Annotated in this window: 213 protein-coding genes, 6 tRNA genes, 1 other RNA gene, 2 pseudogenes and 1 other annotated feature (1 of these 223 cut by a window edge); of the genes and pseudogenes, 101 read left to right on the forward strand and 121 right to left on the reverse strand. The window is 61.1% G+C overall.

Going from position 1 to position 230,686, the window contains the following annotated elements:
• Positions 1–445: pseudogene (locus tag BM267_RS16605) on the reverse strand (IS3 family transposase); the annotation flags it as partial.
• Positions 252–383: a sequence feature (AL1L pseudoknot), on the reverse strand. It overlaps the preceding pseudogene by 132 nt.
• A gap of 38 nt (positions 446–483) precedes the next feature.
• Entirely contained in the window at positions 484–1,305 is an 822-nt protein-coding gene (locus BM267_RS11325; RefSeq protein WP_074780648.1) for an alpha/beta fold hydrolase, read from the reverse strand.
• A 229-nt stretch (positions 1,306–1,534) separates the two neighbouring features.
• Here BM267_RS11325 and BM267_RS11330 point away from each other — a divergent pair, with 229 nt between their 5' ends.
• Positions 1,535–3,514, forward strand: coding sequence for an alkaline phosphatase D family protein (locus BM267_RS11330; RefSeq protein WP_074780645.1), 1,980 nt, complete (start codon positions 1,535–1,537; stop codon positions 3,512–3,514).
• Between the two features lie 15 nt (positions 3,515–3,529).
• On the opposite strand, the gene BM267_RS11335 is transcribed toward BM267_RS11330, so the two are convergent.
• The 6 genes from BM267_RS11335 to BM267_RS11360 all read right to left on the reverse strand — a co-directional run bounded on the left by BM267_RS11335 (position 3,530) and on the right by BM267_RS11360 (position 7,067).
• Entirely contained in the window at positions 3,530–3,898 is a 369-nt protein-coding gene (locus BM267_RS11335) for a GFA family protein (protein ID WP_074780642.1), read from the reverse strand.
• A gap of 235 nt (positions 3,899–4,133) precedes the next feature.
• Positions 4,134–4,209, reverse strand: a tRNA-Ala gene (locus BM267_RS11340).
• A 39-nt stretch (positions 4,210–4,248) separates the two neighbouring features.
• Positions 4,249–4,324: transfer RNA gene (locus tag BM267_RS11345), tRNA-Glu, on the reverse strand.
• A 103-nt stretch (positions 4,325–4,427) separates the two neighbouring features.
• A tRNA-Ala gene (locus BM267_RS11350) sits at positions 4,428–4,503 on the reverse strand.
• Positions 4,504–4,596: 93 nt separating this feature from the next.
• Positions 4,597–6,084, reverse strand: a complete 1,488-nt coding sequence (gltX, locus tag BM267_RS11355; protein WP_074780639.1) for a glutamate--tRNA ligase — start codon at positions 6,082–6,084, stop codon at positions 4,597–4,599.
• A 53-nt stretch (positions 6,085–6,137) separates the two neighbouring features.
• Positions 6,138–7,067: a LysR family transcriptional regulator gene (locus tag BM267_RS11360; protein WP_074780636.1), complete on the reverse strand. Its 930-nt coding sequence runs from the start codon at positions 7,065–7,067 to the stop codon at positions 6,138–6,140.
• 102 nt (positions 7,068–7,169) lie between these two features.
• Here BM267_RS11360 and BM267_RS11365 point away from each other — a divergent pair, with 102 nt between their 5' ends.
• The 21 genes from BM267_RS11365 (at position 7,170) to BM267_RS11460 (ending at position 33,333) form a co-directional block, all read left to right on the forward strand.
• On the forward strand, positions 7,170–8,201 hold the full coding sequence (locus BM267_RS11365; protein WP_074780633.1) for an HlyD family secretion protein: 1,032 nt from the start codon (positions 7,170–7,172) through the stop codon (positions 8,199–8,201).
• The gene (locus tag BM267_RS11370) at positions 8,194–9,735 is read left to right on the forward strand and encodes a DHA2 family efflux MFS transporter permease subunit (RefSeq protein ID WP_074780630.1); all 1,542 of its coding nucleotides are present in this window, start codon (positions 8,194–8,196) and stop codon (positions 9,733–9,735) included. Before BM267_RS11365 ends, BM267_RS11370 begins: the two co-directional genes overlap by 8 nt.
• Before the next feature lie 162 nt (positions 9,736–9,897).
• Positions 9,898–11,181, forward strand: a complete 1,284-nt coding sequence (locus tag BM267_RS11375) for an NAD(P)/FAD-dependent oxidoreductase (RefSeq protein ID WP_074780627.1) — start codon at positions 9,898–9,900, stop codon at positions 11,179–11,181.
• Positions 11,182–11,311: 130 nt separating this feature from the next.
• On the forward strand, positions 11,312–11,677 hold the full coding sequence (locus BM267_RS11380) for a PA2779 family protein (RefSeq protein WP_235818282.1): 366 nt from the start codon (positions 11,312–11,314) through the stop codon (positions 11,675–11,677).
• A 78-nt stretch (positions 11,678–11,755) separates the two neighbouring features.
• Positions 11,756–12,604, forward strand: a complete 849-nt coding sequence (locus BM267_RS11385) for a PA2778 family cysteine peptidase (protein WP_074780624.1) — start codon at positions 11,756–11,758, stop codon at positions 12,602–12,604.
• A 407-nt stretch (positions 12,605–13,011) separates the two neighbouring features.
• Positions 13,012–14,583 (forward strand): type VI secretion system protein TssA, encoded by a 1,572-nt coding sequence (gene tssA / locus BM267_RS11390; protein ID WP_074780621.1) that lies wholly within the window; start codon positions 13,012–13,014, stop codon positions 14,581–14,583.
• 12 nt (positions 14,584–14,595) lie between these two features.
• A complete protein-coding gene (gene tssB / locus BM267_RS11395; RefSeq protein ID WP_036990434.1) occupies positions 14,596–15,099 on the forward strand; it encodes a type VI secretion system contractile sheath small subunit in 504 nt (167 codons plus the stop codon).
• Positions 15,100–15,117: 18 nt separating this feature from the next.
• Positions 15,118–16,596, forward strand: a complete 1,479-nt coding sequence (gene tssC / locus BM267_RS11400) for a type VI secretion system contractile sheath large subunit (RefSeq protein WP_074780618.1) — start codon at positions 15,118–15,120, stop codon at positions 16,594–16,596.
• Positions 16,597–16,602: 6 nt separating this feature from the next.
• On the forward strand, positions 16,603–17,007 hold the full coding sequence (gene tssE, locus BM267_RS11405) for a type VI secretion system baseplate subunit TssE (protein ID WP_036990437.1): 405 nt from the start codon (positions 16,603–16,605) through the stop codon (positions 17,005–17,007).
• A gap of 44 nt (positions 17,008–17,051) precedes the next feature.
• Positions 17,052–18,842 carry a type VI secretion system baseplate subunit TssF gene (gene tssF, locus BM267_RS11410; protein WP_074780614.1) on the forward strand — a complete coding sequence of 597 codons (1,791 nt, stop codon included), beginning with the start codon at positions 17,052–17,054 and terminating at the stop codon, positions 18,840–18,842.
• Positions 18,806–19,822 (forward strand): type VI secretion system baseplate subunit TssG, encoded by a 1,017-nt coding sequence (gene tssG, locus BM267_RS11415; protein WP_036990440.1) that lies wholly within the window; start codon positions 18,806–18,808, stop codon positions 19,820–19,822. Before tssF ends, tssG begins: the two co-directional genes overlap by 37 nt.
• A 22-nt stretch (positions 19,823–19,844) precedes the next feature.
• Positions 19,845–22,451 carry a type VI secretion system ATPase TssH gene (tssH, locus tag BM267_RS11420; protein WP_074780611.1) on the forward strand — a complete coding sequence of 869 codons (2,607 nt, stop codon included), beginning with the start codon at positions 19,845–19,847 and terminating at the stop codon, positions 22,449–22,451.
• 10 nt (positions 22,452–22,461) lie between these two features.
• Positions 22,462–23,997 (forward strand): sigma-54 interaction domain-containing protein, encoded by a 1,536-nt coding sequence (locus BM267_RS11425; protein ID WP_074780608.1) that lies wholly within the window; start codon positions 22,462–22,464, stop codon positions 23,995–23,997.
• Between the two features lie 42 nt (positions 23,998–24,039).
• The gene (locus BM267_RS17010; protein WP_407920280.1) at positions 24,040–24,213 is read left to right on the forward strand and encodes a type VI secretion protein; all 174 of its coding nucleotides are present in this window, start codon (positions 24,040–24,042) and stop codon (positions 24,211–24,213) included.
• A gap of 18 nt (positions 24,214–24,231) precedes the next feature.
• A complete protein-coding gene (gene tagH, locus BM267_RS11430) occupies positions 24,232–25,422 on the forward strand; it encodes a type VI secretion system-associated FHA domain protein TagH (RefSeq protein WP_074780603.1) in 1,191 nt (396 codons plus the stop codon).
• 5 nt (positions 25,423–25,427) lie between these two features.
• A complete protein-coding gene (gene tssJ / locus BM267_RS11435) occupies positions 25,428–25,895 on the forward strand; it encodes a type VI secretion system lipoprotein TssJ (protein ID WP_036991085.1) in 468 nt (155 codons plus the stop codon).
• A gap of 2 nt (positions 25,896–25,897) precedes the next feature.
• Entirely contained in the window at positions 25,898–27,229 is a 1,332-nt protein-coding gene (tssK, locus tag BM267_RS11440; protein WP_036990446.1) for a type VI secretion system baseplate subunit TssK, read from the forward strand.
• A gap of 1 nt (position 27,230) precedes the next feature.
• The gene (gene icmH / locus BM267_RS11445) at positions 27,231–28,118 is read left to right on the forward strand and encodes a type IVB secretion system protein IcmH/DotU (RefSeq protein WP_074780601.1); all 888 of its coding nucleotides are present in this window, start codon (positions 27,231–27,233) and stop codon (positions 28,116–28,118) included.
• Between the two features lie 2 nt (positions 28,119–28,120).
• Positions 28,121–31,588 carry a type VI secretion system membrane subunit TssM gene (gene tssM, locus BM267_RS11450; RefSeq protein ID WP_074780697.1) on the forward strand — a complete coding sequence of 1,156 codons (3,468 nt, stop codon included), beginning with the start codon at positions 28,121–28,123 and terminating at the stop codon, positions 31,586–31,588.
• Entirely contained in the window at positions 31,588–32,319 is a 732-nt protein-coding gene (locus tag BM267_RS11455; RefSeq protein ID WP_074780599.1) for a PP2C family protein-serine/threonine phosphatase, read from the forward strand. Before tssM ends, BM267_RS11455 begins: the two co-directional genes overlap by 1 nt.
• 15 nt (positions 32,320–32,334) lie before the next feature.
• Positions 32,335–33,333, forward strand: coding sequence for a serine/threonine-protein kinase (locus BM267_RS11460; protein WP_074780596.1), 999 nt, complete (start codon positions 32,335–32,337; stop codon positions 33,331–33,333).
• Between the two features lie 309 nt (positions 33,334–33,642).
• Here BM267_RS11460 and BM267_RS11465 read toward each other — a convergent pair whose 3' ends face one another.
• Complete coding sequence (locus BM267_RS11465) at positions 33,643–35,007, reverse strand: DUF1329 domain-containing protein (RefSeq protein WP_074780694.1); 1,365 nt, start codon at positions 35,005–35,007, stop codon at positions 33,643–33,645.
• A gap of 24 nt (positions 35,008–35,031) precedes the next feature.
• Positions 35,032–36,816, reverse strand: coding sequence for a DUF1302 domain-containing protein (locus tag BM267_RS11470; protein WP_074780592.1), 1,785 nt, complete (start codon positions 36,814–36,816; stop codon positions 35,032–35,034).
• A gap of 494 nt (positions 36,817–37,310) precedes the next feature.
• On the opposite strand from BM267_RS11470, the gene BM267_RS11475 reads away from it, so the two are divergent.
• Entirely contained in the window at positions 37,311–38,348 is a 1,038-nt protein-coding gene (locus BM267_RS11475) for a helix-turn-helix domain-containing protein (RefSeq protein ID WP_051610970.1), read from the forward strand.
• A 119-nt stretch (positions 38,349–38,467) separates the two neighbouring features.
• On the opposite strand, the gene BM267_RS11480 is transcribed toward BM267_RS11475, so the two are convergent.
• The 3 genes from BM267_RS11480 to dctP all read right to left on the reverse strand — a co-directional run bounded on the left by BM267_RS11480 (position 38,468) and on the right by dctP (position 41,441).
• Positions 38,468–39,781: a TRAP transporter large permease gene (locus BM267_RS11480; RefSeq protein WP_074780589.1), complete on the reverse strand. Its 1,314-nt coding sequence runs from the start codon at positions 39,779–39,781 to the stop codon at positions 38,468–38,470.
• On the reverse strand, positions 39,778–40,323 hold the full coding sequence (locus BM267_RS11485; protein ID WP_036990455.1) for a TRAP transporter small permease subunit: 546 nt from the start codon (positions 40,321–40,323) through the stop codon (positions 39,778–39,780). The genes BM267_RS11480 and BM267_RS11485 overlap by 4 nt, the downstream gene beginning before the upstream one ends.
• Before the next feature lie 74 nt (positions 40,324–40,397).
• Entirely contained in the window at positions 40,398–41,441 is a 1,044-nt protein-coding gene (gene dctP, locus BM267_RS11490) for a TRAP transporter substrate-binding protein DctP (protein ID WP_074780586.1), read from the reverse strand.
• 441 nt (positions 41,442–41,882) lie between these two features.
• Between dctP and BM267_RS11495 the strand changes: the two genes are divergently transcribed.
• Both BM267_RS11495 and BM267_RS11500 read left to right on the forward strand, forming a co-directional pair.
• Positions 41,883–43,547 carry a long-chain fatty acid--CoA ligase gene (locus BM267_RS11495; protein ID WP_074780583.1) on the forward strand — a complete coding sequence of 555 codons (1,665 nt, stop codon included), beginning with the start codon at positions 41,883–41,885 and terminating at the stop codon, positions 43,545–43,547.
• A gap of 74 nt (positions 43,548–43,621) precedes the next feature.
• The gene (locus BM267_RS11500; protein ID WP_218144722.1) at positions 43,622–45,019 is read left to right on the forward strand and encodes a DcaP family trimeric outer membrane transporter; all 1,398 of its coding nucleotides are present in this window, start codon (positions 43,622–43,624) and stop codon (positions 45,017–45,019) included.
• 56 nt (positions 45,020–45,075) lie between these two features.
• On the opposite strand, the gene BM267_RS11505 is transcribed toward BM267_RS11500, so the two are convergent.
• Positions 45,076–45,918 (reverse strand): class I SAM-dependent methyltransferase, encoded by an 843-nt coding sequence (locus tag BM267_RS11505; RefSeq protein ID WP_074780579.1) that lies wholly within the window; start codon positions 45,916–45,918, stop codon positions 45,076–45,078.
• A gap of 179 nt (positions 45,919–46,097) precedes the next feature.
• On the opposite strand from BM267_RS11505, the gene BM267_RS11510 reads away from it, so the two are divergent.
• From BM267_RS11510 to BM267_RS11530, 5 genes are all read left to right on the forward strand, one after another.
• Complete coding sequence (locus tag BM267_RS11510) at positions 46,098–47,294, forward strand: acyl-CoA dehydrogenase family protein (protein WP_074780577.1); 1,197 nt, start codon at positions 46,098–46,100, stop codon at positions 47,292–47,294.
• A gap of 214 nt (positions 47,295–47,508) precedes the next feature.
• Positions 47,509–48,273 (forward strand): SDR family NAD(P)-dependent oxidoreductase, encoded by a 765-nt coding sequence (locus BM267_RS11515; RefSeq protein WP_036990461.1) that lies wholly within the window; start codon positions 47,509–47,511, stop codon positions 48,271–48,273.
• A 95-nt stretch (positions 48,274–48,368) separates the two neighbouring features.
• Positions 48,369–49,418 carry a phosphotransferase gene (locus BM267_RS11520; RefSeq protein ID WP_036990463.1) on the forward strand — a complete coding sequence of 350 codons (1,050 nt, stop codon included), beginning with the start codon at positions 48,369–48,371 and terminating at the stop codon, positions 49,416–49,418.
• Positions 49,419–49,551: 133 nt separating this feature from the next.
• Positions 49,552–50,343 (forward strand): 5'/3'-nucleotidase SurE, encoded by a 792-nt coding sequence (gene surE / locus BM267_RS11525; RefSeq protein ID WP_036990465.1) that lies wholly within the window; start codon positions 49,552–49,554, stop codon positions 50,341–50,343.
• Between the two features lie 138 nt (positions 50,344–50,481).
• Positions 50,482–51,006 (forward strand): methylated-DNA--[protein]-cysteine S-methyltransferase, encoded by a 525-nt coding sequence (locus BM267_RS11530; protein ID WP_074780574.1) that lies wholly within the window; start codon positions 50,482–50,484, stop codon positions 51,004–51,006.
• A gap of 195 nt (positions 51,007–51,201) precedes the next feature.
• Here the strand turns inward: BM267_RS11530 and BM267_RS11535 are convergent, their stop codons facing one another.
• From BM267_RS11535 to smc, 7 genes are all read right to left on the reverse strand, one after another.
• Positions 51,202–53,001, reverse strand: a complete 1,800-nt coding sequence (locus tag BM267_RS11535) for an acyl-CoA dehydrogenase (protein WP_036990469.1) — start codon at positions 52,999–53,001, stop codon at positions 51,202–51,204.
• Between the two features lie 126 nt (positions 53,002–53,127).
• Positions 53,128–54,312 (reverse strand): acetyl-CoA C-acyltransferase, encoded by a 1,185-nt coding sequence (locus tag BM267_RS11540; protein ID WP_036990471.1) that lies wholly within the window; start codon positions 54,310–54,312, stop codon positions 53,128–53,130.
• 59 nt (positions 54,313–54,371) lie between these two features.
• Positions 54,372–55,712: a spinster family MFS transporter gene (locus BM267_RS11545; protein ID WP_074780572.1), complete on the reverse strand. Its 1,341-nt coding sequence runs from the start codon at positions 55,710–55,712 to the stop codon at positions 54,372–54,374.
• 139 nt (positions 55,713–55,851) lie between these two features.
• Positions 55,852–56,817 (reverse strand): tRNA dihydrouridine synthase, encoded by a 966-nt coding sequence (locus tag BM267_RS11550; RefSeq protein ID WP_074780568.1) that lies wholly within the window; start codon positions 56,815–56,817, stop codon positions 55,852–55,854.
• On the reverse strand, positions 56,814–59,186 hold the full coding sequence (gene ligA, locus BM267_RS11555) for an NAD-dependent DNA ligase LigA (protein ID WP_074780565.1): 2,373 nt from the start codon (positions 59,184–59,186) through the stop codon (positions 56,814–56,816). The genes BM267_RS11550 and ligA overlap by 4 nt, the downstream gene beginning before the upstream one ends.
• A 288-nt stretch (positions 59,187–59,474) precedes the next feature.
• A complete protein-coding gene (zipA, locus tag BM267_RS11560) occupies positions 59,475–60,350 on the reverse strand; it encodes a cell division protein ZipA (RefSeq protein WP_074780561.1) in 876 nt (291 codons plus the stop codon).
• Positions 60,351–60,562: 212 nt separating this feature from the next.
• A complete protein-coding gene (gene smc, locus BM267_RS11565) occupies positions 60,563–64,066 on the reverse strand; it encodes a chromosome segregation protein SMC (protein WP_074780556.1) in 3,504 nt (1,167 codons plus the stop codon).
• A 264-nt stretch (positions 64,067–64,330) separates the two neighbouring features.
• On the opposite strand from smc, the gene BM267_RS11570 reads away from it, so the two are divergent.
• The gene (locus BM267_RS11570) at positions 64,331–65,791 is read left to right on the forward strand and encodes an SLC13 family permease (protein ID WP_074780554.1); all 1,461 of its coding nucleotides are present in this window, start codon (positions 64,331–64,333) and stop codon (positions 65,789–65,791) included.
• Between the two features lie 303 nt (positions 65,792–66,094).
• On the opposite strand, the gene ccmI is transcribed toward BM267_RS11570, so the two are convergent.
• The 9 genes from ccmI to ccmA are packed head-to-tail and all read right to left on the reverse strand — an operon-like array spanning position 66,095 to position 73,008.
• Complete coding sequence (ccmI, locus tag BM267_RS11575; RefSeq protein WP_074780551.1) at positions 66,095–67,312, reverse strand: c-type cytochrome biogenesis protein CcmI; 1,218 nt, start codon at positions 67,310–67,312, stop codon at positions 66,095–66,097.
• Positions 67,312–67,785: a cytochrome c-type biogenesis protein gene (locus tag BM267_RS11580; RefSeq protein WP_036990484.1), complete on the reverse strand. Its 474-nt coding sequence runs from the start codon at positions 67,783–67,785 to the stop codon at positions 67,312–67,314. The genes ccmI and BM267_RS11580 overlap by 1 nt, the downstream gene beginning before the upstream one ends.
• The gene (locus BM267_RS11585; protein ID WP_036990485.1) at positions 67,782–68,351 is read right to left on the reverse strand and encodes a DsbE family thiol:disulfide interchange protein; all 570 of its coding nucleotides are present in this window, start codon (positions 68,349–68,351) and stop codon (positions 67,782–67,784) included. Before BM267_RS11585 ends, BM267_RS11580 begins: the two co-directional genes overlap by 4 nt.
• The gene (locus tag BM267_RS11590) at positions 68,351–70,324 is read right to left on the reverse strand and encodes a heme lyase CcmF/NrfE family subunit (RefSeq protein ID WP_074780548.1); all 1,974 of its coding nucleotides are present in this window, start codon (positions 70,322–70,324) and stop codon (positions 68,351–68,353) included. The genes BM267_RS11585 and BM267_RS11590 overlap by 1 nt, the downstream gene beginning before the upstream one ends.
• Before the next feature lie 12 nt (positions 70,325–70,336).
• Entirely contained in the window at positions 70,337–70,798 is a 462-nt protein-coding gene (gene ccmE / locus BM267_RS11595; RefSeq protein ID WP_036990486.1) for a cytochrome c maturation protein CcmE, read from the reverse strand.
• Positions 70,798–70,965 (reverse strand): heme exporter protein CcmD, encoded by a 168-nt coding sequence (gene ccmD, locus BM267_RS11600; RefSeq protein ID WP_074780545.1) that lies wholly within the window; start codon positions 70,963–70,965, stop codon positions 70,798–70,800. Before ccmD ends, ccmE begins: the two co-directional genes overlap by 1 nt.
• Positions 70,962–71,705 (reverse strand): heme ABC transporter permease, encoded by a 744-nt coding sequence (locus tag BM267_RS11605; RefSeq protein ID WP_036990488.1) that lies wholly within the window; start codon positions 71,703–71,705, stop codon positions 70,962–70,964. Before BM267_RS11605 ends, ccmD begins: the two co-directional genes overlap by 4 nt.
• Positions 71,702–72,373, reverse strand: coding sequence for a heme exporter protein CcmB (gene ccmB, locus BM267_RS11610; protein WP_074780542.1), 672 nt, complete (start codon positions 72,371–72,373; stop codon positions 71,702–71,704). The genes BM267_RS11605 and ccmB overlap by 4 nt, the downstream gene beginning before the upstream one ends.
• On the reverse strand, positions 72,373–73,008 hold the full coding sequence (gene ccmA, locus BM267_RS11615) for a cytochrome c biogenesis heme-transporting ATPase CcmA (RefSeq protein WP_036990490.1): 636 nt from the start codon (positions 73,006–73,008) through the stop codon (positions 72,373–72,375). Before ccmA ends, ccmB begins: the two co-directional genes overlap by 1 nt.
• Positions 73,009–73,164: 156 nt before the next feature.
• Here ccmA and fliK point away from each other — a divergent pair, with 156 nt between their 5' ends.
• Both fliK and BM267_RS11625 read left to right on the forward strand, forming a co-directional pair.
• On the forward strand, positions 73,165–74,814 hold the full coding sequence (gene fliK / locus BM267_RS11620) for a flagellar hook-length control protein FliK (protein ID WP_036990491.1): 1,650 nt from the start codon (positions 73,165–73,167) through the stop codon (positions 74,812–74,814).
• Positions 74,814–75,104, forward strand: coding sequence for an EscU/YscU/HrcU family type III secretion system export apparatus switch protein (locus tag BM267_RS11625; RefSeq protein WP_074780539.1), 291 nt, complete (start codon positions 74,814–74,816; stop codon positions 75,102–75,104). The genes fliK and BM267_RS11625 overlap by 1 nt, the downstream gene beginning before the upstream one ends.
• Before the next feature lie 74 nt (positions 75,105–75,178).
• On the opposite strand, the pseudogene rluB reads toward BM267_RS11625, so the two are convergent.
• From rluB to BM267_RS11655, 6 genes and pseudogenes are all read right to left on the reverse strand, one after another.
• Positions 75,179–76,021 (reverse strand): annotated as a pseudogene (gene rluB, locus BM267_RS11630) (23S rRNA pseudouridine(2605) synthase RluB); the annotation flags it as partial.
• 74 nt (positions 76,022–76,095) lie between these two features.
• Positions 76,096–76,842: an SMC-Scp complex subunit ScpB gene (scpB, locus tag BM267_RS11635; protein ID WP_074780536.1), complete on the reverse strand. Its 747-nt coding sequence runs from the start codon at positions 76,840–76,842 to the stop codon at positions 76,096–76,098.
• Positions 76,823–77,707, reverse strand: coding sequence for a segregation and condensation protein A (locus BM267_RS11640; RefSeq protein ID WP_083392507.1), 885 nt, complete (start codon positions 77,705–77,707; stop codon positions 76,823–76,825). The genes scpB and BM267_RS11640 overlap by 20 nt, the downstream gene beginning before the upstream one ends.
• Positions 77,707–78,927, reverse strand: coding sequence for a tryptophan--tRNA ligase (locus BM267_RS11645; protein WP_074780533.1), 1,221 nt, complete (start codon positions 78,925–78,927; stop codon positions 77,707–77,709). Before BM267_RS11645 ends, BM267_RS11640 begins: the two co-directional genes overlap by 1 nt.
• A 97-nt stretch (positions 78,928–79,024) precedes the next feature.
• Complete coding sequence (locus tag BM267_RS11650) at positions 79,025–79,657, reverse strand: L-threonylcarbamoyladenylate synthase (RefSeq protein WP_036990495.1); 633 nt, start codon at positions 79,655–79,657, stop codon at positions 79,025–79,027.
• A 64-nt stretch (positions 79,658–79,721) separates the two neighbouring features.
• Positions 79,722–80,588 (reverse strand): PHP domain-containing protein, encoded by an 867-nt coding sequence (locus BM267_RS11655; RefSeq protein WP_143063072.1) that lies wholly within the window; start codon positions 80,586–80,588, stop codon positions 79,722–79,724.
• A 134-nt stretch (positions 80,589–80,722) separates the two neighbouring features.
• On the opposite strand from BM267_RS11655, the gene BM267_RS11660 reads away from it, so the two are divergent.
• From BM267_RS11660 to BM267_RS11680, 5 genes are all read left to right on the forward strand, one after another.
• Positions 80,723–81,025, forward strand: a complete 303-nt coding sequence (locus tag BM267_RS11660; protein ID WP_036990497.1) for a YciI family protein — start codon at positions 80,723–80,725, stop codon at positions 81,023–81,025.
• Between the two features lie 14 nt (positions 81,026–81,039).
• Positions 81,040–81,444, forward strand: coding sequence for an SH3 domain-containing protein (locus tag BM267_RS11665; RefSeq protein ID WP_074780527.1), 405 nt, complete (start codon positions 81,040–81,042; stop codon positions 81,442–81,444).
• A 14-nt stretch (positions 81,445–81,458) separates the two neighbouring features.
• Complete coding sequence (locus BM267_RS11670) at positions 81,459–82,115, forward strand: response regulator transcription factor (RefSeq protein WP_074780684.1); 657 nt, start codon at positions 81,459–81,461, stop codon at positions 82,113–82,115.
• Positions 82,116–82,236: 121 nt separating this feature from the next.
• A complete protein-coding gene (locus BM267_RS11675; protein ID WP_074780525.1) occupies positions 82,237–82,608 on the forward strand; it encodes a hypothetical protein in 372 nt (123 codons plus the stop codon).
• Between the two features lie 5 nt (positions 82,609–82,613).
• Positions 82,614–83,996 carry a HAMP domain-containing sensor histidine kinase gene (locus BM267_RS11680; RefSeq protein WP_074780521.1) on the forward strand — a complete coding sequence of 461 codons (1,383 nt, stop codon included), beginning with the start codon at positions 82,614–82,616 and terminating at the stop codon, positions 83,994–83,996.
• On the opposite strand, the gene BM267_RS11685 is transcribed toward BM267_RS11680, so the two are convergent.
• Positions 83,921–84,484, reverse strand: a complete 564-nt coding sequence (locus BM267_RS11685; protein WP_074780680.1) for a nitroreductase family protein — start codon at positions 84,482–84,484, stop codon at positions 83,921–83,923. The two genes, BM267_RS11680 and BM267_RS11685, sit on opposite strands and share 76 nt — an antisense overlap.
• A gap of 56 nt (positions 84,485–84,540) precedes the next feature.
• Between BM267_RS11685 and BM267_RS11690 the strand changes: the two genes are divergently transcribed.
• From BM267_RS11690 to BM267_RS11700, 3 genes are all read left to right on the forward strand, one after another.
• Entirely contained in the window at positions 84,541–84,870 is a 330-nt protein-coding gene (locus BM267_RS11690) for an Mpo1-like protein (RefSeq protein WP_074780519.1), read from the forward strand.
• A gap of 89 nt (positions 84,871–84,959) precedes the next feature.
• The gene (locus BM267_RS11695) at positions 84,960–85,526 is read left to right on the forward strand and encodes an HD domain-containing protein (protein WP_036990500.1); all 567 of its coding nucleotides are present in this window, start codon (positions 84,960–84,962) and stop codon (positions 85,524–85,526) included.
• Between the two features lie 68 nt (positions 85,527–85,594).
• The gene (locus BM267_RS11700) at positions 85,595–86,974 is read left to right on the forward strand and encodes an adenylate/guanylate cyclase domain-containing protein (RefSeq protein ID WP_036991114.1); all 1,380 of its coding nucleotides are present in this window, start codon (positions 85,595–85,597) and stop codon (positions 86,972–86,974) included.
• Here the strand turns inward: BM267_RS11700 and BM267_RS11705 are convergent.
• The gene (locus BM267_RS11705; RefSeq protein WP_074780516.1) at positions 86,967–87,803 is read right to left on the reverse strand and encodes a UDP-2,3-diacylglucosamine diphosphatase; all 837 of its coding nucleotides are present in this window, start codon (positions 87,801–87,803) and stop codon (positions 86,967–86,969) included. The genes BM267_RS11700 and BM267_RS11705 overlap by 8 nt on opposite strands.
• Positions 87,804–87,960: 157 nt before the next feature.
• Between BM267_RS11705 and BM267_RS11710 the strand changes: the two genes are divergently transcribed.
• The gene (locus BM267_RS11710) at positions 87,961–90,156 is read left to right on the forward strand and encodes a patatin-like phospholipase family protein (protein ID WP_074780513.1); all 2,196 of its coding nucleotides are present in this window, start codon (positions 87,961–87,963) and stop codon (positions 90,154–90,156) included.
• A 77-nt stretch (positions 90,157–90,233) separates the two neighbouring features.
• On the opposite strand, the gene recQ is transcribed toward BM267_RS11710, so the two are convergent.
• On the reverse strand, positions 90,234–92,363 hold the full coding sequence (gene recQ / locus BM267_RS11715; protein WP_074780510.1) for a DNA helicase RecQ: 2,130 nt from the start codon (positions 92,361–92,363) through the stop codon (positions 90,234–90,236).
• Positions 92,364–92,533: 170 nt separating this feature from the next.
• Here recQ and BM267_RS11720 point away from each other — a divergent pair, with 170 nt between their 5' ends.
• The gene (locus BM267_RS11720) at positions 92,534–93,124 is read left to right on the forward strand and encodes a UPF0149 family protein (protein WP_036990504.1); all 591 of its coding nucleotides are present in this window, start codon (positions 92,534–92,536) and stop codon (positions 93,122–93,124) included.
• Between the two features lie 55 nt (positions 93,125–93,179).
• Here BM267_RS11720 and BM267_RS11725 read toward each other — a convergent pair whose 3' ends face one another.
• The 5 genes from BM267_RS11725 to BM267_RS11745 form a co-directional block, all read right to left on the reverse strand.
• Positions 93,180–94,124: a DMT family transporter gene (locus tag BM267_RS11725; RefSeq protein WP_074780507.1), complete on the reverse strand. Its 945-nt coding sequence runs from the start codon at positions 94,122–94,124 to the stop codon at positions 93,180–93,182.
• Between the two features lie 131 nt (positions 94,125–94,255).
• The gene (locus tag BM267_RS11730) at positions 94,256–94,891 is read right to left on the reverse strand and encodes a DsbA family protein (RefSeq protein WP_074780504.1); all 636 of its coding nucleotides are present in this window, start codon (positions 94,889–94,891) and stop codon (positions 94,256–94,258) included.
• A 12-nt stretch (positions 94,892–94,903) separates the two neighbouring features.
• Positions 94,904–95,845: an oxygen-dependent tRNA uridine(34) hydroxylase TrhO gene (gene trhO, locus BM267_RS11735; RefSeq protein WP_074780501.1), complete on the reverse strand. Its 942-nt coding sequence runs from the start codon at positions 95,843–95,845 to the stop codon at positions 94,904–94,906.
• 112 nt (positions 95,846–95,957) lie between these two features.
• Positions 95,958–96,272, reverse strand: a complete 315-nt coding sequence (locus BM267_RS11740; protein WP_036990507.1) for a BolA family protein — start codon at positions 96,270–96,272, stop codon at positions 95,958–95,960.
• Positions 96,273–96,384: 112 nt separating this feature from the next.
• Complete coding sequence (locus BM267_RS11745; protein WP_063608004.1) at positions 96,385–96,891, reverse strand: DUF2059 domain-containing protein; 507 nt, start codon at positions 96,889–96,891, stop codon at positions 96,385–96,387.
• Between the two features lie 75 nt (positions 96,892–96,966).
• Here BM267_RS11745 and BM267_RS11750 point away from each other — a divergent pair, with 75 nt between their 5' ends.
• On the forward strand, positions 96,967–98,367 hold the full coding sequence (locus tag BM267_RS11750) for a class II fumarate hydratase (protein ID WP_074780498.1): 1,401 nt from the start codon (positions 96,967–96,969) through the stop codon (positions 98,365–98,367).
• Positions 98,368–98,502: 135 nt separating this feature from the next.
• Here BM267_RS11750 and BM267_RS11755 read toward each other — a convergent pair whose 3' ends face one another.
• The gene (locus BM267_RS11755) at positions 98,503–99,477 is read right to left on the reverse strand and encodes a DMT family transporter (RefSeq protein WP_143063071.1); all 975 of its coding nucleotides are present in this window, start codon (positions 99,475–99,477) and stop codon (positions 98,503–98,505) included.
• A 433-nt stretch (positions 99,478–99,910) separates the two neighbouring features.
• Here BM267_RS11755 and mnmC point away from each other — a divergent pair, with 433 nt between their 5' ends.
• Positions 99,911–101,893, forward strand: coding sequence for a bifunctional tRNA (5-methylaminomethyl-2-thiouridine)(34)-methyltransferase MnmC2/FAD-dependent 5-carboxymethylaminomethyl-2-thiouridine(34) oxidoreductase MnmC1 (mnmC, locus tag BM267_RS11760; protein WP_074780495.1), 1,983 nt, complete (start codon positions 99,911–99,913; stop codon positions 101,891–101,893).
• Positions 101,894–101,896: 3 nt separating this feature from the next.
• Here the strand turns inward: mnmC and BM267_RS11765 are convergent, their stop codons facing one another.
• On the reverse strand, positions 101,897–102,652 hold the full coding sequence (locus BM267_RS11765) for a sulfite exporter TauE/SafE family protein (RefSeq protein ID WP_036990510.1): 756 nt from the start codon (positions 102,650–102,652) through the stop codon (positions 101,897–101,899).
• A gap of 77 nt (positions 102,653–102,729) precedes the next feature.
• Between BM267_RS11765 and BM267_RS11770 the strand changes: the two genes are divergently transcribed.
• Positions 102,730–102,972, forward strand: a complete 243-nt coding sequence (locus tag BM267_RS11770; protein WP_074780492.1) for a YheU family protein — start codon at positions 102,730–102,732, stop codon at positions 102,970–102,972.
• A gap of 111 nt (positions 102,973–103,083) precedes the next feature.
• Positions 103,084–103,368 carry a hypothetical protein gene (locus tag BM267_RS11775; protein ID WP_074780488.1) on the forward strand — a complete coding sequence of 95 codons (285 nt, stop codon included), beginning with the start codon at positions 103,084–103,086 and terminating at the stop codon, positions 103,366–103,368.
• Between the two features lie 148 nt (positions 103,369–103,516).
• Here the strand turns inward: BM267_RS11775 and recR are convergent, their stop codons facing one another.
• The 5 genes from recR to ffs all read right to left on the reverse strand — a co-directional run bounded on the left by recR (position 103,517) and on the right by ffs (position 108,454).
• The gene (gene recR, locus BM267_RS11780) at positions 103,517–104,116 is read right to left on the reverse strand and encodes a recombination mediator RecR (RefSeq protein WP_074780486.1); all 600 of its coding nucleotides are present in this window, start codon (positions 104,114–104,116) and stop codon (positions 103,517–103,519) included.
• 19 nt (positions 104,117–104,135) lie between these two features.
• Positions 104,136–104,462 (reverse strand): YbaB/EbfC family nucleoid-associated protein, encoded by a 327-nt coding sequence (locus tag BM267_RS11785; RefSeq protein ID WP_036990514.1) that lies wholly within the window; start codon positions 104,460–104,462, stop codon positions 104,136–104,138.
• 21 nt (positions 104,463–104,483) lie between these two features.
• Complete coding sequence (gene dnaX, locus BM267_RS11790; protein ID WP_074780482.1) at positions 104,484–106,490, reverse strand: DNA polymerase III subunit gamma/tau; 2,007 nt, start codon at positions 106,488–106,490, stop codon at positions 104,484–104,486.
• Between the two features lie 266 nt (positions 106,491–106,756).
• Positions 106,757–108,160, reverse strand: coding sequence for an alpha/beta fold hydrolase (locus BM267_RS11795; protein WP_074780479.1), 1,404 nt, complete (start codon positions 108,158–108,160; stop codon positions 106,757–106,759).
• 197 nt (positions 108,161–108,357) lie between these two features.
• Positions 108,358–108,454: signal recognition particle sRNA small type (ffs, locus tag BM267_RS11800), an RNA gene on the reverse strand.
• Between the two features lie 173 nt (positions 108,455–108,627).
• Here ffs and BM267_RS11805 point away from each other — a divergent pair.
• Positions 108,628–108,858 carry a DUF3820 family protein gene (locus BM267_RS11805; RefSeq protein ID WP_036990516.1) on the forward strand — a complete coding sequence of 77 codons (231 nt, stop codon included), beginning with the start codon at positions 108,628–108,630 and terminating at the stop codon, positions 108,856–108,858.
• Here the strand turns inward: BM267_RS11805 and BM267_RS11810 are convergent.
• The gene (locus BM267_RS11810) at positions 108,845–109,768 is read right to left on the reverse strand and encodes an AEC family transporter (protein WP_074780475.1); all 924 of its coding nucleotides are present in this window, start codon (positions 109,766–109,768) and stop codon (positions 108,845–108,847) included. The genes BM267_RS11805 and BM267_RS11810 overlap by 14 nt on opposite strands.
• Positions 109,769–109,931: 163 nt before the next feature.
• Between BM267_RS11810 and BM267_RS11815 the strand changes: the two genes are divergently transcribed.
• Genes BM267_RS11815 through cueR form a run of 3 tightly spaced genes read left to right on the forward strand, consistent with a single transcriptional unit; the run spans position 109,932 to position 114,560 of the window.
• A complete protein-coding gene (locus BM267_RS11815) occupies positions 109,932–111,683 on the forward strand; it encodes a potassium/proton antiporter (protein ID WP_074780472.1) in 1,752 nt (583 codons plus the stop codon).
• Between the two features lie 52 nt (positions 111,684–111,735).
• On the forward strand, positions 111,736–114,126 hold the full coding sequence (locus BM267_RS11820) for a heavy metal translocating P-type ATPase (RefSeq protein ID WP_083392505.1): 2,391 nt from the start codon (positions 111,736–111,738) through the stop codon (positions 114,124–114,126).
• 2 nt (positions 114,127–114,128) lie between these two features.
• On the forward strand, positions 114,129–114,560 hold the full coding sequence (cueR, locus tag BM267_RS11825; protein ID WP_083392513.1) for a Cu(I)-responsive transcriptional regulator: 432 nt from the start codon (positions 114,129–114,131) through the stop codon (positions 114,558–114,560).
• A 122-nt stretch (positions 114,561–114,682) separates the two neighbouring features.
• Here the strand turns inward: cueR and flgL are convergent, their stop codons facing one another.
• From flgL to BM267_RS11890, 13 genes are all read right to left on the reverse strand, one after another.
• A complete protein-coding gene (flgL, locus tag BM267_RS11830; protein WP_036990519.1) occupies positions 114,683–115,933 on the reverse strand; it encodes a flagellar hook-associated protein FlgL in 1,251 nt (416 codons plus the stop codon).
• Between the two features lie 15 nt (positions 115,934–115,948).
• Positions 115,949–117,919, reverse strand: coding sequence for a flagellar hook-associated protein FlgK (gene flgK, locus BM267_RS11835; protein WP_074780465.1), 1,971 nt, complete (start codon positions 117,917–117,919; stop codon positions 115,949–115,951).
• Between the two features lie 3 nt (positions 117,920–117,922).
• Complete coding sequence (gene flgJ / locus BM267_RS11840) at positions 117,923–118,993, reverse strand: flagellar assembly peptidoglycan hydrolase FlgJ (protein WP_036990521.1); 1,071 nt, start codon at positions 118,991–118,993, stop codon at positions 117,923–117,925.
• Positions 118,994–119,003: 10 nt separating this feature from the next.
• Positions 119,004–120,101, reverse strand: a complete 1,098-nt coding sequence (locus BM267_RS11845) for a flagellar basal body P-ring protein FlgI (RefSeq protein WP_036990522.1) — start codon at positions 120,099–120,101, stop codon at positions 119,004–119,006.
• Positions 120,102–120,118: 17 nt separating this feature from the next.
• Positions 120,119–120,793 carry a flagellar basal body L-ring protein FlgH gene (flgH, locus tag BM267_RS11850; RefSeq protein ID WP_036991125.1) on the reverse strand — a complete coding sequence of 225 codons (675 nt, stop codon included), beginning with the start codon at positions 120,791–120,793 and terminating at the stop codon, positions 120,119–120,121.
• A 22-nt stretch (positions 120,794–120,815) separates the two neighbouring features.
• The gene (gene flgG, locus BM267_RS11855) at positions 120,816–121,601 is read right to left on the reverse strand and encodes a flagellar basal-body rod protein FlgG (RefSeq protein WP_036990523.1); all 786 of its coding nucleotides are present in this window, start codon (positions 121,599–121,601) and stop codon (positions 120,816–120,818) included.
• A gap of 28 nt (positions 121,602–121,629) precedes the next feature.
• Entirely contained in the window at positions 121,630–122,370 is a 741-nt protein-coding gene (gene flgF / locus BM267_RS11860; RefSeq protein WP_074780462.1) for a flagellar basal-body rod protein FlgF, read from the reverse strand.
• A 198-nt stretch (positions 122,371–122,568) separates the two neighbouring features.
• Entirely contained in the window at positions 122,569–123,996 is a 1,428-nt protein-coding gene (locus tag BM267_RS11865) for a flagellar hook protein FlgE (RefSeq protein WP_074992207.1), read from the reverse strand.
• A gap of 34 nt (positions 123,997–124,030) precedes the next feature.
• Positions 124,031–124,708, reverse strand: a complete 678-nt coding sequence (gene flgD / locus BM267_RS11870; protein WP_074780454.1) for a flagellar hook assembly protein FlgD — start codon at positions 124,706–124,708, stop codon at positions 124,031–124,033.
• A 12-nt stretch (positions 124,709–124,720) separates the two neighbouring features.
• Positions 124,721–125,173: a flagellar basal body rod protein FlgC gene (gene flgC, locus BM267_RS11875; protein ID WP_074780451.1), complete on the reverse strand. Its 453-nt coding sequence runs from the start codon at positions 125,171–125,173 to the stop codon at positions 124,721–124,723.
• 2 nt (positions 125,174–125,175) lie between these two features.
• A complete protein-coding gene (gene flgB, locus BM267_RS11880; protein ID WP_074780448.1) occupies positions 125,176–125,580 on the reverse strand; it encodes a flagellar basal body rod protein FlgB in 405 nt (134 codons plus the stop codon).
• Positions 125,581–125,763: 183 nt separating this feature from the next.
• Entirely contained in the window at positions 125,764–126,591 is an 828-nt protein-coding gene (locus tag BM267_RS11885) for a CheR family methyltransferase (protein ID WP_074780445.1), read from the reverse strand.
• 43 nt (positions 126,592–126,634) lie between these two features.
• On the reverse strand, positions 126,635–127,570 hold the full coding sequence (locus BM267_RS11890) for a chemotaxis protein CheV (protein WP_074780441.1): 936 nt from the start codon (positions 127,568–127,570) through the stop codon (positions 126,635–126,637).
• A 112-nt stretch (positions 127,571–127,682) separates the two neighbouring features.
• On the opposite strand from BM267_RS11890, the gene flgA reads away from it, so the two are divergent.
• The 4 genes from flgA to BM267_RS11910 all read left to right on the forward strand — a co-directional run bounded on the left by flgA (position 127,683) and on the right by BM267_RS11910 (position 130,180).
• Positions 127,683–128,405 carry a flagellar basal body P-ring formation chaperone FlgA gene (gene flgA / locus BM267_RS11895; protein WP_074780438.1) on the forward strand — a complete coding sequence of 241 codons (723 nt, stop codon included), beginning with the start codon at positions 127,683–127,685 and terminating at the stop codon, positions 128,403–128,405.
• Positions 128,406–128,552: 147 nt separating this feature from the next.
• The gene (gene flgM / locus BM267_RS11900; protein ID WP_036990532.1) at positions 128,553–128,870 is read left to right on the forward strand and encodes a flagellar biosynthesis anti-sigma factor FlgM; all 318 of its coding nucleotides are present in this window, start codon (positions 128,553–128,555) and stop codon (positions 128,868–128,870) included.
• 37 nt (positions 128,871–128,907) lie between these two features.
• Positions 128,908–129,369, forward strand: coding sequence for a flagella synthesis protein FlgN (locus tag BM267_RS11905; protein ID WP_074780435.1), 462 nt, complete (start codon positions 128,908–128,910; stop codon positions 129,367–129,369).
• A gap of 67 nt (positions 129,370–129,436) precedes the next feature.
• Entirely contained in the window at positions 129,437–130,180 is a 744-nt protein-coding gene (locus tag BM267_RS11910; protein WP_083392504.1) for a flagellar brake protein, read from the forward strand.
• Positions 130,181–130,199: 19 nt separating this feature from the next.
• On the opposite strand, the gene BM267_RS11915 is transcribed toward BM267_RS11910, so the two are convergent.
• Positions 130,200–131,513, reverse strand: coding sequence for an MFS transporter (locus tag BM267_RS11915; protein WP_036991129.1), 1,314 nt, complete (start codon positions 131,511–131,513; stop codon positions 130,200–130,202).
• Between the two features lie 194 nt (positions 131,514–131,707).
• Positions 131,708–131,784: transfer RNA gene (locus tag BM267_RS11920), tRNA-Arg, on the reverse strand.
• 318 nt (positions 131,785–132,102) lie between these two features.
• Here BM267_RS11920 and BM267_RS11925 point away from each other — a divergent pair.
• A complete protein-coding gene (locus BM267_RS11925) occupies positions 132,103–132,420 on the forward strand; it encodes an Arc family DNA-binding protein (protein ID WP_036990534.1) in 318 nt (105 codons plus the stop codon).
• 105 nt (positions 132,421–132,525) lie between these two features.
• On the opposite strand, the gene BM267_RS11930 is transcribed toward BM267_RS11925, so the two are convergent.
• From BM267_RS11930 to BM267_RS12010, 18 genes are all read right to left on the reverse strand, one after another.
• On the reverse strand, positions 132,526–133,662 hold the full coding sequence (locus tag BM267_RS11930) for a sodium ion-translocating decarboxylase subunit beta (protein ID WP_036990535.1): 1,137 nt from the start codon (positions 133,660–133,662) through the stop codon (positions 132,526–132,528).
• Positions 133,663–133,672: 10 nt separating this feature from the next.
• On the reverse strand, positions 133,673–135,457 hold the full coding sequence (gene oadA, locus BM267_RS11935; RefSeq protein WP_074780429.1) for a sodium-extruding oxaloacetate decarboxylase subunit alpha: 1,785 nt from the start codon (positions 135,455–135,457) through the stop codon (positions 133,673–133,675).
• 43 nt (positions 135,458–135,500) lie between these two features.
• A complete protein-coding gene (locus tag BM267_RS11940; RefSeq protein WP_036990537.1) occupies positions 135,501–135,758 on the reverse strand; it encodes an OadG family protein in 258 nt (85 codons plus the stop codon).
• Between the two features lie 157 nt (positions 135,759–135,915).
• Entirely contained in the window at positions 135,916–137,346 is a 1,431-nt protein-coding gene (gene mgtE, locus BM267_RS11945) for a magnesium transporter (protein WP_036990538.1), read from the reverse strand.
• 144 nt (positions 137,347–137,490) lie between these two features.
• Positions 137,491–137,567: transfer RNA gene (locus BM267_RS11950), tRNA-Arg, on the reverse strand.
• Between the two features lie 98 nt (positions 137,568–137,665).
• Positions 137,666–137,756: transfer RNA gene (locus BM267_RS11955), tRNA-Ser, on the reverse strand.
• Between the two features lie 60 nt (positions 137,757–137,816).
• A complete protein-coding gene (gene csrA, locus BM267_RS11960) occupies positions 137,817–138,002 on the reverse strand; it encodes a carbon storage regulator CsrA (protein ID WP_036990539.1) in 186 nt (61 codons plus the stop codon).
• 212 nt (positions 138,003–138,214) lie between these two features.
• Complete coding sequence (locus tag BM267_RS11965) at positions 138,215–139,456, reverse strand: aspartate kinase (RefSeq protein ID WP_074780426.1); 1,242 nt, start codon at positions 139,454–139,456, stop codon at positions 138,215–138,217.
• A gap of 81 nt (positions 139,457–139,537) precedes the next feature.
• A complete protein-coding gene (gene alaS, locus BM267_RS11970; RefSeq protein ID WP_074780423.1) occupies positions 139,538–142,159 on the reverse strand; it encodes an alanine--tRNA ligase in 2,622 nt (873 codons plus the stop codon).
• Positions 142,160–142,295: 136 nt separating this feature from the next.
• Complete coding sequence (gene astA, locus BM267_RS11975) at positions 142,296–143,345, reverse strand: arginine N-succinyltransferase (RefSeq protein WP_074780420.1); 1,050 nt, start codon at positions 143,343–143,345, stop codon at positions 142,296–142,298.
• Between the two features lies 1 nt (position 143,346).
• Positions 143,347–144,369: an arginine N-succinyltransferase gene (locus BM267_RS11980; RefSeq protein ID WP_036990543.1), complete on the reverse strand. Its 1,023-nt coding sequence runs from the start codon at positions 144,367–144,369 to the stop codon at positions 143,347–143,349.
• A 14-nt stretch (positions 144,370–144,383) separates the two neighbouring features.
• Entirely contained in the window at positions 144,384–145,598 is a 1,215-nt protein-coding gene (locus tag BM267_RS11985) for an aspartate aminotransferase family protein (RefSeq protein WP_074780417.1), read from the reverse strand.
• A gap of 51 nt (positions 145,599–145,649) precedes the next feature.
• Positions 145,650–146,636 carry a GlxA family transcriptional regulator gene (locus tag BM267_RS11990; protein WP_036990545.1) on the reverse strand — a complete coding sequence of 329 codons (987 nt, stop codon included), beginning with the start codon at positions 146,634–146,636 and terminating at the stop codon, positions 145,650–145,652.
• 171 nt (positions 146,637–146,807) lie between these two features.
• Positions 146,808–147,626, reverse strand: coding sequence for an SDR family oxidoreductase (locus BM267_RS11995; RefSeq protein ID WP_235818276.1), 819 nt, complete (start codon positions 147,624–147,626; stop codon positions 146,808–146,810).
• A 134-nt stretch (positions 147,627–147,760) separates the two neighbouring features.
• A complete protein-coding gene (locus BM267_RS12000; RefSeq protein WP_074780412.1) occupies positions 147,761–148,399 on the reverse strand; it encodes a tRNA-uridine aminocarboxypropyltransferase in 639 nt (212 codons plus the stop codon).
• Positions 148,400–148,594: 195 nt separating this feature from the next.
• A complete protein-coding gene (ccoM, locus tag BM267_RS16925; RefSeq protein WP_036991130.1) occupies positions 148,595–148,717 on the reverse strand; it encodes a cytochrome c oxidase subunit CcoM in 123 nt (40 codons plus the stop codon).
• A 96-nt stretch (positions 148,718–148,813) separates the two neighbouring features.
• The gene (locus BM267_RS12005; RefSeq protein WP_036990548.1) at positions 148,814–148,996 is read right to left on the reverse strand and encodes a hypothetical protein; all 183 of its coding nucleotides are present in this window, start codon (positions 148,994–148,996) and stop codon (positions 148,814–148,816) included.
• Positions 148,997–149,033: 37 nt separating this feature from the next.
• Complete coding sequence (locus BM267_RS12010; protein WP_036990549.1) at positions 149,034–149,312, reverse strand: hypothetical protein; 279 nt, start codon at positions 149,310–149,312, stop codon at positions 149,034–149,036.
• A 42-nt stretch (positions 149,313–149,354) separates the two neighbouring features.
• Here BM267_RS12010 and BM267_RS16930 point away from each other — a divergent pair, with 42 nt between their 5' ends.
• Both BM267_RS16930 and rapA read left to right on the forward strand, forming a co-directional pair.
• The gene (locus tag BM267_RS16930) at positions 149,355–149,480 is read left to right on the forward strand and encodes a hypothetical protein (protein WP_268873971.1); all 126 of its coding nucleotides are present in this window, start codon (positions 149,355–149,357) and stop codon (positions 149,478–149,480) included.
• A gap of 54 nt (positions 149,481–149,534) precedes the next feature.
• Positions 149,535–152,378, forward strand: coding sequence for an RNA polymerase-associated protein RapA (gene rapA, locus BM267_RS12015; protein WP_074780410.1), 2,844 nt, complete (start codon positions 149,535–149,537; stop codon positions 152,376–152,378).
• Between the two features lie 102 nt (positions 152,379–152,480).
• On the opposite strand, the gene BM267_RS12020 is transcribed toward rapA, so the two are convergent.
• Both BM267_RS12020 and BM267_RS12025 read right to left on the reverse strand, forming a co-directional pair.
• Positions 152,481–153,683 carry a patatin-like phospholipase family protein gene (locus BM267_RS12020; protein ID WP_074780406.1) on the reverse strand — a complete coding sequence of 401 codons (1,203 nt, stop codon included), beginning with the start codon at positions 153,681–153,683 and terminating at the stop codon, positions 152,481–152,483.
• A complete protein-coding gene (locus tag BM267_RS12025) occupies positions 153,683–154,645 on the reverse strand; it encodes a lipid A biosynthesis lauroyl acyltransferase (RefSeq protein WP_074780403.1) in 963 nt (320 codons plus the stop codon). The genes BM267_RS12020 and BM267_RS12025 overlap by 1 nt, the downstream gene beginning before the upstream one ends.
• A gap of 160 nt (positions 154,646–154,805) precedes the next feature.
• On the opposite strand from BM267_RS12025, the gene minC reads away from it, so the two are divergent.
• The 5 genes from minC (at position 154,806) to BM267_RS12050 (ending at position 158,767) form a co-directional block, all read left to right on the forward strand.
• A complete protein-coding gene (minC, locus tag BM267_RS12030; RefSeq protein ID WP_074780400.1) occupies positions 154,806–155,570 on the forward strand; it encodes a septum site-determining protein MinC in 765 nt (254 codons plus the stop codon).
• A 148-nt stretch (positions 155,571–155,718) separates the two neighbouring features.
• A complete protein-coding gene (gene minD / locus BM267_RS12035) occupies positions 155,719–156,525 on the forward strand; it encodes a septum site-determining protein MinD (protein ID WP_036990553.1) in 807 nt (268 codons plus the stop codon).
• A 1-nt stretch (position 156,526) separates the two neighbouring features.
• Entirely contained in the window at positions 156,527–156,784 is a 258-nt protein-coding gene (gene minE, locus BM267_RS12040; RefSeq protein ID WP_036990554.1) for a cell division topological specificity factor MinE, read from the forward strand.
• 39 nt (positions 156,785–156,823) lie between these two features.
• On the forward strand, positions 156,824–157,459 hold the full coding sequence (locus BM267_RS12045; RefSeq protein ID WP_074780398.1) for an RluA family pseudouridine synthase: 636 nt from the start codon (positions 156,824–156,826) through the stop codon (positions 157,457–157,459).
• Between the two features lie 15 nt (positions 157,460–157,474).
• The gene (locus BM267_RS12050) at positions 157,475–158,767 is read left to right on the forward strand and encodes a M18 family aminopeptidase (protein WP_074780395.1); all 1,293 of its coding nucleotides are present in this window, start codon (positions 157,475–157,477) and stop codon (positions 158,765–158,767) included.
• A gap of 94 nt (positions 158,768–158,861) precedes the next feature.
• Here the strand turns inward: BM267_RS12050 and BM267_RS12055 are convergent, their stop codons facing one another.
• Entirely contained in the window at positions 158,862–159,818 is a 957-nt protein-coding gene (locus BM267_RS12055; RefSeq protein ID WP_074780392.1) for an NAD(P)H-quinone oxidoreductase, read from the reverse strand.
• Positions 159,819–159,920: 102 nt separating this feature from the next.
• Here BM267_RS12055 and BM267_RS12060 point away from each other — a divergent pair, with 102 nt between their 5' ends.
• A complete protein-coding gene (locus BM267_RS12060; RefSeq protein ID WP_074780389.1) occupies positions 159,921–162,041 on the forward strand; it encodes a carboxy terminal-processing peptidase in 2,121 nt (706 codons plus the stop codon).
• Between the two features lie 495 nt (positions 162,042–162,536).
• Here BM267_RS12060 and BM267_RS12065 read toward each other — a convergent pair whose 3' ends face one another.
• On the reverse strand, positions 162,537–163,238 hold the full coding sequence (locus tag BM267_RS12065) for an FKBP-type peptidyl-prolyl cis-trans isomerase (protein ID WP_074780385.1): 702 nt from the start codon (positions 163,236–163,238) through the stop codon (positions 162,537–162,539).
• 150 nt (positions 163,239–163,388) lie between these two features.
• Positions 163,389–163,553 carry a con-10 family general stress protein gene (locus BM267_RS12070; RefSeq protein ID WP_036990560.1) on the reverse strand — a complete coding sequence of 55 codons (165 nt, stop codon included), beginning with the start codon at positions 163,551–163,553 and terminating at the stop codon, positions 163,389–163,391.
• 234 nt (positions 163,554–163,787) lie between these two features.
• Between BM267_RS12070 and BM267_RS12075 the strand changes: the two genes are divergently transcribed.
• Complete coding sequence (locus BM267_RS12075; RefSeq protein WP_074780382.1) at positions 163,788–164,195, forward strand: hypothetical protein; 408 nt, start codon at positions 163,788–163,790, stop codon at positions 164,193–164,195.
• 5 nt (positions 164,196–164,200) lie between these two features.
• Here the strand turns inward: BM267_RS12075 and BM267_RS12080 are convergent, their stop codons facing one another.
• The gene (locus tag BM267_RS12080; RefSeq protein ID WP_036990562.1) at positions 164,201–164,698 is read right to left on the reverse strand and encodes a CinA family protein; all 498 of its coding nucleotides are present in this window, start codon (positions 164,696–164,698) and stop codon (positions 164,201–164,203) included.
• A 410-nt stretch (positions 164,699–165,108) separates the two neighbouring features.
• Between BM267_RS12080 and glgA the strand changes: the two genes are divergently transcribed.
• The 11 genes from glgA (at position 165,109) to BM267_RS12135 (ending at position 181,050) form a co-directional block, all read left to right on the forward strand.
• Positions 165,109–166,656, forward strand: a complete 1,548-nt coding sequence (glgA, locus tag BM267_RS12085) for a glycogen synthase GlgA (protein ID WP_407920282.1) — start codon at positions 165,109–165,111, stop codon at positions 166,654–166,656.
• Complete coding sequence (gene treZ, locus BM267_RS12090) at positions 166,644–168,407, forward strand: malto-oligosyltrehalose trehalohydrolase (protein WP_074780377.1); 1,764 nt, start codon at positions 166,644–166,646, stop codon at positions 168,405–168,407. Before glgA ends, treZ begins: the two co-directional genes overlap by 13 nt.
• Positions 168,404–170,476, forward strand: coding sequence for a 4-alpha-glucanotransferase (malQ, locus tag BM267_RS12095; protein ID WP_074780375.1), 2,073 nt, complete (start codon positions 168,404–168,406; stop codon positions 170,474–170,476). Before treZ ends, malQ begins: the two co-directional genes overlap by 4 nt.
• Positions 170,469–173,240 (forward strand): malto-oligosyltrehalose synthase, encoded by a 2,772-nt coding sequence (treY, locus tag BM267_RS12100; RefSeq protein ID WP_074780373.1) that lies wholly within the window; start codon positions 170,469–170,471, stop codon positions 173,238–173,240. The genes malQ and treY overlap by 8 nt, the downstream gene beginning before the upstream one ends.
• A complete protein-coding gene (locus BM267_RS12105) occupies positions 173,237–173,578 on the forward strand; it encodes a DUF2934 domain-containing protein (protein ID WP_074780370.1) in 342 nt (113 codons plus the stop codon). The genes treY and BM267_RS12105 overlap by 4 nt, the downstream gene beginning before the upstream one ends.
• A gap of 6 nt (positions 173,579–173,584) precedes the next feature.
• On the forward strand, positions 173,585–175,750 hold the full coding sequence (glgX, locus tag BM267_RS12110) for a glycogen debranching protein GlgX (protein WP_074780367.1): 2,166 nt from the start codon (positions 173,585–173,587) through the stop codon (positions 175,748–175,750).
• Positions 175,751–175,847: 97 nt separating this feature from the next.
• Complete coding sequence (locus BM267_RS12115; protein ID WP_036990568.1) at positions 175,848–177,134, forward strand: zinc-dependent alcohol dehydrogenase; 1,287 nt, start codon at positions 175,848–175,850, stop codon at positions 177,132–177,134.
• Between the two features lie 13 nt (positions 177,135–177,147).
• Complete coding sequence (locus BM267_RS12120; protein WP_074780362.1) at positions 177,148–178,065, forward strand: DUF72 domain-containing protein; 918 nt, start codon at positions 177,148–177,150, stop codon at positions 178,063–178,065.
• On the forward strand, positions 178,062–178,850 hold the full coding sequence (locus tag BM267_RS12125; RefSeq protein WP_136869302.1) for an endonuclease/exonuclease/phosphatase family protein: 789 nt from the start codon (positions 178,062–178,064) through the stop codon (positions 178,848–178,850). The genes BM267_RS12120 and BM267_RS12125 overlap by 4 nt, the downstream gene beginning before the upstream one ends.
• Complete coding sequence (clsB, locus tag BM267_RS12130; protein WP_036990570.1) at positions 178,850–180,082, forward strand: cardiolipin synthase ClsB; 1,233 nt, start codon at positions 178,850–178,852, stop codon at positions 180,080–180,082. The genes BM267_RS12125 and clsB overlap by 1 nt, the downstream gene beginning before the upstream one ends.
• Positions 180,079–181,050, forward strand: coding sequence for a lysylphosphatidylglycerol synthase domain-containing protein (locus BM267_RS12135; RefSeq protein WP_074780358.1), 972 nt, complete (start codon positions 180,079–180,081; stop codon positions 181,048–181,050). The genes clsB and BM267_RS12135 overlap by 4 nt, the downstream gene beginning before the upstream one ends.
• Positions 181,051–181,065: 15 nt before the next feature.
• Here BM267_RS12135 and BM267_RS12140 read toward each other — a convergent pair whose 3' ends face one another.
• Together BM267_RS12140 and BM267_RS12145 are read right to left on the reverse strand one after the other, a co-directional pair.
• Positions 181,066–181,695, reverse strand: coding sequence for a hypothetical protein (locus BM267_RS12140; protein WP_036990572.1), 630 nt, complete (start codon positions 181,693–181,695; stop codon positions 181,066–181,068).
• Positions 181,692–182,990: a sialidase family protein gene (locus BM267_RS12145; protein ID WP_235818275.1), complete on the reverse strand. Its 1,299-nt coding sequence runs from the start codon at positions 182,988–182,990 to the stop codon at positions 181,692–181,694. Before BM267_RS12145 ends, BM267_RS12140 begins: the two co-directional genes overlap by 4 nt.
• A gap of 258 nt (positions 182,991–183,248) precedes the next feature.
• Between BM267_RS12145 and BM267_RS12150 the strand changes: the two genes are divergently transcribed.
• From BM267_RS12150 to lipA, 3 genes are all read left to right on the forward strand, one after another.
• Positions 183,249–184,529 (forward strand): lytic murein transglycosylase, encoded by a 1,281-nt coding sequence (locus BM267_RS12150; RefSeq protein WP_074780355.1) that lies wholly within the window; start codon positions 183,249–183,251, stop codon positions 184,527–184,529.
• A gap of 189 nt (positions 184,530–184,718) precedes the next feature.
• The gene (locus BM267_RS12155; protein ID WP_074780352.1) at positions 184,719–186,296 is read left to right on the forward strand and encodes a TerC family protein; all 1,578 of its coding nucleotides are present in this window, start codon (positions 184,719–184,721) and stop codon (positions 186,294–186,296) included.
• Between the two features lie 190 nt (positions 186,297–186,486).
• Positions 186,487–187,536 (forward strand): lipoyl synthase, encoded by a 1,050-nt coding sequence (gene lipA / locus BM267_RS12160; protein WP_036990576.1) that lies wholly within the window; start codon positions 186,487–186,489, stop codon positions 187,534–187,536.
• 150 nt (positions 187,537–187,686) lie between these two features.
• Here lipA and lipB read toward each other — a convergent pair whose 3' ends face one another.
• Genes lipB through BM267_RS12215 form a run of 11 tightly spaced genes read right to left on the reverse strand, consistent with a single transcriptional unit; the run spans position 187,687 to position 197,583 of the window.
• Complete coding sequence (gene lipB, locus BM267_RS12165; protein ID WP_036990577.1) at positions 187,687–188,310, reverse strand: lipoyl(octanoyl) transferase LipB; 624 nt, start codon at positions 188,308–188,310, stop codon at positions 187,687–187,689.
• On the reverse strand, positions 188,310–188,585 hold the full coding sequence (locus BM267_RS12170) for an HP0495 family protein (RefSeq protein WP_036990578.1): 276 nt from the start codon (positions 188,583–188,585) through the stop codon (positions 188,310–188,312). Before BM267_RS12170 ends, lipB begins: the two co-directional genes overlap by 1 nt.
• Before the next feature lie 10 nt (positions 188,586–188,595).
• On the reverse strand, positions 188,596–189,786 hold the full coding sequence (locus BM267_RS12175) for a D-alanyl-D-alanine carboxypeptidase family protein (protein ID WP_074780348.1): 1,191 nt from the start codon (positions 189,784–189,786) through the stop codon (positions 188,596–188,598).
• Positions 189,787–189,845: 59 nt separating this feature from the next.
• On the reverse strand, positions 189,846–190,754 hold the full coding sequence (locus BM267_RS12180; RefSeq protein ID WP_074780345.1) for a septal ring lytic transglycosylase RlpA family protein: 909 nt from the start codon (positions 190,752–190,754) through the stop codon (positions 189,846–189,848).
• Positions 190,751–191,767, reverse strand: a complete 1,017-nt coding sequence (gene mltB, locus BM267_RS12185) for a lytic murein transglycosylase B (RefSeq protein WP_036990580.1) — start codon at positions 191,765–191,767, stop codon at positions 190,751–190,753. The genes BM267_RS12180 and mltB overlap by 4 nt, the downstream gene beginning before the upstream one ends.
• Positions 191,768–191,796: 29 nt before the next feature.
• Complete coding sequence (rodA, locus tag BM267_RS12190) at positions 191,797–192,939, reverse strand: rod shape-determining protein RodA (RefSeq protein ID WP_036990581.1); 1,143 nt, start codon at positions 192,937–192,939, stop codon at positions 191,797–191,799.
• Positions 192,936–194,825 (reverse strand): penicillin-binding protein 2, encoded by a 1,890-nt coding sequence (gene mrdA / locus BM267_RS12195; protein WP_074780341.1) that lies wholly within the window; start codon positions 194,823–194,825, stop codon positions 192,936–192,938. The genes rodA and mrdA overlap by 4 nt, the downstream gene beginning before the upstream one ends.
• 3 nt (positions 194,826–194,828) lie before the next feature.
• Entirely contained in the window at positions 194,829–195,296 is a 468-nt protein-coding gene (rlmH, locus tag BM267_RS12200; RefSeq protein ID WP_074780338.1) for a 23S rRNA (pseudouridine(1915)-N(3))-methyltransferase RlmH, read from the reverse strand.
• Positions 195,297–195,302: 6 nt separating this feature from the next.
• Positions 195,303–195,662 (reverse strand): ribosome silencing factor, encoded by a 360-nt coding sequence (gene rsfS / locus BM267_RS12205; RefSeq protein WP_036990584.1) that lies wholly within the window; start codon positions 195,660–195,662, stop codon positions 195,303–195,305.
• 20 nt (positions 195,663–195,682) lie between these two features.
• Positions 195,683–196,321: a nicotinate-nucleotide adenylyltransferase gene (gene nadD / locus BM267_RS12210; RefSeq protein WP_036990585.1), complete on the reverse strand. Its 639-nt coding sequence runs from the start codon at positions 196,319–196,321 to the stop codon at positions 195,683–195,685.
• On the reverse strand, positions 196,318–197,583 hold the full coding sequence (locus tag BM267_RS12215) for a glutamate-5-semialdehyde dehydrogenase (protein WP_074780335.1): 1,266 nt from the start codon (positions 197,581–197,583) through the stop codon (positions 196,318–196,320). The genes nadD and BM267_RS12215 overlap by 4 nt, the downstream gene beginning before the upstream one ends.
• 81 nt (positions 197,584–197,664) lie before the next feature.
• On the opposite strand from BM267_RS12215, the gene BM267_RS12220 reads away from it, so the two are divergent.
• The 3 genes from BM267_RS12220 (at position 197,665) to BM267_RS12230 (ending at position 200,207) form a co-directional block, all read left to right on the forward strand.
• Positions 197,665–198,387, forward strand: coding sequence for a DNA-3-methyladenine glycosylase (locus BM267_RS12220; protein ID WP_407920281.1), 723 nt, complete (start codon positions 197,665–197,667; stop codon positions 198,385–198,387).
• Positions 198,372–199,601 carry a DedA family protein gene (locus tag BM267_RS12225; RefSeq protein ID WP_074780332.1) on the forward strand — a complete coding sequence of 410 codons (1,230 nt, stop codon included), beginning with the start codon at positions 198,372–198,374 and terminating at the stop codon, positions 199,599–199,601. Before BM267_RS12220 ends, BM267_RS12225 begins: the two co-directional genes overlap by 16 nt.
• Before the next feature lie 150 nt (positions 199,602–199,751).
• On the forward strand, positions 199,752–200,207 hold the full coding sequence (locus BM267_RS12230; RefSeq protein WP_036990588.1) for a MaoC family dehydratase: 456 nt from the start codon (positions 199,752–199,754) through the stop codon (positions 200,205–200,207).
• A 117-nt stretch (positions 200,208–200,324) separates the two neighbouring features.
• Here BM267_RS12230 and BM267_RS12235 read toward each other — a convergent pair whose 3' ends face one another.
• Positions 200,325–200,813, reverse strand: coding sequence for a sn-glycerol-3-phosphate transporter (locus BM267_RS12235; protein WP_328586281.1), 489 nt, complete (start codon positions 200,811–200,813; stop codon positions 200,325–200,327).
• A gap of 302 nt (positions 200,814–201,115) precedes the next feature.
• On the opposite strand from BM267_RS12235, the gene BM267_RS16810 reads away from it, so the two are divergent.
• Together BM267_RS16810 and BM267_RS12245 are read left to right on the forward strand one after the other, a co-directional pair.
• Positions 201,116–201,277 carry a hypothetical protein gene (locus BM267_RS16810; RefSeq protein WP_177173403.1) on the forward strand — a complete coding sequence of 54 codons (162 nt, stop codon included), beginning with the start codon at positions 201,116–201,118 and terminating at the stop codon, positions 201,275–201,277.
• A 188-nt stretch (positions 201,278–201,465) separates the two neighbouring features.
• Complete coding sequence (locus BM267_RS12245; RefSeq protein ID WP_036990590.1) at positions 201,466–202,329, forward strand: alpha/beta fold hydrolase; 864 nt, start codon at positions 201,466–201,468, stop codon at positions 202,327–202,329.
• Positions 202,330–202,543: 214 nt separating this feature from the next.
• Here the strand turns inward: BM267_RS12245 and BM267_RS12250 are convergent, their stop codons facing one another.
• From BM267_RS12250 to BM267_RS12260, 3 genes are all read right to left on the reverse strand, one after another.
• Positions 202,544–202,900 (reverse strand): hypothetical protein, encoded by a 357-nt coding sequence (locus BM267_RS12250; RefSeq protein WP_036990591.1) that lies wholly within the window; start codon positions 202,898–202,900, stop codon positions 202,544–202,546.
• Positions 202,901–202,997: 97 nt separating this feature from the next.
• Positions 202,998–203,261: a hypothetical protein gene (locus BM267_RS12255; RefSeq protein WP_074780329.1), complete on the reverse strand. Its 264-nt coding sequence runs from the start codon at positions 203,259–203,261 to the stop codon at positions 202,998–203,000.
• A 134-nt stretch (positions 203,262–203,395) separates the two neighbouring features.
• Complete coding sequence (locus BM267_RS12260) at positions 203,396–204,244, reverse strand: SDR family NAD(P)-dependent oxidoreductase (RefSeq protein ID WP_074780326.1); 849 nt, start codon at positions 204,242–204,244, stop codon at positions 203,396–203,398.
• A 158-nt stretch (positions 204,245–204,402) separates the two neighbouring features.
• On the opposite strand from BM267_RS12260, the gene BM267_RS12265 reads away from it, so the two are divergent.
• Complete coding sequence (locus BM267_RS12265) at positions 204,403–204,825, forward strand: PA0061/PA0062 family lipoprotein (protein WP_083392503.1); 423 nt, start codon at positions 204,403–204,405, stop codon at positions 204,823–204,825.
• On the opposite strand, the gene BM267_RS12270 is transcribed toward BM267_RS12265, so the two are convergent.
• On the reverse strand, positions 204,800–205,615 hold the full coding sequence (locus BM267_RS12270; RefSeq protein ID WP_074780322.1) for a hydroxypyruvate isomerase family protein: 816 nt from the start codon (positions 205,613–205,615) through the stop codon (positions 204,800–204,802). The genes BM267_RS12265 and BM267_RS12270 overlap by 26 nt on opposite strands.
• A gap of 132 nt (positions 205,616–205,747) precedes the next feature.
• Between BM267_RS12270 and BM267_RS12275 the strand changes: the two genes are divergently transcribed.
• From BM267_RS12275 to phnE, 4 genes are read left to right on the forward strand one after another with little or no spacing between them, the layout of a single operon-like run.
• Positions 205,748–206,614 carry a putative selenate ABC transporter substrate-binding protein gene (locus BM267_RS12275; RefSeq protein ID WP_074780319.1) on the forward strand — a complete coding sequence of 289 codons (867 nt, stop codon included), beginning with the start codon at positions 205,748–205,750 and terminating at the stop codon, positions 206,612–206,614.
• Positions 206,611–207,429, forward strand: a complete 819-nt coding sequence (locus BM267_RS12280) for a phosphonate ABC transporter ATP-binding protein (protein ID WP_074780316.1) — start codon at positions 206,611–206,613, stop codon at positions 207,427–207,429. The genes BM267_RS12275 and BM267_RS12280 overlap by 4 nt, the downstream gene beginning before the upstream one ends.
• Positions 207,420–208,268, forward strand: a complete 849-nt coding sequence (locus tag BM267_RS12285; protein ID WP_074780314.1) for a PhnE/PtxC family ABC transporter permease — start codon at positions 207,420–207,422, stop codon at positions 208,266–208,268. The genes BM267_RS12280 and BM267_RS12285 overlap by 10 nt, the downstream gene beginning before the upstream one ends.
• Positions 208,265–209,029: a phosphonate ABC transporter, permease protein PhnE gene (gene phnE / locus BM267_RS12290; RefSeq protein ID WP_074780310.1), complete on the forward strand. Its 765-nt coding sequence runs from the start codon at positions 208,265–208,267 to the stop codon at positions 209,027–209,029. Before BM267_RS12285 ends, phnE begins: the two co-directional genes overlap by 4 nt.
• A 27-nt stretch (positions 209,030–209,056) precedes the next feature.
• Here the strand turns inward: phnE and BM267_RS12295 are convergent, their stop codons facing one another.
• Entirely contained in the window at positions 209,057–209,356 is a 300-nt protein-coding gene (locus tag BM267_RS12295; protein ID WP_036991145.1) for a DUF2288 domain-containing protein, read from the reverse strand.
• A gap of 229 nt (positions 209,357–209,585) precedes the next feature.
• Here BM267_RS12295 and BM267_RS12300 point away from each other — a divergent pair, with 229 nt between their 5' ends.
• From BM267_RS12300 to BM267_RS12320, 5 genes are read left to right on the forward strand one after another with little or no spacing between them, the layout of a single operon-like run.
• Positions 209,586–210,713: a branched-chain amino acid ABC transporter substrate-binding protein gene (locus tag BM267_RS12300; protein ID WP_036990598.1), complete on the forward strand. Its 1,128-nt coding sequence runs from the start codon at positions 209,586–209,588 to the stop codon at positions 210,711–210,713.
• Positions 210,714–210,768: 55 nt separating this feature from the next.
• A complete protein-coding gene (gene livH / locus BM267_RS12305) occupies positions 210,769–211,695 on the forward strand; it encodes a high-affinity branched-chain amino acid ABC transporter permease LivH (protein ID WP_036990599.1) in 927 nt (308 codons plus the stop codon).
• Positions 211,692–212,948 (forward strand): high-affinity branched-chain amino acid ABC transporter permease LivM, encoded by a 1,257-nt coding sequence (locus BM267_RS12310; RefSeq protein ID WP_074780306.1) that lies wholly within the window; start codon positions 211,692–211,694, stop codon positions 212,946–212,948. Before livH ends, BM267_RS12310 begins: the two co-directional genes overlap by 4 nt.
• Positions 212,945–213,718 carry a high-affinity branched-chain amino acid ABC transporter ATP-binding protein LivG gene (livG, locus tag BM267_RS12315; RefSeq protein ID WP_074780302.1) on the forward strand — a complete coding sequence of 258 codons (774 nt, stop codon included), beginning with the start codon at positions 212,945–212,947 and terminating at the stop codon, positions 213,716–213,718. Before BM267_RS12310 ends, livG begins: the two co-directional genes overlap by 4 nt.
• Before the next feature lie 3 nt (positions 213,719–213,721).
• Positions 213,722–214,423: an ABC transporter ATP-binding protein gene (locus BM267_RS12320; protein ID WP_036990602.1), complete on the forward strand. Its 702-nt coding sequence runs from the start codon at positions 213,722–213,724 to the stop codon at positions 214,421–214,423.
• Positions 214,424–214,575: 152 nt separating this feature from the next.
• Here the strand turns inward: BM267_RS12320 and BM267_RS12325 are convergent, their stop codons facing one another.
• Positions 214,576–215,232 carry a hypothetical protein gene (locus tag BM267_RS12325; protein WP_074780299.1) on the reverse strand — a complete coding sequence of 219 codons (657 nt, stop codon included), beginning with the start codon at positions 215,230–215,232 and terminating at the stop codon, positions 214,576–214,578.
• A gap of 129 nt (positions 215,233–215,361) precedes the next feature.
• Between BM267_RS12325 and BM267_RS12330 the strand changes: the two genes are divergently transcribed.
• Positions 215,362–215,904, forward strand: a complete 543-nt coding sequence (locus tag BM267_RS12330; protein WP_051611012.1) for an OmpA family protein — start codon at positions 215,362–215,364, stop codon at positions 215,902–215,904.
• A 6-nt stretch (positions 215,905–215,910) separates the two neighbouring features.
• Here BM267_RS12330 and BM267_RS12335 read toward each other — a convergent pair whose 3' ends face one another.
• The 7 genes from BM267_RS12335 to BM267_RS12365 all read right to left on the reverse strand — a co-directional run bounded on the left by BM267_RS12335 (position 215,911) and on the right by BM267_RS12365 (position 222,265).
• A complete protein-coding gene (locus BM267_RS12335; protein ID WP_036990603.1) occupies positions 215,911–216,240 on the reverse strand; it encodes a Na+/H+ antiporter subunit G in 330 nt (109 codons plus the stop codon).
• A 9-nt stretch (positions 216,241–216,249) separates the two neighbouring features.
• A complete protein-coding gene (locus BM267_RS12340) occupies positions 216,250–216,519 on the reverse strand; it encodes a K+/H+ antiporter subunit F (protein ID WP_036990604.1) in 270 nt (89 codons plus the stop codon).
• Positions 216,504–217,010 carry a Na+/H+ antiporter subunit E gene (locus BM267_RS12345; protein ID WP_036990605.1) on the reverse strand — a complete coding sequence of 169 codons (507 nt, stop codon included), beginning with the start codon at positions 217,008–217,010 and terminating at the stop codon, positions 216,504–216,506. The genes BM267_RS12340 and BM267_RS12345 overlap by 16 nt, the downstream gene beginning before the upstream one ends.
• Positions 217,007–218,530: a monovalent cation/H+ antiporter subunit D gene (locus BM267_RS12350; RefSeq protein ID WP_074780297.1), complete on the reverse strand. Its 1,524-nt coding sequence runs from the start codon at positions 218,528–218,530 to the stop codon at positions 217,007–217,009. Before BM267_RS12350 ends, BM267_RS12345 begins: the two co-directional genes overlap by 4 nt.
• Entirely contained in the window at positions 218,530–218,856 is a 327-nt protein-coding gene (locus tag BM267_RS12355; protein WP_074780294.1) for a Na+/H+ antiporter subunit C, read from the reverse strand. The genes BM267_RS12350 and BM267_RS12355 overlap by 1 nt, the downstream gene beginning before the upstream one ends.
• Entirely contained in the window at positions 218,856–221,645 is a 2,790-nt protein-coding gene (locus BM267_RS12360) for a monovalent cation/H+ antiporter subunit A (RefSeq protein WP_074780289.1), read from the reverse strand. Before BM267_RS12360 ends, BM267_RS12355 begins: the two co-directional genes overlap by 1 nt.
• 158 nt (positions 221,646–221,803) lie before the next feature.
• Entirely contained in the window at positions 221,804–222,265 is a 462-nt protein-coding gene (locus BM267_RS12365; protein WP_036990609.1) for an outer membrane lipoprotein, read from the reverse strand.
• 250 nt (positions 222,266–222,515) lie between these two features.
• On the opposite strand from BM267_RS12365, the gene BM267_RS12370 reads away from it, so the two are divergent.
• Entirely contained in the window at positions 222,516–222,791 is a 276-nt protein-coding gene (locus tag BM267_RS12370; RefSeq protein ID WP_036990610.1) for a hypothetical protein, read from the forward strand.
• On the opposite strand, the gene BM267_RS12375 is transcribed toward BM267_RS12370, so the two are convergent.
• The gene (locus BM267_RS12375) at positions 222,759–223,931 is read right to left on the reverse strand and encodes a 1-acyl-sn-glycerol-3-phosphate acyltransferase (protein ID WP_074780286.1); all 1,173 of its coding nucleotides are present in this window, start codon (positions 223,929–223,931) and stop codon (positions 222,759–222,761) included. The two genes, BM267_RS12370 and BM267_RS12375, sit on opposite strands and share 33 nt — an antisense overlap.
• Positions 223,932–224,077: 146 nt before the next feature.
• Between BM267_RS12375 and BM267_RS12380 the strand changes: the two genes are divergently transcribed.
• Complete coding sequence (locus BM267_RS12380) at positions 224,078–224,278, forward strand: CPXCG motif-containing cysteine-rich protein (RefSeq protein WP_036990612.1); 201 nt, start codon at positions 224,078–224,080, stop codon at positions 224,276–224,278.
• On the forward strand, positions 224,275–224,937 hold the full coding sequence (locus BM267_RS12385) for an SOS response-associated peptidase (RefSeq protein WP_074780282.1): 663 nt from the start codon (positions 224,275–224,277) through the stop codon (positions 224,935–224,937). Before BM267_RS12380 ends, BM267_RS12385 begins: the two co-directional genes overlap by 4 nt.
• Here BM267_RS12385 and BM267_RS12390 read toward each other — a convergent pair.
• On the reverse strand, positions 224,927–227,062 hold the full coding sequence (locus BM267_RS12390; protein ID WP_074780668.1) for a methyl-accepting chemotaxis protein: 2,136 nt from the start codon (positions 227,060–227,062) through the stop codon (positions 224,927–224,929). The genes BM267_RS12385 and BM267_RS12390 overlap by 11 nt on opposite strands.
• Before the next feature lie 122 nt (positions 227,063–227,184).
• On the opposite strand from BM267_RS12390, the gene BM267_RS12395 reads away from it, so the two are divergent.
• From BM267_RS12395 to BM267_RS12405, 3 genes are all read left to right on the forward strand, one after another.
• The gene (locus BM267_RS12395; RefSeq protein WP_074780279.1) at positions 227,185–227,991 is read left to right on the forward strand and encodes a M48 family metallopeptidase; all 807 of its coding nucleotides are present in this window, start codon (positions 227,185–227,187) and stop codon (positions 227,989–227,991) included.
• Between the two features lie 151 nt (positions 227,992–228,142).
• Positions 228,143–229,456: an OprD family porin gene (locus BM267_RS12400; protein ID WP_074780277.1), complete on the forward strand. Its 1,314-nt coding sequence runs from the start codon at positions 228,143–228,145 to the stop codon at positions 229,454–229,456.
• A gap of 151 nt (positions 229,457–229,607) precedes the next feature.
• Positions 229,608–230,000, forward strand: a complete 393-nt coding sequence (locus BM267_RS12405; RefSeq protein ID WP_051611016.1) for a YkvA family protein — start codon at positions 229,608–229,610, stop codon at positions 229,998–230,000.
• A 59-nt stretch (positions 230,001–230,059) separates the two neighbouring features.
• On the opposite strand, the gene BM267_RS12410 is transcribed toward BM267_RS12405, so the two are convergent.
• Positions 230,060–230,686: the 3' portion of a baeRF3 domain-containing protein gene (locus tag BM267_RS12410; RefSeq protein ID WP_074780274.1), read on the reverse strand. The gene runs 546 nt beyond the window's last position; only the last 627 of its 1,173 coding nucleotides appear in the window; its start codon lies off the right edge, out of view; its stop codon occupies positions 230,060–230,062.

A 230,686-nucleotide genomic window follows, 5' to 3' on the forward strand; every position in this document is an offset into this window, starting at 1 on the left:
ATGGTGGTGCGGATCACATGACCGCGACGAACGCCCTGCAGGCCCAGTTGACGCATCAGCCGCTGTACCGTGCAGCGAGCAATATCAATGCCCTCACGCTTGAGTTGCTTCCAGACTTTCACGACGCCATAGCACTGCATGTTGTCATCCCAGACTCGCTGGATTTTATCGCTCAACAGCTCGTCCTGTTTGGCACGAGCGCTTCGCAGTTCGGGTTGACGGGCTTTGGCTGCATGCACGTAATAACCGGACGGAGCGATCTGGATTACCCGACAGATCGACTCGACTCCGTAGCGGTCACGGTACTCGTCAACGAAGGCGTTCAGGGTTTGTTGCGGCGCCGGGGTGCCGGCCAGTCGGGCTCCGCCTGGGCAAAATACGCACTGGCCAGGCGCAGAATCTCGTTCGCTTTGCGCAGTTCCCGGTTCTCGCGTTCCAGAGCCTGACGGGTGTCTAGAATACTCGGGGCGATTCAGTGTGTGATCAGCGGCGAATGAACGCCAGCACGTCCGTGTTGAACTCATCGGCGTTCACTTGCGCCAGCCCATGGGAGTCGCCCGGATAGATTTTCAGGATAGCGTCTTTAACGATCCTTACAGCCAGCTCAGCAGAAGCAGCCAGCGGGACGATCTGATCATCGTCGCCATGAATGAACAATACAGGCTTGTCGATGGCTTGCAGGTCAGCGGTGTAATCGACTGCGGAGAACTCATGGATACAGTCAAAGTGCGCCTTGATGCCGCCCTGCATACCCTGCAGCCAGAACGCCTCCTTTAGACCTTCATTGACTGCAGCTCCTTCCCGATTGAATCCATAGAACGGCACGGTCAGATCCCGGAAGAACTGCGAGCGGTCCGACGTAACGCCCGCACGAATGCCGTCGAACGCTTCCATTGGGGTGCCATCAGGATTGCTCTCGGTTTTCAGCATCAAGGGCGGCACCGCGCCGACCATTACCACTTTAGCCACCCGCGCAGAACCATGGCGGCCGATATAGTGCGCCACCTCCCCGCCCCCGGTTGAATGACCAACCATGATGACGTTGCGAAGATCCAGATGCTTAAACAGCTCCGCAAGATCGTCAGCATAACGATCCATATTGTTACCATCCCAGGTCTGCTCCGACCGGCCATGGCCCCGGCGATCATGGGCAATGACCCGATAGCCCTGCTGACCGAAGAACAACATCTGGTTATCCCAGGCATCAGATGACAGCGGCCAGCCGTGGGAGAAAAAGATCGGCTGGCCTGAGCCCCAATCTTTGTAGAAAAGAGTGACGTTATCGCTAGTGGTGAAGGTAGTCATGGTATGGCTCCTGCAGGTGGATGCCTCAAGGACGGTATAGCGAGTAACCAGAGTGATGATAGAACAAGGATGTCGCGTTGGGATGAATGTGAGGTTGGTTGGTGGAATTGGTAAGGCAACTCATCGATGCGAGTCACCGTCGGCTCTGAACTAAATATGGCGGCTAAAGTCTTTGATAAGGCTCTGCTACGCTGTTCCGGCCTCTTCACATTCGACTACCCTATTCCCAATGACCCAAGTCCCAATACCCGATGCCCTTCCTCCCGTGCTTGCCGGCCCTATCCTGCGCCGCCTTGAACCGGGCCGCCTGGTGTTATGGCTGGTCGGCAGTACGCCGCTGCACTTGATGCTGGAACTTGAGCCCGAGGCTGGGACGGTCAGGCGGGTGAATCTTGACTCTAGCTGCTGCCGCGTTCTTCCCATCGGCCGTCATGCGTACTTGCATTTGGTCGATGTGAGCCTGCCGGAGCCGCTGCCGCAGGACACGCTGATTCATTACGACTTGATCGTCGCACTGGAGAACGGTGTTGAAGCCAACATCGCGCAATGGGCGCCGCACCTGTTGCATGAGGGCGCGACGCGGCCGAGTCTGGTGCTGCGCAGCCGCGCGGATGACATTCTCTATGGTTCCTGTCGCAAACCGCATCATCCCGCGCGAGACGGGCTTGCGCGGGCCGACAGCCTGTTAGCCGAGCACATCGGGCAGGCGGACGCGCGCCCTGCCATGCTCATGCTGTGCGGCGACCAGGTGTATGCCGATGATGTGGCGGGCCCCATGCTCGCGGCGGTCCATGCGTTGATCCGGCGCCTTGGTCTCTATGGCGAAAGTCTGGAAGGTGCAGTTGTCACCGACAGTGAGGAGCTGTATGCCCACCCCGCCGGTTATTACCGCCGCGAGGAGTTGCTGCCCGCCTTCAAGTCCAACGAGGCGCTGCGTGAGCGGTTCTTTGGCGGTGTGGAAAAGCCGATCTTCACCACCGCCAATGCGCACAACCACCTGGTGACGCTGGCCGAGGTGATGGCCATGTATCTGTTGGTGTGGTCGCCGGTGCCCTGGCAGCTCGTATCAGAGCCACAAATGCCCGCGCTGGATGCAGAGCATATGGTCCGCTGGCAAGACGAGGCCGATGCTATACGAGGCTTCTGCCGCGATCTGCCACAGGCCGCCCGCCTGTTCGCCCACATCCAGACGCTGATGATCTTTGATGACCATGACATCACCGACGACTGGAACCTCTCGGCGAAGTGGGAAAGCACCGCCTATGGTCATCCTTTCTCGCGGCGCATCATGGGCAATGCCCTGCTGGCCTATATGCTGTGCCAGGGCTGGGGTAACCGTCCCGATGTGTTTGCCGGGCTGCTCGACGAGACGGAGGCGCTGACCGCGGCGCTCGATAGTCAGGCCCGGCTTGATGCTGCCGCCCAGGACGCGCTCATCGGTCAGTTGCTGGCGTTTAATCAATGGGATTATGTGCTACGCACGCACCCTACTGTCATCGTGCTCGATACTCGTACGCGGCGCTGGCGTAGCCGGCGCTTACCCAGCCGCCCCTCGGGCTTGATGAACTGGGAGTCGCTGGTCGAGCTGCAGCATGAATTGCTGGATGAAACCGCGGCGGTGATCGTGTCACCAACGCCGATGTTCGGGGTCAAGCTGATCGAGGTCATCCAACGAATCTGTGCCTTCGCCGGCCATGCCCTGACTGTCGATGCCGAGAACTGGATGGCTCATCGTGGCGCGGCCAATGTCATGCTCAATATATTTCGGCATTCCCGCACGCCGGGCAATTACGTGGTCCTGTCGGGCGATGTGCATTACTCCTTCGCCTACGATGTGCAGGTGCGTGATCGAGAGCGCGCACCACACATCTGGCAGATCACCAGCAGTGGCATCAAGAATGAGTTTCCGCGGCGTCTGCTCGATTGGCTGGACCGGCTCAACCGCTGGCTCTACTCGCCGCGCTCGCCACTGAACTGGTTCACCCAGCGCCGCGACCTGAAGATACGCCCTCGCCTGCCTGATCAGCGCCACCGTGGCGAACGCGTCTGGAACGGTGCCGGGATCGGACAGGTACTCCTTGATGCACAGGGCCGGCCTACCCGCATCCTCCAGCACAACGCCGATGGTCGGCCTTCCACTCAGTTTCTGACACCGGGCGCTTCCACCGCCGCTGACGTGACTGTTGAACAGCGAGGCTCCAGTGCGTAGCTGCTCTGGCAGCGACTATCGGTCACGCTCATAGCGGTCGGTCAGCGGAAACGCCGGCAACCAGGCCTCGCGCCGGATGGTCCACAGCTCGTAGGTTGGCTTGAGCTGATCAATGGCGTCCAGCGAGCCCAGGTTCACTTCTATTTCATCTGCGGTGTGCCCAAAGACTGACGATCCGCAGCGGGGGCAAAAATGGCGCCCCTGATACTCGTGCGTCTCGCCGGTCACGGTGACGGCGTCCTGGGAAAAGATGGCTGAGCTATGGAAGAGCGCGCCGTGATGCTTGCGGCAGTCCAGGCAGTGACAGATGCCGACGCGGTCTGGCTGCCCGGTTGCGGTGAGACGAACGTTGCCACAGAGGCAACTGCCGGTGAAGTGGGTCATGTTGCGTTCTCTAAGACAGGAAGCGTTATCAACCTACTAATCAAACGCCTTTTCGAACGGCAGCGGCAATAGTCTTTCTGGCCTCACCGACCGACGGCCCGTCGTCGGGTACGATCGCGGCTGAGGCGCTCGACAACCGAAAAAAAACGGCAGCCGTTTCTGCGGCTCGGAGCAAAGCAAAGGAAAAAAGGGCAAAAAAAAAGGACCGACAACAAGTGTCGGCCCTTTAAAAAAATGGTGGAGCTATGCGGGATCGAACCGCAGACCTCCTGCATGCCATGCAGGCGCTCTCCCAGCTGAGCTATAGCCCCGTGGTCTTTCGACCCCGACACCGAAGTGTCGGTAAAAAATGGCGTCCCCTAGGGGACTCGAACCCCTGTTACCGCCGTGAAAGGGCGGTGTCCTAGGCCACTAGACGAAGGGGACGCAAACCCTTCTCGAAACGATGTTTGTCGTTTCATCACCAGATATGCAGTAAAGCATATCGGCTAGTGTAAAACAGGTCATCACAAAGCAATGACCCAAAAATTGGTGGAGCTATGCGGGATCGAACCGCAGACCTCCTGCATGCCATGCAGGCGCTCTCCCAGCTGAGCTATAGCCCCGTCGTTCTGGACGGGGCGCATATTAGGTCTCTCACCAAAAACTGTCAACAGAAAATTACGCAAAACAGCAACTTATAGCCAATTAGCCCGAAATCACTGGGCGCTGGCAAAGTCCGCCAACAGCTTTTCCCAGGCCTTCACTTCCTTCTTCGACGCACCGCCGAGCAGCTCCAGCGCCTGACGCAGGCGGAAGCGGGTCAGATCCGGCCCCAGGTGGGCCATGGCATCGAGTACCGAGACCGAGCTGGCCTGGCCGGTGATGGCCACGAACAGCAGCGGCATCAGGTCCCGCAGCTTGAGCTGCAGCCCCTCGGCGACCTGCTGGATGCTGGCGGTAATGCCGTCCTTGTCCCACTGACGCAGCGCTTCGAGCTTCCACAGCAGCAGCTGCAGGGTCTGGCGCACTTCATCCTGGGAGAGCTTCTTGTGGGCGAACTGGGCCGGGTCCAGTTCCAGCTTGCCGGTCATGAAGAAACCAGCCAGCGGTATCAGGTCGCTGAAGGTTTCCACGCGGCTCTGCACCAGCGGCACGATGGGGCGCAGATAATCGCTGTTGAGCGCCCACTTCTGTACGGCGTCCACGAAATCCTGCTCGGACAGATCGCGAATCCACTGCCCGTTCAGCCAGGCGAGCTTCTCGACATCGAAGATCGGCCCGCCGAGGGAGACCCGCTGGATATCGAAATGCTCGACCATCTCTTCCAGGGAGAATTTCTCGCGTTCATCCGGCATGGACCAGCCCATGCGGCCCAGATAGTTGAGCAGCGCCTGGGGCAGATAGCCCATGCGCTGATAGAAGATGATGCTGGTCGGGTTCTTGCGCTTGGACAGCTTGCTCTTGTCCGGGTTGCGCAGCAACGGCATGTGGCACAGCTGCGGCATGTCCCAGCCGAAATACTGATACAGCAGGATGTGCTTGGGCGCCGAGTTGATCCACTCCTCGCCCCGCAGCACATGAGTGATCTGCATCAGGTGATCGTCGACCACGTTGGCCAGGTGGTAGGTAGGCAGGCCATCGGCTTTCATCAGCACCTGCATGTCGACCTGTTCCCAGGGGATCTCGATTTCGCCGCGCAGCATGTCCTGCACCTTGCAGATGCCGCTCGCGGGTACCTTCATGCGCACCACGTGGGGCTCGCCGGCGGCGACCCGCTGGGTCACTTCCTGCTCGGACAGATGCAGGCAGTGGCCGTCATAGCCGGGAGTCTGCTTGTTGGCCATCTGTTCGGCGCGCAGCGTATCGAGGCGCTCGGAGGTACAGAAGCAGCGGAACGCGTGCCCTTTGGCAATCAGCTGTTCGCTGTGCTCATGGTAGATGGCGCTGCGCTCGCTCTGGCGGTACGGACCATGGGCGCCGCCGATATCCGGACCTTCGTCCCACTCCAGCCCCAGCCAGCGCAGGGAGTCGAGAATCTGCTGCTCCGACTCGGCACTGGAGCGCACCTGATCGGTATCCTCGATGCGCAGGATGAACTGACCACCATGCTGGCGGGCGAAGCACTGATTGAACAGCGCGATATAGGCGGTGCCTACATGGGGATCTCCAGTGGGCGACGGAGCAATACGGGTACGGACGGTCATGGAATATCTCGATTACAGCGGCCGCAGCGGGCCAGATAGTGTGAAGCAACGCCTCAGGTTGGGGGCAATGTTACCAGCGGTCCCTCGTCCTGCTCTACCCCGACATTCAGCCGCTCCCGCAACTGCTCAATCACATAATCGATGAAGGCTTTCACCTTCATCGCCTGGAAACGGCGGGAGGGATACAGGGCATACAGCTCGGTCGAAGGTAACACGCAATGCTCCAGCACCCGGCACAGGGTACCCTCCGCGACCTGGGCCTCGGCGATGAAGGCCGGCACATTGATCACCCCAGCGCCAGCCAGCGCTGCCTCGCGGGCGAAGGTAATATTGTTGATGGTCAGCACCGGACTGATAGCCACGCTCACCGCCGGCTCCAGAAAGTGCCATTTCCGCCCGTCATCCATCAGCGTATGGATACAGCGATGATCGACTAGGTCCTCCGGCTTCTGCGGGGTACCGTGCTCGGCCAGATAGGCCGGGCTGGCGAACAGCTGGCGCGGGCTGTGCATCATCGACCGCGCCACCAGGCTCGAGTCCTGCGGCCGGCCTCGGTGGATGACGATGTCCACGCCCTCCTCCACCGGATCGACCACCCGCGTGGTCAGCTCGACCTCGACCTGGATCGCCGGATAGCGGCGCATGAAATCCCCCACCACACCGCCGAGAAACAGCTGGCCGAACTCGATCGGCGAGCTGATGCGCAGCAAGCCGGTGGGCTCGCGCTGCAACTGCATGATGGCCTGCTCGGCCTCGGCGAATTCCTGCATGATCTGCCGGCAACGCTCGTAATAGGCCTGCCCCACCTCGGTCAGGCGCAGCTTGCGTGTGGTGCGGTTGAGCAACCGCACGCTCAGGCGCTCTTCCAATTGTGCGATACGGCGGCTGACAGTGGACTTCTGCATGCCCAAGGTCATCGCCGCGCTGGTAAAACTGTGACACTCCACCACTCGAGTGAAGATCAGGGCGTCATCCAATCCCATCCACTGTTCCCGTCATGCAACAAAGTTTCCGGATTCTAGCGCCATTAGGCCGGTGCGCAACAGTGGTAGAGTGGCTCACACAATAAACAAGGAAAATAAAACATGCCGTCCCGGGTTCGCACTCGTCTGTTCATCTTCCTGTTGCTGATCGCCCTTGCCGCAGCTGCCTTCTTCGCCAACTGGTGGTTCATCAGTCGGCATTACGAAACGACCGACAACGCTTATGTGCATGGCGACATCACCCGCGTCAGCAGCCAGCTTGCCGCCCAGGTCACCGAAGTGCTGGTCGCCGATAACCAGACCGTCGATACCGGCGACCTGCTGGTACGCCTCGATGCCCGGGACTTCACCAACGCGCTGGCCCAGGCCCAAGCCAATCTCGCCACCCGTGAAGCCGAGCGCCTGCAGGCCCGCGCCCAACTGCTGCGCCAGGACAGCCTGATCGAAGCCGCCCGCGCCGCTGTCGAAGCGCGCAAGGCGGAACAGCGCCGCATCGAACTGGACATCAAGCGCATCCTGCCCCTGCGCCAGTCCGGCTATGCCTCCGAGGAGCAAGTGAGTAATTTCCGCGCGGAGCTGGATGTCGCCCGGGCGCAGGTGCGGGGCGCCGAAGCCGAACTGCAGACCCAGATTCTCAGCAAGGACACCCTCGGCGCCGATATCGATCGTCTGGCGGCGCTGATCCAGGCCGCGCAGAGCGAGGTGGACCGGGCCGAGCTGGACCTGTCACGCAGCGAGATTCATGCACCGGTGCCCGGGCGGGTCGGCCAACGCACCGTGCGCATTGGCCAGAACGTGCAGCCCGGTGATCATCTGCTGGCCCTGGTACCGAGCCAGGATCTGTGGGTGCAGGCCAACTTCAAGGAAACCCAGATCAAGCGCATGCGCAAGGATCAGCGCGTCACCCTGACCTTCGATGCGTTCGATGACCAACCGATGCAGGGCACCATCGACAGCCTGTTCCCCGCCTCCGGCGCACAGTTCAGCCTGCTGCCGCCGGACAACGCCACCGGCAATTTCACCAAGGTGGTGCAGCGCATTCCGGTAAAAGTCCGCCTCGACCAGGACCATGCACTGAGCCAGGTGATACGTCCGGGTATGTCGGTCAGCGTCAAGGTCGATCTGCGTGACTGAAACGGCCCAGACGCAGCAGATTCCACCACCGACGCGACGCGACTGGATCGCCATTCTCAGCGCCATCCTTGGCGCCTTCATGGCTATTCTGGATATCCAGATCATCAACTCGTCGCTCAAGGACATCCAGGGCGCGCTATCGGCCACCATTGAAGAAGGCTCGTGGATCTCGACCTCCTATCTGGTTGCCGAGATCATCATCATTCCGCTGGCGGCCTGGCTGGCCATGGTCATGTCACCGCGGCGCTTTGCCGTGGCCATTTCCATTACCTTCGTGATCGCTTCGCTGCTGTGTTCGATGGCCTGGAACCTGGAAAGCATGATCGTGTTTCGGGTGTTGCAGGGATTGGCAGGCGGCGCGCTGATTCCCTTCGCATTCTCCCTGGTACTCACCAAGCTGCCGCTGGATGTGCGCCCCAAGGGCATGGCACTGTTCGCCATCACCGCCACCTTCGCCCCTTCCATCGGCCCGACCATCGGCGGCTGGCTGACAGAAAATTACGGTTGGGAATTCATCTTCTACATCAACATCGTCCCCGGCGTGTTGATGACCCTCGGCCTGCTGTACGGGCTGGACAAGAGCGAGCCGCGCTGGGAGTTGCTGAAAAAAGGCGACTATGCCGGCATCCTGAGCATGGCCATCGGCCTGGGCTGCCTGCAGGTCTTTCTGGAAGAGGGCCAGCGTGAGGACTGGTTCGAGTCGGCCGAGATCACCTGGCTGGCCAGCATCGCTTTCGTCAGCCTGGTGATTTTCATCATTCTGCAGCTGTCGCGCGACAATCATCTGGTCAACCTGCGGCTGTTCAAGGAGCGCAACTTCCTACTTGGCAGCCTGGCCAACATCGGCCTCGGGGTGGGGTTGTACGGCACCGTGTTCATTCTGCCGCTGTACCTGGCGCAGATTCAGGATTACAACGCCTTGCAAATCGGCCAGGTGATCATGTGGATGGGGTTGCCGCAACTGCTGCTGATTCCGCTGGTGCCGGTCATGATGCGCTATATCGATCCGCGGTTGATCTGTGCGCTCGGCCTGGCACTGTTCGGCCTCGGCAGCTTTCTCAGCGGCTCGCTCAACCTGGACTTTGCCGGGGATCAGTTCATTGCCATCCAGATCATCCGCGCCTGCGGGCAGCCCATGGTGCTGGTGCCGCTGTCGATCATTGCCACGGCGATGTTGCCGCCGTCCCAGGCCGGCTCGGCTTCCAGCCTGTACAATATTCTGCGCAATCTCGGCGGCGCCATCGGTATTGCGGCGCTGGCTACCATTCTCGATAGCCGGGCTGCACATTATTTCGAGATTCTGCGCAGTCACGTCAGCCTCGGCAATCCGGCAGCAGCCGAGCGCCTGGCGCTGCTCGGTGAGCAACTGGGCAGCTCCGAGGCGGCGCTGCGCATGCTAGATGCGCAGGTGCGCGAACAGGCGCAGATCATGGCCTATAACGACGCCTTCCATCTGATCGGCATCATGCTGGCCTGCTCGGTGCTGTGCATCATGTTGACCAAGGCATTGCCGAAGGCGCTGGGCAAACCCTGAAAGCCTCAGGCGCCCTTGCGAGATTCCTGTGTGGGAGCGGCCTTGGCCGCTCCCACAATAAAAACCTTGTTCGCTGCAGACGCTCACCCTCCTCTCTGGCATTCGCTCAACCGGATCGGTAGCATGCAAGGCATGTAAAAAATATCACACAAGGTGCGCAGCATGAGCCATACGCCTTATCCGGATTCCTATTACGCCGCTTCCGCCAATCCCGCGCCCGACCGGCCTGCCCTGCAGGGCGACCATGAGACCGATGTATGCGTGATCGGCGCGGGCTATACCGGCATTTCCACGGCGCTGTTCCTGCTGGAACAGGGTTTTCGGGTCACGGTATTGGAAGCTGCGCGAGTCGGATTCGGTGCTTCGGGGCGCAATGGCGGTCAGATCGTCAATAGTTATAGTCGCGATCTGGATGTGATCGAAAAGCAGGTTGGCCCGCAGCAGGCCAGACTGTTGGGCGAAATGGCCTTCGAGGGTGGACGTATCATCCGCGAGCGGGTCCAGCGTTACGCCATCGATTGCGATCTCAAAGACGGTGGTGTATTTGCCGCCATCAACGCCAAACAGCTGCGCCACCTGGAGCAGCAGAAAGCGCTGTGGGAGCGCTATGGTCACACCCAGCTGGAGTTGCTCGATGACCGGGGGATCCGCAGCGTGGTCGGCACCGAGCGTTACGTGGGCGGTATGCTGGACCGCAGCGGTGGACACATCCACCCACTGAATCTGGTGCTCGGCGAAGCCGCGGCGGTGGAATCGCTGGGCGGCATCATCCATGAACAATCGCCGGTAGTGAAGGTACAGCAAGGGGCGATGCCTGTGGTTTTTACGGCACAGGGCCAGGTCCGCGCCCGCTTCGTCGTGGTCGCCGGCAATGCCTACCTCGGCGACCTGCTGGCGCCGCTGGCGGCCAAATCCATGCCCTGCGGCAGCCAGGTGATCGCCACCGAACCCCTGGGCGAGGAGATGGCACGTCGGCTATTGCCCCAGGACTACTGTGTGGAGGACTGCAATTACCTGCTGGACTACTATCGCCTGTCCGCTGACCGGCGTCTGATCTTTGGCGGCGGCGTGGTCTACGGTGCGCGCGATCCGGCCAATATCGAGGCGCTGATCCGGCCCAACCTGCTGCGTACCTTCCCCGCCTTGCGCGATGTGAAGATCGATTATGCCTGGACCGGCAATTTCCTGCTGACCCTGTCGCGGCTACCGCAAGTGGGTCGGTTGGGAGATAACATCTACTATTCCCAGGGCTGCAGCGGCCACGGTGTGACCTACACCCATGTTGCCGGCAAGGTACTGGCCGAGGCGATTCGCGGCCAGGCCGAACGCTTCGATGCCTTCGCCGCATTGCCCCATTACCCCTTCCCTGGCGGCCGTCTGTTCCGGGTGCCGTTCACCGCACTGGGCGCCTGGTATTACCAATTGCGGGATCGCTTCGGTGGTTGAGGTCGGAACCCGCAGGGTATTATGGCGGTCATAGAGGTGTTGCAAGGGTTTACCAAGAAAAACCAAGAGCCAATCCAAGGAGTAGTCCCCCATGAAGCATACTTCCGCCACCCGACGCTATCTGTCCATCATGATGGCCGCCCTGTTCATGTTCACCAGCATGGCCAGCATCCACGCCCAGGCCTCCATGGTCGGTACCCATGAGGTGATTGCCTCCGAACAGCTCAGTGTCGATCGCGACCAGCTCAAGTCCATGCTCGATGATGAAGCCGTGCAAGACAAGCTTGCCAGCATGGGGGTTTCTCCCGATCAGGTCGAACAGCGCATCAACAGCCTGACCGCCGAGGAGCTGGCCTATTTCAATACCCAGCTGGATGAAGCACCCGCCGGTGCCGGTGTGCTGGGAGTGATCGTTCTGTTCCTGGTCATCTTCATCATCACCGACATGCTCTGCGCCACCAACGTCTTCCGCTTCGTCAACTGCATCAACCGTTAACCGGTGCGTTTCCTACGCATTGCCGCTCTGCTCGGGCTGACAGCACTGCTGTCAGCCTGCGCCGGGCGCGCTCCCGTCATGCCTGACCCCGCCGACCTGGCTGAATTCCCCAACCGAGTGGTATTGGACAACGTGCCTTTCCACGCCCAAGACGCCTACCAATGCGGACCAGCCTCCCTGGCGATGGTATTGAACTACCGTGATATCGCTGCCACCCCGGACGAGTTGAAAGACCGCGTTTACCTGCCCGAGCGCAATGGGACATTGCAAGTGGAAATGGTCTCCGCCGCCCGTGACCGGGACCTGCTGGTCTACCCGCTGGAAAAGCAGCTCGAGGCTATTCTCAGCGAATTGAATGCGGGCAACCCCGTATTGGTCATGCAGAATCTGGCCTTCAACTGGTATCCGCAGTGGCATTACGCTGTTGTCATCGGCTACGACCTTGCTGCCGAAGAGATGATCGTGCACAGCGGCCTGAACGCTGCCCAGAGGGAACCCTTCCAGGTGTTCATGCGCACCTGGGATCGGGCCGACCGCTGGGCCAGGGTAATGCTCCCGCCCGGTGAATTACCCGCCACGGCCAAACCGCTCACTTACCTGAAGGCCGCCAGTGACCTGGAACAGACCGGTCGCCTACAGAGCGCGCTGCGTTCCTATCAGCGAGCCGTGGCTGAGTGGCCAGAGCAACCGGCTGCGCGCCTGGGTCTGGGTAATACCCATTGGGCTCTCAACGACAGGCAGGTTGCCTTGGAGCAGTTCCAGCGCCTGGTGAATGACTTCCCCGACTTTCAACCCGGCTGGAATAATCTGGCCACGGGCCTCGAAACCCTGGGCTGTACGAGCCAAGCCAAACAAGCCCGCCAGTGCAGCGAGCAACTTGACAAGCCCGCGTCATGCACCAACTTGAAGTGCGCAGCAAGCAATTAATCCGAAACTTGTGAGCCATTTCAAAACAACACACCCACAACTAACTAAAAACCTGAAAACACTCTCGCAAATTGAATAGCCGCCACTTAAACGGCGGCTAATTCAATAACCCATTCGTAGTAAATCCTGACTGACTCTTGCGCAGCAATGCCTGCATACACCCGTCTACGACGCGGTTCACACTGTGATGCATGAGGCGACTTAATTGCCTATAAAGTAGATCAGGTCACATTATCCGCCTTGAACCACAGCCTGCCGATCAATAGGATACGAGCCGTATTTCGAGGGGGTGCGCAACTTACTGCACAACTCACCTGCGCAACTTCTTGCGCACTTTGTATATCTGCCTGAACACTCTTTCTGGCTGGCGACGGAACTCATCTATTTATCAGGGATTGATGTGAAACATGCTGGATGAAAATTACATCAATTTAATGGAGACGCCGATCGCCGCGGACAATTTCGCCGGTGAGGACGCTCGCTATACGTCCGAATTCGACAGTCTGGAAGAGGAGCTGGCCAAGGACACGTCCGTCCATCGCACCACGGGTACCGACTGGGCAATCGTCCGGGAACGCGCCGAGCAGTTGCTGCAGACCCAGTCCAAGGATCTGCGCGTCGCCTGCTGGCTGATCTGGAGCCTGTATCACACCGAAAGCATCGCCGGCCTGGCAGCCGGCCTGGGCATGCTGCGCCATGCCTGCATCGAGCATTGGCAAACGTTGCACCCGCAGCGCACCCGCACCCGAACCGCAGCCATAAGCTGGCTGTGCACGCGCCTGGAGCAGGTGCTCGGCGAGCAGACACCCGACGCCGCGCAGATGGCATTGTTCAGCAGCATCGCGGGTGATCTGCGCGAACTCGATACCTTGTTTGCTGCGCATCTTCAGGATGCCCCCCCACTCGCGCCGCTTTATCGTCGGGTCGAAGAATTGCTGAAACGCGTCGAAGCGAACCCACAGCCCGCCGCGGCGACGCCAGCGTCGGTACCGCCAGCTAGCCAGCCACTGCCTCCGGCCACACACGCTTTCGCAACCACTGACGCGCCCATTGTCGATAGCCGCGATGCCCACCGCAGCCTGCGCGTTCTGCAGGACCAGGCTCGTTCTCTGACCAGCTGGTGGCAGCACCAGAACCCCGGCGACGTCCGCGCGGTACGACTTGCCCGCACACTGTTGTGGCTGCCCATCGACGGCCTGCCGGAGCATGATGCCGACCATGTCACCAGCCTGCGCAACCTGCCAGCCGATCGTCTCAAGGCCTTTCAGGAGCGCTTCAACCAGGGGCAGTATCAAAGCCTGTTCAGCGAAGTCGAAGCCAGCCTCAATCGTGCCCCCTTCTGGTTGAGCGGCCAGTATCTTGCCTGGCGCTGTCTGGAAGCGTTGGGTGCCCAGCCGGCCATGCAGGAAGTCGAAAACCAGCTTCGTCACTTGCTGAGCCGTCTGCCGGGGCTGGAGGAACTGCGCTTTCATGATGGCGAGCCCTTCGCCGACATCGATACCCGGCAATGGATTGGCAGTCGAATCATCGCGGTCAGCACCACCCCGCAGATCACTGGCTGCCAGACCACCAGCGAGGCTGGCGCGCCCTGGGATATAGCCCTGCAGGAAGCCCTGGACCTGTTAAGAAAGGACGGCCTGCGTCCGGCCATGCAATTGCTGCTGCAAGGTAGCCGGCAGAGCCATGGCGAACGAGCCCGTTTTCACTGGCAGTTGGCCGAGGCGCGCCTGTGTTACCACGCGCGCCAGCACGACATCGCCTACGCCCGTCTCGATGCGCTGCAGCAAAGGCTCCAGTGCGCCGAGCTGGACCGCTGGGAACCCAACCTGAACCTGGAGGTACTGCGTCTGTTGCATGCCTGCTGTGAATTGCTGCCGCAGAGTCAGCTTGTGCGTGATCGCAGGGAAGAGATCTTCCACCGGCTGTGCCACTTCGATCTCGAAGTGGTACTGAACAAGGCCCTCGGGCCATCAAAGTAGCGGAGAAACAGAATGGCCAAAGAAGGCACAGTAGCACCCAAAGAACGGATCAACGTCACCTTCACCCCCGATACCAACGGCGCGGCGGAGGAGATCGAGCTGCCGCTGAAGCTCATGGTGCTGGGCGATTTCACCCAGCGCGAGGACGAGCGCAAGATCGAGGATCGCAAGCCAATCGCCATCGACAAGGCCACCTTCGACGAGGTGCTGGCCAAGCAGGAGCTGAACCTGAGCTTCAACGTGCCCAACCGGCTGCAGGATGACGCGGCCCGGGAAGACCTCGCTGTCAACCTGCAGATCAATTCCATGAAGGACTTCAATCCCGCCAGCCTGGTCGATCAGGTACCGGAGCTGCGCAAGCTCATGGAGCTGCGCGATGCCCTGGTCGCCCTGAAGGGTCCGCTGGGCAACGCACCGGCTTTCCGCAAGGCGATCGAAAGCGTGCTCAGCGACGACGACTCCCGGGAGCGTGTACTCGCCGAACTGGGCCTGGCCCAACAACAACCGGACGCCTGACCACACAAGGACGCAAGCATGAGCACCCAGACAACCGCCATCAGCGCACCCAGCGCCAGCGAAGACGCCAGCATTCTCGATCGCATCATCGCCGAGACCCGCCTGACCCCGGACGATGAAGCCTACGGTATCGCCCGCCGCGGCGTGTCCGCTTTCATCGAGGAGCTGCTGAAGCCCCATAACGACAAGGAGCCGGTCAAGAAGGCCATGGTCGACCGGATGATCGCCGAGATCGATGCCAAGCTCAGCCAGCAGATGGACGAGATCCTGCACCATGAGCGCTTCCAGGCGCTGGAATCCTCCTGGCGCGGCCTGAAGCTGCTGGTCGACCGCACCGATTTCCGCGAGAACATCAAGTTCGAGATGATCAATGCCTCCAAGCAGGATCTGCTCGAGGACTTCGAGGATAGCCCGGAGATTGTCCAGTCCGGCCTGTACAAACATGTCTATACCGCTGAATACGGCCAGTTCGGCGGCCAGCCGGTCGGCGCCCTGATCGCCAACTATTATTTCGATCCCAGCTCCCAGGACATCAAGACCCTGCAGCACGTCGCCAGCGTCGCCAGTATGTCCCACGCGCCATTCATCGCTTCCGCGGGTCCGCGTTTCTTCGGTCTGGAAAGCTTCACCGGCCTGCCGGACATCAAGGATCTCAAGGATCATTTCGAAGGCCCGCAGTTTGCCAAGTGGCAGGGCTTTCGCGAGCGCGAGGATGCACGCTACGTCGGCCTGACACTGCCACGCTTTCTGCTGCGCAATCCCTACGACCCGGAAGACAATCCGGTGAAGAGCTTCGTCTACAAGGAGAACGTCGCCAACAGCCACGAGCATTACCTGTGGGGCAACACCGCGTTCACCTTCGCTACCCGCCTGACCGAGAGCTTCGCCAAGTTCCGCTGGTGCCCGAACATCATCGGCCCGCAGAGCGGCGGGGCGGTCGATGACCTGCCGCTGCATCATTTCGAGAGCATGGGCGAAATCGAAACCAAGATCCCCACCGAGGTGTTGGTGTCCGATCGCCGCGAGTACGAACTGGCCGATGAAGGTTTCATTGCCCTGACCATGCGCAAGGGCAGCGACAACGCCGCCTTCTTCTCCGCCAACTCGACGCAGAAAGCCAAGTTCTTCGGCAACTCCGAAGAAGGCAAGGCGGCGGAGCTCAACTACCGGCTCGGTACCCAGTTGCCCTACCTGTTCGTCGTCAACCGCCTGGCCCATTACCTCAAGGTGCTGCAGCGCGAGCAGATCGGCTCCTGGAAGGAACGCACCGACCTGGAGCTGGAGCTGAACCGTTGGATTCGCCAGTACGTGGCTGATCAGGACAATCCCAACCCGGAAGTCCGTGGCCGACGCCCGTTGCGCGCGGCGCAGATCAGCGTGGCCGATGTGGAAGGCGAGCCGGGTTGGTACCGGGTCACCCTCAGCGTGCGTCCGCACTTCAAGTACATGGGGGCGGATTTCACCCTGTCGCTGGTGGGCAAGCTGGACAAGGAGTAACGGCACATGGGCTACGGCAGTCTGTTCGAGCGTCTGGGCGGCGAAACCGCCAGCCGCGCCGGTTGGGAACTGCAGCGGGCGGCAATGGACTCGGTGGCCAGCCACCTGTCCAAGATGCTCAGCACCCGCGCCGGCAGTGTGCTGACCCTGCCGGATTACGGACTGCCGGATCTCAATGACATGCGCCTGTCGCTGCACGATTCGCTGCAGCAGGCGCGGCTCGCTATCGAACGATTCATCGAGGCCCATGAGCCGCGACTGTCCCAGGTACGGGTAATTGCCCTGCCCCGGGACCACGATCCCTTGAGTCTGGCTTTCGCCATCGAAGGCCGACTGGAAGTTCAGGATCTCAAGTGCAACGTCAACTTTTCCGCCCGCCTGGATGGCAGCGGCAAGGTCCAGGTCGCCTAAAAGCTGTTCTACGGAACGGCTGCAACACTACACAGGGATGCATAGTGTCGTTCAATCATTACTATCAGAGTGAGCTCACCGCCTTGCGGCAACTCGGCAAGCGTTTTGCCGAACGCAGCCCGGCGCTGGCACCCTTCCTCAGCCAGAGCGGCAAGGACCCGGACGTCGAGCGACTGCTCGAAGGCTTCGCGTTTCTTACCGGCCGGCTGCGGCAGAAGCTGGATGACGAGCTGCCGGAACTCACCCATTCCCTGATGCATCTGCTGTGGCCGAACTACATGCGCCCGCTACCGGCCATGAGCATTCTGCAGTTCGAACCTCTGCGCCACGCCGGCGAGGCGCTGACCGTACCGCGCAATACACCGGTGGAGTCGCGACCGGTGGATGGCGTCAGCTGCCGCTTTCGCACCAACTACGATACCGAAGTGCTGCCGCTGGCGATGCATGCTCTGGATTATTCGGTCAAGGGCAACGGTGCGCTGCTCAATCTGCAGTTGATGATGAGCGCACCCGGCAGTCTGGCAGATATCAATCTGCGGCAGTTACGCCTGCATTTCGCCGGCGAGCGCTATATCAGCCAGATGCTGTTGCTCGGCCTGGTGCGCAATCTGCAGAGCCTCGAGCTGGTCTTGCTAGACCGTCACGGCGCTCCGCTGGAGCTGCCCGCCGAGGTGTCGGCGCAGATGCTGCAGCTGGGCCAGGAGCAGATACAGCAAGTGGGCTTCGCCGATGAAGAGGCGATGATCCCCTACCCGCTCAATACCTTTCGCGGCTACCGCTACATACAGGAATATTTCGCCTTTCAGGACAAGTTCCTGTTCGTCGATATCCTTGGCCTGAATGTCCTGCAGCGGCTGCCGGCGGCACTGCTGAAGCAGGCACGGGGGCTGGAGTTGCGCTGCCATATCGCCAAGACCGGGGAGCAGCGCATCAGACCCTCGGTGGACAACGTGCGGCTGTACTGCACGCCCATCGTCAATCTGTTCACCCACGACGCCACACCCATTCGGCTCGATGGTCGTCAGGATCAGTATCTGCTGCGCCCAGCTACCTACGGCAACCGCCACTGCGGCGTGTTCTCCATCGACCGGGTCACCGGCTGGAAGCCCGGTGGCCAGGGCTATGAGGAATATGTGCCCTTCGAGTCCTTCGAGCACGACACCAGCTTCGGCGCCGATACATCCCGGCCGTACTACAGCATGCGCCAGCATGCCTCGCCGGTCGGCGATGGGCTGGAGACCTTTCTCAGTTTCGGTCTGTATACGCTGGAGCATCACGAGACGCTGTCAGTGGAGCTGACCTGTACCAATCAGAACCTGCCGCAGAAACTGGCGCTGGGCGATATCTGCCAGCCCTGCGAAGGCACCCCGGAATTTCTCGGGTTTCGCAATATCAGCGCCGTCACGCCCTGTCACGCGCCGCCGCTGCATCGCGACTTCCTGTGGAAGCTGATCAGCAACATGTCGCTGAATTATCTGTCGCTGTCGAATGTCGAGGCGCTCAAGGTGATCCTCGAGACCTACGACCTGCCCCGGCATACCGACCAGCATGCTGCCAAGGTCAGCAAGCGTCTGCTCGGCGGCCTCAAGCACATCAACCACACCCATGTTGACCGTCTGCACCGCGGCCTGCCCGTACGCGGCATCCGCACCGAGTTGAGCATGGATGCCGATGGCTATCTGGGCGAAGGCGATCTGTTCCTGTTCGCCTCTGTACTCAATGAGTTTTTCGCGCTCTACGCCAGCCTCAACTCCTACCACGAGTTGCGGGTCAAGAGTTCCAAGGGAGAGATATATCAATGGCCGCCACGCATGGGGCAACAGCCCCTGCTTTGAGTCCGATCGTGCGCAGCATCCGCGAGTACAGCCTGTTTCAGGGTGTGCAACTGGTGCAGGAGCGCCTGCGTCAGGCCCATCCCGAGCTGGATGATGAGGCGCTGTACGAGCGACTGGAATTGCAGGCAAACCCGAGCATGGGGTTTCCCGGCAGCGAGATCGAATCGGTGGAGTATTTCGAGGAACGCGGCGAGCTGCGGGCCCGCCTGCGGGTGAACCTGGTCAGCCTGTTCGGCGCCGGCTCACCCCTGCCGGCCTTCTATGGCGAACAGGCGTTGGGCGACGGGGTCGATGGCAATCCCACCCGCATGTTCATGGATCTGTTCAATAACAGACTCCAGCGGCTGCTGTTGCCGGTGTGGCAGAAGTACCGCTATCACGCCCGCTTCAAGCCCGGCGGGCGCGACCCGGTGTCCGCCCTGCTGTTTTCGCTGATCGGCCTGAGTGGCAACACCATTCGCCACTCCACGGAGCTGAACTGGAAACGCCTGCTGCCCTACCTGGGCCTGCTCAGTCTGCGGGCGCAATCGGCGGCAATGGTCGAATCGGTACTGCGCTACTACTTCAAGCATGAGCAGTTGCATATCGAACAGTGCCTGGAGCGCGAGGTGGATATTCCCGGCGATCAGCGCTGCCAGCTGGGCCTGGGCAACAGCACCCTTGGCGATAGCCTGGTGCTCGGCGAGCGGGTGCGTGATCGCAGCGGCAAGTTCCGCATCCACATCCTCAATCTGGATTGGGCGCGCTTTCATGACTTTCTGCCACCCGGCTGCGACAACCAGCCGTTGCGCGTGCTGATCCGGTTCGTGCTGCGCACCCCGCTGGACTATGACGTGCGCCTGCACCTGCGACCGGATGAAATTCGTGAGCTGCGCCTGGGCGCCGGCAACACCTGTCGCCTGGGCTGGACCAGCTGGCTGGGCTGCGAGCACGCCGATGCCATGGTCACCCTCGGCAGCCAGCCGCATCAGGCGCTCTGAGATTCAAAACTAAGGACGGATAATGATCAATCTGGATTTGCAACAACTGGTACAGGCACTCGACGCCGACAGCCGCCGCGACCTGGAAGCCGCCGCCGAACGCTGCGTCAGCCGGGGTGGCTCCAAGGTACTGATCGAAGACCTGCTCGATGGCCTGCTGAACCGTTCCGACAGCCTGCTGGTACGCGCATTGCCGGATGCCGGCAGCAGCGCCGATGAACTCGCGGCAGTACTGCAGCCCCGTCCGGAATCGGGCGCAACCAACAATCCGGTGTTCTCCACCGAGTTGGTGCAGTGGCTGCAGGATGCACTGCTGACGGCCTCGCTGGAACTCAAGCAAAGCCAGATCGACCAGGCGGCGCTGATTCTCGCTCTGCTGCGCAACCCGCTGCGTTATGCCGGAACCGCTTACATGGCGATCCTCGGCACCCTGAACGCCGAGCGCCTGGGTGAGTTCGCTCGCTCACAACAACCCGCTACCCCAGCGCCAGGTGGCACCGGGAACGGCGAATCAGCTCTGCAACGCTTCACCCATAACTTCACCCGCCAGGCCCGCGAGGGTCGGCTCGATCCGGTCCTCTGCCGCGATGCAGCCATCCGCCAGATGATCGATATCCTGGCTCGCCGCCGCAAGAACAACCCCATCGTGGTCGGCGAGGCCGGCGTCGGCAAGACTGCCATTGTCGAAGGGTTGGCGTTGCGCATCGCCCAGGGCGAAGTGCCGCCGGTACTGCAGAATACCGAACTGCTGTGTCTGGATCTGGGTCTGCTGCAGGCCGGCGCCAGCATCAAGGGCGAGTTCGAGCGGCGGCTGCAGGCGGTGATCGATGAGGTCAAGGCATCACAGCAGCCGATCATTCTGTTCATCGACGAAGCCCACACCCTGATCGGCGCCGGCGGTCAGGCCGGCGGCTCCGATGCGGCCAACCTGCTCAAACCCGCCCTCGCCCGCGGCGAGTTGCGCACCATCGCCGCCACCACCTGGAGCGAATACAAGAAGTACTTCGAGAAGGATCCGGCGCTGGCCAGGCGATTCCAGCCGGTGCAGTTGCACGAGCCGACGGTCAGCGAGGCGATCACCATCCTGCGCGGACTGGCACCAGTCTACGAGCAGAGTCATGGGGTCTACCTACGCGACGATGCGGTGGTCGCGGCAGCAGAACTGTCGGCCCGCTATCTGGCCGGCCGTCAATTGCCCGACAAGGCGGTGGATGTGCTGGACACTGCCTGCGCGCGGGTGCGTATCAATCTGGCGGCGGCACCTGAAGCCATCGAAAGCCTGCGTCAGGAGCTGGCCGAGGGCGACCGCCAATGCGACGCCATGCGCCGCGATCAACAGGCCGGTCTGGCAATCGATACCGAGGCCCTGGATCATCTGGAGAACCGGCTGCTCAGCGCCCGCAGCGAACTGATCGATATGCAGCAACACTGGGAAGCGCAACGGGATCTGGCGCTGCGCCTGCTCGAACTGCGCAAGCAATGCGCCGCCGCGCGCCAGGCCAACGAGGCAACAAGCGCAGATTTGCCGGAAGCGGAGACAGAAAGCGCCGACCTCGAATCTCGGCTGCGCGCGACCCAGGCTGAACTTCATGCTGCACAGGCTGATGGCGTGCTGGTCAGCCATGAAGTCTGCCCGCGCCTGGTCGCCGAGGTCATCAGCCACTGGACTGGCATTCCGCTGGCCCAACTGGCGCGCCAGCATAACGCCAAGGTGGCGACTTTCAGCGACGATCTGCGTCAACGACTGCGCGGTCAAGAGCAGGCCGTCCAGGCGGTGAACCGCGCCATCCGCGCCGCCGCCGCCGGCATGACACCAGTGGATGCGCCCACCGGTGTCTTCCTGCTCGCCGGCCCCAGTGGCGTCGGCAAGACCGAGACGGCGCTGGCACTGGCCGACCTGCTGTACGGCGGCGAGCGTTTTCTCACCACTATCAACATGTCCGAATTCCAGGAAAAGCACAGTGTGTCCCGGCTGATCGGCGCTCCGCCCGGCTACGTTGGCTACGGCGAAGGGGGCATGCTGACCGAGGCGGTTCGGCAGAAGCCCTATTCGGTGATTCTGCTCGACGAGGTGGAGAAGGCCGACCCGGATGTGCTCAACATCTTCTACCAGATTTTCGATAAGGGCGTAGCCAATGACGGCGAAGGCCGGGAGATCAACTTCCGCAATACCCTGATTCTGCTCACCTCCAATCTGGCGTCGGAGGTTATCGTCGAGCTGTGCCGCAGCGGCGAACGTCCCACCGCCGAACAGCTGGAACAGGCCATCCGGCCGACGCTGAGCCGCCATTTCAAGCCGGCGCTGCTAGCCCGCATGAAGGTGGTGCCTTATTACCCCGTCGCTGGCGAAGTCCTGCAGGAACTGGTTGCGCTGAAGCTGGAGCGCTTCGCCGAGCGGCTGCAGCGTCGCCGCTTGAGCTTCAGCCATACACCGGAGCTGGCCGCCCATTTCGCCGACCTCTGCGGCGACAGTGAGATGGGCGCCCGCCTGATCGATCAACTGATCGACCGGCATCTGCAAGCCATGACCGTCGATCGTCTGCTGGATGCGATGGCCACTGGCGAGACCCTGCGGCAGGTGCAGGCCACAGTCACTGACGAAGGGCGGGTTATCTGTGAATTCGCCTGAAGCACCGCTGATGTTCAGCCAGTTGCCGCAGCCATTGCGCTATGCCCAGGCACTGCTCGAACACTTCTCCCGGCTGGCAGGGCTGACCGACAGCCGCCGCCTGTGCCAGGGCCTGGTTGAGTCGGCCAGTCAGTTGACCGGCTGCGAACTGAGTCAGCTGTACCTGTTGGATGACACCCATACCCAACTGACCCTGGCGGCCGAATGGCATGAGAACAACTGGCAGATCCGGGAACAGGCCGGCTTGCCCAGCGACTATCACCGCGAACAGTTGCTGCAGTACTGCTTGTGCCAGAACCAGATATTGGCCATCGATACGCTCGACAGCAGCCTGCATGACACCGCTTTCCTGCCGGATAGTGCCACGCCGTGGCGCACCCTGCTGTGCCTGCCGCTGCTCTCCGAAGCCCGGCATGTACTCGGTGTATTGCTCACCGCCAGCACCCAGTCACTGCGCCTGGGCAACTTTGCCGACTCCCTGGGGTTGCTAGGCAACTTCACGGTGAGCCAGCTCGGTCTGCTGCAGCGGGTCGATACCGTGCCCGCCCCGGCCACGGCAGAGCCGGCACCGGATCGCCCCTGCCCCAGCGGCTACGGACTGATCGGTAACAGCCCGGCCATGCGCACGCTCTATCAGTTGCTCGGCAAGGTACTGCACAACCCCGTGAATGTGCTGCTGACCGGCGAAACCGGCACCGGCAAGGAGTTGGTGGCCCGCGCGATCCATGATTACGGTTTCCGGCGTACCCGCCCCTTCGTGGTGCAGAACTGCGCTTCGCTGCCGGAGAATCTGCTGGAAAGCGAGATGTTCGGCTACCGCAAGGGCGCCTTCAGCGGCGCCGACCGGGATCATACCGGACTGCTCGACGCTGCCGACACCGGCACCCTGTTCCTCGATGAAATTGGCGACATGCCGTTGAGCCTGCAGGCCAAGTTGCTGCGGGTGCTGCAGGAAGGCGAAGTGCGGCCACTGGGCAGCACCGACACACACAAGGTTGATGTCCGCATCATTGCTGCGACCCACCGTGACCTGAAGCTGCTGGTGGAAGCCGGCACCTTCCGTGAAGACCTCTATTACCGGCTGGCGCACTTCCCCATCGAGCTGCCACCACTGCAGGAACGTGGCCAGGACATCCTGCAGTTGGCCCGGCACTTTGCCGAACAGGCCTGCGTCTTTCTCCAGCGTCCGCTCTGTCGCTGGTCGCAGGCCGCCGAGTCGCAGCTGCTTGGCTACCCCTTTCCCGGCAATGTGCGGGAACTCAAGGGGGTAGTCGAGCGAGCCATTCTGCTGTGCGACGGCAATGAGCTGCTGCCCGAGCACTTCTCGCTGGAAGACGCCGCGGATACCAGTCGCAACCTGCGCGAGCGCCTGGAACAGGTTGAACGCAACCTGCTGATCGAATCACTGCGCCGCAACCAGGGCAACCAGACCAGTGCCGCCACCGAACTGGGATTGCCCCGCCGCACGCTGCTTTACCGCATGCAGCGCCTGAATATCTGTGCGGCGGACATCAGATCGCGGGAGAAAGCCGATGCCCGTCAATGACCGCCGCTTGAATTGCCCGGATAACCCAAGGAGTAGCAATAGATGATGTTCGGATCTTCCATTTCGACATGCGTGCAACAGTCCCGACGCCGCCGGCGTAGCCTGCTGCTACTGGCCATGACTCTGTGTCTGGCCGGCTGTGGTGCCAATTACAAGCTCAGCGACGGCGACTACCGTCCGCTGGGAGACCCCACCGCGGCCGAGCGCCGCCCGTAGCGCCAGGAGTACCTCACCATGGAATTGGTATTCGATGTGGTCAGCGCCCCGCAGCAGATGCCCGGTCTGGCCATCAGCAAGAGCTTCAAGCAGGCCGGCGGCATCATCGGCCGCGCCGACAGCTGTGACTGGGTGATCCCCGACACGCGGCGGGTCATCTCCGGCCAGCACGCACGTATCAGTCATCATGACGGTCATTTTTATCTGACCGACACCAGCAGCAACGGCATCGAGCTGACGGGCAGCGGCGAGCGACTGAACAAGGGCGAGCCCCAGCGCATCGAACATGGCAATGTGTACCGCCTTGGCGAGGTGGAGATCCGGGCACGGCTGATTCAGGACCCGTCGGTGTTCCTCGACCACGCCAGCGGCTCCCCCGGCGCGGACAATATCATCCCCGACGATGCCTTTCTCGACCTGGACCCGCTGAATGCGCTGGATCAGCAGGAGCGACTGTACAACGAGACCGATGAGCTGGCGATGCCCGGCCTGGCCCCTCAACGGCAGGCCCAGCAGGACTATGCACGTGTCGATATGGAAAGCCTGGCGGTGCCCGAGCTGGTCGCCCCACCGGCGCCCTCCGCCCCGGCGCCGGCCCCCGAGCAGGAACGCCAGCCGCCGCGTTTCTGGGAGCGTTTCGGCAGCGAACTGGGGATGGATCTGGAACAGCTGGATGATACGCAGCGCGAAGCGCTGGCGCTGCGTGTCGCCCGGCTGCTGAAGATCAGTGTGGGCAATCTGCAGCAGAGCCTGCGTACCCGCAGCGACCTGAAAAGCGAGATGCGCCTGGCCCAGACCACTGTGCAGACCGCTGGCAATAATCCACTCAAGCACAGCAGCGATGCCACCGCCGCGCTGACCATCCTGCTGCGCGACAGCGAGCCCGGCCAGTTGCCCGCGGAACAGGCGGTAAGCCGTGCGTTCCGGGATCTACAGGCTCATCAGGTGGCGCTGATCGCGGCCAGCCGTGCCGCCGTCAAGGGCATGCTGGAGCACCTGTCCCCCGAGCAGCTGACGCTGCGTTTCGAGCGGGAGAACAAGTCGCTGATCAGCACTGCAGGCGGTCGCTGGCGCGCTTATATGCGGCTGTACAACGCGCTGGAAGAAAACAATGAATGGAGCGAACGCCTGTTCGCCCGGGACTTTGCCACCGCCTACGAAGAACAGATTCGCCTTATCGCCACCCTCAACAATGACTTTCAAGGATGACTGCCATGCCGCGTCCCATGCTTTTGCTTGCTCTGTGCACCCTGCTCGCCCTGAGCGGCTGCTCGCCCTTTTCCAGCACCACCAAGCTGGACTTGACCCTCGAAGGCAGTCCCCGGTTGAACCCGGACATCAATGACCGCCCTTCACCGATCGTGGTCCGACTGATCGAGCTGCGCAATCCAGTGGCCTTCGAGAACACCGAATTCTTCTCGCTGTATCAACGCCCCCGGGAAGTGCTCACGCCCGACCTGGTAAGCCAGGAAGAGCTCGAACTGCGCCCTGGTGATAAGCGCAGCTACAAACTGTCGACGCAACCCGAGAGCCGCTATATCGGTGTGCTCGCTGCCTATCGCAACCTGCCCGAGGCCAATTGGCGCTACGTGATCCCGCTCAAGCAGAAGAGCCACAACCAGGCCGAGCTGTATCTCGACGCGCGGGGCATCAGCACGCCTGCATCCGCCAGGGAAGACTGATCATGGCCACACGTAAAGTCATATGGCAGGAAGGCATGCTGCTGCGTCCGCAGCACTTCCAGCAGAACGACCGCTACTACGATTACCAGTTGAAAGCCCGGACCCAGCGGCAAACCAGTTGCAGCTGGGGATTCTTCCAGCTGGAGATCGATCACCAGTTTCTCACCACCGGCAAGCTGGTGATCAACCAGGCCAGCGGGATCCTGCCCGACGGTACCCTGTTCGAACTGGGTACCGAGCAGGAGCCCCTGGCGCTGGATATTCCACCCAATACCAGCAACACGCCGGTCTATCTCACCCTGCCCCTGGTCAGTGGCAATCACATCGAGGCCCGGCGACCGGAGCAGAAAGACGTGCTCGCCCGTTACGTTGCGCGCCAGGCCGAGGTAGCCGACTCCAACGCGGGTGACAGCAGCTCGGCTCAGGTCAGCTGCGGCCAGCCGGATTTCCGGCTGCAGCTGGCAGATGGTGAAGAGAGTCAGGCCTGTGTGCAACTCAAACTGTGCCAGGTATTGGATACCACCCCCGACGGTGTGGTGAGCCTGGATCAGGATTACATCGCCACCCACCTGCACTTTCAGACCAGCCCCTTCCTCCAGTCCTGCGTCAAGGAAGTTGTCGGCATGCTCGCCCACCGCGGTGACATCCTGGCCGAGCGTGTGCGGGCAACCGGCAAGACCGGTGCCGCGGAAGTGGGCGACTTTCTGATGCTGCAATTGATCAACCGTGTGGAGCCGGTGCTGCGTCACTATCTGACCCAGGAGCAAATCCATCCCGAGCAGATCTATCGCGATCTGCTGGCAATGCTCGGCGAGCTCTCAAGCTACTCCGGTGAGGCCCGCCGACCGCGGCTGGAAGGCCGCTATCAGCACAGCGATCAGGGCACCAGCTTCCGCAAGTTGATGACCGCCATCCGCCAGGTGCTGTCCATGGTGCTGGAGCAGCACGCCATCGAGATGGCCCTGCAGCAGCGCCAGTACGGTATCCAGGTGTCGCCGCTGAACGATCACAAGCTGCTCGGCAATGCCTCCTTCGTACTCGCAGCCAGTGCCCATTGCGACTCAGAGGAGCTGCGCCAACGCCTGCCCGCCCACCTCAAGGTCGGTCCGGTGGAACGCATCCGTCAATTGGTCAACCTGCATCTGCCCGGCATCCGCATTCGGCCCATGCCAGTGGCGCCACGGCAGATCCCCTTCCATTCGGGCAAAACCTATTTCGCGCTGGAACTCAGCTCCGAAGACCTGGCACAGCTGGAACGTTCAGGCGGTTTCGCCTTCCACGTTTCCGGCGAATTCCCCGGGTTGGAAATGATGTTCTGGGCCATCAGGAGCTGACATGACAATCAGGGAACCACATCACGGCCAGGATGACCAGACCGTCATTCTCCACCGCGGCAACGAAGCGCCGGCACAGACTGCGCTGACCGACTTCACCCCACCGGCGAAGTTCGAGCAACTGGATGAGCGCATGATCTATGCGGCGCGGGTACGCCCCGCCGAAAGCTTCAATCTCAGTCTGAACCCGCTCACAGGTGCCGCGGCGACGCTGCTGTCCGAAGTGGTGCGGCTCAAGCACAGCCATACCACCGAGGACCTGCCGCACCTGCGCGAGCGGCTGATTACCGAGATCAAGCTGTTCGAGCACCGCACCCTGCAGGAAGGCATGGAAAGCAGCCAGGTAATGGCTGCTCGCTACGTTATCTGCACCACCCTTGACGAGGCGGTGGTCACCACCCCCTGGGGCAATGAAAGCGAATGGTCACAGATGAGCCTGCTCAGCAGTTTCCATAACGAGACCTTCGGTGGCGAGAAGTTCTTCCTGCTGCTCGAGCGTCTGTCACGCAATCCGGTGAAGCACCTGGCCATGCTGGAGTTGATGTACCTGTGCCTGTCCCTGGGCTTCGAAGGCAAGTACCGCGTGCTGCCGCGCGGCATGCAGGAACTGGAATTGATCCGCGACAGCCTGTTCCGCCAGATCCGCCAGCTGCGGGGCGACATCCCGCGGGACATTTCTCCCCACTGGGAAGGTTTGCAGCACAAGGGTGGCCAGTTGATCCGGATCATCCCCGGCTGGTTGGTGGCGTTGTCCACGGCAATCTGCCTGGCAGTGATGTACGGCGGATTCAGTTGGGTCCTCAGCGAACAGCGCGCCAGCGTACTGCAGCCCTGGATCAGCCAGGCTCCGGTTGAAAGCTCATTGTCATCCAGGGAAGACGGCCAATGAATATCAGATCTGTTTTGTATCGCGCTCTCGCATTGTTTCGCCAGGGCTGGGCCTTGAGCCTGTGCGTCGTACTGGCATTGGCTGTGCTGGTCTGGTTCAGCGGCCCGTTGCTGGCCATCAATGACCGCAAGATCCTCGCCCCGGTCGCCAACCGCCTGCTGCTTATCAGCCTGATCGTCCTCGTCTGGGGCTTGTGCATGGCTTTCGTCCATTGGCGCAACGGCAAGCAGAAGAAGGCCGAGGAGGACGACGAACAGGCGCAGGAACGCCTGCGCCGCGAAGGCATCATCGTCGAAGAGCAGTACGAGCTGCACAACCGCTATCGCAACGCCGTCCGCACCCTGCGCCGCTCCAGTTTCTACCGCGGGCGCAGCGAACGCTGGCGCAGTGAGCTGCCCTGGTACCTGTTGATCGGCCCCCAGGGCAGCGGCAAGACCAGCCTGCTGGATTTTTCCGGCATCGAGTTCCCGCTGAACAAGAGCGAAAAGGGACGCATGACCCGGGATATTTCCCCGACTCGCCATGCCGACTGGTATTTCGCCGAGCATGCGGTGCTGATCGATACCGCCGGCCGTTATCTCACCCAGCCGGACAACCAGATCGACGGCCTGGCCTGGCAGACCCTGTTGACCCTGCTGCGTCGCCGCCGGCCGCGCCCGCTCAATGGCGTGCTGGTGAACGTGCCCATGGATCAGCTACTTGGCCAGAACGAGCTGGGTCTGGAAACCCTGGCCCGGCAGACCCGCCAACGGCTGCTGGAGATCAACCAGAAGCTGGGCATGGACGTGCCTGTTTATCTGGTGCTGAGCAAGGCCGATGAACTGCTCGGCTTCGATGAGTACTTCGATCAGTTGGCGCGCGATGAAGCCGATCAGGTACTGGGCGCGACCTTCGGGGAGGGCCAGGACAGCACCAGTATTCAGGTTGTTCGCGAGGAGTTCGAGGAACTGTTGCGCCGACTCAACAGCCAGGTCATCTCCCGCCTGCATCAAGAGCGCGACACCCAGCGCCGCGGCCGCATCCTGGACTTTCCCCATCAGTTGGGCCAGATCGGCGAGCGTCTCGGTCTGTTCATCGAACTGGCCTTCTCCGGCAATCGCTACCAGCAGGCAACGCAGCTGCGCGGGTTCTATCTGACCAGCGCACCGCACCTGCAGAGCCAGGTCGACCCGCTGACTGCCAGCATCGGTCAGAACCTGTCGCCATTGGCCAGCGAGTTGCCGTCGTTGCGCAGCGGCCAGGCGCGCTTCATCCAGCATCTGCTCAGTCGGGTGGTGTTTCCTGAATCCGAGCTGGCCGGGCTGGATCAGCGCGAGGTGAAACGCATCAACTGGCGTCAGCGCAGCATGTATGCCTGCGCCGTCGTCTGTCTGATGGCGCTGGGCATTACCTGGACCAGCGGCTTCTCCAACAACCATGACCGCCTCGAACGGCTGCGGGAAATGGGCCGCGAACTCGGCCAGGAACGCCACGGTATCGAGTCACGGGATGACGCTCGGGATATTCTCGGCGTGCTCGATGCCAGCTATGCGGCCAGTCAGTTGTTCCCACCGGCGGACCAGGTTGCCTGGCGCCATCGCGGCGGGCTGTATCAGGGTGAGAAGGTAGAATCGACGCTGTACCAGGCCTACCGCCGGGATCTGGAAACCTTACTGCTGCCGCGGGTCGGCCAGCAGCTGGAACGGCAGATTCGCTACAGCATGAACAACCGCGAACGCCTGCTGGATAACCTGCGTGCCTATCTGATGCTCAACCTGGAAAGGCGCCGGGATGCCACTTGGTTGCAGAACTGGATGGCCGCCGACTGGTCACGTTTGTACCCCGGCAACAATCGCGTCCAGGAAGGGCTGAATAACCACTTCCGCCGCCTGCTGGACGAGTCGTTCTCGCCCTACCGGCTCAATGGCCGCCTGGTTGCCGAAGCGCGACTGCAGCTGCGTAGCGAATCCCTGGCCAGCATTCTGTACCGCAGCCTGGGCGAACAGGCCGAGAGTCTGCCGGAGTACCGTCTGGCCCACCATCTGGGTCCCAACGCCACACTGGTCACCGGCAGCAACTACGGCATTCCCGGTTTCTACACCCGCAAGGGCTACCAGAAGATGTTCGCCGACCGTGGCGCAGGATTGGTGGGCAATATTCTCAAGGACAACTGGGTACTCGGCGAGAATGACAAACTCAGCAGCAAGGACATGGAGCGGCTGCAGGCGGAAATGGAACAGCTGTATTTTCAGGATTATGCCAACTACTGGTCCGAGGCGTTGTCACTGCTGAAATCCGAACCGCTGATCAATGCCAATCAAGCAGCGCAGCAACTGGCCGGCCTTACCACCTCCAGCTCTCCGTTGCTGCGCTTGCTTACCGAGGTGCGTGATAACACCCGGTTCACAATGGTCGAGCCACCCGTCGATGGCCTGCCGGATACGGATAGTCTGTCGGTAGTCGGCCCCGCGACCAACAATGCTCGGCAACTATTGGAGCGCCGCTTTGAGCCGCTGCATCGCCTGCTCGACGAGCAGGGTGCCGCCAGCCCCGAACTGGCCACCGCCATGCAGGCCCTCAACGGTCTGCAGCAGCAATTGTCCGGATTGGCCCATGCCAGCTCACCGCAGCAGGCCGCCTTCGAGATGGCCAAGGTACGCATGACCGGTCGCCAGGATGCAATCAACCAGGTACGCGCCAATGCCGATCTGTTGCCCCAGCCGATCGGCAACTGGTTCAGCAGCATGGCGGCAGAAAGCTGGATGCTGGTGCTGGATGATGCTTACCGGTACATCGCCGAGCGCTATCGCAGCGAGTTCTATGCGCCCTACCGGGCCTCCCTGCACCAGCGCTACCCCTTCCTCGCCAACACTGAAAGCGAAGTGGCTCTGACCGATTTCCGTGAATTTTTCAAGGTCCATGGCGTGGCGGACAACTTCTTCGATAACTACTTGCGTCCCTTCGTCAGTGGCAGCGCCAACCGCTACCACCTGCGCCGGGTCGATGGGCGCGGCCTGCCGTTGTCCAGTCAGTTCCTGGCGCAGATGAGCCGTATTCAAACCATTCGCAAAAGCTTCTTCAGTGAAAGCCCCGACGAGCCGCAGATCCTGTTCAAACTGGAACCTTACTCGCTGGATTCCAGCCTCGGTCGCGCGAGTTTCCGCTTCGGCGACCAGAATATGGAGTATCGCCATGGCCCCATCGTGCAGACCCCGTTCCGTTGGCCGGCAACGGCGGAAGATGGTCGCATCACGCTGACCGTGGAGGATCTGGGTGGCAAGCGCACCAGTATCGAACAGAACTCCGGCGCCTGGTCGCTGTTCCGCCTGCTGGATCAGATGGAAGTCGCCCATCACAATGACCGCGATGTATTGCTGGTCAAGGCCAGTCTGGGCGGCATGCGAGCGAACTACCTGCTGCACAGCCAGCGCTCACCCAACCCATTCGATATCAGTCTGATGCGCGGCTTCAGTCTGCCGGCGAAACTGTAATGGCAGCGACGTCAGGCAGCTGGCGCTGCGCCGCCCGCACCGATACCGGCAAGGTGCGGGCGCGCAACGAGGATGCCTTTCTCGCCCTCCCCGAGCTGGGTCTGTGGATTGTCGCTGATGGCATGGGTGGCCACCAGAACGGCGACCTGGCCAGCCGCCTGATCGTCGAGCGACTGGCCGAGCTGCCGGATTTCCTCGACCTGGATCAGCAGGTCGACTGGCTACGCTCGACGCTGCATAGTTTGAACCGGCATCTGGCCCTGGACCTGACAGTACATGCTGATCAACCCGAGACCATCGTCGGCAGCACCGTGGTTGCGCTGCTAGCCCGTGGCGATCAGGCCTGCTGTCTCTGGGCGGGCGACAGCCGTTGCTATATGTGGCGTGGTGGGCGGCTGTTTCAGCTTTCCCACGATCACTCGTTCATGGAGGAGCTCATCCGCGATCAGCGGATGAGCCCAGCCGAGGCGGCGCGACACCCGTCAGCGCGTGCGCTGACCCGAGCTATTGGCGCCCATGAAAAACTCGATCTGGACATGATCCGCTTCACCGTCTATCCGGGCGACACCCTGCTGCTGTGCAGCGATGGGCTCTACCAGAGCCTGCTGCCCGACACCATCGGCGCAGCGATGAACCTACCCTCGCCCTCCCTGGCACTCCAGCGACTGTTCAATCAATGTCTGGCCGGCCCGGCGCGGGACAATATCAGTGCCGTGGTAATCCGCCGCTGAAACATGGATACCGAGATGACGACCACAGAGAAAAAGCCACAGTCTTCCAAACTCACCCGCCTCGCCCGCGCGGACGACGGAGCGCCTGCACCGGACAAACCAGCAGCCGGCAGCGCCGAGGTACTGCCGCAGGTACTGTGCAAACGTTATCGTATCGAACGGCTGCTGGGCGTGGGCGGCATGGGCGCCGTGTATCGAGCGAAGGACCTGCTGCGCGCCCATTTCGGCGACCCCGAACCCTGGGTGGCGTTGAAAGCACTGAATGAAAGCTTTCTGGAATATCCCGATGCCAACGCCCTGCTCTACAGCGAGTACGCCCTGACCAACCGCCTGCACCACGCCAATATCGTACGGCTGCATGACTTCGCCATCGACCGTCCGAGCCAGCGCGCCTTCATCACCATGGAACTGCTCAAGGGCCCGACGCTGGATCAATTGATCGAAGCGCACCCCGCCGGCCTGCCCTGGAAAGAATTGCAGAACGTCGCCATACCTCTGTTACAGGCGCTGGTCTGTTCCCATAGCCATGGCGTGCTGCATGGCGATCTCAAACCGAGCAACGTCATTCTCACGGAAGATGGAGTGCGGCTGTTCGATTTCGGCCTGGGACAGGCCATGGATGGGTTGCTGCCGGGGTTACCACGGCTCAGCCGCAAACGCATCGCCGCCTGGACCCCGCGTTATGCGGCACTGGAACTGATCAATGGCGAACCACTGACCGCCTCGGCGGACGTCTACGCCATGGCATGCATACTCTATGAATTGAGTGGCGGGCTGCACCCGTTCAGCCGGCTGACCGCGCAGCAGGCCAAAGACATGCAGCAGGACCAGTCATTGCAACGCCCCACCAATCTGCCCGCCCACTGCTGGCCCGCCCTGCGCAACGCCCTGTCCTTCGACCGGCAGCTGCGCACCATGGATGCTGCAGGTTTGCTTGAGGTGTTCAGCGCCGCGAACCCGAACCGGTTCTTAACCATGCTGCGGACCTGTCTGCCTGTCCGCAGCCGTGGATAGATCCGACGCGCACCGGCGCTTCGAGAGTTAGCGGAACCCGAGGAACGACAGGATAGCCAGGACAATTACCACAGCGCCGACGATGTAAACGATATTATTCATGGGATTACCTCTTGCTGGTGAAAAGCTGAACCACAATGTTCCGCGGTCCCAACGTAACGAAGAGGCTTCTGCTTGCCAAAAACCCCTCCCGCTGTGGTTTTGGACAGCACCGTTTCCGGAAAAGTTTGGTGCAAATTCCCGTTGGGACTTGCATGAAAAAAGGGAGCCCGAGAGCTCCCTTTTTCAATCACCGAAAGTGATCAGCTATTAACGAACACCCGAGGAGCGCAGGGCTGCCGGGGTGAATTCGTTGTACGAAGGCGTCATACCGAACGTGGGTGCGGAAGACTCTTCGTTGTACATGCCCAGAGCGATGTAACGGCCTGCCAGCAGGTCGTACAGGGTCTCGGTGCTGTAGCCCGGCAGTTGCTCGTTGTAGGCGTGGGCCAGGTGACCTTCGGCTACGCGCCACAGGGTGCCGCGACCATCGTAATGGTCAGCCAGGTTCAGCATCCAGGAATCTTCGTCGAAGAAGAAGTTACGCTGGGCGTAGATATGACGCTGGCCGTCCTTCACGTTGCCCTGCACTTCCCACACACGGTGCAACTCGAAGCGAGTGTGTTCCGGGTTGATGTGACCGGCCTGCAGAATGTCGCTGTACTTCAGGTCCGGATCAGACAGCTTGTAGCTGTTGTACGGAACGTAGATTTCCTTCTTGCCGACCAGCTCCCAGTTGTAGCGATCCGGCGCGCCACTGAACATGGAGAAGTTGTCGGTGGTACGCATACCGTCGGAAGCGGTACCCGGGCCGTCATAGGCTACCTGCGGTGCACGGCGTACACGACGCTGACCAGCGTTGTAGACCCACGCCATGCGCGGCTCCTTCAACTGGTCCAGGGTGTCGTGAACCAGCAGCACGTTACCGGCCAGACGTGCCGGCGCGTTCACCCGCTGCTTGAAGTACACCAGGATGTTGGCGGCCTTCTCCAGATCCACGTCAGGCATGAACTGCGGATAGGCAACGTCTTCCTCGAACTTGATCAGGGTGTAGGAGCCGTTGGTCTGCGGCATGGCCTGCACGTAGGAACGATGAATGTTCTTGCGATACCGAGTCAGGTGGTTCCATACCACTTCACCACCGGCCTTGGGAATCGGGAAGGCAAAGCTGCCGTGGGTGAAGTTGTCGATACCGTCGCCGCCATTGACCAGCTTGGCCTTACCGGCGGTCTGCTTGATCTGGTCGTAGACCGATTGCGGCAGAGCGACGCTGCGATGGCTCTGGTACACCGGCATGCGGAAGGTTTCCGGGTAGCGCTCGAACATGGCGATCTGGCCGGGAGTCAGATTGTCCTTGTGCTCCTGGTAGTTCTGGGCGGTGATGACAAACTCGGGCTGCTCGTTTTCATAGGGGTTTTCCCAGAAGCCGCGCTCGATCTGCTTGCCAGCATCCCTGGCCAGACCACCGGTCCACTCGGGGATGGTGCCGGCAGCGTTGCCGGCCTTTTCCGCACCGACCGGCGTCAGGCTGTTACCCAACTGGTCGATTTCCGCCTGGGTCAGGCTCTGCGCCATAACGCCAGTGGCAATCATGCTCAGGGCCAGACCACATGCACCCAATACTGTTTTTTGCATACGCATATTATTTTCTCCTAAACCTTAGAAGCTTACGCCGAAGCTGACAGCGGCGAAGTCGCGGTCGACCAGAGTGTTGTACTTGCCATCAAAGAAGTTGGTGTAGCTGAGGCTGGCGTTGTACTTGTTGGCATAGTCGGCATTCACCCCGACGCTGATCGACTTGGCATTTTCCACGAAGTTCGGGCTGTAGCCTTCAACGTCGTGCGACCAGGCGATGTTCGGGCTCAGGTTGATACCGGCAATCACGTTGCTGTAGTCCAGGGAGGCACGCAGACGGTAGCCCCAGGAGAAGTCGGTATAGAAACCATCGTTCTCGCACCAGCTCGCACCGTGCGGGTTATCTGCAACATTGGAATCGCAGCTACCATCGGCGTAGGGGCTTTGACCAAACAGCGAGTCGCGACCGAACTTGGTTTCCCCGTTGCCGCTACCGATGCCACTGATATAGTTCGCACCGACCTCACCGATCAATGCCAGGCGGCTCGCACCCATAACGCGATCAATAAAATGGACCGCGCTCATGGACGCCTGCCAGAACTCCTTGCGCTCATAGCCTTGGAGATAATCGCCGACCTGAACCTCGCCGGGCTGGTAGCGGTGCGTATTATCAGCAGCGCCAGCCCCTAAATACAATGCAGCGCGACTCATGTCTCCAGTATTGATCTGCAGCGGCATATTCGGACGATAGCTGATCTCACCAGCTACAGACATACCGCCAATGTCGGTACCAAAGCTGATGCCATACAGACGAATGTCTTCCGGATATTCAAAGAAATAGCCAGCACCGCCGGCGCCGCCATCATAACCTGGTGTTGGGGCTTGGCCAGCCAACAGACCACCTACCTCGTTTGAGTATACGGGGCCTCGGCTATGGTAATTCATTGCGTAGAAGCCGAACTCAGTGTTGTTCAACTCTGGCACAAACCAGCGGAACGCCACCCCGAACTGGCCGCTATCACTGGCGTCTTTATCTTTCTGGGTACGGGCGATATAGAAAGGAGCTTGAGCCTCCCCCTGTGGGAAATCTACACCATTAAAGATCAACCGGTCGGTGCAACCACGCGCCGCCACGTCAGTAGTGGAGAAGAACGTACCGCAGTTATCCGCAACAGTGCCATGCCACTTGAGCTGGTAGAAGGCTTCCATGCTCAGGTTTTCAGTCAGGCCCTGGGAAATGTACAGCATCTCGACCGGCAGCAGACCTTCCTTCAGCTCGGCGCCGGGACGGCGGAAAGCGGAGGCATCGATGGGGTTGATTGCGTTGATACCGTTCTGGATGAAGACACCTTCACCCCAGCTGACCACCTGACGGCCCAGACGGACGTTGCCAGGGTTATTGCCAATGGCGTAGTTGTGATAAACGAACGCGTCCAGCAGTTGGATACCCGCGCCTTTCTGCAGCGGATGACGACCGGAATCATCGATATCGTAGAAATCCTGGCTGCCGTCTTTGGTTTCAAAGTCGTACCAGTAATTGCCACGAATGAAGGCACCCGAGTCCCCGTAGCGCAGCTCGAGATCATGGGAGCCCTTGAAAATTTTGGAGAAAACATCGCCTTTGTCGTAGTTCAGGCGACCATCATCGGAGGTACGTGCTGCAGCTTCACCACCTTCACTGCGCAGATAATACAGGCGCTTGTCCCGGCCAGCGGTAGACATGCTCGCCCCGATCGACAGCTGCGAATCCAGCTGAGCCTCGACTTCCCCGATGTTGAAACTGACTGCGTTTGCAGAACCTGAAAAACTGGCCAATCCGATAGCCAGGGGCAAGGCCGCGAGCGACCAAGCATGCATTTTTTTTGTCATTGTGCTGCTCCGTTTGGGTGACATGAACCTGTGTATCAAAGAGACACGTTCAGGACATTTCCGAGTCTGTCACGAGCACCACAGAAAGAACCTGTCTTGGATGGCCAAATCATTTGTCCTAAGCGGCCATTCATCAAACAAATCTGACCAATCAGCCATTTCAAACCAGCTTGACTCCAATGGAGCATCCCCACGCAACAAAATTGCAAGTCAAACGAATGTTTGATAGAAAGAGAGCTCTGGACAAGGAGTTCAGCAGCCATACCGGCATCGCGGCAGGAAATGAATACAAGGCGGGTTTTCGCAAAGGAGCCAAAAAGCGCTCTTCACCCTAACAGGTGATCGCTCATAGCCCTTTGCCATGCTATTCATTTTCAAGTTTCGCCACGCGAAATACGATTTCAGTCGAAAACGGGTTGTCAGCAGCGTTGCAGTTTAACATCAATGAGACAGAGTATTGATGTGTTCACATCCCAAGCATTAGAGGGAGTAGTATGCCGGGAAGCCTGAATGAGCAGTCGAAACCACGTGTCCGGGAGCATGGTTTCTGGGTCTCCGTGATCGAACGCGCGCTGGGGCATTATGGCGTGGGGTTGGCACAATCGAGTCTTGCGTACAACCTGACCAATGGCAGTCGGCCCGATACCCCCTTCATTGAGCAGGCCAGCTGCAACCTGGTGTGGGCAGAAGCCAGCCGTCTAGCTGATGATGACCTGTTCGGCCTGCGGCTCCAGCGATTGTTCACTCCCACCGTATTCAACTTGCTCAACCTGTCAGCCAGCGCGTGCGGCAGTGTCGCTGCGGCCCTGGGGCATCTGATTCGATTCTTTCCAATCATCAGTAGCCAGGTGCGCCTGGAGCTGCAACGCGACGCCGACGAATCCTGGCTGCTGATCCTTCCGGTTGGTAAACCCCATACCCAACAACTCGAAGCCATGCTCGGTTATCTCGGCCATCTGTTGCAGCAGCTCGATCCCGGCAGCGACGGTCTGCTCAAAGGCGCCAGCTTATACCGGCCGAACCTGGATCTCGACCATTGTCGGCGTCTGCTGGGTTGCGAAGAGATTCATAACAGTGAGGTATACGGCCTGGCCATGCCCCAGGCGCTGCTGGAAAAACCTCTGCCCAGTGCCGATCCTTTTATCGCCACCCGTTTGACCGAAACCCTGCAAGATATGCTTGCCAATCTGCCCTCCCCTGATCTGGCCGAACAGGTCAAACGCAGGGTTCAGCTGCTGCTGGGTTCCGGTGATATCTCGGTAGAGCGCATCGCCGGCCCGATGAATATCAGCCCACGCCATCTGCGGCGCAAATTGAGCCAGGAAGGAACGTCTTACGAGCAGCTGGTAGATGAAGTACGCCGAGAAACCGCCATGCGCATGATTGGTGAGGGTCAGCTTTCACTGACCAGTATTGCCTACGAGCTGGGTTTTCTCGATCCAAGCAGCTTCACTCGAGCCTTTCGCCGCTGGACAGACATGAGTCCCACCAACTTTCGGCAACGGGTTACCGAGTCGTCGACTGGACGCTGAGTGGGGCCACCGAGCGGCAATAGCGCTTTGTCTCCCATATTCCTCCCCCCTGATGTACTCGCTTGCTCTTGAAACAACAAATCCCGGAAATCCGGGATTTGTTGTTTCGTCCGATCCTATTATTGAAATAGTAGATTCGGCAGGTAGGTCACAATCTGGGGAAAGATCATCATGATAATGATGGCGAGGACTTCCAGAAGAACAAATGGAATGACAGACGCATAAATGTCTTTCATCGTTATGCCAGGCGGCACTATCGCTTTCAAATAAAACAGGTTGAAGCCCAGCGGGGGCGTCATGTAACCGATTTCCATGTTGATCACGAACAGGATACCGAACCAGATCGGGTCAAAACCCAACGCATCCACAATCGGCAGAAATACCGGCAGGGTGATCAGCATGATACCCAGTGGATCGAGGACCATTCCCAGCAGGAAGACGATGATCATCATCGCGATGATGATACCCCAGGGGCCACCGGGGATCAGTTGCATCAGGCCTTCAATCAGCTGTTGCGCGCCCATGCTTTGATAGGCTGCACTGAAGGCATGCGCAGCAAACAGGATCCAGGCAATCATCCCTGTCAGCTTGAGCGTCCGGATGCTTGCTTCATGCACCATGGAAAAGCTCAACTGGCGGTAAACGGCGGCAGATATCAGCGCCCCCAGCACCCCCATTGCAGCTGCCTCAGTAGGCGTAGTCAGACCGCCGATAATGGAACCCATGACCATTACCACGACCAGGACAGGCAGAACGACCGACCTCACAGCACGGAACTTTTCCGGCCAGCTTGCCCTCTCGCTTGCTGGCAACGCAGGTGCCAGCTCAGGCTGGAGAAAGCTTCGGATAATGACATACAGCACGGTAATTACGATCAGCAGCAGGCCCGGCAGGATACCTGCGGCAAACATCTTGCCAACAGAGACACCGGAAATGAGGGCATAGAGGATCATCATGATACTCGGTGGTATCAGAATCCCCCAACCACCGCCCGTATTGATCACGCCCAACGCCATACGCTTGTCGTATCCGCGCTGGAGCATCGCCGGCAGAGCGATCGTACCCATTGCCACGACGGCAGCGCCGCTGACCCCGACCATTGCGGCAAATATTGCACAAATGCCGAGCGTACCCACGGCCAGCCCGCCACGCATACCACCAAACCATAGATGCATCATATGGTATAGATCGCGTGCCACGCCGGTACGTTCGAGGATCATCGCCATGAAAACATATAGCGGGATCGCAACCAATGTAAAACTGCCCATGCTGCCGTAGATCTGCGACGACACCATGTAAAAAGACTCGATCCCCCAGGTAAAGTAAAGAAATACGACGGAGACACCGCCAAGTACGAAGACCAGGGGGAGCCCTAAGAGAATAAATAATACCAAGGCACCGAAAAAAAGTAGGGTAAGAACTTCAACGCTCACAGTGTATCCCCTGCTTCACCTGTTTCATCTGCATTGGGACACTTAACACCCAAGGCAATGGCAATATCCTGAATAAGTTTAACAATACCCTGCAGCAGCAAAAGGCCTGCGCCGATAGGGATTGCCAGTTTGATCGGCCAGATAGGAGGGTTCCATGCGGAATAGGACGTTTCCCATGTAGCGATTGATTCTTTGGCCATCTCGTACCCAAACCAACCGAATGCCATAACAAATATAAAGAAGAGAACGGAAGTGAAGATGTCGACTGTCGCCTGGACTCGCCGGGGCAATGTGGCATGGAAAATATCGACATTTACATGTCCGCGGTGCGCCAGAATGTAACCGCCGGACAACACTGCATAAAGACCAAAGAGCATCTGGGTAAGCTCATTCGTCCAGACAGTCGGCGCATTAAACAGATAGCGGAGAAAAACTTCTATTAAAATAAAAACAAAGATAGGAATAACGAGGTAGGCAAGAATACGACCGACCCACTCATTGACTTTCGTCACGCCATTCATGAATGCAGAAATTGCACGCATTATACCCTCCCCGGATATATGTATGGCCTATTAAGACTCCCCGGACGCTATGCACCCCCGGGGATATGGATCGATTAAAGGTAACCCAGTTCGCCCAGGAATTCTTTAAGCATGCTTAATGCCTTTTTGGTATTGTCGCTGCGCTGACCTTCCTTCTCCCACTGCCCTTCTGCCACACTCATCAAATGTTCCATTACCGGCTCGGGCAGAGTGTTGACTTGCACGCCCTGCTCGGCAATCGCGTTGGCCAAAGCAACACGTTCCTGGTAGAGGTACTCATTAGTGCGGAACCAGAACTGCTCTTCCAGCGCCTGCTTGACGATCTCTTGCAGGTCCTCTGGCAGCTTGTCGAGAGAACGCTGGCTCACGATATTCACGTCTGTACCGGCAATGTTCAGGGCAGGCTGTACGTGATACTTCGCAATCTCGTACAACGCCATGCTATCAGCACCTTGCGAACCGCCCCAGTGCGCACCGTCCACGATTCCCCCATCCAGCGCAGAATAGAGTTCACCGCCCGGGATATAGGATGCTGCTGCGCCACCCGCTGTCAGAAAGCTCTGCAGTGCGCCGGAGGAGCGGATCTTGAGCCCCTGAAAGTCTGCAAGATTATTGACCGGGCGCTTCAGGACCATCTCGGTGGGATAGATTTTGTCTGTAGACCAATACACGTTATGAGCAGCGGCCTCTTCCTTCAACATATCCTCAAAGCCCATGACCTTATGAAAATAGGTCGCTTCCCAGACATTACGAAACGCAAAAGGCAAGCCAGAAGCAATACCAGCGAGACTGATACGATTCTGGGCATATGAGGGCGAGATTGTTCCCATATCGATAATGCCGCGACTGACAGCATTGAATGTTTCTTGCGCACTGAATAGCGACCCTGCTTCAAACAACTGAAGTTTCAGGCGCCCATCAGAACGCTCTTCGATAATGTTCTTTATTCTGACAAGGCTATCTTCATAGGATGAACTTGATCCAGGCCAGTGCGACTGCACACGCCACGTTATGGAATCGTCAGAAAGTGCTGCAGTGGAAGTGATGGTTGTAGCCGTAGCCAGAGCCAAGGACGCGGCGACAACACCTAACTTGTGACGAAGAGTTCTAAACAACATGGCGGCCTCATTTCATTATTTATTATTAGTTTCGCTGTGCGAAATACTGCTCCACATGGCGACACAGAGAATCAAACCATAGCACACAAAAAGGTGATCGCAACATCCCTTTTTCCACCCTCCTAAAGTAGGGTTGGCATCCCGTTCGGGCCCGTTACGCTGTGACGCACCCTCTCTATATCAGTCTTTTCCAAACGGCAGAGCTTAACAAGATAGTAAGACAGATCTCAAAAGACCAGTCGTCGGATAAAAATGCATATTCAATTTGATGATAAGACCTATTTCGCCTGGTGATATCAGGTTTCATTGCCATTGACTTGCTATCCCAACAACTGTCCAATTCATTGCCCATGAATAAGCCACAGTAACAACAGAACAAAACAAGTAAAAACACCGATTAGAGACATAACAGAAAAAAGACTCAAGGCGGAATATAACTCAATGTTCACTCATCACTACGCTGTCTGGCCGAAACATCTTCCTAAAAGCCTGCCGTTACCCGAAACCAGCCTTGTAACCAACTTGGAGATATCTGCCCGGCGTTATCCGGCCAGGCCAGCCATCATTTTCTACGATACTACGATCAGCTATGCGGAACTCCTGAGCGAAGTGGAATCCCTGGCAGGCTGGCTGCAGAAAAAAGGTCTGAAAAAGGGTGATCGAGCACTGCTTTACATGCAGAACTCCCCCCAATACGTCATAGGTTATTACGCCATTCTGCGTTGCGATGGCATTGTGGTACCGGTAAACCCGATGAACCGCACAACTGAGTTGGAGCATTACGCTTCCGATACTGATGCAGAGTTCTGTCTCGCCGGTTATGAGCTGATGAGTCATGTTTCGCCGCTACTCGGCAAGACCAGCCTCAAGCATATCGTTGTGTCCGCCTACGGCACTCGCTTGCGCGCCCCCACTGACCTTGAGCTGCCAGAAGAGGTAGCGACCTCCCCAGGCCGCTTCGATGAAGGCTGTACCAATTGGGATGAAGCGCTGCAGTCCGGGCACAAGCCCACCCCCTACACTGCGGGCCCTGACGACCTGGCACTTATTCCCTACAGCTCGGGCACTACCGGTGCTCCCAAGGGTTGCATGCACACCCACCGCTCGGTCATGACAACAACGGTACAACGTGTGGTCTGGAACAGCGCAACGGTCAACTCCGTGCAACTGGCAACTCTCCCCTTTTTCCATGTGACCGGCATGCAAGCGTCCATGAACGGCCCGATTTATATCGGCGGGACCAGTGTGATCATGACGCGCTGGAATCGCACCGTAGCCGCACAGCTGATTGAGCGTTACCACGTTACCGGCTGGGCCAACATTGTCACCATGGCGGTGGATTTCTTGCTCAATCCGGAGCTCGACAGGTACGACGTCTCCTCTCTGACTCATATAGGCGGCGGCGGGGCATCCATGCCGGAAGCGGTGGCTGCCAAACTCTACCGCCTCACAGGGCTCCATTACATAGAAGGTTATGGCCTCTCGGAAACAATCGCCGCAACGCATACCAACCCGCCGGACGCGCCCAAGCCCCAATGCCTGGGTATCCCTATGTTTGATGTTGACTCACGGATCATCAACCCCGACACCCTGGAGCTGCTGGGGCCGGGGGAAGTAGGTGAGATCATCAGCCATGGACCGCAAGTTGCCCAAGGTTACTGGAACCGTCCGGATGAAACCGCGGCGGCATTCATTGAGCTGGAAGGCAAGCGATTCTTCCGCACCGGCGACCTGGCCCGCTATGACGACAATGGTTACTTCTACATGGTCGATCGCATCAAGCGAATGATCAATGCCTCGGGATTCAAGGTCTGGCCATCTGAGGTGGAAAGCATGATGTATCAAAACCCCCTCGTTCAGGAGGTATGCATCATTTCATCACCGGATACCAAACGCGGCGAAACAGTAAAAGCCTGCGTTGTGCTATCGGCTGATGCAGACCCGCAAACGGCCGAGCAGGAAATCAGCTCCTGGTGCAAAAGCAACATGGCTGCCTACAAGACTCCCCAGGTCTTCGAATTCGTATCCGCGCTGCCCAAATCCTCATCCGGAAAAATCATGTGGCGCGAACTCCAAGAGCAGGAACACCACAAGATCGGGCACTAAGTGCCCCCACAAGGAGGTAGGAAATCCATCCGTTTGGCCTAGAGCCTGACTCATTTAATAAAAAAGAGATTTCAATGATCAGACCAACCGTTTTTTTTAGAAAGCGCCCACTTGCAACTACCATCGCCTGTCTGGGGTTGCCCATCATGTTGATGGGCGCCGGGTCCGCAGCTGCTCAGAATGGAGAGATAGAAGCGTTGCGGCAACAGCTTAGAGCTCTTGAACAGAAGCTTGACGAAGCTACCGCTCGCATTGAAGCCGAAGCGGCAGCCGCTCGCAACGATGCACAAGAAGTACGCAGCGAGTTGGCCTCGCAACAAAAAAACAACATAGAGACCCGGGAAGCAATCGCCAAGTCCGATCTGATCGTGCGAGAAGGCAAAGGCATCAAGATCGGCGACACCACTGTCACCGTGAGCGGTTTCATCAAAGCGGACGCGGTCTACGCTTCCGGGGGTGACGGCAGCAAGAATAACCGTACCCTGGGCCAAGCAGCCAATTTTGCCGAATTCGCCCGTTCGGATAATGCTGATCGGTGGCGCCTGGGCTCCAGCATTCGGGAAAGCCGCTTCGGCCTGCGCACAGCCACCCCGGATGTGAATGGTCGCGATCTCACCACTTATCTCGAGTTCGATCTTCATGGTTCCGAGGATGGTGCCAATGAGTTTGTTTCCAACAGCTACAACCCTCGAATACGCCTAGCTTATGCTTCCTGGGGCGATTGGACTGTGGGGCAGGATGTCACGACCTTCTCCGAACTCGCAGCGATCCCGGAAATTCTCAATCAAGGCAAGATGGCAGCTTTCATTTATGCTCGCCAACCGCTGCTGCGATACAGCATGAATGCACCGGGCGGCCGTCTCTTTGCCGCCCTGGAAAACCCGGAAGACGGCGATCACGATCAGGCCTTCCCTGATGCGGTCCTGCGCTATCAGGTGCGCAACGATTACGGCACCTACGCCCTTGCGGTCATGGCACGCACCCTCGAAAAAGGAAGCACCGGCGATCGCTCGTTGCAAGGCGCAACATCCCTGTCGGCACGCATCCCCACTATTGGCAAGGATAACCTGCGGCTACAGTACAGTTACGGTGCCTTGGGCCGCTATGCGGGGCTGAGAACGTTCCAGGATATTCTGAATACCGACGGTACGGATGTTAATGGGGATACTGTTTACGGCGACCTCAAGCCTGCTGTCTCCTACGGCGCAACCGCCGCCTATCAGAGACACTGGTCACCGAAATGGCGTTCCAACCTGAGCCTGTCGCAAGTGGAAATGGTGACCGATACCGACCCGCAGGAACTGGGCCGCTATTTTGATCGCTTCTCTTCCGCCCATCTGAACCTGCTGTATGCCGCCACAGACCGCATCACGCTGGGATTGGAATACGCATATTGGGACTTCGCTGCCATTGAGCAGTCCACGTCATATCAATATGAGCAGGTGATGGCGTCAGCCAAGGTTGATTTCTGAATCGGCACCAATAACGCAGCCCCATTGCCGGGGCTGCTTCTTACCAACCATCGATCTTATTCATTCTTGATAAACAGTAGCGTCATTCTGTCACTCTCGCCGATCGACAAATATTGCGCCCGATCTTTATCACCAAGACGCAATGTCGGTGGCAGAGTCCATACCCCTTCCGGGTGTGTGGTGGTATCCCGTGTATTCTGGTTGACGGGGCTGCGGGACAACAGCTCAAAGCCTGCCTCCTCTGCCAACTCCACAATCAGCTCTTCAGTCACATAGCCAGTCCGGATCATCGTTTCCAGGTCGGTACCAATACGCGCACGGTGCTCCACCAGCCCCAGCATGCCGCCCGGTTTCAGCGCCGCATGCATTTTCCTGAATACCAACAAGGCCTCATCTCTTCCCTGCGCCAACCAATTATGGACATTGCGGAAGGTCAGGACACGATCCACCGAAGCTGGCGGCGCGATAGGTGTTTGTGGATCGTAATTCAGCACGGTCAGCTCAACATCACCGTATACCTCAGGCGATTTGTCCAGCTTTGCCTGGAATTCCGCCCGGGACTTGCGGAAAAACTCCAGTTCGCTGTCAGGGTCGAAATGCGCGGCAATATATAACCCCTCATCGCGCAGGAGGGGAGCAAGAATCTCGGTATACCAGCCATCGCCCGGCCAGATCTCGACAACGCTGTGCTGGGGTTCGATTGCGAAGAAGGTCAGAGTCTGCTCAGGATTTCTGGCTGCATCGCGCATCACATTACTGATTGACCTCACGCTACTCCCAACCGCTTGCTTTATCACCCCCTGTTGCTCTGCATCCAGTCTCGGCGCGGTAGTGTTTTCCTGCGCACTGACGAGGCTGGCCAAAAGCACCAGGATGCCGCCAATTACTATCTTCAACATCATCAACTCCATGGGAGAAAAAATTAGCTCGTGCGCATGACGACAGGCCTATCAGACTTGCTTATGCACCTCCATTCCAACCAAGGGACATGCTTCTCCCAATGCTTGTCCCTGTATAAGGTCGGCATCAACCTACACACGTTATGGTTCAAATTACTCCGACTGCTCAAGGACCCATTATGTTCGATCTCAGCCCGCGAATTCAGGAACTGAAACAACAGCTCGAAGCCTTCATGGACGAGCACATTTATCCCAACGAAGCGCTGTTCTACGAGCAGGTCAAGCAGAGCAAGTGGTCCCACCCGGCCATTCTGGAGGAATTGAAGCAGAAGGCGAAAGCCCAGGGCCTATGGAATTTGTTTCTGCCTGAGTCCGAGCGCGGCGCCGGCCTGACCAACGAAGAATACGCCCACCTGTGCGAAATCATGGGCCGTGTGTCCTTTGCCGGTGAGGTATTCAACTGCAACGCGCCGGATACCGGCAACATGGAAACCATTGAGCGTTACGGTAACGACGCGCAGAAAGAACAGTGGCTGAAGCCGCTGCTGGCCGGCGAAATCCGGTCCTGCTTCTCCATGACCGAACCGGACGTCGCTTCTTCCGATGCCACCAACATCGAATGCGAAATCCGCCGTGAGGGCGACGAGTATGTGATCAATGGCACCAAGTGGTGGTCCTCTGGAGCCATGAACGAGCATTGCAAGATTGCCATCGTGATGGGCAAAACCGACCCGAATGCACCCAAGCACCTGCAGCAGAGCATGATTCTGGTACCGCTGGATGCCCCGGGCGTGACCATCGTCCGCGACCTGCATGTGTTCGGCTACGACCATGCGCCCCACGGCCACGCCGAAATTCGCTACGAGGATGTCCGCGTACCGGTATCCAACATCCTGCTGGGTGAAGGTCGCGGCTTCGAGATTGCCCAGGGTCGCCTCGGGCCAGGCCGGATTCACCACTGCATGCGTGCCATCGGCCAGGCCGAGCGCGCGCTGGAAGCCATGTGCCGCCGCGCCGCTGAGCGTGTTGCCTTCGGCAAGCCGATGTACAAGCTGGGCAGCGTGCCGGAAATGATTGCCCGCTCGCGCTGCGAGATCGACCAGGCCCGCCTGCTGACCCTGCATGCCGCGCGCAGCATGGACAAGCACGGCAACAAGGTCGCTCGCCAGCAGATCGCCATGATCAAGGCAGTAGCACCGACCATGTTGTGCAACGTCATCGATCGTGCCATCCAGGTCCATGGCGCCAAGGGTGTCTGCCAGGACTCCTTCCTCGCTTCGGCCTACGCCAAGGCCCGCACCCTGCGCCTGGCCGATGGCCCGGATGAAGTGCACCTGAATAGCATCGCCAAGCTGGAGATGGGGCAGTACCTGTAACCAGCACGGCGAGCCCCGTGGGAGCGGTCTTGATTGCGAATGGACTGGCAGTAAATCTGCAGTCAAGACCGCCCCACCCGTAAGACTGCTCCCACGGCAAGTGCAAGCAAGCGAGTGAGAGTAGCTGAGAGGGGCGCCCTCGCCGCGACGCTGGCCGCCAGGCCAGCCAATGCGGCCAGCACCGAATCCATTTATTTCCGAACAGGAGCTGCCCATGAGCACTCTTTTTGACCTGACCGGCAAAGTCGCCGTCATCACCGGTTCCACCAAGGGTATCGGCCGTTCGATCGCCGAAGAATTTGCCAGGGCTGGTGCCCGTGTGGTCATTTCCAGCCGCAAGGCCGATGCCTGCGAAAAAGTCGCCGGTGAACTGCAGGCCCAGGGTCTGGAAGCCATGCCAATCCCCTGCCATGTGGGTGACAAGGCTCAGCTGCAGAATCTGGTCGACACCACCATCAATACCTGGGGCAAGATTGATATTCTGGTCTGCAACGCTGCCACCAACCCGGTCTACGGACCGACTGCCAACGTCAGCGATGAAGCCTTCGACAAGATCATGGCGACTAACGTCAAGGGCACTTTCTGGCTGTGCAACATGGTCATCCCGCAGATGACTCGATTGGGTGGCGGTTCCATCGTGCTGTTGTCGAGCATCGCTGGTATCCGTGCCAGCGCCAATATCGGTGTATATGGCATGTCCAAAGCCGCCGAAGCCGGACTGGCACGCAACCTGGCGCTGGAGTATGGCCCGCAGAACATCCGCGTCAACTCCATCGCTCCCGGCTTGATCCGTACCGATTTTGCCCAGGCTCTGCTGGACGATCCGGATCGCCTGACCCGCGTCGAGCAATCCCTGCCGCTGCGCCGGGTCGGCGAGCCCGTTGATATCGCTGGCGTGGCGCTGTTCCTGGCCTCCTCGGCCGGCGCCTATGTCACCGGCCAGACCATCGTCGCTGATGGCGGCGATACCATTACCTGAGCTGCCTACGGTAACCAGTCTGCCCCCTGGCATATTTGCCGCCGGGGTGGCAGGCTTTACATCCAATCAAAAAACAGATACCACGGATCTTCTACATGAGCGAAGCCACCCTGATCGATGTACTGTCGGCCCACCGTTTCGATGAAGCGAAACTGGCCGCCTACCTGCAAGGACGCATACCGGGCGCCGAGCACGGCATGACCATTCAACAGTTTCAGGGTGGACAGTCCAACCCGACCTTCCTGCTGAGCATCGGCGAGAACCGCTACGTGCTGCGCAAGAAGCCGCCGGGCAAGTTGCTGCCATCCGCACACATGGTTGAGCGTGAGTACCAGGTCATCAGCGCACTGGGCAGCACCGATGTACCCGTGCCCACCGCCCGCCTGCTGTGTGAAGATCCCGACGTGATCGGCACACCCTTCTACATCATGGATCACGTTGAAGGCCGGGTGCATTCCCATCCACTGCTGGAAAAGGTATCCGCTGAACAGCGCATGCCGATTCATCGCTCGATGATCGAGACCATGGCCAAGCTGCACAATGTTGACTGGAAAGCGGTCGGCCTGGAAAGCTACGGCAGGCATGAAGGCTACGTTGCGCGCCAGATCAAACGCTGGAGCGGCCAGTTCGAGGCCAGCCGCACGGGTGACATGCCCTCCATGGATGCACTGATGGCCTGGCTGCCGGAAAACGCGCCGCAGGATGATGTAACGACTATCGCCCACGGCGACTTCCGGATCGGCAACCTGATCCTGCATCCCGAGCGCCCAGAGGTCGTCGCCATTCTTGACTGGGAGCTCGCCACCCTGGGCCATCCGCTGTCCGATCTGGCTTACTGCTGCCTGCCCTATCACCAGAATACCGGCTTTGAAGGGATGCGTGGCCTGAAGGGGTTGAATCTGAAGGATTACAACGTGCCGGAGGAACAGCAGGTGCTGGATTGGTACTGCGAGTTCACCGGGCGCACGGAAATCCCCAACTGGAATTTCTTCCTTGCCTTCTCGCTGTTCCGCCTGGCCGCGATTGTCCAGGGCGTGTACCACCGGGCATTGCAGGGCAACGCCAGCAACGCTGACGCTCTTGAGGTCGGTAAGCGTGCCAGCCTGCTGGCCGATACCGGCTGGGAAATCGCCCAGCGGAAGTAGATGTCCATGTGACAGCTGCTTTGCTTTGTGGGAGCGGCCAAGGCCGCTCCCACAAAAGCTTTCACACATTAACAGCTGCTACCTGCAGGTATAACCCTCCATACGCCACAACAAAATTCCAAAAGGTACTTTCATGTCCAAACCCGTAAAGCGCGTTCTGCTCACCAATGATGATGGCTGGCGCGGGCCCGGTCTCAAGGTCATGGAGGAAATTGCCGCGCAAATTGCCGAGGAAGTCTGGATCGTCTCACCCGACCTGGATCAGAGCGGCGTTTCCATGTCCGTCACCCTGCATCATCCGCTGCGCCTGCATACCTTTGGCGAACGCCGATTCAGCGTCAGCGGCACACCCAGTGATTGTGTGCTGCTAGGCGTGTCCGAACTGATGCCCGAGCCGCCGGACCTGGTGTTGTCAGGTGTTAACCACGGCGCCAATTTCAGCGACTCGGTGGCGTTCTCGGGCACCATTGGTGGTGCGCTTACTGCCACTTTGCTGAACATACCGGCCATTGCCCTGAGTCAGGCGTATCATCGCGGCGTCCCGGCGCACTGGGATACCGCTCGCCAGTTTGGGCCCGTGGTGGTGCGCCAACTGCTGCAACGTGGCTGGCCGGAAGATTGCGCGATGAACGTCAACTTTCCAGCAATGACGCCCCAACAGGTGAAAGGTGTTGCCATTTGCCGACCGCGCCGCGGCAGCATCGGCGGTGTCAATATCGAAGCGCGACGTGATACCCGTGACATCCCGTACTACTGGATGGGCTTCCGTCGCCAGACCGAACGGGTCGAAGCGCCGGAAAGCGATGTTTGCGCCCTGCGGGAAGGCCTGATCGGCATGTCGCCCTTGCGGCTGGAGCGGGATATTGCCGCCGACTGGCAAATCGATACCAACGACATGGCACGCGAGATGGGTATCGATACCTGAGCCAACGCCCTGGGTCGCACCTGCAGCAATTGCTACCTGCAGGGCGAGCGACCGCTGATCCACCTCCGCGCCTGCGGAGGTTCCTTAACCTTCCAGCCGGTAATAAGATGGTCTTGTCATCCAACCCAGGAGCAAGCCATGCACAGCCTTCCCGATCATATTCGTTACAGCCTCGGCCAATGCAAGCTCGGCAGCCTGTTGCTGGCGGGCTGCGAAACCGGTATCTGCGCGATTCTGCTGGGTGATGATGAGCAGACCATGATGGCTGACCTGCAGCGCCGCTTTCCTCGCGCGACATTGACCCAGGATGATGCAGCGCTCGGCGCTGACCTGCAGGCGTTACTGCGCTATGTGGATCAACCCCTGGGGCGGTTGCAGATGCAGCAGCCGCTCAACGCCTTCGGCAGCGACTTTCAGCAGCAGGTCTGGGGCGAACTGGCCAAGGTCCCGGCCGGGCAGACCATCAGCTATACCGAGCTGGCCCGACGGCTTGGCAAACCAGCTGCAGTGCGCGCCGTAGCCGGCGCCTGTGCAGCCAACCCGCTGGCGATTGTCGTGCCCTGCCATCGTGTGCTGCGTAGCGACGGCGGCATCTCCGGCTACCGCTGGGGTGTAGAGCGCAAACAGCAACTCATCGAGCTGGAGCGCCAGCTGGCAGGCTGATATCCAATATACGGCTGCGGTGTCGCACCGGCTCTCTCACACTGCCGTTTTGCCCCGCCACCCTTTGCGAACGACATGGATGCAGGAGTTAGGGCGAGGCAGGCCGCCAACGCCGAGGCGAAAGATCCACCGACGACTCCGCACCCCGGCACCAGACTGAATTCTCGGCCTTCGCCGAGAATTCAAGTGGCACTCTCAGAAACAGCCTTCGGGCATATCCAGCGTGGTGCGGTCCGCCTCGCCCAGCACCTTGGCCAGCGCCAGCGGCTTGGGAAGTTCGTAGCGCAGGAAGTATTCGCAGGCTCTGAGCTTACCCTCGTAGAACGCCGCTGTACGCGGCCCGCCCTGTTCCAGCCCGCGTAGTGCGGTCTGGGCCTGGCGCAGCCATATCCAGCCCACCACCACATGGCCAAAGCACTCCATGTACAGATAGGCATTGGCCAGGGCGCGCTCCGGATCTTCGCGGCGCAAGGCCTGCAGCGACTCGGTCACCGCCTGCAGCGTATCCAACGCCTCGGCCAGCAGCGCCCGCGAGCTTTCCAGTTGCGCATGGCCGGCGCATTCACTCAGGGTATTGCTGATGTTCTGGACCAGCGCCCGATAGAAACGCCCATCCTGCATCGCCACCTTGCGCCCCAACAGATCCTGGCCCTGGATACCGTGGGTGCCTTCGTGGATCGGGTTCAGGCGATTGTCGCGGTAGAACTGCTCAACCGGATACTCCCGGGTGTAGCCATAACCGCCATGCACCTGAATCGCCAGGCTGTTGGCCTCGACACAGAACTGCGATGGCCAGGACTTGACGATGGGAATCAGCAGATCCAGCAGGCCGGCGGACTCCTCACGCACTTGCTGATCTTCCGCATATTTCTTCTGATCGGATAGCGTTGCTGCATACAGACAGAGCGCCAGACCGCCTTCGACGAAGGATTTCTGCGCCAGCAACATGCGACGAATATCGGCATGCTGGATCAGCGGGATCATCGGGCTCTGCGGGTCGCGCTCCTTGAGCGGTCGACCCTGGCGCCGTTCACGGGCATATTCCAGGGCGTGCAGATAACCGGTATAGCCCAGCATTGCCGATCCCAGCCCGACCCCGATGCGCGCCTCGTTCATCATGTGGAACATCTGCGCCAGCCCTTGGTGCGGCTCGCCAACCAGATACCCCACCGCCCCGCCCTGCTCGCCAAAGTTGAGCATGGTCGAGGTGGTACCGCGATAGCCCATCTTGTGGATCAGGCCAGCGAGGGTTACATCATTGCGCTCGCCCAGACTGCCGTCCTCGTTGACCATGAACTTGGGCACGATGAACAGCGAAATACCCTTCACCCCAGGCGGAGCGTCTGGCAGCTTGGCCAGTACCAGATGCACGATATTCTCGCTCAGTTCATGATCACCGGCGGAAATGAAGATCTTGTTGCCAGTGATACGATAACTGCCGTCACCCGCCGGTACCGCCCGGGTCTTGATGTCCGCCAGCGAGGAACCGGCCTGAGGCTCGGTCAGGCACATGGTGCCGAAGAAGCGTCCGGCCATCATCGGCTCGGCGAAGCGCTGTTTATATTCCTCGCTGCCGTGGGCCATGATCAGGTTGCAGGCAGCGATAGTCAGCCCGGCATAGGCCTGGGTGCTGACGTTGGCGCCCTTGATCAGACCAATACAGGTCTGGGCAATCACCGACGGCAACTGCATGCCACCACGCTCATAATCCTGCGAAGCTGCCATCAGCCCGGTATCACGCAGTACCGCCAATGCTTCGGAGACCTCCGGGCGAATCACCACCTTGCCGTTCTCGAAACGCGGCTCATCGCCATCGCACAGGTGGTTATGCGGGGCAAAGGTCTCAGCACCGACTTTCAGCGCCAGTTCGATCGCCGCGTCGAAGGTATCGCGGCTATGATCAGCATAACGGGGGAATTCGGTAAAACGCTCGACGTCCAGCAGCTCGTACAACAGAAAGGCGAGATCGTCGGTATTGATGATCTTCTGTGACATGGCAAATCCTCCGGCATTGAGCCTCAAGCGGCAAGATGCAGAAAAAGCTCAAAAGCAAATCCAAAAGCAAAACCCGAGCATAGGCCCGGGTTTGCTTGCAGCGACAACTTAACGCTTACAGCTGCCTTATACGATCTCGAACAGACCGGCAGCGCCCTGGCCGCCGCCGATGCACATGGTCACGACCACGTACTTGACGCCACGGCGCTTGCCTTCGATCAATGCGTGGCCGGTCAGACGCGAGCCGGTGACGCCATAGGGGTGACCAATGGCAATGGAACCACCGTTGACGTTCAGGTTTTCCATCGGGATGCCCAGACGATCGCGGCAGTACACTACCTGGGAAGCGAAGGCTTCGTTCAGCTCCCACAGACCGATATCGTCCATCTTCAGACCGTTACGCTCGAGCAGACGCGGAATCGCGAAGACCGGACCGATACCCATTTCGTCCGGCTCGCAACCGGCAACCGCGAAGCCGCGGAAGATACCCATGGGTTCGATGTTCAGTTGCTCGGCAACCTTGCCGTTCATCACGGTGCAGACCGAGGCACCGTCGGACAGCTGACTGGCGTTACCGGCAGTCACGAAATGCTCGGGGCCACGCACCGGGTTCAAGCCGGCCAGACCTTCCAGCGTGGTCTGCGGACGGTTGCACTCATCACGGGTCAGGGTAACCTGCTGGTCGGTGACTTCGCCGGTTTCCTTGTTCTGCACTTTCATGCTGGTGGTGAACGGTACGATTTCGTCATCGAACTTGCCCGACTCCTGACCGGCAGCCACACGCTGCTGGCTGATCAGCGAGTACTCGTCCTGAGACTCACGGCTGACATTGTAGCGGGCAGCCACGATATCGGCGGTTTCGATCATGGACAGGTACAGCTCAGGCTTATTGCGCTTGATCCACTCGTTGGTGCCGCGGAACATATTGAGCTTGTCGTTCTGGCACAGGCTGATCGATTCAACACCACCGGCAACGATGGCGGGAACCTTCTCGCTGATCACACGCTGGGCGGCAATCGCGATGGACTGCAGGCCCGAGCTGCAGAAACGGTTGATCGACATACCGGCGGTGGTTACCGGCAGGCCGCCACGGATGGCCGCCAGGCGGGCCATGTTCTTGCCCTGGGCACCTTCATGGAAGGTGGCACCGAGGATCACGTCCTCAACCAGCGCAGGATCGATGCCGGCACGCTTTACCGCTTCCTCGATAACGAAGCCGGCCAGGTCGACACTGTGAGTGTCATTCAGCGCACCGCGGTAGGATTTGCCCAGGCCGGTACGGGCCGTGGATACGATTACTGCATCAGTCATGGTTCAGCTCCTATTTTCAAACACTGCGCCCGCAGGCGCGCAAGTCGAATGATGGCGGCTCAGACCGCCTGTTCCTGTTCCTGCCGGGCGCCCCAGGCGGCGAGCGTCTCGCGCGCCTCTCGGTAGGGCTTGATCCCCATCCATAGCAGCACCACGGATCCGAGGGTAATGATGCTGGCTACCCAGAAAATCGAATAACGGATGGCGTAATCATCCTGGAATACATAGTCGGTCACCAGTGCCACGGCAGTCGGGCCAATACCCAGGCCGATCAGGGTGATGATGAACAGATAGATGGCCGATGCCTGCCCACGCATGGCGTTGGGCATCACTTCCTGGATCGCTGCCGGCGCGACACCGAACGGCATCGCCACGGTGAAGACATTGAAGAACATGATGATCCACAGCAGGGTCATGTTATCGACCAGATAGACCACATTGCAGAGCAGTGTCAGCGAGGCAGCAAGCACCCCTACCCGCATGTTCGAATCCTTGTAGCCACGGCGTGACAGGTAATCGGACAGACGCCCACCAAAGACGATCCCCAGTGAACCAGCCACCATCACCAGCGAGCCATAATAGATACCTACCTCACCCGGAGTCAGCCCATGGTTGCGGATGAAGAAGGTGGGAATCCATGCCGAGGCGCCGTAGGAAGCGAACGAAAGACAGGCGAAGCCGAAGTTGTGGCAGATCACGGCCTTGCGGATGCTCAGCAGATACGCGCCCACTTCTTTCAGTGGCACTGCCACACCAGCGCCCACACCCTTGCGGGTCGGCTCCCGAATGGCCAGCAACACCAGGCAGAAGAGTGCGCCCACAGCGCCCAGCACCAGGAAGATTATCTGCCAGGGTCGCACCGTGCCCAATAGCGGCAGCACCATGTCACCGCGCGCATTGGCCCAGGTAATGACGATCCCGCCCAGCAGAAACGCCAGACCGGCACCAAGATAGATACCCATGGAGTAGACGCTGATAGCGGTGGCGCGCTTTTCCGGTGGGAAGCTGTCAGCCATGAGGGAATAGGCCGCCGGCGACAACGCCGCCTCGCCGGCACCCACGCCGATACGGAACACCACGAAGTGCCAGTACTGCTTGGCCAGGCCGCAAGCAGCGGTCATCAAACTCCAGAACAGGATGCCCCAGGCGATCAGCCCGCGACGACTGCGGCTGTCAGCCACCCGCCCCAGGGGGATACCGGCAATAGTATAGAAGATAGCGAAGGACAAGCCCATCAACAGGCTCATCTGCGTATCGGAAATACCCAGGTCCGCCCGGATAGGCCCGACCAGCAGATTCAGTATCTGGCGGTCGATAAACGACAACACATAAGCCATCAACAGAATGGCCACAGTGATCCAGGCACGAGCTGTAGTTGGGTAGCTATTCTTATCTATCACTAGCGCACTCCGTGGCGTCGACAAAAACCTTATCGAAGACTACCAAGTTCGCAGTGCGAAAGTCGATTTCGAAAATACTACATCAGCAAATACGATGCGGAACTATCATCTGGAGCTATAACCGCCTCAAAAAATAACATCACGCCGCCTCTCTTGCGCCTGTTTCCAGCAATGTCTGCAGAGTATCGGCGCAGGTCTGGCGACGAACCTGGTCGAACAGCAGCTGTGCCTCCGGATAGTTACGCGCCAGAAACCCCAGCCATTGCTTGAGCCGCCCCGGAGCATGACGATCGGCCGTGCGCAGGCGTACCTGGCGGTAGAAGTCGATCAACCACGGCCGCAGATCGCTCCAGCTCATCAACACAGGCGGTGCGCTCCGGTGCATCGCGCGGATGCCTTGGCCCAGATCCGGACAGGCAACCAGACCACGGCCTATCATCACCTGCTCGCAGCCACTGATTTCCCGGATGCGCTGGTAGTCGGCCACATCGTTCACGTCGCCATTGGCGATCACCGACACGCTCACTGATTCACGCACCCGCGCCAGCCATTCCCAATGCGCCGGAGGTTTATACCCTTCCACTTTGGTGCGCGCATGCACGGCGATTTCCGCCGCACCGGCGGTAGCCAGAGCGCTGGCGCATTCGAGGGTCAGACTGGTATCGCTGTAACCCAGGCGCATCTTGGCGGTGACCGGTATGTCTGCCGGCACTGCCGCCCGCACGGCAGCAACGATCCGGTGCAGCGTGTCCGGCTCGCGCAGCAAGGTGGCGCCACCCCGATGGCGATTGACGGTCTTGGCCGGACAGCCGAAATTCAGGTCCACCGCCGGCGCACCCAACTCAGCCAGCAGCGCAGCATTGTGCCCCAGCCAGTCGGGGTCGGAGCCAAGCAGTTGTGGATGCACCGGCACTCCCGCTGCGGTCTTCCAGCCATGCAGGCTTTCCGGCACGATGCGGCGGATGCTGCCGACATTCAGCGGCCCCTCGGTCACCCGGATAAATTCGCTGACACAGCGGTCGATACCGCCGATACGGGTCAGGATATCGCGCAGCGGCGCATCCACCAGCCCCTCCATTGGCGCAAGAATGATGCCGTGCTTCATGGCTTGAGGCCGTGACCGGCGAGCAGCTCTAGCAGTCCGGCCTCGTCCATCACCGCCACGCCCAGTTGCTCAGCCTTGGCCAGTTTGCTACCGGCGCCGGGGCCAGCCACCACACAGTGGGTCTTGGCCGATACGCTGCCGGCAACCTTGGCACCGAGGCTTTCCAGATGATCCTTGGCGATATCCCGGGAGAAAGCTTCCAGGGTTCCGGTCAGCACCCAGGTCTGACCGCTCAGGGGCAGTTCCGCCCCCCGGGCCTTCGGGCTGTCCCAGTGCATGCCGAAGTCCCGCAATTGCTGCTCGATAGCCAGTACCTGCTGGCGTTGCTCGGGTTGCTGGAAGTATTCGCGCAGGCTCTTGATGGCTTTTTCATTGAGCCGTTCCACCTGCTTGAGGTCCAACCAGTCTGCCTCGATGATGGCGGTCAGACTGCCAAACCGCTCCGCCAGTCGCTGGGCACTGGTGCGCGCGACCGAGGGAATTTCCAGCCGGGCGAGGAACTCATCAAGGCCGACGCTGGCAGCGAACTCCGCAGCCAGTTGCCCCTCATCCTGCAATTGCACTCCCCGCTCGAGCAACTTGCTGATCACCGTTCGGTTGTGCTCATCCTCGAAGAACGCTGTGATTTCATGGGCAACCTCGGCACCGATTTCCGGCAGGAACTGCAACACCTCCTCCCGCGCCTGGCTAATCCGCTCCAGCGTGCCCAGAGCCCGGGCCAACAACTTGGCGGTTTCTTCGCCCACATCGGGGATACCCAGCGCATAGATAAAGCGCGCCAGACTGACCTGCTTGCTCTGCTGGATGGCCAACAGCAGATTGTTGGTCGATACTTCAGCGAAGCCTTCCAGCGTAATCACCTGGTCGTAGGTCAGCGCATAGAGGTCGGCGGGTGAGGCAATCATCTCCCGCTCGATCAATTGCTCAACGATCTTGTCACCGAGGCCATCAATATCCAACGCCCGCCGGGAGACGAAGTGGATGATCGCCTGCTTCAACTGCGCCTTGCAGGCCAGCCGGCCGACACAGCGATAAGCCGCGCCCTCGGTCACCGTCTGCTTGCCCCGTCCGCGCTTGATCAACTGAGTGCGCTCGACCGCCGAGCCGCATACCGGACAGTGCTCGGGTACCAGCACCGGCCGTGCATCGGCCGGTCGTAGATCGGTCACCACCTGCATGACCTGGGGAATGACATCACCGGCCCGGCGAATGATCACCGTGTCGCCGATCATCACGCCCAGCCGCTGCACCTCGTCCATATTGTGCAAGGTGGCATTCGAAACGGTGACACCAGCGACCTGCACCGGCTTCAGTCGTGCCACCGGGGTAACCGCACCGGTGCGTCCAACCTGGAATTCCACATCCAACAACTCGGTCATTTCCTCGCTGGCGGGGAATTTGTGGGCAATCGCCCAGCGCGGCTCCCGAGCGCGAAAGCCCAGCTCCCGCTGCCAACTCAGGTCATTGACCTTGAACACCACGCCGTCGATCTCGTAGGGCAGACTGTTGCGACGCTCACCAATATCACGGTAATAATCCAGACACCCATCGATGCCTTCAACCAGCTTCAGTTCACGGCTGATCCGCAACCCCCAGTCACGCAGCCGATGCAGAATGCCAACCTGGGTATTCGGCAACTCGCCTTCAAAGCGGCCGACGCCATAACAACAGAATTCCAGCGGCCGCTGGGCGGTGATGCCGGAGTCCAGTTGCCGTAGCGAACCGGCAGCAGCGTTGCGCGGGTTGGCAAAGGTCTTGCCGCCGGTTTCGCGGGCGCTCTCGTTCAGACGCTCGAAACCGGCCTTGGTCATGTAGACCTCACCGCGCACTTCAAGCACCGCCGGCCAGCCTTCACCGCGCAGCTTCAAGGGGATGTTACGCACGGTACGCACGTTGGCAGTGATGTCTTCGCCGGTAGTGCCATCGCCCCGCGTGGCACCGCGGGTCAGCACGCCATTTTCGTACAGCAGGCTGAGCGCCAAGCCATCGAGTTTGGGCTCGCAGCAATAGGCGACAGCGGTGCCCTGGTCCAACAGATCACCTTCCGGCAGATCCAGCGAGCGTCGTACGCGGCGGTCGAAATCGCGCATATCGGCTTCTTGAAACGCATTGCCGAGGCTGAGCATGGGGACGTCATGGCGCACCTGGCCGAAGGCCGATGAAGCCATGCCGCCGACCCGCTGGGTGGGCGAGTCGGGCGTAATGATGTCCGGATTGGCCTCTTCCAGCGCCCGCAGCTCGGTGAACAGGCGATCGTATTCCGCATCGGGCACCGTGGGTTCGTCGAGTACGTAGTAGCTGTAATTATGCTGGTCGATCGTTTCGCGCAGCTCTTTCGCACGCAGGGCCGGGTCGGGGATTACGGTCATGGTCGGTCAAATCATCGGAGGTGGAACGAGGGTGTGATTGTAGCAGGATAAGGGGGCGGGAGGCTGAGCTGACGGGGCTTGAGGTTGTCGCCGGATCAATACTGGCCGGCGAGGTTTCGCTGGCCTTTCGAGCTCATAGCCCAATGGAGAGTGGGTGCTCCGGGACTCCGATGGTCGAGGTGGCGCTCACCCAAGAATCCGAATATGGGGGCGGGCTTGCCCGCGAACAGACTTGCGAGAAAGCCTTCGCGGCCAGCCCGCCCCCACAGAAAGGCGAACGCAGATAGATCAGCGACGCAACCCGAAGCGCTTGCGTTCGAATTCGGCGATGCGTTGGCGATAATGCTCGATGGTCTGAGCGGTCAGCACGCTGCGATTCTCGTCTTTCAGATCGCCACCCAGTTCCTGTGACAGCTTACGTGCCGAGGCAATCATCAGATCCAGGGCCTGCTTCGGGTGCCGCGGGCCGGGCAGTCCCATGAAGAAGGTCACCGCACGCACATGATTGTGCTCCAGCTCGTCGAGATCGAAAGTACCGGGTTTCAATGCATTGGCCATGGAGAACAGCACATCGCCGTTGCCGGTCATGCTTTCGTGACGGTGGAAGATGTTCATGTCGCCGTAGCGCAGTCCGCTTTCCATGATGCTCTGCATCATGGCGGCCCCAGGGAAACCTTCCTCGCTGCGAGCCACCACCAGAATGACCAGCACTTCTTCCGGCGCCACGGGCTCACTGGCCGGCGATGCGGGTGCCTGGGTAGCCTGGGCAGTAACCGGCTCTGATTCAGCAATCGGCTCACGCCGAGGCCGCGGCGTACGGCTCGACTGCGCGCGCGGCGCAGGCTCCGGAGCACGCTCGGGCTCATCCAGATCCAGTCCGGCCTGCTCCGGCTGACGCATCTCGTCAACCTCCAGACTATCGATGGTGTCAGCAGTCACCTGGTCATCGCCGAAGGTAGGTTCTTCCCGTTCGCCGCGCGCGATAACACGCGCCGGGCCGAGCAGCTCGTCGCCGGCCGCGCCCTCAGGCAAGTCCTTGAAATCGCGTTCCAGTTTGAAGCGGATGCGTGAACGGCCGCCCATGCGTCGCCACCCATCGAAAAGAATCCCCGCAATGACCAGAAGGCCGATAATGATTAGCCACTCTCGCAAACCAAAATCCATGAATATGCAGTTCCCGTTATGCCATACCGTTGAAGAGTTCCCGAGCGGGACTCCCGGCGTATGGCATTTTCACGCCACACCCCAATACATGCGAGACAGTAACACGCCCGAGCAATGTTGTGCAGGTGCTAGGGTCTGTTGACGTTTCATCGCGAACCGCAGGGCCGGGCCTATTTTTGGGCGGCGCGGTCGCGATGAAACGTCAACAGACCCTAAACCTCTGCCAATGCCACCGCCTCTTCGACATTGACTGTGACAAGTCGAGAGCAGCCAGGTTCATGCATGGTCACCCCCATCAGTTGATCGGCCATCTCCATGGCGATCTTGTTGTGGGTGATGTAGATGAACTGCACCCTGCTCGACATCTCCTTGACCATCCGAGCGTAGCGGCCGACGTTGGCGTCGTCCAGCGGTGCATCCACCTCGTCAAGCATGCAGAACGGTGCGGGATTGAGCTGGAAAATGGAGAACACCAGGGCAATGGCGGTCAATGCTTTCTCGCCGCCGGACAGCAGATGGATGGTGCTGTTCTTCTTGCCGGGCGGCCGCGCCATGATGGTCACGCCGGTATCCAGCAGATCATCACCGGTCAGCTCCAGCCAGGCATTGCCGCCGCCGAACACTTTTGGAAACAGATTCTGCAGGCCAGCATTGACCTTATCGAAGGTTTCCTTGAAACGGCTGCGGGTTTCCCGGTCGATCTTGCGGATGACCTGTTCCAGGGTATCGAGTGCCTCCTCCAGATCCGCATTCTGGGCGTCCAGATACTGCTTGCGCTGGGACTGCAGCTCATATTCCTCGATTGCCGCCAGGTTGATCGCACCCAGCCGCTGGACCTGCCCGTCCAGTCGCATCAACTGCTGCTCCCACTCGGCCTCAGTGGCACCAGCAGGCAGCGTGGCAATGACGCTCTGCAAGTCGTAGCCGGCCTCCAGCAATTGCTCCTGCAAGCCTTGCCGGCGGGTCTGCATGTCGCGCGCGAGCAGCCTTTGTTCATCCAACTGGTTGCGCAACAACTGGGCCTGTTGTTCGGCCTGCTGCCGACGGCGCTCCTGCTCACGCATCTGCTGGTCGACCAACTCCAGTGCCTGCCGGGCGGTACCCAACTCCTGTTCGGCCTGCAGCCGACGCTCCAGCAGGGATTCCAGCTCGATACGCTGGTCCTCCTCCGGCCCCTGCGTCTCCTCCAACGACATCTGCAATTGCTCGCGGCGCTCGGCCAGCCGTTCGACCTGGGTCTGCAATCGCTCGAGACCTTGACGAGTGGACTCCAGCTGCGCGCGCAATGACTGGGTGCGCAGGGCCAATTTATGCGAGCGGTCGCGCTGGGTTCGTGATTGCTGCCGGACCTGCTCCAGGTGCTCTCGATGTTGTTCGCGCTGCTGCTGCAGAGCTTCACGCCGACCGGTGTCGTCAGCCATACGATCCAGTGCTTCCTGCAGCACCATCCGCGCCTCACCCAGCTCCTCCAGTTCCTCGGCGCGCTGGGCCTGAATATCCTGCAGATCAGCCCGGATGCGTTCGCGCCGGGCGGTCACCTGCTCCAACCTGACCTGGCGAGCGGAACGCTGGGCCTTCAGCTCGCCCTGCTCGCGCCCCAGTTGTGCCAAGCCCTGCTGCAGACCGTCACGACGCAACTCCAGCTGCCGAACCTGCTCACGCAGCTCCGCCATGCGTTCCTCGTTCGCATCCAGCTGCGCCTGCTGCTGTTCGAGAGTGGCGTGCAGCGCCTCCATTTCCTGTTGCCGGGCAAGCACGCCGGCTTCCTGATCGTCGCCCCGCTGAAAGCGCAGCCAGTTTGGCCCCAGCCAGTGCCCTGCCGGGGTCACCACGGACTCATGGCTGGCGAGCGAGGCGCGCAATGCCAGCGCCTGTTGCAAGTCAGCGGCAGTATGAATGCCGCCCAGCCAGGGCGACAGATCCACGGCCGAGTCGACCTTATCCAGCAACGATGCCGCCCTGACGGGTCCGGCGCCCCCCGATGTCGACCGCTCCACCAGCCGCAGATCGCCCTGTTCGAAACTATCGAGCTGGGCCTGCAGGGCATCCAGCGAAGGCAGGCTGATCGCGTGCAGATCCGCCCCCAGCACCGTTTCCACCGCTTGCTCCCAACCGGGCTCGACACGCAGCTGGCCGGCCAGTACCGCAGCGTTACCCAGCCCCTGCGCCTGCAACCATTGCTGCACTCCGATGCCCTGATCCAACGCGGCCTGCTGCAATGCCTCCAGGGATGCCAGCCGGCCCCCCTGACGCTGGTATTCGCCACGGCGACCGTCCTGTTCCTGAACCAGGGCCGCAAGCACCTCACGTTGCTGCTGCAGGGTGTCGGTCAAATCATCCAGGGTCAGTTGGTCGCTCTCACTGCGCATGTCCAGTTCGGCCAGCTGTTCATTCAGCGTATCGAGCTCGCCATCCAGTGAATCGGCAGACAGACCGGCGCGCTCTTCCTCTAACCGCTGGATGCGTTCACCGAAACGCTCCACGCTCTGCTCCAGATGTCGGATCCGCGATTGCTCGACCTCGGCCTGCTGCCGCGGCGCCGAAGCTTGCTGGTTGAACTCATCCCAGGCGGTCTGCCAACCCTGCATCGCCGCTTCGGCTTCGGCCATCCGCGCGGCATCATCCTCATCCGCCGCCGCGGCCAGCTCCAGTTCAGGCTCGGTGCGCTCAAGTTCGCTGCGCAGATCGCCCAGCAAGGCCTGATCCTGCGTCAGATGGCTCTGCGCCTCCTGCCAGGCCTGCTCGGTCTGCTCCAGGTCATCGCGCACCTGGCGCTGGCGGTCGCGGTTGAACTGCAACACCTGTTCGATGCGACTGATATCCGCGCCAATACTGTAGTAGCGCGCCTGCGCCTGGTTGAAGCTGTCGTTCAGCTCGCTATGCTGATCGCGCTGCTTCTCGATTTCGCTATCGGCATTGCGCTGCTCGGCAATTACCCCTTCCAGCGCTACTTCGAGGCCACGCACCTGCTGTTCACGCTCCAGCGTCTGACCATCCAGCGTCTGCCAACGCAACGCTTGCAGCTGCGCCTTGAGCTGACGCTCATCAGCCTTGAGCGTCTTGTACTTCTCCGCCGCCTGGGCCTGGCTATGCAGGCGGGATAACTGCCGCTCCAGCTCCTCGCGCAGGTCGGTCAGGCGTGCCAGATTCTCATGGGTACGACGGATACGATTTTCAGTCTCCCGACGGCGCTCCTTGTATTTGGAGATACCGGCCGCCTCTTCTATGAACAAACGCAGCTCATCGGGCTTGGCCTCGATGAGCTTGGAAATCATGCCCTGTTCAATAATGGAATAACTGCGCGGCCCTAACCCTGTGCCGAGGAATATATCGGTAATATCCCGGCGTCGGCATTTGGTCCCATTGAGAAAATACTGATTTTGTGCTTCACGGGTAACTTTGCGACGAATCGATATCTCATTGTAGCCGGCGTACTCACCCTGCAGAGTGCCATCACTGTTATCGAAGACCAGCTCGATAGACGCCTGTCCTACGGGCTTGCGGCTGTTCGAGCCGTTGAAAATGACATCCGTCATCGACTCGCCCCGCAGGTTCTTGGCCGAGCTTTCGCCCATCACCCAGCGCACTGCATCGATTATGTTCGACTTGCCACAGCCGTTCGGCCCAACAACCGCGCCCATATTGGTGGGAAAGAAAACTGTGGTAGGATCCACGAAGGACTTGAAACCCGCCAGCTTGATGCACTTGAGTCGCATTGAAAAATGTCTGTCCCTTGCCGTTCGGTGAGTGTCTGGCAGCCATCCGGCGGATATTTGCAGAAGTGGAAAACGTCCCCTTTTTACCTGTATTACTCCCCGAATAGAAGCCCCATCACCAAGCAGTGGCATCCACTGCATGGGAAAAGCTATTCGGTTGGGCAGGTAGATAAGCAATAGGCTTTACTGATGGTTGGCAGCGCCCTGGCAAGTGCGCTGCTGCAAAGGTGAAGCAAAGACAAAAATTCGATCTGGAAAAAGAGAATGTCTGCCACGACAACAAACCAATCACTACCCGATGGCTGGACCACTAGCCGACTCGTGGGCCTGCTCGCCGGCGTTGCGCTGCTGGTCATGACCCTGTTGTTGCCCGCACCCGAGGGCATGAGCGACGCCGCCTGGAAAGCCGCGGGCCTGATGATGCTGCTGGCCGCCTGGTGGGCCACCGAGGCGATCCCGATCCCGGCCACCTCGCTGGCGCCCATCGTGTTGATTCCCGCATTGGGCATCGGCACCGTAAGTCAGGCCACTGCTCCCTATGCCAACCCGACCATCTTCCTGTTCATGGGTGGCTTTGTGCTGGGGCTGGCGATGCAACGCTGGAATCTGCACAAGCGTATCGCCCTGATGACGCTGCTGGCCGTAGGCACCAAGCCCAGCCATCAGATCGGTGGCTTCATGATTGCCACAGGCTTCCTCAGCATGTGGGTGAGCAACACCGCCACCGCTATCATGATGCTGCCGATCGGCCTGTCCGTGGTCAGCATGTTCGAAAATGATGATCCGGCAGCGGTGCGCAAGTATGCGACCGCTCTGCTCCTGGCCATCGCCTATGCGGCCAGCATCGGCGGCATAGGTACCATCATCGGCACGCCGCCAAATGCGCTGTTGGTAGCCTATCTGGCTGACAACCACGACATTCATATCGGCTTCGGCCAGTGGATGTTGATCGGGGTGCCAATCTCGGTAATGATGCTGGCCACCGTGTGGTTCATGCTGACGCGCAAGAATTTTGGCCTCAACGCCGAGAACAACAGCCGAGAATTGCTGCAGAAGCAGCTTACCGACCTGGGGCCGATGAGCCGTGGCGAGAAACTGGTAGGTGTCGTATTCCTGCTGACAGCTGCCGCGTGGATCTTCCAGCCCCTGTTATCCAGTTCGCTCATCCCCTGGCTGAACGACACTATCATCGCCATTGCCTCGGCCATCATCATGTTCCTGATTCCGGTCAACCGTGAAAAAGGCAATCTGATGGACTGGGAAACCGCTTCGAAGATGCCCTGGGGCGTACTGCTGCTGTTCGGCGGTGGCCTGTCGCTGGCGGCGGTGATTACCTCCTCCGGCCTGGCAGTCTGGATTGCCGAATCCCTGTCCGTAATCGGTACGCTGCCGACACTGGCCATTGTGCTGGTCATTGCGGCGGTGATTATCTTCCTGACCGAGATCACCAGCAATACCGCCACGGCCGCCGCCTTCCTGCCGCTGATGGGCGCCCTGGCCATGGCCCAGGATGTATCGCCGATCCTGTACGCAGTACCGGCCGCCGTTGCCGCCAGCTGTGCCTTCATGATGCCGGTGGCCACGCCACCAAACGCCATTGTGTTCGGTACCGGCCACATGAAGATCACCGATATGATCTCCGCTGGCTTCAAGCTGAATATCGCCGGCGTCATCATTGTCGGTCTGCTGGCCTACTACCTCATGTTTTGGGTATTCGGCATCTGATCCGATACATCCCTGCATGACCAACCGCCGTCCTCGTGACGGCGGTTTTTTTATGCCCCGGCATCGGGCGCAAAGCTCACTCCGTCATACCCCATCCGATCACGGCCCGACCGCTCAGCACGCCCGCACTCCATAGAACGCAGCGGTTCAAGGGCCACCCGGTACGCGGGCAAGCCTTCTTCTACACATCCGCCATAGGCTATGGGAGCGCGGTCTCGCGGTACTTATCGTTTGTGCGGGAGCGGCCTTGACCGCGAAGAGGCTGCGGGCTGGCCGTCAGGCCAACCCGCGAGGAGGGATAGATCAGAGGGCGCGGTCGATTCGCAGTACGGTGGGCTGTTCCTGCTCTTCGCTGACGGTGATGTCGATAGCTTCGGCTGCATGGCTGGCCTGCATGACATCACTGGAAGTCGAGATGCGTGCACTCAACTGCAAGGCTTGCCCCTGCTGCAGCTGCACACCGGGCATCAGCGCATCGCTGGCATCCAGTACCACCTCGGTAGGCAGCTCGCCCTTGCCCAGACGCTGGGCGAGCAACGGCATGGGCGGACCCTGTGGGTCGCGGGCGGAGACGAAGACCACCGCGTCATCGCCGAACTCGGCGGCCAGCTCATCAGCCAATTCCACCCGCACGTTGATCTGCAGTTGCTGCGCCGCTGGCGCCTCCACTCCATTTGCTGTTGCGCCAGCTTCCTGAACGCGTTGGCGCGCCCGCTCGATGCCGCCCTGGATTGCCCGAGCACCCTCGCTGCCCGGCGGCATACCGGCGAGCAAGCGCTCCCAGTAGTTGATTGCACCGGCATATTCGCCGGACTCGAAAGCCGCGATCCCCAGCAGCCCCAATGCCGTCGGCTCATGGGGATTCAGCTCCAGGGCCCGATCCAGTGCAGCCACGGAGTCGGTGTCGAGCTTGTTGCCATTGGCGAAGAAGCGCGCCTGGGCCAGTTGAGCCAGCACTTCCGGCCGCTCGCCAAGGCGCTGCAGGCTGGCGGAAAAGGCATCTGCCGACTCCTGCGGTCGCTGATCAGACAGATAGGCGCGGCCGAGCATGTACCAGGCCTCTCCATTCTCCGGCTGGATCTCGGTGATACGCTCCATGCGGTCGATATAGCCATCAAGGTCTTCGGGGACCGGGTTATTCGCCATTTCCCGCGCCAGCTGCACACCCGCCGGGTTGCCCCAGCTCAGGTACAGGGCAATCACTACCAGCGGCAGGGCGCCAGCGGACAACAGCAGCGGCCAGGCGCGGCCACGGTGTAATGGCTGCCGCTGGTCCTCCGCCCGAGCGGTATCTTCCAGCAGCAACTTACCCGCTTCCTCCAGCGCCGAGTCATGCTGCTCAGCACTCACCTCGCCGGCCGCCAGCTGGTTAGCCAGTTCGGCCACGCGTTCTTCATACAGCGCCACGTTGAGGGCGGTGCGGTCGGCCTTGCTGCGGCTACGCAGTTTCCACATCGGCCAGACTATTACGAGCATGCCTGCCAGGATCAGCAGCGCACTATACAACCAGAAATCAGTCATCAGCTGTCTTCTTCTCTTTCCAGCAGGGATTGCAGGCGTCGTTGTTCATCCTGATTCAAATGTTGCGTTTCGCTATCACGCAGCGCGCGCTGACGACGACGCAACAGGACCACCAGGAACAGGAAGCCACCCAGCAGCAACACGGCCGGCGCGAACCAGAGCACCAGAGTGGCCGGCGTCAATGCGGGCTTGTAACGCACGAAGTCGCCGTAGCGGCTGACCATGAAATCGACGATCTGCTCATCGCCCTTGCCCTCGGTGACCATGCGGTACACCTCGCGGCGCAGGTCCATCGCGATCGGCGCATCGGAGTCGGCGATATTCTGGTTCTGACATTTGGGGCAGCGCAGTTCTGAACTCACCTTGTAGAACTGCTCACGCTGCGCTTCGGTCTCGAACTCGTAGGTATCGATGGCCGCCAATGTCAGCGGTGCCAGACTCAAAGCCAGCAGGAAACCCAACCAGCGGATCATGGCGCACCTCCTTCATCGACCAGGGCCTGGTAACGCGGGCCCAGCTGCGTTTCCCATACACGCTCGTCGACCACGCCGACAAACTTGTAGCGAATGACACCTTCGGCATCGATCAGGAAGGTTTCCGGCGCACCGTAAACACCCAGGTCCAGGCCCAGTCGCCCGTCAGCATCGCTGATGTTCAACTGGTAGGGGTCATGAAATTCCTTTAACCATTGCCGGGCGTCCTCGGTGTTGTCCTTGTAGTTCACCCCATGGATGATCACGCCCTGGTCCGCCAGCCTGTTCAGCACCGGGTGCTCGACCCGGCAGGCGACACACCAGGTGCCCCAGACGTTGACCAGCGCCGGCTGACCCAGCAGGTCCGCCTGAGTGAGCAACGGCCCGCCCTCTTCCACCGATGGCAGGGAAAAGTCAGGGAACGGCTTGTCGATCAGCGCTGACGGCAAGGTGCTGGGATCGATAGCCAAATCCTGCTGGGTCTTCTTGTCGTTCAGTGCCTTGAGAAACAGCACCAACAGCAGGATGAACAATACCAACGGAATCAGCATCCAGGGTCTGCGCATCAGACAGCCTCCCGTGTTGCCGTCTGGGGCACGGTGCGACGCTGGCGCACCTTCAGGCGATAGCGTTTGTCACTGGCCGCCAGCAGGCCACCGATGGTCATCAACAGACCGCCGCCCCAGATCCAGCGCACGAACGGTTTGATGTGCACGCGAATCGCCCAGGCACCATTCTCCAGCGGCTCACCCATGGCAACGAACAGGTCGCGGGTGAAGCCCGGATGAATACCGGCCTCGGTCATCGGCATGTTCTGCACGGTGTAGAGGCGTTTCTCCGGCGTCAGCGTAGTGATACGGCGCTCGTTGCGGTATACCTCGATAATGCCCTCATCAGAGATCCAGTTCGGTCCTTCGCGGTGGTCCGCGCCCTGGAACACGAAGCGGTAACCGCCCAGTTCCAGCGCGTCACCCGGCGCCATGCGCAGGTCGCGCTGACTGTCGAACAGACTGGCCCCTACCACGCCCACGGCGCAGATGGCGATGCCCAGGTGGGCCAGGGTCATGCCCCAGTAACTGCGGGTCAAGGCGCGTACGCCGCAGACCAGCCCTTTGTTTCGCGACTTGTCGAGAATGTCACGCAGGCTGGCACCCGCCACCCAAAGCACCAGGAACAGCATGCTGGCCACCGCTACGTGATGATCGCCAATCCACACCGCCAAGCCGACCGCGGCGATAGCCGACAGCACCAGCACCCACTTCAGTTGACCAACCAGCCATTTCACCGGCGTGTCTTTCCAGCGGCTCAGCACACCGACGCCCATTGCCAACATGAGCGCGGCCATCAGCGGTACGAACAGCGCATTGAAGTACGGCGGCCCCACCGACACCATGGTGCCGGTCAGCGCATCCAGGGCCATGGGGTACAACGTACCCAACAGCACCATCAGGGTCGCCACCACCAGGATGACGTTATTGACCAGCAAGAGGGTTTCCCGGGACCACAGGGCGAAGCCAATCTGGCTCTTGACCACCGGGGCACGCAGGGCGTAAAGCGCCAGCGAACCGCCGACCACGATCAACAGGAAGCCGAGAATGAAGACGCCCCGCTCCGGGTCAGTGGCGAAGGCATGAACCGAGGTCAGCACGCCCGAGCGTACCAGGAAGGTGCCCAGCAGACTGAGGGAGAAGGCGGCGATGGCCAGCAACACGGTCCAACTCTTGAACACACCGCGCTTTTCGGTCACCGCCAGCGAGTGAATCAGCGCGGTACCGACCAGCCAGGGCATGAAGGAAGCATTTTCCACCGGGTCCCAGAACCACCAGCCGCCCCAGCCCAGCTCGTAATAGGCCCACCAGGAGCCCAGCACGATACCCAGTCCGAGGAAGGCCCAGGCGACGATGGTCCAGGGCCGCGACCAGCGCGCCCAGGCCGCATCCAGGCGTCCACCCAACAGCGCAGCAATGGCGAAGGCAAAAGCCACCGAGAAACCGACATAACCCATGTATAGCATCGGCGGGTGCACAATCAGGCCAAAGTCCTGCAACAGCGGGTTCAGGTCGTTGCCATCGGCGGGAAAGAACGGCAACTGGCGATCGAAGGGGTTGGATGTCATCAACATGAACAGCAGGAAGCCGATACTGATCATGCCCATGACCGCGAGCACCCGGGCGAGCATTTCTTCCGGCAGGTCGCGGGAAAAGACCGCCACGGCAAAGGTCCAGGCCGCTAGAATCAGGGCCCACAGCAACAGCGAGCCTTCGTGACCGCCCCACACGGCACTGACCCGGTAATACCAGGGCAGCGCGGAGTTGGAGTTGAGTGCCACGTAGGTCACGCTGAAGTCATTGCTGACAAATGCGTATACCAGACAAACGAAGGCGAACAGTACAAACAGGCACTGGGCCAGGGCCGCCGGCTGGGCAAAGCCCATCGCCAGGGTATCGCCGCGCCAGGCGCCATACAGAGGAATGGTGGCCTGCAACACCGCCAGTACCAGGGCGATAATCAGGGCAATCTGGCCAAGTTCGGGAATCATGCAGCCTCCGAATCAGTTGACGGACGGCGTATAGCCGTCCACTTTCATGTGTTCGACCCTTTTCAGGGCCTCGGCCACTTCCGGCGGCATGTATTCTTCATCGTGCTTGGCCAACACTTCATCGGCCATCAGCACGCGGTCCTCATTCAGACGCCCCATGGCGACAATGCCTTGCCCCTCGCGGAACAGGTCAGGCAGGATGCCGCTGTAGGCGATGGTCACCTGCTCGGCACCGTCACTCACGTCGAATGTTACTTGCAGGCTGTCGGGCGCGCGTTTCACGCTGCCGTTCACCACCATGCCGCCGGCACGGATGCGGGCATCCAGTGGCGCCGTCCCGGTGGCAATCTCCGTGGGGGTATAGAACAGGTTGATGTTCTGCTTCAACGCGCCCAGCGCCAGGGCCACCGCGACACAGACTCCAACCACGACCAACAGGATCAGCAACAGGCGTTTCTTGCGCTGCGGATGCATTATTTAACCTCCCGACGGCGGCGACGCGCCTCTTCATTGACCAGACGACGACGGGCCAGCCAGGGCTGCACCACGTTCAACGCCAATACGACCAGAGTTATGGCATAGGACGACCAGACATAAACACCGTGCCCGTCCATCGCCAGCATGTCTGCCAGATTGTTCATGATGATTTCTCCAGCACCTCGCGCACCCAGCGCGTCTTGTGCTCACGACGCAACACCTCGAGCCGCATCCGCATCAACAGGCTGACGGTGAACAAGGCATAGAAGCCCAGCACCATCAGCAGCAGCGGCAACCACATCTCCACCGGCATGGCCGGCTTCTCGGTGATCTTGAAAGTGGCCGGCTGGTGCAAGGTATTCCACCAATCCACCGAGTATTTGATGATGGGAATATTCACGACGCCGACGATCGCCAGCACAGCGGTAGCCTTGGCCGAGGTTTCACGATTGCTGATCGCCTGCCCCAGCGCAATGATGCCGAAATAAAGGAACAGCAGGATGAGCATGGACGTCAGTCGCGCGTCCCAGACCCAGTAGGTGCCCCAGGTCGGCTTGCCCCAGATGGCGCCGGTCAGCAGCGCGACGAAGGTCATCCAGGCGCCGATGGGCGCAGCGCACTTGAGCGCCACGTCCGCCAGCTTCATACGCCAAACCAGACTGACTATCCCCGCCACCGCCAGCATCATGTAGCAGGACTGGGCGACGAAAGCCGCCGGCACATGAATGTAGATGATCCGGAAGCTGTTGCCCTGCTGGTAGTCCTCCGGGGCAAAGAACAGCCCCCAGACGCTGCCGACCGACAGCAACAGCACACCGGCCACGGCAAACCAGGGCAGCCAGCGGCCACTGATGTCATGAAACCATTTGGGCGAACCCAGTTTGTGGAAGAAACTCCAGTTCATTCACTCACTCCAATACGCAATCCGGCGGCAATGGCGATGGGGGCCAGACTCAGCGCCAGCATCGCCAGACAGCCGAGCCACAATGCATAACCGGTCACCGGCATGCCCTGCAATGCCGCATCCATCGCCCCGGTTCCGAGAATCAATACCGGGATATAGAGCGGCAGGATCAGCAATGCCAGCAGCACGCCACCGCTCTTGAGGCCCACCGTCAACGCCGCACCAACCGCGCCCAACAGGCTCAGTACCGGCGTGCCCAACAACAGCGTCAGCACCAGCACTGGCAGGGATGATAGCGGCAGGGCCAGCATCAACCCGAACAGCGGCGCCAACAGCACCATCGCCAGGCCGGAAAGCAACCAGTGGTGCAGCACCTTGACCAGCACCATGAGGGCCAGCGGGTGCGGTGACAATACCCATTGTTCCAGCGAGCCGTCGTCGTAATCGCTGCGAAACAGGCCATCGAGCGACAGCAGCGTGGCCAGCAACGCCGCGACCCAGATAACCCCCGGTGCCATGCTGCGCAGCATGGTGGGCTCCGGCCCGACGGCCAGCGGAAACAGACTCACGACCAGGGCGAAGAACACCAGCGGATTGAGCAGATCGCCCGGACGCCGCCAGGCCAACCGCCACTCGCGGCAGAACAACAACCACACGACCCTGCGCATCAGTTGAGCTGCCCCATATCCAGTTGACGCACACCTGGCAGGTGCTCCAGACCGTGGTGAGTGGTCATGATCACCATTCCACCCAAGGCCGCGTGCTTCACAATATGCTTTTCCAACGCAGCTACGCCGGCCTTGTCGATGGCCGTGAAAGGCTCATCCAGAATCCACACGGGATGCCGCTCAAGATACAGCCGCGCCAGCGCCACACGGCGATGCTGTCCGGCGGACAGGTTATGGCAGGGAATATCCTCGAAGCCCCGCAGGCCAACCTGCTCCAGCGCCTGCCAGATAGCCTCGACCGCTACCGGCTCGCTCAGAGCACAGAGCCAGCTCAGATTTTCCTCGGCAGTCAGCGCGCCCTTGACCGCCGGAGCGTGCCCGATGAACAGCCGATGGCGACGCCAGTCTTCCTGACCGGCACCATGAAAGACCGACCGACCGCCATAATGGATCTCGCCCGCCGACGCCGGCAGCAGCCCGGCCATAATGCGCAGTAGACTGGTCTTGCCGGACCCGTTGGGGCCGGCCACCTGTAGTATCTCCCCGGGTTCGAGTCGCAGCGACAGCGAAGCAAACAGCTCACGCTGATCCCGCTCACAGGCCAGACTGTCCAACTCAACAGGCAGTGGCTTCACTTTTACTCCAAACCATCGGGAAGCGAATATCGTTCACTCATGTTTACCTGTGCGCTGCCGCTATACTGCATAGGCGACAGGCACCTTGGTGACTGGCGCCATTATACATAGCGCCCCTACCCTGAGGTGCCTGATTTACATCAATATGTGACACACATGACGCCGGATCTGAACCTGCCGCCCATCACCGCCAACCGCCCTGGAACCGGGGCTCCAGCCCCCACCACGACGGCCTCGGCGGTGGCTTTGGAGCTGCTGCGTCCGATTGCCGCAGCGACCTTGGCACCAGGCGAAAGTGCCCAAGCCGAGGTGGTCGCCAGCCAGCCCCGATCCGGCCAGTTCGAAGTGCTGCTGCGCCTGGCCAAGGCGGGCCTGCCGCCGACCGATGTAAGCGTGCTCAGCCGCCAACCACTGGAAGCGGGCACCGGCCTGACGGTGCAGGCGGTCAGCCCCACCCGCCTGCTGGCAGTGCTCGACAGCCTGGCCACACAGGGCGCTGGCCAGGCACCACTGACCAAACTGGACCCGCAGCTGTTTCCCCAGGGCAGCCTGGTGCAGGCGCGCATCATCAACAGCCAGGCATTACCCGCGGCCAGCGAGCAGGCCCGCTTCGCCATCCTGGCGAAGATTCTGCAGGGGCCGGCAGCCGGCGCGGTCCTGAGCCTGGACAGCAGCCGCGCCGCTACACCCGGCAGTCTGCTGACAGCCCAGGTGGGCAGCCAGGGCGAGCTGCGCGTCACCTCCGTCACCGAGCAGGTCCGCCAGCTCGACCTGCTGCAAGGCATGCGTACCACCTTGCAAACCCAGGCGTCCGCCGAACCCCTGTTGCGTATGCTGGATAAACTGGCGGCGCTACCGGACCTGCCACCGCTGTTACAGGCCGGCATACGCCAGGTGCTGACCCATGTCACCACCCCTGAATATTTGAGCACCCCCGCCGGGGTCGCCCAGGCGGTGCGTCAGAGCGGTATATTCCTGGAAGCCGGGCTCGCCCAGTTGAGTCAGGCACTGCAGACCGGCAGCGCATCGACCGCCAACCAAGCACCCACCGAGTCGATGCAGCAAAACCTGTTGCCACCCCTGGCACGGCTGCTGCCCCTGCTCTCCAGCCTGGCCACACCGCCCGGCGCCGAACCTTTACCCGGCGCGGATTTCAAGGCCAGCCTGCTCAACCTGCTGGTCACTCTGCAACATCAATTACCGCCGGATACCAGCAAATTCACTGCCCTGCCCCCCGGTCCGTGGCAGGCCGCCGCGTTAACAGCCAGACCGGGCCTGTTTCCACTGCCCTCGCGAGCGCTGCAGACCCTCAGCGATGCGCCCGATCTCGGCAGCCTGCTGCGCTTGACCGCCGCCCTGCTGGCACGCATTCAGCACCATCAGTTCCAGGGCCTCGGTCAGACCCAGACCTTCACCGACGGCAGTACCCAGACTGTCTGGCAGCTGGAGATTCCGTTGCGTGAAGGTCAGCAGTTCACCCAGGTGCAGATGCGCATTCAGCGCGATCAATCGGCGCCGGACAGTCGCCAGACCGAGCAAACGCCCCAATGGGAAATACGCCTGGCCTTCAATCTGGAAAGCCTCGGTCCCATGCAGAGCATCGCCCGACTGTACAAGGGCCGTGTCAGCAGCGAATTCTGGGCCGAACAGAGCGATACCCTGCAGCGTATCAACGCCGAAATGGGCCGACTGCGCGACCGTCTGCTGACCCGCGGATTGGAAGTCGGTGAACTCAGCGCCCACCGGGGCAGCCCACCAGCACCACAGCAAGCGGTACAACAACGCTGGATCGACGAGGTAACCTGATGAGCGAACATCGCGAAGCCATTGCGCTGCTCTACGAGGGCGGCGAACAGGCTCCCACCGTCACCGCCAAGGGTGAGGGCGAACTGGCCGAACGGATCATTGAATTGGCCATGGACCATGAAGTGCCGATCTATGAAAACGCCGACCTGGCAAGCATGCTGACGCGCATGGAACTGGGTGATCAGATCCCTGAAGCGCTGTACCGCACTATCGCCGAGATCATCGCTTTCGCCTGGCATCTACAGGGCAAGATGCCGGCGGGGTTTGTACCGCCGGACGAGGAGAGTTAGTCGCGTTACTTGCGCGTACGATCGCTGCCTTTGAACTTGTTCTGACGCACGACACGCGCCTGATGCATGGAGGGCTTGCGGGCCTGGCGCTTCTGCTTCTCCTTCTCGGCGACAGTGGACTCCGGCAGGCGCACGGGCTTCAGGCCAACCTCTTCACTGAGCACGTCGAGCTCGTTCTGCTTCATTTCACGCCAGCGACCGACCGGCAGTTCCGGGCCGAGGAAGACCGGCCCGAAGCGGACCCGCTTGAGGCGATTGACCCGAACGCCCTGGGATTCCCACAGCCGTCTGACTTCCCGGTTGCGGCCTTCCATCAGGCAGACGTGGAACCAGCGGTTGATACCTTCGCCGCCGGAGCTGACCACATCAGTGAACTTGGCGGGACCGTCATCCAGCATGACGCCGGTCAACAGCCGCTCGACCATGGCTTCATCGACTTCGCCCATCACCCGCACCGCATATTCACGGTCCATCTGCGAGGATGGATGCATCAGCCGGTTGGCCAGCTCGCCGTCAGTGGTGAACAGCAGCAGGCCGGAGGTATTGATGTCCAGTCGCCCGATATTGATCCAGCGCCCCTGCTTCAAGCGTGGCAGCTGTTCAAATACCGTCGGCCGCCCTTCCGGATCATCACGGGTGCAGACTTCGCCTTCGGGCTTGTTGTAGATCAGTACGCGGCGCACCACCTCGGTGTTGAGGTCACGCTTGAGGGGACGGCCATCGACCATGATCTGGTCCAGGCTGTCGACCCGGCAACCAAGTTGCGCAGGCTCGCCGTTGACGGTGACGCGGCCGGCGCCGATCCAGCCTTCGATCTCGCGACGCGAGCCAAGGCCCATACGGGCCAGTACTTTCTGGAGTTTTTCTCCGGAAACCGGTGTTTCTTCGGTTTCTGGATTGATAGGTTGGTCAGTCATGCGTGGCACCTCCCGGTGTGATGGGGACAATTTCCGGGGAATCCGGTCGCGCAGAATAGCATCGACCTGCCGGCTCAGCCAGCGGGGTCGGGCTCGTTGTCGTTCTCGACTGACGGCAGCAGGTCATCGAAGTCCGTTTTCAGATCGGTTTCCATTGCCTCCAGCTCCGCCAGCAACGCACCGAAATCACCCGTACCGACGCTGCCGTCCGCCATCAATGGAGCAACAGGGTCCCAGCCCGGCGTGCTGTCACCGGTATCCGGCATCCCGACCAATGGCGATACCGACTCTTCCGTGCTTTCCCGCAGGTCGGCCAGCGGCGGTAGCTCCGCCAGGCTGCGCAGATTGAAATAATCCAGGAATTGCCGCGTGGTGGCGTACATCGCCGGGCGCCCCGGCACCTCGCGATGCCCCACCACCCGCACCCATTCACGCTCGAGCAGTGTACGGATGATCTGACTGCTGACGGCCACCCCACGCACATCCTCGATCTCGCCGCGGGTGATGGGTTGCCTGTAGGCGATCAGCGACAGGGTTTCCAGCAGCGCCCGGGAGTAGCGCTGGGGCCGCTCTTCCCACAAGCGCGAGACCCAGGGTGCGTATCCATCGCGCACCTGCAGGCGCCAGCCGCTGGCCACCTCGCGCAACTCCACCGAGCGCTCCGCCAGATCCTTGGCCAATTGGGCCAGTGCCTGGCGCAGCTCTTCCAGCGAAGGTGCTGTGTGCTCGTCGAAAAGCTCGCGCATTCGCTCCAGCGACAGCGGCTTGCCGGCGGCCTGCAGCGCCGCCTCCAGAATCCGTTCAAGCGGTGGTTGAGTCATCGTTCCTTGCCTTGACGTGAATGGGCGAAAAGGGCTCGCTCTGCACCAGGTCGACCAATTGCTCCTTGACCAGTTCCAACACCGCCATGAAGGTCACCACCACGCCCAGCTTGCCCTCGCTCGGCTGGTAGAGACTGATGAAAGGTACGAACTGGCCGCCCCGCAGGCGATCCAGCACATCAGCCATGCGCTCGCGGGTCGACAGCGTCTCGCGACTGATCTGATGACTTTCGAACATGTCGGCGCGGCGCAGGACCTCGCTGAGCGACAGCAACAGCTCTTCCATGCTGATATCCGGATGGGCCTTGCGCGTTTCCAGTGGCGGCGGTGCGGCAGCCGCCAGAGCGATATCCCGCCCGACCCGCGGCAGCGCGTCGAGATCCTCCGCCGCCTGGCGGAACCGCTCATATTCCTGTAACCGACGAATCAGCTCAGCGCGAGGATCGTCGTCAAAATCAACATCGTGATCCTCTTCCTGACGCGGCAGCAGCATGCGCGACTTGATCTCGGCCAGCATCGCGGCCATCACCAGATATTCGGCCGCCAGCTCCAGCCGCACCGTCTTCATCAGCTCGACATAGCCCATGTACTGGCGGGTAATTTCGGCAACGGGAATATCGAGGATGTCGAGGTTCTGGCGGCGGATCAGGTACAGCAGCAGATCCAGCGGCCCTTCGAACGCATCAAGAAAAACTTCGAGCGCCTCGGGGGGAATGTACAGATCCTGGGGCAGCTCGGTGAGTGGCTGGCCGTTGATGACGGCCAGCGGCAGCTCATGCTGAATCGGGCCCGGTAGCTCTGCAATCGGCTCGCTGCTCACCGCAATGGGTGCAGCGGCCAGTTGTGCAGGTTCCCGGGCGCTCATCAGCCGCGACGGTAGTTCAGGCCAATGGCCTGGCGCACTTCAACCAGAGTGTCGCGAGCCGCGTCGCGGGCACGCTCGGCTCCTTCGCTGAGGATCAGGCGTACTGCGTCCGGATTCTCTTCATACTCCACGGCCCGCTGCTGCATGGGCGCCAGCTCGGTGCAGATCGCATCGATCACCGGCTTCTTGCAGTCCAGGCAGCCAATACCAGCGCTGCGGCAACCCTGGTTGACCCAGTCATGAGTCGCCTGGTCGGTGTATACCAGGTGCAGCTGATAGACCGGGCACTTGTCTGGATCGCCCGGATCGGTACGCCGTACCCGCGCCGGATCGGTAGGCATGCGGCGGATCTTCTCGCTGACCTCGTCGGTGGTATCGCGCAGGGTAATGGTGTTGCCATAGGACTTGGACATCTTCTGCCCGTCGAGACCAGGCATCTTCGAGGCCGGCGTCAGCAGCGCCTGGGGTTCGGGCAGAATCACCTTGCCGCCACCTTCGAGGTAGCCGAACAGGCGCTCCTTGTCACCGAGGGTGATGTTCTGCTGTTCCTGCAACAGCGCCCGTGCGGTATCCAGCGCCTCGCTGTCACCCTGCTCCTGATAAGCGGTGCGCAGGTTGTTGTACAGCTTGGCCGCTTTCTTGCCCATCTTCGACACGGCAGCCCGCGCCTTGTCCTCGAAGCCAGCCTCCTTGCCGTACAGATGATTGAAGCGCCGCGCCAGTTCCCGGGTGATTTCCACATGGGACAGTTGGTCAGCACCAACCGGCACCAGGCCGGCACGATAGACGAGGATGTCCGCACTCATCAGCAACGGATAGCCCAGAAAACCGTAGGTAGCCAGGTCCAGATCACGCAGCCTTTCCTGCTGATCCTTGTAGGTCGGCACCCGCTCCAGCCAGCTCAGCGGCGTGGACATGGACAGCAGCAGGTTCAGCTCGGCATGTTCCGGTACCTGAGACTGGATGAACATGGTCGCGGACGTACCACTGACGCCCGCCGCCAGCCAGTCGATCATCATGTCCCAGACGTTCTGTTCGATATCCTGCGGGGTTTCGTACAGCGTGGTCAGCGCGTGCCAGTCGGCAGCGAAGAAGAAGCACTCGTACTCATGCTGCAGCTTTACCCAGTTCTTGAGCACGCCATGATAATGACCTAGATGCAGGCGCCCGGTGGGGCGCATGCCGGACACGACCCGGCGCTGGGATTCAACGGAACTCAAGGGAAACTCCTGATTGTCTGGTGATACATGGTGTTGGCATTGTGCTGCTTATCATACTCTTCGGCCCCGGCGCCTGCATGGGGCGCCGGTTGACCAATCATTCACGGCTGACGCCGAAGGGTTCGGGGTCGCCTCGGCCAATGCGGCGCACTTCGGTTTCCCCGTTGAGCAAGGCCACCACGGTGGTGGGCTCGATAGTACAGGCACCGCCGTCGATAATCAGATCGACCTGCTTGTCCAGACGCTCGCGGATATCCTCGGCATCAGTCAGCGGCAGACTCTCGCCCGGCAGTTGCAGAGTCACGCTCATCAAGGGCTCGCCCAGGGCTTCGAGCAGCGCCAGGGTCAACTGATGGTCAGGAATGCGCAGACCGATGGTGCGCCGCTTGGGATGCAGCAGGCGCCGCGGTACTTCGGTAGTAGCGTGCAGGATGAAGGTGTAGGGGCCAGGGGTGTTGTTCTTCAACAACCGGAAGGTGGCGTTATCCACCTTGGCATAGGTGCCCAGCTCCGACAGGTCGCGGCAGACCAGGGTGAAATTGTGTTTGTCATCCAGCTGGCGCAGACGGCGGATACGTTCCAGCGCGTTCTTGTCGCCCAGGTGGCAGCCCAGGGCATAGGCAGAATCAGTCGGATAGGCAATAACCCCACCGTCACGCACGATTTCCACGGCCTGGCGAATCAGACGCGCCTGCGGATTGTCGGGGTGGATCTGGAAATATTGGCTCACGGCTGCATTCTCGCTGTGTTTTCCCGCAGTTTAGGGAACTGCGCCTTTTCCGTCGAGCGGCCGCTCATGGCATGACGGCATCGGGGAACCGCGCATCCTGCCATACCGGCGCGCAATCGGCCGGCAAGGGCGTCATCTGGCCCAGCGCCATCCACGGCGAATCCGGATGATGAAAATCACTGCCGCAACTGGCGAGAAAACCGAATTCGATGCTCATGCGCGCCAGCACCGCCACCTGTTCCGGTGCCTGCTTGCCGTTGGACACTTCGACGCCACGCCCGCCGGCCTGGGCGAAATCGCGCAACAGACGGCGGATACGCGCCCGGGTGAAGCCGTAATGCCAGGGGTGCGCCACGACGGCCAGCCCGCCCGCCTCGCGCAACTGTGCCACCGCCGTTTCCAGCGCCGGCCAGTGCTGTTTGATATCACCCAGCTTGCCCGCCCCCAGCCACTTGCGGAAGGCTTCACCGCGATCACGCACGTATCCGGCCTGCACCATCCAGTCAGCGAAGTGCGGTCGCGCCGGTGGGCTGTCCGGGTCGCTGCCGGTTGCCTGCTGTACCGCCAGCGCCCCTTCCAGCGCGCCGGGCATACGCTTGGCAGCCAGCCGATCGGCGATCTGCTCGGCCCGCTGCCAGCGGCCATCGCGCACGCCAGCCAGCGCCTCCCGCAGGGCCGGAGACTGCATGTCGAAGCCGTAACCCAGAATGTGCACGGTATGGCCCTGCCACTGCGCCGACAGTTCGACGCCGCTCACCCAGTCCATGCCATGCGCTGCGGCGGCCGCCTGGGCCTCCGGCAGACCGTCGAGCGTGTCATGGTCGGTCAACGCCACCAGGTCGATACCGGCCGCGGCCGCACGCGCCATCAGCTCGGCGGGCGCCAGGGCGCCATCCGAAGCCGTGCTGTGCATATGCAGGTCCGCTAACAAATTTGCTCCAGGGCCATCATCAAACCAGGCCATTCAGGGAAAGAATTTGGCTATTATGCCGTCTGGGCGCTGACAATGCCCAACTGAATGGCATAAGTTACTGCACTATCACCTACCCACCCCAAGGATCCGACATGTTATACGCCATCATGGCCAGCGATGCCCCCGGCACCCTCGATGCACGAATGGCTGCCCGCCCCGATCATCTTGCCCGTCTGCATCAACTGCAGGACGCCGGCCGCCTGGTGCTCGCTGGTCCGCATCCAGCCATCGATTCGAATGATCCCGGCAGCGCCGGCTTTACCGGCAGCCTGGTGGTGGCCGAGTTCGACTCCCTGGAGCAGGCCCGGGAATGGGCCGATCAGGATCCCTACATTGCCGCCGGCGTCTATGACCAGGTACTGGTCAAACCCTTCAAGCGTGTTCTGCCGGCCTGATGAGGAGCGCCCGAATGTCCCTTCGCCCATCCCTGCTGCCGCTGCTGGCCGCCTTGCTGCTGCCACTGCCCCTGCAGGCACAGCAGGCCGACGCCCCGGTCGATCCGCAGATGCCCACCGCCGAGCAGGATGTCGGCACGCTGCAGGCCGAATTGGCCAAGGTCGAGGCCGAGCGCCAGCGCCTGGCTGACGAACTGGCCAACGCCGCCGACCATACCGAGGTGGAGCGGTTGGGCAGGCAGAACCTTGCCCTGCGCGACCGGCTGGTCGCCATGGAAGAAGTCGCCGCGCGCAATCAGCAAGAGCAGCAGCGCAAGTGGTTCATCGTCGGCGGTACCACCGTCGCCGGCAGCCTGCTGCTGGGCTGGATACTGGCGCAGCTCGGCGGTCGCCGCAAACGCAGCGAGTGGCTGAATTGAACCAGTCGGTATTGATGATCGACGACGATCAGGAACTCTGCGAGCTGCTGGGTTCCTGGTTGGCCGCCGAAGGCTTCACCCTCACCAGCGTACACGACGGTCCTGCCGGCCTCGAAGCTGCCCGCAGCGGCAGTTATGGCGCCATCGTGCTGGACATGATGCTGCCAGGCATGAACGGCCTGGAAGTGCTGCGCGCCCTGCGCCCGCACTGCAATACCCCGCTGTTGATGCTCAGCGCCCGGGGCGAGCCGGTGGACCGTATTCTCGGTCTGGAACTGGGTGCCGATGATTACCTGGCCAAGCCCTGCGATCCGCGGGAGCTGGTGGCCCGCCTGCGCGCCCTGCTGCGCCGCGCCATGCCGATAGCCGATGAACAGCTGCTGCAGGTCGGTGACCTGCGGCTCGACAGTGCCAGCCTGATGGTCTGGCAGAACGACGAACTGCTGCCGCTGACCCAGACCGAAGTATTGATCCTGCGCGAACTGCTGGAGCGGCCGGGCCAGCTGATCGACCGTCAGAGTCTGTCCCGCCAGGCCCTGGGCAAGCCGCTCGGCCCCCATGACCGCAGTCTGGACATGCACATGAGTAATCTCAGGCGCAAACTCGGCCCCCACGAGGACGGCCGCCCGCGCATCCAGTCCATCCGCGGCCGGGGCTATCTGTACAGTTGAAACGGGAACTGACGGATCTTTACACAGCCTTTACCGCCCACCAGCCCTGCTTGACATCCCCATGACTAGACTGGATACCAATGGCCGGACACGCCGGTCATCTGCAAACCAGGAGATACCCATGAAAAAGACACTGATGGCAGGTCTGTTCGCTCTCACTACCGCCGCATCCTGTGTAGCTCTGGCCATGCCCGGCATGGATGGGGACAAGGGTCGATACCATGAGCGGCACATGGAACGGATTGCGACCGAACTGGAGCTGACGACCGAGCAGCAGGAACAACTGCGCGCCGTGCACGAAGAGCAGTTCGAAAAAATGAAAGCGCTGCACGATGAGAGAAAGGAAAAAGTGGATGCCATTCTCACCGACGAACAGCGCCAGAAAATGCAACAGATGCGCGAAGAAAAGCGCGAAAAGATGAAGAAGCACATGGAAGAGCGCAAGGAGCGTAAAAGCGACAAGCGCGACGACACGCGCTCTGACGCGAGCTGATCCGCATGCGGCTGTTCTGGAAGGTCTTCGCCGTTCTCTGGCTCGCCACGCTGCTGGTGGGCGGTTCGGGCTTTCTGATCAGCCGCGCCTTGCAACAGGACTGGCTCCTGCTGCAATTTCACCCCAAATTGCGGGACTTCAGCGAACAGCTGGTCACCCTGTATGAACAGGACCCTGCGTCTGCCCAATCCTGGCTCGAAGCTCAACGCCGGCAACATCGGCTGCGGGCGCAGCTGTTCGATGCCCAGGGGCAGCGCCTGATTGAAGGCACCCTGCCCACGCTACCCCGTTTCGATCTGCCAGTGCCCAGCGGCCCGGAACGTACCCGCCATGGCCGGCTGTTCCAGCTCGGCTGGGATTCCCCACAGGCGCACTATCAATTGCTGTTGCACGTGCCGGCACCAGAGCTGTTCCGCTGGCAACATACCCCGTTCGCCATGTTCACCAATATCAGCATGGCACTGCTGCTGCTGGCGCTCCTCAGCCTGTTGCTCAGCCGCTATCTGACCGGACCGCTGCGCAAGCTCGGCGTCGCCGCCCAGGACCTGGCCCACGGGCGGTTCGATGATCAGACCCTGGGTAACATCGGTCGGCGTCGGGACGAGATCGGCGAGTTGTCCCGGCGCTTCCAGAGCATGGGCAACCGTGTGCAGAGCCTGCTCGACAGTCAGAATCAACTGATGCGGGATATCTCCCATGAGCTGCGCTCGCCGCTGGCTCGCCTGCGCATCGGTCTGGCTCTTGGTAGCAAACAGGGCCTGGTAGCGGGCGATCCGTTATGGACGCGCCTGGACCGCGAGTGCAGCCGGCTGGACAGCCTGATCGGCGACATTCTCACCCTGAGCCGGCTGGATGCGCAGAACGTACCGCTGGAGCGGGTCGATGTGGATGCGTTGGTGGCCAATGCCGTAGAGGATGCGCGCTTCGCCGCCGCCCATCAGCGCCTGGAAATCCAGGGTAGCACCGGCCGTGCGATCCAGGGCTGGCCCGAGCAACTGGCCAGCGCGCTGGATAACTTGCTGCGCAATGCCCTGCGCTTCTCGCCCAACGATGGGTTGATCAGCGTAGTGCTGTCAGCCAGCCCCGAGGGTTGCGACATCCGCGTGATTGACCAAGGGCCGGGCGTGCCGCAGGAATGGCTCGAGCGCCTCGGCGAACCCTTCGCCCGGGTCCCGGGCCAGCCGGCAGATAGTGGTCACGGGTTGGGCCTGGCCATTGCCCGCCGCGCAATCATCCGCCATGGCGGCGCCCTGAGTTTCAGTCAGGCTGCATCGGGCGGGCTATGCGCACGCATTCACCTGCCCACCCGTCCTCAACTGTCCGGCCAGCGGCGAAAAAAGTCCCGTGAGTCCAACACCGGAACCGACCTCGGGGCTCCCGTCGACTGACCCAGATACAGGTAGGCAACAATTTTCTCGTGGGCCTGCAGCCCCAGACCTTCATGAATCAGCGGATCATAGGCGGGTTCACCGGTACGCCATACTGCCCCCAGACCCAGTGCGTGGGCCGCCAACAGCATATTGCCGACGGCGACGGCGCAGGACATCTCCTGCTCTATTTCCGGCACCTTGGGATGGGCTCTCGGACTGCTGATGGCAATCACCACCATCGGTGCGCGCTGCGGCAATGAAGGCGCCCGCAGCACCTCCGGCGCCTGCGGGTCGCCAACTCGGGCCAACGCAGCCTCGGCAAACAACTCACCCAGGCGCTCCAGCCCCTGCCCTTCCAGCACCAAAAACCGCCAAGGCCGCAGCCGGGCATGATCCGGCGCCCGCAACGCCGCCTGAAACAGCGCCTCCTGTTGCTCGGCGCTGGGCGCCGGGCCAGTCAGGCGCGGTTCGGAAACCCGGTTGTGCAATGCGGTCAGTGCGTCCATTATCATCAGCTCCAGATACATGATTGCCGGATCATAACAAAACCAGGGAGAACATCATGTCTGATAGCGACACCACCAACCGGACCAGGGAGTTCCACTCCTTCGCCGAATTTTATCCGTTCTATCTCAGTGAACACAGCAACGACACCAGTCGGCGCCTGCATTATGTGGGCAGCACGCTGGTGCTGTTGATCCTGCTGTGGGCTATTGTCAGTGGCAATTACTGGTGGTTGCTGGCCTTGCCGGTGGCCGGCTACGGCTTCGCCTGGGTGGGACACTTCTTCTTCGAAAAGAACCGCCCCGCCACGTTCAAATACCCGCTCTACAGTTTCATGGGTGACTGGGTGATGCTCAAGGACATGCTTACCGGACGTATCCGCTTCTGACCCCAGCGACAAATTGTCGAACGGCCGACAGTTGTCACGTCGGCCACCCTGTAGCATCGGCATACAACGACAAGAACCGGAGATATGCCATGAGCGAGCAACGCGCCACCTTCCGCGCCATGCAGGAAGGCACCGCCGAAGACTGGAGCCTTATCGCCAGTCACTTCCGTCCCTTTGCCCAACAGCTGCCTGATCGCATCCTCACTCACCTGAAGCTACTTGATGGCGACTTCGGCGGCTTCCCCATCGATCGACTGCAACATTCCTTGCAGACCGCCACGCGCGCCCACCGCGACGGGCGGGATGAAGAATATGTCATCTGCGCTCTGTTGCATGACATTGGCGACACCCTCGGCAGTTACAACCACCCTGACATCGCTGCCGCCATGCTCAAGCCTTTCGTTTCGGCGGAAAATCTATGGATGGTGGAAAAGCACGGTGTCTTCCAGGGCTACTACTTCTTCCATCATCTGGGCATGGATCGCCATCTGCGCGAACAGTTCAAGGATCACCCGCTATACCAGCGCACCGCCGAGTTCTGCGCACTATATGACGCACCGGCCTTCGACCCGGATTATCCGACAGAGCCACTGAGCTTTTTCGAGCCCATGTTGCGCCGCGTATTTGCCCGCCCGCGCCAGTCCATGTACGCCTGAGCTTTCCACCGCCTGCCTTGCATACTATGATCGGTCTGGCACACCATCAGGCCAGGGAAAGACTGATCATGACATTGCAAACCCGCATACAACCGGTACGCCCTCCACTCGAGGGCTACTACTCCCGGGTCATGGCCTATTTCTGCGTCGCTATCATCTTCACCGCCATAGCCTACGAGCAGGGGCTGACCACCCTGACCGGCGGGGTCATCATCTACTCGCTGCTGTATCCCCATGCCATCCGCCTGTTGACCGAGTTTCGCCGCCAGTCCGGCGCGCGCAACCTGCGCCTGGCCTTGCTGGCTCTGGATGCGCTGCACACCGGCGTGTTCATCACCCTATGCCAGTTCAGCCTGATTCCGAGCCTGGTTTTTCTACTGCTGATCAGCTTCGCCAGCATCATTATCGGCGGGCCGCTGTATTTGTTCGCCGCCAGCCTGCTGACCCTGGCGGGTTGCATGCTGTCGGCCGCCATTCTCACCCCCGAGCCACAACTGGTGAGCAGCCAGTTGCTGGCCTTCTGCAGTCTGGCCAGCGGTGGCACCTTCACGGTAACCATCGCCGCCTTCGTCTACCGCCAGGGGCGGCGTCTGGAGCAGGCACAGCAACTCATTAGCGCCGAGCAGGCAAAAACCGCTGAGCTGGCCAGCAACCTGGCCAAGTACCTCTCGCCTCAGGTCTGGGAATCGATCTTTTCCGGCAATCAGCGGGTCACTCTGGAAACCCATCGCAAGAAGCTGACCGTATTCTTCTCCGATATTCGCGGCTTCACCGAGCTGGCCGAAGAAATGGAAGCCGAGGCGCTGACCGATCTGCTCAATAACTATCTCAACGAAATGGCCCGCATCGCCCTGCAATATGGCGGCACCATCGACAAGTTCATCGGCGACAGCGTCATGGTGTTCTTTGGCGACCCGGTCAGCCGCGGCGCCAAGCAGGACGCCGAGGCTGCCGTGTCCATGGCCATCGCCATGCGCAAGCATATGAAAGTACTGCGTCAGCAATGGCGCAGCCAGGGCATCACCCGGCCACTGGAAATCCGCATGGGGTTGAGTACGGGCTATTGTACGGTGGGCAATTTCGGTGCAGATATGCGCATGGACTACACCATCATTGGCCGTGAAGTGAATCTCGCCAGCCGCCTGGAAAATGCCGCCGAGGCCGGCGAGATCCTCATTCCCCATGAGACCTGGTCGCTGATCAAGGATCTGATCATGTGCCGCGACAAGGGCCGGATCGAGGTCAAGGGTTTCAGCCGGCCGGTGCAGATCTATCAGGTGGTGGGGCTGCGCCGGGATCTGGGCGCTGCGCCCACTTTCGTCGAGCACGAGTTGCCTGGCTTTTCCATGTATCTGGATACCAATGGCATTCGCAACTATGACAAGGACGACATCGTCAAGGCGCTGGAACTGGCAGCGCGTAAACTGCGGGACAAGGTAATCATTTGATCAGCGTAACGGGCAGTGGCAATACCTCTTCTGTCGCCTCGACCTCGACTTCGCCCGAAGCTTCGCTCTCGGCCCAGTTATACTGCGCTATGCTGCCATCCCACAGCTCGATCAACGCGGTGCAGGATTCTACCCAGTCACCGCAATTGTGGTAGCTGATACCATTGACCTCGCGGATCTCCGCATGGTGGATATGCCCGCACACCACACCCTGCAGATCGCGCTTGCGACATTCATGGGCCAATGCTTCTTCGAATTCGCTGATGAAATTCACCGCCTTCTTCACGCGGTGCTTGAGGTAGCCGGACAATGACCAGTAACCATAGCCGTAGCGGCTGCGCCAGTAGTTGAGCCAGCGATTCAGGCGCAGACTGAATTCGTAGGCGTAGTCTCCGAGGAAGGCCAGCCAACGGTGACAGCGGGTAATGACATCGAACTGGTCACCATGAATGACCAGCAGTTTTCGGCCATCAGCGGTAACGTGCTCAGCCTCGTCCACCAACCGGATGTTGCCGATATTGAGGGTCGCATAACGGCGCAGGAATTCATCATGATTGCCAGTGACATAGGTCACCCGGGTGCCGCGCTTGCTCATGGTCAGGATGCGGCGAATGACATTAGTGTGTGATTGCGGCCAATACATGCTCTTGCGCAGCCGCCAGCCATCAATGATATCGCCGACCAGATATAGCTGATCGCATTCGTACTCCTTGAGAAACCCTGCCAGCTTCTCGGCCTGACAGTCGCGTGTGCCCAGATGCACATCGGAAATCCAGATGGTGCGCACCCGCTGTTTGCCAACCGCCGAGAAATCTTCCACATGAGTCATCTGTCATCCCTCTTCCATCTCTGCGGTCAAACTAGTGTCACTGGGTGACCGGATGATGACGCTCACATGACCAAAAGATGACAGCCACGCAAAACAGCCACAGTGTCGTATACAATGTGCGTCGATTCGGTCACCTCGCTCAAAATCAGGCTTCGCCATGTTCAGACCCGTTATCCTGCTACTGTTGGTGCTGCTCCCCGCCCTGGCCGTGGCCCAGAACAACCCGCCCTCCACCGAAATACGCACCGGCCTGGTGCTATCCGGCGGCGGCGCCCGTGGTCTGGCGCATATCGGCGTGCTCAAGCAGATCGAGGAACAGAACATTCCAATCCACGCCATTGCCGGCACCAGCATGGGCGCGGTGATCGGTGGTCTGTATGCGGCGGGCTACAGCGCCGATGAACTGGAGCAGATTGCACTGGAGATGGATTGGCCGGCGGCGCTCAGCGATTCGCCGTTGCGTGAGGATATTCCCTACCGCCGCAAGCAGGATGATCGTGATTTTCTAGTCAAGCAGCGCCTGACCTTCAAAGGTGGCAAGCTCAGCTTCCCGCTCGGCCTCCTGCAGGGCCAGAACCTGGGCCTGGTCCTGGAAAGCCTGCTGGTGCATACCAACGATATCGATGATTTCGACCGCCTGCCGATCCCTTTCCGCGCCGTGGCCACCGATATCGCCACCGGCGATGCCGTGGTGTTCAAGAGTGGTCATTTGCCCCAGGCCATCCGCGCCAGTATCGGCCTGCCCGGATTCTTCGCGCCGGTAATGGTCGATGGCCGCATGCTGGTAGACGGCGTGTTGTCGAAGAACCTGCCGGTGGATGTTGCCCGGGAAATGGGTGTGGATCGGGTCATCGTGGTGGATATCGCCACCCCGCTGAAACCGGCCGAGGACATGCACACCATCCTCGACATCATGGACCAGACCACCACCCTGCTGACCCGCAACAACACCCAGGAGCAACTAGCCACGCTGACCGAACAGGACCTGCTGCTGCAACCTGAACTGGGCAGCATCGCCTTCAGCAGTTTCGCCGAAGCCGATGAAGCCATCGACGCCGGCGCCCAGAGCCTGCTGCAATCACCGCACCTGCAGGCGTTCGCTCATCCGGCCAACGTGCAACAGCCTGGCGGCAACCTTGCCAGCAACCGCCCCCATCGCCAGCCGATCATCCATGAAATCCGGGTGGTCAACAGCGGCAAGGTCGCCGATGAAGTAGTGCGCAGCATGGTCCGTCAGCAGCTCGGCGAACCGCTGAATACCGATCACCTGGCCAAGGACATGGGCACCATTTACGGCACCGACTACTTCAGCCAGGTCAACTACGAGATTCTCCACGAGGGCGACCGCAACACCCTGTTGATCCGCACCAGCGGCCGGGAGACCGGTACGGATTATCTGCGCCTGGGGTTGAACCTGGTGGATGATTTCGAGGGCGGCAGCCAGTTCACCATGGGAGCCAGCTTCCGTGTCAATGGCGTCAACCCGCTGGGTGCTGAATGGTTGACGCGCCTGCAACTGGGCGAGCATCAGCAGTTGTACAGCGAGTTCTACCAGCCACTGGACTACGGTTCACGCTATTTCATCGCGCCCTTCATCGATGCCGAAGCACGCAATGTCGAAGTGATTCTGGACAACGACCCCGTCGCCGACTATCGCCAGCAGCGCTACGGCGCCGGCATCAACTTCGGCCGCCAGATCGCCAACAATGGTGAAGTCCGCTTCGGACTGTCGCGCTATTGGGGCGAATCCGAAATCCGCGTGGGTGACCCCGAGCAACCCACCCTTGAGTTCGATGAAGCCTTCTACTCACTGCAGGTCGATCGCGACACCTTGGATAACGTCAACTTCCCCCGCTCCGGAGACGCCGCACGCATACTCTGGCGCCAATCGGAACCCGATCTGGGGGCGGACGAGCGTTACCAGCAATTGGAAGTGCGGGCCAACAAGGCCTTCGCCTCGGGGCCCCACAGCCTTCAACTCGGCGCATCCCTTGGCCGCACCGACAGCGATGTCGATGTGGCCCAGAGCAGCTTCCTGCTAGGCGGCATCGGCAAGTTCTCGGGCTTTCGTCAGAACGGCCTGGCCGGACAGAACTACAACCTGGCGCGGGTGGTCTACTATCGCCAGCTGAACCCCGGCAGCACACCGTTGACCATGCCCTTCTACCTGGGCGGCAGCCTGGAGTACGGCCGGGTCTACAACAAGGGCGAAGAGGCCCTGGATACCGGCTACATGGGCGCCGGCAGCCTGCTACTGGGCATGGACACCTTCCTCGGTCCGCTGTTCTTCGGCATCGGTGCCAACCAGGAGGGCGAGCGGGCGTTATATATGAACCTGGGGCAGACATTCTAGGACGCCCCGACATTCAGTACAGCTTGCTGCGCCCAGGCCGGGATGGACCCCGGCCGATTGTCATCTCGACAATGGGCTCAGCCGCTGATTTCCAGTACCAGCGCGGCGCGGATACAGTGCAGCACGCCCTCCTCCACCGGCTCGTCCAGTTCCTGCGCAACGGCGCGCACGCCGGGCAGGTCTTCTTCCGCTTCATTGAGAAACAGATCCTGGATTCGCTCCAGCTGGCCCGGTGGCAGGTCGATGACCTGGTGCAGGTCCAGCTGACCGATGCTGATGGCCTGGGCCAGCTTTTGGTAGACCTGCCGGATCGGCAACCCGGTCTGCCGGGCAATCTGCTGCGCTTCCATGCCGGCCTGGGCCAGTGCCTGCACCTCATGGGCCTGATGTGCGGGCGCAGCGGTCTCCGCGCCACCCTCTTCCAGCAGCACCTGCAGGAAGTCCGCACCGTAACGCTCCAGCTTGTGCGCGCCAATACCACTGACCAGCGCCATGTCCTGCAATGTGGTCGGTCGCTGACGCAGCATATCGACCAGGGTCGAGTCGGCGAATACTACATAGGGCGGCACGCCATGGGCCTCGGCCAGGCGTTTGCGTAGCGCCCGCAGGTTTTCCCACAACGCCTTGTCGGCCTCGGCGATCACTGGCTTGTCGCTGGAGCGGCTGGGCACGCTGGCCGTACGGGATACATCCTTGCGCAGGGCCAGAGACTCCTCGCCACGCAGCAGCGGGCGACAAGTGTCGGACAGCCGCAGACTACCGAACCCATCCAGATCAATTTCCGCCAGCCCGCGGGCGATCAGTTGGCGAAACACCGAGCGCCAGTCCTGCTCGCTCCACTGCTTGCCGATACCGTAAGTCGACAGGTGTTGATGCCCGGCGGTACGAATCTTCTCGTTGTCCCGGCCCAGCAGGATATCCACCAGATGGCCGACGCCGTAACGCTGGCCGCTGCGATAAACGGTGGACAGCGCCATCCGCGCCGCCTCGCTGCCATCCCAGGTGGCAGCCGGCTCCCGGCAATTATCACAGTTGCCGCAGGGCTCATCGAGGATATCGCCAAAATAGCCGAGCAGGGACTGACGGCGGCAGGTGGTGATTTCGCACAGCGCCAACATGGCGTCGAGCTTGTGCCGCTCGATGCGCTTGTGCCGCTCATCACCGTCGGAGTTGGCCATGAACTGGTTGAGCATCAGCACATCCTGCAGGCCGTAGGCCATCCAGGCATCGGCGGGCAATCCATCACGACCGGCGCGACCGGTTTCCTGATAATAGGCTTCGATGCTCTTGGGCAGGTCCAGGTGGGCGACGAAGCGCACGTTGGACTTGTCGATGCCCATGCCGAAGGCAATGGTCGCCACCATGATCAAGCCTTCCTCGTTGAGGAAGCGCTTCTGGTGATAGGCGCGCAACTCCGGTGGCAGCCCCGCGTGATAGGGCAGCGCCGGCCAACCCTGGTCGCTGAGCCACTGCGCCGTGTCCTCGACCTTCTTGCGCGACAGGCAATAGACGATACCGGCATTGCCGCGCTGGTCCTTGAGAAAGCCCAGCAACTGCTGACGGGGCCGATCCTTGGGCACGATGCGGTAGAAGATGTTCGGCCGGTCGAAGCCGGACACGAAGCGCTTGGCATCCTCCAGCCGCAGGCGCTGGGCGATCTCCTCGCGGGTGCGTTCATCGGCGGTGGCGGTCAATGCCATGCGCGGCACGCCCGGGAACAGCTCGGCCAACTGCCCCATCTGCAGGTATTCGGGGCGGAAATCGTGACCCCATTGCGATACGCAGTGGGCTTCGTCGATGGCGAACAGGGCAATATCCAGGCTTTGCAGAAATTGCAGGGTGCGCGGCTTGAGCAGGCGCTCGGGCGCCAGATAGAGAAAATCCATCTCACCCCGGCGCAGCCGCTCGGCGATATCCCGGCGCTCAATCTCGTCCAGCGTGGAGTTCAGTGCCGCCGCACGCAGCCCCAGCTCATTGAGGGTGGCGACCTGGTCATCCATCAGCGCGATCAACGGCGACACCACCACGGTGAGGCCCTCACGCAGCAGACCGGGAATCTGATAGCAGAGCGATTTGCCGCCACCGGTCGGCATCAGGACCAGGGCGTCGCCGCCGGTGGCGACCTGGTCGATGATGTCCGCCTGATGCCCGCGAAACTCTCCGTAGCCGAAAATATCCCGCAGCCGCTGTAAGGCTTGCTCGCGCATGATTCTCCTTGCATGATTGCAGTCGGGCGGCCGATGTCGGCCGGCAGAAAGGGCCGATTATATCAGCCCGGTTGAGATTCGCTGTGATGAGGTGCTGGTATTGCCAATGCTTTGGCAATAATCCGGCCACGTGCGTACAATGCTGACCATTATCCATGATGAGGTGTGCCATGTCCTTCGCCGACCAACTCGAGCGCCTGCAGCAGTTTCTGGATGCTGACGATCTGCACGATGAAGCTCTCGATTATCTTGCCGGGCATGGTTACCTGACCGCCCTGTCCATCAGCCCTGTGGACGTTCCTGAACAGGAATGGATGTTCGAACTGTTCGCCGAAGAGCCGCAGTACACCGATGAAGCCCAGAAGGCCGACATCGAGAACACCCTGCGCGAACTCAAGTCCCTGATCGAACGCATTCTGGCCAGCGACGAAGAGCTGGAACCGCCGTGCGAATTGACTCTCGGTGACGAGCCGGACCTGTCCGATCTGCGCAGCTGGTGTGTGGGCTTCCTGGAAGGCGTGTTCATCCGTGAGGAAGACTGGTTCGCCCAGGACGAGGAAACCGTCAGCGAGCTGCTGCTGCCGATCATGGTCGGTTCCGGCCTGTTCGAAGACCAGCCCGAGTTCGCCGAGATAGCCCGGGACGAAGAGATGGTCCAGGACATGCTCGACCATATCCCCGACGTGCTGACCCAGCTCTACCTGCTGTTCCAGGCACCGGAAGAGAAAGCCCGCCCGGCACTGCTCGATCCCCGTCACTGAGCGTCCTGCTCGGTAACGTCTGAATCCCCCGCCCTGGCGGGGGACTCAAACCACCTCACTGCTTGTATCCAGCGTCCTGTGTGATGCCCTCGTCATCTGTAGCGGGCGCGGTGTGATAGCGCGTGTCGGCCAGCTCATGATGGCTGGGGCGTGGACGGATACGCCGCTGCTGCAAGCCAATCAGCAACAATGGCACCACTATCATCGCGCTGCCGACCACGAACCACAGGTCCGGTACTTCGGCAAAAAACACCCAGCCAATGATCACCGCCCAGACCAGCGCAGTGTATTCCGCACTGGTGATCTGGTTGGCATCCACGTGTTTGTAGGCCAGCAATACACATACGTTGTAGCCAAGGATGAACAGTGCCGAGCCGAACGCGCTGATCAGCACCTCGCGGCTCCAGGCTGCGCCTTCCCACCACGCCAAAGCCAGACACAGCGGCGTGATCATCAGGTAGTTGAGAAACAGCTTCTGTACCGTGGACTGATCGCGCGGCAGCCGGCGCACCAACACCGCGTTGATGGCCAGCGCAGCTGCGGTACCCAGGGCAGCCAGGGCCGCCCAACCGATCTCGACGGGCCGCAATATCACCAGGATGCCAGCGAACCCGCTGATAACGGAAACCAGGCTGAGCGTCGATAACCTTTCGCCAAAGAACATGACTGAAAGGATCATCACCATGATCGGCGCCACCATGAATACCGCATTGGCGGTAGCCAGTGGCAGGGCAATCAAGGCGTAGACCATGCAGATCATCCCGACCAGATGAACATGCCCGCGGATAAAATGCAGGACCCCACCTTCAAAGAAATGGCCGGTATCCAGCTGTTTCCAGAATGGCGCCAGCAACAGCAAGGTGATCACGCAGCGCAGGAAGGCGTACTGGAACACCGGGACGCCTTCCTCGAGAAACTTGACGAACACATCCGAGATCACAGCAATGGCGTTGCCGACAACCAGCAATAGAATGGCGCTGCTGACTGTTTTTCCTGACATGACCGCCTCTGGCTAGCATTCAAAAGAAAGGATGTTCACCGCATCAGCGCAGCGCCGGCTCGATGCCCGCAAGCGGGCGTGCAGCTCACACGGCCAGTTGGACGCCCAGCGCGCTTCGCCCGTCCGCAAGCTCAGTCCGGGAGCCTGTCGCCCGCCTCGACCCAACGCCGCAACAAGGGCAGCAACGAGGCTGCCGGCTGATAACCATTACCCAACAACGCCAACTGCCCGTTGCGCTCGGCCAACAGGGTCGGAAAGCCGCTGATACCCAGATCGCCCACCCAGGCAAAATCCGCAGCCAGCATCACCCGTGTCTCCGGGGCATCAAAGGCCTCAATGAAGTCGTTGCGGCTGTATCCGGCCCCTTCGGCCAGATCGGTCAGCACGCCAGCCTGAGTGACATCAATAGCCTGGGTATAGAAGGCACTCTGGATGGCTTTGACCAGCGCCCACAGTTTTCCGGCATCGAGTTCCCGCCCCACCACCAGCGCCCGGCAGGCGGGCTCGGTGTTATAGACAAAGGCCGCGGGCAAGTCATCAGGCGTCAGCACCGGCTGGCCGGTCGCCGCGTGCACGGCCTGCCAGTGTTCCGCCAGCGCCAGGCGCGTCGAGTCCTGCATGGGATCGGTCACGCCAGGGCGCAGGCCGCCGGGTACCAGATGCAGATCCAGCTGGGGAAAAGCTGCCTGGATAGCATCGATCACCGGAGCGAAGCCCCAGCACCAGGAACACATGGGGTCCATCACATAGATCAGGCGCTGGGACATGCAGTACTCCGATTACTTTGCGTTGGGGCTGGCCAGTTCCGGCTGCAGGCCGATGGGATGCGGCTGCTGGCGCAGCTTGGCCAACTTGACCTGGCGCTGTCGTTCCTCGGCACGCCGCCGGGTCTTCTCCGGCAGACTGTCATAACAATGCGGACAGCTGATACCTTCCTCGTACTGCACCGAGGCCATGTCTTCAGCCGATACCGGATGGCGGCAGGCGTGGCATTGGTCGAACGAACCCGGCGCCAGATCGTGGCGTACCGTGACGCGGTTATCGAACACGAAACACTCGCCGTCCCACTTGCTCTGCTCCGCCGGCACCTCTTCGAAATACTTCAGAATGCCACCCTTGAGATGATAGACCTCATCGAAGCCTTCCTTGAGCATAAAGCTCGAGGCCTTCTCGCAGCGAATGCCGCCGGTGCAGAACATGGCGACTTTCTTGTGTTTCTGCGGATCGAACTGCTGACGAACGTAATCAGGAAACTCGCGGAAGGATTTGGTCTGCGGATCGATGGCACCTTCGAAGGTACCGATCGACACTTCGTAATCGTTGCGGGTGTCGATCAACAGCACTTCCGGATCGCTGATCAGATCATTCCAGTCCTTCGGCTCGACATAGGTCCCCACTTTTTCATTGGGACTGATGCCGGGAATGCCGATGGTGACGATTTCCTTCTTCAGCTTGACCTTGGTGCGGTAGAAAGGCATTTCCTCGCAGAGGGATTCCTTCCAGTCCAGATCACTCAGGCGCGGGTCCCGGCGCAGCCATTCAAGCAGCGCTGCGGTGCCTGCGCGGCTCCCGGCCACGGTACCGTTGATGCCTTCCAGCGCCAGCAACAGGGTGCCCTTGACGCCGTTGGCGATCATGGTATCCAGCAGCGGCTGGCGCAGGTCTTCGAAGTCTTCCAGGGTGACGAACTTGTACAGCGCCACCACGACGATATTGGACATGCCATTCCTCTTTTCGGTAGTCGCCCGCGTAAAGGGCGTACTTTGGGGGCGGCAAGTTTAACAAAGTTGAGAGCCAGCCGGCATGCGGATTATCGGCCGGGGCGCATCCGCTTCAGTGGTCCGCCTTGCTGCCGCCCATGCAGTTGGGCGAATCCGGTGCCAGGCCACTGGCCTGCCACTCGGCGGGCGAATAGGTATGCAAAGCCAGCGCGTGGATCTGCTGCATCAGGTCGCCCAGTGTGCGGTAGACCGCCTGATGCCGCTTCACGGCATTCAGACCTTCGAACTCGTCGCTGACGATCACCAGCTTGAAATGCGACTCCGAGCCCGGCGGTACGGCGTGCATGTGGCTCTCATTGAGCAGTTCGAGATGGCTGGGCGCCAGGCTTTGCAGAGCCTGTTCCAGTGCTGCCTGGGTGGTACTCATGGGCTTGTCTCCTTGATTGATCAATGCATTGTATCCGGCTCACCTGCCCCGGTCAGCCGCACCGGCTTTGGTTAACGGCAGACCAATAGCGCATTCACACCGCGCAGCAGCGCTACCGCAGCCCCGCCTGCCGCCCCTCGACCTCGGCTTCCATCGCCTGCACCAACTGCTCCAGTTGTGGCGAAATATGTTGCTCGAGGCGTTCGCGGGTGATGGCCATGGAATCACGGGTCAATTCCGGCAGATGTTCCATCAGCTTGCTGCCCGCCGGAGAGCGGTAGAACGCAGCCAGTTGCTCGAACTCCTCTTCGCTGAAGACCGGCAGATACAGATCGATCAGGTCATCGCGGATGGCATCCCAGCTCAACTGGGCGTTCAGAATGTCCCGGGCCTGCCGCTGGTAATCACGCAGCACCGATTCATACTGCATCGAGCCACCCATCTGGGTAAAACGGGCCGTCAGCAACTGTTCGACCTGGGTATAGACCGGCGCAGTCATATCCTCGGCATTGGCCAGCTTGAGAAAGCGCTCGGCACTGCTCCGGTGTGACGCCTCGTCAGCCTGGGCCAACTGCCCCAGGAAAAGACAACAGACCATCAGGCTCGGTAGTAAACGCATGGATGGCAGCTCCGGTGGGTTGAACAGGCACCTATACTGGCAGGTCACATATCCATCAGCAACGAGGGGGCGCATATGAACACACGTACCGAGACCGACAGCATGGGCGGCATCGAGGTGCCGGCAGACCGCTACTGGGGTGCGCAGACCCAACGCTCACTGCACAACTTCGCCATCGGCGAGGAGCGCATCCCCCTGGCGGTGGTGCATGCCCTGGCGCTGATCAAAAAGGCCGCCGCGCGCACCAATCTGCAGTTGGGCAATCTGGATGCGCCACTGGCGGAGTTGATCAGCCAGGCTGCGGATGAGGTCATGACCGGCCAACTGGATGAGCATTTCCCCCTCTCCGTCTGGCAGACCGGCAGCGGCACCCAGAGCAACATGAATATCAACGAGGTCCTCGCCAACCGCGCCAACGAGCTGGCTGGCCAGCCCCGTGGCGGCAAAACACCGGTACACCCGAACGATCACGTCAACCGCTCGCAAAGCTCCAATGATACCTTCCCCAGCGCCATGCACGTAGCGGCCGCCACCCAGGTCCGCCAGCAACTGCTGCCCGCGGTACAGGCTCTGCGCGACAGCCTGGATGAACAGGCCCGCCGCCACGCAGACCTGATCAAGATCGGCCGCACCCACCTGATGGACGCCACCCCGGTGACCTTCGGTCAGGAGCTCTCCGCCTTCGTTGTGCAGCTGGATATGGGGATCAGGGCTGTGGAGCAAGCGCTGCCGGAGGTCTACGCCCTGGCCCAGGGCGGCACGGCGGTGGGCACCGGCCTGAATGCACCATCAGGCTTTGCCGGAATGCTCGCCGCCGAGGTGGCAAGCCTCAGCGGCCTGCCCTTCACCAGCGCCGCCAACAAATTCGCCGCCCTGAGTGGGCATGAACCGCTGGTGCAGCTGCACGGCGCCTGCAAACAACTGGCGGTAACCCTGATGAAATTGGCCAATGACCTGCGCCTGCTGGGCAGCGGGCCGCGGGCCGGGCTGGCCGAGGTCAGGTTGCCGGCCAACGAGCCGGGCAGCTCGATCATGCCCGGCAAGGTCAACCCGACCCAGTGCGAGGCGCTGTCGATGATTGCCTGCCAGGTCATGGGCAATGACGTGACCCTGGGCATGGCGGCGAGCTACGGCCAGTTGCAGCTGAACGTGTTCAAACCGGTGATCATCCATGCCCTGTTGCAGTCAGTGCGTCTGCTGACCGACGGCTGCGACAGTTTCCGCGAGCACTGTGTGGAAGGCATGCAACCTGACGCCGAGCGCATGCGCGAGCATCTGGACAATAGCTTGATGCTGGTCACCGCATTGAACCCGGTCATCGGCTATGACAAGGCCGCCGAAATCGCCAAGAAGGCCTATGCCGAGGGCACCTCGCTACGCCAAGCGGCGCTGGCGCTGGGTTATCTGGATGAGCAGGCCTTCGACCAGGCAGTGCAGCCGCAGGCAATGCTGGGGGACTGGGCGCCCAAGGCCTGAAGTCCCCCGCTATGGCAGTGAACCTCTTGGGCGCGGACTTGCCCGCGAATGGATCTGGCAGAAAACCTTCGCGGCCAAGGCCGCTCCCACATAGAAGCCATCGGGGGCCCTATCAGAAACCTGGCCCCGCAATCGCTACTCCAGCGGCGGCGTGACTGTCAGACGCCGCAGCCGACGGTTCTCCAGTTTCTGCAGCAGGCTGGGCGCGAGGGCGATCAGCGCCGAGCCGGAAACCACCAGCAGCGCCCCCAGATAGGCGAGGCTGTTCAAGAGTTCGGGCTTGATCACCGCCGGCCACAGCATCGAGCCCAGCGCGACCAGGGCAAAGGTGAACAACGGTGTGGTGGCCACGGTGGCGCTGACCCGGGATGCCTCCCAGTGCACCAGCGCCTCAGCGAAGGCGCCATAGGCCACCAGGGTGTTCAGGCAGCAGCCGAGCAGCAACCACAGTTGCAGTTGGTTCAATTGCATGATCTGGCTCGGCGTGGCGAGGGGTGCCAATAGCACCGCGCAGGCCAGGTAGATCACCATCATGATGGTGACCGACGACCAGATGGTCAGCAACTGCTTCTGGGCCAACCCGTACAAGGCCCAGGCGAGAGCCGCGGCCAGGGTGATCAGGATGCCCAGCGTGTAGTCGCTCAGCTGAGTAAACAGTTCCACCAGGCGTTGATTGAAGAACAGCCCGAAGCCAAGCAACAGTACCGCCAGCCCCAACAACTGACCGATGCCGAAACGCTCCTTGAACACCAGCATGCTGCCCAGCATCAGCATGATCGGCGCGATCTGGATCATCAACTGCATGGTGCCGGGCGTCAGCCGATCCAGTGCCAACACGTACAACACATAATTGCAGGCCAGGCCGAGCACCGCGACCAGGAGCAGCCAGCGGTTGCGCGCGGACAGCGCGCGGATCGAGGGCAACCGCCGGCGGGCTGCCAGCCATAGCAACAGCACCAGGCCGGATGACAGCATGCGGTACCAGGAAACGGTAAAGGCATCCATGCCATTGAGCACCTCCTTGAGCATGATCGGCAGCACACCCCAGAGGGTGGTGGTGGTCAATGCCAATAGAAATCCGTACAGCCAGCGACCGGAGGCGACGTGCATGATGTTTCTCGGAGAAAAAAGGAAGAGACGACTATTGTAGAGCCCGGCGCGACCGAATGGATAGCCACGCATCGTCAAAACAGAGACTCAGCGCAATTGGTAGCAATTTGCATGTAGCCAATTCGTCTAACGGCGCGTCTCAGCTGTTCTACCATGAAATACAGATCCGCTATTTCTGGTCAGATCATTGCGGCAGACCGGCCGCATCCATACACTGGTGCTGTCGCCTTATCCGGCGCAGACAGCAGGGCAACCTACGAGGACGCCCGGCACACAAAAATAAAAGGTGTCACTTATGAAACTTGATATTCAGGGTAAATTGCCCAGCGTCGCTCTGGTTTTTCTCGCCACCTGGCTGTTGTTGATCCTACCCAATATGGGGTGATGGCTTTTCACGATACAATCAGCGGCTTCAGTTTGTGCCGGAGCCCTCGTGAAATCACCATCCTTTGCAGATCTGAGCTGGTCCGCTGACGGACAGCCGTTTTCCACCCAGTTCGGCGATGTGTACTTCTCCCGCGACTCGGGATTGGAGGAAACGCGCCATGTGTTCCTGCAACACAACGATCTGCCGCAGCGCTGGGCCGCGCTCCAACCTGGCTCCCGCTTCTGCATCGGCGAAACCGGTTTCGGCACCGGCCTGAATTTTCTCTGCGCCTGGCAGCTATGGGACCGGGTCGCTCCCGCCGACGCCCGCCTGCATTTCGTCAGCACCGAAAAGTTTCCGCTGAGCACCGACGACCTCCATCGCGCCCTGGCGTTATGGCCGGAGTTGCAGCCCTGGGCCGAGCAGTTACTCGCCCATTACAGCGACCTCGCACCCGGCTGGCAGCAGTTTTCCCTGGCCGATGGCCGCGTCACCCTGACCCTGTTGGTGGGTGATCTGCTGGACAGCCTGCCGCAGTTGGACGCCTCGGTGGATGCCTGGTTTCTCGATGGCTTCGCCCCGGCGAAGAACCCGGACATGTGGCAGCCGGCTCTCTATGAGCAGATGGCGCGCTTGTCGCATCAGCACACCACGGTGGCGACCTTTACCAGTGTCGGCGATGTGCGCCGCGGATTGCAGGCGGTCGGCTTTGCCATGCACAAGGTCAAAGGTTATGGCCGCAAGCGCGAGATGCTGGCCGGGGTGCTGCAACAGCCGTCAGGGCAGCAATGGAGCGCGCCCTGGTATCAACGCCCGGCGCCACCAGCCGACCGGGCACGCACGGCGCTGGTGATCGGTGCCGGACTGGCCGGTTGCAGTACCGCCTTCGCCCTCGCCCGCCGCGGCTGGCAGGTCACCGTGATCGAGCGCCACGCCACTCCCGCAGCGGAAGCCTCCGGCAACCCGCAGGGCATCCTCTACACCAAGCTGTCACCGCACCAGACCCCGCTGTCGCGCTTCGTGCAGGCCAGCTATGCCTACAGTCTGCGCCTGCTGAATGAGGTGCTGGAACCGGGGGAAGACAGCTGGTCGGCCTGCGGTGTGCTGCAGCTCAGTACCGATGACAAGGAGGCTGCGCGCCATCGCCAGCTGGGTGAACAGGGCTACCCGCCGAGTTTTCTGCACAGCGTTGATGCGGAACAGGCCAGCGCCCTCGCCGGCTTCGGCGTTCAGCGCGCCGGGCTGTTCTTTCCGGGCGCCGGCTGGGCCAGCCCGCCGATTTTCTGCCAAGCGCTGTTGCGGCACGCCAATATCCGCTTGCTGACCGGCAGCGCAGTGGCACAGTTGGAACAAGGTGATGGGCAATGGCAGGCATTGGGCGCCAACGGCCAGTGTATTGCCAGCGGCAGCATCGCGGTCATCTGCAGCGCCGCCGACAGTCGCCGTTTCCAGCAGAGCAGCCATCTGCCGCTCAAGTCCATTCGCGGGCAGATCACCCATTTACCGGCTACCGACGCGAGTCTCGGATTGAAAACGGTGCTGTGCGCCGAGGGCTATATTTCCCCCGCGCGCCAGGGCGAGCATCACCTGGGCGCCAGCTTCCGCTTCGATCGGCTGGATACCGAGCCCAGCCCCGAGGAGAACCTGTCGAACCTGGAGATCCTGACCAGCCTGTCGCCAGCCCTCAGCACCGCCCTGCGGCCGGAACAGTACGATCCGGCGCAGCTGACCGCTCGCGCTGCGCTGCGCTGCACCTCACCGGATTACCTGCCGCTGATCGGCCCGCTGACCGATGCCGATGCCTTTCGTGCGGATTACGCCGCGCTGGCCAAGGATGCATCGCGCCAGCCAAAGACGCCGGCCAGTTGGTACCCCGGCCTGTATCTGAATACCGCCCATGGCTCCCGCGGTCTGGTTACCTGCCCGTTGAGTGGCGAGCTGATCGCCGCCTGGGTCGAGGGGGAGCCGCTGCCTTTGCCCCGCGACCTGGCCGAGGCCGTGCATCCAAGCCGCTTTCTGTTGCGTCAATTGATCCGCGGCCAGGCCTGAGGCTCAGAACAGCAGCATGCGGATGCCGTCCCAGAGCAACTTGCAACCGGTAAAGAACAGGAAGAGGTAGCACAATCGGTAGATCAGCTCCTGATTGCTGCGCTGCAGCAGCCAGAAGCCCATGCGGATGCCGATCGGCGCCAGCGGCAGCAGCACCAGAGCAGTCAGCAACTTGCTGGTGTCGAATTGTCCGAGCTGGATATAGGCCGGTACCTTGGCCAGATTCACCACGGCAAAGAATACCGCGATGGTGCCCATCAGTACGGTCTTGTCGAGTTTCTGCGGCAACAGGTAGATATTGATCGGCGGCCCGCCGGCGTGGATGCCGAAACTGGTGAAGCCAGCGACCGCGCCCCAGAACCCGCCCCGCCAGTTGCTTACCCCACGTACCGGCGGCTCGCCCTTGCGCAACCAGATGTTCAGGGTAAACACCACGGCGATGATACCGACCATCAATCGAATATGGGCGTCACTCATCCAGCGAAAACTCAGCCAGGCCAACAGCGTACCGACCAGCGCCGCCGGAATGATGATCTTCAGATTGGGGATACTCCAGCGACCGCGGAAGGTGCGTAGTGCCACCAGATCCATGGTACAGAGGATCGGCAGCAGGATGGCGGCGGCCTCCTGCGGCGGCATGACCAGGGACATCAGCGGGACGGAAAGAATAGCGATGTTGCCGCCAAAGCCACCCTTGGCGATGCCGTACAACAACACGGCGGGGATGGCGGCCAGATAGAACAGCGGGTCGGTGATCATTGGAACCAGTCATATCAACAAAGGCGCTCAGTGTATCATTGACGCAACACGGCACAGTCATCCAGGAAGTAGACCTTATGCTGATACCCCATACCCTGCTCGACCCCGACGTATTCCAGCGCATGCTGGAGGACTTCGTCACCCGCGATGGCACCGATAACGGCTATGACGACACCCTGAGCCAGCGCGTGGAGCGTTTGCGCCGGCTGATCGAACGTGGCGAAGTGCTGATCGTATTCCATCCCGACACCGGCGATACCAGCCTGAGCCACCGCCGGGATGTTCCCGCCGAATTGCTGTGGGATGCCGCCGAGGATTGAGAGCCGCCCTGCTTCAGGGTGACGCAGGGCCACCATGGCGCTTGGAGGATGCCAAGCGAAGGACTAAGATAGAGGTCTTTACACCCCCATGCGGGTTTGACGAGGTAAACGATGAAATTGCGCTCCCCCCTGATTATTGCTGCCCTGCTGGGTTTTGCTGCCACCGCATCGGCCCAGACCGTTGTGTGCACCCCGGAAGCAGCCCTGAAGAAAGCTGAAGAAACCGCGGTCACCATCAACCGCATCGCTGCCGGCAACCCGGACAAGGCGGAGCGCATGCATGAACAGCTCAAGGCCCTCCAGGAGCGCGACCCCACCCAGAGCCACCATGGCGCCTGTGAAGCCTATGACCGCATCATCAAGGAACTGAAGCAGCAAGACGCCAGCGGCAACTGAATAGTCATAAGGGCTGACTGTGTTGCAGACACCTCAGCCCGCTGCACGCCCTGTTCGGAGTTAGGTCTGTCTTGTGGGAGCGGGCTTGCCCGCGAACAGGCCTGACAGAACTCCTCGCGGCCAAGGCCGCTCCCACAAGAAATCGGAATCAGCCAATCGCCGTTCGCCCAGCCAACGCATGGGCCAGCGTCCCGCCATCGATGAATTCCAGCTCGCCTCCCAGTGGCACCCCGTGGGCAATGCGCGATACCTTGATCCCCAGCGGTTTGAGCAGCCCGGCGATATAATGCGCCGTCGCCTCCCCTTCCACCGTCGGATTGGTTGCCAGAATCACCTCGGCCACCGCGCTGCCTTCGACGCGCTCCAGCAACGCCGGAATACCAATCTCTTCCGGCCCCAGGCCATCAATAGGTGACAGGTGGCCCTTGAGCACGAAATAGCGCCCTCGAAAGCTGCCCGCCATTTCCACTGCCCACACATCCGCCGGGCTCTGCAACACACACAGCAACCCATCATCCCGGCGCGGGTCATCACACATATCACATATTTCGGTCTCGCTCAGCGTCCGGCAACGGCGGCAGTAACCCACGCCTTCCATCGCCGACTCCAGCGCATGGGCCAGGTGCCGCCCCGCTTCACGATCGCGCTCCAGCAGGTTCAGCGCCATGCGCTGCGCGGTTTTCGGCCCAACGCCGGGCAGCCCGCGCAATGCATCGATCAATTGGCGAATCAGGGGACTGAAACTCATACCGATATGGCTCTCTCGTTCAGAAGGGCATCTTGAAGCCGTCAGGCAGATTCATGCCCGCGGTCAGGCCGGCCATTTTCTCCTGGTTCTGCTGTTCCAGCTTGCGCACCGCATCATTGAATGCCGCGGCAATCAGATCTTCGAGCACTTCCTTGTCTTCGGTCATCAGGCTGTCATCAATATTGACGCGGCGCACGTCGTGCCGCCCGGTCATGACGACGGAAACCAGCCCGGCACCGGATTGCCCGGTCACCTCGGCGTTGGCCAGCTCTTCCTGCATCTTCTGCATTTTTTCCTGCATCTGCTGGGCCTGCTTCATCAGGCCTGACATGCCACCTTTCATCATGGTCGTTTCCTCATAAGGGGTTCAAGCATCGAGCGGGCGGATACTGTCATCACAGATCTGCGCCGCAAAATCGTTGATCAGCGCCTGCACCAGCGGGTCGCTCTGTATGTTCGCCTCGGCTTCCTTCTGCCGGGCCACCCGCCGCCGGGCTGCCGCTACCGCAGGGGTTTCCTGCGTGGGCGCCTGGACCGTAACGGTCAAAGTTACTGGTTGGCCTTGCTGCTCGGTAATGGCCTTTTCCAGACGCTGGCGATGATTTTCGTTGTACAGCGCGCTGTGACCTGGGTCCAGATGCAACTGCCAGGCGGCGCCCTCGACAGCGACCAGTTGGCAATGGGCGGCAATGCTCTGGGTCAGGCCAGCCACACCCAGGCGCGGATACAGCTCCAGCCATTGGGCGGCAAGGCCGATGGCCGGAGGCAGATCGCTGACATCCTCTTCGGCGGCCTCGACCGGAGCGCTGTCCGCCGCCGGCTCCCAGTCGCTCAGATAATCGCTGACATCCAGTTCATCATCACTGTCGGGGCTGAAACTGTCATCGGGCGGTGCATCCTGCAACCACTCGGGGGGAGCGTCCGCTGCTGGCGGGTTCGGCTCGCTTGGCGTTGTCGGCTCCTCGACCACCGGTGCAGGTGCCGCCACGGGGCTGGCAGCGGACTGCGGCGCGGGAGTGGCCGGAGCTGACGGCTCGACAGTCGGTTCGACCGTTGGCTCCACAACCGGCGTGATCGGTGAAGCGGGTTTCGGCGGTGCCTGCACGGCAGCCGGCGTCGTAACCGGCGCGGCCTGCGTGGTCGGCCTGGCGGTTACGGAATCAGCTGCGGCCTGGCTGATCCCCGGGGACTTTCCCGGGTCGCCAGCCGCAGCCGGTACGGGGCTCGGCTGTATTGTTGGCGGCGTTTGCACGAGCCCGGCCGGTGCCGCGTTGCCGGTGTGTTGTAGCGTGCCGGGGCGAAACGCCAACATACGCAGCAGCGCCATCTCGAAACCGCCACGCGGGTCCGGTGCCAGTGGCAGGTCACGACGACCGTGCAGGGCCAGTTGATAGAACAGCTGCACATCCTCGGCGCTGACCTGCCCGGCCAGCTCCAGGACCCGCGCCTGGTCACCCAGGCTGTTATCCGCCGCCTCCGGCAATACCTGGGCGATGGCCACTCGCTGCAGGGTGGATATCAGCTCGGCCAGCACGCCCGCAAAATCAGCGCCCTGCTCAGCCAGCTCGGCAACAGCGGCGAGAAGCGCGCGCGCATCCCCGGTGGCCAGTGCCTGCAGCAGCCCGAATACCTGACCGTGATCGATGGTGCCGAGCATGCTGCGCACCTCGGCGGCCTGCAGCTGGCCATTCCCGAAGGCGATGGCCTGATCGGTGAGGCTCAGGCCGTCGCGCATGGAGCCATCGGCGGCGCGGCCGAGCAGCCACAGCGACTCGTCATCGAAGGGTACCTGCTCTTCGGCCAGCACATGGCGCAGGTGCTCGACCACCTTTTCCGGCAACATGTTCTTCAACGAGAACTGCAGGCAGCGGGACAGGATGGTGACCGGCAGTTTCTGCGGATCGGTGGTCGCCAACAGGAATTTGACGTGAGCCGGCGGCTCTTCCAGAGTCTTCAACAAGGCGTTGAAGCTGTGGCTGGAGAGCATGTGCACTTCGTCGATGAGATAGACCTTGAAGCGCCCGCGCGTGGGTGCGTACTGCACATTGTCCAGCAGCTCGCGGGTGTCCTCGACCTTGGTTCGGCTGGCCGCGTCGACTTCGATCAGATCGACGAAACGCCCCTCGTCGATTTCCCGACAGGCCGAACAGACGCCGCAGGGCTCCGAACTGACACCCGCCTCGCAGTTCAGGCACTTGGCCAGAATGCGCGCGATGGTGGTCTTGCCGACCCCGCGGGTGCCGGTGAACAGATAGGCGTGGTGCAGGCGATTGTGATCCAGCGCATTGATCAGCGCCTGCAGCACGTGGGTCTGGCCGACCATCTCACGGAACAGGCGCGGACGCCATTTGCGGGCTAATACCTGGTAACTCATCGAGGGGCTGCTATCCGGTGTCATTGGCAAGCAGCTACTGTACCTTAAAGCGCCTAATCAATGCGAGATTCGCGCCTGTCGGCTCGCCCTGTGGGAGAGGCTGATCGGGAACCGATACTGGTGATGGGAAAGCGGGCTTGCCCGCGAAGCTGATCTGCCAGTTGCTTCGCGGCCAAGCCCGCTCCCACAAAGAGGGGGCGTCCGTGACCGGGTCAGCGTGACCCGGTCAACGTGACCCGGACGAGTTCCTTTCGACCTCGGGCGCTTCAGTCTTGAACGTAGTCGTTGAAAGTCAACGAGATACGATGCTGCGACGAAGGCAGATTCGGTACGTTCAGCGTTTGCTTGTTGTCGGTATCACCGCGCGGGGTGCTGACCACGGAGATAACCCCATCCGCCGGTGTGCTGGCAGGCATGTACACATCCACGCCCCACTGGAACGGCTGCTCCGGGAAATACGGTAGCGGATCGCCAGTCGTCACCGCTGGAGTGGCTTCATCGTCATGTACGTGAATGCCGATATTCCTGCTACCGATGGCCGGGTCAATGATATTCACTGCCGGCTGATCGCCCCACAGCAGGCTGGTGGTGGAAATCTCCAGCAGATCGTTATCGGTGCCGCGGTCGCCCCACCATTCCATGTCCCGGGAGATCACCAGGGAGGCGTGATCATCACTGGCGTTGGTATTTTCCTCGATCACGGAGCCGGCCTGCGAGGTGTTCAAGCGCACCAGCGCGCTGTTGCGGATCAGCGGCTGACGATAGAAGTGATGCTCGGAACGACCCGGTCGCAACAGCTGGAATTCGTAGTAGGCGGTCGGATCGAGCGTCACCGGACCCCAGTTGCCGTTGGCCGTGATGCTGAAGGTATCCAATGGCGCCGCTTCGAGACGCTCACCGGTATCGGGGTCTATTTCCCAAACCTGCAGCGTGGTCCCGGCAGCACCGGTATTGGCTGGGAAATAAACCGCCCGACCGGCAATTTCCACCTCATCCCGCTGTGGCAGAATCTCGGTGCGCACCGGCTCGACACCTGTGAAGAATTCAAACTGGGCGGCGAAAGAGGCTTCCGAGGTGGCCGCCTGGACATGAGTCTCATCAGGCACGTAGGCGTTCACTTCACCGAGCCGCCGGGTTTCATCGACAAACAGCCCCATGCAGTTGGAGTCGCCCGGGCAACTCTCGCCTGTCGCGCCGTCGATGGCAACATAGCCAGCCACCTTGGCTTCCCGGTCCGGATTGGCCACGTAGTAGCCGCAAACCGCCGTACCCAGGGAGTGGCAAGCCAGATAGACCTGATCCGCCCCGAACTCCGCCAGCACGTTATCGACGAACCCATCCAGGTCACCACTCAGGCCGCCGGTAAGGGCCCTGTTGATCTCTACCGCCCCTGCCGTGCTGTATTCGTAGGCCACCACATGGTCTTCGGGGTAGCCGTTGCTGGCAAAGCGCATCGCCTGGGTCTGGTACTGGGAGGCCGAGCCAGCGGTGCCGTGTACGAAGATGACCGGCAGGATCCGATCCTCATCGATATCCGGCATATCCGGAGAGCCAGGCCAGGAAACCCGATCCGAGCCGGAGCCGCCGAGACAACCGGTCAACACACCACAGAGAAGCAGAAAAAACACGCCGAGCGCGGGCACGCGGGCCCTGGGAAATGCCATATCCATGTTCGATTACCCTTATTGTTGTTATCAGTCAGACACGATGAGACATTAGTAGATATAAGCTCGCTTCGCCACTGAAAGAGCTAACGTATCAGCAAAGGACAGGCAGACGAATAGACCGGAAGTCGGCAAGACAAGGGCGTATGAGACGCGGAATAAGAATGGGGGGATAACGGAAACGAGAAGGCTATGGGTGGCAACCCTGCCAGCCGCACCCCGGCACACGATATAACCGCTGCGGCTGCTCCCTTCCGGGCCTGACCGGGTTCACGGCGAATCATTGCGAGGGGACCGACAGGGTCACCATAGCGTGCCCTGCAGATGAGGGCCGCGCTATTGTAACGACTTGCGCGCAAGTTACAACCCACAATCGTGTCTGGGATGCGCAGCCGAGACGCAAATACGCCATGCCTGACGGCTTGCCCTCCTCGCGTATAATGAGGGCCGATTCGACTGCCGGAGACCCGACCATGCAACCTGAAGACCTGCAACTGCTGGTCACCCGTGAAATGCCCTTCGGCAAGTATCAGGGCCGGCTGATCGCCGACCTGCCCGGCCATTACCTCAACTGGTTCGCCCGTGAAGGCTTCCCCAAGGGGGAAATCGGCCGCCTGCTGGAACTGATGCAGGAAATCGATCACAACGGTCTGTCCGCCCTGCTCGACCCGCTGCGCCATCGGCCGCCGGTCAGGCGCCCATGAACAGGGCGATCATCAACGGGATGGAGAACAATGCCACCACGGTACTCAACAGTGCGGTACCGGCTACCTGGCTGGGCGCCAGATCCAGCAGCGTGGCGATGACCACGGTATTGGCGGCAATCGGTGTGATGGACACCAGAAACAGCGCCTGATACACCGCAGTGCTGTAGATCTGCGGCCCATGGCTGTCCAGCCACCAGAACAGCAGCGCCACCGCCGGCCAGACCACGAATTTGCCGAAGAACGCCAGCGCAGTAAAACGCAGGTTGCCCGCCAGCCCGCGAAAGCTGAGGATGCTCATGCCGATAATCATCATCCCGAACACGCTGTAAGCGCCGCGCAAATTATCGAACAGCGGCTCGGCGATCATCGGAATACCAATGCCAGCGAGATTGAGCGCGACCGCAAGAAAGAAGGCGTACAGCGATGGCAGGCGCGCAACCTTGATCAGGCAGTCGCGCACCTGGTAACGGCCCCGCGCTGCGAGATAGAAACCGACCGAGTTCTCATACAGGGTGGTACCGAGCATGCAGAGAATATAGATGCTCAGGCCTTGCTCGCCGAACAGCAGCAAAGCCACTGGCACCCCAAGATAGCCGGTATTGCCGGTGCCCACGGCCAGCGGAATGACACTGGCGCTGGCGTCTCCCACCCAGCGTCGGGCTATCAGCAGATGTCCGTAACCGATCAGCGTACACAGCCCCAGGGTAAGAAAGGGCAGCAGAATCACCTCCGGCGACAGCGGCGCGTTCATTACGCCGGAGAAAACCACTGAGGGTGTGATGATATACATCATGATGCCGGCAATATGACTACCGCTGGCCTGCAGGAAACGCCCGGCAACCCACCCCAGCGCAACCGTCACGTAGAGTGGCAACAGTTTGTACAGCAAGGCCAGTGCCGCCGTCATGGTATTCCCCACCGAACTGAATCCGGTCAGTCTAACGATCCGCTCCGGTCATCACCACCGATGCAATGATTCTTTCTGAAAAATCAGCTACATCCGTCTGCCTGGCGTTGGGGATGGTAAGATCCGGGTTCCATTTCTTTCGCGTTCGCAGGATTGTCCCCGAATGGAAGTCATGAATACCCTGTTTGTAATCTGTGCCGGCCTGCTATGCGTCAGCATTCTGGCAAGTTCAATGTCCTCCCGATTGGGCATTCCCCTGTTGCTGGTATTTCTGATCGTCGGCATGCTCGCCGGCGAAGATGGTCCGGGCGGCATTGTGTTCGACAGTATAGATACGGTGTATGTCATCGGCAGCCTGGCCCTGGCGATCATCCTGCTGGATGGCGGCATGCGCACACGGGCGGAGAACTTCAAGGTCGCCCTTTGGCCATCCCTGTCACTGGCCAGCTTCGGCGTACTGATCAGCGCTCTGGTCACCGGTCTGGCCACCGCCTGGTTGCTGGACCTGCACTGGCTGCAGGGCTTGCTGCTGGGCTCGATCGTCGGCTCGACCGATGCGGCCGCGGTATTCTCGTTGCTGCAGGGCAAAGGGCTGAACCTCAAGCGCCGGGTCAGCGCCACCCTGGAAATCGAGTCTGCATCGAACGACCCCATGGCGATCTTCCTGACCATCACCATCGTGGAGATGCTGGCCAACGGGCAGACGTCCTTCAGTTGGTCGTTTCTGGCCATGTTGTTGCAGCAATTCGGCATCGGCGGGGTCTGCGGGCTGGCGGGCGGCTTCTTCCTGACCTGGCTGGTCAACCGGGTGAGCCTGGATACCGGCTTGTATCCCCTGCTCATCACCAGTGGTGCCATTCTGACCTTCGCGGTCACCAATGTACTCGGCGGCAGCGGCTTCCTGGCGATCTTCATCACCGGCCTGGTACTGGGCAACAGCCGCCTGCGCAGTCTGCAGAACATCCTGCACATGCAGGACGGCATGGCCTGGCTCAGCCAGATCGGCCTGTTCCTCATGCTCGGCTTGCTGGTCACGCCCTCGGAGATGCTCGACATCGCCTTGCCAGCACTGGCCGTTGCCGTCTTTCTCATCCTGGTCGCACGCCCAATTGCTGTGCTGATCTGTCTGGCCCCTTTCGTGTTCTCCTGGCGCGAGCGCCTGTTCATCAGCTGGGTTGGCCTGCGCGGCGCGGTGCCGGTGATGCTGGCGATCTTCCCGCTGGTAGCCGGGCTGGAACAGGCCCAATTGCTGTTTAACCTGGCCTTCGTTGTGGTCTTGGTTTCCCTGCTGCTGCAAGGGGCGAGCCTGCCGATTGCGGCAAGGCTGTGCCGGGTCGAGATCCCGCCCATTCCGGAGCCGCTGCACCGTACCAGCCTGGATGTGGTGGTCGAGAGCGACTACGAGCTGATGGTCTATCAACTGAGCGATGCCAACTGGTGCGTTGGTGTGGCCCTGCGCGATTTGAACATGCCCAAGGACACCCGCATCGCCGCGCTGTTTCGCGGCCGCAAATTGCTGCACCCCTCCGGCAGCACCCGCCTGGAGCTGAATGATGTGTTATGCGTCATCGGCCACGCCCGGGACCTGCCGGCGCTGTCGAAAATCTTCAGTACTACCAGCGTTCCGCGTCACCTCAACAGCCGCCAGTTCTTTGGCAATTTCGTGCTTGAAGGCTCGGCACTGTTGGACGAGGTCGGCACCTTCTATGGCTTCGAGGTACCTGCAGAGTTGTCGGGACTGACCCTGGCGCAGTTCTGTACCCGGCAGCTGGGCGGCCGGCCGGTCGTGGGTGACCAGACCGAGTGGCAAGGGATGTGCTGGGTCGTCGCTGAGGTCGTTGATGATGAGATCCGCAAGGTCGGTCTGAAATGGGGAAATGAAAAGGATGATCAGCCCCCGGAGCCGACGGCTTGACCCTCACATGATGTAAAGGTTGATGATGGCTGCCATCAGAGGAGAATCAACCATGAGCCATATCACCTTACATATCTCCGGCATGACCTGCGCCAGTTGCGTGCGGCGAGTGGAACAGGCGCTGCTGGCCGCTCCCGGGGTCGACTCGGCGGAAGTCAACCTGGCCGCTGAGACGGCCCGCATCCAATTGCGGGACCCGCAGCAATTGCCGGCAGTCAGCGAGGCCGTCAAGCGCGCCGGCTATCCGGTCGCAACCCGCCACCGCCAGCTCGCCATCGCCAACATGACCTGCGCCAGCTGCGTGCGCCGCGTTGAGACCGCCCTGCAGAAAGTACCGGGCGTGCTCGATGTGCAAGTCAACCTGGCCAGCGAGCAAGCCCTCGTGACCATGACCGAAGGTACTGCCCAAGAACAACTGCTGCAGGTCCTGGAACAGGCCGGCTATACCGGCCAATGGCTCGACCAGCAGACCGGCAGCGACCATGAGCGCCAGGCCGGCAAACTGCAGCGCGAACGCCGCCACCTGATCATCGCCGCCTTGCTCAGCACACCCTTGGCGCTGGGCATGTTTCCCGAACTGTTCGGCCGCCCCGACCTGATGCTGCCGCCGCTGGTGCAACTGGTGCTGGCCTCCATCGTGCAGTTCGGTTTCGGTGCCCGCTTCTATCGCGGCGCGTGGCATGCGGTGCGCAACCGAACCGGCAACATGGACCTGCTGGTCGCCATCGGCACCAGCGCCGGTTGGGCGTTGAGCACCTGGCACGTATTCACCACTCCGGCCGGACAGATGCCGGTGCTGTATTACGAAGCCTCGGCAGTCATCATCAGTTTCATCCTGCTGGGCAAATACCTGGAAAGCCGGGCCAAGGGGCAGACCCTGGAGGCGATTCGTGCACTGACCGCCTTGCGCCCGGATACCGCTCGCCGGCGCAGCGCCGAAGGCGATCAACTGGTGCCACTGGAGCAGATCCGTGTGGGTGACCTGCTGGTGGTGCAGCCGGGCGAACGCATCCCCGTCGACGGCGATGTGCGCGAGGGCGGCAGCCATGTAGATGAGTCCATGCTCACCGGCGAAAGCCTGCCGGTCAGCCGTCAGCCGGGCGACCCGGTGAGCGGCGGCTCCATGAACCAGGACGGCCTGCTGGTGATCGAGACCACCGCCGTCGGCCATGACACCCTGCTGTCACAGATCGTCCGCCTGGTCGAAAGCGCCCAGGCGTCCAAGGCGCCGATTCAGCGACTGGTAGACCGGGTCAGTTCGGTATTCGTGCCCGTGGTCCTGGTCATCGCCTTCCTTACCTTCGCCATCGGCAGCCTGCTGGTGGGTAGCGAACAGGCGCTGCTCAACGCCATCGCGGTGCTGGTCATCGCCTGCCCCTGCGCCCTGGGTCTGGCCACGCCAACGGCGATCATGGTCGGTACCGGCGTGGCAGCGCGGCGGGGCATCTTGATCCGCGATGCCGAAGCGCTGGAACAGGCGCACAAGGTCGACACGGTGATTTTCGACAAGACCGGTACGCTGACCCTGGGCAAGCCGACGCTGCAAGCCTTCGAGGCATTGAACGGTAGTGACCATGACCAGACGCTGGCGTGGGCGGTGGCAATCCAGACCCACGCCGAGCATCCGCTGGCCGGTGCCCTGCGCACCTACGCCAATGATCGGGATATTCAGGCTGAACCGGCTGCGGATTTCCGCGTACAGGCCGGCCGCGGTGCCAGCGGCGTGGTGGACGGTCGCAAAGCCTGGTTGGGCAACGACCTGTTGATGGTGGAACAGGGTATCGACATGGCCGCGTGGCAGACCGAGGCCGAGCAGCACGAGGCGCAGGGTCGGACCCTGTCCTGGCTCGCCATCGAGGATGCAGGTCAGCCGCAGCTGGTGGCACTGATGGCCTTCGCTGACACCATCAAGCCGGAGGCTGCGCAGACCATCCGCCAGCTGGACCGGCTGGGTATCGAGAGCTGGCTGATAAGCGGGGACAGCCAGGCGGCTGCCGGCGCCGTGGGTCGCGAACTGGGCATCAGTCGGGTCGAAGCGCAGGTGTTGCCTGAAGACAAGGCGCGCCATGTACAGACACTGCGTAGCCAGGACCGGGTGGTGGCCATGATCGGTGATGGTATCAATGATGCGCCGGCATTGAGCGCCGCTGATGTCGGCATGGCCATGGCCACGGGCACCGACGTCGCCATGCACAGCGCGGGCATTACCTTGATGCGTGGCGACCCGCTGCTGGTCCCGGCGGCGCTGGACATCTCCCGCCACACCTGGCGCAAGATCCGGCAGAACCTGTTCTGGGCCTTTGTCTACAATAGTCTGGGCATCCCCCTGGCCGCGGTCGGCCTGCTCAATCCCATGCTCGCCGGCGCCATGATGGCCGCCAGCAGCGTCAGCGTGGTGGCCAACGCGCTGCTGTTGAAACGCTGGAAACCGGAGGCGCAATGAACATCAATATCAGCCAGGCAGCCAAGACCACCGGCCTGACGCCGCGCATGATCAGACACTACGAGAATATCGGGCTGCTCACCGGAACGGCGCGTACCGCCGCCGGCTACCGGCTGTTCAGCGAGCAGGATCTGCACACCCTGCGTTTCATCCAGCGAGCCCGCAGCCTGGGGTTTTCCATCGAACAGATCAGCCAGTTGCTGGCGCTGTGGCAAGATCGCGAGCGCAGCAGCGCCGTGGTCAAGGCACTGGCCCGAGAGCATCTGAAGGAATTGGAGGACAAGATCGCCGGGCTGCAGTCCATGCACGACAGCCTGTCAGAGCTGGCCAGCTGCTGTCTGGGCGATGAGCGCCCGGATTGCCCCATCCTGGATCGCCTGGCCGATACCCCCATTCCCGACCTGGGAGGCCGCCAGGTCAGCGCAGATAATTAGTTGGCGGCTCGTATAACCTGAGACCTGTTCGCGGGCAAACCCGCTCCCGCAATAAACTCCGGCAGCGGCCCAGTCAGCCTCTCCCGGAGTGGCTGACTGGGCCTTGGCTGCGAGAAACCGCCCTAGCGCAGGAAGTTGAACAGGCTCAGGCCGCTGACCTTGACGAAGCTCTGTTGCGCTGCCTGCAGGACGATGCTTTCCATGCTCAGGCGGCTGAGCGCTTCAGCATAATCCAGATCCTCAAGCCCCGATTGCACCGTGGTATTGATCAAGGTCGCCTCGTCATTCTCCAACTGGGCGGACTCGATCACATTGAGACGCGCGCCAAGGCTGGTCTGCACGCCGAGCACCTGATTCATCGCATTGTCGAGATTCTGGACGCTGATCGCCAGCATGTCGCGGCGCTGTAGCTTGCCTTCGGGGCTATCGTCAGTGTTCTCCAGCGTGTCGCGCAGCAGGCGTACCGTGTCCAGCACGCCACGTTTCTCGCTGTTGTCGGCGGTGCCGACGCTGATCGTGAACTCATCGCCCGCCGCCGGCTCACCATCCAGCGTCACTACCACACCACCATAACGGATTTCATGGCCACCAGCGGCATTGGGCTCCAGGGTGCCGGTAACCGGCGGGTCCAGCGGAGCACCGGCTGCGTCGCGGATTTCGTAGCCCGCTGCATCATCCGAGATGACGATGCTGACGCTGCCCTGCGGGTAGAATTCACTGTCGTAGCGGCCCTTGTTTTCCACCACGCCCAGGGAAATACGCCCGCTGCCGGCATTGCCGGCACCAGCGGCGGTATCCACCCGATTGACGTTCCCCACATCGACAAACAGTTCCTTGCCGTTGTCATTGATCGCGACCATCTTGGCGCTGCCGATCTGGATCGAACGCTGCCCCTCATCACCGGCATAGCTGTAGCTGCCGTCGGGGTTCTTTACAAAGGGCTGGGTATCACTCTGGTAACCACCGAACAGGTATTCGCCGCGGGCGTTCTGGCTATTGAGCAATCCGTAAAGCTCGTTCTCGCGCTCGGCCAGCTCCTGTGCCAGAGCCTCCCGCCCACTGGCATCCAACGCGCCGTTCCCCGCTTCAAGCGCAATCTCACGGACGCGCTGCAGGATATTGTTCACCGAATTGAGAACGGCTTCTTCCTGCGTCAGGCTGTTGGTTGCCGCCGTCAGGTTGTCCTTGTACTGCGCCAGCTTGCTGGCTTCCTGACCCAATTGCAGCAGCCGCACCGAGGCCACCGGATCATCCGCCGGTGAGAGAATCCGCTTGCCGGAGGTAATCTGTTCCTGGGTGCGGGTGACGGCCGAATAGTTGTCCTGGATTCCGCGGATCCCGGTGTTGAACGCCTGAATGGTGGAAATACGCATTGTCGTCAGTCCCCGTCAGCGCATGCTGCTGATCAATGTATCGAACACGGTGCGCGCAACTTGAATGATCTGCGCCGAGGCGTTGTAGTATTGCTCGAACTGGATCAGGCTGGCTGCTTCCTCGTCGAGGTTCACCGCCGAGACCGAGTTGCGATTGTTGGTCGCCTGGGCCAGCATCGCCATGTTGGCCTCGGTTTCGGTGCGCGACTGGGCAGTGAAGGTAGCGACTTTCTGCACCAGATCACCATAGCCGTCGAGCAACGAGAAACCCCGAGCCCCCTCGCCCTTGCCCAGCACCTGCTGGGTTTGCAGGCCGGCCAGCGCCAGTGCGTTGCGGTTATCCGCCACACCCCCGCTGTTGAAGTCCACCGAAAAACTATCGCCATCCAGCGGCTTGCCAGATAGCGTCATGCTGAACTCATGGCCGTCGACTTCCCAGCTGAACGGCTGGCCCAGGGTCACATCGATGCTCAGCGGCGGATTGGTGCTGGTCAGTACGCCAGTGCCATCACCATTATCGGCATAGCTGAATTCGACCCCCAGCGCCTTCAGCCGGTCCAGGTCCAGCGGCTGCGGCCCGCTGGTGAGCAGCGGTTGGTTGACATTGCCGGTACCGCGATTGTCGAGGCTGGCCTGCGCAGTCATGGGCGAAGCAAAGGCCAGTTGCTGCGGCTCGGTCATCACCACTGACAGACTCTGGGCGGCATTGCGGGTCGGCGTCAGCAGATAGCGATCGCCTTCCATATAGTTGCCAGTCTGACCACTTAAGTCGAGGCCATCGAAAGCAGCGTAGCCAGGTTCACCTTCAGCGGCATTCACATCGAAGGGCCCGAGCACCCGATTGTCGTTCACCCGGCGCACGGTAAATTCAGTGTCACTGGTGAAGGTCAGTTCATAATCCGAGGTGCTCAGCGTCGAGGTATCGGCGATGCGCACATCCAGCGCTGCGTCCGAGCGATTGCCCTCGCGGCCACGGCTGCGCAGGTCCATATAGGCATCGCTGTTGATATCGCCGAACAGGTCGCTACCCACCTGCCCGTTCAGGTCCAGCCCCTTGCCCAACTGCTGATTGAACTCACTGGCGATCGCCAGCGAGATGCGTCCCAGCGCATTGAACGCCTGATCCAGCACATCGTCGCGATAGCGCAGCAGGCCGCCCAGCTCGCCACCACTGATCAGGTCGGAAACATCCTGCGCCGAGTTGCCGCTGACCAGTTGGATATCCAGCCGCCCAGGGTCCGACAGGCCGGGCTTGGTCTGCAATACCGAGGCTTCCTTGCCGACCACCAGTGGCTGCCCGGAGCCGATGAACAGGTTGATGCTGTTATCGCCCTGATCCACCACGGTAACGCTGACGTATTCGCTCAGTTGGCGGATGGCCTCGTCGCGCGCATCCAGCAGGTCGTTGGGCGCAGCCCCATTGGCCGCGGCCTTGGAAATCGCATCGTTGTAACCCGCCACCGACACGGCCAGACGACTCACCTGCTCTGCTACCGTGGTCATTTGCTGGTTGAGAAACTGGTTCTGGGTGGCCAGTTGCTGATGCACCGAGTTGAACCGCCCGGCCAGGCCCTGGGCTTCGGACAGGAACAGTTGGCGGCCTGGCAGGCTGGCCGGGTCCTCGATAGACGTCTGCAGCGCCGCGAAGTAGCTCTTCAGGCCAGTGGTGATACCGGACGCGGTGCTCGACAGGGTGCTATTGAGCTCTTCAATCTGGATGTTGTAGGCGTGGTTCGCCGCCGCTGCCGACGTGGTAGTGCGCACCTGATTGGTCAGAAACTGATTGTAGATGCGCTGAACATCTACCACCTTGGTGCCGGTACCCATATAGCCAGCACCGCTATAACCCGGCGGGTTGGCAGTCTGGATCGCGGTCTGGCGGCTATAACCGGGGGTACTGACGTTGGTGATGTTCTGCCCGGTGACCGACAGGTTGGTTTGCGCGGCACGCAGCCCGCTGAGACCGATATTGAACAGATCTGCCATGGTTTATGCTCTGCCTTCATTGGCGTTGGTGTTCACGGCGGCCATGGCATCTTCGCTGATCAGCTTGCGAGCAATCTGCGAAACCTTGGCGGCATACCGCGGGTCGGTTGCATAGCCCGCTTGCTGCAACTCGCGGAAGAAGGCATCGGCATCAGCGGTGCGCGTCAGGGCCTGTTCATAACGGCCATTGCTCTCGAGAAAGGCCACATAGTCATTGAAGCTCTGCTCGTAGGAATCGTAGCTGCGAAAGCTCGCCCGCTCCTGCTGCTTCACGCCACCGCGATATTCGCTGGTCAACACATTGGCGGATTCGCCCTGCCACTGGCCATGGGTCTTGATGCCGAACAGATTGTGGCTGCTGGTGCCATCCTGCTGGCGAATGATCGACTTGCCCCAGCCCGTCTCCAGTGCGGCCTGGGCCACCAGATAATGCGGGTCCACACCCAGCCGCGCAGCGGCCTTTTCGGCCATCGGCAACATGGCGCGGGTAAACTCCGCTGGGCTGTCGAACCGGGTCTTGGCATTGGTGGCTGCGACCATGGCCGGGCTGGCCTCCGCTGCCTGTTGAGCACGCAGCGGCAACCAGTTGCGCGACGGCTCCGGCGAGGCCGCCGGATTGGCCGGCTTGTCCGCCGCCGGGTTCTGACCGAGGGTGACTTCGCCCCACCCAGCGCTGACAGCCAGACGCCGCCGTGCCAGCAGTGCCGAATGGTCAGGCCGCTCAGCGGCAGCGGCCGCCGTGCCAGTGCTGGCGGAGACTGCTGATGCGGCCTTTTCCGGCGACAGCTGGCGTAACATCACATCCGCCAGCCCCATGCCCTGCTTCTCCGCCAGGTGCACCGACAGCTGGCTGTCGTACATGTCCTGGTAGAAACGGGTCTGCGGTGTATTGAGCGGGTTACCTTCGGCGAACGCCTGGTTGGCGTCGCGCATGCTCTTGACCATCACATTCAGAAACAGCGATTCGAACTGGCTGGCCACCTGCTGCAGGTTCTCTGCACTGTCGGCCTTGCTGCCGACCTTGAGCTGGGCCATGGCATTCAGATCGGTATAGCTGATGCTGTTACTGTGCATGGAAAGTTCCTCAGATGACAACCAGGTCGGCGTTCAGGGCGCCGGCCTGCTTCAGGGCTTCAAGAATGGCCATCAGGTCGCCCGGCGCGGCACCGACCTGGTTCACCGCCCGCACGATCTCATCCAGCGAGACGCCGGGATTGAACACGAACATGCGGCTGTCACCCTCTTCGATACTGATCTGCGAGCTCGGCGTGACCACGGTCTGGCCACCGCTGAACGGCTCCGGCTGGCTGACCTGATAGTTCTCGCTGATGGTGACAGTCAGGCCACCGTGGGTTACCGCCGCCGGCTGCACTCGCACATCCTGACCGATGACGATGGTGCCGGTCCGGGAGTTGATGACCACTTTGGCTGCGGCGTTACCCTGCTTCACTTGCAGGTTCTCGACCATTGCCATGTAGTCGACCCGCTGGTTGGGATCGAGCGGCGCCCGCACACGGATGGAGCCGCCATTGAGTGCCTGCGCCACCCCCGGGCCGAAGGTATCATTGATCTGGTCGACCACCCGTTTGGCGGTGGTGAAATCCGGCCGGTTCAGGTTGAACACCAGGTGATCGCTGCTGGCGAAGGGGCTGGCAACCGCGCGCTCGACGGTAGCGCCGCCGGGAATCCGGCCGACACTGGGTACATTCACGGTGATGCGCGAGCCATCGGCACCTTCGGCGCCGAAACCACCAACCACCAGGTTGCCCTGGGCGATGGCATAGACCTGCCCATCCAGCCCCTTGAGCGGGGACATCAGCAGGCTACCGCCGCGCAGGCTCTTGGCATTGCCGATCGAGGAGACGGTGATATCGATGGTCTGCCCCGGGCTGGCAAACGGCGGCAGGTCGGCATGGATGGCCACCGCGGCGACGTTCTTCATCTGGATGCGAGTACCCTGCGGCACCGTGATGCCGAACTCGGTCAACATGTTGTTGAAGGTCTGCACAGTAAACGGCGTCTGGGTGGTCTGGTCACCGGAGCCATCCAGGCCGACCACCAGTCCGTAGCCGATCAACTGGTTGCTGCGGATACCGGCGATGCTGGCGATATCCTTGATGCGCTCGGCCTGGGCCAGCGGGCTGACCAGGGCCAGGCACAGACAGATCAGCAGTGTACGCATGGGTTTCTCCCGAGAGATCAGAATGGCCATACCGGGCTCATGAAGAACTGGCTCAACCAGCCGGGTTTGCTGGCGTTGGCGAACGCGCCGGTGCCGGAATAGGTGATGCGCGCATCAGCGATGCGGGTCGACTGCACGGTGTTGTCGGAGCCGACATCATCCGGGCGAATCAGTCCGGAAATACGGATCAGCTCATCGCCGTTGTTCAGCGTGATCCACTTCTCGCCACGCACCGCCAGCAACCCGTTGGGCAGCACATCGGCCACGGTGACCGTGATCGAGCCGCTCAGGCTGTTGCTCTGATTGGCATCGGCCTCGCCACTGAAGTCACGGCCGCCGCTCAGCTCGACGCCGGTGTTGATACCGGCAATACCGCTGCGCCCGAACAGCATCGGGTTGGCGATGCTGACACTGCTGTCCTTGCTGATCTCGTTCTCGGCTTTCTTCTGGGCTGCCATGCGCTCGGTCAGCACCACGGTAATCACGTCGCCAATCCGGTGGGCCTTGCGATCCTCGTACAGGCTGATCTCGAACCCGGGCTGATAGATTGCACCGTTGTTCAGCTCCTGGGGCATGGGCGTGCGTGGCAAGACCGGCGCGTAGGCCGGATCATCAGGCTTGGGCGGCGTCTGCACGCAGGCGGCCAGCGACGCCACGCAGAGCACCAGCAAGGTTACACGCAGGGCTTTCATCTTCATTCGCTCCAGGAACCCGTTACAGGTTCTGACTGATGTATTGCAGCATCTGATCTGCGGTGGAAATGACCTTGGAGTTCATTTCGTAGGCGCGCTGAGTGGTGATCATGTTCACCAGCTCCTCCACCACACTGACGTTGGAATTTTCCAGGGTGTTCTGCAGCACGGTACCCAGCCCGTTCTCACCGGGGTTGCCGACCTGCGGCGCGCCGCTGGAGGCGGTTTCCAGGAACAGGTTGCCGCCAATCGCCTGCAGCCCTGCCGGGTTGATGAAGTCAGCGGTCTGAATCACCCCCAGCTCCTGCACACCGGCGTCACCGAACAGGGAAATGGACACAGTGCCGTCTTCCCCGACGGTGAAGGTCTGCACTTCCGGCGGCAGCTCGATGCCCGGCTCCAGCGGGTAGCCGTTGGAGGTAACGACGCGGCCATCGGCATCCAGGTGGAAGCTGCCGTCGCGGGTGTAACCGATGTTGCCGTCGGGCATCAGGATCTGGAAGAAGCCGCGGCCGTTGACCGCCATGTCCAGCGGCTGCTCGGTGGTCTGCAGTGTGCCGGTGGTGAAGATTTTCTGGGTGCCGGCCACGCGCACGCCGGTGCCCAGTTGCAGGCCGGAGGGCAGCTGGGTGTCCTGGGTGCTCTGAGCGCCAGGCTGACGCTTGATCTGATACAACAGATCCTCGAATTCCGGGCGGTCGCGCTTGAAACCAGTGGTCGAGACGTTGGCCAGGTTATTGGAAATGGTGCTGAGCATGGTGTCCTGGGCGGACAGACCGGTCTTGCTTACCCATAGTGCTGCGTGCATGTCTTGGCTCCTCGCTGGTCAGGTGTGATCAGCTGATCTGCAGAAGTTTGTTGGTGGCCTGGGCGTTCTCTTCGGCGGTGCGCATCATCTTGATATGCAGCTCGAACTGCCGGGCCAGGGATAGCATGGCGGTCATCTCTTCCACCGCGTTGACGTTGCTGCCTTCGAGAAAGCCGGTAACCAGGGTCACGGCGCCATCGGCTGGTTGTTCCTGACCGTCATTCATGCGCATCAGGCCATCCTCGCCCTTATGCATGGCGACCTGATCTGGCTTGACCAGCTTGATGCGATCCACCTCGGCCAGCACGTTGGGCGCTTCGCCCTGGGCACGGAAGCTGATGGTACCGTCGGTGCCGATCTCGACCTTGTCGGCCGGCGGCAAGGCGATCGGCCCTGCATTGCCGAGTACCGGCAAGCCACCGCTGGTACGCAGGATGCCGAATACATCAATCTTCAGATTGCCGGCGCGGGTATAAGCCTCACCGCCATCAGGTGCCTGCACCGCGATCCAGCCTTCACCTTCAACGGCGACGTCCAGATCACGCCCGGTTTCCTGCAGTAGGCCAGCGGACATATCGGTGCCGGGGCGTTCGGTCATGGCATAGGCGCGCGTCGGCAGTCCCTCGCCGAACACCGGCATCGAACGGGCCTGCTCGAAATCCCGCCGAAAGCCAGTGGTGCTGACGTTGGCCAGGTTATTGGCATGGGCGCGCTGGGCCAGCATGTTCTGGCTGGCGCCGCTCATGGAAAGAAAGAGGGATTTGTCCACACGCTGCTCCGCTTCGACAAGGCGACGGAAAATTGCCGCATTGAATGATCTCTACACAGAACAAAGCAGGTATCGTGCCAACAGAAAAGACGGGGATATATCCGTTGAAAATCAATTAGTTAAAATATCAACACATAAAAAAGCGGCAACGGCGGCAATACAAATTGCCGCCGTTGCCGCTGTGCCGAGCCGAAGACCTTACCGAAGGTTGATGATGGTCTGGGTTACCGCGTCTTCGGTCTGGATGGTTTTCGCGTTGGCCTGATAGTTGCGCTGGGCAACGATCAGGTTGATCAGCATTTCCGACAGATCCACGTTGGATTGCTCCAGCGCTCCCGATTGGATAAGACCCTGGGTTCCGCTACCCGGCACACCGATGACCGGCTCACCGGACGCACTGGACTGGGCCCAGGCAGTGTCACCCAGCGGTTTCAGGCCCTGCTGGTTGGCGAAGGTCGCCAGCACCAGCTGGCCCTGGGTCTTGGTCTGACCGTTAGTGTAACGGGCAATCAACATGCCGTTGTCATCGATACTCAGGCCCGCCAGCTCGCCGGTAGTGAAGCCGTCCTGCACCACCGAGGTGACGCCGAAGCTGGAGGCGTACTGGGATGAGCCGGTCAGGTCCAGACTCAGGTTCTGGACCTCGGCACCCGCCGGCTCGCCATTGGCATCCAGGGGCTGCCACCCGGCTGCGCCGCCGATATTGGTGATCTGCCCGCCAATCAACGCACCGCTACTGTTGAACGTCAGCACTTCAGGGTCGCTGGAAAAAGCCGGATCGGTTGCCAGCGTACCGCTCAGGTCGCGGCCATCGATCAATACGTGCATATCCCAGGTATTGGCGTCGGTCTTGACGAAGTACTTGGTCATCACGTGGGCATTGCCCAGGCTGTCATAGACGTTGACCGAGGTGGAGCTGTTGTAGGTGGAGGAGTCGCTCGGATCAAAGCCGGTACGCGCTTGATCCCGTGCGGCAGTCAATGCTGCCGGCTCGGCCGCAGCCCGGGCCGCGGCCATTTCGTCCTCGGTCGGCGTTGCCGGGTCAACCGCATTAGCGGTGATATGAGCGCTGTATTCCGTGGCAAAGGTGGTGTCATAGGCATTCTGCGCCGCAGTTGGCCGCACACTGGTGGAGTTCAGGTTCAGCGTCGACTCCACCTTGCTGGTGCGGTTGGGGTTGGCCGCCCGGGTGTCCACCCGCAGATCGGTCGGCACACCTTCGTTGATCCTGCCGGTCACCGCATTGACGCCGTAACCCTGCAGCCGCTCGCCATTGTTGTTGACGATGAAACCTTCCTGGTTGGTACCGAAGTAGCCGGCCCGGGTATAGCTCAGCGCACCGTTGTTGCTGGTGACGAAGAAGCCATTGCCGTTGATTGCCAGATCCAGGCTGTTCTCGGTGTAGTTGATATCGCCTTGAGTGAATATCTGCGCGACGTTGTCGAGCACCACCCCACTGCCCTGGGCATTGCTGCCGGTACCCAGAATGGATGCCGAATAGACGTCGGCAAACTCCGCACGGGAGCTCTTGAAGCCCACGGTGCTGGCGTTGGCAATGTTGTTACCGGTGATATTCAGATCGGAAGATGCCGCCCGGATACCACTGAGACCGATATTGAAAGACATGATTGACTCCTGCTTTTACACGCGTCGGACGACGTTATTTACCGATTGAGAAAACTTCTGACAGACCGATACTGCCCAGCCCTGCCAGGTTGAGAACCATTTCACCGCCATGGCCGACACCGAGGGAGACGCTGTCCACATTCGCCGGCAACAGCGTTGCCAACTGGACGGTTTCACCATTGACGCTGGCCTGCGCCTCGAACCGGTATTTGCCGGCCGGCAAGACATTGCCGCTGGCATCGGTACCGTCCCAGGCAAATTCGTGAATGCCGCCTTCCTGGGCGCCCAGATTGATGGTGGAGACCATGCTGCCGGCCTCGTCATAGACGTTCACCAGCACCGCGCCGCTGGCCTGCGGCAACGCCAGCTGGCCAGTAAAGCCGCCCTGGGGATCGACCATCGCCTGATCCGTCGGGATCACCACGGTGCGGCCGACCAGGGACGACGCCTGCAATGCCTGTGACGACTGGAAGCTGCTGGCCATGGCATCGATGGTGCTGTTCATCTTCTCGATGCCTTCGACGGTGCTGAACTGCGCCAGCTGGGCAATGAACTCGCCGTTCTCCTGGGGCGCCAGCGGGTCCTGGTTGTTCAACTGGGCGACCAGCAGCTCGAGAAATTCGTTCTTGCCCAGCTCGTCGCCCTTGGCAAAGCGACTCTGGTCAACCTGATACTGATCCAGCAGGCTGTTGCCGACGCTGATATTACTCATCTGCCCACTCCCTTATTGACCCAGCGTCAGCACGCGCTGCAGCATGGTCTTGGCGGTATTCATGATTTCCACGTTGGTCTGATAGGCGCGCGAGGCCGCCATCATGTTGGCCATTTCTTCCACCACGTTGACGTTCGGATAGAACACGTAACCCTCTTCGTTGGCCATGGGATGATCCGGCTCGTAGCGCGACTGCAATTCTGCGTCCGACTCCACCACGCCCAGCACCTGCACGCCCTGCCCGGCCTGATCGGTCGGCGCAAACAGCGAGCCACCCAGGGAGTCGCCCATGGCCTGCTGCTCGTTGAACACGGTGGCGAACACGGCCTGCCGGGCGCGGTAGGTCTGGTCGATGCTGCTGGAGACGGTCTCGGCGTTGGCCATGTTGCTGGCCACGGTGTTGAGCCGCAGGGATTGGGCGTTCATGCCGGAACCGGCAATATCGAATACCTGATTGAGCGACATGATCAGTCTCCGCGCAGGGCTGTCATCAGCCCTTTGAATTTGCTGTTGAGAAAGGTGAAGCTGGCCTGGAAGTCGATGGCGTTTTCCGCGTAGCGGGCCTGCTCAGCCTGGACTTCAACGGTATTGCCGTCCACCGACGGCTGGGTGGGGATGCGATAGCGCAGGCCGGCGGCCTGGTCGATGAAACCCTCGACGTCCAGATGCCGCGCGTGGGTGCGAGTCGCCTGGAACGGGCGGTCCGCGCCAGTCTGCTGGGCTTCCAGCACACTGGCGAAATCCAGGTCGCGGGCCTGGTAGTTGGGCGTATCGGCATTGGCGATATTGTTCGCCAGCACCGAGGCACGGTCGGCACGGAAATTCAGTGCCTGCTCATGCAGCCCCAGTGCGCGATCGAAACTCAAACTCATAATGGCATTCCTCACTGTGGCCCGATGGCCAGAGTTCTGATGCCAGGTTATAAGCAATAGCCGTGCCTATTACGGAAAACCCTTTTAAATCAGCACATTGGGATATATCAAGCGCATCGGGCGGCAATGATTTTCCGCCCGATGGCAAGACTGCCGCGGCAAAACGGCAAAAGCGGCGCAGGCTCAACGAGCCTGGTAGATGATCCCCGGATTGCATTGCACCATGCGGTACAACTCGGGCAACCCGTTCAACGCCTCGGAGGCCCCCAGCAGCAGATAGCCGCCCGGCTTGAGAGTGGCATGGATACGCCGCAGGATGTCCTTCTTCACCTCGGCGGAAAAGTAGATCAGCACGTTGCGGCAGAACACGATATCGAACCGACCCAGTACCGCGTAGTTGTCGAGCAGGTTGAGCTGGCGAAACTCCACCCGACTGCGGACTGGCATCTTCACCGTCCAGCGGCCCGGCTCGGGTTGATCGAAATAGCGCGTCAGCCGCTCCTGTGACAGGCCTCGGGCGATTGCCAGGCTGTCGTACTGGGCCGCTCGCGCTGCGGTGAGCATGTTGCTGGATATCTCGGTGGCGACAATCTGCGCACCGCCCCGCAGCTGGCCCGGATTGGCCCGCTCATACTCATCGATGGCCATGCTCAGGGAATAGGGCTCCTGCCCCGAGGAACATGCCGCCGACCAGATGCGCAGCCGCTGCCCCGGTTGGTTGCGGATGAACTCGGGAAGCAGACGGTCCTTGAGAATCTCGAAGGGATAGGTATCACGAAACCACAGCGTCTCGTTGGTGGTCATGGCGTCCACCACCAGTTCACGCAGCCCCGAACGCGGCTGCTGCTGGATATGCCGCATCAGCTCACCCAGATCACGGATACCGCGCTGCTCCAGCAAGCGGTTGAGCCGGCTGGCAACGAGATACTGCTTGTTGTCGCCAAGGACGATACCGCAGGTACTCTCGAGGTAGTCCCGGAACAGGTTGAAACTCTGATCAGCAATGCTCACGCAATTCGCTCCAGGCCAGATGCATGGCAGATGCTATCACGCCTCATGTGTCGGTTGCCTGCAGACGCTGGATGACTCGCTCAGCCAGATCGTCAGGGTTGAATTTCGCCAGGAAGGCATCCGCCCCGACCTTGCGCACCATGGCCTGGTTGAACACACCGGAAAGCGATGTGTGCAGCATGACATGCAGGTCTTTCATTCGCGGATCACTTCTGACCTCGGCAGTCAGAGTGTAGCCGTCCATCTCCGGCATTTCGATATCGGAAATCAGCATCAGCAGCGAGTCGCCTACCTGAACACCGGCATCGGCCTCGGCTTTCAGCCAGTCCAGCGCCTGGCGACCGTCATTCAGCGCGATCACGTCGATACCCAAGGTCTCCAGGCAGCGGGTGACCTGCTTGCGCGCCACCGATGAATCATCGACCACCAGCACCTTGCGGCTGGTGGTCGCTGCCAATGTCTGTACTTCCTCGGTCTCCGCCTGCTGGGGTACGGTTCGCTCACCGGCGAGCACTTCGGCGAGCACCTTCTCGACATCGATGATCTCCACCATCTCGTCATCCACCCGCGTCACCGCCGTCAGGTAGTGTTCACGGCCAGCGCCCCGGGGCGGTGCGTGCACGTCGGACCAGTTCAGGTTGACGATCCGCTCCACCGCGCGCACCAGAAAACCCTGCACTCGACTGTTGTACTCGGTAATGATGACGAATGCCGTGGACAGGTCCTCCAGCGCCCGGCCACCGGTGGCCTTGCCCAGATCGATGATCGGCAAGGTACCGCCGCGGATATGCGCCACGCCGCGCACCATCGGATTCAGCTTGGGCAGCGAGGTCAGGCGCGGGCACTGGAGCACTTCCTTGACCTTGAACACGTTGATGCCATACAGCTGCCGGCCGCCCAGCCGGAACAGCAGCAGCTCGAGCCGGTTCTGCCCGACCAGTTGGGTACGCTTGTCCACCGAATCCATTATGCCAGCCATGAATAGCTCCTCTAGATACAAACCAGGCATGATCCTTGCACCACTTCCCCCAGCATATTATGCGACGCCGGCATTTTGACGGGCGTCACTCTGAGTCAGGATTTCGGATTCCATGCAATTACCGGCATTTTTCATCAAACTGATCGCGGCTATTGCGCTGCTGAGTTCCAGCAGTCTGAATGCCAGTCCGCTTATTGACCAGCTTATCGGCACGACCACCAGCTATCTTGAGCAGAAAGTTGCCGCCTACCTGACCAACAGCACTGCCGACGCGCGTTTCGAGATCACCGTGAGCCGTCTGGATCCGCGGCTGCGGCTGCCATTGTGCCCGGCCGATGCGATCCAGGCCAATCTGGAAAGCCCGGAAGTACCAATCGGGCGCGTCACTGTACGCATCAGTTGTGATAGTGAGGTGCAATGGCGGCTGTTCGTGCCGGCGACTGTCGACCTGTTCCAGCCGGTGGTGGTGACTACCCGCCCGCTACCACGCCATGGCGTCATCAGCGCCGGTGATGTCACCCTGCTTGAACGCAACGTCGGCAACCTCAGCGGCAGCTATCTGACACGCCCGGAGCAAGCCATCGGTCTGCGCACCCGGCGTCCGGTTGCCGCTGACAGCGTACTGGGCGCCAACCAGCTGGAGCAGGACGAAACGGTAAAGCGCGGTGACAAGGTGGTGATCAGCGCGGCCAACAGCCGGGTCTCGGTGCGCATGCCGGGCGAGGCGCTGGAAAGCGGCAGTACCGGCAGCCAGATCAGGGTGCGCAATACTCGCTCGGACCGTGTGATCCGGGCCCGCATCATCGGCCCCGGTCAGGTCGAAGTGGCAATGTGATGTGGCATCCCGAATCGACTATACTTGTCGCCATCCAATCAGGCATGCAAACTGTGCAGCAGGTCACACAATTATTTCTCCCAGCCCTAAAGTTTCTGCCGTGGCTGCCGTTACAGCAGAAGGCATTCAGGTTCTGAGGACACACCCATGGTCATAGATTTCAATACCGGCGGCACCAATAACGCCGCCCGCAGCAGCCAGACCGGCGCAGCCAGTGGCAAGCGCGATGTGGCGGCGGAACGCCCGAGCGACGACGCACCGACCGCCGGCAAACCGGCAGCCGCCGACTCCGGGGTCAAGTTGAGCAATCAGGCGCAGCAACTGCAGGCTATCGAAGAACGCCTGCGGGAACTGCCGGAAGTGGACAGCGCACGCGTCGAGCAGATCAAGCAGGCCATCGCCGACGGTAGCTATCAGATAGACAGTACGCGGATCGCCGACAAACTGATCGCTCTCGAGCAGTGATCTGATGGTGGCCGTGCAGCCCAGCGGAGAATGAAGGATGCAGGATCTCAGCGCACTTTTTGCCCAGGCCACACAACATTGCGAGCAGTTCGCCGAATTGCTTGATCAGGAACGCCAGGTTCTGCTCGATCAGGATATGGACGCTCTCGACGCCCTGACCAAGACCAAGACACCGCTGATCGCAGTTCTGGTCGCTGACGAGCAAGCCCTGTCCGCCCAGTGCGAAACACTCAGCAAACCGGCTTCACAAAGCCTGACCGACTTTATCGGCAGCCTGGATAACCCCGCGTTGGCCGCCCAGCACACCGACTTCCTCACTGCTGCCGAACGCTGCCAGAATGCCAACCTGCGCAATGCCAGACTGATTCGCCACAGCCAGCATATCAACTCCCGATTGCTGGACCTGCTGCGCAACCAGGGCGAAGCCAGCCAGAATGTGTACGATCGTCAGGGGAACGCCAGTCGCTCCGCATCCGGGCGCCCGATAAGCCGTGCCTGACAAGGATGTCGCTGGCCTGCCTAGCCAGCCACATTGACTCCATCGCCAGCGAGAAACCGTCGTGTCAATGTTATTCGAACAAGAGGGCAGCCCGCAGCCGCCCCGGGAAGTTACCGCCAGCATCGAAATTCACATTCTGCTGAAGAACCTGCAGCAATTTCACATTCCTCTGAGCATCACCTTCGATGGTCGCAGCCAGACCTTCCAGAGCTATATCGTTGATCTGGATACCCAGAACGGGGCCCTGCTCATCGACGAAATGATTCCGCACATCGGTGACAAGTGGGCCAGCCAGGGAGAAAGCTTTCGGATAGATGCCTGGCTGGACGGTGTGCACATGCGCTGGGTGGGAGCTGATGCAAAGCGGGTGATGCTCGAGGATGCCCCCGCCTTCAGCGTGCCGCTGCCCCACAGCATGATCTACCATCAACGTCGCGGCGCGTTCCGCGCCACCGTGCAACGCAGTATCGATACCCGGGTGGAGCTGATTCACGCCAAGCATCAACGACGCTTCGAGGGAGAGCTGCTGGACATTTCCGCGACCGGCTGCAAGGCCCGCCTGTTGGGTAATCACGTGCAAGGGCTGCAGCCGGGAGAGCGTTATGAGCTGAGCCGACTGCTGTTACCGGATGCCGCCGAGTTCGATATCAATCTGGAGATACGCCACCGCGAATATCACCAGGACAGCGGCACCACGCATGTCGGGCTGCGCTTTCATCAGCCCAGCCCACAGGCCCAACGGCCAATCGACCGCTTCGTACATTATCTGCAACGCGAAGCACGCCGGCTGGAGAAGGAAGACCTGTTCTGAGGTGCTTTCGTTTACCAGCCTAGCCCGGCCGGTGCTCATCATCCTCTTCGGCGACCGGCTGCTCCTGAGGGTCCGTCTCTTCTTGCATCTGATCGATCACCACCTGCTCGTCGACTCGGGGGTCGATGGCCGCGGCCAGCGGTGACGAGGCCAGGTTACCGGCAGCAGGCATGAACTGGATCGGCGCCTCTTCGACGAGATGTTCTCCGGTAACCCGTTCCGGCCGCACGAAGATCACCAGCAGCAAACTGCTACAAGCCATGAAGACGTACAACATCGGCGCGCCGCCAAACTTCATCAGCACGGACCCGAGCAATGGCCCGGCACTGGCACCCAGGCCAAAGGTGACCAACAGCATCGCCGACAGCAGCACGCGCTCCTCCTGCTCAACGTGGTCGTTGGCCAGCGCCACTGCCAGCGGATAGAGCGTGAACGCCAGCAGCCCAAAGATGCCGGTCAGCAATAACAGTAACTGCGGCCAGGCCACCAGAGCAATGAGCAGCGAGACGGTGGTGAGGACGATGGCGTTTACCTGGATCATCCGGCTACGGTCCAGGCGATCAGACAGCCAGCCCGCAGGCCACTGGGCTAATAGCCCCGCGCCAATGGTGACCGCCATGAACACGCCGACATGCTCGGTGTCCAGACCAACCGAACTGGCATACGCCGGCGCCAGCCCGTAGAAGGCGCCCAACAGCAATCCGGCCACGCCGATGGTACTCAGCGCCTGGGGAATACGCTTGACGAACAGACGGACTTCCAGCGGCGCCGGATGCAAGGGTGCCGGGTGCAACCGGCGGGTGACCGCCACCGGCACCAGGCACAGGGCAAAGCACATCGCCACGAGAATGATATGGCGCATGCTCAACTCGGGCATCAGCGTCAGCACCAGCTGCCCCAGCCCCAGGCCGAGGAAGGTCACCAGCATATAGCCGGCGAAGACCCGCCCCCGCTGGTGGGATTCCGCCTGCTCGTTCAGCCAGCTCTCCAGCACCATGTACTGACACATCATCGCCACACCCACCAGCCAGCGCAGGACCAACCAGACTTCCACGCTGGATGTCAGCGCGTGGCCGAGCACCGAAGCCGTCACTATCCCGGCGCTGGCAACAAAGGCCCGGATATGCCCGACCTGGGCAATCAACCGATGCCCCACCGACGCCCCCATCACCAGACCGACGTAATAGGCCGTCATGAGCACACCGATCCAGATTTCACTGACATTGGCAGCAGACAGGCGCAGGCCGAGGTAGGTACTGAGCAGACCACTGCCCAGCAGCATCAGAAGAGTGGAGAAGTACAGGGATGAGAAGGAGGCAAAGGTACTGGGCAATGAAAAACTCCCGTTAAGCTGGATACCGGATAAAAACTGCTTCGCTACACAGGATAGCAGCTGCATGAAGGACGCAGCCGGACGCAGCGTCAGGATCGGACACATCGGTACTCAAGGAGCGGGACCAGGAAAAGAGAATTGCATGGACCGGCACGTCAAAGGCCTGACAGTGCGGACTGTCAGGCTCGGTCATCTGGTGCGCGAGCCCGGATTCGAACCGGGGACCTACCGCTTAGGAGGCGGTTGCTCTATCCAGCTGAGCTACAAGCGCAAATGATTGTAAATGCTCGACTTTGTGCTGCGCATGATAACCGATCGCAGACGGGCTTGACCACCTTGACAAATGGTGCGAAAGTTCGATCTCAAATGGCCAGCGCCGGAAAGATGTCGCAAAAAAGAGACGTAATTCCGACACTTTGTAAGCCATTGAAAAAAATGGGTATTAGAGTTGAGCAAAATGCTTATATCCATTGTCAATGTGTCAGGGATTTTTCCAAATCCTGACGAGATGGCGGTTTGGATGGCAGGAAGCCATGCGGATTCCAACTGGCCGGGATCGATTCATTAGCCAAAGTGATTATTTTTGCCCATGAAAACAGCACTTCAGCATTACACCAGCCGGACAGCTGACAAATTCGTTGTTCGTCTTCCCGAGGGCATGCGTGACCGCATTGCCGAAGTTGCCAAGCAACATCATCGCAGCATGAATTCGGAGATCATCGCCCGGCTGGAGCACAGCCTGCTGGATCTGCCGAGCTTACCCGAGCATCCTTCGCGCCAGACTCTCGATGAACAGCGCCTGGAAGACCTGAACCATCCGGAGCGGGAATTGCTGCTGCGCTTCCGGGAAATGAGCCGTCGTCAGCAGAATGCGCTACTGGCTCTGCTGGCCAGCGAACAAGGCTGAAGTACGCTACGGCAGGCATGGCAAACCGCTCTGCCGCCCTATTCCTCAGCTATAAAAAAACCCCGTCCAGGCAACTGAACGGGGTTTTTTCTATCGGGATATCGGTCAGCTGACGAAGGTCAACAGGATACCCGCCGCCACCGCAGAGCCAATGACACCCGCCACGTTCGGTCCCATGGCGTGCATCAGCAGGAAGTTCTGCGGATTCGCCTCAAGGCCGACCCGGTTGGATACCCGCGCAGCCATCGGCACCGCCGAGACACCGGCCGAGCCGATCAGCGGATTGATGGGGTGCTTGCTGACCAGATTCATCAGCTTGGCCATCAGTACACCACCCGCCGTACCTACGCAGAAGGCAACCATACCGAGCACCAGAATACCCAGCGTCTTGAGCTGAAGAAATGAATCCGAGGACAACTTGGAACCCACCGCCAACCCGAGACCGATGGTCACGATGTTGATCAGCGCATTACGGCTGGTGTCGGCCAGACGCTCGACCACACCGCACTCACGCATCAGGTTACCGAAGCAGAACATACCTACCAGCGGCGCCGCATCCGGCAACAGCAGGGAGATCAGCAGCAACAGAACCAATGGGAACACGATCTTCTCGGTCTTGCTGACGGGCCGCAACTGCGTCATGACAATGGCGCGCTCCTTCTCCGTGGTCAGTGCCCGCATGATGGGCGGCTGAATCAGCGGCACCAGCGCCATATAGGAATAGGCTGCGACCGCGATGGGTCCCAACAGATCCGGCGCCAGTTTGGAGGTCACGAAGATCGAGGTGGGACCATCGGCACCGCCGATGATGGCGATGGAAGCCGCCTCGCGCATAGTGAACTCGAAGCCGGGAACGCCCCAAGCGGTCAGCACCAGGGCACCCAGCAGCGTACCGAAGATCCCGACCTGGGCGGCAGCGCCGAGCAACAGTGTGCGCGGGTTTGCCAGCATGGGGCCGAAGTCAGTCATCGCGCCCACACCCATGAAGATCAGCAGCGGAAATACACTGGTGGGAATACCGACATCATAGATAAGCCGGAGCAGACCGCCGACTTCCGCCATGCCCGCCACCGGCAGGTTGGCCAGGATGCCACCGAAGCCGATCGGAATCAGCAGCAGCGGCTCGAAGCCCTTGCTAATCGCCAGGTAAATGAGCATCAGACACACCAGGATCATGAACGCCTGGCCGGGCGCGATCTGATACAGCCCGGTGGTGTGCCAGAGCACGGATAGCTTTTCCATGGTGGTCTCCTCAGCCGATGGTCAACAAGGTGTCACCGACCGATACCGCATCGCCCACCTTGACGTTGACCGTACCGACGACGCCCGCCTTGAAGGCGCGAATCTCGGTTTCCATTTTCATGGCTTCCAGGATCATGACCAGTTCGCCTTCATCCACCTGCTCACCCGGCTGCACCAGCACCTTGAAGATATTACCAGCCAGCGAAGCCACTTGCGGATCGCCTCCGCCCGCTGCGGGGACAGCTGTAACCGGAGCTGGTGCCGCGTCACCGACCTGCTTGATGCCAGTGATATCACCGCCATCAGCTACTTGAACCACGAACTCCTTGCCATTGACCGTGACGGTATACACTTCCGGCTCACCCGGCTTGGTGCTGGCAGCCGCCAATTCCTGGCCGGTGGGTGCCGGCTCGAAGGCTGCCGGGTTACCGCGGTTCTCCAGGAACTTCAATCCGATCTGCGGGAACAGGGCGTAGGTCAGCACATCATCGATCTCGTTCGCTGCGAGCTTGATGCCCTTCTCTGCTGCCAGATTGCGCAACTCGATGGTCAGCTTGTCCATTTCCGGCTCAAGCAGATCCGCCGGGCGACAGGTAATCGCCTCCGCACCGTCGAGCACCCGCGCCTGCAGTTCGCTATTGAAAGGGGACGGCGCCGCGCCGTATTCACCCTTGAGCACACCGGCAGTTTCCTTGGTGATGGACTTGTAACGCTCACCGGTCAGTACGTTGATGACCGCCTGGGTGCCAACGATCTGCGAGGTGGGGGTAACCAGAGGGATGAAGCCCAGGTCTTCACGCACCCGCGGAATTTCCGCCAACACTTCATCGAATTTCTCACCAGCGCCCTGCTCCTTGAGCTGGCTTTCCATGTTGGTCAGCATGCCGCCGGGCACCTGCGCCACCAGAATGCGCGAATCCACACCTTTGAGGTTGCCCTCGAATTTTGCGTATTTCTTGCGTATCTCACGGAAATAGGCAGCGACCTCCTCCAGCAACTCCAGATTCAAGCCGGTATCCCGCGGCGTGTTCTGGAAAATCGCCACGACCGACTCAGTCGGCGAATGGCCATACGTCATCGACATGGAGGAAATGGCCGTATCGACATTATCGATACCCGCTTCCGCCGCCTTGAGAATAGCGGCAGTGGAGAGACCGGCGGTCGCGTGACATTGCATGTGCACGGGAATGCTCAGCGTCTGCTTGAGCCGTGTTACCAGCTCGAATGCCACATAGGGGTTGAGAATGCCAGCCATGTCCTTGATGGCCAGGGACTCGGCACCCATGTCCTCGATCTGCTTGGCCAGGTCGACCCACATCTCCAGCGTGTGCACCGGGCTGGTGGTATAGGAAATGGTACCTTGGGCATGCTTGCCGACCCGCCGCACCGCCTTGAGCGCAGTTTCCAGATTGCGCGGATCATTCATTGCGTCGAACACGCGGAATACATCCACGCCATTGGTCGCCGCGCGCTCAACGAACTTTTCCACCACATCATCAGCGTAATGGCGGTAACCCAGCAGGTTCTGGCCGCGCAGCAGCATCTGCTGGCGGGTGTTGGGCATGGCTTTCTTCAACTCGCGGATACGCTCCCAGGGGTCTTCTCCCAGGTAACGGATACAGGCATCGAAGGTCGCGCCACCCCAGGATTCGACCGACCAGAAGCCGACCTGATCCAGCTTGCCGGCAATCGGCAGCATGTCTTCAAGACGCATACGGGTAGCGAGGATGGATTGGTGCGCGTCGCGCAGAATGACGTCGGTAATACCTAATGGCTGGTTTTTCAGGTCGGTCATAATGATATGGCCTTTATTTTGTAATTTTTTCTGGATGAGCTTTTCAGCTACGGCGGCGTGCGCGGTGCTGGCTGACAGCCGCTCCTATTACGGCGAGCATTTCGGAGTCGACCGGCTGCGCGATGGCGGCAGCCGCACGTTTCGGTGCAGCAATGGTGGGTGCGGCGTCAGGAAAGAAACGGCTGATGATGAAGGACATCAGGTTGATCAAGCCAACCAGCAGCACCAGAAAGACAAATACCGTTCCCAGCCCCATGAACATCAAATCAACGCCTTCCATCACCAGTTCGGAAGAGGTCATTATTTTTCTATCTCCATTAAAAAAGCGCACCACTTACGTGGACGCGCTTCTTGAGGACAGACGGAACGAGACACCATTCCGTCACTACAAAGCCGGGGTAATGTATCCTGATGTGACATCCTTGGCAATCAATGCGACACTGGAAAAGGCGCCGCGCCTATAGCAGAAACAGGGTAGCCAGCCCGAGAAAAATGAAAAATCCGCCACTGTCGGTGATGGCGGTAATCAGCACACTGGAGCCCAATGCCGGGTCGCCGCCGGTGCGCAGTCTGGCCAGAGGGATTACCACACCCATCAGCGCCGCCAACAGCATGTTCAGCAGCATGGCTGCCATCAATACGACTGACAGCGCGACGTTGCCATAGAGAATGTAGGCAATGATCGCCAGCATCAAACCCCAGAACAGACCGTTGATCATCGCCACCCCCGCCTCCTTGCGCAGCAGCCGCTGACCGTGAGCGACCTGCACCTGACCGGTGGCGATGCCGCGGACAATCATGGTGATGGTCTGATTACCGGAGTTGCCACCAATGCCGGCGACGATGGGCATCAAGGCCGCCAGCGCCACCAGTTGCTCAATGGCTCCTTCGAACAGACCGATTACCCGGGAAGCTATCAGCGCGGTACAGAGGTTGATTGCCAACCAGGCCCAACGGTTGCGCACGGATTTCCAGACCGAGGCGAAGATGTCCTCTTCTTCGCGCAGACCGGCAGAATTGAGCGCTTCCGTCTCGCTTTCCTGACGGATGTAATCAAGCACTTCATCAACGGTCAGGCGACCACATAGCACCCCACCGGCATCCACTACCGGAGCCGTTACCAGGTCATAGCGTTCGAATGCCTGTGCCGCTTCGCTGGCATGGGCCTGGGGATCGAAAATCACCGGGTCCGTAACCATTACCTCGGCCACCAGTGCATCCGGCGAGCTGACCAGCAGTTTCTTGATCGGCAGTACGCCCTGAAGCCGTCCATCATTATCGACAACGAACAGCTTGTCGGTATGGTCAGGCAGGATATCGAAACGGCGCAGATAGCGACTGACCACTTCCAGGGTGACATCATCACGGATGGTCACCATATCGAAATCCATCAGCGCGCCGACTTCGTCCTCGTCGTAGGACAAAGCCGACCTGAGCCGCTCCCGCTGTTGGGCGTCCAGCATGTCCATCAGCTCGCGAACCACGTCCCGCGGCAGATCCGGCGCCAGGTCCGCCAGCTCATCAGCATCCAGCATATTGGCCGCAGCGATGATTTCCTGATTGTCCATGTCGGCAATCAGGATTTCGCGCACCGCGTCCGAGACTTCCAGCAGGATCTCACCATCGCGGTCATATTTGACCAATTGCCAGACCGCCAGGCGTTCGGCCAACGGCAGGGATTCGAGAATATAGGCGACATCCGCTGAATGCAGTTCATCCAGCCGATGCTGCAGCTCGATCTGGTCCTGCTGCTGGAGGGGATTGATCAACCCGGGACCACCATGGCCGCGCACCAAGGCATCAGCCAGCCCGTGCCGTTCCAGCAACTGCACCACCTGATCGACCCGGTCCTGCAGCCGCTCTGGGGATTTTCTGTTCAGCTCCGACATCGGTGCGTCCTCCGACAAGACAAGGCTCTGCGCAACCGCAAGACATAGCGGCTATGATCAGTCTGGCAGGCTTTTACACAGCCATGATGACTGCATTCGCAGGACGAAAAAAAACCCACTGGATGTCCAGTGGGTTTTCTCGTTTGGCGCACTCGGGAGGATTCGAACCTCCGACCGCTCGGTTCGTAGCCGAGTACTCTATCCAGCTGAGCTACGAGTGCGTTGTTGGTGCGTATTATATAGGCTTTTAATTCCCTGTCAAATGTTTTTTTCTTTTAAATTCAAGAACTTAACAATTGACAACCTACAAATACAAAAGTGGCGGAGAGGGAGGGATTCGAACCCTCGACACCCTTTTGAGGTGTACTCCCTTAGCAGGGGAGCGCCTTCGGCCTCTCGGCCACCTCTCCGTAACACGCGCAGAATATTAACTGCGCGGCTGCGCTAATGCAATGAAAAATTTAAGAAAATTAATCATTTGATGCTTCGTCTTTTTCCTTTTGAATGCGCTGGTAGATTTCTTCGCGATGAACAGCCACTTCTTTCGGGGCGTTGACGCCGATACGCACCTGATTCCCCTTCACGCCCAGTACCGTTACGGTAACTTCATCACCTACCATCAGGGTCTCACCAACCCGTCTCGTCAAAATAAGCATTCCATTTCTCCTTGCTCAATAATCAGGACACAGCTCTGCAATAAACCGGCTTGTTGCCTGTCAGCCGTCAAGCTTGCATGAATGTGACCACAACCGGCACCGAGCGTTCGATGCCGTGGCCATTTCATGCTGATCGAGACCAACATGCGGGCACGACAGCCAGAAACCGTGCCCACCGAGATGACCGCGCGGCCGCCCCGTTATTCATGCCGTCAGATATGGTCGGAATCCTGCTCGGGTGCATCCAGCTCAAAGGCGGAATGCAAAGTACGCACGGCCAGTTCCAGGTATTTCTCATCAATGACGACGGAAATCTTGATCTCCGAGGTGGAGATCATCAGGATGTTGATGCCGTGGCGCGATAACGCCTCGAACATCTTGCTGGCCACACCAGCGTGAGAACGCATACCTACGCCAACAATGGACACCTTGGCGATGGCACTGTCGCCCGCCACTTCACGAGCACCGATATCGGTCGCAACCTTGCGCAGGATTTCTTCGGTGCGCCGCTGGTCATTGCGATTGACGGTGAAGGTGAAGTCGGTGGTCTGATCCTTGGACACGTTCTGCACGATCATGTCGATTTCGATATTGGCGGCGCTGACCGGCCCCAGGATCTTGTATGCCACGCCGGGGGTATCCGGCACGCCGCGGATAGTCAGTTTGGCTTCGTCACGATTGAACGCAATGCCGGAGATGACGGGCTGTTCCATTGAAAGATCTTCCTCAAGGGTAATCAGGGTCCCGGGACCCTCTTTGAAACTGTGCAACACACGCAGTGGCACGTTGTATTTGCCGGCGAATTCGACCGCGCGGATCTGCAGTACCTTGGAACCGAGGCTGGCCATTTCGAGCATTTCCTCGAAGGTGACCTTCTCCAGGCGGCGGGCGCTCTCCACTACCCGCGGGTCCGTGGTATAGACGCCGTCCACATCAGTGTAAATCTGACATTCATCGGCTTTCAGCGCCGCTGCCAGCGCCACGCCGGTAGTATCCGAACCACCACGACCCAGGGTCGTGATGTTGCCCTGCCCGTCCACGCCCTGGAAACCGGCGACAATCACTACCTTGCCGGCATCCAGTTCGGCGCGCAGTTTCGCTTCATCTATATGCTGAATGCGGGCCTTACCGAAAGAGCTATCGGTTTCGATGCGCACCTGGGCACCGGTATAGGAGATGGCGGGTATACCGATGGACTTGAGCTTCATGGCCAACAAGCCAATGGTGACCTGTTCGCCAGTGGACAGGATCACGTCCATTTCCCGCTGGTCCGGATCTGCACAGATGTCCCTGGCCAGCCCAATGAGGCGATTGGTTTCGCCACTCATTGCGGATACCACGATGACCAGATCATGGCCCTGAGCCTTGAACCCTTTGATTTTCTCAGCCACCTGGGCAATGCGCTCCGCACTGCCGACCGAGGTACCCCCAAACTTCTGGACAATAAGTGCCATCTGTTGCACCAACTCCCAATGCGAAATCGGTTATCCCGACCGTTGTGTCGATCCGCCTGAAGCGGACCGACCCCTATTCATTTACTGCTGTGCGATCCATTCGGCAGCGCCGGCCAATGCATCATCCAGCGCGGCCACTTCGGTGCCGCCGCCCTGGGCCATGTCCGGCCGGCCACCACCCTTGCCGCCCACCGCCTGCGCGGTATTGCGAATCAGGTCACCGGCCTTGACCCTGGCGGTCAGGTCCTTGGTGACGCCGGCCACCAGCACTACCTTGCCGTCCAGCTCGCCGCCCAGCAGCACCACTGCCGAACCCAACTTGTTCTTCAACTGATCGATCAGCGCCAGCAACGCCTTGCCGTCCAGCCCGTCGAGACGCTTGACCAGGACGTTCATGCCGCCCAGCTGCTGCGCTTCACCGGCCAGGTCATTACCAGCAGCGCTGGCAGCCTTGGCCTTGAGCTGTTCCAGATCCTTTTCCAGCTGGCGGTTGCGATCAATGACCGCGGCCAGCTTGTCCAGCAGGTTGTCACGGGAGCCCTTGACCAGCTGGGCCGCCTGGCGCAGTTGCTCTTCCGACTGGTTGATCCAGTCCAGCGCCGCCTGACCGGTAATGGCTTCGATACGCCGCACACCGGAGGCGATGCCACTTTCCGCAGTGATGCGGAACAGCCCGATATCACCGGTACGCTCGACATGCGTGCCACCGCACAACTCGACGGAGAAGCCGCCGCCCATGGTCAGCACCCGTACCTGATCGCCGTACTTCTCACCGAACAGCGCCATGGCGCCCTTGGCCTTGGCGGTCTCGATGTCGGTGACCTCGATCTCCACCGCCGTGTTGTGGCGGATCTGCTCGTTGACCAGACGCTCCAATTCACGCAACTGCTCGGGGCGAATGGCCTCGAAATGACTGAAGTCGAAACGCAGACGCTGGCTGTCGACCAGCGACCCCTTCTGCTGAACATGCTCGCCCAGCACCTGGCGCAGCGCCGCATGCAGCAGGTGGGTAGCTGAATGGTTGCCCTTGGTGGCGTCACGCACGCTGTCATCCACCACGGCGCGAAGCGAGGTGCCGGCGTTCAGGCTGCCGCTGCTCACCACGCCATGGTGCAGATGGGCACCGCCAGCCTTGGTGGTATCGCGCACATCGAAGCGCACGCCGGCACCTTCAAGGTAGCCGGTATCACCCACCTGGCCACCGGATTCGGCATAAAAAGGAGTCTGGTCCAGCACCACCACGCCCGCCTCGCCCTCGTTCAGGCTGGAAACCTGCTCGCCATCACGGTACAGGGCAATTATCTGGGCGGAGCCGACAGTCGCAGTGTAGCCGTCGAAGCGGGTTTCACTATCCACCTGTACCAGCTGGTTATAGTCGAGACCGAACTGGCTGGCCGAACGCGCGCGCTCACGCTGGGCGGCCATGGCGCTTTCGAAGCCGGCCTCATCGATGGTCAGATCGCGCTCACGGGCGATATCGCCGGTCAGATCCATCGGAAAGCCGTAGGTGTCATACAGTTTGAACACTACGTCGCCGGGGATCTCGCTGCCCTTGAGCTCGGCCAGATCCTGTTCGAGGATGCGCAGCCCCTGCTCCAGGGTCTTGGCGAACTGCTCTTCTTCAGTCTGCAGCACCCGCTCGATATGCGCCTGCTGAGCCTTCAGCTCGGGGAAGGCGTCCCCCATTTCTGCCGCCAGCGCAGCGACGATACGATGGAAAAAAGTCCCGGTCGCGCCCAGCTTGTTGCCATGCCGGCAGGCGCGCCGGATGATGCGCCGCAATACATAGCCACGCCCTTCGTTGGACGGCAGCACACCATCGGCTATCAGGAAGCCACAAGAGCGAATATGGTCGGCGACGACTTTCAGGGATGCCTGGCCTTCGTTGGCACAGCCGATAGCTTTGGCCGCTGCATTGAGCAGATTCTGAAACAGGTCGATCTCGTAGTTCGAATTGACATGCTGCAGCACGGCGCTGATGCGCTCCAGCCCCATGCCTGTGTCCACGCTCGGCGCCGGCAGCGGGTGCATCACGCCGTCGGCCGTGCGGTTGAACTGCATGAAGACGTTGTTCCAGATCTCGATGTAGCGATCGCCGTCCTCTTCCGGGCTGCCGGGCGGGCCGCCCCAGATATGGTCGCCGTGGTCGAAGAAGATTTCGCTGCACGGACCGCACGGACCGGTATCGCCCATGGCCCAGAAATTGTCGGAGGCATAGGGCGCACCCTTGTTGTCGCCGATGCGCACCATACGCTCGGCGGGCACTCCCACTTCCTGGGTCCAGATATCGTAGGCTTCATCGTCACTGGCGTAGACGGTGACCCAGAGCTTCTCGGCGGGCAGATTGAGCCACTTGTCCGAGGTGAGGAATTCCCAGGCGTAGAGAATCGCGTCCCGCTTGAAATAGTCACCGAAGCTGAAATTGCCCAGCATTTCAAAGAAGGTATGGTGACGGGCCGTATAACCGACGTTTTCCAGGTCGTTGTGCTTGCCGCCGGCGCGCACGCACTTCTGGCTGCTGGTGGCGCGGGTATAGGCACGTTTTTCCAGACCCAGGAAACAGTCCTTGAACTGGTTCATCCCGGCGTTGGTAAACAGCAGCGTCGGGTCGTTGGCCGGCACCAGTGAACTGGAGGCGACGCGGGTATGGCCTTTTTCTTCAAAGAAGCGAAGGAAAGCTTCACGGATCTCAGCGCTTTTCATAGGTCCCTTATCACGGATCAGGTCGGCCGGGCTATCGCCGGGCAGGACTCGTCATTATATAGGCATCGCAAGATAGCATGCATCCTGCGGTCAGTTCGTTTGTATCTATCGGAGCGATTAATGTTGCGTCGCGCGGTCAGGACATGCCCGCGTAAGGATCGGCCACCCCATCCGCCGCACCGACCAGCGCCACGGCACGTACCGGCGCGCCGGCACGCAGACGCAGCAGCTCGGCAGTTTCCGGCGCCACCACCAGACTGCCCGCAGCGATGCGGCCAGCCGCTGCGGTGATGCGGCACTTGTCGCGCTCCCGGTTATGCACCAGGTAGGTCTGGGCATCATCCCCCGGCGTGCCGGTGGCCAATATCAGCTGTTGGCTTTCATGGATACTGCGCACCTGGTTGCGCGGCGCCTCGATGGTGATCCCGCCATCAAAAATATCGATATACCCCTGATAATTCAGCCCTTCCTCGGTGAGCATGGCCAGCGCCGGCTCCGAGTCCGGATGCACTCGCGCAATGGCGTCCCGCGCCTCCTGACTGAGGAAGCAGGTATACAGCGGGAATTTCGGCATCATCTCGGCAATGAATGTCTTGCTGCCGGTCCCGGTCAGGTAATCGGCTCGGGCAAAATCCATGCGAAAGAAATGCCGGCCCAGGCTGTCCCAGAACGGCGAACGCCCCTGCCGGTCGGACAGCCCGCGGATTTCCGCGATGATGCGCGGCGAGAAGTCATTGCCGAATTCCGCCATATGAATGAAGCGCGCCTTGGACAGCAGGCGCCCATTCAGGCTATGCCGGTGAGGCACGCTCAGATACAGGGAGCACAGCGCCGTCGCGCCGGTCAGATCGTTATTCAGGAACAGTGTCGGTTGTTGACGATAGACATCCAACTCCCGATTGGCGGTCACCGTCAGGCCCACCCGGTAGCTGTACCAGGGCTCGCGCAAACCCGCGGCGGCGACCATGCCGCTGGTGCCCACCACCTGACCATCACCATCCTCGAGCACGAACAGGTAATCGGCATCCGCATTTGGCAGCTCGCCGGCAAAGCTCGCCGCTACCGTCTGTAGCCGTCGGCTCAGCCGCTCCTCGCTGGCCGGCAGGCTGGTCAAGCCCGACCCCACGCCCGAGGCCAGCTCCAGCAAAGCCGGCAGATCGTCCATTCGCGCTGCACGCACCAGCATGTCAGGCACCTCCAATCAAACGGATCGTGTCACCTTCGGTCACTTTCAGCAGCTCGGCCAGACGGGCATCCAAGGTCACGGGCTCGCCCGGTTGCCAGGCCAGCTCGCACAGGCAGGAGCGGAAATCGCGTATCTTCTCGTTGGCCACCAGCCAGGTGCCGGTAGCCGCAGCCGGCTGGCCGATGTGCACCGTTGCCACTTCGCTGCCACGTACCGAGGTCAGCTCGGCGCTCTTGGCCTGCACGACCGGGCCGCCATCGAATATATCCACGTAATTGTCGGTCTCGAACCCTTCCTGCATGAGGATGTCGTAGACCACCTGCGACGCCGGGCGTACCTGCCCGATCACTTCCTGGGTCGCGTCCGGCAGCATGGACACGTAGATCGGATAGCCCGGCATCAGCTCCGCCAACAGACCCCGGCCGTGGCTGCCGCTCAGGCGCTCGGCCTCGCGGTAGTCGACATCGAAGAAGTGCCGACCCAGACCGTCCCAGAACGGCGAATTGCCCTGCTCATCGCAGACCCCGGAAATCTCCACCGCAGTGGATTCGGCAAAACGTTGCGGGTGCGAGGCCATGAACAGCAGCCGCCCGCAGGCATTGAGCTTGAGCGTCGCATAGTCGCCCTTCCAGGGCGTATCCAGATAGAAACCGGTGAGCAGGCTGTGGCCGGTCAGGTCATGACACAGCGACAGGACATGCATGCGGTTGTGCAAGCCCAGCTCGCGGGACGCATGCATGAAGATATCGTTGCGGAAGGTGTGGAACGGCTGACTGAACCCAGCCGCCGACATGATGCTGCTGCAACCGGCAAGACGGCCGGTCTCCAGGTCTTCAAGGACGAAGAAATAGCGTTCTTCACCAGTGAAGGTAACCGTCTCATCCGTCGCCGCCTCGCTGCCCTCGATGATCACCGCCAGCTGCTCGCTGTTCGCCGGCAGGGAGGTAATCCCCACCGGACTGGCAATGGCCAGGCGTTCTATTTCGGGCAGATCGGCCAAGGTACACAGGCGCTGGATGAGCATGGCGAGCCTCCGGTTTATCCGACCAGGCGCAGCAGCGCGGACCGCAACCGCCCCAACCCCTCACGGATATCCGCTTCGGGAATGATCAGGCTGGGGGCGAAGCGAACAACATCGGCGCCCGCCTGCAATACCAGCAGGCCTTCTTCCTGGGCCAACTTCATTACCTGTCCCGCCTCGCCGCGCCAGCGCTCGGCCAGTACGGCACCGATCAGCAATCCCTGGCCACGGATGTCGGAAAACACACCGAGTTCGTCCGACAACTGACGCAGACCCGCAGTCAGTTGCGCCTGACGTTCGCCAACACCATCCAGTACCTGGGGCGTATTGATGATATCCAGTACCTTCTCGGCCACCGCACAACCCAGTGGGTTGCCGCCGTAGGTGCTGCCGTGGCTGCCGACGGACAGCGCCGGGGCCACCCGGTCGGTAGTCAACATCGCGGCAATCGGGAAGCCCCCGCCGATGCCCTTGGCGCTGGTCAGAATGTCTGGCGCGACACCACTGTGCATATAGGCATACAGCTTGCCGGTACGACCCATGCCGCTTTGCACTTCATCAAAGATCAGCAGCGCATTGTGCTTGTCGCACAGTGCGCGCACAGCCTGAAGATACTCGGCCGTCGCCGGAATCACCCCGCCTTCACCCTGCACCGGCTCGATCACCACGGCACAGGTGCGCGCGGAAATCTGCGCTTCGAGGGCGGCGATATCGTTGTAGGGCACGTGGCTGATACCGGTGATCGCCGGGCCGAAACCCTGGGAATACTTGGGCTGGCCCCCGACGCTGACGGTGAACAGGGTCCGGCCATGGAAACTGTTGCTGCAGGCGATGATCTCGTGCTTGTCCGGCCCAACCTGATCATGCGCCCAGCGCCGCGCCAGCTTGAATGCCGCCTCGTTGGCCTCGGCACCAGAGTTGACGAACAGCACCTTGTCGGCAAAAGTCGCCGCCACCAGCTTGCCGGCCAGTCGCAACGCCGGCTCGTTGGTCATGATATTGGACACATGCCAGAGCTTCTGCGCCTGTTCGGTCAGCGCCTCGACCAGCTGCGGATGGGCATGTCCCAGCGCATTGACCGCAATACCACCGGCCAGGTCGATGTAATCGCGGCCCTGCTGATCCCACAGTCGCGACCCGTCGCCACGCACCGGGAGCATGTCCACGGGGGCATAGTTGGGTACCATCAACCGATCGAAATCGGCGCGACTGACCTGCATTGACTGCGACATTTCCTCTCACTCTCCTGTATTCGCCATGGCGGCGGGTAATGATACGGTCGGTTATAGGCTGACCCGGCCATCCTGCGCCTGCTGGGCACGGTATTGGTTTCTGTCCTCGCGTGGAGTGACACCAAAACAGTTGCGGTAGGCGCTGGAAAAATGCGGTCCCGAGGAGAAGCCGCAGGACAGCCCGATCTGGATGATCGATTTGCTGGTCTGCTGCAGCATCTGCCGTGCCCGATTCAAGCGCAGCTCCAGATAATACTGCGAGGGTACGCTGTTCAAATACTGCTTGAAGATCCGCTCCAGTTGCCGCCGGGACACACAGACATGCCGGGCGATCTCATCGGTGGTAAGCGGCTCCTCGATATTCGACTCCATCAGGATCACTGCCTGGGTGAGCTTCGGATGGGTACTGCCCAGCCGGTTGCGCAGGGGCACCCGCTGCTGCTCGCTGCCATCACGGATGCGCTCGACATTGAGATCCTCAGCCGCCAGCGCCGCCAGATCCGCGCCGTGATGTTCGTTGACCAGGGTTAGAAACAGATCGGTGATGGCGCAGCCACTGCTGCTCAGTCGTCCTTCATCCTGTTCGAACAGCCGGGTACCGGCCTGCACTGCGGGAAAGCGTTCGCGAAAGTCCTCCAGCAGCCGCCAGTGCACGGCGCAGCGATGGCCGTCCAGCAGCCCAGCCATGGCCAGGGGAAAGACCCCCTCCTCCAGCGCCCCCAGCACCACGCCCTCGCGGGACAGCGAACGCAGCTGCAATACCAGCGTCGGACTTACCGAGGTGGGCAGGCGGTCGGCATCAGCAACCAACCACAGCTGTGACACGTCACGCTCCGCCGTGTCCCAACGCCGCGCCGGCAACTCCCAGCCTTCCGGCGAGACAATGGGCTCGTCATCCAGCGTGAAGCATTCGATCTGGTAAAGGGTGGTTTCCGCCATGCGGTTGGCCGAACGCAGCACCGCCAGCGCCGGCATGAGAATCGCCGGATGACAGCCAGGCCACAGCAGGAACGCCATACGGCGCACTTCAGCTGTCATTCGTCGACCCGCTTGTGGCAGTGGAAACACCCCATGTTTCGCCTGATCCCGATTCAAATTCAGGACTGCATTGTGCCACATGCCGCGGGTCTTGACACCGCAGGACGAAACGGGAACAACAAAAAAAGGGAGGCATACCTGAATGCCTCCCTTGCTACCGCCTCGAGCTGTTCAGTTGCCCGATGCGGACATCTTCTTCACCGCCAGGCGCGCCATCTCATCGTAGATGACCTGCGGCTGGGCCTGCTTGATAGCCCAAGCTTCACGACCCTTGTCATGGGGCAGGATCATGAAGGTACCCGCATTACTTTCCCGATAGATGATGTCAGCGATCTCCGCCGCCGAAATGGGCGAGCTTTCCAGCAGCTTGGCGATATCGTCCCGGGACTCGCTGTCCGGCCCGCGAAAGGAACTCAGCAAGTTGGTCTGGAAGAACGACGGGCAGACTACGTTGACCTGCACATCCTTGGGCTGCAGCTCACATAACAGGCTTTCCGACAACGCCACCACACCGGCTTTGGCGACGTTGTAATTGCTCATGCCCGGCGCCTGCATCAGCGCGGCCATGGAAGCGATATTGATGATGCGGCCGCTGCCCTGGGACAACAGCATGGGGACGAAGGCCTTGCACCCCTTGACCACACCCATCAGGTTGATGCTGATCTGCCATTCCCAATCTTCCAGCGACAACTCCTCGAACCAGCCACCCGAGGCCACGCCCGCGTTGTTGATCAGCACGTCCACACCCTGCATTACTTCTTCACAGCTCTGGGCCAGGGCCGCCAACTGACTGTAGTCACGCACATCACAGCGACGGGTAAAACCGCTACCGCCGGCCTCCTCGACCAGGCGCAGCGTTTCGCCGAGCCCCTCTTCCTGGATATCGGCCAACGCCAGACGCGCGCCTTCCCGCGCATAACGCAACGCCAGCTCACGCCCCAACCCACTGCCCGCGCCCGTAATCACTACCCGCATACCTGTCTTTCGCATACCGCCTCCGTTAACCACACACCAGCGAGTCAATTATTGTTTTTGTATCAAGCCGTTCATTTTTTCAGTCTAGCGGGGTCGCGAACCGGAGAGGAGCGGAAAACACCAAAATCACTGTCACGAATGGGACGGGTTCAGTCGGGCCGTGGTTTTTCATGATTACGCTGGTAGACCGCCTCGCCCATGGCGCGGATCTGCCCTTCGATCAGGGCATCGAAAGGCGCCAGCAGCGGGCTAAAGTCCACGTCCGGCTCCAGCATCTGCAACGCCTGCATGCCCGCCTCGATGGTCGACAACGCCCCAGCGGAGGGGGCCTTGCGTAACCGATAGCGACTACGCAACCCTTCCGGCAGCGCAACCTGTGGCAGCTGCTGCAGCACCGGATTCAGATACAGCAGCTTGCGCGCCTTGCGCCAGGTGCCGTCCAGCAGGACCAACCGGCGGGGACGCTCATCGACGGTGGTCGGCTGCAGCGGCGATGCGCCGTGCCCAGGAAACAGCAACTCGGTACGCCAGGCGGCATCGAGCAGTTGCTCACACCGCTGTTCGGAAAGTCGCTCGACTACCAGCAGCTCGGCGTCGGCCAGCCCCGCGACCAACAGACGAGCAGTATTCAGTGCATGGCGCTGCTCATCCGGATGCTGGATGACCAGAATCTGCGTACGCGCCGCAATGTGCGGCAGCAGAGGACACAGGCAATATCCTGCCGGCCGCAGGCATCGGGCGCACCGCCGCCGTGCGGCCACAACAGGAGGACAGGAAGGATCAGACATGGACCGGCTCAGGTGATCAGGACCGGGCAAGTCTAGCCTGGCAACCAACCCAAGCCCAGGCTGGAGCGCCCGATGCAGCCAGGAAAATAAAAAAGGCGGTCACCAGAAGGTAACCGCCAAAGGCCTTGCGAGCCATGCTCATTTGCAGGTTCCGAGATCGTGCACCGCTGGTCGGAACTCTCGAAATCAGTGGAATCAGGGATTCTTCTTGCTGCTCTTGCGCGCATCCTGGTAGATGAAAACGCCCACCCCGGCCAGGAAAATGACCATCAGACCCACAGTCAACAAACCGGCAATCACTGCATCATCGATAAACATGAGGGCATCTCCGCTTCCATGTATGTCCGTGTATGGTTGCAGAATACCCATGAGCTTCATCCGGTTGATTGACCGGGATCAATTAATCGCAATATTTCAGCGCTTTTTCGGCTTTCTGGCTTTTTTCTTACGGGTAGGCTTGGGCGGAGCAGGTAGCGGCAGGGCTTTTTCAAAGGCGGCGCGCACCTTGAGCAGGCGCGCTTCGTGGATATCGTGCAGCCGGCTGCGCCGCGCTTCGGCAAGATCGATAACCGGGGCTGACTCGGGCTGGTCGGACATGCGCACTCCTCAGGACAGCAGCAAGCCTACCACCGTATCACGCCCGGATGTCAACCAGCAGGCCCTTGCGCGGCAGGTCCGCTGCGCCGCCCGGCGCAGCTTTCACGGCAGGCGGCTGTTCGCTCTCGAGTTCGGGAGCTGGACTCGGTTGCTCGCCGGCTGACTGCTGGTGGCCACCCTTTGAGCCGCTGTCATCCACCGGCAGCTCCGATAACGGATCTCCAGGCACACCCTCGATCGCACCCGGCCTGATCTTGCGGTCAGGCTTGAATGCATCTTGCTGGGCGCCGGCTGGCGGAAGGTTCGGGATGAGCATGGGTCTTACCTGTGCGTGTCGTACATACCAAGGATGGTACTGATGTTATCGGCCGTCAAAGGCGGTTTTTTACTGCATGCAATGCGCAGCACATCACAGAACGATATTTCTGCTATCAGCCCGACGCTGATCGGTACGGAAATAAACCATGCCATCAACGGTTTGTGAGCACTCCGGTATCGGGTACCATATGCGCCCTTTACGCATGGGCAGGAGTGAGGCATGACAGTATTTACCCCGGGGCAACGCTGGGTCAGTGACAGCGAATCGGAACTGGGACTGGGTACGGTGTTATCACAGGATGGCCGGTTGGTAGTCATGCTCTTCACTGCCAGCGGCGAGACCCGCCACTATGCCATGCGCAATGCTCCGCTGACCCGTGTGCGATTCAGCCCCGGCGACAGCATCACCCACCATGAGGGTTGGAGCCTGACGGTCAGCGACGTGACCGAGAAAGACGGCCTGTTGCATTATCGCGGATTGCGCGACGACGGCAGCAGCGCCGAATTCGCCGAAACCATGCTGGACAACTTCATTCAGTTCCGGCTGGCCAGCGACCGCCTGTTCGCCAGCCAGATCGACCCCCTGCCCTGGTTCGGCCTGCGCTATGAGAGCCTGCGCCATTATTGCCGCATCCAGCGCTCGCCACTGCTGGGCCTGGCCGGGGTTCGCACCCAGCCGATCGCTCATCAGCTGCATATCGCCCGGGATGTTGCCGACCGCGTCGCCCCACGCGTACTGCTGGCCGACGAAGTAGGCCTGGGCAAGACCATCGAGGCCGGCTTGGTCATTCATCGCCAGATCCAGACTGGCCGGGTGCGCCGGGTGCTGATCGTGGTGCCGGAGAACCTGCAGCATCAGTGGCTGGTCGAGATGCTGCGCCGCTTCAACCTGCGTTTCGCCCTGTTCAACAGCGACCGCTGTGCGGGCGCCGAAGAAAACCCCTTCGAGGAAGAACAGCTGGCCCTGGTGTCACTGGAATTCCTGCTGGAAGACGACAAGGCCGCTCAATGGCTGCAGGCCAGCGACTGGGATCTGCTGGTAGTGGACGAAGCCCACCACCTGGTCTGGCATGAAGAGGCGGCCAGCGCCGAATACAACCTGGTGGAGCAACTGGCCGGCCAGGTCCCCGCCGTACTGTTGTTGACCGCCACCCCGGAACAGCTCGGCCAGGCCAGCCACTTTGCCCGCCTGCGTCTGCTTGATCCGGACCGTTTCCACGACCTGCAGGCCTTCCGCGACGAAACTGCCCGTTATCAGCCGGTAGCCGAAGCCGTGCAACAGTTACTGGATACCGAGGAACTGGCCGCGACCAACCGTCAGGTCATCAGCCAATGGCTGGGCGACAGCGCCGAGTCCCTGCTCGATGCAGTGCAGGCCGGTGGAGAGGCCGCAGCCGAGGCGCGCCGCAGCCTGGTCCGCCAACTGCTCGACCGTCACGGCACCGGCCGCGTGCTGTACCGCAACACCCGTGCGGTGATCAGCGGCTTCCCCGAGCGCGAGTTGCACGCCTATCCGCTGCCCTGCCCGGCGCTCTACCAGGATCTTGCCGGGTGCGACACGCTGTATCCGGAAGTCGGCCTGCAGGATGAGTTCGAGCCGGCGGAAACCGCCTGGTGGCAGGACGACCCCCGTGTCGACTGGCTGATCGATACCCTGAAGATGCTCAAGCATGCCAAGGTACTGGTGATCTGCGCCCACGCCGAAACGGCGCTGGACGTGAACGATGCCCTGCGTATCCGCAGCGGCATCCCCGCCACCGTGTTCCACCAGGGCATGAGCATCATCGAGCGCGACCGCGCCGCCGCCTTCTTTGCCGACGAGGAATTCGGCGCCCAGGTAATGATCTGCTCGGAAATCGGCAGCGAGGGGCGCAACTTCCAGTTCGCCCATCATCTGGTCATGTTCGACCTGCCGGCGCACCCCGATCTGCTGGAACAGCGCATCGGTCGCCTCGATCGGATCGGCCAGAAGAATATCATTCAACTGCATGTGCCCTATCTGGAAGGCACCGCCCAGCAGCGGCTGTTCCAGTGGTACGATCAGGCGCTCAACGCCTTCCGTGCCACCTGCCCGACTGGCAACGCGCTCCAGCAGGAATACGGCGCAGCGCTCCAGCAACAGCTGGAACAACCGCAGGACGAGCAATGGCAGGCGCTGATCACCAGCGCACAGCAAGCACGCGCCGCACTCGAAGCGGAACTGCACAACGGCCGCGACCGCCTGCTGGAGTTGCATTCGCGCGGTCATACCGGCGAGGCCCAGCGCCTGATCGACACCATTGAGAAGCAGGACCGGGATATCCAGCTGCCGATCTACATGGAACGGCTGTTCGACGTGTTCGGTATCGACAGTGAAGACCACTCGGACAACGCTCTGGTGTTGCGCCCCGGCGAGCGCATGCTTGATGCCGGCTTCCCGCTGGGTGACGACGAAGGCGTGACCATTACCTATGATCGCGACACTGCGCTGTCTCGCGAGGACATGCAGTTCATCACCTGGGAACATCCCATGCTGCAGGGCGGCATGGATCTGGTGCTGTCCGGAAGCATGGGCAACAGCTCGGTAGCGCTGCTGAAGAACAAGGCCTTGAAACCCGGCACCATGCTGCTGGAATGTCTGTTCGTCAGTGAAGCGATTGGTCCGCGCGCGCTGCAACTGCAGCGCTACCTGCCACCGACCCCGGTACGCTGCCTGCTGGATATCAGTGGCAATGACCTGGCATCCAAGGTTGCCTTCGAAACCCTGGAAGCGCAGATCGACGGCTTGCCCAAGCACCTGGCCAGCAAGATTGCCAAGACCCAGCGCGACGAGGTCGAACGCCTGCTGGATCGCGCCGAGGCGCTCGCCGATATGCAGCATGCCGAGCTGGTGGAACAGGCCTCGACCCGCTTCACTACCGACCTGGACGAGGAGATCAATCGCCTCAAGGCGCTGCAGCAGGTCAACCCGCTGGTGCGCCAGAGCGAGATCGACGCCCTCGAGCAACAGCGTCAACGCGGCGTGGAAGTCCTGCACCAAGCGAAAATCCGATTGGATGCGCTGCGCATTCTGGTAGTGGGCTAACCGTCCACAATATGTGGGAGCGGGCCGTGCCCGCGAGCAGGCTGGCGGAAAAGCTTCGCGGCCAGAGCCGCTCCCACCAACACCACTCCCGCCTCGGGGCGTCTACAGCTGGCCGTGCGTCGTGCCTGCTCCGGTCTCCGCAAACCCCAGAAACCGCCGCAGATCATCCGCCTGCGCCAGCGCATCGCGGCGCCCCAGGGCGATCAACTCATTGCAGTATTCCGCCTCGAACAGCAGATAACTCAACAGGTCACTGCCTGAGGAGCGGGTCGCGCCACTGCCGCGCAGGAACAGGCGCAGCCCGGCCGGCAATGCGGCCCGGTGGCGGGCGGCAATCAGGTCCACTGGCTCGCTGGGTGAGATCACCAGCACATCCACATGCCGCACGCCATGGTCGCCGCTGCGCATGGCGAACGGCTGGTAGGCGGCCAGGCGATTCATCCGCTCCAGCTGCTCCAGATCGGTTTCCAGATTATCGATAAAGGTACTGTGCAGAAGATGCCCGCCCAGCTGCGCCAGGCTGGGCGGCGCCGGTGTCTGTAGCACCGGGCCGGGCTGACCAGCCGCCGGTGTCTGACCATGATGGGTCACGCCGATCACGAGGACCTTGTTCGCCCCCAGATGCAGAGCCGGGCTCAATGGCGACTGCTGGCGCACCGCACCATCGCCGTACCAGGCGCGGTTGAGCAGGACCGGCGGAAACAGCAGCGGGATCGCCGTGGAGGCCATCAGATGATCCAACCCCAGCCGGGTCTGTACACCGATGCGCCGGTGTCGCCGCCACGGCGTGATCCGCTCACGCCCCTGATAGAAGTACACCGACTGCGAGCTGCGGTAATCGAAGGCGCTGACTGAAATTGCCCGCAACTGGCCCGCCTGCAACGCCTCTTCGATGCAGCCGAAACGCATGCGCGCCTCCAGCAGGCGCCGCAGCGGCCGATTGTCCAGCAGCGCGGTAGTCGCCTCTCCGGCAGCGCTGCCGAGCAGGTTGGTACGGCTCCAGCGCCAGGCCTGTGCCAGCAATCCCGGCCAGTCGGTCCGCATCACATGATGACTGCGAAACTCCGACCAGACCTCCAACATGCTCTCTACTGCCGAGTGCAGATTACCGGCATGGGTCGCCAACGCCAGGGCGTTGATTGCCCCGGCCGAGGTACCGCAGATGATCGGGAACGGGTTCGGCGTGTGCTGCGGCGTCAGCTCGGCAATCGCTGCCATCACGCCGACCTGATAGGCCGCCCGGGCACCGCCGCCGGAAAGGATCAGCGCCAGACAATCATCCCTGCCCGGTCCGGCCTGCAGCATCAGTTGCCACTCTTGCGCTTGCGCCGCCTGCGCTGACGCTTGGGATAGGGGCGCGCTTCGCCTTCCGGGCGGGTCTTGAAGCGTCGGTGCACCCACATGTACTGCTCGGGCTGGCGCAGAATCTCCTGCTCCACCCATTGATTGATGCGCAGCGCATCGGCTTCTTCATCACCCTGAGGGAAGTTCGCCAGCGGCGGATGCACGGTCAGCCGATAGCCCTGGGCCCCGGGCAGCCGGGTCTGGGTAAAAGGCACCACCCGAGCCTTGCCCAGCCGGGCGAAGGTAGCAGTGGCGGTGACGGTCGCGGCCGGAATACCGAACAGCGGTACGAACACACTGGCCTTGCGACCGTAATCCTGATCCGGTGCATACCAGATCCCCCGACCCTTGCGCAGCGACTTGAGCATGCTGCGCACATCCTCGCGCTCCACGGCGATGGCATCGGCATTGTGCCGCTCGCGCCCGCGCCGCTGGACATAATCGAAGGCGGCGTTGCGGTGCTCGCGGTACATCCCGTCGATCGTCGCCCGCTGGCCGAGCAATGCCGCACCGATTTCCAGGGTGGTGAAATGCAGCGACATCAGCACCACGCCCTGCCCGGCCGCAGCGGCCTGCTGCAGATGCTCCAACCCCTCGATCTGCGCCAGCTTCGCCAATCGCCGCGGCGGCCACCACCAGGCGATGGCCATCTCGAACAGGGCGATGCCGTTGGATGCGAAGTTCTCGCGCAGCACCCGGTTACGCTGTTCCGCGCTCCACTGCGGAAAGCACAGTTCCAGGTTGATGCGGGCGATTTCCCGACGCTCACGCATCAGATGATACATGCCCCAGCCGAGCAGGCGCCCCAGCTTCAGCAATACGGCAAACGGCAGGTGGATCACCAGCCACAACAGGCCCAGCCCAAGCCACATGGGCCAATAACGTGGATGCAACAATGCCGCTTTGAAACCGGGACGAGTCATCAGACAACCATAGTTTGAAAAAAAGCCATTCTACCCAAGCCGCCTGCCAGATGGGAAACCGCAGGCTCAAAGCGCCGGGCTGATCCGTTACCGGTTTCGGCTTGCCGTCGGACATGTCAGGCTATATAAGTGTGCCCACCAAACGCTCTATGGATCTGCCATGACTTCTGAAACAAATCTGGACCTGCTCGATACCGACCCTGTTTTCCAACTGAAGGGCGGCATGCTGACCATGACAGTGTTGGAGCTGGTTCACCTGGCCCCACAACGCTTCGCCATACAGCTGGCGGAGAAGGTCGAACAGGCGCCGAATTTCTTCCAGGACACGCCGGTGTTGATCAGTCTGGAAAAACTGGACGATAACCTGGATATCTCCGGGCTGATCGCGCTGCTGCGGATCTGTCGGGATCATGGCCTGCAACCGGTAGCCCTGCGCGGTGCCGAACAGTTTCGCCCGCTCGCGCAGCAGGCCAGCCTGGTGCTGCTGCCTCCGGGACGCAACCGTGACAAAATAATCGAAGCGCCGGAACCTGCGCCGCAACCTGTTGCCCAACAAGCGGAGGTCGCTTCGGTGTCCGCACCTCAGCCGGCAGATACCACGCCGACCCGGGTGATAACCGAGCCGGTGCGCTCCGGGCAGCAGGTCTATGCCCGCGGCGGCGACCTTGTCGTGCTGGCACCGGTCAGTGCCGGCTCGGAGCTGCTTGCCGATGGGCACATCCACGTCTATGGCCCGCTGCGTGGCAGAGCCCTGGCGGGAGTAAGAGGCGACACCAGGGCACGCATTTTCTGCCAGTCGCTGGAGGCCGAACTGGTATCAGTGGCAGGGCAATACAAGGTGGCCGAGGACCTGCGGCGGCAACAATGGAAAGAGGCGGTACAGATATCACTCGAAGGTGACATCTTGAAGATAGCAGCCCTTTGACAGATACTGTTCAGCCATTCGGGGCGCCCATGAGCCGTGGCTCAACGCCGATCGCGAGCGTCCCAGGCAGGCCGGGACACATGGCACGCAACACCGGTTGTCCGGTGCACCCTAACAATCAAATTCAAGATCAGTCAGGAAGGTCATTTTGGCAAAGATCCTAGTCATTACCTCAGGCAAGGGGGGCGTTGGTAAAACCACTACCAGCGCTGCCATCGGTACCGGACTCGCTCTGCGTGGATACAAGACAGTCATCGTCGATTTCGACGTAGGTTTGCGTAACCTCGACCTGATCATGGGTTGCGAGCGTCGCGTAGTCTATGACTTCGTCAACCTGATCAACGGCGACTCGAACCTCAATCAGACGCTGATCAAGGACAAGCGCTCCGACAATCTGTACATCCTTCCTGCTTCCCAGACCCGGGACAAGGACGCACTGACCCAGGAAGGGGTGCAGGGTGTGCTCGACCAGCTCAAGGAAACCTTCGATTTCATCGTCTGCGATTCCCCTGCCGGCATCGAGAAAGGCGCCCACCTGGCGATGTACTTCGCCGATGAGGCCATTGTCGTGACCAACCCGGAAGTCTCTTCCGTGCGCGACTCCGACCGCATGCTCGGCCTGCTGTCGAGCAAGTCGCGCCGCTCCGAACAGGGCGAAAAGATCAAGGAACACTTGCTGCTGACCCGCTACAGCCCGGAGCGTGTCGAGAATGGCGAAATGCTCTCGGTCAGCGATGTCGAGGACATTCTGTCGATCCCGCTGTTGGGGGTGATTCCCGAATCCCAGGCCGTACTCAAGGCGTCCAACCAGGGTATCCCGGTGATCATGGATGACAAGAGCGATGCCGGGCAGGCCTACAGCGATGCCGTCGAACGTCTGCTTGGCAAGGAAGTGCCCCACCGCTTCCTCGAAGCCCAGAAGAAAGGGCTGCTCAAGCGCCTGTTCGGAGGATGAGATGAGTCTTTTTGATTACTTCAGTCGTAAGAAGAAGCAGGACTCCCCCGCCTCCATGGCCAAGGAGCGCCTGCAGATCATCGTTGCCCATGAGCGTGGCCAGCGCAGTCAACCCGATTACCTGCCGCAGCTGCAGCAGGAAATCATCGACGTGATCAGCAAGTACGTACCGATCGACCGTGATCAGGTGCATGTCGCTCTGGATAACCAGGATGACTGCTCGATCCTGGAACTCAACATCACCCTGCCCGAACGCTAACAGACAGGTGCCGCCGCCAGGCGGCACCGTGGTTACCCCATGCCCCTGACCCATATCGGTATCCTCCATGAGGATCCGGCTTTTCTGATCGTCAACAAACCTACCCTGCTGTTGTCCGTCCCCGGCCGCGCCGAAGATAACAAGGACTGCCTGATCACCCGCCTGCAGGAAAACGGCTACCCCGAAGCCCGCATCGTGCACCGACTGGACTGGGAAACCTCCGGTATCCTGGTGATTGCCCGCGACCCGGACAGCCACCGCGAACTGTCGCGTCAGTTCCAGGATCGCGAGACCGGCAAGACCTATATCGCCCTGTGCTGGGGCCAGCCCGAAGCGGACGCCGGGCACATCGACCTGCCTTTGCGCTATGATCCGCCCAACAAGCCACGGCACATCGTCGACCATGAGCAGGGCAAGCCGGCGCAGACCTTTTGGCGAGTACTGGAGCGCCATGCCGAGCATTGCCGGGTGGAACTGACGCCCATCACCGGTCGCTCGCACCAGCTGCGGGTGCACATGCTGAGCATCGGCCATCCGCTGTTGGGCGATCGTTTGTATGCCCATGAGGCGGCATTGGCTGCCTGCCCGCGCCTGGCACTGCACGCGGCCCGCCTGGAAATAAATCATCCGCAGAGTGGCGAGCGCCTGACCTTCGATTGCCCTGCCCCATTCTGACGTACAGGAGTATCCATGACGCCCGATAATGCCAGTCAGTCCCTCGCGGACTTCATCCAGTCTTCTCCCACCCCTTTTCATGCCGCCCGCAGCCTGGCCGAGCGCCTGCAAGCTGCCGGTTATCAGGAACTGGATGAACGGGATGAATGGACGCTGGCCGACGGCGGGCGCTATTTCGTGCTGCGCAACCAGTCATCGCTGATCGCCTTCAGCCTGGGGCAGTCCAATGCCCTGCGCAACGGCATCAGAATGATCGGCGCGCACACTGACAGCCCCTGTCTGCGGGTCAAGCCGCAGCCGGAGTTGACTCGCCACGGCTTGTGGCAATTGGGCGTAGAAGTCTATGGCGGTGCGCTGCTGGCGCCGTGGTTCGACCGTGACCTGTCGCTGGCCGGCCGGGTGACTTGCCGGGATAGTGGCGGCCAACTGCATAATCTGCTGCTCGACTTCCAGCGCCCCATCGCTGTCATCCCCAACCTGGCGATTCACCTGAACCGGGACGTCAACGGCGGTTTCGCGGTCAATGCGCAGACCGATCTGCCGCCGGTACTGGCCCATGGCATCGAACCCAATCGCGATCTGCGTGCCCTGCTCGCCAATGAACTGACCCAGCAATATCCCGAGCGGGAGCCATTGCAGGTGCTGGATTACGAGCTCAGCTTCTATGACACCCAGCCCCCGGGGGTGATCGGGCTGGACGGCGATTTCCTGGCCGCTGCACGCCTGGATAATCTATTGTCCTGTCACGCCGGCCTCGAAGCCCTGTTGCGCAGTGATGGCAAGCAGGCCTGCCTGCTGGTCTGCACTGACCATGAAGAGGTGGGCTCCAGTTCCGCCTGCGGTGCCGATGGGCCGTTCCTGGAAGATGTACTGGCACGGTTGCTGCCGGATGAAAGCGAGCGCATCCGCACTATCCAGCGCTCGGTACTGGTCTCGGCGGACAACGCCCACGCCATCCACCCCAATTACGCCGACCGCCACGACGGCAACCACGGCCCGCAACTCAACGCCGGCCCGGTGATCAAGATCAACAGCAACCAGCGCTACGCCACTACCAGCGAAACCGCTGCCCTGTTCCGCCACCTGTGCCAGCAGGTGGATGTTCCGATGCAGAGCTTCGTGGTACGCAGCGACATGGGCTGTGGCAGCACCATCGGCCCGATCACCTCCAGCCGCCTCGGTGTGCGCACCGTGGATATCGGCGCACCGACCTTCGCCATGCATTCGATTCGCGAACTGGCGGGGGTCAGGGATGTAGCGTATTTGCAGAAGGTGCTGACCGCGTTTATGGATTGCGAGCAGGTATAACATCCACTTTATTTGCGCCTTTAATGTGGGAGGGCCGAATTCCTCGACCCTCCCAACACCACGCCCCTCGGGAGCATGGCGTCTGGGTGCGGCGCTAGGCTTGCCCGTTCACCAACACGATCTTGCCAACAATCTGATCCCTGGCCAGCTCGGCAAAGGCTTCCTCAGCCTGCTCGAACGAATAAGTCTTGGCCACCAACGGCTTCAATTGCCCCGTCTCGAACAACGGCCACAGACGCTCTTCCATCCGCGCCAGCAATCCGGCCTTGAAGTCGGCGCTGCGGGTACGCAGGGTCGAGCCGGTGAGCTGCAGGCGCTTGACCAGCACCTTGGCCAGATCCAGCTCAGCCTGGCGTCCACCCATCAGACCAATCATCACCCAGCGACCGTCCAGCGCCAGCAGATCGAGATGATCCGAGGCGTAATTGGCACCCACCGGGTCCAAGACCACATCAAACGGCCCATCTGCCTTGAGCCCGCTGATGCCTTCATGGCGCAGCACGCCGCCCTGGGCGCCCAGTGCCTTGCAGATATCCAGTTTTTCCTGGCTACCCAGGGTGACCCAGCAGGGGTTGCCGAAGGCCTTGCATAACTGAATGGCGGCGGTGCCCACGCCACTGGCGCCGGCGTGGATCAGCACCTTCTCACCGGGTTGCGCCGCGCCCAACTCGAATACGTTCAACCAGGCAGTACTGAACACCTCGGGAATCGCGGCCGCATCTTCCCAGCCCATACCCTGGGGAACCGGCAGCAGATGCCGTCCGTCGATCACCACCTCATCGGCCATGCCACCACCGGCCAACAGGGCACAGACCCGGTCGCCCACGGACCAGCGGCTATCGCCACAGATCTCGACCACCTCACCGGCACATTCCAGGCCCAGAATGTCCGTAGCGCCGGGCGGCGGCGGGTAGTTTCCGGCCTTCTGCAACAGGTCCGCGCGATTGATTCCCGCGGCCCGAATACGCACCCGAACCTGCCCCGGCGCCAGCGCTACAGCCGCCTCCGTACGCCAGCTCAGTACCCCGGCTTCAGCTTGCAATCCTCTCACGGTGCCCCCATAGTTATCAGTCGAATCGGTTTGAAAAGGGAACCCTAGGGCCCCTGTCGAGCACTAAAGCATATCCTCACCTCTCCGGACACGATACCTTTGATGACAGTTTCCAACATCTTGCGCAAATCCTGCCTGATTGCTCTGCTCAGCCTTGGCACCAGCGCTTTCGCCGCAGAAACAGCCGACAGCGCAATGCCGATATTCGATCTGGAGAGTCTGCAACCGACCCGCGAGCAGATGATTGCCAGCCTCAATACCGTTGAGCTGCTGCGCCGTCACCACTACAACCGCATCAGTCTGGACGACGCCCTGTCCAGCGAGATCTTCGACACTTATCTGCGCCAGCTCGACCCCCAGCGCAGCTTGTTCACCGCTGCCGACATCAGCACATTCGAAGAGTACCGCCACAAGCTCGACGACCTACTGCTGGTCGGTGATTTGAGCGTCGGTTTCGCCATGCATACCCGGCAGATCCAGCGCGCCGACCAGCGTATGGTCTACGCCCTGCAATTGCTGCGCGAAGGTATTGGCCAGCTGGATTTCAGCAGCGACCAGAACATCCTGATTGACCGCGAGAAGGCCGAATGGCCTGCTGATCAACAGGCACTCCATGTGCTCTGGCGGCAGCAGATCAAAGATGAAGTGCTGCGCCTGAAACTGGCCGGACGCGAGCAGGACTCCATTCAGGAGCTCCTGGAGAAGCGTTATCTCAATGCTCAGAAACGCCTGTACCAGACTCGCAGCGAAGACATCTTCCAGAACTACATCAATGCCCTGGCCCAGGTCTACGATCCGCATACCCAGTATCTGTCTCCGGACAATGCGGAAAATTTCGACATCAACATGAGCCTGTCGCTGGAAGGTATCGGTGCGGTCCTGCAGAGCGACAACGACCATACCAAGATCGTTCGCCTGGTGCCGGCCGGCCCTGCGGAGAAGAGCAAGCAGCTCGCCCCCGCCGACCGCATCATCGGTGTTGCCCAGGACCAGGGTGAAATGGTCGATGTGGTTGGTTGGCGCCTGGACGAGGTGGTCAAGCTGATCCGCGGCCCGAAAGGCTCCTCGGTACGCCTGGAAGTGATTCCCGCCAGCAACCCGCCCAGTGACATGACCAGTCGCGAAGTGGCCCTGGTCCGCGAGGCGGTGAAACTCGAAGATCAGGCCGCCAAGTCGTCGGTACTGGAATTCAACGAACAGGGTAACGATTACCGCATCGGCGTGATCGAGGTCCCCGGTTTCTATATCGATTTCAAGGCCTACCGACGCGGCGACCCGGACTACCGCAGTACCACTCGCGATGTGCGCCATCTGCTCAGCGACCTGCAGGAACAGGAAGTCGACGGCATCGTGCTCGACCTGCGCAACAATGGTGGTGGCTCCCTGCAGGAAGCCACCGAGCTGACCGGCCTGTTCATCGATAAGGGGCCAACCGTACTGGTACGTGACAGCAAAGGCGACGTGCAGGTGCTGGACGACCCCGAAGCCGGTATCACCTACGGCGGGCCGATGGCAGTCATCGTCAACCGGCTGTCGGCTTCAGCGTCGGAGATCTTCGCCGGCGCCATGCAGGATTACGGGCGGGCGCTGGTGATTGGTGAACCGACCTTCGGCAAGGGTACGGTACAGTCGATCCAGCCGCTGAATCACGGCGAGCTGAAATTCACCCTGGCCAAGTTCTATCGGGTCTCCGGCCAGAGCACCCAGAATCGCGGCGTGGTGCCAGACATTACTTACCCGTCGCTGCTGGATACCGTGGAGATCGGCGAAAGCAGCCTGCCCCGCGCCCTACCCTGGGACACCATTCCCGCAGCCCGTTACCAGGCCGACAGCCGGCTGGAACAGTTCATTCCGCTGCTGACCGACAAACACAAGGCACGGGCCGCCAATGACCCTGAGTTCGCTTATACGCTGGCGCGCATCGAGCTGAACCGCGCCATGCAGGAGCGCGAGTACCTGCCGCTGAACGAAGAGCGTCGCCGGACCGAACAGAAGGAGTTCGAGGACAAGTTGCTGGCCATGGAAAACACCCGACGCAAGGCGCTGGGCGAAGAGCCTCTGGCTGCGCTGGACAAGGAAGATCCGCTGATGGACGGCACCGGTATTCCCTCGCCGATGGCCGAGGAAGAGAGCACCGATGAGAACGATCCCTTCCTGGCGGAAACCGGCCATATCCTGATTGATCTGCTGGAACTCAAGCGACAGGTCGCCAGCGCCAGCTAAGGGAACGCGTTTATATTCCTGCCATCTCGCTGACTGGTCATTCAGCTGCCTTACCCGGCTCCCCGCCGGGCAAGGCAGCTGACATAGGGCCCCACCATATAGCTCCATCCCCAACCACACTCAGCCTCTGCCCGAGCGCATGTTCATCTAGTTGAACGGGCAGCTCCAGGTAGAACTGAAAAGAAAGGGGTGTGCCAAGGCAGCTCGGCGCAGCTAAGGACCTGCTTATTCGAGGTTACCCACAGTTACTGTGGATAAGTCTGTGAACAAGGCTTGAGCAAAGCGGGCAAATGCCCGGTTAGATGCGCCTCGACTCACTCTGGACGTTTTTTAACCAACCACAAAAACCTTGAAAAACAGGTACTTGCGGGAGCAGTTAAAGATGCTGGAAGGAGGCAAATTGTCGCTTGCCTGTTACCGGTGGAATGTGCATAACGGTAACACTCCGAGGCCCGCAATCTCTGTTCCGGGCCTCGGCAGGTGTTACCCTATGACTTACTCGGCGTCTTGCTGGATGCCCAACAGTTCCATTTCGAAAACCAGAATGGAGTTCGGCGGAATCACCGGGCTGGGGCTGCCGGGACCGTAGGCCAGATCGCTGGGAATGGTGACCTTCCACTTGTCGCCGACCCGCATCAGCTGCAGTGCCTCGACCCAACCCGGAATAACACCGCTGACCGGCAGATCGACCGGCTCGCCACGGCTGATGGAGCTGTCGAACACGGTACCATCGGTGAGCTTGCCTTCGTAGTGGACCGAGACCACATCGCTGGCCTGCGGCTGAGCACCGTCGGCTGCGCCGGATTCGATCACTTCATACTGCAGGCCCGACTCCGTGGTGATCACCCCTTCGCGCTTGGCATTCTCCGCCAGGAAGCTGGTGTTGGATTCGAGCTGCTCGGTACTCAGATTGGTGGCACGCTCTTCGGCTTGCGATTGCAACTCGGCGAAGGCAGCCATCAGTTCCTCCTCGCCGACCCGGGCTTCGGTCCCGGCCAGAGCATCTTCCATGCCCAGCGCGAGCGCCTGGGTGTCGATGTCCTCCAGGCCATCCTGCAGCAGGCTCTGACCCATGTTCAGACCGATGCCATAGGACGCCTGCTGAATGGACGTGGTGAGTTCGGGTTCCTTTTCACTGCAACCCACCAAAGTGATAACGCTGAGTGCAACACTGGCTGCCAGCAGATTCCGCTTCATGCTTACCTCTTCGACTTGCCCACTCGGGGCGAAAATAAAGCAAGAAGCATAACAGCGCAGTCCTGGTCCGGCTACCGCCCAGATTGGGCTGATTTTTTCATCCGCCCAAAGAAAACGGGGGCCGGAGCCCCCGCTTCAACACAACACCGCTCAGGTGCGCCGGCTCTGCTGGCCACCCTTGCGTCCTGCTTCCGCAGCACGTTGCGGATTGTTCTTGAAATTGCCACCGCTGGCTTGACCGCCCTTTCTGCCGGCTTCCGATGCACGTTGCGGATTTTCGGCAAAATTGCCTTTACCACCTTTACGTTGAGTCATGTGACTGGCCTCCAGTTAGGGTTATAAATACAGGTGCGCTGCACCTATGTCGTTGGAGGGCTCCCCGGCCCGTAGGTTCGCCTTATTTTCCAATCACCAGGCGGACGGTGTTCCCCCATCCGCATCGCCCCCTTTCTGCCAGCGACGAAACACGCGATCCCAACCGTCACAACTCCCGACCCATTTCCCGGTCCAACTTCTTACAACCCTGCCAGGCCACCATGGAGATACCCCATGTCCGACCCCGCTACGCCGCTGTCCACCGAGCTGTTCCTGCGTCGCTATGGCGAAACACTACTGGCCCGAGCCGCACCGCTCTTTGAGCAAGCGGCGTTGAATGCCCGCCAGGCTGGCCTCGATGCCATGGCGCACACGGCGGGCAGCCCACCTGAACTCTGTCTGGAAGTGAGGACGACCGATCAGCCCTACGCCAGCCACTACCGCATTGAGGCCGATACCGCACGCCAATGCGTACATCACGTGCTGTATTTCGTCGCCGATGGCACCACCCAGGCGCTCGACGGTGGAATTGATTCGATCAATGCCATGGTCATCGATACCCAGCTGGCCAGCCTGTTCCGGGACGGCTTCGCACTGACCCTGCCGGCGGTCTCTGCGCGCCACCCGGCAGGTTTCTGGTGAGGGCTTCAACCCTGCGTCATGGCGGGGTTGCGCAGGTCATTGACATACCTGTCCAATGCCAGCAGGGCGTGACGAGCAGCCTGCTCGCGTACTGCGTTGCGTTCACCATCGAATTTGCAGGTTTCACTGAGAACACGCTGCTCGCCACCAATGATCATGGCGCAGGCGAAGCACACCACCCCATCCATCGGACCTTCTGCCTCCGCCAGCCCGGTGTTGGCCAGGGTGACGCCCGCACCGCAGCGCTGCAAGGCACCTAGTGCCATCTCCCGCGCCACCTCTTCGCTGGTGAGTCCGAAGCGATCGATGGTTTCCAGACTCACACTCAGCATCTCGCGCTTGGCGCGCACGGCATAGACCACATAGCCGCACTCCATGACCGCCCCACTGCCGGATATGTCCGCCACCAACGACGCCATGAGCCCGGCCGTACATGACTCGGCCGTCGCCAGAATGAGGTTATTGCCTTTGAGAAAATCCACTACCTGTTGCAGGTTCTGCATGGCTGGCTCCGGTCTGCTGCGGTCGTTTTACGATACGTATTTAGAGTCGACAACAGAGCGGTTCAGTTCCCCTTCCAACCGCAGGATCAGCGGCAAAAAAAGTCTAAACTTCTGCAAAACCAACCGGTCACTATTTTGAGGGATGGATAACAAGTCTTCTGATCTGTTACGGCGGGGGTGCCGGCAAAAGCGTCTGTGTGAATAAGGAGTCCTGGAAAGCGCAGCTGGCCTGGCATAACGACACCGGATGACGGGAAGACCCTGTGGTCACGACAGACCACCCCTGCATCTCCGGGCTCGATTTCGGCGCAGCGTGATCGTTTACCTCAGACATCCTTAACACACCAACGCTCTCCCAGAAATCAGTTAACGATTAGGAGGGTGTCATGGGAAATGCTGCAGCGGCGGTCATGCCGGATGAGCTATTCAAGGGCGCATCACGCGCATCAAAGGGGGTTCAATTACGCCCCACACCGCCTGCTGAAACCGGCCACAACATACTTTTCGTTACTTCCGAGATCACCGACCTCGTCAAGGTCGGCGGGTTGGGCGATGTGTCAGCTGCCCTGCCCCGCGCCCTGAACCAACATCATTCGGTACGGGTACTCATCCCGGGTTACCGGCAGGTCATCAATAGCGGGCGACCGCTGCGAGTAGTAGGCAAGTTGCCTGGCCATGCCGCCATTCCGCCCTGCCTGATTGGCCAGATGACCATGGATGACGGCCTCATCGTGCATGTGGTGATCTGCCAGGAACTCTATTACCGGGAAGGCAACCCTTATGGCGACGCCGAGGGTATCGACTGGCCCGACAACCATATCCGCTTCGCCCGGCTGGCCCTGGCCGCCAGCAAGATCGCCGATGGTCTGGGTATACGCGACTGGCGTCCGGACCTGGTGCATGCCAATGACTGGCCATCCGGCCTGACACCCGCCTACATGGCCTGGCGCGGGCAGCAGACGCCCTGCATCTTCACCATTCACAACCTTGCCTATCAGGGCCTGTGCCCGGTCGAGTGCCGGGTCGAACTCGGCCTGCCGGAAGAAGCCTTGCGTACCGAGGGCATGGAATACTACGGCAAGCTGTCCTTCCTCAAGGCCGGCATCAACTATGCATCGCGGATCACTACCGTCAGCCGCACCTATGCTCACGAAATCACTTCCCCAGCCTTTGGTTGCGGGCTGGAGGGGCTGCTCAGGCGCAAGGCTGACGAAGGCCTGCTGACCGGTATCGTCAACGGCATCGATACCAGCTGGCAACCAAAGACCGACCCGCGCCTGATCCAGGGCTTTTCGCCCAACGACTGGGTGGGCAAGCAGGCCAATACCCGCTACGTGGAGCAATCCTTCGGCTTTGCCCGGGAAGACGGACCGCTGTTTGCCGTGGTGTCGCGGCTGGTGCACCAGAAAGGTGTCGACCTGACCATCGCCGCGGCCGAAATGATCGTCGCCCATGGCGGGCGCATCGCCATCATTGGCCAGGGCGAGCGCGAGCTGGAGCAGCGGGTACAGGCACTGGCCCAGCGACATCCTGGGCGGATCGGGGCAAACCTGAATTTCTGTGAAACCGAAGCCCGCCGCATCATCGCCGGCAGCGACTTTCTGCTCATGCCCTCACGCTATGAGCCCTGCGGTCTCAGCCAGATCTATGCCCAGTGTTACGGCTCGCTGCCCATTGCGCGCCGTACCGGTGGCCTGGCCGATACCATCGAGGATGGCGTGTCCGGTTTCCTGTTCCGCGAGCCCACCCTGGAGCATTACCTGCAGGCAATCCGCCGTGCGCTGAATGTCCATCGCCACCCGGTCCTGCTCAATGCCATGCGGTGCAAAGCCATGGCCGCGCCGCTCTACTGGCACCAGTCGGTGCGCCCTTACGACCGTCTCTATCGCAGACTGATTGAGCATACCTATGATTCTTTTGCCTTGCCCGGCAGGAGATCACGCGCATGTTCGAAATAACCCGCCTGCACGGCGCCACCGTGCAAAGCGATGGCGCCACCTGCTTCTCGCTGTGGGCCCCCGATGCCGATACCGTCGCGGTCAAGCTTGGGGATGGCAGCGTGCATACGCTGCATCACCAGGCCAGCGGCTGGTACAGCGCCCGCGTCAATTGCGGGCCCGGCACCGCCTACCGTTTTCTGATCAATGGCCAGCTGTCGGTGCCGGACCCGGCGTCGCGCCATCAGCCCCAGGGCGTCGATGGCCCGAGTTGCGTGCTGGACCCGGACGCCTTCGCCTGGCAGATCAACGAGTGGCAAGGCCGCCCCTGGCATGAAACCGTCATCTATGAGCTGCATCCCGGGGCCTTCGGCGGGTTCGCCGGCATCCAGGCCAGACTCCCGGAGCTGCTCGACCTGGGCATCACCGCCATTGAGCTGATGCCGGTCAACGAGTGCCCTGGCAAGCAGAATTGGGGCTATGACGGCGTGTTTCCCTTTGCTCCGCAATCCAGCTGCGGCACACCGGATGATCTCCGGCGACTGATCGATGCCGCCCATGCCAGTGGTCTGATGGTGTTCATGGACGTGGTCTACAACCATTTCGGGCCGCACGGCAATTACCTGGGGAAATATGCCAGGAGCTTCTTCCGCGAGGATATCGACACGCCGTGGGGGCCGGCCATCGACTTTCGCAACAGCCAGGTTTGCGATTTCTTCTGTGAGAACGCGCTGATGTGGGTCCTCGATTACCGCGTCGACGGCCTGCGCCTGGACGCCGTGCATGCCATCAACGACATGGATTTTCTCACCAACCTGGCCCGCCGGGTGCGCAGCGCCGTGCCCCCGGAACGCCATGTGCATTTGATGCTGGAAAACGAACATAACCAGGCCAGCCTGCTGACCGAGGGTTTCGATGCCCAGTGGAATGACGATGGCCACCATGCCCTGCATGTGCTGCTCACCGGCGAGAACGAGAGTTACTACCGGGACTTTGCCGATGACGCCACCATCAAGCTGGCACGCTGTCTGAAGGAAGGCTTCATCTACCAGGGTGAAACCACCCGTACTGGCAGCAGCCGAGGCGAACCCAGCGGGCATCTGCCCCCCACCGCCTTCATCCTGTTCCTGCAGAACCATGACCAGGTCGGCAATCGCGCCTTCGGCGAACGTCTCATTACCCTGGCCGATCACCGTGCGGTCAAGGCAGCGCTGGGACTGGTACTGCTGTGCCCGATGATCCCGCTGCTGTTCATGGGCGAGGAATGGGGCTGCGAGCAACCCTTCCTGTTTTTCACCGACCATGACGAAGAGCTGGGCAAGGCGGTACGCGAGGGGCGTCGCAACGAGTTCGCGGATTTTACCGCCTTCGCCGATGAGATGATCCGACAGCGCATTCCCGATCCCAACTCGCACAGCACCTATATCACCTCGGTGCCTGATCGCACCGGCGGCAACCCAACCCTGCAGGATGACTGGCTGGCCTATTACCGCAGCCTGTTGCGCCTGCGCCATGCGCACATCGTGCCACGCCTGCCCGGCACCCTGTCCGATGGCACTACCATTACCGGCGAAAAAGCCGTCTCCGCCTGCTGGCGGCTGGGCGACGGCAGCCGGTTACGCATCGACCTGAATCTGTCGGGTAGTTCGGTACCGGTGACCGCTCCGGATCCCGGCACCCGGATCATTCATGATTATCGCGCCAGCCTGTCCAAAGACCCGACCATATTGCCGGGTTACAGCTCAAGGGCGATTCTGGACCAAGCCACATGATCCCCGCGGCGTTACGTGAATTGGCCCGGGAAGCCGGAGTCAGCTGCGATTGGACCGACGCCCACGGCGAGCCCGCCAGCATTGGCGAGGCGCCTTTGCGCGCCGTGCTGGCTGCCCTTGGCCTGCCGGCGAAGGATTCCGACCAGATCAGCGCCAGTCTCAAACGCGCGAAACAACTCAGAAAGGAAGCGGACAACGGCCCACTGCTGTTCTGTGATGCCGAACAACCCATCGACCTGCAATGCCGCCTGACTGCGGGCAGCCGTTGCGAGCTCGTCATGGAGGACGGCCAGCGACAGAGCCTGCAGGTGGACGCACGCGGCTGCCTGCCAGCTCTACCCTGCGGCTATCACCAACTGCGCGGTGGCGAACGGCAATGGATTCTGGCTTGCACACCCCCGGCAGCCCTGTCGGTCCCCCAACTGACCGGCGACCGGAGGTACATCTGGGGCATTGCCGCCCAGGTATATTCCCTGCGCCGGCCAGATGATGGCGGGCTGGGCGATACCGCGGCCCTGGCTGAGCTGGCCGCAGCCGCCGCCGACAAGGGCGCCGATGCTCTGGCGATCAGCCCGCTACATGCCATGTTCAGTGCCCGCCCCGAACAATACAGTCCGTATTCTCCATCCAGCCGCTCCCTGTTCAACATCCTGCATGCCGCACCGGCTCAGGTACTCGGCAGCGAAGCTGTCGAACAGGCCATCGCCCGCCTTGGCCTGCAGGACGAACTGGATGAACTGGAGCAGCTGGAGCTGATCGACTGGCCAGCCGTGTCTACCCTGCGCCTGCGCTTGCTGCGCCAGCTGCATGCCGATTTTGCCAGCGCGCCCACCCGTTTGCAGGAGGACTTCAATGATTTCCGCCAGGCCGGTGGTCAGCGTCTCGAATACCATTGCCGGCATGAAGCACTGCAACAACAAGCTCTGGAACAGGGCCGCAGCGGCGACTGGCGAGCCTGGCCCGAGCCGCTGCGCGATCCCGCCTCGCCCCAGGTGGAAGCGTTTGCCCGGGAGCAGGCCGCAGAGCTGGAATTCCACGCTTTCAGCCAATGGCTGATCGATCGTTGCCTGGCGCAGGTACAGCGCCGCTGCCGTGAAGCCGGCATGGCCATCGGCCTGATTGCCGACATGGCTATTGGCGCCGATATCAGCGGCAGTTTCGGTTGGGCGCACCAGACGGAGCTGTTGAATCAGGTCAGCATCGGCGCGCCGCCGGACCTGCTCAATCGCGACGGCCAGAACTGGGGCGTGGCCGCGTTCTCTCCCCTCGGCCTGAAGCGCAGCGGCTACCGAGCCTTCATTGAAATGCTGCGGGCCAATCTGCAGCATGCCGGCGGCATGCGCATCGACCACATCATGGGATTGCAGCGACTGTGGATCATCCCCGAGGGCGCTGACGCCCAGGACGGAGCCTATCTCAATTACCCCCTGGACGACTTCCTGCGCCTGCTGGCTCTGGAATCCTGGCGCCACCGCGCCCTGATCATCGGCGAAGACCTGGGCACGGTGCCCGAAGGGCTGCAGGATACCCTCGCCCGCCACAACATCCTCGGCATGCGGGTATTGCTGTTCGAACAACAGGACGGCGAGCTGCCCGCCCCGGAGCAATGGAGCAATGCCGCGCTGGCCACCACCACCACCCATGATCTGCCGTCACTGGCCGGCTGGCAGTCGGGCCGTGACATCGCCTGGCGCGAACATGTTGGCCAGAGCAGCGCCGAGCAGGCCGAACAGGATCGCCGGCAGCGCACCGAGGAAGTCCATGTTTTGCATCAGGCCTTGCAACGGGAGGGGCTGACCCAGGGAGGAAAAGACCCGCAGACGCAGCTGGATGCCAGCATCGGCTTCCTCGGGTCCACGCCAGCCCCCCTGGTGCTGGTGCCCCTGGAAGACCTGCTCGGCGCCACCGAACAACCCAACCTGCCCGGCCCGGGCGATACCCACCCCAACTGGCGCCGGCGCTGGTCACAGAGCGCCGCGCAGATGCTTGACGCGCCGCAGGCCATACGCCGGCTAGAACGGCTGCACAACGCGCGCCTGAACCGTGAAAGGAAGAGCTTCGATGGTTGAACTGCGTGCCACCCTGCGCCTGCAATTTCATGCCGGCTTCACTCTGGATGATGCACTGGCGCTGGTCGATTACTTCTCCCGCCTGGGCATCAGCCATATCTATGCCTCCCCTCTGCTCACCGCTCGCCCCGGCTCGCTGCATGGCTACGACGTGATCGACCCGACCCAAGTCAATCCGGAGCTCGGTGGCGAAGACGCCCTGCGCCGCCTGGCCGATGCGCTGCACCAGCGCAGCATGGGGCTGATCATGGATATCGTGCCCAACCACATGGCCGTGGATAATGCCAACCCCTGGTGGCAGGACGTATTGCAATGGGGGGCGGCCAGCCCCTATGCCGGCTTCTTCGACATCACCTGGCGCTCCCAAGACCCGTTCATGCGCGACCGCCTGCTGCTGCCCATTCTGCGCAGCGACTATCTGGACGTACTCAAGGCCGGCGAGCTGCGCCTTACCTTCGATGCCACGTCCGGTAGCTTCTTCGTCACCCACTTCGATCACCGCCTGCCACTGGCCGTGGCCAGTTATGTGGATATCCTGACGCCGACCGGCAATGTCGCTCTGACCCGCATCGCCGATCGCTGCGCAGCACTGGAGGATGAGTTCTCGGCCCATGCCCTCGGCGCCCGGATATGCCAGGAGTTGGCGGCCGCCGCCACCGGCGACACCCGGCAGGATATAGAGCACGCGCTGCGACGCTTCGAACCCGATACCGCCGAAGGTTGCCTGCGACTGCATCATCTGCTGGAACGCCAGCACTACCGCCTGGCCAGCTGGCGCACCGCCAATGACGATATCAACTGGCGCCGGTTCTTCGATGTCAATGAACTGATCAGCCTGCGCGCCGAGCAACCCGCAGTGTTCGAGGCCACGCACCGCAAGATACTCGAACTGGTCGAGGCCGGGCTTATCGACGGCTTGCGCATTGACCATATCGACGGGCTGGCCAATCCGCGCACCTACTGCCGCCGTTTGCGCCGTCGCGTTGACCGGCTGGTGGGTGACCGCCAAGGGCATTTCCCCATCCACGTGGAAAAGATCCTGGCGGCGGGCGAGCAACTGCCGACGGACTGGATGGTGGATGGCACCACCGGCTACGATTTCATGAACCGGGTGTCGCTCTTGCAGCATGACCCCAACGGCCAGGCCGATCTGGCGGACCTCTGGAACAGCCTGACCGGCCGCAGTACCGATTTCACCGAAGAAATCCGCGACGCCCGGCGCCTGGTGTTGAGCAATTCCCTGGCGGCCGACTTTGAGACGCTCTGCCAGGCCCTGCTACGCCTGGCTCGCTGCAGCCTGGCCACCCGGGATATCACCTTGGGCGCCATCCGCCGCGCATTGCGCGCATTGATCGTGCATTATCCGGTCTACCGCACCTATACGAGTGTTTGCGGACGCTCCGGTCAGGACCGCCGGTTCCTCGATCAGGCACTGCTCGGTGCCCGGGCCGAGCTGGGTAGCAATGACTGGGCAACTCTGGAGCAGATCAATCACTGGCTGGGGGGCGAACCGCTGCATGCCAGCCCGCCCGGGGCCAAACGCCGCTTCCAGCGCCGACTGCTGGCCCGCTTTCACCAATTGACCTCTCCGGTGGCCGCCAAAGCGGTTGAGGATACCGCCTGTTACCGCTCGGCCATCCTGCTCTCACGCAATGATGTGGGCTTCGACCCGCAGCGTTTCAGTGCCGACCCGGACTGGTTCCATGCCCAGTGCATTGACCAGGCCGAACACTTCCCGCAAGGGCTGCTGGCCACCGCCACCCATGATCACAAGCGTGGCGAGGACGCCCGCGCCAGACTCGCGGTGGTCAGTGAGCACGCCCCCTGGTTTGGTATTCAGGTGCACTTCTGGCACAACCTGGCAGAGCCGCTGATTTCCGTGGTCGATGGCCAGCCGGCCCCCGCTCCGGCCGACGAGCTGATGCTCTACCAGACCCTGTTCAGCAGTTGGCCACTGAGCCTGAGCGCCGATGACGACAGCGGCTGCGCGGCCTTCGCCGAACGGGTGCTGGCCTGGCAGCGCAAGGCCCTGCGCGAAGCCAAGTTGCGCAGCAGCTGGACGGCGCCGAACAGCGCCTATGAAGATGCCTGCCATGGCTTTCTCCAGCGTCTGATGGGCAGCCGCGAGGCCATCGAACTGCGCCGAGCGCTGGCCCACGCCGTCGAGCTGACCGCCTGCAACGGGGCGCTGAACAGCCTCAGCCAGTGCCTGCTGCGCATGACCACACCAGGCGTGCCCGATCTGTACCAAGGCTGCGAGCTCTGGGACTTCAGCCTGGTCGATCCGGATAACCGCCGGCCCGTCGACTACCCCTTCCGCGAACGCTGCCTGGCCGCCAACGACAGCCCCACGCAACTGCTGCAGGACTGGCGCGACGGACGAATCAAGCAATGGCTGATCGCCCGGGTACTGGACTGCCGACGCCGTTTGCCCGGCCTGTTTCGGCATGGCGCTTATCAGCCTCTCACCTTACATGGCCGCCATGCCGATCGGCTGATCGCCTTCCGCCGGCAGCTTGGGGATCAACTGGCAATCTGCATCGTCCCACGCCTCGCCGCGCCCCTGCTTGGTGACAGCGATATACCTCTGATTCCGGCCCAACGCTGGGATGACACCCTGATCGATCTGCCTGCTACCTACCTGACCAGCGCCCTGACCGGAGAAACCGTCGCCAGCGGACCTGCCGTACCGCTGAGCGACCTGCTCGATGCCGTCCCGGTGAACCTTCTTGTGAACACCCAACATGAGGAATCCACACCATGAGCAATGATGAACAGCGTATCCGCGAGTTGGCCTACCAGATCTGGGAAAGCGAGGGCAAACCCGAAGGCCAGACTGACCGTCACTGGGAAATGGCCTGCAAGCTGTTGCGGAGCGAACAGCAGGGTGATCTACAGCCCAAACCAGCCAAGACCCGCAAGCCACGGAGCAAGGCGGCAGCGCAGTTGCCGCCTGAGGATGAAACCCAACTGGAAAAACCCGCCCTGCTGGGCAAGCCTGCCAGCGCTAAAAAACCCGCCCGTACGCCCCGCCAGCCCGCAGCCAGCACCGGCAAAAGCAGCAAGACCGGCAAGACTTCACCGGGCCGAAGCAAAGAGTAGATCATCATGACCGCGAAAAAAACGGGGCCGCAATCGCCACCCCAGATCCAGCAGAAATCCCGCGTCGCCGAGGGCCAGCCCTTTCCCCTGGGCGCCACCTGGGACGGCCTGGGTGTAAATTTCGCCCTGTTCTCGGCCCATGCCACCAAGGTCGAGCTGTGCCTCTTCGACAATGAAGGCAAGCGGGAGCTGGAGCGCATCGAGCTTCCGGAGTACACCAATGAGATCTGGCACGGCTATCTGCCCGATGCCCATCCCGGCATGGTCTATGGCTATCGGGTATACGGTCCCTACGAGCCGGATGCCGGGCATCGCTTCAATCCCAATAAACTGCTGATCGACCCCTATGCCAAACAGCTGGTGGGAGAACTCAAGTGGTCGGATCGGTTGTTCGGCTACACCCTCGGCTCCGCGGATGCGGATCTCAGCTTCGATGATCGCGACAGCGCCGCCCATATTCCCAAAGCCAGGGTGATCGACCCGGCCTTCACCTGGGGCCGGCATACCCATCGATATACGCCCTGGAACCAGACCATTATTTATGAAGCCCATGTACGGGGTATCAGCATGACCCATCCGGCGGTGCCTGAATCGGTCCGCGGCACGTTCGCCGGATTGATGCATCCGGAGCTGCTCAGGCATATCCGCTCGTTGGGAGTCACCAGTGTCGAACTGCTGCCGGTGCACGCTTTCGTCAATGACCAGCACCTGCTGGACAAGCAGTTGAGCAACTACTGGGGCTATAACAGTATCGCCTTCTTCGCCCCGCACCCGGCCTATCTGGCTACGGGCCATATCAACGAGTTCAAGGAAATGGTCGCCCACCTGCACGATGCCGGACTGGAGGTGATCATGGACGTGGTGTACAACCACACCGCCGAAGGCAATGAGCTGGGGCCGACGCTGTCCATGCGCGGCATCGACAATGCCACCTACTATCGGCTGATGCCGGACGAGAAACGCTACTACATCAATGATTCGGGTACCGGCAACACCCTGGATCTGGGCCACCCCTGCGTACTGCAGATGGTCACCGACTCCCTGCGGTACTGGGCCGAGGAAATGCAGGTGGATGGCTTCCGTTTCGACTTGGCGACCATTCTGGCGCGCCATGCCCATGGCTTCGACGAGCGTCACGGCTTCCTGGTGGCCTGCCGCCAGGACCCGGTACTGAGCCAGTGCAAACTGATCGCCGAACCCTGGGATTGCGGCCCGGGCGGTTATCAGGTGGGCGGGTTTCCGCCGGGCTGGGTGGAATGGAACGACCGTTTCCGCGATACCGCCCGGGCATTCTGGATGGGTGAGGAAGGCCAGATCGCCGAGTTGGCCAGCCGGCTCACCGCCTCCGGAGATTATTACAACCAACGTGGCCGACGCCCCTATGCGTCGGTCAATTTCATCACCGCCCACGACGGCTTCACCCTGCGCGACGTGGTCAGTTACGAGCAAAAACACAACGAAGCCAACGGCGAAGACAACCAGGACGGCAGCGACCACAACATTTCGCGTAATCACGGCTGCGAAGGTCCCACCGACGATGCCGAGATCAATGCACTGCGCATGCGCCAGATGCGCAATCTGCTCAGCACCCTGCTGCTGTCCCAGGGCACGCCGATGTTGCTGGCCGGCGACGAGTTCAGCCGAACCCAGCAGGGCAACAACAACGTCTACTGCCAGGACAATGAGCTGGGTTGGATCGACTGGAATATCGATGAGAATGGCGTCCAATTACTCGAATTCACCCGCCGCCTGATCGCCCTGCGCCGCGCCTATCCCACCCTGCGCCGCGGGCGCTTTCTGGTTGGCGAATACAACGAGGAACTCGGCGTCAAGGATGTCACCTGGCTCTGCCCCAGCGGTGATGAAATGACCGATGAGCAATGGCAGGACCCGCATGCGCGCGCCCTTGGCATGCTACTCGACGGGCGAGCGCAGCCCACCGGCATCCGCCGCAGCGGTGATGATGCCACCCTGCTGTTGCTGTTCAACGCGCACCATGACGTGGTCAATTTCTGCCTGCCCGAGGTGGCCGAGGGCAATTGCTGGCGCTGCCTGATCGACACCCACCGCCCGACGCTGCGCAAACGCGAGGTTCATGAGTTCAAAAGCGAGTTCTTGATGACCGGCCATTCGTTGCTGCTGTTCGTTCTGGAACGGGAGGACAGCGCCTGATCTGTTTTGCCGCTTCGCAGAAAGGCTGAACCAAGCCTGGGCCCGCCAGTCGGAAACTGTAGGCACTACAAAACGCAGCGACACGGGAGGACTGAGGATGAAAGCCGTCGTTTTTCATGATGTCGGTGACATACGCCTGGAAGAAGTGGCTGATCCGGTGCTGCATGAGCCAACCGATGCCATCATCCGCCTGACCGCCTCGGCCATCTGCGGTACCGATCTGCATTTTGTCCGCGGCAGCATCAGCGGCATGCGCAAGGGCACCATCCTCGGCCATGAAGGTGTGGGGGTGGTCGAAACCCTGGGCACCGATGTGCGCAATCTGCAGGTGGGCGATCGGGTGATCGTCGCCTCGACCATCGCCTGCGGCAACTGCTCCTACTGCCGCGCCGGTTACTACGCCCAGTGCGATACCGCCAATCCAAAGGGCCCCCAGGCCGGCACCGCCTTCTTTGGCGGGCCGGAATCCAGCGGCAGTTTCGATGGTCTGCAGGCTGAGAAAGCGCGTATTCCCCATGCCAATATCGGCCTGATCAAGATTCCCGAAGCCATTACCGATGACCAGGCAATTCTGCTGTCCGACGTCTTCCCTACCGGCTACTTCGGCGCCGAGATGGCAGAAATTACGCCCGGTGATACCGTCGCGGTATTCGGTTGCGGGCCGGTCGGCCAGTTTGCCATCGCCAGCGCCCTGCTGTTGGGCGCAGCGCGGGTGTTCGCCATTGATCATTTGCCGGACCGGCTCGATATGGCCCGTTGCCAGGGTGCCGAGGTCATCAACTTCGATATCGAAGACCCCGTCGCCACTCTGCAACGTCTGACCGGCGGTATCGGCGTGGACCGCGCCATCGATGCCGTAGGGGTGGACGCCGAACATTCCTGCCAGGATCATGATCTGCTGCAACGGGGGCGGTTCCGTCAGGAGATGGCCGAAAATGCCCCGCACACCAACCCCGACGGCGACAACTGGCATCCCGGCGATGCGCCGAGCCAGGCGCTGCAGTGGGCCGTGGCCGGTCTCGCCAAGGCTGGCACCCTGTCGGTGATCGGCCTCTATGCACCGCAATCACGCACCTTTCCCATCGGTCTGGCCGCCAGCCGTAACCTGACGGTCAACATGGGCAATTGCCATCACCGGCGTTACATTCCTCTCCTGTTGGAGCTGGTGCTCAGCGGCCGGGTCGATCCCACGCAGATTCTCACCCGCGTCGAGCCCATGGAAGACAGCATCGAGGCCTTCAAGGCGTTCGACCGGCGCGCCTGCGGCTGGGTCAAGGTCGCGCTGCAACCACAGGGCAGCCATGAAGAAGCGCAGCTGGACGAAGCGCTGGATGAGTCCTTCCCGGCCAGCGATCCACCTGCCATGGCTTCCCCGAAACCTTGAATGGCCTGTCCCCATGAGCAGTGATATCCGTATTGGCATTTCCGGCTGGCGTTATGAACCCTGGCGCGGCGACTTCTACCCCGAAGGTCTGCTGCAGCGCCGGGAGCTGGAGTATGCCTCGCGCACGGTCAGCAGCATCGAGATCAACGGCTCCTTCTATGCCCTGCAAACCCCGGAGCGGTTCAGCAACTGGCGCGACAGCACACCGGATGATTTCGTGTTCAGCGTCAAGGCGCCCCGCTATATCACCCATGTCAAACGTCTGCGCGAGCTGGATGAGCCGCTGGCCAACTTCTTCGCCTCCGGGCCGCTGCAACTGGAGCGCAAGTTGGGCGCCTTTCTCTGGCAGTTCCCGCCCAGCTTTCGCTATGACCCACCCCTGTTCACTGAGTTGTTCGAACAGCTGCCGCGCACCTTCGGCGAGGCCGTCCAATGCGCCGCGCGCAGCCCCCGCTTTCCTGCGCCAGAGGGGCTAACTACAGGAGCCAAAACCCGCCTGCGCCATGCAGTGGAAATTCGCCACCGCAGCTTCATGCAGGAGGGCTTCATCGAGCTGCTACGCAAGCATCGGATCGCCCTGGTGGTCGCGGATACCGCAGGCAAATGGCCGCTGGTGGAGGAGCTGACCGCCGATTTCATGTACCTGCGTTTGCATGGCGACAAGGAGCTGTATAGCAGCGGCTACGATGATTCGGCGCTGGACGACTGGGCGCGCCGCATCCGCGCCTGGGCCGGCGGCAAACAGCCGGAAGGTGCCCGCCGACTATCCGAACAGGGGGATAGTTCAAGCGCCGAGCGCGACATCTATTGCTACTTCGATAACGACATCAAGGTCCGCGCCCCCTATGACGCGCGCCAGCTTCTGGAGAAGCTAGGGCGCGCCGAGGGACTGGAAATCAAGCCGGGCCAGCTGCCGGAGCGTTTTCTGTGACCCCATTGAGCTCCACCCAGGAACATCTCACCAACCGGGCGCCCACGGTCCATTCATTGAAGGTGCTGACCATCAATACGCACAAGGGTTTCAGCTGGCTGAACCGGCGCTTCATCCTGCCGGAGCTGCGCGACGCCGTGCGCACCCTGTCTGCGGATGTGGTGTTTCTTCAGGAAGTGTTGGGCAACAACGATCGCCATGGTCGCAACATCGATAACTGGCCGGATGCGCCTCACTATGAATACCTGGCCGATACCATCTGGCCCCAGTTCGCCTACGGCCGCAATGCGGTATATCCCGAAGGGCACCATGGCAATGCGTTGCTGTCCAAATTTCCGATACTGCACTACGAGAATCTGGATGTATCTATCAGTGGCACCGAAGAGCGTGGCTTACTGCATGCCATCCTCGACGTGCCGGGCCAGGCGGACCTGCATGCCATCTGTGTGCATCTGGGCCTGTGGGAACGCCACCGTCGGCGTCAGTTGCGCCTATTGTGCCGACTGCTCGACGAGTTGCCGCCGGACGATCCGGTAATCGTTGCCGGTGACTTCAATGATTGGCTCAAGCGCGCCGGAGACAGGCTGGACAGATGCGGTCTCAAAGAGGCCTTCGTCACCGCCAACGGGTCGCCGGCGAAGAGTTTTCCGGCGCAATGGCCAGTGCTGTGTCTGGACCGGATTTATGTCCGCAACCTGACAACCCATGGACCGGAAACGCTTTACCGGCGCCCCTGGTCACACCTGTCGGACCATGCGCCACTGTCTGTCGAGGTACGTTTCTGATGAGACCCGTCTGGCGTGAAGGCAATGATGCAGACCTGCTGATCAACGGCGAGGAGTTCTTTCCTCGCGTGTTCGAACGTATCCGCAACGCCCGCAAGGAGGTGTTGCTGGAGACCTTCATCATTCTGGAAGACAAGGTTGGCAAGGAGCTGCAGCGAGCATTGATCAGCGCCGCGAGCAATGGCGCCCATGTGGAAGTCATCGTCGATGGCTACGGCACCGTGGACCTGAGTAACGAGTACATCGGCGAGATGATCGAAGCCGGCATCCGGGTGCATGTATTTGATCCCCAGCCCAAGCTGATGGGCATGCGCACCAACCTCTTCCGCCGCCTGCATCGCAAAATCGTGGTAGTAGACAGCGAGGTGGCCTATGTCGGCGGCATCAATTTCACTGCCGTGCATCTGGGGGATTATGGTCCAGGTGCCAAACAGGACTACGCCGTGGAAGTACGCGGGCCGGTGGTCAGCGATATCCGCCATGCCAGCCTCAATCTGTTCCGTCATGCCCGCCGTGAACTACCGTTGCCGCTGAACCCGGAAGACCGCGCGCGCGCGCGCCACGCCGGCGCCGCCTGGATCATGCTGGCGATCCGCGACAACAATCGCCACACCTCCGACATCGAAGATCAATATCTACGTGCCATACGCTCGGCCAACCACCGCCTGGTGATCGCCAACGCCTATTTCTTTCCCGGTTATCGCATGCTGCGCGAATTGCGCAACGCTGCCCGCCGTGGCGTGCACGTCACGCTCATTCTGCAGGGTGAACCGGACATGCCCTGGGTACGTCATTGTTCGACCTTTCTCTACAGCTACCTCTTGCGCAGCGGCGTGGTCATCCACGAATATTGCAAACGCCCATTGCACGGCAAGGTGGCGCTGATGGACCGGGAATGGGTGACGGTGGGCTCCAGCAATCTGGACCCCCTGAGCCTGTCGCTGAACCTGGAGGGCAACCTGTTCATCCGCGATCCGCAGCTCAACCAGCGGCTGTACAACCACCTGCAATCTCTGGCCAATAAGCACTGCGATGAGATCACCGCGGCCAAGGCTACTCGTGGCTTCTGGTGGCGAGCGCCGATGACCTTTCTGTTCTTCCACTTTCTGCGGCATTTTCCGGCCATTGCCGGCAGCCTGCCCGCCCACACCCCGCGCCTGGAGCCGCTCCTGCCTCAGGACGACCCCGCGGAGGAAGAGCTCGCCACTCTCGAACAGGAGAAGTTGCTTTGAGCGACGAACACGAATCCGCACCTGGCAATCCCTGGTTGCGCTGGGGCAAGCGTGTGCTGACCCTGTTCTTCTTCATCGCCATCCCGGTATTGCTGTATATGCAATTGCGCAATACCGACTGGCAGGCCGTGGGCGGGGCACTACGCGATTATCCGCTATGGGTAGTGGCGGCTGCCGTCGGCGTCGCGCTGCTGAGCTATCTGACCTACTGTAGCTTTGATCTCTTGGGCCGGTACTATACCGGGCACCGCTTGCCGATTCGCCAGGTGATCCCCCTGGTTTTCGTCTGCTATGCGTTCAATCTCAACCTCAACGCCCTGGTGGGCGGCGTGGCGCTGCGCTTTCGGCTGTATTCACGACTGGGGCTGGATATACCGACCATCGCCCGGGTCTTCAGCCTGAGCATCATCACCAACTGGCTGGGCTATCTGTGGTTGGCCGGCTGCGTCTTCGCAATGGGCTGGGTAAAGCTGCCGGCGGGTTGGGCGGTGGGGAATGGTGGTTTGCGGGTGATCGGGGTGGCAATGATCATAGCCGCCGTCATCTATGTGCTGGCCTGCGCCTTCTCGCGCAAGCGCAGTTGGCAGATACGCGACCAGACCATCGAACTGCCGTCCTGGCAATTGGCGCTAGTCCAGGCCGCGGTGGGCGCACTCAACTGGTCGCTGATGGCGCTGATCATCTGGTTGCTGCTACCCCCCGAGGCATTCTATCCCGGGGTTCTGGGGGTGCTGCTGATCAGCAGCATCGCCGGGGTCATCACCCACATTCCCGCCGGTCTGGGTGTGCTGGAAATGATCTTTCTCACCCTGCTACAAGATGAACTGCCGAGAAGCAGCCTGCTGGCAGCGTTGATTGGCTATCGGGCAGTTTATTTTCTGCTGCCACTGAGCGTGGCAGTCGCCATCTATCTGGTATTGGAAAAACGCGCCAAGGCCATGCGCAGCGCCAATCGACAGGCCGCTTGAACGCTGCGCTCGGGTTCAGTCCAACCCGTCATCCAACTGCGGGACCGGCGTGAGCGCGCCACGCCGCCACCGGCGCATGGCACCAACCGCGTTGCCCAGTAGCATGGCAATGGCGAAGAGCGCGACGAAGGGGTCGATCAGATAGTCCCAGTAGTTTTCCGAGGCCTTGATATCGAGGGTGAAAGCCAGCGTTGCCAACGTCAGCATGAAGACACCCAACCAATTGCCCAGCAGCAGAAGTGCCAGCGTCAATGCGCCAATCAGCACGATCAGCGACCGGGGCGAGTAACCCCAGCTGTAGGTGTCCAGCATGCCCACACCCATGGAAGCGGGATAGAGCACCACCCCCAGCACTGCAAACACCGACCACAACTGCCAGGTAGCCGAGGCCGAGCGGCCACGCGTCCAGCCCAGGCGCAACGCCGCACCGGCCAGCAGCCAGAGCATGGCGGTGATCGACAACTCGTCGGTCAGCCCACGCAGATAGCCTGCCAGGGACAACCCGCCGGGCAACGGCACCATGCCCACCAGCAGCACGCCGATCAGCAGTAGAGCGCGATAGCGCTGGGGCAGCCGACCACTGGGCAGCAGCAGGAATACCAACAAGGCGAAACTCAGGCAGGATTGCACACTAATCGGAATCATAGCTGCGCCTCCAGCCACGCATCGTTGAAGGCTACATGCTTGATGAAGCTGTTATTCCAGGCATAGACCAGGTGATAACGGCCATCGGTGGCCCGGATCATGTAGGGATATTCGTATTCGAAGTCGCACATGCCGTCGTGGCACATGCGCTGGTCGATCTCCCGCAGATAGCCGGTCAACAGTTGCTGACGCGATGTGCCGCTGGAGTCGAGAAACTTCTTGCGCATCAGCTCTTCATACCTGACCCGCGGAAAAGGCTTGCCGTCGGGGTCCGGGGAGGCGTCCAGCGAGGCTACCAGCGACCACTCGGTAAGATTGTTGGTGGCTTCATCCAGGCTCAGCTTGAATCGCCCATCGAGCAAGTTGTTCTGCGCCACCAACAAACTGCCCGACCCCGAGCGCACTGCAGCGAGGGAAGTGTTGGGGTTCCATGGTGCAACGGGCCATTCCGGCTGCCAGGTTCGTCCGGCATCCTCGGTCACGGTTGCCAGCACATGCCCTTCGCGCCCGGCATGACGCAGCAGCGCCACGGCCCGCTTGCCATCCAGGGGCACCACCGTAGGCTGCAGGGAATTCGTACCATCGGCGATACGGAATTTGTCGACGACCCGCCCCTGGGCGTCCAGATATAGGTATTCCGGAAATTTGCCAAGGAATTCGTGGTACACCGGCACGCCGATCGAGCCGTCTTCATGGAACACCGGCGCGGAGCGGACCAGGGTGCTGATATTCACGAAAGGAGTAGTTACCAGCTGGCGGGGTTTCGACCAGGTGACGCCAAGATCATCGGACACCATGGCATTGACTGCGCTGCCTGCCCAGCCGCCTACCGACACCGAGACATAGAACAGCCACAGGCGTTCATCCGGGGAAAATGCGATCACCGGGTTGCCCAGCTTGCGAATGGGTTTACCGATGGCACGACGGGTCATTTCCCGGGTCACCAGTACCCGTTCTTCGCCCCAGGTGCCCGTGACGGCATCGAACCGCGCGCCACGAATATCCACATCAGCAGCACCTTCCCGGGAGCCGGCGAACCATGCCGCCATGAGGTCACCACCGGGCAAAGCCGCTACGGAAGGCGAATGAACGAACTCGTCCAGGTCCGATGACGCGAAACCCTGCTGAAATTCAGCTTCCTGATCCACCTGCGCAGTATTGAAGTCAGCGGCGGGAAAAGGCGAGAAATCCGACATCTCATAAGCCGGATGCAGCGACCAGGCTGCAAGAAAAACACCCAGCACGGCGGGAATCGCCAGCATCCGCCATCGACTGGTATTACTGTTCCATTGCATTGTTCTAGTTCTTCATGTCCTGTTGTGTCTGCAGCGTCGAACGCCCCCGAATATGCGCAAACAGCCTGGCTGCAAAACGACATCCGTGGATAGTACCAGCCCCTTTGCCCGATCGACATATTTTTATCTTTCGGCTCGACCAAGGAACCTGGAGCGGTCGGCGCCCTCCAACAGCAATACAACATCAGGCCCAGCGGTTCGCCCTTGCGTAGGTGCGTGCTACAGTGGGCCGGAATCTGAATCTGTCGGAACCGATACATGCGCAATCAGCCCATTCGTTTCAGCACCCTGTGCCGCAATCTTCTTGCGGTGGCCGCCGGTCTGCTGGTCCTGTCCGCCTGCGGTGAGAACCGTCTGGAAGCCTCGGTTCAGCCGGGCGTCAACACCGCCAGAGCTGAAGCAGACAACCTTACCTTCAGCCAATGGCGTGATGGCTTTCGCGCCCAGGCACTGGCCAGCGGCATCGATGCCCGGCTGTTCGACCAGGCATTCCATGACATCGGACCTGATCCGGCAGTACTGAAGGCCGATCAGAGTCAGCCCGAATTCACTCGGCCAGTCTGGGAGTACCTGGACGGGGCCTTGTCCACGCAACGCCAGGCCACCGGGCGCCTGATGCTGACACGTCATGCCGGTATCCTGCAGGAGATCGAGGCGCGCTATGGCGTGGACCGGCATATTCTGGTTGCCATCTGGGGCCTGGAAAGCAATTTCGGCAGCAATATGGGCGATCGCTCGGTCATCCGCTCGTTGGCCACCCTCGCTCACCAGGGCCGCCGCTCCGACTTCGCCCAGGCCCAACTGCTGGCCGCTCTGGAAATACTGCAACGGGGCGACATCACCGTCGATGGCATGACCGGCTCCTGGGCCGGCGCCATGGGGCAAACCCAGTTCATTCCCACTACCTACAACGACCACGCAGTGGATTTCGATGGCAATGGCAAGCGTGACATCTGGCATACCGAAGCCGATGCCCTCGCCTCCGCCGCGAACTATCTGCGCGCTTCCAACTGGCAATCCGGTGCGCCCTGGGGCATGGAAGTACGCCTGGGCGAGGGTTTCGACTATGCCTTGGCGGACATGTCCATCCGCAAACCCTTGTCCGAGTGGGCCGATCTCGGCGTGACCGACGCCCGTGGTCGCCCGCTGGCCGGCCAGCCGAGCACCGAGGCCACGTTGGTACTGCCCGCCGGCCATCGCGGCCCGGCGTTTCTGGTGATGAACAATTTCCGCAGCATTCTGCGCTACAACAACTCCACCAGCTATGCCCTGGCCATCGGGCTGCTGGCGGAACGCTTGCAGGGCCGCGGCACGATTCAAGCCAGTTGGCCGACCGATGACAAACCGTTGTCACGCACCGAACGTCTGGAGCTGCAGGAACATCTGCAAGCTCAGGGCTACGAGCCCGGCAGCGTTGATGGCATCATCGGTGCCAATACCCGTCAGGCAATACGGCGTCTGCAGATCGCCCTGGGCTGGCCGGCCGACGGCTACCCCGATCAACAGCTGCTGAAAGCCCTGCGCCATCGGACAAACTGACAGACGGCAACAAATATCAGTTTGTCCGATAACCGAAGAAGGCGTATAAGGATCTTTCCATAAGCCACTGGTTTACCGTTTTGAACTCTGTCCCTCCCCGAACAAACGCGATGACAGACCGTCTTCGCACCCCATCTTCACAATCAATCCCCGCAGTTGCACTGCACCAGACCTCCAAGGAGGCCGTCCATGTTCGAATGGCTGGCTGATCCTACCGTCTGGGCAGGCCTGTTCGCGCTGATCGCCCTGGAAATCGTTCTTGGTATCGACAACCTGGTATTCATCGCCGTTCTGGCGGAGAAGCTGCCGCCGCACCAACGTGACAAGGCACGGATCCTCGGCCTGTCTCTGGCGCTGATCATGCGCCTGTTGCTGTTGATGAGCATCGCCTGGCTGGTGACCCTGACCAATCCGCTATTCCACTTCGGTGAGCACGCCGTATCAGCGCGCGATCTGATCATGCTGGCGGGCGGCCTGTTTCTGCTGTTCAAGGCTACCATGGAGCTGCATGAGCGCCTGGAAGGCCGCCAGCACAGCAGCGGCGCACGTCTGGCCTATTCCAGCTTCGGTGTGGTGGTAACCCAGATCGTTATCCTTGATGCGGTGTTCTCCATCGACTCGGTGGTCACCGCTATCGGCATGGCCGACGAGCTGGCGGTAATGGCCATTGCCATGATCGTAGCCATGGCCGTGATGCTGCTGGCCAGCAAGCGCCTCACCCGCTTTGTGAATGCCCACCCGACCTTGATCATCCTGTGTCTGGGCTTTCTGTTGATGATCGGCTTCAGCCTGGTCGCCGAAGGGGTTGGTCTGCATATACCCAAGGGGTATCTGTATGCTGCTATCGGCTTCTCGATCATGGTCGAGTTCTTCAACCAGCTGGCCCGCCACAACAAGCAGAAATGGCTGGATACTGGCGGCACCCTGCGCGAGCGCACGGCCAACAATATCCTGCGCCTGCTGGGCAAGGGTGACAGCGCCGAGCAGGTGTCCGAGGAAGGCTTTGCCGACGAGGATACGCTGGCACAGGTGTTCCATGAGAATGAGCGCGACATGATCCGCGGCGTGCTCAGCCTGGCCGACACCAACATCAAGGCACTGATGACCCCGCGGCGCGAGGTGCATGCACTCGACTTGAGTACCAGCCTGGACGAGCAGCGTCAGCAGCTGCTGGACTCGCCCTACTCGCGCCTGGCAGTGATTCGCGATGGCAAACACGACGAACCGCTGGGGATAGTTCAGAAGAAGACCCTGCTCGATGCCATCCTGCGGGGCGGCGAACTGCATTTCGAGCAGTACATCGAGCAACCTGTCGTGCTGTTCGAGACCCAGAATGCGATCAAGGCGCTGGAAGCCTTCCGTCACGAGGGCAAGCAGATGGCGTTCGTGGTGGATGAGTTCGGCACTCTGGAGGGCATCGTCAGTCTGACCGACATCATGGAAGCCATCGCCGGGGAACTGCCCGAGGTTGAACAGGGCATGGATTTGACGCCCAGCGTGCTCGAAATCGGACCGGGTCGCTATGAGGCCGACGCCAGCGAAAACCTGGAAGAGATCAACCGCCAGCTACCCGAGCCATTGCCGCGCAGCCAGCTGTATACCACCCTGGCCGGCTTGATCCTCAATCAGCTTGAACACATGCCCGAGCAGAATGAGTTGCTGAGCGTCGAAGGCTGGCAGATGCGTATTCTCGAGATCGAGCATATGCGCATCGCCCGGGTCGAACTGACGCGGTCGGACGAAGTGGGCGGTCAGTCACGCGACTGACCGTTTCCGCCGCACCCAGCAATAACAATCACTTGTGGGTGCGGCGGCTTTGGCCACGAATAACACCGCCAGCCCGGCCTACGCCCTCCCCCCACACCTACAGCGCCTGTGGTAAACTGCCCCGTGGCTACAAGCCAGCCCGTGTCCGCGCACACTCCCATGGAGCCTCTACCAGGAGCCCTGAATCCCGATGTCTGACAGCACGCCAACCAACGTTGCCAGTGGTGAAAAATTCCGCAATGCCCAAGGTATTGCCGCCATCAAGGATGGCCAGAAGCGCCGTGCCAACGCCGAACCCACAGTATTTGAACCCAAACCCAAGTGGCTGCGTGTCAAGGCGCCGGCGGGTGATCGGTTCGAGGCGGTCAAGCGCAACGTTTCTGAGCACCGTCTGAGCACCGTCTGTCAGGAATCACACTGCCCGAACATGGGCGAGTGCTGGTCCAACGGTACTGCCACCATCATGCTGATGGGCTCGGTATGTACCCGCGCCTGCCGCTTCTGCGCCGTGGACACCGGCAACCCCAACGGCTGGCTGGATCTCGAGGAGCCGGAGAATACCGCCAAGTCGGTCGAACTCATGGCGCTACGCTATATCGTGCTCACCTCGGTGGACCGCGACGACCTGGACGACGGTGGTGCCAGTCATTACGCCGCGTGCGTACGCGCCATCAAGCAGCGTACACCACAGGTAGTGGTCGAGGCCCTGACGCCGGACTTCGACGCTGACCTGGCCGCAGTGGAACTGGTGGTCGATTCCGGGCTGGAGGTTTTCGCCCAGAACGTTGAGACCGTTGAACGACTGACCCGGGAAGTACGTGATCCGCGCTCCGGCTATGGCAAGACCCTGAAGGTGCTGGAGCACGCCAAGCGCCATCGCCCTCAGGTGTTGACCAAGACCAGCCTGATGGTTGGCCTGGGTGAAACCGATGAGGAGATCCTGCAGACCTTCGATGAACTGCGGGCCATTGGCGTGGATATCGTCACCCTCGGCCAGTACCTGCAACCCACCCGCAATCACCTGCCCGTCAAGCGCTGGGTCAGCCCCGAGGAATTCAATCGTTACCGTGAACTGGGCCTGGCCAAGGGCTTTATGGAAGTCGCTTCCGGGCCGCTGGTACGCTCCAGCTACCGTGCCGACCGGGTATTCGAGAAGAACAATCTCGGCTTGGCCGCCCCTGTTCCGGTACCGGGGCAGGACGTCGATAGCAATCTGATCCCGACTCTGAATCTCAGATAACCAGGACGCCGCCGAGGATAGCCTGGGAGGTTCGAGCACCAGCTCGTACCAAATCAGCCGACACCGTCGGGGTTACCGGCAGGCTGCGCATCGAGTCCGATCGCGGCCTGCGGGCTCGACCTTCCCAGGATGGGAAAAAGATGTAACGATCTACGCCTGCGGAAACCCGAGCTGCTTGCGCAGCGCCTGTTCCAGCCGCTGCGCCACCTCTTCGATGCTCACCGGCTGCGCTACCAGCTCACTGAGCTGGACCATTTGCAAGCCACTGTAGCCACAAGGGTTGATGCGCTGGAACGGCTGCATGTCCATGTCCACATTCAGCGCCAGACCATGGAACGAGCAACCACGGCGCACACGCAGGCCCAGTGAAGCGATTTTCGCACCGTTCACATATACGCCCGGCGCATCGGGCTTCGGCGCTGCTTCCACGTCATAAGACGCCAGCAGATCGACCAGGCTCCGCTCCATGGCGGTGACCAGCTCGCGCACACCCAACCCCATACGCCGCAGATCCAGCATCAGATAGCCGACCAATTGGCCCGGGCCATGATAGGTTACCTGGCCACCGCGCTCGACCTGGATCACCGGGATATCCCCCGGCGCCAGCAAGTGCTCCGCCTTGCCAGCCTGTCCCTGGGTGAAGACCGCCGGATGCTGCAGCAACCAGATTTCATCAGGGGTATCGGCATCACGCTCGGCGGTCAGCTTACGCATGGCCTCCAGCGTGGGCTGGTAATCCACCAGCCCGAGAGCTCGGACGATCAGCTCCGACATCACAGCACCATATGCACGTGGCCGGTGGCCTTGAGATCAGCATGCAACTGCTGCAGCTGCTGCTCGCCGGTTGCCGTCATCACCAGCCGCAGGGATTGAAAGCGACCGTTCTTGCTGTCTTGCACTACCAGCTTGTCGGCATCCAGCGCAGCGTCGTGCTGCCTGACCACTGCCAGTACCAGCTCGATGACGCCGTCACCGGCACTGCAGATGATCTTGATCGGGTACTGGCAAGGAAACTCGATCTTCGGCGCTTCAGGAGTCTTGTCGCTCATGGCGAAGTCCTCAGTTGAACAGGCCGTAGAAAAACAGGCGGATGCTGTCCCACAGGCGACCGAACAGACCGGCTTCTTCCACATCAGCCAGAGCTACCAGCGGGGCGGTATGGACCACCTCTTCACCCAGCTTGACTTCGACCTGACCCAGCACGTCGCCCGCAGCGATCGGCGCCTTGATAACCGGATTCATTGTAACACCCGCTTCCAGCTTGTCGGCCTGCCCCTTGGGCAGAGTCAGCACCAGACCTTCAGCCAGACCGGCATCCACCTGGTCAGCCTGCCCGGCCCAGACCCGCGCCGGCGCAACCACCTGGCCCGGCTGATAGAAACTCTTGGTCTCGAAGAAGCGGAAGCCCCAGGTCAGCAGCTTCTGGGTTTCAGCAGCGCGAGCCTGTTCGCTGACAGTCCCCATCACCACCGAGATCAGGCGCATGCCATCGCGCTCAGCCGAGGCCACCAGACAGTAACCAGCTTCCTCGGTATGGCCGGTCTTCAGGCCATCCACCGACTTGTCACGCCACAGCATGAGGTTGCGATTGGGCTGGCGAATACCATTCCAGACGTATTCCTTTTCCTTGTACAACTTGTAGTGCTCGGGATCGTCGTTGATGATCGCCTTGGCCATGATGGCCATATCCCGGGCGCTGGAGTAATGATTCTCCGACGGCAGGCCGGAGGCGTTCTCGAAATGGGTATTGACCATGCCCAGACGCTTGGCATGGCTGTTCATCAGATCGGCAAAGGAGTCCTCGCTGCCGGCGATGTGCTCGGCCATCGCAACGCTGGCGTCATTGCCCGACTGGATGATGATGCCGCGCAGCAGGTCAATCACCGGCACCTGGTTGCCCACCTCGATGAACATCTTCGAGCCACCCATGCGCCAGGCCTTTTCACTGATCAGCACCTGATCGGTTTCCTTCAGCTGGCCGCGCAGAATCTCCATGCTGGCAATATAGCTGGTCATCATCTTTGTCAGACTGGCCGGCGGCAGCGGCTGGTCAGCATTGTGTTCGACCAGGACCTTGCCACTATCGGCGTCAATCAGCAGATAGCTCGAAGCAGCGACTGTTGGTGCCGGCGGCATCAGCGGGGCGGCAGCCTGGGGTTGCGGCTGCGGTTGCGGCGTCTGAGCCAGGGCTGCCGGGACGAGCAGCACAGCGCTGGAAATCAACAGGGTGTGAATGAATTTTTTAAACATGATGCTCACTGTCTTGGAAAATGTGGAACGCAAGGGGCCGTTGGCAGACAACGGCAATATCAATTGGCGCTGACCAGCGACGGGTTGCCAAGATTGGCCAGGCGCAATGTCTCCATCAGCCTTTCTGCCTCGGCATGATCACTTACTGGCCCGAGCCGGACCCGATGCAACGTACGGGAATCCTGCTCTATCGGGGTAACAAATACCGGCGCACTGACCATGCCCTGCAATTGGCTGCGTAACTGCTCGGCCGCCTGATCAGAGGCAAAGGCGCCAACCTGAAGGTACAACCCGGCGCTCGCTACCACCGTGGCCGGTGCCGGGCTGGCTGCCGCCGCAGTTGGTGTTGTTGAGGGCTGCGCCTTGACCAGATAACCGGGGTTGTTCTGCTGTTGCCAGACCACCGGGTCAATACCCTCCACCCGCACCCGCGCCACGCCCTTCTCGGCGAAGCCCAGCTTGACGGCGCCAGCGTAGGACAGGTCGATGATACGGTCTGAGTGAAACGGTCCACGGTCATTGACCCGCACGATGATGCTGCGGTCATTATCCACATTGGTCACGCGGACATAGGTCGGCAACGGCAGGGTCTTGTGGGCGGCGGTCATGCCATACAGATCGTAGGACTCACCGTTGGCGGTCAACTGGCCATGAAACTTGGTGCCATACCACGACGCCAGACCGGTCTCGCGGTAATTGCGGCCGTCCTTCATCGGGTTGTAGTTGCGCCCCAGCACCCGATAGGGCGAAGCCTTGTACGCGCCGGTATGGGGTACCGGGACCGCGTCCGGAATTTGCGATACATCCTGAAAATAATCCGGCGCACCATCTTGGGCTGGGCGCGGCTTGCTGGCACTGGCTGTCTCACCCTGGCCCTGCTGCACCGGCGACGATGAGCAGGCGCTCAGCAGCGCCAACAGCAGACAGACGACGGCAACGCCCGGGCCGTTGCGCAATGGCTTGTTCATTGGTCCCTCGCTTCCCTTATCAGGTCGGCCAACTGATGCACGACCATAGCGTACATGACGCTCCGATTGTACCGGGTAATGACATGCAGGTTGTTCAGACCCAGCCAATACTGTTTATGTTCCCCGGCGTCGAACTCGAAGGCCATCACCTCAGTAGCGTCATCCAGCTCCTGCTGCGGAGTCCAGCCCAGGCGCTTCAGCTCGCCGACGCTGATCTTCGCCTCCAGACCGCGGTCCAGGGTAAACCCCTTGGCGAAATCATCCCCCGAAACGTCGGCGGCAATCGCCACATCAGCGCCGTGCTGCCACTTGTGCTCGGCGAAGTAATTGGCCGCACTGCCAATGGCATCGACCGGATTGTTCCAGATATCCGCCACCCCGTCGTCATCGAAGTCGACAGCAAAGGCCTGGTAGCTGCTGGGAATGAACTGCGGATACCCCATGGCGCCGGCGTAGGAGCCGGTCAGTTCAAGCGGATCGACCTGCTGCTCGCGGGTTAGCACCAGAAAGGACTTGAGCTGACGGCGAAAGAAGTCTGCCCGCGGCGGATAATCGAAGCCCAGAGTGGTCAGCGCATCGATCACCCGATGGCTGCCCTTGTTGCCGCCATAGAATGTTTCGACACCGAGAATAGCCAGAATCACCTCCGGCTCAACGCCGTACACTTCCTCGGCTCTGGCCAGCGCATCGGCGTGCTGGTTCCAGAACGCAACGCCCTCCTTCACCCGTCGATCAGTGATGAAGATCTTGCGGTACTCGTGCCACGGCCGTACCCGCTCGGCAGGCCGGGCGATAGCCTCAAGAATAGCGTCCTTGCGCTCGGCCTGTGCCAACAATCGGCGTACATGCTCGGAGTTGAAGCCGTACTCGCTGCGCATCTCCTCGACAAAGGGGTCAACCGCCGGATGTTCCGCAGTATAGGGTCCAGCGGCGAGCAGCGCGGGACTGAACCCGGCGGTCAGCAACGCTCCCAGTGCATTGTGGCGCAACCAACCTGAAACGCGATCAAACATGAGCAATCCCGACCTCCCAAGATAATTTTTCATCTCTGAGTCATCCACTTTCGGTGCGTGTGAATGGACATCAGGATGCCGAAGCCAACCAGCAGCGTAATCAACGAGGTGCCGCCGTAGCTGATCAGCGGCAAGGGTACGCCGACCACGGGCAGCAGACCACTGACCATACCGATATTAACGAATACGTAGACAAAAAACGTCAGCGTGATGCTGCCCGCGAGCAACTTGCTGAAACTTTCCTGGGCATGGTGGGTGATATACAGCCCACGAGCGATGATCAGCAGATAGACGAACAGCAGCAGCGCCACCCCGACCAGCCCGAACTCCTCGGCCAATACGGCGATGATGAAGTCGGTATGGCCTTCTGGCAGAAAGTCCAGGTGTGACTGGGTGCCCTGCAACCAGCCCTTGCCGAACACACCGCCCGAACCGATCGCCGCCTTGGACTGAATGATGTTCCAGCCCGCGCCCAGCGGATCGCTTTCCGGATTGAGAAAGGTCAATACTCGCTGTTTCTGATAGCCATGCATGACGAAAAACCACATGGCTGCCGCTCCCGGCACCAACAACAGTATTGATCCGAGGATGTAGCGCCAGCGCAGCCCTGCCAGCAGCAGCCCGAAGAGACCCGAGGCGGCAATCAGCAGGGTCGTCCCCAGGTCAGGCTGCTTGAGAATCAGCACCACCGGCACCAGGATGATCAACAAACAGACGCACACATGCTTGAAGCGCGGCGGCATCTCCCGCCGCCCAAGGTACCAGGCGACGCTCATGGGCATCACCAGCTTCATGATTTCCGATGGCTGGAAAGTGATCAATCCGGGGATCCTGATCCAGCGCTGTGCACCCTTGGCTTCGGTACCGACCAGCAGTACCAGCAGGAGCAGGAATACCGATATCAGATAGGCCGGCGGCAGCCAGCGCTCCATCAAGCGAGGCTTGAACTGGGCAACGCAGATCATCGCCGCCAAACCAATCGCGTAATGCGCCCCCTGCCGATAGACCATCGCCATGCTCTTGCTGCTGGCGGAATAGAGGACGAAACCGGCCACACCGGCCAGCACCAGTACCAGCAGTAACAACCAGGGATCGACATGCAACCGCATCCACCAGGGCTCGCGACGCAGCCCCCGCGAATCAGGCGGCGAGATACCGGCAAGCGGCTTCATGGTGCTTCCTCCATGACGTTATCGGCCTCAGGATCATCCGTCTCGGGAGACGGCTCGGGTTCCAGCAGCCAGGCGTCGAACAGCGCACGGGCCACCGGCGCCGCCACCCGGCCTCCGGACTCACCATTCTCGACCATGACTGCAACAGCAATCTGCGGATCATCCAACGGTGCAAAGCCAACAAACAGAGCGTGGTCCCGATGCCGCTCCTTCAGCGCTTCGGAATCGTAACGCGCGCCCTGGGCAATGGCGACCACCTGGGCGGTACCGGTCTTGCCCGCCATACGGTAGGGTGCGCCGGCGGCGGCAGCGCGGGATGTACCCCGCTCACCGTGCATCACCTCCTCCATGGTCTTGATGATGAAGTCCCAGTCGTCCGGGTTCTTCAACACCACGTCCGGCGGCGTATCCTCTTCATCCGGCGGTAGTCCGTCTGCGGTCATCAGCATGCGCGGACGCTTCCACACACCGCGATTGGCAATCAGCGCGGTGGATTGGGCCAATTGCAACGGCGTAGTCAGCATATAGCCCTGGCCGATCCCGGTAATCAACGTTTCTCCCGGATACCAGGGCTGGCGGCGCGAAGCCCGTTTCCATTCACGCGAGGGCATCAGGCCGGCCGTCTCCTCGAACATGTCCAGTGATACCCGGCTGCCCAGACCGAACTGGCTCATGAATTCATGCATGCGATCGATGCCCAGCTTGTGCGCCAGATCGTAGAAATAGGTGTCATTGGAACGGGCCATGGCCAGCTTCATATCCACCCAGCCATCCCCGTAACGGTTCCAGTTGCGGTATTTATGGCTGTTGTTCGGCAGCTGATAAAACCCTGGATCGTAGACTCGGGCTGTACGCGTGGTTACTCCATAGTCCAGGCCAGCCAGCGCCACGATTTGCTTGATCGTCGAACCGGGCGGGTAAAGTCCGCGCAGCACGCGGTTGAATAGCGGCTGGTCGAGGGAGTCGCGCAGCGCGCCGTAATCGGCATGGCTGATGCCGGTGACGAACAGGTTCGGGTTGAACGCCGGCTGGCTGACGAATGCCAGCACCCCTCCGGACTTCGGCTCGATGGCGACCACCGCACCCCGGCGGTTGCCCAGCGCCTGCTCCGCGACGGCCTGCAAATCACTGTCCAGATGCAGGGTCAGGTCCCTGCCGGATACCGGCTCGGTACGCTTGAGCACCCGCAGTACGCGACCGCGCGCGTTGGTTTCCACCTCTTCATAGCCGACCTTGCCATGCAGCAGATCCTCATAGAAGCGCTCTACCCCGGTCTTGCCGATATAGTGCGTGCCGGCATAGGCCACCGGATCAATGCGCTCCTGTTCCCGCTCGTTGATCCGCCCGACATAGCCGACGGAATGGGCGAAATGCTCGGCCTGCGGATAATGCCGCACGAAACTGGCTTGCACATCGATGCCCGGCAAACGGAACTGGTTCACCGCAATACGGGCGATCTGCTCCTCGGTCAGATTGAACATCACCGGTACCGCTTCGAAGGGCCGGCGCGCCTGCTGCAGCCGTCGGCGCAGTTGTTCGATATCATCATCGCCCAGCTGCAGCAGTTCGCGCAGCAGCTCGATGGTGGCGTCCAGATCGGTGGTTCGCTCACGCGTAATGCTCAGGCTGAAACTGGGCCGGTTCTCGGCCAGCACCACCCCATTGCGATCATGGATTCGACCGCGCGCCGGCGGGACCGGCTGCACGTGCACCCGGTTGTTCTCGGACAGGGTGGAATGATGCTCGTACTGCACCACTTGCAGCCAGTACATGCGTGCCAGCAAGCCGAAAGCCAATAACAGAATGAACAGCACCGCGAGAATGATTCTGCGCTGTACTATCCCCGCGTCATTGAGGTGGTCCTTGATGCGAATCGGCTTGGCCATGTATCACTTGTGGTATGGGTGGCGGTTCAGAATGGTCCAGGCGCGATACAACTGCTCAGCGAGCAGGATGCGTACCAATGGATGGGGCAAGGTCAGCGGCGACAACGACCAGCGCTGGTCGCTGCGAGCAGCAACCTCGCTGGCCAGACCTTCCGGGCCACCCACCATCAGGTTGACTGTGCGGGCGTCCAGCCGCCAGCTTTCCAGCTGCCCGGCCAACGCCTCGGTAGACCAGGGCCGACCTTCGACCTCAAGCGTAACGATTCGTTCGCCAGGCTGCGTGGCCGCCAGCATCTGCTCGCCTTCGCGGCGCATCAGCCGGGCGACATCCGCGTTCTTGCCACGGGTGGCCAGCGGAATCTCTACCAGCTCCAGCGGCAAGTCGGCAGGCATACGCTTGGCATACTCCTGATAGCCCTGCTCTACCCAACGTGGCATACGTGACGCCACGCTGATCAGGCGAATACGCAAGGAGCCTTACTCCGCGGTCGGTTGTTGCTGCGCCCGACGGGATTCAGCGCTCTGCCAGAGGCGCTCCAGATCATAGAACTGTCGGGTGGCCGGCTGCATGACATGCACCACAATGTCACCCAGGTCCACCAGCACCCACTCGCCGGAGTCCTTGCCTTCCACGCCCAGCGGACGCGCGCCCGCCGCCTTGGCTTTTTCAATAACGTTATCGGCCAGTGCGCTCACCTGGCGGTTGGAGTTACCGCTGGCGATGAACATGTAATCGGTTACGCCGGTCAGCTCACGCACATCAATGCGCACCACGTCCTTGGCCTTGAGCTCGTCCAACGCGTCTTCTACTGCCTTGATCAGATCTTCAATCTGCATAATGGTGTTCAATTCCTCAATCAGGGCCGATACAGCCCATTGGTTTCAATATAGCCAAGCACCGAATCGGGTAACAGAAATCGCGGAGAGCGCCCTGCCTGGATCAGTGAGCGGATATGGGTGGCCGATATGGCCAGGGGTGTTTGTGCCAGGCAGAGAATCTCGCCATGGGCCGCTTGCATGGCCGACGGGTCGCCCACACTGCGCGCCGCCAGCAGATCCTTGAGTACTTCCGGCAATTCCTGGTCCTGCTCAGGACGCTGCAGCACGACCAGACTGGCGAGCTGCAATAGATCTTCCCACCGGTGCCAGCCGGGCAGACCGCTGAAGGCATCCCAGCCGACGATCAGAAACAGGGTGGCATTGTCGCCCAACTCGGTACGCAATGACTCCAGCGTCTCCACCGTATACGACGGACGGTCACGCCGCAGCTCGCAGTCGTCAACCAGCAGGTTGTCATCCGACGCGGTGGCCAGGCGCACCATTTCCAGCCGCTGCGGCGCACTGGCACCGGGAATATCCCGGTGCGGCGGCGTGGCGTTGGGGATCAGCCGTAGCTCATCCAACGCCAGGCATTCACGAACCTCCACGGCGCTGCGCAGGTGTCCGAAGTGAATCGGATCAAAAGTACCGCCCAGGACACCGACACGGAGTGTCACTGACGAATATGCCCATCGCCATGGACGATATATTTTTCACTGGTCAGCCCTTCCAGACCAACCGGACCACGGGCATGCAGCTTGTCGGTGGAGATACCGATCTCCGCGCCCAGGCCGTATTCGAAACCATCGGCGAAGCGGGTCGAGGCGTTGACCATCACCGAGCTGGAGTCCACCTCGCCAAGGAAGCGTCGGGCGCGGGTAAAGTCTTCGGTGATGATCGATTCGGTATGTTGTGAGCTGTAGCGGTTGATGTGATCCATCGCCTCATCCATATCCGCCACCACCCGAATCGACAGGATCGGCGCCAGGTATTCGGTGGCCCAGTCTTCTTCGGTAGCGGCGATGGTCTGGGGCAGGATTGCGCAGGTCTGCGGGCAACCACGCAGCTCCACGCCCTTCTCGCCATACAGCGCAGCCATGCGCGGCAGGAATTGCGCGGCGACGCCTTCGTGCACCAACAGCGTCTCCATGGCGTTGCACACACCATAGCGATGAGTCTTGGCGTTCAGCGCAATAGCTTCGGCCTTGTTTAGGTCGGCGCGGTCATCCACGTAGACATGGCAGATACCATCCAGATGCTTGATCACCGGCACCCGGGCATCACGGCTGATGCGCTCGATCAGACCCTTGCCGCCACGCGGGACGATCACATCCACGTACTCCGGCATGGTGATCAGCGCGCCAACAGCAGCGCGGTCAGTGGTTTCCACCACCTGCACCACTTCCTGGGGCAGCCCGGCGGCATCCAGCCCCTGGCGGATACACTGGGCAATGGCTCGATTGGAGTGAATGGACTCAGAGCCGCCCCGCAGGATGCAGGCGTTGCCGGATTTCAGGCACAGGCTGGCGGCCTCCACGGTCACGTTCGGTCGTGATTCGTAGATGATACCGATCACGCCCAGCGGCACGCGCATGCGGCCAACCTGGATGCCCGACGGCAGGTATTTCATGTCGCGGATCGCACCAATCGGATCGGCCAGTGCCGCCACCTGGCGTAGCCCTTCGACCATACTGCGGATACCAGCCGGCGTCAGCGCCAGACGATCCAGCATGGCGTCATCCAGCCCGTTGTCGCGCCCGGCCTGCAGATCCAGCCCGTTGGCTTCGATCAGACTCGCCTCGGCGGCTTCAATAGCCTCGGCAGTGGCCAACAGGGCCCGGTTCTTGACCGCCGTGGTGGCCCGGGCGATCACGCGCGAAGCCTGCCGCGCCTGGCGTCCCAGCACGGACATGTATTCGGTTACCTGATCAGCGCTCATTTGTTCACCATCCTGCGACCAAAACGGAAAACCAGCATTATACCGGTGCCTCCAGACGCTGGACAGGGCGAACCTGCTATCATCGCTGATATGTCTGCGACCAATTCTTTCCATCGGGCACCAAACCCTCTGCCACGGGCCTTTTTCCGGCGTGACAGCCGCGAACTGGCGGTGCATTTGCTGGGCAAGGTTATCCGTCATTATCACCAGGGCCACTGGCTGTCGGCTCGTATCATCGAGACCGAGGCTTACCTGCGCGAAGAGAAAGGCAGTCATGCCTCGCTGGGCCTGACCCATTCCCGGCGCGCCCTGTTCATGGAAGCCGGCACCCTGTACATGTATTACGCCCGCGGCGGCGACTCACTGAACATCAGCGCCGCCGGCGAAGGCGACGGCGTGCTGATCAAGTCCGGCTACCCGGTGGTCGACGATATCAGCGGCCCGGACAGTCTCGCCCTGATGCAGGAACTCAACCCCGCCGCCAACGGGCAGGTGCGCCCAACAACCAGACTGTGCAACGGCCAGACCCTGCTGTGCCGTTCGCTGCACTTGAAGGTGCCCGTCTGGAATGCGCAGATACCGGACCCGGAACAGCTGCTTATCGACGACGACGGCTACCGTCCGCATCAGATCATCCAGGCCACCCGGCTGGGCATTCCGCTGGGCCGGGACGAGCATCTACCCTACCGTTTCGTCGACGCCGCCTACGCCCCCTGGTGCACCCGTAACCCTCTGGGGCGCACTCGGCAGGAAGGCCGCGATTATCAACTGATCGATGATGTGTCTGAATGGAAAGCCTGCTGAGCGGCGAGCTTATCGCCTGGCTGGGCAGCCATACCCGCTGGCTCGGGCTGGCCATCTTTCTCATTGCCATGGTCGAGTCCCTGGCGGTGGCGGGCCTGGTGGTGCCGGGGGTGGTGCTGCTGTTCGCCGCCACCGCCCTGGCTGGCGGCGGCGACCTGAGTCTTTTCGGTGCACTGGCCTGGGCTTTCTCCGGGGCCGTCTGCGGTGATTTACTGAGCTTCGCCCTGGGCCGCTGGTTTCATCAGGACATCCGCCGACTACGGATCTTTGCCCGTCATCCGCAATGGATTGACCGGGGCGAGAGTTTCTTCCGCCGCTATGGCATGTACAGCATTGTTCTGGGGCGCTTTATCGGCCCGATCCGCCCCATTATCCCAATGGTCGCCGGCATGTTCGACATGCCCACCTGGCGCTTTCTGCTGGTCAATATCCTGTCGGCTCTGGCCTGGGCCCCGGTGTATGTACTGCCCGGCTATCTCGCCGGCAGTGCGGTCCGCTGGCCGGTGCCGGAATCCTTCTGGCATGAGGCGGGATTGTTGGCTGGCGGGCTGGCACTGCTCGGCCTGACACTGCTGGTCCTGCTACGCACCCAGCAACGCTGGAGCAGTCTGGCTGCAGCCGCACTCTGTCTGCTGGCCATGCTCTGCCTGCCGCAGGCCGAGCCTTGGCTGACGGTAGTCTATGGCACCCTTGCCGAGTGGCTGGTAAGCACCGCCTGGCCGCGCCTGTCAGCCGTGCGGCTTGAACTGCAACCGCTGACCGGTGAAGCCTTCCTGTGGCTGCTTTACTTGCCAGTATTGGGATTGCTGGCGGTGTTGCGTCACGGCTGGCAACTGCTGTTCTTGCTGCTGTGCGCAATTCTCTGCCTGGCACTGGGCCTGCTGCCCGGGATGCATTCCACTTTGCTGGCGCTGCAATTGTCCCTGCTGCTTGGCGTGGTCCTGCTGGGCAACCGGCATCTATCGTTCTGGCTGCGCCTGAGCTGGACCTTCTACGCCGGCCCCATCTGCGCCCTACTGATTACCGCCTGGCTGCTCCTGCCCATGGCAACACCCATGGTGCTAGGCAGCGTACTGCAATCGGCCGCCGCGGTGTTGCTGGCCATCTGGCTGGTGGAACGCGGCGGACCACTGCCTCCTCTGTCGCCCCACTGGTCCATATTGGTACCTGCCTGGCCAATGGTAGCCGGCCTGCTGCTGTTGGCCGGTTTCTGAACGACCTATAGCTTTACACGCCGGTCGCGGCATTCAGCAAACCAATGGAAGCGCACACGCATTGACCCTTGCCGCACCGTCTTGCCACCATGGCTGCACCCTGTCGCTGCTCGTCGGCGCACCAACAACAATATCGCCGTGGAGAACACCATGACCACCGTAGCCGTATCCGAACTGACTTCCTTCATCGGCAAGGACCTTGGCCATTCCGAATGGCTGTTGATCGACCAGCAGCGCGTCAACCAGTTTGCCGAATGCACCGGCGATCATCAGTTCATCCATATCGACGAAGAAAAGGCCAAACAGACCCCCTTCGGCGGCACCATCGCCCACGGCTTCCTGTCCCTGTCCCTGATCCCCGCCCTGTCCGCCGGCATTTCCATGCGCCCCGAAGGCCTTAAGATGGCCGTCAACTACGGCCTGGACAGCGTCCGTTTCATCCAGCCGGTCCGCGTCGGCTCCCGCGTACGCATGCAATTGACAGTCGTGGACGTCACCGAAAAGAACCCTGGCCAGTGGCTGGTAAAATCCCGCGCGACACTGGAAATCGAAGGGGTGGACAAGCCGGCCTACATCGCCGAGACACTGGCGCTGTATTTCGTCTGACCTGAATGACGCCAGAATGATGAGCGAGTCACCTACCCTCGTCATTCTCGGCGCAGGCCGTAATGCTATTCACTTAGCCCCACCATCCTCCGCGCTACCGCGTATCCAACCCTGACACTACAAACGCACCCCAACATTGACCATGGCCGCCGCCGCACCTAAGAGCACCACATCCACCCCCACCCGCTGATAACTGGCACCGACGGACGGAATCACTGCCGGCGCCACACCAAAACGGTTGAAGGGTATCTTGTCGCGATATTCTCCCCGGTAACCATACAACAGCCCCGCAGTGAGCTTGGCATTGAAGGGCGTACCGGCAAATTCGAAACGCTTGCCGGTATAGCCATACCAGGACCGCTCACCAAAAGAGTGCCGAAAGGTGGCGGCGCCCCAGAGATAACTGTCATCCCGGTGTCGCTCCAGACCGATCAGCTCCTGATTATTGTTATGGTCTGGCTGAGGATCAAAGTGCGTGGTCCAGACGCTACCCTGGATATACCAGCCCTCCTCCGAATCAACGGTAGCCGCCAACTCCCTGGCCAACTCCAAAGGCCGCTGCAGCAGCCCCGGCCCACTGTCAGAGTCCTGTATGGCTGCCGGCACATCCTCCACCTGCGCTGCTTGTGCACCTGCGCTGATCAGTAATGCAACAATGCCAGGGACAAGACGCTGGATGCCATACCATGGTGTAGATGTCAGCCGTAAGATTCGGCGGGGAGAGTACTGGTGTAATGTCATAGCTACATGGTCGCGTGAGGTGAATAATCCAGGATGGGTGATGAAGTAGGGTCATGACATGTCGCACGGGACAAGTTCACGGCCTCCAACCTTACCAGCTCTTGCCCCGCTCCCCTGCATTTGCCATCATCGCCAACACCTCGCCCTACCGGAACAAGGATTTTCCCGTGCCCCATGCTGACACCAGCCCCCCCGCCCATGGCGCACCCGCAGAGCCATTGCCCGCTCTGGTAAACCTGTCCGAGCGCTTACGCAGCGGTACCTGCCATATCGGCATCTATGGCCTCGACTATGCGGCGTTGATGCAGAGGGCCAAGGCGGAGGGCTGACTTGACGCAAGGCCGCTGGCGTAGCGCGGGTGCGCTACGCCCGAAAAACGGGCTGCAATGCGAAAGAGATAATTCCGTTATGGCAATGCCTCCCCTTCCCGCCGAACGGTCACTTTCTGACACCCCGCTGTAACCTCCATACGATTAACTGCACCCCAAGTGATATTCAGCTTCCGAGGTGTGTGGCCATGTATGCAGAAAAGGCAGTGGTGCGGGTGCAGGGTGATTTGAAGGTGCATACGCGCTTTTATCCGAATCCGCGCAGCAACAGCACCATCATTCTGGTCAACGGTTCGCTGGCGACCAGTGCCTCCTTTCATCAGGCGCTGCGATTTCTGCAGCCGCTGTTCAACGTGGTGTTGTTCGATCAGCCCTATTGCGGCATGTCGCGGCCTTACAATGAATCCTTGAGCATGCTGGGCAAGGAGGATGAGGCGCTGATCCTGCTTGAGCTGATCGAGCATTTCCGGGCAGACCAGGTCATGGCGTTTTCCTGGGGTGCGGTGTCGACGCTGCTGGCTCTCGCGCAGCGGCCGGCGCGGATCAAGCGGGCGGTGATCAGTTCGTTTTCACCGGTGCTGAACCGCGAGATGCTGGATTATCTGGCGCGCGGTCAGGAGTGCCTGGCAGCCTGTGACCGGAACCGCATCGCGACACTGGTCAACGACACCATCGGCGAGCATCTGCCGCCACTGTTCAAGCGCTGTAACTTCCGTCATGTCTCTACGCTGGAGGTGCATGAGTATGCGCAGATGCTCCATCACATTCGCCAGGTATTGAGTCTGGATGCTGATCGCTATATGCAGTGCGTGGGAAATGTGGACATTCCGCTGCTGTTTCTCAATGGCGAACTGGACAAGTACACCACACCGAACGATGCCCTGTATTTTGCCGATCTGGCTCGTCGTTCCGAGTATGTGACCATTCGCAATGCCGGGCATTTCCTGGAAAACGAACATCAGACCGCCTGGGAAGATGTGCGCGAGGCGGTGGAGCGGTTTTTGTTGCCGGGTGAGACGGAAAATGCCCACCGGCTGGCCATGGTTGGTTGATTGTATCGACGCTCAAGGTGTCGCAATCTTTCGCCGAGCGGTGAAGAAACTCGGTGAAGGAGCTGAAAGCTGCAGCCTTGCTCGGGCTGCGGGAGCGGCCGCAAGGGTTTCTGTAGGCTTATCCGCGGCCTTAGGCCGCTAATAGCCTACCCCCGCATCAGGAAGCTCCCACAACAGACCGCCCGCAGACTCAGCTACTGACGCACCTGCCCTCTCAAGGCGTGGTACTGGTATCGCTGTCGATGCCCGGATCCACCCGCTCATTGGGTGAGTCGCTGTCGGTGCCCAGCCCCGGGTCCCGGTCCAGCGAACGCTGCAGGTTTTCATCCGGCGGGTTCATGGGGTCTTCAGCCGGTGGCATGGGTTCATCGGCCGGCATCCGCGGATCGGTGGCCGGTGCTGGCGTGTCATCAGTGGGTGACATCGGCTGGTCCGCTGGATCGACCGGCGTGCCGTAGGCCTCTTCGGCCGGCGCTTCGTTGTCCATGGGCAGCGCGGTGTCAGGCTCATCATCGCCGCAACCGGCAAGCAGCAGGGCAAACAGGGGTATGCTCAGGTAGGTAAGTCGCATGGCGGTTCTCCGCATCTGATAGGTCCATGCGTTTGGACAGGCGCGCGACCGGCAAGTGCGAATTTTTTCCGCATGCCGGCCGGTGCAGCCGTGGGCGTTATTGCGTAATGCCGGAGTCGTTGTCAGGACCCGGGGCGGTCATGTCGTCGCCGTCGGTACCATATACGCCAGTATCGCCATCCGCCGGGGGCACAGCGGTGCTGTTATTGGGCACCGCTGGATCGTTGGCCGGGTCCGTCGGAGCGCCGTACTCTTCGGTTTGCGGGGCGGTATTGGTTTCCGGGAAGGTGGCCTCTTCTTCCTCCCCGCAACCAGCCAGCAGCAGGGCAAACAAGGGTATGGATAAGTAACTCAGTCGCATCACAGCTCTCCAAAGCAGGGGTCGTCCCTGCTTTGGACACGCTTTTGGGCTGGCAGTGCCCTATTTTCCCGTTGAACTCCACCTCGGCCTATAGCGCCCGTGCTCCCCTGGAACTCGGGGCCTGGCCGGTGAATTCAGGGATTCATCGAATCAAACACCCCTTCTTCCCGGTCCGCCGCCTCGGCGCGCAGCTTGATCAATTGTTTGATCTTGCGATGGGGGAAGACATAGAACTGGTTATTTTCCACGGCCTTGAGGGTCATTTCGGCGATATCGGCAGCCGGGATGCGGCCGTGCTCAACGGCATATTTCAGCGCGGCAGCACGCTTGAGCGAGACTTCGCTCTTCTCGACGGTCTCGGCCTTGTCTGCCGGGCGGTTGCGATCGGACTGGTGAATGCCGGTGGGGAAGAATGCCGGGCACAGCACGGTCACGCCAACGTTGGCCTGGGCATCGCGCAGGTCCAGCGCCAGGGTTTCGGAGATCGCCACCACCGAGGTCTTGCTGACGTTGTAGATGCCGCTGCTCGGGCCGTTGAGCCAGCCGGCAGCGGAGGCTGTATTGATGATATGGCCTTCGTTCTGTTCGATCAGCATCGGGGTGAATGCCTTGATGCCCCACACCACGCCATACAGATTCACGCCCAGCACCCAGTCCCAGTCATGCACGGTGCTCTGCCAGATCGGCCCGTTGACGCTGACACCGGCATTGTTGAAGATCAGATGCGCGCCGCCGAAGCGACTCTTGCTCAGCGCCGCCAGCTCCTCGACCTGCTCCAGCCGGGATACATCCAGGCGCATGGTGACCGACTCGGTACCCGGGTGCGCTGTATCTACCAGGCGCAGAGTTTCCTGCATACCGGCTTCGTCCACATCGCCCAATACCAGTTTCATGCCACGCGCCGCACAGCATAACGCCAGTTCCCGGCCCAGACCGCTGCCACCGCCGGTGATCACTGCTACCTTGTTCTGAAAGTCCTGCATGCCTGAGTTCTCCTGTTGATGCGCTGGCACTCTATGCAGCGCGGGTGAGCCGATGCAGCGAGCATGCCGCGCCCCGCCGCTCCCCGCCAGCGCTATGCGCCCCGTTGATCAGAGAACAGCAGTGCGGTTTATGAAAGCCTGCAGGAGGGAATATCCGCATGCCATTGAGATTCCTGTTGCCCTTGGCGCTGCTGCTGACGGCGTGCGCCCACCCGCTGCCGCCTCTGGCCCCAGACTTCGCGCGGGTGGGCCTGGATAGCGGCAACCGGGCGGACATGCGCGCCTATCGGCTGGACGGTGAACTGGTGCGGCAGTTGCGCTTTCCGGACCTGCCGCCCGGCAGCCACGGACTGCAGGTGCGTTATCAGTTCGAGGTGCTGGGCAGCATGGGTGGGCTGGGAGAGATATCCGAACCACGCCGCCGTACCTGCATTCTAGGGCTGGATTGGGATTTCGCCGCCGGGCAGCACTATCGGGTGACGGCTTACCGGCTGGGCTGGCAGCCGGTAGGCTACCTGGAAAACGCCGCCGGCGAGCGGCTGGTACGCGCCAGGGTCATACGCTGCGGCCCTGGAGTCTGAAGGTTCCGGCGGCAGTCCATTGTGCCAGCCATTGCAGCGACTGCTCGGGCGATAATGCCGGCCGGTACTCCGCCGCGAGCCAGCCGCGGTAACCGTGCCGCGACAGCGCGCCGAAAGCTTCATGAAAATCCATATTCCCGGTGCCCGGCTCGCCGCGGCCCGGCGCGTCGGCAAACTGCACGTGGCCAATCCGCCCTTCCAGCTGCGCAATCGAGTCGGGCAGCGACTCACCCATCCGCGTCAGATGGTACAGGTCCACCTGTGCCGAGAGGTTCGAGTGAGCAACCCGATCCAGCATGTCCAGCAACTCCAGGGTGCTGCCCAGCAGGAAGCCGGGCATATCGTGGCGGTTGACTGCTTCGCAGACCAGGCATACCCCGATATCGGAAAACGCGCTGGCCGCCTTGTCCAGGTTGCCGGCCAGGGTATCCAGCGCCAGCTCCCGACTGACGCCCTCGGCAAGCCGCCCCGGCAGGACATTGACCTTCTCCGGGCGCAGCACCAGCGCATACTCCAGCGCCAGCTCCAGGGCAGCGTCGAACTCGGCCTGCCGCGCCGGCACACCAGCCAGGCCGGGGCCGCCGGTCAGGAGATCGCCAGCGGGGACATTGATCAGTACCAGCGGCATGCCGGCAGCGGCGAGATGGTGCTGCACAGTGGCGGCGGGCATATCGTAGGGAAACTGGATTTCGACCCCATCGAACCCCGCCTCGGCGGCGGCATGGAACCGCTCCGCCATGGGCAGATCGGCAAACAGCATGGATAGATTGGCAGCCAGCGGCCAGGACATGATGAGCCCTCCGAAACGTGTCTGATTACTGTAGCAGTTTGCCCGCCCGGCCGGTTCCAGTAAACTTGCGCCACGCCTCATCCGGCCTCGACCTCCGGATGGGAGTCTTCCGCTATTGAACCGGAGCATCACATGTCGACTTTTCGCCGCCCGCTGGCCATTCTGGCTGGCGTTTGCATGACCCTTGCCGCCAGTTTTCTGCCCGCCCATGCCGAGACCAAGGTGCTGCGCGTGTCTGCCATCCCCGATGAAGCGCCTACCGAGCTGCTGCGCAAATTCGAGCCGCTGGGTGCCTACCTGGAACAGGAGCTGGGCATCGAAGTGACCTTCCAGCCGGTATCCGACTACGCTGGCGTGGTTGAGGCATTGGGCGCCGGGCGCCTGGATATGGCCTGGCTCGGTGGTTTCACCTTCGTTCAGGCGCGGCTGCGTACCGGCGATGCCATTCCGGTGGTGCAACGAGAAGAGGATGAGGTCTTCACCAGCACCTTCATCACTGCCGACCCTGAAATCAACAAACACAAGGATCTGCAGGGCAAGAGCTTCGCCTTCGGCTCGGTCTCTTCCACCTCGGGCCACCTGATGCCGCGCTACTTCCTGCTGCAGGACGGCATCAATCCGGATGACGATTTCAGCCGAGTCGGTTTTTCCGGTGCCCATGACGCCACCGTCGCCTGGGTCGAAGCCGGCCGGGTGGATGCGGGTGTGTTGAACACCTCGGTGTGGGACAAACTGGTCGAGGAAAACAAGGTCGATACCGCCAAGGTGCGCGTCTACGGCACCACGCCGACCTATTTCGACTACAACTGGACCGTGCGCGGCGATCTGGACGCGCAACTGGTGCAGGACATCAAGGCCGCCTTCCTCAAGCTGGACCCGGCAAACCCCGAACACAAGGCAATTCTGGATTTGCAGCGGGCCTCTCGCTTCGTTGAAACCAGTGCCGAGAATTACGAGGGCATCGAAGAGGCGGCCCGCTCCGCCGGCCTGTTGCAGTGACCGTACGGCTTGACGGGGTGGGCCTGACCCACCCCGGTGGTTTTCAAGCCCTGCATGACATCGATCTGAGCATTAACCAGGGCGAACGGGTCGCCATTATCGGGCCGTCCGGCGCGGGCAAGACCAGTCTGTTGCGGCTGCTCGGCACGGGGCTTGCGCCCAGCACCGGGCAACTGCACCTGCTGGGCGTTGACCCCGCCACGCTCAAGGGTCAGGCTTTGCGCCGGCTGCGAGCCCGCATCGGGTTGATCCATCAGAGTCCTCCACTGCCGCCGCGCCAACGCGTAGTCACCGCCGTGCTGGCCGGCCGGCTGGGTCAATGGTCGCTGCTGCGCTCCCTGATCTCGCTATGCTACCCCCTGGATAGCGCCGGGGCCCGTGCCGCGCTGGAACCGCTGGACCTGCAGGACAAGCTGTTCGCTCGTTGCGATCAGCTTTCCGGTGGCCAACTGCAGCGTGTCGGTATCGCCCGCGTGCTGTATCAACGCGCTGATTTGCTATTGGCTGACGAACCAGTCTCGGCGATGGACCCGGTGCTGGCCGACCATACGCTGAACGTACTGGGCAAGGTGGCAGCCGAGCGCCAGATCAGCCTGGTCGCCAGCCTGCATGCGGTGGACCTGGCGCTACGGCATTTCCCCCGGATCATCGGCCTGCGGGCCGGGCGGGTATTGTTCGACCTGCCGGCCGAACGCGTCTCCCAGGCGGAGCTGGACCAGCTGTATAGCAACGACAGCTTCAACGAGCCCGTCTTTGCCGATCCGGTATCTGCAATAGCCGCTGCATCCCTCGAGGCACCACGCCGATGTACCTGAGCGGTACCGATGTCGGGGTCCATGGCCGCCCCCGTGATCCAGCCGCCCTGCCCCGGCTGCTGCTGATTATTCTCGCCCTGCTGGTGCTCTGGCCCGGTCTGGTATTGACCGAGTTCAATCTCGCGACCCTGGTCGATCCGCGCAATCTTGATATCTTTGCGCGCTTTCTGGCCGGCTTCTGGCCGCCGGAACTGTCTTCGGGCTTTCTCACCCTGCTGGGCAAGGCCACGCTGGAAACCCTGGCCATGGCCACCGCTGGGCTGGTGCTGGCATTGCTGCTGGCGGTACCGCTGAGCCTGATATCCAGTCATGCGCTATCGGTGTCGGCCTTAGCACGCGGACAGCCAAGCCCTGTCGGTCGAATGTTGCGCTATCCGGCGCGACTATTACTCATCATTCTGCGCAGCATCCCGGAAATCGTCTGGGCGCTGCTGTTCGTACGCGCCGTGGGGCTGGGGCCGACGGCGGGGGTGCTGGCCATTGCCATCACCTACAGCGGCATGCTCGGCAAGGTCTATGCGGAAATCTACGAGTCGGTGGATCGACGCCCGGCCCAGGCGCTGCTGCAGGCCGGCAGCTCGCGGCTGGCTGCGTTCTGCTACGGGATTCTGCCCGCTGCCGCGCAGGAATTGACCTCCTACACGCTGTACCGCTGGGAATGCGCTATCCGTGCCTCGGTAATCATGGGCTTCGTCGGAGCCGGCGGGCTGGGGCAGATGATCGACCTGTCAATTCGCATGTTCGCCGGCGGCGAGGTAGTGACCATCCTGCTGACCTTCCTGGTCCTGGTCTTGGCGGCAGACCAGCTCAGCAATCTACTGCGCCGGCGGTTGGCATGAAACGCCAATTCGAAGCGCTGATCTGGGTCGCCCTGCTGCTGGCGGCGGTGGTAGCGTCCTTCAGTTGGCTGAAGCTGGATTTTGTCGCCCTGTTCGCCGGTGACGGGTTGCAGCAGATGCACAGCTATGCCGCTTCCTTCTTCCCGCCGGACACCTCGACCAACTGGCTGCGGCAGATCTTCCATGGCTCGCTGGAAACCCTGGCCATCTCCGCCATCGGAACACTGCTGGCTGCATTGGCCGGCGCCGCCCTGAGCCTGCTGGCAGCCGGGCGGCTGGGCACCGTGGCGAAGCTGCTGGCGCGATTGCTGCTCAATGCCTTGCGTTCGATACCGGAGCTGGTCTGGGCCGCGCTCATGGTGCTGGCTGCCGGCCTCGGCCCCTTTGCCGGCACCCTGGCACTGGCGCTGCACACGGCTGGGGTTTTGGGCCGGCTGTTTGCCGAAGCGCTGGAAAACGCCCCGCCCGGCCCGACCCGCGCCCTGCGCGAAGCCGGCGCCGGCCCGGTAGCGGCCTTCTGTTACGGCACCCTGCCGGGCGTCCTGGCCCAGTGGCTGAGTTACACCCTGTATCGCTGGGAAAACAACATCCGCATGGCCGCGGTGCTGGGGTTTGTCGGTGCCGGCGGGTTGGGTCAGATGCTTTACGTCACCCTCAGCCTGTTCCAGCAACCCCGCGCCGCCAGTGTGATCCTGGCGATGCTGGTGATGGTATTGCTGGTGGATGCGCTGAGCGCCTGGTTGCGGCGGCGCTGGGGGTAAACCTTGCAGTCGGCGGCGCGGTAAAACTCAGCTCCGCTCCTGCATCAGCACCCACGGCCGGATGACCACCGCCCACAGCGTATCCGGATTGCGCTCGAACCAGTCCGCCGCCTGGGTATCTGTGGCGGCGCCCAGCAGTCCCTGCGCCATCCAGTCTTTTACCTTGGCGCTATCATCGTCGATAAAAGCCTGGGCAACGGTGACCAGGTCCAGCCCGCTATCGACCACCAGCAGTTCGCCGCGGGCAAAATGCGGCTCGAGTGCGTTCCATTCGATCTGGGCGGTGGCGCCGAGAATGGCGGCATAGGTTTCGCTTGGCGCGGGCATGGCTTCTACCTCTGGGGAATGATTGTTGCGCATGGTAACCATCACAGCGCCAGATGCAATATCCCGTTGACTGGAAACCGAAGCGGCAAGGGAGTAGCGGCTTGGCATCGCCTCCGCTACAGTTCACTTATCTGGGGGCGCTCCATTTCGACCATGCCGACTCTCCGAGGCAATGCAAGATAGCGCCAGCAGACCCGACTACAACTCCAATAAAAAGTGAGCAAATGGCATGAAAAAGACACAGCGCAAGGCTCTTTCTCAATTCATCGTCATCACCGCCCTCGCCGGCGTCAGCAGTCTTACCCTGGCCGCCGAGAATATCCGCATCGCCCTCGCCGGCCCGGTGACCGGCGCCGTGGCGCAATATGGCGACATGCAGTTCACCGGCGCCAACATGGCCATCGAGATGATCAACAAGGCTGGCGGCGTCAACGGTGCCCAGCTCCAAGGCGTGGTGTTCGATGATGCCTGCGACCCGAAGCAGGCTGTCGCGGTGGCCAACCGCATCGTCAACGAGGGCATCAGCTTCGTCGTCGGCCACCTTTGCTCCAGTTCCACCCAGCCGGCCACCGATATCTACGAGGATGAAGGCATCCTCATGGTCACCCCCGCCGCCACCAGCCCGGACATCACCAACCGCGGTTACGAACTGGTATTTCGCACCATCGGCCTCGACAGCCTCCAGGGTCCGACTGCCGGCAAGTACATCGTCGAGCACGTGAAGCCGCAGAAGGTAGCAGTCATCCATGACAAACAGCAGTACGGTGAAGGCATTGCCACCGCGGTGCGCGGTGTATTGACCGAGGCCGGTATCGATGTGCCGATCTTCGATGGCATCACCGCCGGCGACAAGGACTTCTCCTCACTGATCGCCCGTCTGCGCCAATCCGGCGTCGATTTCGCCTATTTCGGCGGCTATCACCCGGAACTGGGGCTGATCCTGCGCCAGGCCCGCGAACAGGGACTGAATATTACCTTCATGGGGCCGGAAGGCGTGGGTAACAGCGATATCAGCGCGATCGCCGGTGAGGCAGCCGAAGGTATGCTGGTCACCCTGCCCAAGGCATTCGATGAAGACCCGGCCAACGCCCACCTGGTGGAGGCGTTCGAGGAGCGCAAGCAGGACCCGCGCGGCCCCTTCGTGTTCCCATCCTACGCTGCGGTACAGGTGATTGCCGATGGCATACGCCTGGCGGAAAGTACCGACCCAGTCGATGTGGCCGAAGCACTGCGCAGCAACACCTTTGATACCCCTACCGGCAAGCTGGCGTTTGACGAGAAAGGCGACCTGAAGGACTTCAACTTCGTGGTCTATGAGTGGCATGCGGACGGAACCAAGACCGCACTGAGCGAGTAACACAACCTGCTCACGGGTCGGCGGCAACGCCGACCCCGCGCTCAAGGATGTATCCATGCCCGACAGTTTTTACTATCTGCTGCAACAACTGCTCAATGGCCTGACCGTGGGCAGCACCTATGCCCTGATCGCCATCGGCTACACCATGGTCTACGGCATCATCGGCATGATCAACTTCGCCCATGGCGAGGTGTACATGATCGGCAGCTACATCGCCTTTATCGTGCTGGCAGCGCTGGCGTTGATGGGCATCGAGTCGCTGCCGCTACTGATCATCGGCGCCCTGGTGGTCAGCATGATCGTTACCAGTGCCTACGGCTACAGTATCGAGCGGGTCGCCTACCGGCCGCTGCGCGGCGGCAACCGGCTGATTCCTTTGATTTCCGCAATCGGCATGTCAATCTTCCTGCAGAACCTGGTGCGTCTGGCCCAGGGCTCGCGGGACATTGCCATGCCCAACCTGGTGCGCGGCGGCCTCGACATCGGCCCCACGACCGGCTTCCATGCGACCCTGTCCTACATGCAGATCATCATCTTCGTGGTGACCCTGATCAGCATGACCTTGTTGACGTTGTTCATCACCCGCTCACGCATGGGCCGTGCCTGCCGCGCCTGCGCCGAAGACCTGAAGATGACCAACCTGCTGGGCATCAATACCAATGGCATCATCGCCCTGACTTTCGTCATCGGCGCCGCCCTGGCGGCAGTAGCCGGGGTGCTGCTGGGTATGTACTACGGGGTGATCAACCCCTATATCGGCTTCATGGCGGGGCTCAAGGCGTTTACCGCAGCGGTACTCGGCGGTATCGGCAGCATTCCCGGCGCGGTACTCGGCGGGCTGTTGCTGGGCGTGGCCGAAGCCATGACATCTGGCTATTTCAGCGCCGAATACAAGGACGTGGTGGCTTTCAGCTTGCTGATTCTGATACTGCTGTTCCGTCCCAGTGGCATTCTCGGGCGGCCGGAGGTGGAGAAGGTATGATGCGCAATCTGAAACCGGCGCTGATCTCCGCCGTGGTGGTGGTCGCGCTCAGTGGCCTGCTGATGGGCGTGCGAATCAGTCAGCAAGGTACCGGGTTGGCGTTGACCGGCGCCGGACCTGATGTCGCCATGAAGATCGCCGCAGCGGCGCTGTTCATCTTCTTGTTCAATCTGTTCCGCGATCAACTGACGGCGCTGTGGTTCAAGGTGCCGGCCCTGCCCCGCACCCCGGCGGCGTTCAGCATTCTCGCCGGGCGACCTGCCGTGCGCCGGTTGTTCTGGTGTTTTCTGATTGCCGCTGCGCTGATCTGGCCGTTCATGAGCAACCGCAGCAATATCGACCTGGCCACCCTGGTGTTGATCTATGTAATGCTCGGACTGGGGCTGAATATCGTGGTGGGGCTGGCCGGGCTGCTGGATCTGGGTTATGTCGGCTTCTACGCGGTCGGCGCCTATACCTACGCGCTTTTGGCCATGTATTTTGGTGTCGGCTTCTGGACCGGGCTGGCCGCCGCCGGGGCCATGGCGGCGCTGTTCGGCTTTCTGCTGGGCTTTCCGGTATTGCGCCTGCGCGGCGATTACCTGGCCATCGTCACCCTGGGTTTCGGCGAGATCATTCGCATTCTGCTGAATAACTTTACCGCGCTGACCAATGGTCCCAATGGCATCGGCAGCATCCCCAAGCCAGAGCTGTTCGGCCTGGAGTTCAGCCGCCGCGCCAGCGAGGGCATGCAGACCTTCCACGAGTTCTTCGGCATCGAGTTCAATTCGGTGCACCGGGTGATGTTCCTGTATTTCCTCGCCCTGCTGCTGGTGCTGTTGACCCTGTTCGTTATCAATCGCCTGCTGCGCATGCCGGTGGGCCGCGCCTGGGAGGCTCTGCGCGAGGATGAGGTCGCCTGCCGGTCGCTGGGCATCAACCCCACCGCGGTCAAGCTCAACGCCTTCACCATCGGCGCGACCTTCGCCGGCTTTGCCGGCTGCTTCTTCGCCGCGCGCCAAGGCTTCATCAGTCCGGAGTCCTTCACTTTCATCGAGTCGGCGATCATCCTGGCTATCGTGGTACTCGGCGGCATGGGCTCGCAACTGGGGGTAATCCTGGCGGCCATCATCATGACCCTGTTGCCGGAGGTGGCGCGCCAGTTCGATGAATATCGCATGTTGCTGTTCGGCCTGCTGATGGTGCTGATGATGATCTGGCGGCCCCAGGGGCTGCTGCCGATGAAGCGCCCGCATATGGAGCTGGGAACATGAGTAGCGTCGCTCCTTTGCTGGATGTATCCGGCCTGTGCATGCGTTTCGGTGGACTGCTGGCGGTCAACGAAGTCGCATTGCAGGTCGCCGAGGGTCAGATCGTCTCGCTGATCGGCCCCAACGGCGCGGGCAAGACCACGGTATTCAACTGCCTGACCGGCTTCTACAAGCCCAGTGCCGGCAGCATCCGCTTTCGCGGCGAGGAAGTCAGCGGCATGCCCGGCTTCAAGCTGGCGCGCAAGGGCATGGTACGTACCTTCCAGCATGTGCGTCTGTTCAAACAAATGAGCGTGGTGGAGAACCTGTTGGTAGCCCAGCATCATCACATGAACACCAATATGCTCGCGGGGTTGCTGAAGACGCCGGGCTTTCGCCGCAGCGAAAAGGAAGCACTGGACCGCGCCGCGCAGTGGCTGGAACGGACCGGGCTGCTGGAGTTTGCCAACCGCACCGCCGGCACCCTCGCCTACGGTCAGCAGCGCCGCCTGGAGATCGCCCGCTGCATGGTCACCCGCCCGACCCTGCTGATGCTCGATGAGCCCGCCGCCGGGCTCAATCCGCGGGAAACCGCCGACCTGCAGGAACTGATCGCCGAATTGCGCAGCGAACATGGGCTGACCATCCTGCTGATAGAGCACGACATGAAGCTGGTAATGGGAATCTCCGACCATGTGGTAGTGATCAACCAGGGTTGCCCGCTGGCCGCCGGTACACCGGAGCAGGTGTGCTGCGATCCCGAGGTGATCAAGGCCTATCTGGGAGAGACCTGAAGCATGCTGTCATTCACTGACGTCAATACCTTCTATGGCAAGATCCAGGCGCTGCACGATGTCAGCCTGCAGGTGGAAGCCGGCGAGATCGTCACCCTGATCGGTGCCAATGGCGCCGGCAAGACCACATTGTTGATGACCCTGTGTGGCGACCCCGCACCGACCAGCGGCAGTATTCGCTACCGTGACGAGGAACTGATGGGGATGGACACCTGCGACATCATGCGGCGGGACATCGCAATCGTGCCCGAGGGGCGGCGGGTATTTTCCCGGCTGACGGTGGAAGAGAATCTGGCGATGGGTGCCTTCTTTCTCGAGCGCAATGAGGTGCAGGCGCAACTGCAGGCCACCCTGGAGCTGTTTCCCCGATTGAAGGAGCGCTTTCAACAGCGTGCCGGGACCATGTCCGGTGGCGAACAGCAAATGCTTGCCATCGGCCGTGCCTTGATGAGCAAACCGCGATTATTGCTGCTCGACGAGCCCTCTCTTGGCCTGGCACCGATCATCATCCAGCAGATTTTCGAGATCATCGAAGAGCTGCGACGCCAGGGCGTAACCATCTTCCTGGTCGAGCAGAACGCCAACCAGGCGCTGAAACTGGCCGACCGGGGTTATGTAATGGAACACGGCCACATCCTCATGCAGGGCAGCGGCGAGGAGTTGCTGGCCAATCCGCAGGTGCGGGAGGCGTATCTGGGTGCCTGAGCCCCGTCATGGATCCATCCCTGGGAGCGTCGAGCACCAGCTCGATGAAGCGATCCCAGGCAGCGCTGCTGGTCGAGCTGGTGCTCGACTCTCCCAGGGAGCAGGCTTTGAGCAGGACCAGACCCTGGTAATCTCTCATAGGCGATAAAAAGTTATCGCTCAGCCCCCTGATACCCACAGCCGCGCAACCGCTGTCCGTCGCGCATCAGCGTCGCGCTCAGGTGGAAATAGTCGCCGGTGCTGCGGTCGATGCAGCCGGTGGGGTACAACCATAGCTCCAGCCCCTGGTCATGCACTCCACGAAATACCTGCGCGCCATCCGGCAGCTGTTCATGAATGGTCGCCAGTTGCCGACCGCTTTCCGCATCCTCGGTGGTCAGCGTCAGCCCTTGCGCGCTGATATCCACCCTCCAGGCCGGCTCATGGCTGAAACCGACCCATTGACTGTTCCTGGCGCTGTTGTCCATGCAGCCACGCCCGGTGGTCTGCAGCCGCTGGGTCTGCTGGACGACCCAGCGGCCCTCGTTCTCGGTCACCAGCAGCTCCGCGAACATGGATACCTGCCCCGGCTGGGCAACATCATCGAACAGCTCGCGCAGTTGCGGGGTCGGTTGCAACAACCGCTCATGCTCCTGGCCGCAGGGGCGCAGAACCCAGCGGTCATCACCACCCCGTTCGACAAGACCGGAAACGAGCTGCGAGGGCGCTTCCTCCCCGGCCGGCCAGAGGGACCAGGAGGCGCAGCCAGTCAATATCAGGGAGAAACCAGCGACTGCCAACGCCGGTATCCGGCCAATCCAACCCGTCATAGTGTGAACCTCTTTGAAGAATCGGCCATAAACCGATGAATTGCTTGCATTTGGTGGTCACAACCCGATTTTCCGGTGGTAATCTGTGTGCACTCGATGGCCCAGGTTACCTCACCGTCTGGATTGCACATGAATAGCATAAAAACACTGGCACTTGCTTCACTGGTTTTCGTCACCGCCTGTTCCTCCAAACAGGAAGTTGTACAGGCTCCGCCGGCACCGTCCTGGGCCGAATCACGCATCGTCAACCTCACCAGCATCGCTGAGCAGCAGGGTTACGAGATCGAGCGCGAAGGGGAGCAGATTCGTCTGCTGATACCGGTAGACGGCAACTTCCATCCCAAACGCACCCTGTTGCTGCCTTCTGGTCTGGTGCCGCTGAGCAAGGTTGCCCAGGCGCTGAAAGTCGACGGCGCCAGCCAGTTGACTGTGGTCGGCCACAGTGACAGCGATGGCAGCGACGAACTGAACAAGAAGCTGAGCATGGAGCGGGCCCAGGCTGTGGCCAGCGTGCTGCGTCTCGGTGGCATCGAGCGTCAGCGCATGCGTCTGAGCGCGATGGCTGACAACCAACCCCGCGCCGACAATGCCAGTAACACAGGTCGCAAGCTCAACCGCCGGGTAGAAATCATCCTCACGCCCTACCCCACCAGTATCGCTCTGGCCGACTGATACCTGCTACTGCTCCCAAGGCTCGCCCCGGGTCCGCTCGACCCGTGCGGCGTGCACCTGCATGGCAGCCTTGGCCAGCATGCAGGCACTGGTGGGCGCGGTGATAAACAGAAACAGCGTGATCAACAGCTCGTGCAGCCCCACCTCCCCTGTAGTACTGAAATAGATCATGGACGCCAGCACCAGCGAGCCGACGCCCAAGGTAGTCGCCTTGGTCGGGCCATGCAGGCGCATATAGAAGTCCGGCAGCTTGAACAGCCCGAACGAGCCGATCAGGGCAAACAGACTTCCCAGCAGCAACAGTGCGGCGACCAGCCATTCAATTGCAGTTTCCATAGGCACTCCTCATTCGATGATGTCGCCACGCAATAGGTATTTGGCCACGGCCACGGTACCCACAAACCCCATCACGGCTATCAGCAATGCCGCTTCAAAATACAGATTGGAGCGCAGCAGCAGCCCCATCAGAATGATCATGGCGATGGCGTTGACATACAGGGTATCCAGCGCCAGCACTCGATCAGGCAGATCCGGCCCCTTGAACAGCCGCAACAGATTCAGCAGCATGGCCACCGAAATCATGCCCAGGCAGAGAATGATTACGTTGTGGAGCATTCGAACACCTCAATCAGGGGTTTCTCGTAGCGCTGCTTGATGGTGTCGATCAATTCCTGTTCATCCGGCACATCCAGCCCGTGAATCAGCAGGGTCCGATGATCCTCGCTGACATCCGCCGAGACCGTGCCCGGCGTGAGAGAAATGGTGGTCGCCAGCACCCCGATCCCGAACTCGTTACGCAGTTCGAGCGGGTAGACCACAAACGCCGGTTGCAGTCTGCTGCTGGCGCCCAGGATCAATTTGGCCACTTCGAAGTTGGCGAAGAGAATATCGCCGAGAACCCGGAATACAAAGCGAACCAGCACCCAGGGCCGGTGTAACTTGGGGGGATCGGGCCAGAATGCATGCGTCAGCAAAGGGATCACCCAACCCAGTATCGCACCCATGATGAGCGACCCTGCCGACAGATCGTTGACCAACAGTTGCCAGACCCCTAGCAACAACAGGCTGAGCCAGGGATGCGGGAACCATTTTCCTGGCGCGTTCAATGTCCACCTCCGCTCGTGCTGATCTGCATGGATAATACCTGCCGCGCATACTCCTGCGGATCCAGCAACTGATCGACAGTGATGGTGAGATAATCGAGCAGCGGGCCGGCAAACACCACCAGTAGTGGAGAGCACAGCAGCAATGCGAGGACGGCCGCCAATCGCACGTTATCCACCGGTCCGCCGGCAGCGGCCGCCGGATCGGTGCGCCAGAACAAAGTGCTACCGGCACGGCTGAAGGCAATGATGGACACCAGTCCGCTGCCCAGCAACAACGAGTACAGCCAGCCCGCAGCCACCCCGGTCTCCGCCGCACGCAGCAACAAGAGCTTGCCAACGAAGCCGGACAAGGGCGGCAAACCGATTACCGATATCGCCGCCAGGAAGAAAAGGCCACTCAGTAATGTCGGCCTGGACAGCGCCGGTCCCGGCACCAGGCGACCGACAAAGCGTGGCCCGCGGCAACGGGAAATGATGCCCGCGAACAGGAACAAGGCGCCGCAGACCCAGGTCGAGTGAATCAGATAGTAGAGACTGCCTACCAGCGCATCGTGGCTGTCCAGCGCCAGCCCGGCCAGCAGCGTGCCGACAGATACCACCAGCAGGTAGGAAATCAGACCGTTCAGGGTGCTGGCAGCCAGCGCGCCTATGGTACCCAGAACCAGGGTCAATAACGCCGCCGGCCATAACCAGCCGTTAGCCAGGTCTGCCAGCGGACCGGCAGTATCCCCGAAAACCTGGGTGTATATCCGCAGAATCGAGTAGATCCCGACCTTGGTCATGATGGCGAAAAGCGCCGCCACCGGCGGGGTAGCAGCGGCATAAGCCTTGGGTAACCAGAAGTACAGAGGGAAGACAGCTGCCTTGAGGCCAAACACCACCAGTAGAAGCATGGCTGCTGCCCCTACAAGAGGAGCATCCGGGGCTGGCAGCTGGGCTACACGCTGGGACAGGTCGGCCAGGTTCAGGGTGCCGGTAACACCATATAGAGTACCTATAGCGATCAGAAACAGGGCGGAGCCGAACAGGTTCAGCAGCACATAGTGCAATCCCGAGCGTATCCGGGCTGAACCAGTCCCATGCAACAGCAAGGCGTAGGAGGCGATGAGCAGGATTTCGAAGAAAACGAACAGGTTGAACAGGTCACCTGTCAGAAAGGCACCATTGATACCCATCAGTTGAAACTGGAACAGCGCGTGAAAGTTCGCCCCCAGCAGGTCGTCGCCGCGCACGGCGTACACCACCGCCGCTATTGCCAGCACCGCAGTCACCAGCAGCAGCAACGCCGCCAGATGATCCACCACCAGCACGATCCCGAACGGTGGCATCCAGTTACCGGCGGCGTAAACCTGCAATCCCCCGCTGGCTTGTGCCATCAAGGCTATCGCCAGTGGCAGTTGTAACAGCGTTGCCAGTAGACAGAGGCTGCGCTTGAATCCCTCACTCGCCCGGCCGCTCAATAACAGCAGGGCGCCGGCAAACATCGGCAACAGTATTGGCAGTATGACCAGATGATCCATCAACGTTTGCCCCGCCCATCAACGTGATCATTCTCCAGCTCACCCTGCGCGCGGAGCGCCAGTACCAGAGCGAAGGCAGTCATTGCGAAGCCGATGACGATGGCAGTCAGTACCAACGCTTGCGGCAGGGGGTCGGCGTGCTCGGCCACCTGACCAAGCACCGCCGGCTTACCTGTATGCAGACGCCCCATGGCAAACAGGAAGAGATTCACTGCGTAGCTGATAAGCGTCAGCCCCACTACCACAGGAAAAGTACGGGCCCGTAACAGCAAATAAACACCCGACATCGTCAACACACCCAAGGTGAGAGCGTACAGCAGTTCCATTATTCAGGCTCCCTGGCGGCATGGATGGAAAGCTTGCCCAGATTGGACAGAATCAGCAGTGTGGCGCCGACCACCGTCAGATACACACCGAGGTCAAACAGGAGGGCCGTTGCCAGCTCGATTTCACCGACCAGCGGAATGGCAAAATGATCGAATGCGCTGGTCAGGAAAGGATAACCGAACAACCAACTGCCCACTCCGGTCAGCCCCGCGATGATTACGCCGGCCCCGGCAAGATGATGGAAATCGACACCCCAACGGGCCTGACTCCAGGCGTGACCACTGGCGATGTACTGCAGGATAAGCGCCACTGCGGTAATCAGGCCCGCGATGAAACCACCACCCGGGAGATTATGCCCGCGCAGGAAAATGTACACCGATACCATCAAGGCCAACGGCAGAATGAGCCGTGACAGGTTCACCAGCATGAAGGGGTGAGCATCTCTCGCCCAGGTCCACCCCTGTTCATCCACCGATGGTTTGCGCAACCGCAGGCCGTGGATCAGCGCGTAGATAGCGGCGCCTGCAATCGCCAGGACAGTGACTTCCCCCAGGGTATCGAAGCCGCGAAAATCGACCAGGATCACGTTCACCACGTTGGTTCCGCCACCACCCGACAGGCTGTTGGCCAGAAAATATCCGGCAATACTATCGTAGGGTCGGGTAAGTACGGCCAGGCACAGCCCGGTAACCAGGACACCAGCCAATCCGGCGATCAGCAGATCTCGACCGCGCCGCAATCCGGATGATTCTGCGGGCGAGGTGCGCGGCAGGAAGAACAGCGCCAACATCATCAGGATGATAGTGACCGATTCGACCGAGAGTTGGGTCAGTGCCAGATCCGGCGCCGAGAAACGGGCGAAGGCCAGGGCCACGAATAGCCCCACTACGCTGAGCATGACCAGTGACACCAGCCGCCGACGATGCCAATACGCAGTGGCGGCGGCGGTCAGCATGAGCAGGACGGCACCGACCAGAGTTGCCCCATCCACCGGGGTCATGGGCATCGGCCCCACCAGTGACGGGAGCTGCATCAACCAGAAACCGCTCATCAGCAGCGCCGTCAGCAGCATCCATAGCAGATAGCGTTGCAACGAACTGTTCTCGATTCGCAAGGTAAGCATTGCTGCCTGGTTCACCAGCCGCTGGATCACACGCTCAAACAGATTTTTCGCATCCAACCGCGGCAGGTGCACGTGCCAACCCAGCAAACGGTGCCGCCCGAAGTAGATGAGCACACCCACTAATAACGCCACCACGCTCATGGCCAGCGGCAGGTTGAAGCCGTGCCAGATAGCTAGGCTGTAGGTCGGCAAGTCTCCCCCTAACGTCGCTGCTGCTGCCACTGCCAGCAACCCGGCCACGGTAAAACCTGGTACCAGGCCTACCAGCAGACACAGGGCGACCAGAATCTCGACCGGAATCTTCATGTAACGGCTGGGTTCATGGGGTGGAAATTTCGGCAGATTCACCGGTTTGCCGTTGAAAAACACATCATGAATAAAGCGCAGCGAGTACGCCACCGAGAATACGCCCGCTATTACCGCGACCAGCGGCACCATCCAGCTGAAATTGCCGAACTGGTGTTGCTGCAGGGTCTCGGTGAAAAACATCTCCTTGCTCAGGAAACCGTTCAACAGAGGCACGCCAGCCATCGCCGAGGCCGCAACCATAGCCAGCGTCGCGGTATGAGGCATGTACTTCCACAGGCCATTGATGCGCCGCATGTCCCGCGTGCCGGTCTCATGATCGATGATCCCTGCAGCCATGAACAGCGAGGCCTTGAAGGTCGCGTGGTTGATGATATGAAACACGGCGGCTACAGCCGCCAGCTGGGTATCCAGCCCGAACAGCAGCGTGATCAGGCCCAGGTGGCTGATGGTCGAGTAAGCCAGCAACCCTTTCAAATCATGCTGAAACAGTGCGGTACAGGCGCCCAGCAACAGCGTAGCCATACCGGTGATACTGACCAGGAAGAACCACAGGTCCGTATCTGATAGCGCCGGGTACAGCCGCGCCAGCAGAAACACCCCGGCTTTGACCATGGTCGCCGAATGCAGGTAGGCCGACACTGGCGTGGGAGCGGCCATCGCGTGGGGCAGCCAGAAGTGGAAAGGAAACTGCGCAGACTTGGTGAACACTCCCAGCAATACCAGTACCAGAATCAGCGGATAGAGCGCATGCTCGCGAATCAGATCGCCTGAAGCCAGCACCACACTGAGCTCATAGCTACCAACCACCTGCCCCAGCAGCAGCACCCCGGCCAGCAGGGCCAACCCACCTCCCCCGGTCACCGCCAGCGCCATGCGCGCGCCCTTGCGCGCATCGGAAGAATGCGACCAATAGCCGATCAACAGGAAGGACGACAGGCTGGTCAGCTCCCAGAAGAACATCATCAACAGGAGGTTTTCCGACAGGACCACCCCCAGCATGGCGGCCATGAACAGCAACAGGAAAAAGAAGAAGCGCCCCATCGGATCGTTCTTCGACAGGTAGTAGCGCGCGTAGATGATAACCAGAATGCCGATACCGAGAATCAGCAAGGCAAACAGGAAACTCAGCCCATCGAGGCGAAAACTGATGGTGAGTCCGAGCCGCTCGATCCACGGCCAGCTCTGCACCACCACCCCACCTGAAAAAACGGTGGCGGCATGACTCCACAGCAGTATCAGACCCAGAACTGGCGCCACCATGGTCGCCAAGGCACATAGGGAGCGGCCTTTAGTATCCGTTAGCAGTGGCAGGAAAAAACTCAGCAGTGGCAGCAGCACGATCAGCGCCAGGGTCATTCATGAAACTCCGTTTGTTCGAACGTGCTCAGCACAATATGGTCCATCCCGCTAGCGCGGCGGCGGGAAATGTCCGGGAACGACAGGATGAAGGCACCCGCAAGCGGGCAGTCAATCAATGACGGGCCAATGAGCGACCCGCCATGCCAGCCAGGTTACTACTTGCTTACACGCGAAACCCCGTTGACTGTCAGTACCCGCACTCGCTCGCCCGGAGCGAAGGAGATACTCGGATCGACTTCCTGCACATAGGCGCGGGTCTGACCGCCATCCTCTCGCACAGTGATTTCGATACCCTGATTGCGGGTGATGCCTTCTTCGGCCGCCGCACCCGCCATACCACCGGCGACAGCACCCAACACGCCGGTAATAATGCTGCCACGTCCGCCACCGATCGAGCTACCGGCAACACCACCAACCACTGCACCAGCGCCGGTACCGATATTGGTCCTGGTGCCTTCGATCTGCACCAGGCGAACCGATTCGACGGTGCCCATACGCACTGTTTGCGGCGCGCGCGCTTCATCGCGGCTGTAGGTGTCACCGGTCAATCCCGAAGCACAACCACCCAGCACCAACGCAACACCGAGCAGGCAGCTCTGGAGAATTCGTATATTCATGATTCACCTCTGTATTGTGCAGCAACCCTGAAGGCTACCGGTTAGTGTGCAGTTTCTGCCACTAAATATTGGACCCGGCCAGCCCGCGAATGTTGCGGGGGCCTTTCATCGGGTTTTCTTCGGCGTGGGTCGAGGTCCACTGCGGTTTCCTTTAGAATCCGCGCCGATCATTCACCTTCCCACTGCTCCAGCCAGAATAACAATTAAATCCGCAGCTCACGAGCACTCGATATATTCGGAGAAGAATTGCATGCCCGTATTGCAGCTTGCGTGGCTTTATTATCTTAACAATAGCGCCTTTGTACTCAACTGCCTGGCGTTGTTTTACGGCCTCAGTGGCAGCTGGCTGATCATCGCTACCCAGTGGCGTACCGCCCGCGCCATGCGGTTGGCAACCGGCGGCAGCGCATTGACGCTAACCGGCCCGACGGCCCGCCCGCATCCCGCCAACCGGATGTTCATGCTGGTCGGCGGTGTCTGCCTGGGTCTGGCACTACTGCTCACGCTCGCTGCCCGCCTGGTCTGACACCCACTGGCGGCTAGCCACCGGGTTGGCGTATTGGCGCAACCACCAGGGGCGCTGATCCGGCGGGCAGGCCGCCAGGCGCTCGGCAAATCGCTGTTCCTCAGCCGCCAGCATCGAAGCATCGAACTGCCCGCGCCAGCCAGCGATGTCTACTGCTGGATGCTCCGCCAGCAGTTGCTCCATCGCCAGATAGTTGCTGGGATACAGACGATATAGCCCGAGAATCTGGCGATCCGCCTCCGCGGCCACCGCCTTGGCATCGGGGTAGTCCTCGGTCAGCGGCTTACCGAAGGCGATATGCACCCGCCCCTTGTAGCCGGTCAGGCCCATGGCAATGGAGCGGTCATCCTCGCCCGGCTGCTTGGTATAGCCGCCAGTGCGTTCACGCTGCTCCAGCTCACGTGCCTTCATCTGATCGCAAGGGTCCCACTCATAGGCGATGGAAACCGGCACGATATTCAATGAGCGCACCACGTCGGCAAAGGCTTCGCCCTTGCGGCTCATGCACAGCATCTTGATGATCGCCGTGTCGGTGCGATCGCAGCCGTCCTTAGCGCGCCCTTCAGCCTGGGCAATCCACACCGAGTGCCCATCCAGAATCGAATGGCTGATGTAGGCGGACAGGGTCTGATAAACCGCCAGTTTTTCCCGCCGCCCGGCCACCGAGCGATGCACGATGAAGCATTTGTTCAGCCGCATCAGGTCGCTGACGAAAGGCCGCTGCAGCAGGTTGTCGCCAATCGCGATGCGTGGCGTCGGATGGCCGCCATGGTACAACGCATAGTTGACGAAGGCCGGATCCATGGCGATATCCCGGTGATTGGCCAGGAACAGATGAGGCCGCGTCTTGCTCAGATGCTCCAGCCCGCTGTAGGTAACGGTGAGCGCGCTGCGCTCGATGACCTTGTCCAGCCATGGCTCAAGCCGGTGCTGCAGCGCATCCACAGTGGTAATGCCCCGCGCCTCACGACGCAGCCCACCACCAACCAGGGCCGAGGCCATGCCCGGCAGCCAGCGGCTGAGCCGCGGGAACCGGTAGCGGGCCAGCGTTTGCAGCAACTCGCGATCATGCAACAGCCGTTGCATGACGGCAGGCACCTCATCGTCTCCATAGGGCCGGATGGCATCAAACTCGCCCATGCATTCCTCATTACCTTGGGTGGAAACCGCGCATTATGCGGCGCAGCGATTCGACTCACAATTGCTGAGTGATTGTTTCGTCGGATTGGGGAAGGAGCTAGACTCCCCTTCCCCCTTCCCATCGAGCTGCTGCCAGGAGAATAGCCATGCCGTTGCTGGACGAATGTGCCCGCCATTGCCCGCACTGCGGCGAGCCCATCCGCTTGCTGGTCGATCTCAGCGGCGGGACCCAGAGCTATATCGAAGACTGCGCCGTTTGCTGTCAGCCCATCCTCATCAACCTGTGGGTCGATGCGGACCTGGAAGGTTACCAGCTGGATCTGCGCCGTGAGGAAGACCCGCTGTGACCGGCCGCATCGCCCAGTTCAATGCGCCGGTGGCAGAGGTGCCCCAGAGCTGGCAGCCCAACTGGAACCTCAGCCCCGGCAATCGCGTACTGATCCTGCGCAAGCTGGACAACCGCCTCGACTGCGCCGACGTGCTATGGAACCTGACTCCGGGCTGGCTGCGTGATCTGAGCCGTGCGCCCTTCTCGGCTCAGGCCGAGTTCCTGCACGACAAGCCGATGTTCCGCGAACCTCTGGTACAGCGGCGCTGCCTGCTGCCGGTCGATGGTTTTTATATATGGCAGCAACAGGGGCAACGCAAGCAACCCTGGTACCTGCGACAGGAACAGGGTGGGCTGGCACTGGCTGGATTATGGGAGCGCTATGCATTGGATGATGGCGAGTACTGGGACAGCTGCGTTCTGATCACCGCACCGGCCAAGGGCCTGCCGGCCCGACTGGGAGAACGCATGCCGGTCACCCTGAACCGGGCCGAACAGGCCATCTGGCTCGCTGCGGCCACCGCTCCGAGCGCATTGCAACCACTGTTGCTCAATGCCGATTCCCAGGTGCGACTGATGTACCCGGTCAACCCGGCGGTCAGCAGCCCGGCGACCCAGGGGCCACAATGCTGCAACCCCACCGGGCACGCCGTCAGGCTGGATGATCCTATACCTTGAACTGGTTGATCAGCCGGCGTTGATGTTCGGCCAGCTTGGTCAGGCCGGCGCTGGCGCTGGATGACTCACCAGCCCCTTCGGCCACCGCATTGGCGACCTCACCGATGGTGTTGACGTTGCGGTTGATGTCCTCGGCCACGGCGCTCTGCTGCTCCGCCGCACTGGCAATCTGGATGTTCATGTCATTGATCACCGATACCGCCTGGGTAATTGAGGTCAAGGCCGCATCCGCCTCCTCGGCCTGCAATACACTGTCGCTGGTCCGGCTGCGGCTCTGCTCCATGACTCTCACCGTTTGATGGGTGTCGGCTTGCAACTGCTCGATCATCTTCTGGATTTCTTCAGTAGAGTTCTGCGTCTTCAGCGCCAGCGAGCGCACCTCGTCGGCGACCACGGCAAAACCGCGCCCCTGATCCCCGGCGCGCGCCGCCTCGATTGCTGCGTTCAGCGCCAGCAGGTTGGTCTGCTCGGCTATGCCGCGGATGGTATCCAGGATCGAAGTGATGTTCTCGCTGTCACGGACCAGGTGCTGCACGCTCTGTGAGGCGCGCTCGATATCTTCAGCCAGCCCCTGAATAGTCGCCGCGGTCTGCTGCACCACTTCGCGGCCATGACCGGCCGAGCCGTTGGCGTTGCCCGCCGCTTCGGCGGCCAGGCTGGCGTTACGGGCCACATCCTGGGCGGTAGCGGTCATTTCCGTCACTGCGGTAGCTACCAGCTCGATCTCGCCGAGTTGGCGCTGCACCCCATCATTGGTACGCATGGCAATGTCGGCGGTATGCTCGGCAGCGTCGGTCACCTGCTGCACCGAGCCGACCACCTCACGGATCATGTCCTGCAACTTGTCGAGAAAGGCATTGAAACCACGGGCGATATCCCCGAACTCGTCGCTGCGCTGGACAGCCAGGCGCTGGGTCAGATCACCCTCGCCGCGAGCGATATCATTGAGCATGGAAACCAACTGCCGCGCTGGCCGTGCCAAGCCGTAACCGACCGCCAGCATCACACCCAGGCCAACCAGGGCGGTAAGCCCACCGATCACCGCCAGAGTAATTGCCTCACTGGATTGGCGCTGCGTCAGCTCGGTCTCCAGCGCCTGCAGGTCAGCCATCACCACGTCGAGTGGCAAGTTGATCAACATCGTCCAGTGCGTGCCGGTGTCGCCAATCGGAATCGGCATCCACAACTGCACACGATTACCCGCCGTATCCAGTTCATAGTGAAAGTCATCGCCCAGGCCAGCGAGGTTGGCCAGCCCCTGCTTATCGATCACGCGTTCGGCTGGATCCCCCGGCGCGGCCTCTTCACCGGTCCAGGCAACCAGTCGGCCGTTGGGACTGATCAGGGCCTGAGTGCCACGCCCCTCGTAAAGTCGGCTGTCGCTCTCTTCGAGCATGGATTGCAGAAACTGCAACGACAGGTCCGCACCGGCAATACCCATGAACTGGCCGTTGAGCATGATCGGGGCAGTGAAAGACGACAGCATGACCCAGCTGTCGCCCAGCTCGTAGGGCGCCGGGTCGATCACACAGGCACGCTGCGTATCACGCGGGCAGAAATAATATTCACCGACGCGCACGCCGGTTTCCAGCATGGTTTCGTCCGTGAGATCGTCCAGCGGCTCCAGCGCCAGTGTGCCATCGAGTTCGCGATACCAGAAAGGCATGAATTGGCCCTGCTCGTCATGCCCCGACTCGCCAGCACCCTGATAAAAACTATCCAGCCCGTCGAACGCGCCCGGTTCCCAGGCAACGTAAGCCGCCAGCAGCGTCGGCTGCTCCTCCAGTATCCGTCGAATATAACGAACCATTTCCTCGCGGCTCATCATCAGTGCCGGCAGACCATCTTCCTGCATTTCGCCCAGCTGGCGATTGAGCAACGCCAGTTGTTCGGTCACCGCAAAGGGTTGCTCCAGCTGTCGACGGATGCGCAGGCTTTCAGCGGTAGCAATGGCTTCCAACTGGCTGCGCACACGCTGCCCCAACATCTGCTCGCTGCGTTCGATGACCATGCTCTGGTTGCGCTCGAATGCCAACAGGGCGTACAGAGTCATGATACCGACCGCGATGAACAGGCAGGCACCTGCCAGCGCGGCTATGGAAAACTGGATGGATCTGAGTTTCATAGGGGCCTCGGCCAGGGAGCTGATGAACGCTTTATCGGCCGTGATAGTCAAACCTCCAGCCATGATCTGATATCGTTCATCAGGTCAAAGCTGTTAAACCCGAAACATGGAAGGAAATCACCATGCGTATCCGCCTGCTTTGCTGTCTTCCGTTCATGGCGCTGGCTAGTTGCGAGACCGTCAACACCACCCAGGGCGGCGCCGTCGGTGTCGATCGAAGTCAGTACATGTTCAGCGCGCTGTCCAGCGCTGAAGTCGACCAGATGGCCGCCGAGTCGTACAACGAGATGCTTGCCGAAGCGAAAGCCGCAAAGGTCTTGAACACCGACACCGCCATGCTCAAGCGTCTGAACCGGATTGCTGATCAGCTGGTAAAGGAAGTGGACCACTTCCGTCCCGATGCCAAGAGCTGGAATTGGGAAGTCAACCTGATCAAGAGTGATCAACTGAACGCCAGCTGCATGCCCGGCGGCAAGATCATCTTCTTTACCGGCATTGTCGACAAATTGCAGCTGACCGACGACGAGATCGCCCAGATCATGGGGCATGAAATCGCCCATGCTCTGCGTGAGCATGGCCGCGAAGCCATTTCCCGTGCTTACACCACGCAGATGGGCACCCAGGTAATAGGTTCGTTGCTGGGCCTGGGCGATGGCGCACGACAGGCTGCCGACATGGCAGTTCAGTATGGACTGACCCTGCCCAACAGCCGCTCCAACGAAACCGAAGCGGACCTGATCGGTCTGGAGCTGGCGGCCCGCGCCGGCTACAAACCGGAGGCCGCAGTCACCCTGTGGCAGAAGATGGCGCGCGCCGCTGAGGGTGAGCCGCCGGCCTTCCTGAGTACGCACCCCTCTTCCTCGGGGCGCATCCAGAACCTGCAAAACACTATCCCCAAGGTGCAGCCACTGTATGAAGCGGCGCGATAAGACCGGTATGAATAGCTCAGGTTCCTAATACATAAGTCTAATATCACTATTCAATCACTTGATTTCCTGCATATTTCATCTATGTTACAGCGGTTGAAAAACGATCGCCCTCTGGGCAAACCCTGAGATGCAGTACTCGAGGATGAACATAATGAGAAAAACCCTGATCGCCGGCAGTGTCGCCGCTGCTGTGCTGGCTCTGCCCACCCTGTCCATTGCCCAGACCCAGAACAACGGCTTCAGCTTTGTTGATGACGCCAAGGCCACCCTGGGCTTGCGTAACCTCTATTTCAATGGCGATTACCGTGAAGGTGATGGTTACTCGAAAGATGAAGAATGGGGTCAGGGTTTCATGCTCGACTTCCAGTCCGGTTATACCCAGGGCCCGATCGGCTTTGGTCTGGACGTATTCGCCCGCTCGGGTATCCGTCTGGATTCCGGTAGCCGCACCAGCAAGGCTGACCGCAGCCGCAACCCCGGCACCATGTTCCCGCTGGATCATGACGACAGCGCCGTTTCCGAGTTCAGCCAGATCGACTTCGCCGCCAAGGCCAAGGTATCCGAGACCGAGCTGAAAATCGGCCGTGGCCTGCAGCCCAGCCTGCCGGTACTGACACGCAACGACGGTCGCCTGCTGCCCCAGACTTACAGCGGCGCGACGCTGACTTCCAAGGAAATCGACAATCTGACTCTGCGCATCGGTCAGATGGATGAAGCCAGTGGCCGTAACTCCACCTCCCATGAAGGCCTGCTGCTGGGCGGTGGTTCCGAGCGCGTGAACAAGTTCCAGTATGCCGGTGGTGACGCCCAACTGGGTGATAACCTGGTTGCCAGCTACTACTTCGCCAAGCTCAAGGATTACTACAAGCAACATTACCTCGGTGCCGTCCACACCCTGGACCTGGGTGCCGGTCAGCTGATTACCGACCTGCGCTATTTCGACAGCGGCTCCACTGGCGCCAACGATAGCGGTGAAGCCGGCTATGCAGCCCGCGGCGTATACAACGACGGCGAAGTCGACAACCGCGCCATGAGCGCCATGTTCACCTACAAGCTGAGCAACCATGGCCTGGGCCTGGGCTACCAGAAGATGAGCGGCGACAGTGACTTCGCCTACCTCAACAACGGTGGCGGTGCCACTGCCTACCTGATCACCGACTCGCAGATCAACAAGTTCGAGCGTGCCGGCGAGAAGACCTGGGTTGGTCAGTACAGCTACAACTTCGCCGACCTGGTACCGGGTCTGAAGTTCTCCGCCAAGTATCTGCGCGGCAGCGACTTCGACGTCGCACCCGGCGAAGGCGACAAGGAATGGGAGCGTAACCTGCGTCTGGATTACACCGTCCAGCAAGGTTTCCTGAAGGATCTGGGTGTGTCCCTGCGTCACGCCAGCCTGCGTTCCGATGCGGACCGCGACCAGGACCAGGTACGGGTCTATCTGACCTACAACTTCGTTCTGCTCTAAGTCGATCAGATGCCCCGGTACGCCGGGGCATCATTTCCTTTTTCCCTCCCTCTCTCCACCAACTTCCCCCTCCGCACTTTCCCCTGCCTGCAGTGGTCTGTAGTCTGAGCAAGTACGTATTGGTTCTTGCATTGCGACTTCAGAGGCGACCATGGTCAGACACTTTCAAAGCTTCGAGAAAAAGTTCAGTGACAGCGGCTTATGGAACAAGCTGTCCCGCTACGCCAGGACTGCCGGCAAAGAGGTGGTGGAAAAGGTGCTGTGGCTGTATTACGCCGCCCAGGACCCGAACACCCCGCGCTGGGCCAAGACAGCCATTTACGGCGCACTGGGCTATTTCATCTTCCCGCTGGACGCGATTCCCGACTTTGCAGCGGTAGTAGGTTATACCGATGATCTGGGGGTATTACTCGCCGCCCTGGCCACGGTCTCCGCCTATATCACCGATGATGTCAAAGCCCAGGCGAGTCGCAAGCTGGAGCGCTGGTTCGGACCTAGGGTGATGGATGAAGGAGGCATCACCATAGACGGAGAAAAACACTAAGCCCACTATCGCCGTTTTCAGTTTGCCGGCAGGCCGTTTGGGCTGCCGGCTCGCCATCCTCAGAACCGCAATACCGCCGCCGCGCCCGCACCGCCCTCCATCATGCCTTTGGGGAGAACTACTACCTCGGCCCCCGTCTGGAATGCTCGAGGAATCAACTGATCGAGCACATCGGCACCCCCTTGCGTGGTATCACTATCCGCGTCATACAGATCCACCGCTCCGTTCTGCGGATTCACCACCCCCGGCACGCTGCGACCCGACTCGACCAGCAGCAGCGCTACCCGCCCGGCATATACCGCCTCACCGATCTCTGGAAGGCTATCGCAGGCCAACTGCTTGCCTTTGGCAGCGCTGTAGCGTTCCAGAATGCTGTCCAGCCAGGCACTGTGCCGGCGGCTCATGATTTCCGTCGCCTCGCGACGCAGTTCGGCGGCTTCCAGCAAGGAAGGATCCATCGGGATACCTTCTTCCAGCAGCTGTGAATTGTGACTGATCGCCCGAAAAGCCGCCTGGTTACGGGGCAGGGCTGCCAGAATCAAGGGCAGGCCCGGACGGGAATGATGCTCAGTGATGGATTTGTCGATCGCACGGAAATAGCGCTCACGATCGACGTCTATTTCATCCTGTTTGCCACCGCCACCGGCCTCATGCGGAGTCATGCCTCCGGCCTTTTCTGCAGCCCG

The organism is Halopseudomonas bauzanensis, assembly GCF_900114735.1.
Taxonomy (GTDB): domain Bacteria; phylum Pseudomonadota; class Gammaproteobacteria; order Pseudomonadales; family Pseudomonadaceae; genus Halopseudomonas; species Halopseudomonas bauzanensis.

Excerpts from the sequence above, each read along its gene's own strand:
- BM267_RS11535 (WP_036990469.1), bottom strand. The coding sequence starts at position 53,001 with ATGTCACAGAAGATCATCAATACCGACGATCTCGCCTTTCTGTTGTAC.
- rodA (WP_036990581.1), bottom strand. The coding sequence starts at position 192,939 with ATGAAGCCGCTTGCCGGTATCTCGCCGCCTGATTCGCGGGGGCTGCGT.
- BM267_RS12335 (WP_036990603.1), bottom strand. The coding sequence starts at position 216,240 with ATGGAAACTGCAATTGAATGGCTGGTCGCCGCACTGTTGCTGCTGGGA.
- BM267_RS12400 (WP_074780277.1), top strand. The coding sequence starts at position 228,143 with ATGAGAAAAACCCTGATCGCCGGCAGTGTCGCCGCTGCTGTGCTGGCT.
- BM267_RS11665 (WP_074780527.1), top strand. The coding sequence starts at position 81,040 with ATGTCCCTTCGCCCATCCCTGCTGCCGCTGCTGGCCGCCTTGCTGCTG.
- tagH (WP_074780603.1), top strand. The coding sequence starts at position 24,232 with ATGGAATTGGTATTCGATGTGGTCAGCGCCCCGCAGCAGATGCCCGGT.
- flgH (WP_036991125.1), bottom strand. The coding sequence starts at position 120,793 with ATGAAAGCCCTGCGTGTAACCTTGCTGGTGCTCTGCGTGGCGTCGCTG.
- treZ (WP_074780377.1), top strand. The coding sequence starts at position 166,644 with ATGTTCGAAATAACCCGCCTGCACGGCGCCACCGTGCAAAGCGATGGC.
- BM267_RS11910 (WP_083392504.1), top strand. The coding sequence starts at position 129,437 with ATGTTATTCGAACAAGAGGGCAGCCCGCAGCCGCCCCGGGAAGTTACC.
- tssB (WP_036990434.1), top strand. The coding sequence starts at position 14,596 with ATGGCCAAAGAAGGCACAGTAGCACCCAAAGAACGGATCAACGTCACC.
- BM267_RS12390 (WP_074780668.1), bottom strand. The coding sequence starts at position 227,062 with ATGAAACTCAGATCCATCCAGTTTTCCATAGCCGCGCTGGCAGGTGCC.
- malQ (WP_074780375.1), top strand. The coding sequence starts at position 168,404 with ATGATCCCCGCGGCGTTACGTGAATTGGCCCGGGAAGCCGGAGTCAGC.
- phnE (WP_074780310.1), top strand. The coding sequence starts at position 208,265 with ATGAAACGCCAATTCGAAGCGCTGATCTGGGTCGCCCTGCTGCTGGCG.
- BM267_RS11725 (WP_074780507.1), bottom strand. The coding sequence starts at position 94,124 with ATGTCAGGAAAAACAGTCAGCAGCGCCATTCTATTGCTGGTTGTCGGC.
- smc (WP_074780556.1), bottom strand. The coding sequence starts at position 64,066 with ATGCGACTCAAGTGCATCAAGCTGGCGGGTTTCAAGTCCTTCGTGGAT.
- BM267_RS11845 (WP_036990522.1), bottom strand. The coding sequence starts at position 120,101 with ATGCGTACACTGCTGATCTGTCTGTGCCTGGCCCTGGTCAGCCCGCTG.
- BM267_RS12295 (WP_036991145.1), bottom strand. The coding sequence starts at position 209,356 with ATGCCCGCGCCAAGCGAAACCTATGCCGCCATTCTCGGCGCCACCGCC.
- BM267_RS11730 (WP_074780504.1), bottom strand. The coding sequence starts at position 94,891 with ATGTCCCAGCGCCTGATCTATGTGATGGACCCCATGTGTTCCTGGTGC.
- minC (WP_074780400.1), top strand. The coding sequence starts at position 154,806 with ATGACTTCTGAAACAAATCTGGACCTGCTCGATACCGACCCTGTTTTC.
- rapA (WP_074780410.1), top strand. The coding sequence starts at position 149,535 with ATGACAGTATTTACCCCGGGGCAACGCTGGGTCAGTGACAGCGAATCG.
- BM267_RS12370 (WP_036990610.1), top strand. The coding sequence starts at position 222,516 with ATGCCCGTATTGCAGCTTGCGTGGCTTTATTATCTTAACAATAGCGCC.
- ccmD (WP_074780545.1), bottom strand. The coding sequence starts at position 70,965 with ATGAACAATCTGGCAGACATGCTGGCGATGGACGGGCACGGTGTTTAT.
- ccoM (WP_036991130.1), bottom strand. The coding sequence starts at position 148,717 with ATGTTTATCGATGATGCAGTGATTGCCGGTTTGTTGACTGTGGGTCTG.
- BM267_RS12300 (WP_036990598.1), top strand. The coding sequence starts at position 209,586 with ATGAAAAAGACACAGCGCAAGGCTCTTTCTCAATTCATCGTCATCACC.
- BM267_RS11865 (WP_074992207.1), bottom strand. The coding sequence starts at position 123,996 with ATGTCTTTCAATATCGGTCTCAGTGGTATCCGGGCGGCATCTTCCGAT.
- BM267_RS12330 (WP_051611012.1), top strand. The coding sequence starts at position 215,362 with ATGAATAGCATAAAAACACTGGCACTTGCTTCACTGGTTTTCGTCACC.
- tssA (WP_074780621.1), top strand. The coding sequence starts at position 13,012 with ATGCTGGATGAAAATTACATCAATTTAATGGAGACGCCGATCGCCGCG.
- lipB (WP_036990577.1), bottom strand. The coding sequence starts at position 188,310 with ATGTCGGAGCTGATCGTCCGAGCTCTCGGGCTGGTGGATTACCAGCCC.
- BM267_RS12375 (WP_074780286.1), bottom strand. The coding sequence starts at position 223,931 with ATGGGCGAGTTTGATGCCATCCGGCCCTATGGAGACGATGAGGTGCCT.
- BM267_RS11810 (WP_074780475.1), bottom strand. The coding sequence starts at position 109,768 with ATGACGGCGGCACTGGCCTTGCTGTACAAACTGTTGCCACTCTACGTG.
- mrdA (WP_074780341.1), bottom strand. The coding sequence starts at position 194,825 with ATGGCCAAGCCGATTCGCATCAAGGACCACCTCAATGACGCGGGGATA.
- BM267_RS11470 (WP_074780592.1), bottom strand. The coding sequence starts at position 36,816 with ATGACAAAAAAAATGCATGCTTGGTCGCTCGCGGCCTTGCCCCTGGCT.
- BM267_RS11890 (WP_074780441.1), bottom strand. The coding sequence starts at position 127,570 with ATGGCTGGCATAATGGATTCGGTGGACAAGCGTACCCAACTGGTCGGG.
- BM267_RS12225 (WP_074780332.1), top strand. The coding sequence starts at position 198,372 with ATGGAAAGCCTGCTGAGCGGCGAGCTTATCGCCTGGCTGGGCAGCCAT.
- BM267_RS11745 (WP_063608004.1), bottom strand. The coding sequence starts at position 96,891 with ATGCGTTTACTACCGAGCCTGATGGTCTGTTGTCTTTTCCTGGGGCAG.
- minE (WP_036990554.1), top strand. The coding sequence starts at position 156,527 with ATGAGTCTTTTTGATTACTTCAGTCGTAAGAAGAAGCAGGACTCCCCC.
- BM267_RS12050 (WP_074780395.1), top strand. The coding sequence starts at position 157,475 with ATGACGCCCGATAATGCCAGTCAGTCCCTCGCGGACTTCATCCAGTCT.
- clsB (WP_036990570.1), top strand. The coding sequence starts at position 178,850 with ATGAGACCCGTCTGGCGTGAAGGCAATGATGCAGACCTGCTGATCAAC.
- BM267_RS12260 (WP_074780326.1), bottom strand. The coding sequence starts at position 204,244 with ATGCAGGACTTTCAGAACAAGGTAGCAGTGATCACCGGCGGTGGCAGC.
- BM267_RS11360 (WP_074780636.1), bottom strand. The coding sequence starts at position 7,067 with ATGGGATTGGATGACGCCCTGATCTTCACTCGAGTGGTGGAGTGTCAC.
- BM267_RS12405 (WP_051611016.1), top strand. The coding sequence starts at position 229,608 with ATGGTCAGACACTTTCAAAGCTTCGAGAAAAAGTTCAGTGACAGCGGC.
- BM267_RS11500 (WP_218144722.1), top strand. The coding sequence starts at position 43,622 with ATGATCAGACCAACCGTTTTTTTTAGAAAGCGCCCACTTGCAACTACC.
- BM267_RS12365 (WP_036990609.1), bottom strand. The coding sequence starts at position 222,265 with ATGAATATACGAATTCTCCAGAGCTGCCTGCTCGGTGTTGCGTTGGTG.
- BM267_RS11775 (WP_074780488.1), top strand. The coding sequence starts at position 103,084 with ATGAAATTGCGCTCCCCCCTGATTATTGCTGCCCTGCTGGGTTTTGCT.
- tssG (WP_036990440.1), top strand. The coding sequence starts at position 18,806 with ATGGCCGCCACGCATGGGGCAACAGCCCCTGCTTTGAGTCCGATCGTG.
- BM267_RS12025 (WP_074780403.1), bottom strand. The coding sequence starts at position 154,645 with ATGACTCGTCCCGGTTTCAAAGCGGCATTGTTGCATCCACGTTATTGG.
- BM267_RS12320 (WP_036990602.1), top strand. The coding sequence starts at position 213,722 with ATGCTGTCATTCACTGACGTCAATACCTTCTATGGCAAGATCCAGGCG.
- BM267_RS12395 (WP_074780279.1), top strand. The coding sequence starts at position 227,185 with ATGCGTATCCGCCTGCTTTGCTGTCTTCCGTTCATGGCGCTGGCTAGT.
- BM267_RS11590 (WP_074780548.1), bottom strand. The coding sequence starts at position 70,324 with ATGATTCCCGAACTTGGCCAGATTGCCCTGATTATCGCCCTGGTACTG.
- oadA (WP_074780429.1), bottom strand. The coding sequence starts at position 135,457 with ATGACCGACCTGAAAAACCAGCCATTAGGTATTACCGACGTCATTCTG.
- BM267_RS11670 (WP_074780684.1), top strand. The coding sequence starts at position 81,459 with ATGATCGACGACGATCAGGAACTCTGCGAGCTGCTGGGTTCCTGGTTG.
- BM267_RS11510 (WP_074780577.1), top strand. The coding sequence starts at position 46,098 with ATGTTCGATCTCAGCCCGCGAATTCAGGAACTGAAACAACAGCTCGAA.
- BM267_RS11740 (WP_036990507.1), bottom strand. The coding sequence starts at position 96,272 with ATGAGTACCACCCAGGCAGCACTGGAACAGGCTCTGCAAAGCCTGGCG.
- flgM (WP_036990532.1), top strand. The coding sequence starts at position 128,553 with ATGGTCATAGATTTCAATACCGGCGGCACCAATAACGCCGCCCGCAGC.
- BM267_RS11985 (WP_074780417.1), bottom strand. The coding sequence starts at position 145,598 with ATGTCGCAGTCAATGCAGGTCAGTCGCGCCGATTTCGATCGGTTGATG.
- tssJ (WP_036991085.1), top strand. The coding sequence starts at position 25,428 with ATGCCGCGTCCCATGCTTTTGCTTGCTCTGTGCACCCTGCTCGCCCTG.
- BM267_RS11530 (WP_074780574.1), top strand. The coding sequence starts at position 50,482 with ATGCACAGCCTTCCCGATCATATTCGTTACAGCCTCGGCCAATGCAAG.
- BM267_RS12275 (WP_074780319.1), top strand. The coding sequence starts at position 205,748 with ATGTCGACTTTTCGCCGCCCGCTGGCCATTCTGGCTGGCGTTTGCATG.
- BM267_RS12175 (WP_074780348.1), bottom strand. The coding sequence starts at position 189,786 with ATGTTTAAAAAATTCATTCACACCCTGTTGATTTCCAGCGCTGTGCTG.
- BM267_RS11465 (WP_074780694.1), bottom strand. The coding sequence starts at position 35,007 with ATGCAAAAAACAGTATTGGGTGCATGTGGTCTGGCCCTGAGCATGATT.
- BM267_RS12065 (WP_074780385.1), bottom strand. The coding sequence starts at position 163,238 with ATGAAGCGGAATCTGCTGGCAGCCAGTGTTGCACTCAGCGTTATCACT.
- BM267_RS11520 (WP_036990463.1), top strand. The coding sequence starts at position 48,369 with ATGAGCGAAGCCACCCTGATCGATGTACTGTCGGCCCACCGTTTCGAT.
- ccmI (WP_074780551.1), bottom strand. The coding sequence starts at position 67,312 with ATGACTGATTTCTGGTTGTATAGTGCGCTGCTGATCCTGGCAGGCATG.
- recQ (WP_074780510.1), bottom strand. The coding sequence starts at position 92,363 with ATGCGCGAGCAAGCCTTACAGCGGCTGCGGGATATTTTCGGCTACGGA.
- BM267_RS16930 (WP_268873971.1), top strand. The coding sequence starts at position 149,355 with ATGTTATCGGCCGTCAAAGGCGGTTTTTTACTGCATGCAATGCGCAGC.
- trhO (WP_074780501.1), bottom strand. The coding sequence starts at position 95,845 with ATGTCCAATATCGTCGTGGTGGCGCTGTACAAGTTCGTCACCCTGGAA.
- glgX (WP_074780367.1), top strand. The coding sequence starts at position 173,585 with ATGACCGCGAAAAAAACGGGGCCGCAATCGCCACCCCAGATCCAGCAG.
- alaS (WP_074780423.1), bottom strand. The coding sequence starts at position 142,159 with ATGAAAAGCGCTGAGATCCGTGAAGCTTTCCTTCGCTTCTTTGAAGAA.
- BM267_RS11335 (WP_074780642.1), bottom strand. The coding sequence starts at position 3,898 with ATGACCCACTTCACCGGCAGTTGCCTCTGTGGCAACGTTCGTCTCACC.
- tssH (WP_074780611.1), top strand. The coding sequence starts at position 19,845 with ATGATCAATCTGGATTTGCAACAACTGGTACAGGCACTCGACGCCGAC.
- flgB (WP_074780448.1), bottom strand. The coding sequence starts at position 125,580 with ATGAGTTTGAGTTTCGATCGCGCACTGGGGCTGCATGAGCAGGCACTG.
- BM267_RS11325 (WP_074780648.1), bottom strand. The coding sequence starts at position 1,305 with ATGACTACCTTCACCACTAGCGATAACGTCACTCTTTTCTACAAAGAT.
- BM267_RS12140 (WP_036990572.1), bottom strand. The coding sequence starts at position 181,695 with ATGATTCCGATTAGTGTGCAATCCTGCCTGAGTTTCGCCTTGTTGGTA.
- BM267_RS12340 (WP_036990604.1), bottom strand. The coding sequence starts at position 216,519 with ATGCTCCACAACGTAATCATTCTCTGCCTGGGCATGATTTCGGTGGCC.
- BM267_RS12075 (WP_074780382.1), top strand. The coding sequence starts at position 163,788 with ATGTCCGACCCCGCTACGCCGCTGTCCACCGAGCTGTTCCTGCGTCGC.
- BM267_RS12215 (WP_074780335.1), bottom strand. The coding sequence starts at position 197,583 with ATGAGCGCTGATCAGGTAACCGAATACATGTCCGTGCTGGGACGCCAG.
- BM267_RS11750 (WP_074780498.1), top strand. The coding sequence starts at position 96,967 with ATGAACACACGTACCGAGACCGACAGCATGGGCGGCATCGAGGTGCCG.
- BM267_RS12180 (WP_074780345.1), bottom strand. The coding sequence starts at position 190,754 with ATGAACAAGCCATTGCGCAACGGCCCGGGCGTTGCCGTCGTCTGTCTG.
- tssE (WP_036990437.1), top strand. The coding sequence starts at position 16,603 with ATGGGCTACGGCAGTCTGTTCGAGCGTCTGGGCGGCGAAACCGCCAGC.
- BM267_RS11460 (WP_074780596.1), top strand. The coding sequence starts at position 32,335 with ATGACGACCACAGAGAAAAAGCCACAGTCTTCCAAACTCACCCGCCTC.
- BM267_RS11930 (WP_036990535.1), bottom strand. The coding sequence starts at position 133,662 with ATGGAAAAGCTATCCGTGCTCTGGCACACCACCGGGCTGTATCAGATC.
- BM267_RS11680 (WP_074780521.1), top strand. The coding sequence starts at position 82,614 with ATGCGGCTGTTCTGGAAGGTCTTCGCCGTTCTCTGGCTCGCCACGCTG.
- ccmE (WP_036990486.1), bottom strand. The coding sequence starts at position 70,798 with ATGCATCCGCAGCGCAAGAAACGCCTGTTGCTGATCCTGTTGGTCGTG.
- BM267_RS11385 (WP_074780624.1), top strand. The coding sequence starts at position 11,756 with ATGCCTGACCCCGCCGACCTGGCTGAATTCCCCAACCGAGTGGTATTG.
- gltX (WP_074780639.1), bottom strand. The coding sequence starts at position 6,084 with ATGACCGTCCGTACCCGTATTGCTCCGTCGCCCACTGGAGATCCCCAT.
- ligA (WP_074780565.1), bottom strand. The coding sequence starts at position 59,186 with ATGACCGTAATCCCCGACCCGGCCCTGCGTGCGAAAGAGCTGCGCGAA.
- BM267_RS11820 (WP_083392505.1), top strand. The coding sequence starts at position 111,736 with ATGAGCCATATCACCTTACATATCTCCGGCATGACCTGCGCCAGTTGC.
- BM267_RS11580 (WP_036990484.1), bottom strand. The coding sequence starts at position 67,785 with ATGATCCGCTGGTTGGGTTTCCTGCTGGCTTTGAGTCTGGCACCGCTG.
- BM267_RS12145 (WP_235818275.1), bottom strand. The coding sequence starts at position 182,990 with ATGCAATGGAACAGTAATACCAGTCGATGGCGGATGCTGGCGATTCCC.
- BM267_RS12350 (WP_074780297.1), bottom strand. The coding sequence starts at position 218,530 with ATGGATCATCTGGTCATACTGCCAATACTGTTGCCGATGTTTGCCGGC.
- BM267_RS12285 (WP_074780314.1), top strand. The coding sequence starts at position 207,420 with ATGTACCTGAGCGGTACCGATGTCGGGGTCCATGGCCGCCCCCGTGAT.
- zipA (WP_074780561.1), bottom strand. The coding sequence starts at position 60,350 with ATGGATTTTGGTTTGCGAGAGTGGCTAATCATTATCGGCCTTCTGGTC.
- flgG (WP_036990523.1), bottom strand. The coding sequence starts at position 121,601 with ATGCACGCAGCACTATGGGTAAGCAAGACCGGTCTGTCCGCCCAGGAC.
- BM267_RS11375 (WP_074780627.1), top strand. The coding sequence starts at position 9,898 with ATGAGCCATACGCCTTATCCGGATTCCTATTACGCCGCTTCCGCCAAT.
- BM267_RS12010 (WP_036990549.1), bottom strand. The coding sequence starts at position 149,312 with ATGCTCATCCCGAACCTTCCGCCAGCCGGCGCCCAGCAAGATGCATTC.
- recR (WP_074780486.1), bottom strand. The coding sequence starts at position 104,116 with ATGAGTTTCAGTCCCCTGATTCGCCAATTGATCGATGCATTGCGCGGG.
- BM267_RS11700 (WP_036991114.1), top strand. The coding sequence starts at position 85,595 with ATGACATTGCAAACCCGCATACAACCGGTACGCCCTCCACTCGAGGGC.
- ccmB (WP_074780542.1), bottom strand. The coding sequence starts at position 72,373 with ATGCGCAGGGTCGTGTGGTTGTTGTTCTGCCGCGAGTGGCGGTTGGCC.
- BM267_RS12255 (WP_074780329.1), bottom strand. The coding sequence starts at position 203,261 with ATGCGACTGAGTTACTTATCCATACCCTTGTTTGCCCTGCTGCTGGCT.
- BM267_RS11660 (WP_036990497.1), top strand. The coding sequence starts at position 80,723 with ATGTTATACGCCATCATGGCCAGCGATGCCCCCGGCACCCTCGATGCA.
- BM267_RS12070 (WP_036990560.1), bottom strand. The coding sequence starts at position 163,553 with ATGACTCAACGTAAAGGTGGTAAAGGCAATTTTGCCGAAAATCCGCAA.
- BM267_RS11570 (WP_074780554.1), top strand. The coding sequence starts at position 64,331 with ATGTCTGCCACGACAACAAACCAATCACTACCCGATGGCTGGACCACT.
- flgL (WP_036990519.1), bottom strand. The coding sequence starts at position 115,933 with ATGCGTATTTCCACCATTCAGGCGTTCAACACCGGGATCCGCGGAATC.
- flgJ (WP_036990521.1), bottom strand. The coding sequence starts at position 118,993 with ATGCACAGTAACAGCATCAGCTATACCGATCTGAATGCCATGGCCCAG.
- BM267_RS11980 (WP_036990543.1), bottom strand. The coding sequence starts at position 144,369 with ATGCTCATCCAGCGCCTGTGTACCTTGGCCGATCTGCCCGAAATAGAA.
- BM267_RS11965 (WP_074780426.1), bottom strand. The coding sequence starts at position 139,456 with ATGGCACTTATTGTCCAGAAGTTTGGGGGTACCTCGGTCGGCAGTGCG.
- BM267_RS11795 (WP_074780479.1), bottom strand. The coding sequence starts at position 108,160 with ATGGATATGGCATTTCCCAGGGCCCGCGTGCCCGCGCTCGGCGTGTTT.
- BM267_RS12250 (WP_036990591.1), bottom strand. The coding sequence starts at position 202,900 with ATGCGACTTACCTACCTGAGCATACCCCTGTTTGCCCTGCTGCTTGCC.
- BM267_RS11940 (WP_036990537.1), bottom strand. The coding sequence starts at position 135,758 with ATGACCTCTTCCGAACTGGTGATGGAAGGCGTTGATTTGATGTTCATG.
- BM267_RS11425 (WP_074780608.1), top strand. The coding sequence starts at position 22,462 with ATGTTCAGCCAGTTGCCGCAGCCATTGCGCTATGCCCAGGCACTGCTC.
- BM267_RS11710 (WP_074780513.1), top strand. The coding sequence starts at position 87,961 with ATGTTCAGACCCGTTATCCTGCTACTGTTGGTGCTGCTCCCCGCCCTG.
- flgA (WP_074780438.1), top strand. The coding sequence starts at position 127,683 with ATGCAATTACCGGCATTTTTCATCAAACTGATCGCGGCTATTGCGCTG.
- mgtE (WP_036990538.1), bottom strand. The coding sequence starts at position 137,346 with ATGTCGGAGCTGAACAGAAAATCCCCAGAGCGGCTGCAGGACCGGGTC.
- dctP (WP_074780586.1), bottom strand. The coding sequence starts at position 41,441 with ATGTTGTTTAGAACTCTTCGTCACAAGTTAGGTGTTGTCGCCGCGTCC.
- BM267_RS12120 (WP_074780362.1), top strand. The coding sequence starts at position 177,148 with ATGAGCAGTGATATCCGTATTGGCATTTCCGGCTGGCGTTATGAACCC.
- BM267_RS11455 (WP_074780599.1), top strand. The coding sequence starts at position 31,588 with ATGGCAGCGACGTCAGGCAGCTGGCGCTGCGCCGCCCGCACCGATACC.
- BM267_RS11905 (WP_074780435.1), top strand. The coding sequence starts at position 128,908 with ATGCAGGATCTCAGCGCACTTTTTGCCCAGGCCACACAACATTGCGAG.
- BM267_RS11990 (WP_036990545.1), bottom strand. The coding sequence starts at position 146,636 with ATGACAGCTGAAGTGCGCCGTATGGCGTTCCTGCTGTGGCCTGGCTGT.
- BM267_RS11925 (WP_036990534.1), top strand. The coding sequence starts at position 132,103 with ATGAAAACAGCACTTCAGCATTACACCAGCCGGACAGCTGACAAATTC.
- BM267_RS11785 (WP_036990514.1), bottom strand. The coding sequence starts at position 104,462 with ATGATGAAAGGTGGCATGTCAGGCCTGATGAAGCAGGCCCAGCAGATG.
- BM267_RS12115 (WP_036990568.1), top strand. The coding sequence starts at position 175,848 with ATGAAAGCCGTCGTTTTTCATGATGTCGGTGACATACGCCTGGAAGAA.
- BM267_RS11720 (WP_036990504.1), top strand. The coding sequence starts at position 92,534 with ATGTCCTTCGCCGACCAACTCGAGCGCCTGCAGCAGTTTCTGGATGCT.
- BM267_RS12380 (WP_036990612.1), top strand. The coding sequence starts at position 224,078 with ATGCCGTTGCTGGACGAATGTGCCCGCCATTGCCCGCACTGCGGCGAG.
- BM267_RS11705 (WP_074780516.1), bottom strand. The coding sequence starts at position 87,803 with ATGACTCATGTGGAAGATTTCTCGGCGGTTGGCAAACAGCGGGTGCGC.
- BM267_RS11585 (WP_036990485.1), bottom strand. The coding sequence starts at position 68,351 with ATGCGCAGACCCTGGATGCTGATTCCGTTGGTATTGTTCATCCTGCTG.
- BM267_RS11380 (WP_235818282.1), top strand. The coding sequence starts at position 11,312 with ATGATGGCCGCCCTGTTCATGTTCACCAGCATGGCCAGCATCCACGCC.
- BM267_RS11505 (WP_074780579.1), bottom strand. The coding sequence starts at position 45,918 with ATGTTGAAGATAGTAATTGGCGGCATCCTGGTGCTTTTGGCCAGCCTC.
- BM267_RS11765 (WP_036990510.1), bottom strand. The coding sequence starts at position 102,652 with ATGATCACCGACCCGCTGTTCTATCTGGCCGCCATCCCCGCCGTGTTG.
- BM267_RS12080 (WP_036990562.1), bottom strand. The coding sequence starts at position 164,698 with ATGCAGAACCTGCAACAGGTAGTGGATTTTCTCAAAGGCAATAACCTC.
- BM267_RS11675 (WP_074780525.1), top strand. The coding sequence starts at position 82,237 with ATGAAAAAGACACTGATGGCAGGTCTGTTCGCTCTCACTACCGCCGCA.
- BM267_RS11495 (WP_074780583.1), top strand. The coding sequence starts at position 41,883 with ATGTTCACTCATCACTACGCTGTCTGGCCGAAACATCTTCCTAAAAGC.
- fliK (WP_036990491.1), top strand. The coding sequence starts at position 73,165 with ATGACGCCGGATCTGAACCTGCCGCCCATCACCGCCAACCGCCCTGGA.
- BM267_RS12000 (WP_074780412.1), bottom strand. The coding sequence starts at position 148,399 with ATGTCTGATCCTTCCTGTCCTCCTGTTGTGGCCGCACGGCGGCGGTGC.
- BM267_RS11625 (WP_074780539.1), top strand. The coding sequence starts at position 74,814 with ATGAGCGAACATCGCGAAGCCATTGCGCTGCTCTACGAGGGCGGCGAA.
- BM267_RS12245 (WP_036990590.1), top strand. The coding sequence starts at position 201,466 with ATGTATGCAGAAAAGGCAGTGGTGCGGGTGCAGGGTGATTTGAAGGTG.
- BM267_RS12020 (WP_074780406.1), bottom strand. The coding sequence starts at position 153,683 with ATGCTGCAGGCCGGACCGGGCAGGGATGATTGTCTGGCGCTGATCCTT.
- BM267_RS11805 (WP_036990516.1), top strand. The coding sequence starts at position 108,628 with ATGCAACCTGAAGACCTGCAACTGCTGGTCACCCGTGAAATGCCCTTC.
- flgD (WP_074780454.1), bottom strand. The coding sequence starts at position 124,708 with ATGAGTAATATCAGCGTCGGCAACAGCCTGCTGGATCAGTATCAGGTT.
- BM267_RS12155 (WP_074780352.1), top strand. The coding sequence starts at position 184,719 with ATGTTCGAATGGCTGGCTGATCCTACCGTCTGGGCAGGCCTGTTCGCG.
- dnaX (WP_074780482.1), bottom strand. The coding sequence starts at position 106,490 with ATGAGTTACCAGGTATTAGCCCGCAAATGGCGTCCGCGCCTGTTCCGT.
- BM267_RS11640 (WP_083392507.1), bottom strand. The coding sequence starts at position 77,707 with ATGAGCGCCCGGGAACCTGCACAACTGGCCGCTGCACCCATTGCGGTG.
- tssK (WP_036990446.1), top strand. The coding sequence starts at position 25,898 with ATGGCCACACGTAAAGTCATATGGCAGGAAGGCATGCTGCTGCGTCCG.
- BM267_RS11755 (WP_143063071.1), bottom strand. The coding sequence starts at position 99,477 with ATGCACGTCGCCTCCGGTCGCTGGCTGTACGGATTTCTATTGGCATTG.
- csrA (WP_036990539.1), bottom strand. The coding sequence starts at position 138,002 with ATGCTTATTTTGACGAGACGGGTTGGTGAGACCCTGATGGTAGGTGAT.
- BM267_RS12310 (WP_074780306.1), top strand. The coding sequence starts at position 211,692 with ATGATGCGCAATCTGAAACCGGCGCTGATCTCCGCCGTGGTGGTGGTC.
- BM267_RS12170 (WP_036990578.1), bottom strand. The coding sequence starts at position 188,585 with ATGAGCGACAAGACTCCTGAAGCGCCGAAGATCGAGTTTCCTTGCCAG.
- BM267_RS11540 (WP_036990471.1), bottom strand. The coding sequence starts at position 54,312 with ATGACTGATGCAGTAATCGTATCCACGGCCCGTACCGGCCTGGGCAAA.
- mltB (WP_036990580.1), bottom strand. The coding sequence starts at position 191,767 with ATGTTTGATCGCGTTTCAGGTTGGTTGCGCCACAATGCACTGGGAGCG.
- treY (WP_074780373.1), top strand. The coding sequence starts at position 170,469 with ATGGTTGAACTGCGTGCCACCCTGCGCCTGCAATTTCATGCCGGCTTC.
- BM267_RS11690 (WP_074780519.1), top strand. The coding sequence starts at position 84,541 with ATGTCTGATAGCGACACCACCAACCGGACCAGGGAGTTCCACTCCTTC.
- BM267_RS12360 (WP_074780289.1), bottom strand. The coding sequence starts at position 221,645 with ATGACCCTGGCGCTGATCGTGCTGCTGCCACTGCTGAGTTTTTTCCTG.
- BM267_RS11475 (WP_051610970.1), top strand. The coding sequence starts at position 37,311 with ATGCCGGGAAGCCTGAATGAGCAGTCGAAACCACGTGTCCGGGAGCAT.
- BM267_RS11695 (WP_036990500.1), top strand. The coding sequence starts at position 84,960 with ATGAGCGAGCAACGCGCCACCTTCCGCGCCATGCAGGAAGGCACCGCC.
- BM267_RS11485 (WP_036990455.1), bottom strand. The coding sequence starts at position 40,323 with ATGCGTGCAATTTCTGCATTCATGAATGGCGTGACGAAAGTCAATGAG.
- lipA (WP_036990576.1), top strand. The coding sequence starts at position 186,487 with ATGTCTGACAGCACGCCAACCAACGTTGCCAGTGGTGAAAAATTCCGC.
- BM267_RS11515 (WP_036990461.1), top strand. The coding sequence starts at position 47,509 with ATGAGCACTCTTTTTGACCTGACCGGCAAAGTCGCCGTCATCACCGGT.
- surE (WP_036990465.1), top strand. The coding sequence starts at position 49,552 with ATGTCCAAACCCGTAAAGCGCGTTCTGCTCACCAATGATGATGGCTGG.
- scpB (WP_074780536.1), bottom strand. The coding sequence starts at position 76,842 with ATGACTCAACCACCGCTTGAACGGATTCTGGAGGCGGCGCTGCAGGCC.
- BM267_RS12265 (WP_083392503.1), top strand. The coding sequence starts at position 204,403 with ATGCCATTGAGATTCCTGTTGCCCTTGGCGCTGCTGCTGACGGCGTGC.
- BM267_RS11770 (WP_074780492.1), top strand. The coding sequence starts at position 102,730 with ATGCTGATACCCCATACCCTGCTCGACCCCGACGTATTCCAGCGCATG.
- BM267_RS11550 (WP_074780568.1), bottom strand. The coding sequence starts at position 56,817 with ATGAAGCACGGCATCATTCTTGCGCCAATGGAGGGGCTGGTGGATGCG.
- BM267_RS11995 (WP_235818276.1), bottom strand. The coding sequence starts at position 147,626 with ATGCGAAAGACAGGTATGCGGGTAGTGATTACGGGCGCGGGCAGTGGG.
- BM267_RS17010 (WP_407920280.1), top strand. The coding sequence starts at position 24,040 with ATGATGTTCGGATCTTCCATTTCGACATGCGTGCAACAGTCCCGACGC.
- livG (WP_074780302.1), top strand. The coding sequence starts at position 212,945 with ATGAGTAGCGTCGCTCCTTTGCTGGATGTATCCGGCCTGTGCATGCGT.
- BM267_RS12270 (WP_074780322.1), bottom strand. The coding sequence starts at position 205,615 with ATGTCCTGGCCGCTGGCTGCCAATCTATCCATGCTGTTTGCCGATCTG.
- flgK (WP_074780465.1), bottom strand. The coding sequence starts at position 117,919 with ATGGCAGATCTGTTCAATATCGGTCTCAGCGGGCTGCGTGCCGCGCAA.
- rsfS (WP_036990584.1), bottom strand. The coding sequence starts at position 195,662 with ATGCAGATTGAAGATCTGATCAAGGCAGTAGAAGACGCGTTGGACGAG.
- BM267_RS11330 (WP_074780645.1), top strand. The coding sequence starts at position 1,535 with ATGACCCAAGTCCCAATACCCGATGCCCTTCCTCCCGTGCTTGCCGGC.
- flgC (WP_074780451.1), bottom strand. The coding sequence starts at position 125,173 with ATGTCGCTCAATCAGGTATTCGATATTGCCGGTTCCGGCATGAACGCC.
- tssC (WP_074780618.1), top strand. The coding sequence starts at position 15,118 with ATGAGCACCCAGACAACCGCCATCAGCGCACCCAGCGCCAGCGAAGAC.
- BM267_RS12355 (WP_074780294.1), bottom strand. The coding sequence starts at position 218,856 with ATGGAACTGCTGTACGCTCTCACCTTGGGTGTGTTGACGATGTCGGGT.
- BM267_RS12105 (WP_074780370.1), top strand. The coding sequence starts at position 173,237 with ATGAGCAATGATGAACAGCGTATCCGCGAGTTGGCCTACCAGATCTGG.
- livH (WP_036990599.1), top strand. The coding sequence starts at position 210,769 with ATGCCCGACAGTTTTTACTATCTGCTGCAACAACTGCTCAATGGCCTG.
- BM267_RS11605 (WP_036990488.1), bottom strand. The coding sequence starts at position 71,705 with ATGAACTGGAGTTTCTTCCACAAACTGGGTTCGCCCAAATGGTTTCAT.
- BM267_RS12005 (WP_036990548.1), bottom strand. The coding sequence starts at position 148,996 with ATGTCCGACCAGCCCGAGTCAGCCCCGGTTATCGATCTTGCCGAAGCG.
- glgA (WP_407920282.1), top strand. The coding sequence starts at position 165,109 with ATGCCGGATGAGCTATTCAAGGGCGCATCACGCGCATCAAAGGGGGTT.
- BM267_RS11685 (WP_074780680.1), bottom strand. The coding sequence starts at position 84,484 with ATGGACGCACTGACCGCATTGCACAACCGGGTTTCCGAACCGCGCCTG.
- BM267_RS12325 (WP_074780299.1), bottom strand. The coding sequence starts at position 215,232 with ATGACGGGTTGGATTGGCCGGATACCGGCGTTGGCAGTCGCTGGTTTC.
- BM267_RS12150 (WP_074780355.1), top strand. The coding sequence starts at position 183,249 with ATGCGCAATCAGCCCATTCGTTTCAGCACCCTGTGCCGCAATCTTCTT.
- BM267_RS12230 (WP_036990588.1), top strand. The coding sequence starts at position 199,752 with ATGACCACCGTAGCCGTATCCGAACTGACTTCCTTCATCGGCAAGGAC.
- icmH (WP_074780601.1), top strand. The coding sequence starts at position 27,231 with ATGACAATCAGGGAACCACATCACGGCCAGGATGACCAGACCGTCATT.
- BM267_RS12060 (WP_074780389.1), top strand. The coding sequence starts at position 159,921 with ATGACAGTTTCCAACATCTTGCGCAAATCCTGCCTGATTGCTCTGCTC.
- astA (WP_074780420.1), bottom strand. The coding sequence starts at position 143,345 with ATGCTGGTGCGTGCAGCGCGAATGGACGATCTGCCGGCTTTGCTGGAG.
- BM267_RS11365 (WP_074780633.1), top strand. The coding sequence starts at position 7,170 with ATGCCGTCCCGGGTTCGCACTCGTCTGTTCATCTTCCTGTTGCTGATC.
- BM267_RS12045 (WP_074780398.1), top strand. The coding sequence starts at position 156,824 with ATGCCCCTGACCCATATCGGTATCCTCCATGAGGATCCGGCTTTTCTG.
- BM267_RS11815 (WP_074780472.1), top strand. The coding sequence starts at position 109,932 with ATGGAAGTCATGAATACCCTGTTTGTAATCTGTGCCGGCCTGCTATGC.